General features: G+C 46.4%; 147 protein-coding genes, 1 other RNA gene and 1 pseudogene (1 of these 149 running past the window's edge). 135 read left to right on the top strand and 14 right to left on the bottom strand.

Annotation, left to right across the window (positions count from 1 at the left end; genetic code table 11):
- Positions 1-384 precede the first annotated feature (384 nt).
- The 13 genes from J2Z66_RS21790 to leuS all read left to right on the top strand — a co-directional run bounded on the left by J2Z66_RS21790 (position 385) and on the right by leuS (position 13,995).
- A complete protein-coding gene (locus J2Z66_RS21790; RefSeq protein WP_209974300.1) occupies positions 385-1,344 on the top strand; it encodes an AAA family ATPase in 960 nt (319 codons plus the stop codon).
- A 5-nt stretch (positions 1,345-1,349) separates the two neighbouring features.
- A complete protein-coding gene (locus tag J2Z66_RS21785) occupies positions 1,350-2,624 on the top strand; it encodes a DUF58 domain-containing protein (RefSeq protein WP_312894693.1) in 1,275 nt (424 codons plus the stop codon).
- A complete protein-coding gene (locus J2Z66_RS21780; RefSeq protein WP_209974298.1) occupies positions 2,608-4,842 on the top strand; it encodes a transglutaminase TgpA family protein in 2,235 nt (744 codons plus the stop codon). The genes J2Z66_RS21785 and J2Z66_RS21780 overlap by 17 nt, the downstream gene beginning before the upstream one ends.
- Positions 4,843-4,978: 136 nt before the next feature.
- Complete coding sequence (locus tag J2Z66_RS21775; RefSeq protein WP_209974296.1) at positions 4,979-5,473, top strand: YqeG family HAD IIIA-type phosphatase; 495 nt, start codon at positions 4,979-4,981, stop codon at positions 5,471-5,473.
- A 30-nt stretch (positions 5,474-5,503) separates the two neighbouring features.
- Positions 5,504-6,619, top strand: a complete 1,116-nt coding sequence (gene yqeH / locus J2Z66_RS21770) for a ribosome biogenesis GTPase YqeH (RefSeq protein ID WP_209974294.1) — start codon at positions 5,504-5,506, stop codon at positions 6,617-6,619.
- Positions 6,620-6,636: 17 nt separating this feature from the next.
- A complete protein-coding gene (locus tag J2Z66_RS21765; RefSeq protein ID WP_209974292.1) occupies positions 6,637-7,503 on the top strand; it encodes a shikimate dehydrogenase in 867 nt (288 codons plus the stop codon).
- 17 nt (positions 7,504-7,520) lie between these two features.
- Positions 7,521-7,814, top strand: a complete 294-nt coding sequence (gene yhbY / locus J2Z66_RS21760) for a ribosome assembly RNA-binding protein YhbY (RefSeq protein WP_209974290.1) — start codon at positions 7,521-7,523, stop codon at positions 7,812-7,814.
- Between the two features lie 47 nt (positions 7,815-7,861).
- On the top strand, positions 7,862-8,449 hold the full coding sequence (locus J2Z66_RS21755; RefSeq protein ID WP_209974288.1) for a nicotinate-nucleotide adenylyltransferase: 588 nt from the start codon (positions 7,862-7,864) through the stop codon (positions 8,447-8,449).
- Positions 8,439-9,020: a bis(5'-nucleosyl)-tetraphosphatase (symmetrical) YqeK gene (gene yqeK / locus J2Z66_RS21750; protein WP_209974285.1), complete on the top strand. Its 582-nt coding sequence runs from the start codon at positions 8,439-8,441 to the stop codon at positions 9,018-9,020. The genes J2Z66_RS21755 and yqeK overlap by 11 nt, the downstream gene beginning before the upstream one ends.
- Positions 9,021-9,090: 70 nt before the next feature.
- Positions 9,091-9,438, top strand: coding sequence for a ribosome silencing factor (gene rsfS / locus J2Z66_RS21745; protein ID WP_209974283.1), 348 nt, complete (start codon positions 9,091-9,093; stop codon positions 9,436-9,438).
- Positions 9,435-10,460 (top strand): CvfB family protein, encoded by a 1,026-nt coding sequence (locus J2Z66_RS21740; RefSeq protein WP_209974281.1) that lies wholly within the window; start codon positions 9,435-9,437, stop codon positions 10,458-10,460. The genes rsfS and J2Z66_RS21740 overlap by 4 nt, the downstream gene beginning before the upstream one ends.
- Before the next feature lie 19 nt (positions 10,461-10,479).
- Positions 10,480-11,241, top strand: a complete 762-nt coding sequence (locus J2Z66_RS21735) for a class I SAM-dependent DNA methyltransferase (protein WP_209974279.1) — start codon at positions 10,480-10,482, stop codon at positions 11,239-11,241.
- Positions 11,242-11,535: 294 nt separating this feature from the next.
- On the top strand, positions 11,536-13,995 hold the full coding sequence (leuS, locus tag J2Z66_RS21730; protein ID WP_209974277.1) for a leucine--tRNA ligase: 2,460 nt from the start codon (positions 11,536-11,538) through the stop codon (positions 13,993-13,995).
- A 36-nt stretch (positions 13,996-14,031) separates the two neighbouring features.
- Here leuS and comER read toward each other — a convergent pair whose 3' ends face one another.
- Positions 14,032-14,859: a late competence protein ComER gene (comER, locus tag J2Z66_RS21725; protein WP_209974276.1), complete on the bottom strand. Its 828-nt coding sequence runs from the start codon at positions 14,857-14,859 to the stop codon at positions 14,032-14,034.
- A 184-nt stretch (positions 14,860-15,043) separates the two neighbouring features.
- Here comER and J2Z66_RS43870 point away from each other — a divergent pair, with 184 nt between their 5' ends.
- The 7 genes from J2Z66_RS43870 (at position 15,044) to holA (ending at position 23,641) form a co-directional block, all read left to right on the top strand.
- Positions 15,044-15,649, top strand: a complete 606-nt coding sequence (locus J2Z66_RS43870; RefSeq protein WP_209974274.1) for a ComEA family DNA-binding protein — start codon at positions 15,044-15,046, stop codon at positions 15,647-15,649.
- Positions 15,650-15,721: 72 nt separating this feature from the next.
- Positions 15,722-17,014: a homocysteine synthase gene (locus tag J2Z66_RS21715; protein WP_209974272.1), complete on the top strand. Its 1,293-nt coding sequence runs from the start codon at positions 15,722-15,724 to the stop codon at positions 17,012-17,014.
- 12 nt (positions 17,015-17,026) lie between these two features.
- Entirely contained in the window at positions 17,027-17,539 is a 513-nt protein-coding gene (locus J2Z66_RS21710) for a deoxycytidylate deaminase (protein WP_209974270.1), read from the top strand.
- Positions 17,540-17,679: 140 nt separating this feature from the next.
- Positions 17,680-20,181, top strand: a complete 2,502-nt coding sequence (locus J2Z66_RS21705; RefSeq protein ID WP_245375721.1) for a DNA internalization-related competence protein ComEC/Rec2 — start codon at positions 17,680-17,682, stop codon at positions 20,179-20,181.
- A 416-nt stretch (positions 20,182-20,597) separates the two neighbouring features.
- Positions 20,598-21,146 carry an RNA polymerase sigma factor gene (locus J2Z66_RS21700; protein WP_209974268.1) on the top strand — a complete coding sequence of 183 codons (549 nt, stop codon included), beginning with the start codon at positions 20,598-20,600 and terminating at the stop codon, positions 21,144-21,146.
- Positions 21,143-22,438 (top strand): anti-sigma factor family protein, encoded by a 1,296-nt coding sequence (locus tag J2Z66_RS21695; protein ID WP_209974267.1) that lies wholly within the window; start codon positions 21,143-21,145, stop codon positions 22,436-22,438. Before J2Z66_RS21700 ends, J2Z66_RS21695 begins: the two co-directional genes overlap by 4 nt.
- Before the next feature lie 183 nt (positions 22,439-22,621).
- A complete protein-coding gene (gene holA, locus J2Z66_RS21690) occupies positions 22,622-23,641 on the top strand; it encodes a DNA polymerase III subunit delta (RefSeq protein WP_209974265.1) in 1,020 nt (339 codons plus the stop codon).
- Between the two features lie 114 nt (positions 23,642-23,755).
- On the opposite strand, the gene rpsT is transcribed toward holA, so the two are convergent.
- Positions 23,756-24,028, bottom strand: coding sequence for a 30S ribosomal protein S20 (rpsT, locus tag J2Z66_RS21685; RefSeq protein ID WP_209974263.1), 273 nt, complete (start codon positions 24,026-24,028; stop codon positions 23,756-23,758).
- A 218-nt stretch (positions 24,029-24,246) separates the two neighbouring features.
- On the opposite strand from rpsT, the gene gpr reads away from it, so the two are divergent.
- The 21 genes and pseudogenes from gpr (at position 24,247) to deoC (ending at position 44,907) form a co-directional block, all read left to right on the top strand.
- Entirely contained in the window at positions 24,247-25,245 is a 999-nt protein-coding gene (gene gpr, locus J2Z66_RS21680) for a GPR endopeptidase (RefSeq protein ID WP_209974262.1), read from the top strand.
- A gap of 149 nt (positions 25,246-25,394) precedes the next feature.
- A complete protein-coding gene (gene spoIIP / locus J2Z66_RS21675; RefSeq protein WP_209974261.1) occupies positions 25,395-26,651 on the top strand; it encodes a stage II sporulation protein P in 1,257 nt (418 codons plus the stop codon).
- A gap of 40 nt (positions 26,652-26,691) precedes the next feature.
- Positions 26,692-27,108 (top strand): DUF3679 domain-containing protein, encoded by a 417-nt coding sequence (locus J2Z66_RS21670; RefSeq protein WP_209974259.1) that lies wholly within the window; start codon positions 26,692-26,694, stop codon positions 27,106-27,108.
- A 134-nt stretch (positions 27,109-27,242) separates the two neighbouring features.
- Positions 27,243-29,057: a translation elongation factor 4 gene (gene lepA, locus J2Z66_RS21665; RefSeq protein WP_209974256.1), complete on the top strand. Its 1,815-nt coding sequence runs from the start codon at positions 27,243-27,245 to the stop codon at positions 29,055-29,057.
- A gap of 95 nt (positions 29,058-29,152) precedes the next feature.
- Positions 29,153-30,307, top strand: a complete 1,155-nt coding sequence (hemW, locus tag J2Z66_RS21660) for a radical SAM family heme chaperone HemW (protein WP_209974254.1) — start codon at positions 29,153-29,155, stop codon at positions 30,305-30,307.
- Positions 30,308-30,496: 189 nt separating this feature from the next.
- Complete coding sequence (locus J2Z66_RS21655) at positions 30,497-30,964, top strand: N-acetyltransferase (protein WP_209974252.1); 468 nt, start codon at positions 30,497-30,499, stop codon at positions 30,962-30,964.
- A gap of 107 nt (positions 30,965-31,071) precedes the next feature.
- Positions 31,072-32,100: a heat-inducible transcriptional repressor HrcA gene (gene hrcA / locus J2Z66_RS21650; RefSeq protein WP_209974250.1), complete on the top strand. Its 1,029-nt coding sequence runs from the start codon at positions 31,072-31,074 to the stop codon at positions 32,098-32,100.
- Positions 32,101-32,142: 42 nt separating this feature from the next.
- Positions 32,143-33,684, top strand: coding sequence for a TCP-1/cpn60 chaperonin family protein (locus J2Z66_RS21645; protein ID WP_209974247.1), 1,542 nt, complete (start codon positions 32,143-32,145; stop codon positions 33,682-33,684).
- Positions 33,685-33,840: 156 nt separating this feature from the next.
- Positions 33,841-34,395 carry a nucleotide exchange factor GrpE gene (gene grpE / locus J2Z66_RS21640; RefSeq protein ID WP_281068875.1) on the top strand — a complete coding sequence of 185 codons (555 nt, stop codon included), beginning with the start codon at positions 33,841-33,843 and terminating at the stop codon, positions 34,393-34,395.
- 49 nt (positions 34,396-34,444) lie between these two features.
- On the top strand, positions 34,445-36,301 hold the full coding sequence (gene dnaK / locus J2Z66_RS21635; RefSeq protein ID WP_209974245.1) for a molecular chaperone DnaK: 1,857 nt from the start codon (positions 34,445-34,447) through the stop codon (positions 36,299-36,301).
- A 105-nt stretch (positions 36,302-36,406) separates the two neighbouring features.
- Complete coding sequence (dnaJ, locus tag J2Z66_RS21630) at positions 36,407-37,528, top strand: molecular chaperone DnaJ (protein ID WP_209974244.1); 1,122 nt, start codon at positions 36,407-36,409, stop codon at positions 37,526-37,528.
- Positions 37,529-37,977: 449 nt separating this feature from the next.
- Positions 37,978-38,142, top strand: a pseudogene (locus J2Z66_RS44130) (transposase family protein); the annotation flags it as partial.
- Between the two features lie 252 nt (positions 38,143-38,394).
- Positions 38,395-38,841 (top strand): hypothetical protein, encoded by a 447-nt coding sequence (locus tag J2Z66_RS42840; RefSeq protein ID WP_245375720.1) that lies wholly within the window; start codon positions 38,395-38,397, stop codon positions 38,839-38,841.
- 101 nt (positions 38,842-38,942) lie between these two features.
- Positions 38,943-39,131 carry a YfhD family protein gene (locus J2Z66_RS21620; protein ID WP_209974239.1) on the top strand — a complete coding sequence of 63 codons (189 nt, stop codon included), beginning with the start codon at positions 38,943-38,945 and terminating at the stop codon, positions 39,129-39,131.
- Between the two features lie 13 nt (positions 39,132-39,144).
- Positions 39,145-39,516, top strand: a complete 372-nt coding sequence (locus J2Z66_RS21615) for a hypothetical protein (protein ID WP_209974237.1) — start codon at positions 39,145-39,147, stop codon at positions 39,514-39,516.
- Between the two features lie 284 nt (positions 39,517-39,800).
- Positions 39,801-40,775 carry a 50S ribosomal protein L11 methyltransferase gene (gene prmA, locus J2Z66_RS21610; RefSeq protein ID WP_209974235.1) on the top strand — a complete coding sequence of 325 codons (975 nt, stop codon included), beginning with the start codon at positions 39,801-39,803 and terminating at the stop codon, positions 40,773-40,775.
- A gap of 10 nt (positions 40,776-40,785) precedes the next feature.
- Positions 40,786-41,481: a site-2 protease family protein gene (locus tag J2Z66_RS21605; protein WP_209974233.1), complete on the top strand. Its 696-nt coding sequence runs from the start codon at positions 40,786-40,788 to the stop codon at positions 41,479-41,481.
- Between the two features lie 108 nt (positions 41,482-41,589).
- A complete protein-coding gene (locus J2Z66_RS21600; protein WP_209974231.1) occupies positions 41,590-42,351 on the top strand; it encodes a 16S rRNA (uracil(1498)-N(3))-methyltransferase in 762 nt (253 codons plus the stop codon).
- 5 nt (positions 42,352-42,356) lie between these two features.
- Positions 42,357-43,685, top strand: coding sequence for a tRNA (N(6)-L-threonylcarbamoyladenosine(37)-C(2))-methylthiotransferase MtaB (gene mtaB, locus J2Z66_RS21595; protein WP_209974229.1), 1,329 nt, complete (start codon positions 42,357-42,359; stop codon positions 43,683-43,685).
- Between the two features lie 106 nt (positions 43,686-43,791).
- On the top strand, positions 43,792-44,223 hold the full coding sequence (locus tag J2Z66_RS21590) for an NUDIX hydrolase (RefSeq protein ID WP_209974227.1): 432 nt from the start codon (positions 43,792-43,794) through the stop codon (positions 44,221-44,223).
- Positions 44,224-44,907 (top strand): deoxyribose-phosphate aldolase, encoded by a 684-nt coding sequence (gene deoC, locus J2Z66_RS21585; RefSeq protein WP_209974225.1) that lies wholly within the window; start codon positions 44,224-44,226, stop codon positions 44,905-44,907. It abuts the gene before it with no gap.
- On the opposite strand, the gene J2Z66_RS21580 is transcribed toward deoC, so the two are convergent.
- Positions 44,860-45,909, bottom strand: a complete 1,050-nt coding sequence (locus tag J2Z66_RS21580) for a Na/Pi cotransporter family protein (RefSeq protein WP_209974223.1) — start codon at positions 45,907-45,909, stop codon at positions 44,860-44,862. The two genes, deoC and J2Z66_RS21580, sit on opposite strands and share 48 nt — an antisense overlap.
- A gap of 112 nt (positions 45,910-46,021) precedes the next feature.
- Here J2Z66_RS21580 and J2Z66_RS21575 point away from each other — a divergent pair, with 112 nt between their 5' ends.
- On the top strand, positions 46,022-47,389 hold the full coding sequence (locus J2Z66_RS21575) for a class I SAM-dependent rRNA methyltransferase (protein ID WP_209974222.1): 1,368 nt from the start codon (positions 46,022-46,024) through the stop codon (positions 47,387-47,389).
- 139 nt (positions 47,390-47,528) lie between these two features.
- Here the strand turns inward: J2Z66_RS21575 and J2Z66_RS21570 are convergent, their stop codons facing one another.
- Positions 47,529-48,500 (bottom strand): NAD-dependent epimerase/dehydratase family protein, encoded by a 972-nt coding sequence (locus tag J2Z66_RS21570; protein ID WP_376774453.1) that lies wholly within the window; start codon positions 48,498-48,500, stop codon positions 47,529-47,531.
- A 63-nt stretch (positions 48,501-48,563) separates the two neighbouring features.
- A complete protein-coding gene (locus J2Z66_RS21565; protein WP_209974218.1) occupies positions 48,564-49,085 on the bottom strand; it encodes a TetR/AcrR family transcriptional regulator in 522 nt (173 codons plus the stop codon).
- A gap of 494 nt (positions 49,086-49,579) precedes the next feature.
- Between J2Z66_RS21565 and addB the strand changes: the two genes are divergently transcribed.
- The 27 genes from addB to J2Z66_RS21430 all read left to right on the top strand — a co-directional run bounded on the left by addB (position 49,580) and on the right by J2Z66_RS21430 (position 79,574).
- Entirely contained in the window at positions 49,580-53,164 is a 3,585-nt protein-coding gene (addB, locus tag J2Z66_RS21560; RefSeq protein ID WP_209974216.1) for a helicase-exonuclease AddAB subunit AddB, read from the top strand.
- 33 nt (positions 53,165-53,197) lie between these two features.
- Entirely contained in the window at positions 53,198-57,151 is a 3,954-nt protein-coding gene (addA, locus tag J2Z66_RS21555; protein WP_209974214.1) for a helicase-exonuclease AddAB subunit AddA, read from the top strand.
- 150 nt (positions 57,152-57,301) lie between these two features.
- Positions 57,302-57,883 carry a TetR/AcrR family transcriptional regulator gene (locus J2Z66_RS21550; protein ID WP_209974212.1) on the top strand — a complete coding sequence of 194 codons (582 nt, stop codon included), beginning with the start codon at positions 57,302-57,304 and terminating at the stop codon, positions 57,881-57,883.
- Positions 57,884-57,903: 20 nt separating this feature from the next.
- A complete protein-coding gene (locus J2Z66_RS21545) occupies positions 57,904-58,248 on the top strand; it encodes a DMT family transporter (protein WP_209974210.1) in 345 nt (114 codons plus the stop codon).
- Entirely contained in the window at positions 58,245-58,559 is a 315-nt protein-coding gene (locus tag J2Z66_RS21540) for a DMT family transporter (protein WP_209974207.1), read from the top strand. Before J2Z66_RS21545 ends, J2Z66_RS21540 begins: the two co-directional genes overlap by 4 nt.
- A gap of 101 nt (positions 58,560-58,660) precedes the next feature.
- Positions 58,661-59,737, top strand: coding sequence for a ribosome small subunit-dependent GTPase A (rsgA, locus tag J2Z66_RS21535; protein ID WP_376774454.1), 1,077 nt, complete (start codon positions 58,661-58,663; stop codon positions 59,735-59,737).
- A gap of 131 nt (positions 59,738-59,868) precedes the next feature.
- Positions 59,869-60,222: a histidine triad nucleotide-binding protein gene (locus J2Z66_RS21530; RefSeq protein WP_209974206.1), complete on the top strand. Its 354-nt coding sequence runs from the start codon at positions 59,869-59,871 to the stop codon at positions 60,220-60,222.
- Between the two features lie 359 nt (positions 60,223-60,581).
- Positions 60,582-60,755 (top strand): 30S ribosomal protein S21, encoded by a 174-nt coding sequence (gene rpsU, locus J2Z66_RS21525; protein ID WP_076230116.1) that lies wholly within the window; start codon positions 60,582-60,584, stop codon positions 60,753-60,755.
- Between the two features lie 15 nt (positions 60,756-60,770).
- Positions 60,771-61,214: a GatB/YqeY domain-containing protein gene (locus J2Z66_RS21520; protein ID WP_209974203.1), complete on the top strand. Its 444-nt coding sequence runs from the start codon at positions 60,771-60,773 to the stop codon at positions 61,212-61,214.
- A gap of 631 nt (positions 61,215-61,845) precedes the next feature.
- Positions 61,846-62,124 carry a sporulation protein YqfC gene (gene yqfC / locus J2Z66_RS21515; RefSeq protein WP_209974201.1) on the top strand — a complete coding sequence of 93 codons (279 nt, stop codon included), beginning with the start codon at positions 61,846-61,848 and terminating at the stop codon, positions 62,122-62,124.
- Positions 62,125-62,178: 54 nt separating this feature from the next.
- Complete coding sequence (yqfD, locus tag J2Z66_RS21510; RefSeq protein ID WP_209974199.1) at positions 62,179-63,369, top strand: sporulation protein YqfD; 1,191 nt, start codon at positions 62,179-62,181, stop codon at positions 63,367-63,369.
- 6 nt (positions 63,370-63,375) lie between these two features.
- Entirely contained in the window at positions 63,376-64,341 is a 966-nt protein-coding gene (locus tag J2Z66_RS21505; RefSeq protein ID WP_209974197.1) for a PhoH family protein, read from the top strand.
- A gap of 98 nt (positions 64,342-64,439) precedes the next feature.
- A complete protein-coding gene (locus J2Z66_RS21500) occupies positions 64,440-66,668 on the top strand; it encodes an HD family phosphohydrolase (protein WP_209974195.1) in 2,229 nt (742 codons plus the stop codon).
- A 43-nt stretch (positions 66,669-66,711) separates the two neighbouring features.
- A complete protein-coding gene (ybeY, locus tag J2Z66_RS21495) occupies positions 66,712-67,233 on the top strand; it encodes an rRNA maturation RNase YbeY (RefSeq protein ID WP_209974193.1) in 522 nt (173 codons plus the stop codon).
- On the top strand, positions 67,230-67,937 hold the full coding sequence (locus tag J2Z66_RS21490) for a diacylglycerol kinase (RefSeq protein ID WP_209974191.1): 708 nt from the start codon (positions 67,230-67,232) through the stop codon (positions 67,935-67,937). Before ybeY ends, J2Z66_RS21490 begins: the two co-directional genes overlap by 4 nt.
- A 20-nt stretch (positions 67,938-67,957) precedes the next feature.
- Positions 67,958-68,377 carry a cytidine deaminase gene (locus tag J2Z66_RS21485; protein ID WP_209974189.1) on the top strand — a complete coding sequence of 140 codons (420 nt, stop codon included), beginning with the start codon at positions 67,958-67,960 and terminating at the stop codon, positions 68,375-68,377.
- A complete protein-coding gene (gene era / locus J2Z66_RS21480; protein WP_209974187.1) occupies positions 68,374-69,273 on the top strand; it encodes a GTPase Era in 900 nt (299 codons plus the stop codon). Before J2Z66_RS21485 ends, era begins: the two co-directional genes overlap by 4 nt.
- A gap of 95 nt (positions 69,274-69,368) precedes the next feature.
- A complete protein-coding gene (locus tag J2Z66_RS21475; RefSeq protein ID WP_209974185.1) occupies positions 69,369-69,521 on the top strand; it encodes a YqzL family protein in 153 nt (50 codons plus the stop codon).
- Between the two features lie 46 nt (positions 69,522-69,567).
- Positions 69,568-70,317 carry a DNA repair protein RecO gene (recO, locus tag J2Z66_RS21470; protein ID WP_209974183.1) on the top strand — a complete coding sequence of 250 codons (750 nt, stop codon included), beginning with the start codon at positions 69,568-69,570 and terminating at the stop codon, positions 70,315-70,317.
- 228 nt (positions 70,318-70,545) lie between these two features.
- A complete protein-coding gene (locus J2Z66_RS21465) occupies positions 70,546-71,010 on the top strand; it encodes a YaiI/YqxD family protein (RefSeq protein WP_209974180.1) in 465 nt (154 codons plus the stop codon).
- A gap of 65 nt (positions 71,011-71,075) precedes the next feature.
- Positions 71,076-72,911, top strand: a complete 1,836-nt coding sequence (dnaG, locus tag J2Z66_RS21460) for a DNA primase (RefSeq protein ID WP_209974179.1) — start codon at positions 71,076-71,078, stop codon at positions 72,909-72,911.
- A gap of 36 nt (positions 72,912-72,947) precedes the next feature.
- Positions 72,948-74,063 (top strand): RNA polymerase sigma factor RpoD, encoded by a 1,116-nt coding sequence (rpoD, locus tag J2Z66_RS21455; protein WP_209974176.1) that lies wholly within the window; start codon positions 72,948-72,950, stop codon positions 74,061-74,063.
- A gap of 133 nt (positions 74,064-74,196) precedes the next feature.
- Positions 74,197-75,027, top strand: a complete 831-nt coding sequence (locus tag J2Z66_RS21450; protein WP_209974175.1) for a hypothetical protein — start codon at positions 74,197-74,199, stop codon at positions 75,025-75,027.
- Positions 75,028-75,050: 23 nt separating this feature from the next.
- A complete protein-coding gene (locus tag J2Z66_RS43865; RefSeq protein ID WP_209974173.1) occupies positions 75,051-75,992 on the top strand; it encodes a tRNA (adenine(22)-N(1))-methyltransferase in 942 nt (313 codons plus the stop codon).
- Positions 75,968-77,077: a Nif3-like dinuclear metal center hexameric protein gene (locus J2Z66_RS21440; protein WP_209974171.1), complete on the top strand. Its 1,110-nt coding sequence runs from the start codon at positions 75,968-75,970 to the stop codon at positions 77,075-77,077. The genes J2Z66_RS43865 and J2Z66_RS21440 overlap by 25 nt, the downstream gene beginning before the upstream one ends.
- 118 nt (positions 77,078-77,195) lie before the next feature.
- Positions 77,196-77,619: RNase P RNA component class A (gene rnpB / locus J2Z66_RS21435), an RNA gene on the top strand.
- 866 nt (positions 77,620-78,485) lie between these two features.
- On the top strand, positions 78,486-79,574 hold the full coding sequence (locus J2Z66_RS21430) for a saccharopine dehydrogenase family protein (protein ID WP_209974169.1): 1,089 nt from the start codon (positions 78,486-78,488) through the stop codon (positions 79,572-79,574).
- A 169-nt stretch (positions 79,575-79,743) separates the two neighbouring features.
- Here J2Z66_RS21430 and J2Z66_RS21425 read toward each other — a convergent pair whose 3' ends face one another.
- Entirely contained in the window at positions 79,744-81,669 is a 1,926-nt protein-coding gene (locus J2Z66_RS21425; RefSeq protein ID WP_245375719.1) for a S8 family peptidase, read from the bottom strand.
- A gap of 163 nt (positions 81,670-81,832) precedes the next feature.
- Between J2Z66_RS21425 and J2Z66_RS21420 the strand changes: the two genes are divergently transcribed.
- The 15 genes from J2Z66_RS21420 to J2Z66_RS21350 all read left to right on the top strand — a co-directional run bounded on the left by J2Z66_RS21420 (position 81,833) and on the right by J2Z66_RS21350 (position 95,584).
- Positions 81,833-82,333 (top strand): YpuI family protein, encoded by a 501-nt coding sequence (locus J2Z66_RS21420; protein WP_209974167.1) that lies wholly within the window; start codon positions 81,833-81,835, stop codon positions 82,331-82,333.
- 95 nt (positions 82,334-82,428) lie between these two features.
- Positions 82,429-83,526, top strand: a complete 1,098-nt coding sequence (locus J2Z66_RS21415) for a glycoside hydrolase family 15 protein (protein WP_209974165.1) — start codon at positions 82,429-82,431, stop codon at positions 83,524-83,526.
- A 45-nt stretch (positions 83,527-83,571) separates the two neighbouring features.
- The gene (locus tag J2Z66_RS21410; protein ID WP_376774452.1) at positions 83,572-83,784 is read left to right on the top strand and encodes a DUF1540 domain-containing protein; all 213 of its coding nucleotides are present in this window, start codon (positions 83,572-83,574) and stop codon (positions 83,782-83,784) included.
- A gap of 25 nt (positions 83,785-83,809) precedes the next feature.
- Positions 83,810-84,151: a DUF4190 domain-containing protein gene (locus J2Z66_RS21405; RefSeq protein WP_209974163.1), complete on the top strand. Its 342-nt coding sequence runs from the start codon at positions 83,810-83,812 to the stop codon at positions 84,149-84,151.
- A gap of 301 nt (positions 84,152-84,452) precedes the next feature.
- Complete coding sequence (locus J2Z66_RS21400) at positions 84,453-85,799, top strand: hemolysin family protein (RefSeq protein WP_209974161.1); 1,347 nt, start codon at positions 84,453-84,455, stop codon at positions 85,797-85,799.
- Between the two features lie 120 nt (positions 85,800-85,919).
- The gene (locus tag J2Z66_RS43515; RefSeq protein ID WP_209974159.1) at positions 85,920-86,615 is read left to right on the top strand and encodes a lytic transglycosylase domain-containing protein; all 696 of its coding nucleotides are present in this window, start codon (positions 85,920-85,922) and stop codon (positions 86,613-86,615) included.
- Positions 86,616-88,162: 1,547 nt separating this feature from the next.
- On the top strand, positions 88,163-89,344 hold the full coding sequence (locus tag J2Z66_RS21390; protein WP_209974157.1) for a cysteine desulfurase family protein: 1,182 nt from the start codon (positions 88,163-88,165) through the stop codon (positions 89,342-89,344).
- On the top strand, positions 89,341-90,546 hold the full coding sequence (thiI, locus tag J2Z66_RS21385) for a tRNA uracil 4-sulfurtransferase ThiI (protein WP_209974155.1): 1,206 nt from the start codon (positions 89,341-89,343) through the stop codon (positions 90,544-90,546). The genes J2Z66_RS21390 and thiI overlap by 4 nt, the downstream gene beginning before the upstream one ends.
- A 54-nt stretch (positions 90,547-90,600) precedes the next feature.
- A complete protein-coding gene (locus J2Z66_RS21380; protein ID WP_209974153.1) occupies positions 90,601-91,266 on the top strand; it encodes a TerC family protein in 666 nt (221 codons plus the stop codon).
- Positions 91,267-91,422: 156 nt separating this feature from the next.
- Entirely contained in the window at positions 91,423-91,905 is a 483-nt protein-coding gene (locus J2Z66_RS21375; protein WP_209974152.1) for a hypothetical protein, read from the top strand.
- Positions 91,906-92,088: 183 nt separating this feature from the next.
- Positions 92,089-93,930, top strand: a complete 1,842-nt coding sequence (gene typA, locus J2Z66_RS21370; protein ID WP_209974325.1) for a translational GTPase TypA — start codon at positions 92,089-92,091, stop codon at positions 93,928-93,930.
- 78 nt (positions 93,931-94,008) lie between these two features.
- Positions 94,009-94,290 (top strand): YlaH-like family protein, encoded by a 282-nt coding sequence (locus J2Z66_RS21365; RefSeq protein WP_209974323.1) that lies wholly within the window; start codon positions 94,009-94,011, stop codon positions 94,288-94,290.
- Positions 94,291-94,313: 23 nt separating this feature from the next.
- On the top strand, positions 94,314-94,754 hold the full coding sequence (locus J2Z66_RS21360; protein ID WP_209974150.1) for a hypothetical protein: 441 nt from the start codon (positions 94,314-94,316) through the stop codon (positions 94,752-94,754).
- Entirely contained in the window at positions 94,751-95,029 is a 279-nt protein-coding gene (locus J2Z66_RS21355) for a hypothetical protein (protein ID WP_209974148.1), read from the top strand. The genes J2Z66_RS21360 and J2Z66_RS21355 overlap by 4 nt, the downstream gene beginning before the upstream one ends.
- 102 nt (positions 95,030-95,131) lie before the next feature.
- Positions 95,132-95,584 carry a pyridoxamine 5'-phosphate oxidase family protein gene (locus J2Z66_RS21350; RefSeq protein WP_209974146.1) on the top strand — a complete coding sequence of 151 codons (453 nt, stop codon included), beginning with the start codon at positions 95,132-95,134 and terminating at the stop codon, positions 95,582-95,584.
- Between the two features lie 39 nt (positions 95,585-95,623).
- On the opposite strand, the gene J2Z66_RS21345 is transcribed toward J2Z66_RS21350, so the two are convergent.
- Complete coding sequence (locus tag J2Z66_RS21345) at positions 95,624-96,169, bottom strand: YhcN/YlaJ family sporulation lipoprotein (protein WP_209974144.1); 546 nt, start codon at positions 96,167-96,169, stop codon at positions 95,624-95,626.
- Positions 96,170-96,270: 101 nt separating this feature from the next.
- Here J2Z66_RS21345 and J2Z66_RS21340 point away from each other — a divergent pair, with 101 nt between their 5' ends.
- Complete coding sequence (locus J2Z66_RS21340; protein WP_209974142.1) at positions 96,271-97,602, top strand: PhoH family protein; 1,332 nt, start codon at positions 96,271-96,273, stop codon at positions 97,600-97,602.
- A 258-nt stretch (positions 97,603-97,860) separates the two neighbouring features.
- Here the strand turns inward: J2Z66_RS21340 and J2Z66_RS21335 are convergent, their stop codons facing one another.
- From J2Z66_RS21335 to J2Z66_RS21325, 3 genes are all read right to left on the bottom strand, one after another.
- Positions 97,861-98,355 (bottom strand): hypothetical protein, encoded by a 495-nt coding sequence (locus tag J2Z66_RS21335; RefSeq protein WP_209974140.1) that lies wholly within the window; start codon positions 98,353-98,355, stop codon positions 97,861-97,863.
- 33 nt (positions 98,356-98,388) lie between these two features.
- Positions 98,389-99,477: a coiled-coil domain-containing protein gene (locus tag J2Z66_RS21330; RefSeq protein ID WP_209974138.1), complete on the bottom strand. Its 1,089-nt coding sequence runs from the start codon at positions 99,475-99,477 to the stop codon at positions 98,389-98,391.
- A gap of 151 nt (positions 99,478-99,628) precedes the next feature.
- Positions 99,629-100,609 carry a hypothetical protein gene (locus J2Z66_RS21325; RefSeq protein ID WP_209974136.1) on the bottom strand — a complete coding sequence of 327 codons (981 nt, stop codon included), beginning with the start codon at positions 100,607-100,609 and terminating at the stop codon, positions 99,629-99,631.
- 108 nt (positions 100,610-100,717) lie between these two features.
- Here J2Z66_RS21325 and J2Z66_RS21320 point away from each other — a divergent pair, with 108 nt between their 5' ends.
- Positions 100,718-101,848: a class I SAM-dependent methyltransferase gene (locus tag J2Z66_RS21320; protein ID WP_209974134.1), complete on the top strand. Its 1,131-nt coding sequence runs from the start codon at positions 100,718-100,720 to the stop codon at positions 101,846-101,848.
- A 45-nt stretch (positions 101,849-101,893) separates the two neighbouring features.
- Here the strand turns inward: J2Z66_RS21320 and J2Z66_RS21315 are convergent, their stop codons facing one another.
- Positions 101,894-102,127 (bottom strand): DUF2626 domain-containing protein, encoded by a 234-nt coding sequence (locus J2Z66_RS21315; protein WP_209974132.1) that lies wholly within the window; start codon positions 102,125-102,127, stop codon positions 101,894-101,896.
- A gap of 275 nt (positions 102,128-102,402) precedes the next feature.
- Here J2Z66_RS21315 and J2Z66_RS21310 point away from each other — a divergent pair, with 275 nt between their 5' ends.
- From J2Z66_RS21310 to J2Z66_RS21145, 35 genes are all read left to right on the top strand, one after another.
- A complete protein-coding gene (locus J2Z66_RS21310; protein ID WP_209974131.1) occupies positions 102,403-103,053 on the top strand; it encodes an RsfA family transcriptional regulator in 651 nt (216 codons plus the stop codon).
- A gap of 182 nt (positions 103,054-103,235) precedes the next feature.
- Entirely contained in the window at positions 103,236-104,186 is a 951-nt protein-coding gene (locus J2Z66_RS21305; RefSeq protein ID WP_209974129.1) for a ketopantoate reductase family protein, read from the top strand.
- 10 nt (positions 104,187-104,196) lie between these two features.
- A complete protein-coding gene (locus tag J2Z66_RS21300) occupies positions 104,197-104,595 on the top strand; it encodes a DUF3397 family protein (protein ID WP_245375717.1) in 399 nt (132 codons plus the stop codon).
- A gap of 93 nt (positions 104,596-104,688) precedes the next feature.
- The gene (locus tag J2Z66_RS21295; RefSeq protein WP_209974127.1) at positions 104,689-104,973 is read left to right on the top strand and encodes a late competence development ComFB family protein; all 285 of its coding nucleotides are present in this window, start codon (positions 104,689-104,691) and stop codon (positions 104,971-104,973) included.
- Between the two features lie 257 nt (positions 104,974-105,230).
- The gene (locus J2Z66_RS43510; RefSeq protein ID WP_281068871.1) at positions 105,231-105,359 is read left to right on the top strand and encodes a hypothetical protein; all 129 of its coding nucleotides are present in this window, start codon (positions 105,231-105,233) and stop codon (positions 105,357-105,359) included.
- 455 nt (positions 105,360-105,814) lie between these two features.
- Positions 105,815-107,446: a bacillithiol biosynthesis cysteine-adding enzyme BshC gene (gene bshC, locus J2Z66_RS21290; RefSeq protein ID WP_209974125.1), complete on the top strand. Its 1,632-nt coding sequence runs from the start codon at positions 105,815-105,817 to the stop codon at positions 107,444-107,446.
- A 12-nt stretch (positions 107,447-107,458) separates the two neighbouring features.
- On the top strand, positions 107,459-108,721 hold the full coding sequence (locus J2Z66_RS21285; RefSeq protein WP_209974123.1) for an adenosylhomocysteinase: 1,263 nt from the start codon (positions 107,459-107,461) through the stop codon (positions 108,719-108,721).
- A 112-nt stretch (positions 108,722-108,833) separates the two neighbouring features.
- The gene (locus tag J2Z66_RS42820; RefSeq protein WP_209974121.1) at positions 108,834-110,006 is read left to right on the top strand and encodes a DUF4349 domain-containing protein; all 1,173 of its coding nucleotides are present in this window, start codon (positions 108,834-108,836) and stop codon (positions 110,004-110,006) included.
- 119 nt (positions 110,007-110,125) lie between these two features.
- Positions 110,126-110,557: a division/cell wall cluster transcriptional repressor MraZ gene (mraZ, locus tag J2Z66_RS21275; protein ID WP_209974319.1), complete on the top strand. Its 432-nt coding sequence runs from the start codon at positions 110,126-110,128 to the stop codon at positions 110,555-110,557.
- Between the two features lie 74 nt (positions 110,558-110,631).
- On the top strand, positions 110,632-111,582 hold the full coding sequence (gene rsmH, locus J2Z66_RS21270) for a 16S rRNA (cytosine(1402)-N(4))-methyltransferase RsmH (protein WP_209974119.1): 951 nt from the start codon (positions 110,632-110,634) through the stop codon (positions 111,580-111,582).
- A 51-nt stretch (positions 111,583-111,633) separates the two neighbouring features.
- Entirely contained in the window at positions 111,634-112,050 is a 417-nt protein-coding gene (gene ftsL / locus J2Z66_RS21265; protein WP_209974117.1) for a cell division protein FtsL, read from the top strand.
- 16 nt (positions 112,051-112,066) lie between these two features.
- Positions 112,067-114,376, top strand: a complete 2,310-nt coding sequence (locus J2Z66_RS21260) for a penicillin-binding transpeptidase domain-containing protein (RefSeq protein ID WP_209974115.1) — start codon at positions 112,067-112,069, stop codon at positions 114,374-114,376.
- Between the two features lie 113 nt (positions 114,377-114,489).
- A complete protein-coding gene (locus tag J2Z66_RS21255; RefSeq protein ID WP_209974113.1) occupies positions 114,490-116,430 on the top strand; it encodes a stage V sporulation protein D in 1,941 nt (646 codons plus the stop codon).
- A gap of 92 nt (positions 116,431-116,522) precedes the next feature.
- Positions 116,523-118,010 carry a UDP-N-acetylmuramoyl-L-alanyl-D-glutamate--2,6-diaminopimelate ligase gene (locus J2Z66_RS21250; RefSeq protein ID WP_209974111.1) on the top strand — a complete coding sequence of 496 codons (1,488 nt, stop codon included), beginning with the start codon at positions 116,523-116,525 and terminating at the stop codon, positions 118,008-118,010.
- On the top strand, positions 118,007-119,395 hold the full coding sequence (locus tag J2Z66_RS21245) for a UDP-N-acetylmuramoyl-tripeptide--D-alanyl-D-alanine ligase (RefSeq protein ID WP_209974109.1): 1,389 nt from the start codon (positions 118,007-118,009) through the stop codon (positions 119,393-119,395). The genes J2Z66_RS21250 and J2Z66_RS21245 overlap by 4 nt, the downstream gene beginning before the upstream one ends.
- Before the next feature lie 130 nt (positions 119,396-119,525).
- Positions 119,526-120,461 carry a phospho-N-acetylmuramoyl-pentapeptide-transferase gene (gene mraY / locus J2Z66_RS21240; RefSeq protein WP_209974317.1) on the top strand — a complete coding sequence of 312 codons (936 nt, stop codon included), beginning with the start codon at positions 119,526-119,528 and terminating at the stop codon, positions 120,459-120,461.
- Positions 120,462-120,464: 3 nt separating this feature from the next.
- A complete protein-coding gene (gene murD, locus J2Z66_RS21235; RefSeq protein ID WP_209974107.1) occupies positions 120,465-121,859 on the top strand; it encodes a UDP-N-acetylmuramoyl-L-alanine--D-glutamate ligase in 1,395 nt (464 codons plus the stop codon).
- A 63-nt stretch (positions 121,860-121,922) separates the two neighbouring features.
- Positions 121,923-123,020: a stage V sporulation protein E gene (gene spoVE, locus J2Z66_RS21230; RefSeq protein WP_209974105.1), complete on the top strand. Its 1,098-nt coding sequence runs from the start codon at positions 121,923-121,925 to the stop codon at positions 123,018-123,020.
- 6 nt (positions 123,021-123,026) lie between these two features.
- Positions 123,027-124,103 carry an undecaprenyldiphospho-muramoylpentapeptide beta-N-acetylglucosaminyltransferase gene (murG, locus tag J2Z66_RS21225; RefSeq protein ID WP_209974103.1) on the top strand — a complete coding sequence of 359 codons (1,077 nt, stop codon included), beginning with the start codon at positions 123,027-123,029 and terminating at the stop codon, positions 124,101-124,103.
- A gap of 203 nt (positions 124,104-124,306) precedes the next feature.
- The gene (gene murB / locus J2Z66_RS21220; RefSeq protein WP_209974101.1) at positions 124,307-125,212 is read left to right on the top strand and encodes a UDP-N-acetylmuramate dehydrogenase; all 906 of its coding nucleotides are present in this window, start codon (positions 124,307-124,309) and stop codon (positions 125,210-125,212) included.
- A gap of 15 nt (positions 125,213-125,227) precedes the next feature.
- Positions 125,228-126,481 carry a UDP-N-acetylglucosamine 1-carboxyvinyltransferase gene (gene murA / locus J2Z66_RS21215; RefSeq protein ID WP_209974098.1) on the top strand — a complete coding sequence of 418 codons (1,254 nt, stop codon included), beginning with the start codon at positions 125,228-125,230 and terminating at the stop codon, positions 126,479-126,481.
- Positions 126,482-126,786: 305 nt separating this feature from the next.
- Positions 126,787-127,578 (top strand): cell division protein FtsQ/DivIB, encoded by a 792-nt coding sequence (locus J2Z66_RS21210; protein ID WP_209974096.1) that lies wholly within the window; start codon positions 126,787-126,789, stop codon positions 127,576-127,578.
- A gap of 239 nt (positions 127,579-127,817) precedes the next feature.
- Complete coding sequence (gene ftsA / locus J2Z66_RS21205; RefSeq protein WP_209974094.1) at positions 127,818-129,074, top strand: cell division protein FtsA; 1,257 nt, start codon at positions 127,818-127,820, stop codon at positions 129,072-129,074.
- Positions 129,075-129,158: 84 nt separating this feature from the next.
- Positions 129,159-130,328 (top strand): cell division protein FtsZ, encoded by a 1,170-nt coding sequence (ftsZ, locus tag J2Z66_RS21200; RefSeq protein ID WP_209974092.1) that lies wholly within the window; start codon positions 129,159-129,161, stop codon positions 130,326-130,328.
- A gap of 712 nt (positions 130,329-131,040) precedes the next feature.
- A complete protein-coding gene (spoIIGA, locus tag J2Z66_RS21195; RefSeq protein ID WP_209974089.1) occupies positions 131,041-131,961 on the top strand; it encodes a sigma-E processing peptidase SpoIIGA in 921 nt (306 codons plus the stop codon).
- A gap of 48 nt (positions 131,962-132,009) precedes the next feature.
- Positions 132,010-132,732 (top strand): RNA polymerase sporulation sigma factor SigE, encoded by a 723-nt coding sequence (sigE, locus tag J2Z66_RS21190; protein WP_209974087.1) that lies wholly within the window; start codon positions 132,010-132,012, stop codon positions 132,730-132,732.
- Between the two features lie 182 nt (positions 132,733-132,914).
- On the top strand, positions 132,915-133,697 hold the full coding sequence (sigG, locus tag J2Z66_RS21185; RefSeq protein WP_209974085.1) for an RNA polymerase sporulation sigma factor SigG: 783 nt from the start codon (positions 132,915-132,917) through the stop codon (positions 133,695-133,697).
- A 131-nt stretch (positions 133,698-133,828) separates the two neighbouring features.
- Entirely contained in the window at positions 133,829-134,125 is a 297-nt protein-coding gene (locus J2Z66_RS21180) for a YlmC/YmxH family sporulation protein (RefSeq protein ID WP_209974083.1), read from the top strand.
- A 170-nt stretch (positions 134,126-134,295) separates the two neighbouring features.
- Positions 134,296-135,141 (top strand): peptidoglycan editing factor PgeF, encoded by an 846-nt coding sequence (gene pgeF, locus J2Z66_RS21175; RefSeq protein WP_209974082.1) that lies wholly within the window; start codon positions 134,296-134,298, stop codon positions 135,139-135,141.
- A gap of 48 nt (positions 135,142-135,189) precedes the next feature.
- A complete protein-coding gene (locus J2Z66_RS21170; RefSeq protein WP_209974080.1) occupies positions 135,190-135,873 on the top strand; it encodes a YggS family pyridoxal phosphate-dependent enzyme in 684 nt (227 codons plus the stop codon).
- Between the two features lie 31 nt (positions 135,874-135,904).
- Positions 135,905-136,327 carry a cell division protein SepF gene (locus J2Z66_RS21165; protein ID WP_209974078.1) on the top strand — a complete coding sequence of 141 codons (423 nt, stop codon included), beginning with the start codon at positions 135,905-135,907 and terminating at the stop codon, positions 136,325-136,327.
- Between the two features lie 29 nt (positions 136,328-136,356).
- A complete protein-coding gene (locus J2Z66_RS21160) occupies positions 136,357-136,638 on the top strand; it encodes a YggT family protein (protein ID WP_209974076.1) in 282 nt (93 codons plus the stop codon).
- A 1-nt stretch (position 136,639) separates the two neighbouring features.
- On the top strand, positions 136,640-137,425 hold the full coding sequence (locus J2Z66_RS21155; RefSeq protein WP_209974074.1) for a YlmH family RNA-binding protein: 786 nt from the start codon (positions 136,640-136,642) through the stop codon (positions 137,423-137,425).
- A gap of 134 nt (positions 137,426-137,559) precedes the next feature.
- Entirely contained in the window at positions 137,560-138,039 is a 480-nt protein-coding gene (locus J2Z66_RS21150) for a DivIVA domain-containing protein (RefSeq protein WP_209974072.1), read from the top strand.
- A 154-nt stretch (positions 138,040-138,193) separates the two neighbouring features.
- Positions 138,194-138,532 (top strand): DUF5665 domain-containing protein, encoded by a 339-nt coding sequence (locus tag J2Z66_RS21145; protein ID WP_209974070.1) that lies wholly within the window; start codon positions 138,194-138,196, stop codon positions 138,530-138,532.
- A gap of 6 nt (positions 138,533-138,538) precedes the next feature.
- Here J2Z66_RS21145 and J2Z66_RS21140 read toward each other — a convergent pair whose 3' ends face one another.
- Positions 138,539-139,267: a TraR/DksA C4-type zinc finger protein gene (locus J2Z66_RS21140; RefSeq protein ID WP_209974067.1), complete on the bottom strand. Its 729-nt coding sequence runs from the start codon at positions 139,265-139,267 to the stop codon at positions 138,539-138,541.
- A 125-nt stretch (positions 139,268-139,392) separates the two neighbouring features.
- On the opposite strand from J2Z66_RS21140, the gene J2Z66_RS21135 reads away from it, so the two are divergent.
- From J2Z66_RS21135 to pyrE, 9 genes are all read left to right on the top strand, one after another.
- Complete coding sequence (locus tag J2Z66_RS21135) at positions 139,393-140,346, top strand: RluA family pseudouridine synthase (protein WP_245375716.1); 954 nt, start codon at positions 139,393-139,395, stop codon at positions 140,344-140,346.
- Positions 140,347-140,433: 87 nt separating this feature from the next.
- The gene (locus J2Z66_RS21130; protein WP_209974062.1) at positions 140,434-141,669 is read left to right on the top strand and encodes an LL-diaminopimelate aminotransferase; all 1,236 of its coding nucleotides are present in this window, start codon (positions 140,434-140,436) and stop codon (positions 141,667-141,669) included.
- Positions 141,670-142,051: 382 nt separating this feature from the next.
- Positions 142,052-142,606: a bifunctional pyr operon transcriptional regulator/uracil phosphoribosyltransferase PyrR gene (gene pyrR / locus J2Z66_RS21125; RefSeq protein ID WP_312894684.1), complete on the top strand. Its 555-nt coding sequence runs from the start codon at positions 142,052-142,054 to the stop codon at positions 142,604-142,606.
- Entirely contained in the window at positions 142,603-143,511 is a 909-nt protein-coding gene (locus J2Z66_RS21120; protein WP_209974060.1) for an aspartate carbamoyltransferase catalytic subunit, read from the top strand. The genes pyrR and J2Z66_RS21120 overlap by 4 nt, the downstream gene beginning before the upstream one ends.
- A 32-nt stretch (positions 143,512-143,543) precedes the next feature.
- A complete protein-coding gene (gene pyrC, locus J2Z66_RS21115) occupies positions 143,544-144,821 on the top strand; it encodes a dihydroorotase (RefSeq protein ID WP_209974058.1) in 1,278 nt (425 codons plus the stop codon).
- Positions 144,822-144,870: 49 nt separating this feature from the next.
- The gene (gene carA, locus J2Z66_RS21110) at positions 144,871-146,043 is read left to right on the top strand and encodes a glutamine-hydrolyzing carbamoyl-phosphate synthase small subunit (protein ID WP_209974056.1); all 1,173 of its coding nucleotides are present in this window, start codon (positions 144,871-144,873) and stop codon (positions 146,041-146,043) included.
- On the top strand, positions 146,030-149,239 hold the full coding sequence (gene carB / locus J2Z66_RS21105; RefSeq protein ID WP_209974053.1) for a carbamoyl-phosphate synthase large subunit: 3,210 nt from the start codon (positions 146,030-146,032) through the stop codon (positions 149,237-149,239). The genes carA and carB overlap by 14 nt, the downstream gene beginning before the upstream one ends.
- Before the next feature lie 14 nt (positions 149,240-149,253).
- Complete coding sequence (pyrF, locus tag J2Z66_RS21100; RefSeq protein ID WP_209974051.1) at positions 149,254-149,991, top strand: orotidine-5'-phosphate decarboxylase; 738 nt, start codon at positions 149,254-149,256, stop codon at positions 149,989-149,991.
- A gap of 110 nt (positions 149,992-150,101) precedes the next feature.
- Positions 150,102-150,743, top strand: a complete 642-nt coding sequence (gene pyrE, locus J2Z66_RS21095; protein WP_209974049.1) for an orotate phosphoribosyltransferase — start codon at positions 150,102-150,104, stop codon at positions 150,741-150,743.
- A gap of 720 nt (positions 150,744-151,463) precedes the next feature.
- On the opposite strand, the gene J2Z66_RS21090 is transcribed toward pyrE, so the two are convergent.
- Complete coding sequence (locus J2Z66_RS21090; protein WP_209974047.1) at positions 151,464-152,939, bottom strand: MDR family MFS transporter; 1,476 nt, start codon at positions 152,937-152,939, stop codon at positions 151,464-151,466.
- 49 nt (positions 152,940-152,988) lie between these two features.
- Positions 152,989-154,368, bottom strand: coding sequence for a dipeptidase (locus tag J2Z66_RS21085; RefSeq protein WP_209974045.1), 1,380 nt, complete (start codon positions 154,366-154,368; stop codon positions 152,989-152,991).
- Positions 154,369-154,586: 218 nt separating this feature from the next.
- On the opposite strand from J2Z66_RS21085, the gene J2Z66_RS21080 reads away from it, so the two are divergent.
- The 5 genes in view from J2Z66_RS21080 to J2Z66_RS21060 are tightly spaced (at most 3 nt apart) and all read left to right on the top strand, a layout consistent with a single transcriptional unit that may run on beyond the window.
- Positions 154,587-155,315: an ABC transporter ATP-binding protein gene (locus J2Z66_RS21080; RefSeq protein WP_209974043.1), complete on the top strand. Its 729-nt coding sequence runs from the start codon at positions 154,587-154,589 to the stop codon at positions 155,313-155,315.
- A complete protein-coding gene (locus tag J2Z66_RS21075; RefSeq protein ID WP_209974041.1) occupies positions 155,278-156,381 on the top strand; it encodes an efflux RND transporter periplasmic adaptor subunit in 1,104 nt (367 codons plus the stop codon). Before J2Z66_RS21080 ends, J2Z66_RS21075 begins: the two co-directional genes overlap by 38 nt.
- The gene (locus tag J2Z66_RS43505) at positions 156,381-159,284 is read left to right on the top strand and encodes an ABC transporter permease (protein WP_209974039.1); all 2,904 of its coding nucleotides are present in this window, start codon (positions 156,381-156,383) and stop codon (positions 159,282-159,284) included. The genes J2Z66_RS21075 and J2Z66_RS43505 overlap by 1 nt, the downstream gene beginning before the upstream one ends.
- 3 nt (positions 159,285-159,287) lie before the next feature.
- On the top strand, positions 159,288-160,223 hold the full coding sequence (locus tag J2Z66_RS21065; protein WP_209974037.1) for an ABC transporter ATP-binding protein: 936 nt from the start codon (positions 159,288-159,290) through the stop codon (positions 160,221-160,223).
- Positions 160,220-161,602: the 5' portion of an ABC transporter substrate-binding protein gene (locus J2Z66_RS21060; protein ID WP_209974035.1), read on the top strand. It continues 108 nt past the right edge of the window; the window shows 1,383 of its 1,491 coding nt (coding positions 1-1,383); it begins with the start codon at positions 160,220-160,222; its stop codon lies off the right edge, out of view. Before J2Z66_RS21065 ends, J2Z66_RS21060 begins: the two co-directional genes overlap by 4 nt.

The raw sequence follows: 161,602 nt of genomic DNA, 5'->3' as shown, positions 1-161,602 counted from the left end.
GTCCGCCTTTAAAGATTTGTTCCTACCTCCTCATGTATACCATTCAAGGGAACAAATCTTTAACAGCGGCTGGAGCCCACAGCCATTCCCTCCCCGAACCACCAACATTATGAACACATACCTCAAAGGACGCCCGCAAGGCGTCTTTCTCATCAGTATGAAATATTTTTAATCAAATGCTATTTTTACGCAACTCAAACCACGGCTGATACGTCTATAAGAATAGGGCTTTTTGCTGAATGGTTTATTTTACAAATAAATTTAGATGAATTGGAAGTATACGAATTATTTGGATTCTTGTAAACTAGTAATAGGCCATAATTAAAGGCAGAGGCTTACGAAGATAGTTTTCCTGCGGGGAAGCTTTAAGGAGGATCAGAGACTATGGAAGTTTTAGCACAGAATCATGTAGCGGTTCTCGGTAAGTTAAAAGCCAATTTAGAATCTTGCATTCTCGGAAAAGGCGACGAAATTACGCTTTTGCTAACAGCGATGCTGGCCGGAGGACATGTCCTGCTGGAGGATGTTCCAGGCACGGGAAAAACAGTACTTATCAAAGCACTGGCAAGCTCCATTCAGGGACAATTTCGTAGAATTCAATGTAATCCCGATTTGCTCCCTACAGATATAACCGGTGTTTCTATCTATCACCCGAAGGATGAGAGATTTATATTCAGACCGGGTCCAATCATGACAAATATTTTACTCGTTGATGAAATAAACCGTGCTACAACCAAGACGCAGTCCGCTCTTCTAGAAGCTATGGAAGAGAGTCACATTACTGTAGACGGCGAGCTCCATGAGCTGCCATCACCTTTTCTGATGCTGGCAACGCAGAACCCGATTGATTTTGAAGGTACATATATGCTGCCAGAGGCGCAGCTGGATCGTTTCATGATGAAGCTAAGTCTTGGGTATCCGGACGAAGTAACCGAGCAGCGGATGATATTTTCACAAAGTAAAGTCCATCCTCTGAACCTGCTTGAGCCGGTGCTGGATACAGCAGGGGTGCTCGATATGCAGAGCCAAGTAAGAGATATCCATATCGATGAGGCGGTAGCGGCCTATCTGGTTTCTATTACCAGGTTCACGCGTGAGCACTCCTCCGTATTTCTGGGAGCAAGCCCAAGGGCCACGCTGTCTTTGGTGCTTGCCTCTAAGGCCTTCGCATTTTTAAGCGGAAGGGATTATGTTATACCTGATGATATTAAATATCTAGCTCCTTTTGTCCTTGGGCACAGGATACTCTTACATTCCGAAGCCCGATTGGACGGGGCGTCCGTCACCTCCGTGCTGCGATCGATTTTTGAGCAGGTGCGTGTGCCGGTCCGATTGGAGAAGTGAGGCTGGTGAACGAAGCGTTTTTGAAAAGAATGGGGGATCGCCCCCGTGTTCAAAAGGCTTTTTGGTATGTGCTGGCTGTTTTTGTATTTAGCTTTTTCTTTCTTTTGTTTCAAGGCGGGAAGCTTGCTACGATGTTGTTTACCATAGTGGCCATTCTGTCCGTGTATCTGGTGCTCGGCAATTGGAGCGGAATTAAGCGAGCCCAAGGGGTGAGAACGCTTGCCAATGCTGAGCAGGAAGTCCGGCTTGATGCGGGACAATCCCTCCAGGTGCAGCTGCAGCTGCAAATTCCAGGCGTTTGGCCAGTTCCTTACGTTATGGTCAAGGACAGGCTCATTCGTCAGAACGGTGAAGAAACTGTGTTTGAAGGCTCTCTCGTACCCGATTGGAGACGTAGAGGGGAACTGACTTATCTCACATCCCCGCTTAAAAGAGGGGTATATACATTCGGTATCACAGAATGCGCGACCGAGGATGTATTCGGCTTGTTTCAGCACAGGGGGCGCTTGGAGCTCCCCCAGCAGCTATCTGTTCTACCACAAACCGTTGCGATTAAAGACTGGCTGCAGTTTCATCAAATGCTTAATGGCATGCAGCATCATTCCATCACAACACGGGCGCATCGTGAAACGACACAAATCAATGGCGTAAGAGAGTATATATACGGCGACCGTTTATCCAGAATTCACTGGAATGCCACAGCCAGAACGGGAACCTGGAAATCGAAGGAATTCGAACGGGAGTCCTTGCCCAAAACGGTTTTGATGCTGGACCGCTCCTCGCAGTCCTACATGGACTCAGGTCAGTTTGAGCTGGCGGTATCTGTGGCGGCGTCCTTGTTCCGGTACGGTGTAAGCCGCGAGCTTGCACTAGGGCTTCTAACCGTAGGTACGGACGCGGTGTATGTGGAGCCGAAGCAGGGTCAAAATCACCATAAGCAAATTATGAAGCATTTGGTTCATGTAGAGGCTGATGGGAGTTACCCGCTGTTTCAGATTGTCAAGGAGCGGTCGCGCCAGCTTCCGCCGGGCAGTTTCTTCGTTCTTATTTCTCCGCAAAAGGGAACGGGCATGCTGCAAATTCTGAATTGGCTGCATGAAAGACAACTGAATCCTTGCCATATCTGCATCAATTCCAGCCAAGAGCGACCGGCAGAGAATGCTCCAGAGGAATGGATCAAAAAAATTCGTTCACAGGGTTATATGGGCTATGAGCTGTCTAATTTGACTGATCTGCCTGATGTACTGGGAGGAGCGAAGCGATATGCCTATCGAAAATAAGCCTTGGAAGGGATGGTTGAACTCGGGCTGGTCATCAAGGCTAACAGCACTGCTTGTAGGAGTATTCCTGCTTCAATATGTGAGTTGGATCGTGAAAGAAGAGGTCATATGGTTAATTGAGACTGTACGATTAGTAAAGTGGACGCTTTTTTGGGTGGGGCTTACTTTTTTTATTCCCCGTCTGCACTGGACATACCGCAGTATTTTGCAGTTTATTCTGGTTGTCATCGTACAGATGCGCCTGTTCGGTCTTCATTTTAACGGCCTTCAATTTCGCACGCTAGCCGGATTTAAACAGTCTGTCGCTGCTAACTATTTGCAATTTGAGCCTTTTATTTGGTTTAGCTTATCTGCCTGGCTGGTGTATCTTGGAGCCATCTGGATGGCACAAACAAAATCGAGAATTTATCTTATGATTCTAATGAGCGTTTTGTTTTTTGCTATTCGTGATTCATTCAGTATGCTATCGTTATGGCCGCAGGTGTCCATGATTTTATTTTGCGGCTTTTCGCTGCTGATCGTCAGACATTTCTCAGAGCTGAAAAATCGCGCACCGAAGAGCTGGGAGAAGCTGGCGAAGTATCCCACCTCTATAGGCATTCCAATCATCCTGCTCATAGCAGCGACAATACTAGTCGGGGCGCTTGTTCCTTCGATGAATCCCGTGCTTACAGATCCTTATACAGCATGGAAGGTAAGCAGGGGAGAGTCTGTTAATATGGCGGGGAAAGGCTCTTCAGTGACATTCCCGTCCTCCTCGAATACATCCTCAGGCTACAGTAGAGATGACCGGGAGTTGGGGGGGAGCTTTAGATTTGATTACACCCCAGTCATGACAGTCGATTCGGACAGCAGAACTTATTTCCGTGGAGAGACCCGATCTTTCTACAATGAATCGGGTTGGGAGCCTAGCGCTACGGAAAAACGGCTCCCATTGAGCTCTGTTGAAGATGGCAATTTGCCGGCAGATCCCAGATTTAACTTGTCTGAACTTAAGACAAAGGAAGTGAAACAGACGGTTGTAATGAACAATGAAGAGACCTATCCGGTTTTGTTTGCGGGCTTCTCCTTACAAAAAATTCTGACCGTCAATGAATTTACTATTGGCTTCGATTTTTTAAGATGGTCGCCCAGACAATCGGAGCTGCGCTTCGTTGCAAAGAAAAACTATCCCAGGCAGTATTCAGTCTTATCGCAGCAGCCTGTTGTAGACGAAGAGGCGCTGCGCCAAACGACAGCCAATTACTCAAACCAAGTGGAATGGGAAGAATATCTCCAGCTCCCCGAGGATCTTCCGCTGCGCATACAGCAGCTTGCTATGCAGCTGTCTCAGAATGCTGATAATCCATACGATAAAGTCAAAGAGCTCGAACAGTATTTGCGTCAAAATTTTTCTTATACCAATGAACCAGATGTCAGTAAAGGTGTAAGCAAAGACTTCGTGGACCGCTTTTTATTTGAAATCAAAGAAGGATACTGCGACTATTTTTCTACAGCGATGGTTGTTATGGCGCGAACTATCGGTATCCCGGCACGCTGGGTAAAAGGGTATTCCTCCGGACAAATAGCGATGAGGCCTGATGTGCCAGGCAATGGCGGCTTGCTGAGCCAGGATCCTGACGGACCAGGCGTGTACACCATACGTAATTCAGATGCGCATTCATGGGTTGAAGTGTATTTTGAAGGCTGGGGCTGGATCCCGTTTGAGCCTACTGCGGGTTTTGCGCTTCCGGCTGCTCCAGTGCAGCAAGAAACAGCCCCTGTAACTCCAGTTCCTGAGGATGTGCCTGCCGCTACCCCGGTTGCTGCGCCTGTTGTAGAAGAATCGTCATCTTCTTCTTTTGGACTGTTTACAGTGCTTGGTGCAGTTCTTGTTCTTTTGCTCGCCGGATTATTTGCGGCATTTAAATTTGGCTGGCTGACAGGATGGCGGAATAAAGCAAGAAGAAACCAGGTGACTAACTTTAACCAGAAAATGATTATTGAATTTGAAAGACTGCTGCGACATGGTAAACGTAAAGGGTATCTGCGCCAAGAGCATGAGACGATCCGTGAAGCTATTGCCAGATGGAGTGTGCAAAGCAACGGGATGAAATCTGATCTGGAAACGGTGCTGAAGCTTTTCGAGAAAGCCAAATACAGCAAGGCCGCGGCGTCGGAAACCGATTATATGAGCCTTAACGAGACCATTCATAAATTGCGGACACAAATGAAATAATAAGAGGAATCACTCGTCATTGATGGGTGATTTCTTGTCTGTTGTGCATGGTGTGTCAATCAAAAGCCTTTTGCAACAGAAAGGACAACATGGTATAGTTTCGTATATATCGAGGAACATTTGGAGGGAAGCTGTTTTGTTGCAAAAGCTGGTACCGAAACTTTCCGTAAGTACAATTTACGATATTGATGCCCAGCAGCTGTGGAACTCAGGTATACGGGGGATTATTACCGATCTTGACAATACGCTGGTAGGCGCTAAGGATCCACATGCTACTCCTGAGCTGATAGAATGGTTGAAGCATCTGGAGCAGCTTGGCTTTAAAGTGGTGATCGTTTCGAATAATCATCGGGTGAGGGTGTCCACTTTTGCGGAACCGCTGCGCATCCCGTTTATTTTCAGGGCTAAGAAGCCTACAAACGTTTCGTTCCACAGAGCTTTACAACTGCTGGGCACAGGTGTCAAGCAAACCGCTGTCGTTGGGGATCAGATGCTGACTGATGTGCTTGGCGGCAATAGAATGGGCTTGTTTACGATACTGGTACAGCCTATATCTGTACTGGATGAAGGCTTTTTTACGAAGGTAAACCGCCGTATTGAGAAGCTTGCCTTGTCTTGGATGAAAAAATAATGATTTACATTAGGGTTTTCGGGAGGATTCATGAGTAAAGAAGAAACAATGTATTGTGCTGGCTGTGGCGTACAGCTTCAGCTGGAAGATCCGGGCAAGCTTGGTTATGTGCCGGCGGAGGCTTTTAATAAGGAACCTGTAATTTGTCAGCGTTGCTACCGTATTAAGCATTATAATGAATCATCGAGTATTACGTTGAAACAGGATGATTTCCTGAAGCTTCTTGGTCATGTTGGGCAAACGAATGCACTGGTGATCAACATTGTCGATATATTCGATTTTGAGGGAAGCATGATCAGCGGTCTGGCCCGGTTTGTCGGGAATAATCCGATTCTGCTAGTAGTCAACAAAATAGATTTGCTGCCAAAAGTCACGAATCTAAACAGATTGATCAATTGGATACAGCGCCAGGCAAAAGAGCACGGATTAAGAGTTGTTGATGTTGTGCTTTGCAGTGCTAAGAAAAACCAGGGCTTTGATCGCGTAATTCAATCATTGCAACAGCATCGCGGCAACCGTGATATTTATGTTGTAGGAGCAACGAATGTAGGAAAGTCCACATTGATCAACCGCTTAATTGCTGATTTCAGCGATTTGGAAGCCGAGCTTACGACCTCGCAATATCCGGGAACGACGCTGGATCTCGTGAAAATTCCGCTTGATGACGGGAAGTTTATTGTAGATACACCAGGAATCGTTTATGAGCACCGTTTGACGGAGCTGGTCTCCAAACGTGACTTGACCCGCTTAATGCCGGATAAACCGATAAAACCGATTGTGTTTCAGCTTAATGAAGGCCAGACACTGTTTTTCGGGGCTTTAGCCAGATTTGATTTTATTCAGGGGCCTCGTCAATCGTTTACCTGCTATCTCTCCAATGCGATAGAAATTCATCGTACGAAGCTGGAGCGTGCAGATCAGTTATACGCTGATCACAAAGGTGTGCTTTTGAACCCGCCGAATCTGGAAGAGCTGGAGAACTTGCCTAAGCTGGCGAAGCATCCGATTCATATTCCCAAAGGGAAAGTCCTTGATGTGCAAATATCTGGACTCGGGTGGATTAAAATCAACAGCGACTTGGGAGCTGAACTAGCCATCCATGCTCCAAAGGGAGTTAAGGTTGCAATCAGAGAATCATTGATTTGATCGGAGTTGGAGATACTTTGGAAAATACACGGAGTCTTGACAGCCACACAACGTTATATGGCATATTCGGTGATCCGGTCCGGCATTCCCGGTCACCACTTATGATGAATCGCGCTTTTCTGGAATGCGGAATCAATGCGGCTTATGTGGCTTTTCATGTAAAGCCCGAAGGACTCAAGGATGCTGTAAACAGCATACGTGCGTTAGGCTTTCGTGGAGTTAATGTAACCATCCCGCATAAAGTCGAAGTTATGCAGTATCTGGACGAAATTGATGAAGGGGCCAGGATCATCGGCGCTGTCAATACGATTGTGAACGACAACGGTAAGCTAACCGGCTTTAACACGGATGGGATCGGCTACGTCCGTTCACTTCAAGAGGAGACAGGCATACGTCTTGAAGGTAAGCGTGTGCTGATGCTTGGAGCGGGAGGCGCATCGAGAGGTGTAGCCTACGCTTTTGCGAAAGCTGGAGTTAGTCGGATTACGATTGCTAACCGTACACAGGATAAAGCGATTCAGTTAGCTTCATCTATTGATGCATTTGCGCAATCGGTAGGCATAGGAATGGATAATGAAGAGCTTGATAGAATCATAGAAGAAGCGGACGTTATAGTAAATACTACATCACTAGGGATGCATCCCCATGTTTCTGAATTGCCATTAGTAAGTGAATTGATCAATAACAACCATGTGGTTAGCGATTTGATTTATAACCCGCGTATCACCCGTTTTTTGAAGGAAGCGGAGGCGCGCGGCGCTGTCATTCATGGCGGATTGGGCATGTTAATTTACCAGGGTGCTTACGGTTTTGAATACTGGACAGGAACACCCGCTCCTACTGCAATCATGAGACAGGTCGTGGAACAATCCTTAGAAGACTAAGAATAGAGGGAAAGATTATGTTAACAGGCAAGCAAACCAGATATTTACGTTCATTGGCACACCATCTGGATCCAATTTTTCAAGTGGGTAAGGGCGGGGTTAACAATCATTTAATACGTCATATTGAAGAAGCCCTGGAAGTGAGAGAGCTTATTAAAGTTACGGTGCTTAACAACAGCGGGGAAGACCGCAAGGAAGTTGGCACACAGCTTGCAGAGAAGTCCAAGGCGGAGCTTGTGCAGGTAATCGGCAAGATTATCGTGCTGTATAAGGAATCACGCGATCAGAAGAAAATCCAGCTTCCTAATTAGGGACAAGATTAGGGACAAGGCTTAAACAAAATCGGTGAGGTGGTCGTATGCTTGTTGGCATTATGGGAGGAACCTTTGACCCAATTCATACAGGTCATTTGATCGTAGCGGAACGGGCACGAGTGGCTGAAGGGCTAGATGAGGTGTGGTTTATGCCGACCTACCATTCCCCGCACAAACCAGACGCGCCCAAGGCCACAACACTGCAGCGCTGGGATATGGTGAACAGAGCGTTGGAAGGCAATCCACATTTTCATGCTACAGATATCGAAATCAAAAAGGGCGGCATATCCTACAGCATAGATACTATTAACTACTTGTGCAATCAACATCCGGATAAGGAGTTCTTGTACATCATCGGTGGCGATATGGTTGAATACTTGCCCAAATGGCATCGCATTGATGAAATCGTCCGCAAAATCCGTTTTATTGGACTTGGAAGACCAGGCTATGATCTGAAGAAGGACACGCTTCCGCTTTCCATGAGAAACCATGTGAAGATGGTGGATATGCCTCTTGTGGAAATATCCTCTAGTGCTATTCGTGAAGAACGCTCCAGGGAAGGCTCCATTCGTTATTTGGTGCCTGAACGCGTGTATGATTATATAGAGGTGAATCGATTATATGGACCGTGAGCAGCTAATGGAAGCTGTAAAGGCAAATATGCCGGAGAAACGCTGGATACATACACTGGGAGTTATGGATATGGCCGTACAGCTTGCCCATCGTTATGGAGCTGATCCAGTGAAAGCGGATTTAGCCGCGCTGCTGCATGATTATTGTAAAAACTGGCCGGTTCAGCAGCAAGCGCAGCTGATAAAGGACCACCATTTATCCCAGGATGTACTGGATTTCGATAAGGAACTGTGGCATGCACATGCCGGAGCTTATATGGCCAAGACGCAGTTTGGGATTGAGGATGAAGAAGTGCTGGATGCCATCCGCTACCATACCTCAGGAAGAGAGCGGATGACACTTCTGGATAAGGTAGTATGCCTGGCCGATTATATCGAGCCCGGGCGTCATTTTCCGGAAGTAGATACTATTCGCAAGCTGGCTGAAAAGAGTCTGGATAAAGCGCTGATCGCCGGCTTTGATTCTACAATTGGCTTTCTGCTCAGTAAGGGCAAACGAATTTTTCCTTTAACGGTGCTTACCCGCAATAAATTGCTGGAAGATGGCAAAGCTTTAGAAGAGAAGAAATGAATGATGACATGAACGAAGACAATGAACGAAGAAAAAATGAATATAGAATAAAAGGAGCTGGAATCGAAGTATGAGTTTAAGTCCGAACGCCATAATGGATTTGGTAGTTGATGCTGCGGAAGACAAAAAAGCGATGAATGTTGTCACGCTGAATCTGCAGGGAATTTCTCTGATTGCCGATTATTTCGTCATCTGTCACGGGAATTCGGAAACACAGGTACAAGCAATTGCCTCGGAAGCGAGAAAGAAAGCACAGGAGCATGGCGTGCGGATCAGAGGCTTTGAAGGCATTGATAAAGCAAGATGGGTACTGCTTGATCTGGGTGATGTTGTGATGCATGTGTTTCACAGGGATGAGCGGGAGTATTATAATATTGAGCGACTATGGTCTGATGCCAAGGTTGTGGAACGCGTATGAGTATGGAAGCAGGAGCTCTAGTAAGCCTGAAAATTGCCAGGGAAGTTTCTCCAAACGGATTTTTCCTGACAGATGGCAAACAAGACGTGCTGCTTCCTTACGGAGAAGTAGTGAATACGGTACAGCCGGGTGATAAGGTAGAGGTTTTCCTTTATTTTGATACGCAGGATAGACTGGTTGCCACGATGAAATGTCCGCTTCTTGTTCTTGGTGAGGTTGGGCTGCTTGAAGTGGTGGATGTCCATCCACGGTTTGGTTATTTTCTGGAAATGGGCCTTGGCCGCCACTTGCTGCTGCCGTATAAGCATGTTCCTGAGCTGGAGGAGCTCCGTCCCAAGGTTGGTGACCATATATTTGTATATTTGACGCATGACCGTCAAGGGCGTTTAATCGCCAAGCTGGCTGGCGAGGAGGAGCTTGCTCCTCTTTGTGTGCGTGCCCCCTCCAGCTGGAAAAACCTATGGCTGGAAGCCAGAGTTTATAAGCCGCTGCAAATAGGCACATTTGTTGTATGTGATGCAGGCGTACTCGGTTTTGGGGTGATCGGTCTGATCGCAGCTTCCGAGAGAACCAGCCTGCTGCGCGTTGGAGAACGGGTAAAGGTGCGGGTTACCTTTGTTCGTGAGGATGACGGCAGAGTAAACCTGTCCATGCGTCCTTTCAAGGAACAGGGGCGTGATGAAGACTCCGAGCGTATTCTGAAGTTTCTACAAGAGCGTCCAGGCGGGGCTATGCCTTATTCTGATCAAACTCCTGCAGATGTAATTGCAAGCCGTTTCAGCATGAGTAAAGCGGCTTTCAAAAGAGCGCTTGGCAAGCTGATGAAAGAAGGCTTGATCGTGCAGAAAGAAAACTGGAGTTACCTGAAGCGTGAGGAAGAATCCGCGCAGGAGGCTTCGCCAAATAATTCACAAGACAATTCGCTTAAGACTTCGCCGGAAGCCTCAGAGGGGAACTCAGGAGAAGCGCAGCAAGATGATCTAAAGGGTGCTTCGCAAGAAGCTCCTAAGCAAGAAAGCTAGGGATGGAGCTATCGCAATTATGAGCTATCAACAATTTGCTTACACTTACGATCGATTGATGGAAGGGATGCCATACGAGGAATGGCTCCGCTTCACCAAAGAGGGCTGGAGCCAATTTGGCTTTCAGCCTGCATCGGTAGTCGACCTTGGATGCGGGACTGGCAATTTAGCGATCCCCTTATCGCTGGAAGGGCTTGCTGTAACAGGCATTGATCTTTCGGAGGATATGCTGGCGGTTGCCCGGCATAAGGCGGATGGACAGCCTCCAGGGCCTAAGAGCGGATCTCTCAGCTGGGTACAGCAGGATATTAGGGAGTGGGAGCTGGCAGAGCCCGTCGATGCTGTTATCTGCTATTGCGACAGTATGAATTATTTGCTGGAAGAACAAGATATTCTGGAGGCTCTCCGTCAAACCTATCAGGGCTTGAAGCCTGGAGGCGTTTTTCTCTTTGATGTGCACACGCCGCGGCAGCTTGAGGCTTATGCCGAATCACAGCCTTTTTTTCTGAACGAGGAGGATGTTGCCTACATCTGGACTTCCGAATGGGATGAAGACAGGATGGAAATTGAGCATGCGCTGACGATTTTTGTCAAAGATGCTGCTGCCGCTGGTACGTTTCGCCGAATTGAAGAACATCACATACAGCGTGCATATCCACTGAAATGGCTGGAGGAGCAATTGTATGAGGTTGGCTTTAGCGAGGTCCGGACGGCTGCTGATTTTCACTGGCAAATGCCCACAGGGGCTAGTGAGCGGGCTTTTTTTGCGGCGCGCAAGTAGATTTGCGACTTGACAATGCGGTCTTTTTTTACATATAATCAAAAGAAATCACATGGCGATTGCCGGATCGTTTCGCCCGCGTTAAGGGTCAGAGTGAACACAGGCGAAGCATGCCGCGTGTTAACTAGGGTGGTACTACGGGAAACAGACCTCTCGTCCCTAGCGATATCCGCTAGCGATGGGAGGTTTTTTTAAAATATCTGAACATATCAACCATTATATTTCTAGGCAAATGCTTCTGCCCGCAAAGAGCGGCAGCGTTTACCTTGGCGTCAATTTAGGAGGAATGGATCAATGTCACAGGAAGTAAAAGAAACCAAGGAACAGCTGGGTTATAACCCGCTAACGATTGAGCCCAAGTGGCAAGCTTATTGGGATGCGAACAAAACATTCAAAGTTGCAGAAAACACAGATCAGCCCAAATTCTATGCACTGGATATGTTCCCTTATCCTTCTGGAACGGGGCTGCATGTAGGCCATCCTGAAGGCTATACGGCTAGTGATATTTTGTCACGCTTCAAGCGGATGAAGGGATATAACGTGCTCCACCCTATGGGCTGGGACGCTTTCGGTTTGCCTGCAGAGCAGCATGCACTTGATACGGGCCAGCATCCGCGCGAAATTACGGTCAAGAACATTAACAATTTCCGCAGACAAATTAAATCTCTCGGCTTTTCGTATGATTGGGATCGTGAAATCAGTACTACGGACCCTGAGTATTACAAATGGACACAATGGATTTTTATCCAGCTTTATAACAAAGGTCTCGCTTATGTCGATGAAATTCCGGTGAACTGGTGTCCTGCTCTGGGCACGGTGCTTGCCAATGAAGAAGTAATTAACGGACTTAGTGAGCGCGGCAACCACCCCGTTGTCCGCAAGCCGATGCGCCAGTGGATACTGAGAATTACCGAATATGCAGAGCGTTTGTTAGAAGATCTTGAGGAGCTTGATTGGTCCGAGAGCATTAAGGATATGCAGCGCAACTGGATCGGCAAGTCCAAGGGTGCTGAGGTGCAGTTTGAGATCGAAGGACAAGGCGGAGCTTCTCTGACTGTTTTCACTACCCGTCCTGATACGCTGTTCGGAGCGACCTATTGTGTGCTTGCTCCGGAGCTGGAGCTGGTAAGCCGTATTACGACACCAGAGCAGGCAGCGGCTGTTAGTGATTATCAGGTAAAAGCAGCGCGCAAGAGTGATTTGGAACGTACAGATTTAGCGAAGGATAAATCCGGCGTGTTTACGGGCACTTATGCGATCAATCCGGTAAATGGTGCAAAGGTGCCAATTTGGATTGCTGATTACGTGCTTGGCGGTTATGGTACTGGAGCTATTATGGCTGTGCCTGGCCATGACCAGCGTGACTGGGAATTCGCGAAGCAATTTGATCTGCCGATCATTGAGGTTGTGCAGGGCGGCAATGCTGAGGTGGAAGCTTTCTCCGGGGACGGAGCCCATACGAATTCAGGACTGCTTGATGGACTGCACAATGAGCAGGCTATAGCCGTTATGATTGAATGGCTGGAGAAGCAGGGGAAAGGCCGCGGTAAAATCACATACCGTCTCAGAGACTGGTTGTTCAGCCGGCAAAGATATTGGGGAGAGCCGATTCCGATTATTCATCTGGAAGACGGAACGATGAAGACTGTTCCTGAGGATCAGCTTCCGCTGCTTTTGCCAGAGGTGGATGAAATCAAGCCTTCGGGTACAGGGGAGTCACCGCTTGCTAATGTAACTGACTGGATCAACACCATAGATGCGGAAACTGGCCTGAAAGCTCGCCGTGAAACGAATACAATGCCGCAATGGGCAGGAAGCTGCTGGTATTACCTGCGTTTCATCGACCCGCATAATGATAAGGAGCTTTGCTCCTCGGAGAAGCAGCAGCAGTGGCTGCCAGTAGATTTGTATATTGGTGGGGCTGAGCATGCGGTGCTTCATCTGCTGTATGCACGCTTTTGGCATAAGGTTCTTTACGACCTCGGTGTTGTAGCTACGAAGGAGCCGTTCCACAAGCTTGTCAATCAAGGCATGATTCTCGGTGAGAACATGGAGAAGATGAGTAAATCACGCGGCAATGTTATTAATCCCGATGAAATTGTCAATGAGTTCGGGGCGGATACACTGCGGATGTACGAAATGTTCATGGGACCGCTGGAAGCGACCAAGCCGTGGAATGCTACGGGCGTGGAAGGGATTTATCGTTTCTTAAATCGTGTTTGGAGATTGTTTGTTGATGAGAATGGAAATGTCCATGACAAAATCAGCAGTGATGAGACATTGGGCAGTGAAGCCTTCAAGCGTACATGGCACCGGACAATCAAGAAAATAACCGAAGACTATGAAGCTCTACGGTTCAATACGTCTATCAGCCAATTGATGATTTTCGTCAACGAAGCTTACAAAACGGAGCGCCTGCCACTGGAAGCAATGAAAAACTTTGTACAGATGCTGTCACCCATTGCACCTCATTTGGCTGAAGAGCTTTGGGAAAAGCTTGGCGGCAGCGGATCCATTTCCTATGTTCCTTGGCCACAATATGATGAGGCTTGGACAGTAGATAATGAAATCGAAATCGTCGTTCAAGTAAATGGTAAAATCGTCGATAGAGCATTGATTTCCAAAGACACCGAGGAAGCTGAGATGCAGGAGCTGGCGCTTGGCTTGGACAAAGTAAAAGAAGCGAGCGCTGGAAAAGCCGTTCGCAAGGTCATTGTCGTTAAAGGGAAATTGGTGAACATTGTAGTTGGTTGATGAAAGTCGGTTCATACTGCCGGATAGGCTGGGGGGTTAAAGCTTAGCTGCAAACAGCAGCTCTGCTTTTTCCAAATCCTCTTCATATTTAGCGTGAGTGGCTTGAATGACCTTGTTAAACATGCCTGATAAATTCTCATTCATGATGCGTATTCCTTCTGCTGTGATACCTCCCGGCACGCATACGCGCCGCTGAAGAGTAGAAGGGCTGAAGCCTCCGGTTGTCAGCAGCTTTCCTGTTCCAAGCGCCATTTCACTGGCAAGGAATGTTGCTTCTTCAGCAGAAATTCCTGTTTCTGCTACCGCGGCGTCAATAAAGCATTGAATGACATTAGCAAGAAAAGCGGGACCGCAGCTGGATAGATCAGAGCTAATTCGAGTGTGCTCCTCGGAGACACGAATTGGTGAACTGATGTTCGCAAAGAGATGCTCAAGGAGCTCCTGATCCTCCGGCTGCATGCGGTCTCCATGCATACATAAGGTAACTCCGCTTAAGACGAAATTTGTAATGCTTGGAATCGCCTTGCTGATTTTGGCTGGAAGCAGCTGCTGCAAATGCTTGAGCAAGATCGAACTCGTAATGGATACCACGATTTGATGCGGAAGCACCTCATTTTGAATATCGTCAATCACTTTTTTGTACTCATTAGGCTTTATACAAAGAAAAATGATCTCACTTCCATGCACGACCTCTATGTTGGATTGGGCTATTTGCAGCCCTTGATATTTATGTGCAAGCTCTTCGACTTTGCTGATCGTACGGTTGCCGGCGATAATTTGATCCGGTAACAGCGCACCCGAATGAATAAATGATTCAATAAGTATACTCCCCATGCTGCCAGTGCCGATAAATCCCGCCTTCATGAAATCCCTCCCAGAAAAGTTCAGTCATCCTTGGAATCTGCTGCGTTATTTGTGTTTGCTTACATGCAGCTGGAATTGTAATCAAAATACTTTATGACCCTTATGAATAAACAATTAAAGTAATCTAGCTTCCTCATGTATATGCAGGGGCGATCTGAAATAGACCTACAAAAGGAGGGAATTTGTGAATTTAATAACAAAAAAAGGAGTTCCATTTCTGCTTGCTGCCATTTCGGTCCTGCTGATATTTGTTCTTGTGCGGCAGTTCGGGCAGGGTGGATACGAATCCGCAATGGGATTTTCCCCAGTCAACGAACAGATGAGCCAGCTGATTGATCAGACGTCAAAAAATTCGGTGCAGAATAAAGCATCCAATGCCAATGCCAATCCCAATCCCAATCCCAATCCAAAGTCCGAGCTAAAGCTCGTTGTTCCTGCTGAGAATAAGTCGAGCGCTCCTCCAGATGAATTTACTGCAGGAACACCTGCAGCCAAAGCGTCTGCCCAGCCGAATACCGCAGCTCCTCAGTCCACGGCATCAGGAATGAACAGTACTAATAAGGAAGACAGTGCGAATAAAAAGGAAGAAGACAGGCTTGATCTGAACGCAGCAACCCTAGAGCAGTTGGATGATCTTCCCGGAATCGGGGAGAGTAAAGCCAAAGCCATTCTCGCCTACCGCCTTCAGCAAGGAAGTTTTAAGAATGTTGAGCAATTGATCGAAGTAAAAGGCATTGGGCCCAAAATGCTTGCCAAGCTTATCCCTTATGTCTATGTTGAAAATCAGTAAGAATGCTTTCTATTTGCTAGAAATTATGAGAAAATAACAAGGAAGTTATATACCTAGGAGGAATGTTAAAAGATGTCTGAAGATCGTAAATTATCTCTTGATACTTTAGCTGTACATGCAGGACAGGAAATTGATCCAACCACGATGTCACGGGCAGTACCGCTGTACCAAACTACTTCTTACGGCTTTCGTGATACGGATCATGCCGCAGATTTATTCGCATTGAAGGAATTTGGCAATATTTATACCCGCATCATGAACCCAACCACCGATGTGCTTGAGAAAAGGGTAGCCGCACTGGAAGGCGGATTGGCGGCGCTTGCTACGGCTTCAGGTCAAGCTGCCATTACATATTCGATTCTTAATATTGCTGGAGCGGGTGATGAAATTGTATCCGCATCTACTTTATACGGAGGCACTTACAATTTATTTTCTACGACGCTCTCCAAGCTTGGGATCACTGTTCGTTTTGTTGATTCATCCAATCCGGAAAATTTCCGGGCAGCTATTAACGATAAAACAAAAGCCGTTTTTGCTGAATCCATTGGCAATCCCAAAGGCGATGTGCTCGATATAGAAGCTGTCGCAGCGATTGCCCATGAGCATGGCCTTCCGTTAATTGTGGACAATACATTCCCAAGCCCTTATTTGCTTCGTCCAATTGAGCATGGAGCCGATATCGTTGTTCATTCTGCCACGAAATTTATTGGCGGGCATGGAACTTCAATTGGAGGCATCATCGTAGATGGCGGCAAGTTCGATTGGAAGGCCAGCGGTAAATTCCCCGGCCTTACTGAGCCGGATCCAAGCTACAATGGTGTAGTCTATACGGATGCTGTTGGTCCGGTTGCATATATTATTAAAGCGCGCGTGCAGCTGCTACGTGATATGGGAGCTTCGATTTCGCCATTTAACTCGTTCTTGCTGCTGCAAGGGCTTGAAACGCTGCATTTGAGAATGGAGCGCCATTGCTCTAATGCCAAGCAGGTTGCAGAATTTCTGGAGAAACACGAATCCGTAGAATGGGTAAGCTATGCTGGTCTTAAGAGCCACCCATCCTTTGGACTGGCGCAGCACTACTTACCTAAAGGTCAGGGAGCGATCCTGACTTTCGAAATCCGCGGCGGTCTTGAGGCGGGACGCAAGCTTATCAATGCTGTTAAGCTGCTTTCACATCTGGCCAATGTTGGAGATTCCAAATCGTTGATCATTCATCCTGCGAGCACTACGCATCTGCAGCTTAAAGAGCAGGAGCAGCTTTCAGCTGGCGTAACACCTGGCTTAATTCGTCTATCGATTGGAACAGAAGGAATCGAAGACATTCTCTTCGATCTCGAGCAAGCTATTCAAGCTAGTCAAAACTAACGGAGGAAATCGATGACAAGCCGCAAAGATTGGGACACTTATTTTATGGATATCGCTTATATGGCCTCGACACGCTCACAGTGCAGCCGCAGACATGTTGGTGCCGTACTGGTACAAGGGAAGAAGCTCTTGGGAACAGCCTACAACGGTGCGCCTATGGGCATTCCTGACTGTCTGGAAGCTGGCTGTATGCTTGTAGAGGAAATTGAGCTGAAGCTGCAGGACGGCAAAGAAGAGCTTGTGCGCAAGCAGCGCTGTATTCGAACTATACATGCGGAGCAGAATCTTCTGTTGTTCACGGATCGTGAGGATCGGGAAGGGTCTACGGTTTATGTAACTGACCAGCCCTGCTGGACCTGTGCCAATATGCTGGCTAACAGCGGCATCACGGAAATTGTCTACCATCGGGCATATCCAAAGGATAGTGACAAGGTTATCGATTTAATGACACACCGGGGCATGATCTTTCGCTGTATGGAGGCTTACGAGCCGCCTCATGGCGTGATAATGGAAGTTAGTAATTAAGCTGAACCGAATATTAAATCAGTAAAAAGGGAGCACCTTTTTCCGCATGCGAGCTGCAGCGGGGGAAGGTGCTTTTTTTTGCGCTGGGGTTGGAAAGGCATTAAGCAAAAAAATACCCAAAGAAAGATAGGAGGGGTGACTTGAAGCGACCCATTGTACTCTTGGTTTGCTTGTGGATAACTGGGAATGTGCTTGCGTTATATGTAAGCTTGCCGTGGTTATCCTTATTTTCGAGCCTGCTGTTTGCAGGTGCAGCAGTGCTGTTTATGGTTTTCCGGCTGCCGGGCAGGCTGCCGGTCTGCGCATTGCTGCTGGTCCTCATATCCATGGGATATTATGAGTGGCATGACCAGCGCAATGTTACCGTCCTGCTCCCGCTCGCGCAAGAGCAAGAGCTCTCCGGCAGCGGCGCAGGCCTGCGCGGCCGGCTGGCCGGCCCTGTCGCCGTCGATGGCGACAGGGCCAGCTTTGCCCTTGAAGCGGAATCCATCCGCTTCGAAGGCAAGGACGCGTTCCCCATGCGGGGCGAACGCGTCCAGGTTTCGCTGCGCCTGCTCCGTGAAGAGGAGCAGGCGCTAGCGGCGGGCTGGCGTCGGGGCGACGCCCTGACGCTGCAGGGCACGCTGCGCAGCCCCTCGCCAGCCCGCAACTTCGGCGGCTTTGATTACCGCCGCTACTTGCGCCTGCACCGCACACATTGGCTGATGACAGCCAAAGGAGCAGATCAGGTGCAGGTCGAGACGACACCGCTGCGCTTCAGCATCGGCCAGCTGCTGCGCTGGAATGACGGGCTGCGCAGCGCCCTGGACAAACGCATGAACAGCATTTTTCCGGGGGAGCATGCCGGGTTTATGAAGGCGCTTCTGATCGGCCTGCAGGACGATCTGGATGCAGAGCGCTTTCAGCAATTTTCCAATTTGGGGTTAACCCATATTTTGGCTATATCAGGGCTGAATGTTGCGGTTTTCCTTGGTGTTTTCATCTGGTTCATGCGCAGGCTCAGAGTGACCAAGGAAACTTATTTACTGCTGGCAATTGCTCTGCTGCCTTGCTACATCCTAATTACCGGAGCATCGCCTTCCATTGTACGCGCAGGAATGATGGCCATGATCGCTTTATTTGCGGCAAGAAAAGGCCTCTTGAAAGATGCCCTTCATTTAACGGCAATTGTCGCCTGGCTAATGCTGCTCTGGAATCCGTATTATCTGCTTGATGTCAGCTTCCAGCTTTCTTTCCTCGTAACTTTAGGCCTTATTGTCGGAATTCCCAGAGTAAACAAGCTGCTCCCTATTGCTTCCCCCGCATTGAAAAATTCCTTGTCCATCACTATAGTTTCTCAGCTTATTTCATTTCCTGTCTCCATCTATTATTTCAATCAATTTTCGCTGCTTTCATGGGCGGCCAATATGGCTTTGGTTCCACTCATTAGTATGGTTGTATTTCCCTCAGGTATTGCTGCTCTGGTACTGGGACTTATTTATATCCCTTTCGGCAGAAGCATCGGCTGGCTTATATCCGGTCTGAACGATATGATATTTGCGCTTACTGCGTATTTGCAGCAGTTTCGCCTTTTTCAAACCATTTGGCCTTCACCAAGCTTGCTTTGGATGGCTGCCTATTATTTATTGTTCATTCTCCTTTACATGCTATTAGAAAAAAGAAGAAGCAGTAAGGAAGCTGATCAACTGATGCAAGTGTCCTTGAAGCCGCGGTTATTATCAATAGGTCTTACTCTTTCTCTGGCCAGTCTGATGTTGCTTTTGTGGATCGGGTATACACCTGAGCGCTGGAATCAGGCAGGTACTGTGCAATTTATTGATGTGGGCCAAGGAGACGGAATATTGATCCGTACACCAGAGGGGAAGCACATCCTAATTGATGGAGGGGGGACACTAAGCTTTCGCAAACCGGGAGAAGAATGGAAGGACCGGAAGAACCCTTATGAAGTTGGCCGAAAGCTGCTCGTACCGATCCTGAAAAAGCGGGGGGTACATCAGCTGGATATGGTTATTTTAACGCATCAGGATGCTGATCACAGCGGAGGTTTGCAGGCGGTTCTGGAGCAAATACCTGTTAAGCAGTTTTGGTTTAACGGTACTTATAAATCGAATCAAGCGATGGAACAATTGTTTCGTACAGCGCTGGAACGTAATATTCCTCTTATGTCCCCTAATCAAGTCAAGACTATAACTGTGGACTCGAAAACAAACCTTCAATTTCTTTATCCGTTTCCAAATAAAGAGGCTTCTATCAGGCTTGAGAAGGAACAAAATAATCAATCCCTGGTTTTTCTATTACATATGGATGGAACAACGTGGCTGTTTACAGGTGATATGGAAAAAACTACGGAGGCAAATGTGCTGGAGTCTTTAACCATGGACAATACATTTGCGCCAATTGATGTTTTGAAGGTGGCCCACCATGGGAGCAAAACCTCCAGTACACAGGAATGGATTAACTATTGGAAGCCTCGCCTTGCGGTTATCTCTGTGGGAGAGACGAACAGCTATGGGCATCCATCGCTTGAAGTGTTGCAGCGGTTAGAACAGCAGGATATGGTCATTTACCGTACGGACCAAATGGGAGAGGTGCAAATAAAGGTAAAGAGCGGTATCTTATATGAGCGGACAAAGCTGGACTGAGAAATAATGCATTTTTTATAGTTTCTGAATTACTAAGGTACTAGGAAAACATAGTACTATATGCCTTGAATTCACAGGGTTACAATGAGGAGTAGTCGTTTTTTTTGAGCTCACGAGATTTCATAAAAAATTAATATTTAGCTGATCATCACGTATGACGCACGGAAGGGGGCGGGTGACAAAGAAAGGAATTTGTTTATATGAAACTTTTTTGGTTGTCAGTCGTCTACTTAAAAGGAGATTAACAGGTCATTTCTTGTGTGAATCGTTTTTTGCAGTTATGATTCATATATATACTGGAGCATATTTTTTTGCTATTCTATTATAGATTATGTATTACAGAAGTATTTTACTATATGAGTGCAACATTATTTGCGGCAGTGCCGTCTGTAAGGTTGCAAGAGGGAGGGATCCCAGTGGTAGCGCCCGAACTGGTAAGAAACGCTCAAACCGGTGATCGAGATGCTCTCATTACCCTGTTGCGAGAAATTGAAACTCACGTCTATCGTACGGCTTTTTATATTTTGGGGAACGAGCAGGATGCTATGGATGCTTCTCAAGAAGCGCTTATTCGTATCTATACCAAAATTAACTCCTACGAAGAGAAGGCGCTTTTTAAAACGTGGGTGCAGCGTATTGTCACTAACATTTGTATCGATAAATTTCGTAAAACGAAGCCAACCATTTCCATTGATGAGCATGAGCTCAGTTTCACTTCGTCCCAAAATGTCGAGAATGAGATTATGGACGGATATTTGGCTCAAGACATTCGCGAGGCGATTGATAAACTGCCGGATCACCATCGTTCTGTAGTGGTTCTTCGTTATCTTCAAGATTTTTCGTATCACGAAATTGCCGAATCACTTGATTTACCTCTGAATACGGTGAAATCCTACCTCTTTAGAGCTAGACAGCAGCTGCAAACATTACTCCAAGAATATCAGAAGGGAGGTGTTCGGGGATGAATTGCCAAGAGGTGATGGAGCTAATGCAAAGACAACTGGACGATGATTTGAATGCGCAGGAACATGAACAGCTATCTGCTCATATTGCGTATTGTAAGGAATGTGCTGAAATATTTGAACGGTTGAAGATGTTGTCTGACGAGCTGACGAACTTACCGAAAGTAGTTCCTGCTTATAGCCTGGTAGATGCTATTCTGCCCAAGCTAGGTGAAATCGATAGGCAAGTTATTGCAGGCTCTGGTCAAGAAAGTACTCAAAGCTCTAAGACAATCCCGGCCAATCAACAGCCTCAACCCAATCCTCGAACACGACGACGTTTTGGATCGCAAATTTCCTGGAAGCTGGTAAGTGGTGTTGTTGCCGCAGGGCTTGTACTGGGGTTTGCTATTTACAATCCGAAGAATCCTTTGTCTGATTCAGCGTTTGATTTGATTCAGTCAAAGAGCACCCAAATGGAAACAACCTCAGAGGGTGCGAGCGATAGTGCCGGAGGAAATGCCAACAGCTTTTCAGCTAAGGTAGAGGAGAACGCTCCTTTGTCCGGTGATATGAAAGCCCAGGATCAGAAGGGATCTGCTTCTGCCAGCCCGGCTGCAGGTGCAGAGAACGACAAAGAGTTACAGAATAAATTAGAGGTTACTGAGAAGCCGGAGGTAGAAGAACAAACGGCTACTCCAACCCGGGGAACAGATGATAAGAACAAAGGTGATAAGAACAAAGGCGAGAATCGGGAAATTAACAAAGAAATTAAGAAAGATGCACCTGCTGTAGGAGCAACGAGTAATGGGGGGGCTCCCACTGCACCTGGTGCCTCTCCAACCGGGACATCTGCAGACCAACCCTCTGATATGGAGGCCTCGAATGTAGAGGACCCCAATATACAGAGTGATAAAGCGAATGATGAGCCTTTAACTTCGGGCGCAGCTCCACCGTCAGTTTCAACAGAGAAAAGCCTTGGTGGTGAGGCGTATAAAAATGAAGCAGGCGTCAAGCAACCTTCTTTCTCTGCGATCACTTCTTTGATGCCTGAGGAAACTTTGAAATCCAAGGATGATAAATATTTGGCCGCTATAGAACAGCATCATGTTACGATTAAAGATGCGGCTACAGCAGAGGTGATTTTCTCCTCAGAGCGGGTTTGGAAGGAAGGCGAGGGCATTACTCTGGTGGAATGGTCGGAAGATGGCAAGCTAACCTACCAGGTCAGCAGCAATCAAACCAGTCAGAGTTTTCAAATCGATACGGCCAGCAAAACAGAGATTGTAATAAATAAAAGTTCAAGCACCAAATGAAAACTGGAGCATATCTTATCATATATCACTTGTTAGTGAATGCTCCCGTATTACAATCATCAGCGCGAGGTTTCTAGAGCCTTATCTCTGGTGTTTAAATAAAGTAAGGGGATTTCGTCCAAAATCATTTGATTTTGACGAAGTCCCTTTCTTGTTGGTAAGATGTAGGTGAGGTGGCGACTAATGGATCCGAAGAAAGCTTTGAAAAACATACAAGCCGGGAAGCCGGAGCCGGTATATTTGTGCTATGGTCCGGAAAAGTATAGAAGAAGGGCGTTTATACAAGCATTATCCGATTCATTGATAGAGCCGGAGCAAAGGGAATTTGCTGTAAGCAAATTTGATCTGTCGGAAACCAGCCTTGATTCTGTGCTGGAGGATGCAGAGACACTGCCTTTTATGGTGCCAAGAAAGCTGATTATTGCTTCGAATGCTTTATTTTTTACGGGCGCTAAAGAACGTACTAAGATCGAACAGCCAATCGACAAGCTGCTGGATTATCTCAAATCGCCGGTGGATTATACGGTTATTGTATTTACGGTGGATGCCGATAAGCTGGATGAACGCAAAAAAATAGTGAAATTGCTGAAGGACCGGGATGCCGCGCTCCCATTTCTCTCCTTGAACCCGGAGGAGCTGCAGACCTGGGTGTACAAGCAGGCGCAGAACTTGGGGTTCTCCTTTTCGAACGAAGCGTTGGAGCAAATTATTTTGTATACGGGCGGCGACCTGCAGGCTTTATCTGCGGAAATAGAAAAGATTTCCTTGTATGTCGGAGAATCCGGTGTGGCATCCTGCGAAGTGGTTGATCAGCTGGTGGCCCGCAGCACAGAGCAGAATGTATTTATTCTTATTGAGGATATCGTCCAGCTGCGCCTGGAAAGAGCTTTTGTGATTCTTGAGGATCTTTTCATGCAGAGAGAAGAGCCAATAAAAATTTTGATGCTGATCGCCAGACAGTTTCGGATTATTTGGCAGGTGAAGGAGCTGGTCCGACAAGGCTATTCACATGCGCAGATAGCTTCGCAGATTGGTCTCCATCCTTTTGCTGTCAAAATAGCAGAAGGTCAGGCGAAAAAATATGATAACGCCAAGTTGGGGCAAATCATAGCGCAGCTGGCCGATCTGGATTTCCAGATGAAAAGCGGGCGCATTGATAAAGTGCTGGGTCTGGAGCTTTTCCTGCTTAAGCTTGCTGCTTAGGCTTTTTTTTGCTTAAGCAGGTTGCAGGCTCAAGACAGAGCTGAAGTTGCAGAAATGTAAAAAAGTCCATTCTCTTTAAGAGAGTGGACTTTTGTCGATTATGTTCGTTAGTGATTAGGCTTGAGCCGAAAGTGCATTTAGCCTTTTAGCCAGGCGGGATTTCTTGCGGTTAGCGGCATTTTTATGGATTAAACCTTTGGAAGCTGCTTTGTCCAATTTCTTGGAAGCAAATACTAAAGCTTCTTTGGCGGAATCTGCATTTTTACCAGCAACGGTAGTTTCAAAGGCTTTCACAGCTGTACGCAGTGAAGACTTCTGAGAGGCGTTGCGAAGACGACGCTTTTCGCTGACCTTTACTCTTTTGATAGCGGATTTGATATTTGGCATGACGATTCACCTCCTACTTCATAAAACACGTTCAACGTTACTTTCGCTGACAACTTTAAGTATTTTACCATGACATATAGGAAAATGCAAGGATCTTTCGGGATCTTTCAGGACTGGTTTCCTGTAATTGCGTTTTAGGGAGAGGGGGGATGAGCCCTGCATAAGAGAGCGGAGTTCATCGCACAATAAGGCTATTGCCGCAAGAAAGGGGTTCAGATATGGATTTAAGCCTATACACCGTGAGAACGGATCTGGCCTTGGAAGCGCGGGAGCTGGCTGAAGCCGCCAACCAGGGACAATCAATTCCGGGAGTTATTTCTGAAAGCAGCAGGGAAAACGGGATCAGAGTGACAAAAATTCATGTTATGAACGAGGAAGGCTCGCGAGCGATAAATAAGCTTCCAGGCCACTACATTACGCTGGAGGTGCCCGCACTCAGGCAGAAGGACAGCAGTCTGCAAAATCGGGTAGCAACGAAGCTTGCTCAAGAGTTCGCGCTTTTTCTCGAGGAACTGGGTATCCCAAAGCTTGCTAAAGTACTTATTATCGGTTTGGGGAACTGGAATGTAACGCCAGATGCGTTAGGACCCCTTGTAGTCGAAAATGTGATGGTAACCAGGCATTACTTTGAGCTGGTGCCTGACGATGTTGGACCGGGATACCGGCCAGTGAGTGCTGTCGCCCCGGGAGTACTGGGCACAACAGGTATAGAGAGCAGCGAAATCGTACAAGGAATTGTCGAGAAGTCGAATCCGGATCTTGTGATCGCCATTGATGCTTTGGCTTCAAAGTCACTGGAGAGGGTAAATACAACCATCCAAATTTCGAATACCGGTATCCATCCTGGATCAGGTATTGGCAACAAACGTAAAGGATTGACACAAGAAACACTGGGTGTTCCTGTTATTGCTATTGGAGTTCCTACAGTCGTTTATGCTTCAACGATCGTCAACAATTGCATAGACTTGATGCATCGGCATTTTCAGGAGCAGACTAGCCAAACGGGGCAAATTCTTGGTCTTTTGGACAGTATGCAGGAAGAGGAACGGCTGCAGCTCGTTAAAGAAGTGCTGGACCCGCTAGGTCATGATTTACTCGTAACACCTAAGGAGATAGATCAGTTTATAGAAGATATAGCCAATGTTATCGCTAGTGGATTAAACGCAGCTCTGCATGAAGCCGTAGATAAAACGAATGTAGCAGCCTACACACATTAATCAAGACAAGCCCTAGTAGCGATATTCTTCGCACTGGGGCTTTTTTTCCTTCTATAGCATGTTGCTAGCAACATGTTTCTAGTGTTTTTGGTTCTATCGATCCTTAGCTGTTCATAGAGTTAAGTAAGATAGATTAGGAGGAATCGCAAATGAAAAGGACATCCGCCACACTGAATCTCAGCCATATCCGCAGAACGTTTCAGAGCATCGGAGCGGTCGGGAGAACCTTCGTCTTACTTAGTACAGCTTCTTTACTTTTTTTTATGCTGTTGGGCATCGGTACTTATTTGCAAGCTAAAGAGTTGACGACCTCACCCGTATCCTCAATGAAGGGACTGGCCGCTTCCGTATCTAACGTGTTTTTTATGGATATGCTGGGCATGGAAGTTCCTCACTTAAATAGCAAATCACAAAAATTCACTTTCTCCCAGCAAAACATATTTCATTTCGCCTTTCAAATGGTCACGGATATAAATCCCCAGGATCCCAAGAGCCTGGTCGCCAGTGAAGTGCCGGGCATGAAAATGAATAATACTACGGTTCTAAGAAGCAGTAAAGCGGATAATCCAAGTGAGCCCGTTGATTTGGTGCCAGCTCCCGAGGCTGTACAAACCAATAACGGTTCCACAAATCCAGAGCCTGACCCTGCTCCTGGGTCAAATGGACAGACCGATCCGCAGCCTCTGACACCTGATTCTTCGGCAGCACCAACACCGGCGCCGGCATCCAAGCCTTTAAAAACAGCCGGAAATAATGTCGCTTTCGTTTATCAGACACATAGCAATGAATCGTACTTGCCTGAGCTGAAAGGAATCACGGAGCCCGATGAAGCTTATAGCGATAAGATTAATGTCATTCAGGTTGGCAAGCGACTGGCAGAAAATTTGGAAAAGGTAGGCATAGGGGCGGTCCACTCCAATACTGTATATCCGAACGTAGTAAAGGGCTTTAAATATCCTTTTTCCTATAAATATTCACGTACAACCTTGCAGGAGGCCATGGCCGCACATCCCGATTTGAATTATTACTTTGATATTCACCGCGACTCTTCTGTTCGCAAACGGACAACGGTGACGATTGATAACAAGGATTACGCCCAGGTGTATTTCATTATCGGAGGTAAAAATCCGGACTGGAAAAAGAATGAGGAATTCGCCAACAAAATTCATCAAATTCTTGAAGAGAAGCATCCAGGCATATCGAAAGGGATTCATGCCAAGACTGAAACTGAAGGTAATGGCCTGTACAATCAGAATATGTCACCGAATAATATCCTGATAGAGATTGGCGGGCCCTATAACACGTTGGAGGAGTGCTACAGGACGACCGACTGGCTGGCTGATGCAATCTCCGAAGTTATATTAAATGCAAAGAAGGTCAATGCACCAGTAACTGCAGGCAAATAATAGCGGCACGATAGTCAAACTAAAAGGGAGGGGAAGCTGGATGGCTCATTTTTATTTGAAAATTATCGGGTTTGGGCTGCTGTTCTTATTCTGTATTTTTTTTGGAGTGAGTTTGGCCACAACAGGTATGGAGCGGATTCAGGGACCTCTTCCTGTCGGATCGTTTGACGCGGCTTCGTCTAAGTCTGATCTTGATGCCGGCTCTAAAACGAAAGCTCAATCCAAAGCCAAATCCGAAGCAGATGCTAAAAAGAAGGCTGAAGCCCAAGCTAATGCCCAAGCTAAAGCTGACAAGGCGGCCAAGCAAGATGCTCAGTCCAGTAAAGATTCGGGCGGGAAAGGTGACCGTTCCTTGAATCTGGTAGGAAACAAGCTGGGAGAGCTGCTGCAAATCATGGCGCACCACGGCATTAAGTGGTTTATTTCGATCTTTGATGCCGTTCTGGGTAAGGGATAAAGGGGACGAAATAGAGGCCAAATAGAGGCTTTGCTGCAGGCGACATGCAAATAACATGCAATCAACATTGAAGCCAATCCCCACAACTGTTATAATGAAAATTATTTGCATGTAGGTGGGGGTTAGCGTTTAGCATGACGGACATTCGAGCCAGACAAAAGAAAATACGTAACTTTTCCATTATTGCTCATATCGACCACGGGAAATCAACCCTGGCCGACCGCATTTTGGAATATACCGGAGCGCTTTCCTCAAGGGAAATGCAGGTGCAGGTGCTCGACCAGATGGATCTGGAGCGGGAGCGGGGCATTACGATTAAGCTGCAGGCTGTCCGGCTGGCGTACCGCGCTGATAATGGTGAGGATTATATTCTCAACCTGATCGATACGCCGGGACACGTCGATTTCACTTATGAAGTATCACGCAGCTTGGCTGCTTGCGAAGGCGCACTGCTTGTCGTAGATGCGGCGCAGGGAATTGAAGCGCAGACGCTCGCAAACGTCTATTTGGCGCTTGAAAACAATTTGGAAATATTACCAGTCATTAATAAAATCGATTTACCAAGCGCAGATCCCGAGCGGGTGAAGCAGGAAATTGAAGATGTAATTGGGCTTGATGCCAGTGAAGCGGTGCTCGCTTCGGCCAAATCAGGCATCGGTATTAAGGAGATTCTGGAGCAGGTTTGCGAGAAGGTGCCAGCTCCTACAGGGGACCCGGATCAACCGTTAAAGGCTCTGATCTTCGATTCGCATTATGATCCCTACAAGGGTGTTATTGTCTATGTGCGCGTAGTGGATGGCAAGATGAAATCAGGCACAAAAATCAAGATGATGGCTACGGGTAAATACTTTGAGGTCATTGAGGTTGGCGCATTCAAGCCGCGTATGACGATTGTTGATGAATTGAATGTAGGAGATGTTGGATTTGTCGTCGCAGGCATTAAGACGGTCGGGGACACGCGGGTAGGGGATACCGTAACGGATGCTGTAAATCCAGCTCCTGAAGCGTTGCCTGGCTACCGCAAAATTAACCCGATGGTATTCTGCGGACTATATCCAATTGAATCAACAGATTATAACGATTTGCGCGACGCTCTTGATAAATTAGAGCTTAACGATGCATCACTGCGTTATGAACCAGAGACTTCTTCTGCGCTCGGTTTTGGCTTCCGCTGCGGCTTCCTGGGACTTCTTCATATGGAGATTATTCAGGAACGGATTGAACGGGAGTTTAATATTCCGCTGATTACTACTGCCCCTAGCGTAATTTACCGCATTACACTTACTAATGGCGAGGTTATAGATATTGATAACCCTTCCCATTATCCGGAGCAGCAGCGTATAGATTTTGTAGAAGAGCCTTATGTAACAGCTAAAGTAATAGTGCCAAATGATTATGTAGGAACAATTATGGAGCTTTGCCAAGGCAAACGGGGCGAGTTCATCAATATGGAATATTTGGATACGAACCGGGTCACGCTCAGCTATGAGCTGCCGCTATCGGAAATCGTCTACGATTTCTTCGATATGTTGAAATCCAGGACCAAAGGCTATGCTTCTTTTGATTACGAAATTTCCAACTACAAGAAATCGAATCTCGTCAAAATGGATATTTTGCTGAACAATGAGCAGGTAGATGCGCTTTCCTTTATTGTCCACAAAGACGGAGCCTATAATCGCGGCAAAATCATTTGCGACAAGCTCAAGGATTTAATTCCGCGGCAGATGTTCGAGGTTCCGATTCAAGCAGCGGTCGGTCAAAAAATTGTTGCCCGCGAAACGGTTAGAGCGATGCGCAAGAACGTGCTAGCCAAATGCTATGGCGGTGATATTTCCCGGAAAAGAAAGCTGCTGGAGAAGCAGAAGGAAGGGAAGAAGCGCATGAAGCAGGTCGGTAGTGTGGAAGTGCCGCAGGAAGCTTTCATGGCCGTATTGAAAATCGACGAATAACGGATACGCGGTTCCCCAAAGAAGCCTGGCTGACAGACGGATCTGCAGCGGGGCTTCTTTGCATCGCCAGCCTTCCAGAGAAAGGAATGTGACTTATGATTGTAACCACAGCGGCCGCGAAAGCCGTGTATATCCATATCCCTTTTTGCACGAATAAATGTCATTACTGCGATTTCAACTCCTATGTGCTCAAGGGCCAGCCCGTTATGGATTATCTGGATGCTCTCGAAAGAGAGATGGAGCTTACAGTCAAGGAGCACCCTCCTGTAGGTATTGAGACGATATTCGTAGGCGGCGGGACGCCAACTGTGCTTTTACCGGATCAGATGGAGCACTTTTTAAAGCTTGTGAATACTTATTTCCCACTCGCCAATCCACAGCTGGAATTTACGATGGAGGCTAATCCGGGGACTACGGATGAAGATAAGCTTGCTGCGATGAAAGCGGGGGGCATTAACCGCATCAGCTTTGGTGTCCAGTCCTTCGATAATGGGCTGCTGGCCGCTATTGGGCGCATTCACAATACGGATGACGTTTACCGCAGCATTGAGAACGCCAGGAAGATCGGCTTTAGCAATCTTTCGATTGATCTTATGTTCGGTCTGCCGAAGCAAACCGTGGAGATGATGAGGTCGACGCTGGATGCGGCACTTGCCCTTGATTTAAAGCATTATTCCATATATGGTCTGAAGGTTGAAGAGAATACGCTGTTTCACAATTTATTTCAAAAAAATCAGCTCCCGCTGCCTTCCGAAGAGGAAGAGGTGGAGATGTACGTGATGATTATGAAGCATCTTGAAGCTGCGGGATATGGACAATATGAAATTAGTAATTTCGCCAAGCCCGGTTATGAAAGCAAGCACAATTCGATGTACTGGAAAAATCGTTCCTATTATGGATTAGGTGCAGGGGCTCACGGCTATATGAACCGTAATCGCCATGTTAATGTTAAGGGTGTTGGACCTTATATAGAGGCAACGAAAAGTGGTTTGCCGATATTGGAGCGTTTTGAGGTTTCGGAGAAAGAAGCTATGGAAGACTTCATGATGGTTGGACTCCGCCTATTGGAAGGTGTCAGTCAAGCGGATTTCAACGCTCAGTTCGGAATTACTATAGAAGCTGTTTTTGGTCCGATACTGGAGAAGCTGCTGCAAAGTGAGCTGTTGGAACGAACAATTGCAGGCTACTGTTTATCTCAAAAGGGGATATTGCTGGGCAATGAAGTGTTTGGCGCTTTTATTGATCTGTGAAACATGTTCTTCTTGTCCAATCCTGGTAAAAAAGTGCTTGTGCAATTATACGTGGTGTTGTATATTTATACATAAATCCATTTGTGCGGAGCGGATATCCCGTGAAGTCGCCCAGGTGGGTTTTATGTATTTTTGCATTTATATGGTCATGAATATGCACTTTTGCAGGTGGAATGGTGGGATTATTAGATGAAAGCAACAGTAACCGTCAGAAAGGCTTCCTCAGAGGACGTAGAGAAGCTTTATCATATTATACAAGGGTATGCACAGCAGGGAATTATGCTTCCGAGATCGATTGAGACGCTTCATCAACAGATCGATACTTTTGTGGTAGCGGAGCTGGATGAAGTGTTAGTTGGCTGCGGGTCCTTGACCCGACTTGGGCCGGATTTAGTGGAGATTCGCTCTCTAGGCATTTCAGAGGGCTATAAGGGACAAGGGATCGGCGGCAAGCTCGTTGCTTTCCTCGAGGGACAGGCGCGCAGCATGAATATAGTTAAAATTATGGCGTTAACCTATGAGGTTGCCTTTTTCTTGAAGAACGGCTTTACCCTGGTGCCGAAGGAGATTTTTCCCGAGAAGGTTTGGAAAGATTGCATACACTGCAAGAAGCAGTATTGCTGTGACGAAATTGCCGTGCTGAAACGCTTGGATTGACTTGACAACAGGCCTTTGGGTCTGTTATTTTTGTAGTATGCTTTAGCACTCGTCAAATAAGAGTGCTAACGACACAGCAGCTATGGATTTGCGAGGAGGTTTTCTATATGTTGTCGGAACGTCAGCGCATGATTCTTAGCGCCATAATAGATGACTATGTTCGTTCTGCTGAGCCCGTAGGTTCCCGCAGCATTTCCAAACGAGGTAATGTGGGCTTTAGTCCTGCAACGATTCGTAACGAAATGTCTGATTTGGAGGAAATGGGTTTTTTGGAGCAACCGCACACCTCAGCTGGCCGGATTCCCTCACATAAAGGGTATCGCTATTATGTCGATCATCTGCTTCAGCAGGGCCAGCTGGATGGTCATGAGCTGGATACGATGAAGCTGTCTTTTGCCCAGAAAATTCAGGAGATGGAAGAAGTCATCCAGCATGTCGCAGGGATGCTTTCAAGTCTTACCAATTATACGTCTGTTGTTCTCGGTCCGGAAGTGTTCAGTACGACGCTTAAGCATCTGCAGATTCTTCCGCTGGACGATAAGACGGCAGTGGCGATTATTGTAACTAACACAGGACATGTAGAAAATAAGACAGTGACGATTCCCGAAGGAATACCGATGTCGGAAATCGAGAAAATTGTCAATATTCTCAATGCCCGGTTAAAGGATGTACCACTGCTGCAGTTCAAGAGCAAGCTGTACAATGAGATTTCTGTGGAGCTTAGCAAGTATGTCAGCGGGTATGAAGAATTTGTTTCCGTCGTGGAAAGTGTCCTGCAAAATGACGAGAAAGACCGGATTTTTCTTAGTGGCATGACAAACATGTTAATTCAGCCGGAATTCAAGGATGTAGACAAAATCAAGAATATATTAGATCTTCTTGATGAAACACCTACGCTAGTGAAACTGTTCGCCCCTTCTATAGAGGGTGTTGATGTGAAAATCGGCGCAGAAAACAGCATTGCAGCGATAGCGAATTGCAGCTTGATAACCGCATCCTATTCTATAGGCGGAAGCCCAATAGGAACGATAGGCATCATAGGGCCAACCCGAATGGAATATGCCCGGGTCATCCATTTATTAAATGTAATGTCCAAGCATCTGGAGGTTTCCTTAAGTCGCTGGTATGGCAAATAACTACCTTATTCGACATATGTAAACAAAGAAGGTGTTTAACCGATGAGTGGAGCAGGGCAAGGAAACGGCGAAGGAGAGGAACGATACTCCACGCTGGTCAATAACGCATCGGCAATTCGCGCGATCTGTTCGGCTGTAGAAGGAACCCTTGGACCCAAGGGTCTGGACACGATGCTGGTAGGCGCCCGCGGCGAGGTTATAATAACCAATGATGGCGTCACTATTTTGGAAAAAATGGACGTTACGCATCCTGCCGCGAGGCTGCTTATTCAGGTGGCCAGATCCCAGCAGCGCCAGATCGGTGACGGTACTACTACGGCAACGGTGCTGGCCGGTGCGCTGGTCTCCGAAGGCGTAGCGCAGGTTACGCGGGGCGTTCCTGTAGCGAAGGTCGTGAGCGGCATGCAGGAGGGAATCGAGCTTGCAGTCCGAAGCTTGCGTTCCCGCAGCAGAACGATTCATGGGCTCGATGATCCGAAGCTTAGCCGGATCGCTTTTACGGCTGGACGCGAGCAGGAGGATATTGCCGATCTGATTGTATCGGCTGCCTCACAGCTTGGAGAGTCCAAGCTTAGAGAAGAAGGCTACCGATTCTCGGATTGTGTGCTGTCTCATGACGAAGCGGATAGTGAAGTTTGGCCAGGTGTATTTGTGAATCAAAAGCCAATGAATTTGCGTATGGATAAAAGCGCTCGCGAAACCAGGGTTTTGGTGCTGCAGGATGCATTTGAACCGGAAACGGTTAGTGAAGAAGCGTTAGTAACGGAATCTGGTTTTCAGCGTCATATGCTGCTTAGAGAACAGTTCCGCAATGACTTTGATAAGCTGCTGAAGCTTCAGATTGGTCTGATAGCTGTGGACCGGGGTGTTGATCCGGAGGCTGAGCAATTTTGTTCAGATCATGGTATTCTGATTGTTCAGCGGGTTTCCCGCAAGGACATGGAATTGTTGGCGGAATATACCGGAGCCAGACCGCTGCGGCGCACCGCACTGAAGAAAAATGTTGACGAGCTGGAAGCGTCACTGGGTCATGCCGGCTATGCGGCATATGATGAGCGGCTGGAGCGCGTGAGAGTTTCACGCGGGCAAGGACAGCAGCATGTGACGATCATTGTTGGTGCCGCTACCCGTGAGGTTGTCGGCGAGCGCTCGAGAATTGCGATGGACGCTGCTTCTGCCGTCCAGGCCGCCATCCGAGGCGGCTACTTGCCCGGAGGCGGCTCGGTCGAAATGGCGGTGGCCCATGAGCTGGATCGGCACCGTGAGAAGCTCACGGGAATGGAAGGCTTCGGTGTTGCGGCGGTCGCTCAGGCGCTGCGCAAGCCGCTCTCGCAAATCGTTGTCAATGCGGGCTACAATCCGCTTGAGAAGGTTGAAGAGCTGAAAGCTGCGCAGCTTTCCCGGGATACCGATGCCATTGGCATCGACTGTGATACAGGGAAGGTAATGGATTTTCTCCATGCTGGCATCCTGGACCCTACGGATGTCAAAATTCACGCGCTCAGGGCTGCAGGCGAAGTAGCCGCGGCCGTGCTGAGAATTCATACTGTGATCAAGATGAAGCAGCCTTTTGAAGAAGGCTAAATATGGGCAAGCTTAGCACTAATGATAAGTTATACACAGAAAGTTATACCTTAGAAAGTTATACTTTAGAAAATTTATACTTAAAGAACATACTGAGAGCTTATAAGGAGGTGAAGGAAATTGAGTTCTGGAGAAAAATTTACCGCAGAACAGGATTTGAATGGTACACAAACAGCTGAAGAAATGAGCAAACAACATCACGAGGCTGAAGCCAATCAAGCTGAAGAGCTACTGAATGAAGCAGAGTCTGTAGTGATTGAGGATAGCCAGCTCGAAGAGCTGCGCAAGCAGGCTGAGGAAAATAACCAACGTTATCTGCGTACTCAAGCGGATTTTGATAACTTTCGTCGTCGTGCAAGACAGGAGAAGGAAGAGTTTGCTAAATACGCTTCACTTAAACTGATCGAACAGCTTCTTCCGGTAGTCGATAACTTCGATCGCGCTCTTTCATCAAGTAAGGATACGAAGGATTACGAAGCTGTAGTGAAAGGCTTGGACATAATCTTTCGTCAGTTAGAGCAAATGCTGGTTCAGGAGGGCGTAACACCAATCGATGCGGTTGGTCAGCCTTTTAACCCGGAGTATCATCAGGCAATTATGCAGGTTGAATCCGAAGAGTATGAAGAAGGTATCGTTGTCGAAGAAGTCCAAAAGGGATACATGCTGAAAGATAAGGTAGTTAGAGCAGCAATGGTTAAAGTTAGTGTATAAAAGTATAAAATGTTAATGGGGAACCATACCAAAGGAGGATTATTATCTTATGAGTAAAGTAATTGGTATTGACTTAGGTACTACAAACTCATGCGTAGCGGTAATGGAAGGCGGAGAAGCTGTAGTTATTCCTAACGCAGAAGGAAACCGCACTACTCCATCCGTAGTTGGTTTTAAGAAAGACGGAGAGCGTGTGGTTGGTGAAACTGCCAAAAGACAGGCTATTACGAATCCAGACAAAACTATCAGCTCGATCAAGCGCTATATGGGAACGAACCATAAAGTGAAAATCGATGATACTGACTATACACCACAAGAAATTTCTGCCATCATCTTACAAAAGCTGAAAGCAGATGCAGAGGCTTACTTGGGCTCAACCGTTACACAAGCGGTTATTACAGTTCCAGCTTATTTCAATGACAGTCAACGTCAAGCTACTAAGGACGCAGGTAAAATTGCTGGTCTTGAAGTGCTACGTATTGTCAACGAGCCAACGGCAGCAGCTCTAGCTTACGGCTTGGAAAAAACTGAGGATCAAACGATTCTCGTTTATGACCTTGGTGGTGGTACATTCGACGTCTCGATTCTTGAGCTTGGCGATGGATTTTTTGAGGTAAAAGCAACCAGCGGTGACAATCGCCTGGGTGGTGACGATTTTGACCAAGTGATCATAGACTATTTAGTAGCTGAATTCAAAAAAGAGCAGGGTATTGACCTGAGCAAAGATAAATCTGCCGTTCAACGTTTGAAGGATGCCGCAGAAAAAGCCAAAAAAGAGCTTTCCAGTGTACTTACAACTACTGTATCCTTACCATTTATTACTGTTTTAGATGGGGTTCCACAGCATTTGGAGCTGAGTCTGACTCGTGCTAAATTCGAAGAAATTTCCGAGAAATTGGTAGAAAGAACATTAGGACCTACCCGTCAAGCGATTAGTGATTCCGGTCTTTCAGCCAACCAAATCGACAGAGTCGTGCTCGTCGGTGGATCTACTCGTATTCCTGCAGTCGTCGAGTCCATTAAAAAGCTGATCGGTAAAGATCCGCACAAAGGCGTTAACCCTGATGAAGTTGTAGCGCTTGGTGCTGCCGTTCAAGCAGGTGTCTTGACTGGTGAAGTAAAAGACGTTGTACTTCTTGACGTAACACCATTGTCCCTGGGTATCGAAACAGCAGGTGGCGTGTTCACCAAAATGATCGAACGCAACACGACTATACCTACAAGCAAATCCCAAGTTTACACAACTTACGCCGACAGCCAAACCAGCGTTGAGATTCACGTGCTGCAAGGTGAGCGCTCGATGGCTAATGATAATAAAACTCTTGGCCGCTTTATGCTGGGTGAGATTCCTCCGGCTCCACGCGGAATTCCGCAAATCGAAGTTACTTTTGATATTGATGCCAACGGTATTGTGAACGTATCGGCGCTTGATAAAGGAACAGGTAAAAGTCAAAAAATTACGATCACATCCTCAAGCGGCTTAAGTGATGCTGAGATTGATCAAATGATGAAGGATGCGGAAGTACACGCTGAGGAAGACCGCAAGCGTAAAGAGCTTGTAGAAGCTCGCAACCAAGCGGATCAGCTCGTATATTCCGTTGACAAAACAATCAAGGATCTTGGAGATAAAGTTGATCAGGGCGAAATCGATATAGCGGAAGCAGCTAAAGAGAAAGTGAAAGCTGCGCTTGAAGGTGACGATCTGGAGACAATTAAAACCGCTACAGATGAGCTGACTGAAATTATTCAACAGCTTTCTGTGAAGCTTTATGAGCAGGCTGCTCAAGCGGAAGAAGCTCAAGGTGCTGATGGTTCAGATGGCGGGAACAACCCTGGAGACGGCGGAAAAGCGAAAGACAATGTAGTAGACGCCGATTACGAAGTGGTTGACGAACCTAAGAAGTAAGCTTATCATTCTGATAGAAGTAAAATAGGTTGGTAAAGTCAAAGCTTAAGAGGAATCTTATGGCTTTGACTTTACCTTTGCAGTTTTGGACATGGGAGTGGGACAATGAGCAAACGCGATTATTATGAGGTGCTGGGGTTAGGGAAGCAAGCATCCCAGGATGAGATCAAGAAGGCTTATCGGAGTCTTGCCCGGCAATACCATCCGGACGTGAATAAAGCTGCTGACGCTGAGTCTAAGTTCAAAGAGGCCAAAGAGGCTTATGACGTTCTGAGTGATGATCAGAAAAAAGCGCAGTATGACCGGTTTGGCCATGTAGATCCTAATCAGGGCATGGGCGGCGGTGGGGGCGGCGCGGATTTCGGCGGCTTCGGCGATTTGTTCGATATGTTTTTCGGTGGCAATGGGGGCGGCAGGCGAAACCCGAACGCACCTCAGCGGGGCAACGATTTGCAGTATACAATGACGATTGAATTCAAAGAAGCTGTATTTGGAAAAGAAATGGATATCCATATTCCGCGCACCGAAACTTGTGATACTTGTGATGGGTCTGGAGCAAAATCTGGTACTAAACCAGAAACTTGTTCCGTCTGCCAGGGAAGTGGACAGCAGGAAGTTATTCAAAATACGGCATTCGGCCGAATTGTTAATCGCCGGGTGTGTTCTGCTTGTAACGGCCAGGGGAAAATTATTAAAGACAAATGCTCAACCTGTCATGGTGCGGGCAAAGTGAAAAAACAGCGTACCATTCACATTAAAATCCCCGCAGGTGTTGACGACGGGGCACAGCTTCGCGTATCCGGCGAGGGCGAGGGCGGCACAAAGGGAGGACCTGCAGGGGACCTTTATGTGGTCATTCGCGTCAAAGCTCACGAATTTTTCGAGCGCGAAGGCGACGATATTTACTGCGAGGTACCTTTAACTTTTACGCAGGCTGCACTTGGTGATGAAATTGAAATTCCGACACTCACAGAGAAGGTTAAGCTGAAAATCCCGCCAGGCACACAGACGGATACACATTTCCGCTTGAAGTCAAAAGGGGTACCGCGTCTTCGCGGTTATGGTCAAGGAGACCAGCACGTGAAAGTTGTCATCGTAACGCCGACCAATTTGAAAGATGAACAAAAGGATTTACTCCGCCAATTCTCAAAGCTAAATGGTGAGAACACACATGAGCAAAGTCAATCCATTTTCGAACGAATGAAAAAAGCATTTCTAGGTGACTAGTCATTTTTCAAATAAGCAGAGCTGTTTGTGTATCATTAAACACACCCTTGTGGGTGTGTTTTTTTAAGTTTGCTTGAACTGATCTAACTGATCTAACTGATCTAATTTACAGCTAAATTACGTGGCTGAGTGGGTAAGAGAACAACCACTGTATTGCGCAAAAGGATTGGGGACAATAACTAAGTTTTTGAATTTTTCTGAGGTATCTACACGTTTAGCGACGCTCTAAATAGAAACAGTAGCTTTTTCCAGTGCTATGTAATGGAGGATCTGATCGATTTTTCCGATTTTGTAGTTAGTTCAGAAAAGCGATTACTAAAAAGTTAACCCTTAAAGGAATGAATTTTTTTCAGTAAAAAAACTCTTTTAATGAGAACATATGTTTGATATAATGGGAATATAAGTATGAATCTTCGGTTTGAATCAAATTCGAATGGGGTGGGGCACGAATGGATGCTATAATTTTAGAGCATTTTCCACAGTCCTTTATTTATGAAGAGGATTGTGAACTTTTTCTATATAAGCTTCGTTGGCCTGATGGCTTTTGCTGCCCACGCTGCGACCATGAGAGCTGCTATAAAATCAATACACGTAAGCTATATGAATGTCGAGAATGTCGGACCCAGTTCTCTGTGACCGCGGGCACGATCATGCACAAATCAAAGCTTTCTTTGCTTGTCTGGTTTAAGGCTATCGACCTTCTGGTTGATGGTGAGAATGAATACACCTCATCCTCTTTGGCGAAAGAACTCCAGATAAACTACCGGACAGCGCGATTATTGTTAGATAAGCTGGAATTAGTGCTGCACAAACAATTTGATCATAAAAACTTCCGCCATAAAGTGATCCAACAGGGAAATAGCTTTGTGAAGGAGGGTGAAGAGATAGTGCTGAGGAGAGAAATGGAAGAGAAAGCGAAAGACATAGAAGGAGCAGAAACAGGGACAAAAGCAGGAATAGTTGCAGGAACTAATAGAGAAGCAGAAGCAGGAACTGATGCAGTTGCAATTGCAGAAGTGGACGTATGTATGCGCGTGCTAGAAAATAATGGGTGTAAGGCTGAAGAAGAGCGCGGGAAGATTGAGGCACCAGATCTGATGATAACCATAGAAGCTATAACTAGAAAAATGGAGCTGAGAGATGTATCTAAGTTTTCCAAGAGACTCCAGGAAATGGGGGAGCTCTGTCGGAAAAGGTTCTCGCGCAAGGGGATGAGAAGTGCTAGCTCCAATGAGGTAGTGTTGAAATGGATGAATGCGTGTACGTCTGTATTGCTGTTTCCTTATTTTTTAAGGTATTGGCAGCCTATTTAAGTATATCTGAAATTGAGATGCGAGAAGGGCCGGGCATAATTTTATTCGTTTAGAGAATAATAGGCATAGTTGGTACTTCGAGTACTTCAAGGAGGATTCAGATGACAAACGAACAGCATGAGTTGCAGAAAAAAAATGAACAGCAAGAAGAACTTGGACATTATGAACAGCAAAATATCCCGATTGTGAAGCAGGAAGATGTGGAGTTTTCAGCTGAGCTGGCAGATGATGACGATCTCGAAGCTTTTGAAAGAGCGGAAGAGGCCGATAACAGACAGGAAGAGCAATAGGGGGTGGGCAGACATGGCTGAGAAAAATATTTTGGCATTCTTCCATGCCCCTGATCAGGCAGAAGCGATTGCTGCGAAGCTGAGGTCCCTTCGTGTGATTGATGTAAAGGTTGACCGGTTTAGCCGCTATCCGGGAACTGGTGTGGATAGTGTGATGAATCCAATTACAGGTGAGATATCAAGTTTGGGTGTTCTTACACAAGGTGCAGATGTATCAAGCCCAAGTGCTGGAATTTTGATGGCTGCGGATCCTGCTGCCAGTGGGATGAGCGATGGAGGAAACGGTGGAGCTACAGGAAAGAATATTTTGCTTACTGTAGTAGTAGAGGAGAATAACTATGAGCAAGCTCTGCGCGTGATTCGGGAAGGCGGCGGAGAAGCTTAGGTAGCTGGAAAATAGCCAGCAAGAAGGTGGCTAAAAGGTAGAAGGCAGCCCTTGGGCGGGGAACCGTTTCCGGGGCTTATTTTTGACTTATCTGTATATGATTAATTGGTTTTTTACTATCCTTACTCGCAGTTACTAGCTTTTCTGGCTTTGATAGGCATCTGACTAGACAGCTTGTTTTACCGGGAAGACGAAGTGTAGTACAATAAGCATTGGGTAATTATAGTGAAAAATAGAGTTTAAGAAGAGTTTGCTTAGGCAAATGATAAAGGAAGGAAGATACGATGCGTTGGCATGAAATTACTGTACATACAACTGAAGAAGCAATTGAAATGATTTCTAATTTTATTCATGAATTGGGAGCAGGGGGTGTATCGATAGAGGAGTCCGGCACTTTAAATAAGAAGAGGGACACTTCTTTAGGGCAGTGGTATGAGCTCCCATTAAATGATATTCCCGAAGGAAGAGCTGTGATCAAGGGGTATTTTTCGCAAGATAGCAGGACGGAAGAAATTCTTGCTGAGCTGAAGGCTTCCGTTGAGAAATTAAGTGATTATGATATTGATACAGGAAACCCTTCCTTTGAATGGAATGAGGTAGACGACGAAGACTGGGCAAATGCCTGGAAGCAGTATTTCAAACCGATTCGTATTTCTGAAAGGCTGACTGTCAAGCCAACTTGGGAGGAGTATACCGCCTCACCAGGAGAGCTTATACTGGAGCTTGATCCAGGTATGGCTTTTGGTACAGGTACTCATGCGACTACGTCACTTTGCTTGCAAACGCTGGAACGGTTTGTGCAAGAGGGGGATGATGTGATTGATGTGGGAACTGGGTCGGGGATTCTTACTATAGCCGCATCGAAGCTGGGAGCCAGGCATGTGCTTGCTGTCGATTTAGACCCTGTAGCTATTTCCAGTGCCGCTGAAAATGTAAGACTGAACGGACAGGAACATAAGGTGACTGTTTTACTGAGTGATCTGCTAGGGGTGTTAAAAGCTAGCGAATCTGAAGAACATGTAAATTTGGGTGTTACTCTACCGGTACAGCTTGTAGTAGCCAATATTTTAGCAGAAGTTATTGTGCAGTTTGTGAATGATGTTTATGACGTATTAAAGCAAGGCGGTTTTTATATAGCTTCAGGAATTATTACAAGCAAGGAATCACTTGTGGAAAATGCGCTGTTAGAAGCCCAATTCACAATAGTGGACAAGAGCTATGATTCCGACTGGGTTGTGATCACTGCGAGAAAGCTGTAGGTGGAAACTATTGAACGGATTATTATTTGCGGACTGGACTTACCTTCCCTTTATTGTGCTTGTTCTGATTATTTCGTTTACACTGCATGAGTTTGCTCATGCGTATAGTGCTTACAAACTGGGCGATTCAACTGCCTATGATGCAGGAAGAGTTACGCTGAATCCGATGGTTCATCTGGATATATTCGGTTCGATTATGCTGCTTCTTGTGGGCTTTGGTTGGGCTAAGCCTGTCCCGGTGAATCGGGGTAATTTCAAGAATCCTCGGCTGATGGGGATTATTGTGTCTGTTGCTGGGCCGTTCAGTAACCTTATCCTTGCTTTTATCGGTGTTTTTTTCATTTATTTATTTCAAAGCAATGATTGGTTGAATCATATGTCGCTTGGCAGCGCCAGCGCAATAAATGCTTTTACCTTTTATTTGGTTACAATTAATCTTGTTTTATTGCTGTTCAATTTGCTGCCGATTCCGCCGCTTGATGGCTATCGGGTTTTGCAGGATGTGCTTCCCTTGCGTGCGACGCTTGGTTTGCAGAAATATGAGCAATGGGCCTCCTTTATCATTTTATTGTTTGTTTTTATCGAGCCGCTTAGAAATGTGACTTTGGTTCCGCTGTTTAATTTACGGTATCCGATTCTGGATTTGTTCAACATCCCGATGAAAGCCATTTTCGGATCAGCTATTGAGTGGAGATTGTTTTTCTAGTCTCGAGGAAGCTAGCTTTTAGTAGCTTTTTGACGGTAAAAGGTGTATGATTTAGTGTGCATGTTTTGTTGTTATATAGATTTAATTGATGATAGTGAGGCTAATAGAATGCAGCGTTATTTTCTTCGACCCGAGCAATTTAAGGGTAATACCGTGACTATAGAGGGCGATGATGTTCATCATTTGACAAGGGTCATGAGGGCTGAAGTTGGTGATGAGGTTATTTGCAGCAATGGAGTGGATCGGGAAGTACTGGTTCGTCTAACAGCACTGGATAAAACAGCGGTGACGGCCTCTGTTGTACAGGAGCTTGAGATGACAGCAGAGCCTGCCGTAAAGGTATGGATTGCGCAGAGCTTACCCAAGGGCGATAAGATGGAGATTGTTATTCAAAAAGGGACCGAGATCGGGGCAGCCCGGTTTCTTCCTTTTTTATCAGAGAGAACGGTCGTACAGTACGACGCCAAAAAAGAAGCGAAGCGCACAGAGCGTTGGTCTAAGATAGCGAAGGAGGCTGCTGAGCAGTCTCATCGTAATCGTGTGCCAGGTGTTGAGTCAGTGCTTACTTGGAAGCAGCTTCTTGCGCAAGGTAAGCAAGCAGATGCAGCTTGGATTTGCTACGAGAAGGAAGATGGGCAGCAGCTGAGAACCGCTATTCGTGAAGCAGTTGCCGCTGGGAAAGCTGGAACAGCTGGAACAGTTATGTTAGCTGTCGGACCGGAAGGCGGTTTTACGGAGCAGGAGATCAGGCAGGCTGAAGAAGCGGGCTTCATTTCCGTATCCTTGGGACGACGAATATTACGGACAGAGACGGCTGCGATGGTCGGCTTGACATGTCTTTTATATGAAACCGGAGAGATGGGGGGATAAATGCAATGGCAACAGTAGGATTTCATACACTCGGATGTAAAGTGAACTTTTATGATACGGAAGCGATTTGGCAGCTATTCAAAAATGAAGGCTATGAGCAGGTTGATTTTGAGCAGACCGCTGATGTTTATGTTATTAATACATGCACCGTTACTAATACCGGTGATAAGAAGAGCCGTCAGATGATACGCCGGGCGATTCGTAGAAACCCCGATGCGATTGTGGCTGTTACTGGCTGCTACGCTCAAACCTCACCTGCGGAGATTATGGCCATTCCAGGTGTGGATATGGTTATTGGAACGCAGGACAGAGAACGGATCATTCCGCTTGTCAAGCAGTTCGAGCAGGAACGGCAGCCGATTAATGCTGTGCGCAATATTATGAAAACGCGCCAGTTCGAAGAGTTGGATGTGCCTGATTTTGCCGATCATACAAGAGCTTTTTTGAAGATTCAGGAAGGTTGTAACAATTTTTGTACCTTCTGTATTATTCCATGGTCGCGTGGACTGATGCGCAGCCGTGATCCGGAAAGTGTAATTAATCAGGCTAAAAACCTCGTGGCGGCAGGGTATCAGGAGATTGTCCTTACTGGTATTCATACAGGTGGTTATGGTGAAGATATTGAGGATTACAGTCTGGCACGCCTATTATGGGATTTGGATAAGGTGGAAGGCTTGAAGCGTATTCGCATCAGCTCCATTGAAGCCAGTCAAATAACGGACGAGGTGCTAGAGGTTCTGAATGCTTCCGATAAAATGTGCAGGCATCTTCATATTCCGCTCCAAGCGGGTGATGATGAGGTTCTGGCGCGGATGCGCAGGAAATATACAACCGCAGAATTCGCAAATAAAATAGAGAAAATTCATGCTATTATGCCTGGAGTTGCTATTACGACGGACGTGATTGTTGGGTTTCCAGGCGAAACGGAAGAAATGTTCCGTAATGGATTCCGTTTTATGGAGCAAATGAAATTCTCTGAAATGCACGTATTTCCTTATTCCAAAAGAACGGGTACACCCGCGGCACGTATGCTGGACCAGGTCGATGAGGAAGTTAAGAATGAGCGCGTGCATCAGTTGATCGATTTATCTGAGCGGATGCAGCTCACTTATGCAAAGCGTTTTGTAGGCGAGGTGCTGGAGGTCATTCCTGAGGGCAATTTTAAAGGGAGTGGAGATAGAGGCATTTTGATGGGATATTCGGATAATTATTTACAACTAGTTTTTGAAGGTGCAAGAAGCCAGATCGGTCAAATATGCAGGGTGAAGGTGACAGAAGCTGGTGTGAACGAAAATCGCGGTATGCAGGTGGAAATGCCGGTACAGCTTGTATAAGGTACGGATTGGATTTCATTCTTTCTGATAAACAGAGGGGTGAAATCTTTTTTTCAGGGTAAGTATGCATAAGGGAGTACAAAAAAACAGGAAGGGGGCGTGCGATATGAAAGAAATCTCAGCGGGAGGCGTAGTGTTCCGGCGTGAGGAGAATGGAGCTCTACAGGTCCAAATGATCCAGGATCGTTATGGTAAAATTACGCTGGCTAAAGGAAAGATGGAGCCGGGGGAAACTGTAGGGCAAACAGCACTTCGTGAAATCTGGGAAGAGACCGGTATTACAGGCAGCTTGGGTGAGCTGCTTGAAGTGATCATGTACCAATACAGTAACGCGAATTCCGAAATTATTGATAAAGAGGTTCATTATTACCTTGTTGAGGCCATAAGTGGAGAATTGCAAGCCCAGGTAGAGGAAATACGGGGAGTAGAGTGGCTGGAGCCGCTGGATGCCTGGCAAAAGCAGCAGCAAGCAGGCTATGACAATAATGATAGTGTTCTGCGTAAAGCCTTGCAAATATTAGGATTTGAGGTGGAGTAGATGAGCACATTTGATGTACAGCGACTGCCAGCTTATGTGGATCATACACTTCTAAAGCCAGATGCGACTGGTTCAGCTATAGACAAGCTGTGTGAAGAAGCGGTGAAATATGGCTTTTACAGTGTATGTGTGAACAGTCAATGGGTGGCTCGCTGCCACAAGCAGTTGGAAGGCAGTAATGTGAAGATTGCTGCTGTTGTTGGTTTTCCTCTAGGGGCAAGCTTGAGTGAAGTAAAGGCTTTTGAGGCTCTGAAGGCTGCCGAGCAGGGAGCTGAAGAGATTGATATGGTGATAGCTGTGGGGCTTTTGCTAGCAGGTGAGCATGAGGCGGTGAAAGCAGATATTCGTCAAGTGGTGCAGGCTGTTGATGGAAAAGCGATTGTGAAAGTGATTATAGAAACGGGATTTTTGGATGAAGCCCAGAAAATAGCGGCATGCAGGATTGCGGAGGAAGCTGGTGCGCATTTTGTCAAAACGTCCACCGGCTTCGGCCCGGGTGGAGCTACGGCCGAGGATATCGCACTTATGCGTCATCATGTATCGTCCTCACTTGGCGTCAAGGCTTCAGGTGGGGTGCGCGATCTCGAAACCGCAATCCGCATGATTGAGGCTGGAGCTAACCGGATTGGTACCAGCTCAGGGGTTGCTATTATGAACGGGCTTGAAAGTTCTAGTTCTTATTAGATAGCACAAAGGCAAAGCAAGTAGTGAGCTCAACACATTGAAGATAGTCTGCGCTCTTGCGATCTGCGAAGCTTCCTCGCCAGCCAGCATCGACGATATCAGAGCGAGCTGATGGATGAACGGATAGAAGAGCAGCGCGCCTCCAACGTTAAGGAGAACGTGGAACCACGCGACGTATGATCCTGCGCGTGAGCCGCCCAGCCCGGCGATTACTGCTGTCACACAGGTGCCAACATTGGCGCCTATCACGATCGCGACACCGAGCTCGACGGGGATGCTCTGTGCGGCTGCGAGGCCCATGGCCATCGCGATCACGGCTGAGCTGCTGTGCACCAGCGCCGTAATGGCCGCTCCGGCGAGGACGCCCCACAGCAGACTTTGCTGCGCTTGGTGGACAAACCAAGTGAAGAGCCCGCGGGACTGCAGGGCAGGCCCGATGGATTGCATGATCTCGATGCCCAGCAGCACGAGAGCAAAGCCAGCAATCGCAAGCGAGCCGAAGCGGACGCTGCGCAGCCAGCCTGGGACCGCCTCTGCGGGGGCGGGCACTGCATGTTGCGGCGCCCCGCTGGCGCCGCGTTGGGGCTGCTCCGCCGGCAGGGCAGGGCGCTGACGCGGCTGCGCGAGCCAACTGGCGAGCCATGCGCCGGCGGCGGCGAGCAGCAGCGGCAGCGCGAAGCCGCCGATGGAGAGGCCGATCAGCTCGGTTGTCAGGCACGTGCCGATGTTCGTGCCAAGGATAATTCCGAGCGTGCGCGGAAAGCTCAGGACACCGGCGTTGACGAGGCCGATGGCGATGACAGTAATCGCTGTGCTGCTTTGCAGCAGCGCTGTTAAGGCAGTGCCCGTGACCATGCCGCGCAGCGGTGTTTGGGTGAACCTGCCGAGCCACAGGTGCAGATAGGGGCCAGCCAGGAGATGAAGCGCGCTTTCCATCAGCTTCATCCCGAAGAGAAATAAGGCAAGTCCTACAAGTAAAGGAATCAGGATCGTAGTTATCATAGATGGCGAAGCTCCTTCGCAAACCTTTTTCATCCAATATATGTGATGGTGCTGACAAGCATGACAAGCCGGAGGGCAGTGATCAGCACCGTAGAAAAGGAAGGCAACGAAGATGGCGGCAGTATATTTACATAAGAAAAGAAAAGCGAGACTTGAAGAGGGACACCCCTGGGTATTTCGCAGTGAGATTGAAAGAGTCGAAGGAGACATCGATGCCGGCCAGCTTGTGTCGATTCATAACCATGTAGGCCAATATTTGGCAACAGGGTATTACAATGAGAAATCGCAAATTACGGTTCGCGTTGTATCGTATGGGCTGTTGGCAGATATGACAGTGGAATTTTTCAAGGAGCGCATTCTTAGGTGCATCGATCATCGCAGCCGATTTCTGGGAGATGTTGACTCCTATAGGCTTGTTTACGGCGAAGCGGATTTTTTGCCTGGGTTAATTGTGGATAAGTTTGGTGATGTCCTTGTAGTGCAATTGCTTACGCTTGGCATGGATCGCTGTAAGGCGGTTATTGTTGAGGCACTTGTCGAACTGCTTCAACCAGCCGGCATTTATGAGCGTAGTGATGTTTCTGTACGTGAGCTGGAAGGCCTTGAGCAGAAAAAGGGAGTTCTTTATGGAGAATGTCCGCGGCATGTGGAGATTTTGGAGAATGGCTTGCGGATTCGCGTTGATATAGAAGAGGGACAAAAGACGGGGTATTTCTTTGACCAACGGGAGAACCGGGCTGCAATCAAGCCGTTGATGACTGGCTGGGGCAAGCGTGGCGGCATCGAGGTCAGGGAGATTGAGGAAGAGGGCGTGCAGCAGCGGCTGCCTGTGAATGCGAACGGCAAAGTCGTGACGTTCCCATACTGGGATGGGGCGACAGTGCTTGAATGCTTTTCCCATACCGGAAGCTTTACATTGAATGCATGTCAATACGGGGCCAAAAAAGTAACTTGTCTGGACATTTCCGAGCATGCAATCGAAAGCGCCAAAACGAATGTTCAGCTTAATGGCTTCGAGGATCGCGTGGAATTTGTTGTAGCGGATGCCTTTGACTACTTACGCCAGCAGGTCAAGGGTTTGGATGAACGCAAAGCACGGGGAATTACAGGTCAGGGAAAGACGAAGCTGGACACCTCAACGCCAGTCAGCGCAGCCAAAACCTGGGATGTAGTCATTCTCGATCCACCAGCCTTTGCCAAAACGAAAAGCGCTGTAGAAGGTGCTTGCCGAGGCTATAAGGACATTAATCTTCACGGAATGAAGCTCGTTAATGAGGGCGGCTACCTGGTTACAGCAAGTTGTTCCTATCATATGAGGCCTGAATTGTTTCTGGATACTCTGCATGCGGCGGCGAAGGACGCGGGTAAAATATTACGGCTTGTCGAATTCCGCGGCGCTGGCAAGGATCATCCGCGTATCCTCGGCGTGGACGAGGGGCATTATCTTAAATTTGCTATTTTTGAGGTGCGGAGCAGATAAACAAGTACAACCTACTACTGGTCGTATCATCTTCTCCTCGGTCATATCATCATTTAAAGAAGAGCTGTCTCAAAAGTTAAACACTTTTAAGTAGCTCCTTTTTTTCGTATATTAAATTGGTTAAGTGCTTGTTGAGAGCCTATTTAGAACTTGCTGTTCTGTTGTGGTTCATCAAGCTGTGGATTGTTTCTCTGATCGCTTGCTCGTGGGGTGTCCATGAGATTGGTCCGATAACTCGCTCATATTTCTCGCCGCTCAGAACGAAAGGCTCTTCAGTGAGATAGAGCATCTCTACAACCTCTTTCATCACCGGATTAAAAAGTCCAAGTAGTGATAAGCCGATGCGTCCGAGTGGAATGACTGCCTTGCGCTTTCCGCTTGCCTGCCGGGCGAAACGGACCAAGTCATGTCCTGAGATAACGTCTGGGCCTGGAATATGCCAATTTTGACCAAACGATTCACCTCGCCCGGCTATCTCAACAATCATACGGGCAGCGTCAGGCAGGTATACATATTCGCGCGGGACGGTCATGTTCCCAATAAAGGCAGTTGGCTTACCTGCAGCGATTGCTTCCATCGTTACGGAGAGATAGGATGCTTTTGCTGAAGGCCCGTAGTAGTCGGGAAGCCGTACAATAAGAGGTTTTGCCTTGAGCCAGCGCTGACTGAAAATCAGCTCCTCGTAGGCAAGCCGTACTTTTCCTTTGCGCGTGTGCGGCCGTTTAGGATGTTCCTCTGTTGCCTTATCGGTTGTTTTTCTGCCGTATGGATAGATGCCATCGACGATTACAACTTTTGCTCCCATGCGTTCGGCCGCTTCCATAACAGCTTCACCGAGCGGGAGGAGCCGTGACTCCATTTCGTGATAAGGAATATTAGCGCTGTGGAAGATCACATCTGCTCCCCCTGATGCCCTCACAATGTCCTCAGGGCTGAACGCATCCCCCGTCTCAAGCTGCAGCAATGATGGATTTCCAAGCTCTTGCGCAAGGCTCTGAAGTTTTTGCGCCGATCGCCCAAACGCTACTGTTTCTATCCCCCTTTTTATTAATTCCGCCGTTAGCGGGTTTCCTACTCCACCTGTAGCACCCAAAACGATTGCTTTCTTCAAACTTACCATCTCCTTTGCATTTGTTATTGATTGATCAATCACAATATATAAAAAAATTTTTATCTATCTTTTTGCCATCAAATCCGGCATATCCATCGCCATTGCCACATTGCACAACATGCCTCTTGCCAGAAAATCTGATGTTCTTTCTGAAGCATTTGCAATTCCGGCCTGCTGAAAAGCATTCAGTACCAACTGTTTCACTTGGTTAATCCCCTGCTGCATCGAATTGCGGACCTGCGTTTCTTGGATAGTCTGTGCCTGCATTTGAAGCAGGATCTCATTGCGATGCTCGAGCATAATCTCCTCGTAGGCCTGGATAAAGCCATCTTCAAGCTGCTGGGGCTCTGATGAGTCAATTACATGTTGAAAAGCCTGGACGATTCGCTGCCAAGATACATCCAATGATTCCACCAACAGTGATTCTTTTGTAAAAAAGCGATACACGTAAGGCTGCGAGATGGCTGCACGCTCAGCTACCTGCGCAGTTGTAGCCCGAAAATAGCCGATTTCCGCAAATACTTCAATTGCAGCAGATACAATGTCGGTGCGGCGGCTAGCAGCAGACGAGGTTCCCTTTACCATAGCTTAAGCACTCCAGTTCATTTTTTTATCTGTTATTGATTAACCAATTACTATCGTGGAATCATTGTAATATATATGCTTATGATTTGCAACCGTTGGAGGGATATTTGTGTTCATTTTTGATCTTGTCTTCTTTTATTTTTTTCTGAGGTAAGTGCAAATTCACAAGATAATTATTTGGGCATTATTTTGCAGATAAAACAGAAAAGTGTAGAGGGGAGTTAATGTAGCTTGCTGACCTAAATGAGCTAGATGAGCTAGATGGCCTGGATGGATGACCCGGATGACTAAAAGCAGCCTTTTTCCTCTTGGACAGAATTTGATTCAAGCAAACAAATGTTCTATAATATGTGCAAACAACCAATTCGATTGCTTCTATGATATTGCTGCGGAGGTAGACATTTCCATTGAGATCCTCCGCTTTTTTGAGGAAAGTGTGCTAGAATAATAGTACTAAAATCAGTTAGTTAAAATAGTTTGCTAGGAGGCTCTCGATGTCCATTCGATTTATCATCGGTAGAGCTGGGAGCGGGAAGAGCCAGCGATGCCTGAAGGAAATTAGTGATCAGCTGAAAAGTCAGCCAGAGGGGCGGCCACTTATTCTGCTAGTGCCTGAGCAGGCTACCTTCCAAGCTGAACATGCTCTGGTATCTATGCCTGAGCTTGGCGGAATGATCCGTGCGCAGGTGCTCAGCTTTCATCGTCTGGCCTGGCGTGTTATGCAGGAGCAGGGTGGGACAGCCCGGCCGCCGATTGACGATACAGGAAAGAAGCTGCTGTTATACAGCATTTTACATAAAAGAAAAGATGAGCTTCGTTTATTTCATAATTCGGCAGAGCAAATGGGTTTTGTAGATCGGGTTAATGAGCTGTTCACAGAGTTTAAGAGATATTGCGTAAGTGCTGAGCAGCTGGAGGAGCATCGGAACCGAAGGGCTTCACAGCTTGGAGAGAGCAGGCTGCTTGGGGATAAGCTGCATGATTTACGTCTTCTTTATAAGGATTTCGAGCAAGAGCTGTCGCGTCAATATTTGGATGGCGAGGATTACTTGGCGCTTCTTGCTGAGCAAATCCCATTTTCTGCTTACTTGCAGCAGGCAACGATTTGGATTGACGGCTTTCATGGCTTTACTCCGCAGGAATTTGCTGTTCTCGAGCGATTGATGGAGTTTTCGCAGCAGGTTAGTATAACACTTTGTCTGGATCGTGCATGGCAGGCTGGTGACGAGCCAGATGAGCTGGATGTATTTCATCCTACGGCAAGAACGATGATACGGCTGCAAGAAATCGTCGAACGTCTGGGAAATCAGGAAGTAGAGACTGTTGTAGTAGCAGCAGAGCATTCACCGAGATTTGTGGAAAGTCCAGTACTCAGGCATTTGGAGAAAGCTTTTGAGCATCGGATTAGCGGCGGTAAGCATGCTTTTGGACGGGTTGATGCTGACAATGATCAGCTGAGAAATGGGATACAAGACGAGCGGCTCATACAGCGTACGGTAGAGGAACAGTTGATTATCAAAGAAGCCGTAAATCGCCGGGCCGAGGTTGAAGGGGCTGTGCGGAATATTTTGCAGCTTGTTCGTGAGGACCGTGTTCGTTACCGCAATATCGCGATCATGGTAAGAAATATGGAAAGCTACGAGGATTTACTTCGCTCGGCTTTGACCGATTGTGGAATCCCCCATTTTTTTGATCAGAAACGTACGGTTCTGCATCATCCGTTAGTCGAGTTTATCCGTTCTGCGATCGAGATTGTGCAGCATAATTGGCATTATGACGCTGTTTTTCGTTGTGTGAAGACAGATTTGCTGCTGCCATACCCGATTCAAAATGAACAGCGAATGATGTTCGACCGTTTAGAAAATTATGTGCTGGCATTCGGCATTAGAGGCACGAGATGGACGGACAACAAGCCTTGGACATACAGGCTGAAAGCAGGGCTGGATGCGACAACTACATCACAATCTGCTGAAGCTGCTGAGGAGAAATTCCTGGAGCAGATTCACATTAGCCGCCAATGGATTGTGAAGCCGCTGCATGCTTTTGCCTTGCGTCTGAAAAGTGCCCGCACCATAAAGGACCAAACAGCAGCATTGTATCAGCTTTTACTGGATGTACAAGCGGCCGACAAGCTTGATGCCTGGAGCGTAGGTGCACTGCAAACAGGGAAGCCGGAAAAAGCAAGAGAGCATAGCCAGCTGTGGAACAAGATCATGGATATGCTGGATCAGCTCGTGGAGACTATGGGGGATGAGGTTGTTGCTTTCGAATTGTTCGCTGGGCTAGTAGATACAGGACTAGAGAGTATGAAGCTTGGTCTGGTTCCTCCCTCTATGGATCAGGTGCTTATTGGAAGCATGGACCGAACACGTTCGAGTGGCATAGAATATGCCTATTTATTAGGTGTCAATGACGGCGTCATTCCTGCACAGATGCAGGAGAACGGAGTGCTATCAGAAGGAGAGAGGGAGCTGCTGCAGCAAACCGGCCTGCCTATGGCTGAAGGAAGCGAACGCAAATTGCTGGACGAAGCTTTCGTGATCTACACTTCTTTAACTGTGCCAAGCCGGCGGCTGTGGCTCAGCTATCCGCTTGCTGATGAGGAAGGCAAGATGCTGCTTCCTTCGGAGCTTATTCGTCAGATTCGCTCTCTTTTCCCTGCTGTGAAGCCAGCTTTATTATTCGTAGAGCCTACCGCAGAGATGGAAGAGATTCAGCAGTCTGATTACATAGCCCATCCTTCTCAGGCGCTTTCTTATTTGGCTGTCCGCATGAAGCATTGGATGCATGGCGGCCGGATGGCCGATTTGTGGTGGGAGGCGTATAACTGGTATGTTGCTCGGCCGGAATGGAGCTTTAAGCTGCAATCGCTTGTGAACGGACTGCTGTACACAAATCGCGAGACCAGCCTGGGGCTGGCTACAAGCAAGCTTCTATATGGTAAGCATCTACGGGCAAGTGTTTCAAGAATGGAGCGTTATGTGGCTTGTCCATTTTCACATTTCGCATCCCATGGGCTTAGGCTCCAGGAACGGCGAGTTTATAAGCTTGAGGCACCGGACATTGGGCAGTTATTTCATGCAGCACTTAGTGAATTTGCCCAGCAGCTTCAAGTGGAGCAAGTAGACTGGGGCTCATTATCCAATGAAGCCTGCATGGAACGATCAGCGCAGGTGGTTGAAACACTCGCTCCTAGGCTGCAAGGTGAAATTTTGCTAAGCTCAAGCCGTTATCAATATATCGCCAGGAAATTGAAGCAGGTGGTCGGTAAAACCGCAATTGTCCTTAGCGAGCATGCAAGGCGCGGGGAATTCGTTCCGCTTCGCTTGGAGGTTGATTTTGGGCCCGGCAAAGAGCTTCCGCCACTTATGTTTGAGCTGGAAAATGGTTGTACGATGGAGATCATTGGGCGTATTGACCGGGTTGATTGTGCAGAAGGTGAGAAAGGTGTACTTCTAAGGGTTATTGATTATAAATCAAGTCAAACGAATTTATCCTTGTCTGAGGTTTATCATGGGCTCTCGCTGCAGATGCTCACCTACTTAGATGTTATCCTCACGCATGCCGAGGAATGGCTAGGAATCGAAGCTTTACCTGCCGGGGTACTTTATTTTCATGTGCATAATCCCATGCTGCAGGTTGCCAATTCATTAGCTCCAGAGGAAGTGGAGAAGGAGCTGCGCAAAAGATTTAAAATGAAAGGGCTGGTTACGGCTGACCCTGATGTTGCCCAGCGAATGGATGATTATTTCAAGCACTCGTCCGGTCATTCGCAGCTGCTTCCTCTTGCCATCAAAAAAGACGGCAGCTTCTACAGCAGCTCCTCCGTAGCTACGGAAAATCAATGGAACACGTTAAGAAATTATGTGAGGCAGCAAATCAAGCAAATCGGCACGGCAATAACAGAAGGCCATGTTGAAATCGCGCCGTATCGAATCGGTAAGAAAATAGCCTGCCAGCAGTGCTCTTATCAATCTGTATGCCAAATTGACCCGCTTTTTGAAGGGAATGAGATTCGGGTTTTGCGGCAGCGCAGCAAAGAGCAGGTGTGGCATGATATGGAGCTAGTTGTAAATTAAATCCAACAATCGGGCAAGGGGGTTATCAGCGGAGTGCAAACACAGCAGCAGAAACCATCCAATAGTACTTGGACGGATGATCAATGGAAGGCAATAGCATCAGGCGGACAAAATATGCTGGTTGCAGCAGCGGCAGGCTCTGGAAAAACCGCCGTGCTCGTTGAGCGAATTATCCGTCGAATATCTGATGCATGGGAGCCGATTGACGTAGACAGGCTGCTCGTGGCCACATTTACGAAGGCGGCGGCTTCCGAGATGAAGCATCGGATTCGTGAAGCTTTAGAGAAGGAGCTGCTGCGAGAGCCGAAATCGCAGCATTTGCGCAAGCAGCTTGCGCTTATGGGACGTGCTTCCATTACTACACTGCATTCCTTCTGTCTGGAGGTTATCCAGCGTTACTTCAGCCTGATCCATCTGGACCCCGGCTTTCGCATAGCAAATGAAACCGAAGCAGAGCTGCTGAGGCAAGATTTGCTGGAGGAGCTGCTGGAGGAGTATTATGCCGAAAGTAAGGAAGAAAGCAGCTTTTGGCGGCTAGTGGATTCCTTTAGCGGCGAACGCAGTGACGATGCTCTTATGCAGCTGGTACAAAAGCTGTATGATGTGTCGCGCAGCCATCCTTGGCCTGAGCAGTGGTTGAGGTTGATGGCATCGATGTTCGGACAGCGCGAGTCGAATGTTTCGGTGTATCCCTTGAGTGATGGGTCGGAGTCCGTGCTTTATGCTGCAGCGGCTTCTGAACCTGCCGATTTGCAGGTATGGCAGCGCAGCCTCATTCAGGATTGTCTGCTGGAGCTTGAGGGTGCGTCGGATCTGATCGTTCAAGCGCAAGGACTGGCTGGATTACCTGCAGGCCCCACACCTTATTTGGGTAATTTGCAAGAGGATCTTTTGCTCATTGAAGGGCTGCTTCGAGCAGCAAAGGGAACTTGGCATAATATGTATGATGCGTTTCAAGCTTATGAATTCGGTAAACTGAAGCCTTGCAAGGGTGACAGCATCGACAAGGATATTCAGGAGCAGGTTAAAGAGTTAAGGAACCAAGCGAAGGATAGGGTTAACAGCATTCGGGAGGAGCTGTTCGGAAGAACGGAGGAGCAATTTGCCGCGGAAATCGAGCTTCTTGCTCCTGTCCTTCATACTCTGGTTGATCTGGTACTGGATTTTGGCAATCGGTATCAAGCGGCCAAGGCGGAGAAGGGCTTGATCGATTTTGCCGATTTGGAGCACTACACATTGCAAATTCTTTGTGATCCGCTATCCACTCCGGATGAGCTGAGACCTTCACAGGCTGCGATAGAGTATCGCCGGCAGTTTGCTGAGGTTCTGCTGGATGAATATCAGGACACGAACCGTGTTCAAGAAGCGATATTGGAGCTGATTGCCCGGCCGAAGCCAGGAAACCGCTTTATGGTGGGGGATGTGAAGCAGAGCATTTACGGCTTTCGGCTGGCTGAGCCTGGACTTTTTCTGGAAAAGTATAAAGCATACAGGAGCGATGCGTCGGGTGAAGGACTTCGCATTGATTTAGCCCGTAATTTTCGCAGCAGAACGCAGGTCGTCGATGCTGTGAATTTTCTGTTCAAACAGCTTATGAATGAGAAGGTTGGGGAAATTGCCTATGATGAGCGCGCTGAGCTGGCTTATGGGGCAGGGTATCCGGCATCGGGGAGCGATTGCTCGGTAGAGATGGTGCTTGTGGACCGCACAGTCGATGCTGCTGGTCTCGAAGATACTGAAGAGGTCAGGGCTTCGGAGGATATGGAGGAAAGCGAGCAGGACGCCGCTGGAGCAGCCAGTGAGCAAGATCCGGCTTTGGAAGCACAGGAGCTTGAGACGGCTCAACTGGAAGCGAGAGCAATTTGCCTGCAAATCAAAAGCCTAATGGGGACTGGCGGTTCGACAGAACCTTTTGGGGTTCATGATAAAAAAAGTGGTGGTACAAGACCACTGAATTATCGTGACATTGTGATTTTACTAAGAGCGACTTCTCAATGGGCGCCGATCTTTATCGAAGAGCTAAAGCTGCAGGGAATTCCCGCTTACGCAGACCTGAGCACGGGGTACTTTTCCGCTACTGAAGTGGATGTCATGCTGTCGTTGCTTAAAGTGATCGATAATCCTTATCAGGATATCCCGCTTGCAGCCGCTGTGCGATCCCCTCTTGTCGGACTTTCTGCTGATGAGCTGGCTAAGATACGTGCGGGTGCGCCAGGTCTGCTCTTCTATGATGCGGTTCTGAATTATGTATCGGGTATGAATGAAGAGGAGCTGTCAGAGCATCCTTTGTCCCGGTTTCTAAATCAGCTGGAAACATGGCGGACTGAAGCCAGACAAGGCTCTTTAGCTGATTTGATTTGGAGCATTTATAGAGAGACGGGTTATTATGATTTTGTTGGCGGTTTGTCCGGTGGTGTTCAGAGGCAAGCGAATCTCAGAGCCTTGTATGATCGTGCCAGACAATATGAAAGCACGACGCTGCGTGGTTTGTTTCGTTTCTTGAGGTTTATTGAACGAATGCAGGAAAGTGGAGGAGATCTGGGAACGGCACGTTCACTTGGTGAGCAGGAGGATGTTGTACGGATACTTTCCATACACAAAAGCAAAGGTCTTGAGTTCCCTGTCGTTTTTGTAGCTGGAATGGCCAAGCAGTTCAATCAGCGTGATTTAAATGCTGCTTTTTACCTGCATAAAGAGCTTGGCTTCGGGCCTCGCTTTGTCGATACAGAGCTGCGGGTGAGCTATCCGACGCTGCCTTCGCTGGCGATCCGGAGAAGGATGAAGCTGGAGATGCTGGCAGAGGAGATGCGCATTTTGTATGTAGCATTGACAAGAGCAAGGGAAAAGCTGATTCTGCTGGGTACTGTTAAATCTTTGGATAAGCTGATTCAACGCTGGGGCCGTTATTTGCAGCGCTCTGAATGGATGCTGCCGGATTTCGAGCTGGCTAAGGCTCGGAGTTATTTGGATTGGCTGGGGCCAGCGCTGCTAAGACATCCCGACGCTGGTCTCTGGAGGGCAAGAATTGGCTTGCAAGAGATGCCGCTATCTGAGCTGCTTGAGGATCCATCAGCCTGGAAGCTGACTGTACTGACCCCGGAGCAGCTAGTAACAGCAGATCACACTGTTGAGTCGATTCCCTTGGATGCAGAGCGAATGGAAGCAGTCCGGAGCATGGAAGAAGTACATACAGCAGATGATTGGAAAGAGCTGCTGGAGCAGCGGCTGTCATGGGAATATCCACATTCATCAGCGCAGCAAATGTTCTCCAAGACTACGGTAACGGAAATGAAGCGCCTTTCGGCCGCTAATCGGATGGAGCATGAAGCAGAGCTTCCCGCGGCAAAACTTTTTGGGCTTAATGAGCTTGAAGGCACTGCTTTCTTCAAGTCTGATGGACAAGGTTCGCTTTTACGATCCTCAGAACTGCGAAGACCGAGATTTATGGAAGAGAAGAAGCTGACATCCGCTGAACGGGGGACTGTTATCCATGCAGTGATGCAAAACCTGCCCTTAGATCGCCAGCCTTCTGCCGAAATAATTCAAGCAGCTCTTGACAGTATGCTGGAAAGAAAGCTGCTGACGAATGCTCAGTACGATTCTGTGGACATCGAGCCTATTCTTGCTTATTTTGCTACGGATTTAGGTCAAAGAATGGTTGCTGCCACTAAGATTGAACGCGAGGTGCCCTTCAGCTTTGGTCTGCCTGCGGGAGAGATTTATTTAGCGGAAGCGGAAAATACCGAATTGCAAAATGAAACGGTTCTTATACAAGGTGTCATCGATTGCTTGTTTGAGGATGAACAAGGACTCGTTATGATCGATTACAAAACCGATTCTGTCCAAGGACGGAGCATCGAGGAACTGCGAGAGCGCTATAGGCTGCAAATCGGGCTTTATACCCGTGCTGTCGAACATATTTGGAAGCGTCCTTTGGGTGGGGTTTACATTTATTATTTTGAGAATGCATTAATTGTGGAGATGTAGCATTCATTTCGTGGGAAGAACTCACAGCTTCTGCAGAGAAATTGTGAGTTCTTTGTCATGCATTCTAGAGGTCTTTAGGTGATTTTTACCATTGACAACAGAAATAAAACTTGCGATAATCACCTAACGAACATTAGTTAGGGGGATTTTATGACTGCTAAGAAAATTAGAGATGTTGCGCTAAAGCACTTCGCCAATCATGGATATGAAGGGGCTTCCCTTGCAGATATTGCTGCGGACGTGGGGATAAAAACACCTTCAATCTATGCGCATTATAAGGGTAAGGATGAGCTGTTTTTAACAGTTGTCGAATATATTTCAGCTTGCGAAGAGCGTTTTATCATCGACTTATTTGAGCAGCTTCGGGAGCAGCCGCTTGAGCATAGGCTTCACACATTTCTTATCAGCTATCAGGAGCGTTATGAGCAGGATTTGCAAACAAAGCTTTGGCTGCGAGTATCTTTTTTTCCGCCTCCTCACCTGTATGAGCAAGTAATCTCTCAGTCTTATTCTCTTTTGGATAAGATGGAGCAATTGTTTATACCTTTATTTGAACGAGCAATTGAAGAGGGGATCATTCATCCGGTAGGGGCAGAGCGGGCAGTAGTTGCCTATATGGCGCTGACAGACAGTGTACTTGTAGAGATGCTCTATGGCGGGCCTGAACGAACGGCTAAAAGATTGGAAGCTTCCTGGTGGCTGTATTGGCGGGGGTTGACTCTCGCGGACTGAGTAGAAGGAGAAAGTGGAAAATGAATAAAAATTGGATGATGGTTTTTTCGGCAGGTCTAATGGAGGTAATTTGGGTCAGTGGCTTGAAGCATTCAACAACGTGGTGGATGTGGCTTATTACAGCAGTTGTCCTGGTATTCAGCTTTATTGTGCTGATTCGCTCTTTTAAAAAGCTGCCTGTAGGCACGGTATATGCTGTTTTCACAGGACTTGGAACTGCAGGCACTGTTGCAGCAGAAATGCTGGTATTCAATGAACCGTTTCGCTGGGAGAAGGCTCTGCTTATTTTGATTTTATTGATCGGCGTTGTGGGACTAAAGGCTGTAACACATGAGCCTGCTAAGAAAGGGGTTAGCGCATCTTGAACTGGATATTTCTCGCCTTGGCAGGTAGTTTTGAAGTCGTTGGTGTGTATGGAATGAACCGAATCAAAAAAACGAAAAATTGGCTATCCTTTGTGATCGTTAGCGTTGCTATGACTTGCAGCTTCCTGTTTCTTACTTTGGCCATGAGATCAATCTCTATGGGGACTGCTTACGCAATATGGACTGGAGTTGGCACAGTTGGCGGTACGCTTGTAGGTATGTTTCTGTTTGGTGAATCCAGGTCAAAGAGCCGGATATTGTTTATATCGATGATTTTGTTCGCGGCAGTTGGTTTAAAGCTGATTTCATAAGCTTCGGAAACTTTCGCTATTAATAATTTTCTCCAGAGTATCCTGCTGTTTTCTCGTTTATACTAAATGTAGAAGCAGGACAGGAAGGATGAAAGAGAGTGCTGAGCTTAGAAGCGATGGGGTGGGCCGGCTTTTTTGAAGAGGCCTTTGAGACTTATAAACAAGAAGGTTATGCGGCAGGCCGGGTTTTACTGGAGCATAAACATATGTACCGTGTATATACAGAAGCAGGAGATTTCTTAGCAGAGGTTTCAGGTAAACTGAGGCATAGGGCTTTATCCAGAGGAGATTATCCAGCTGTTGGCGATTGGGTCGTTGTGTCGGTAAGGCCAGAGGAAGAAAGAGCTACGATCCACGCCGTACTGCCTAGAAAAAGTAAGTTTTCGCGCAAGGTGGCTGGACAGGTTACGGAGGAGCAGGTTGTAGCAGCAAATGTAGATACTGTATTTTTGCTCAGCGCGATGAATCAGGATTTCAATCTACGGCGTATTGAGCGTTACCTGGTACTAGCTTGGGAGAGCGGAGCGGCACCGGTTATTGTGCTTAGTAAAGCGGATCTTTGTGAAAACCCAGAATCCTTGATAGTTGAGGTGGAATCTGTTGCAATTGGTGTACCCATTCATGTGACCAGCTCTTTGGAAAATCAGGGGATTAGCGAGTTAAGTGAATATGTGTCCCATGGCAAGACTGCAGCGCTGCTCGGTTCCTCGGGGGTTGGTAAATCTACTTTGATCAACAGGATGTATGGTCGTGACATTCAGGAAACGGGCGGCATACGTGAAGATGATGACAAGGGTAAGCATACGACTACGCATCGCGAGCTCGTTGCTTTGCCTGGGGGTGGCCTTCTGATCGATACTCCAGGAATGAGAGAACTACAGCTATGGGAAGCATCTGATGGGCTGAGCTCGTCGTTTCAGGATGTGGAGGAACTGGAGAGAAATTGTTACTTTCAGGATTGCAATCATCAAAATGAGCCAGGCTGCGCTGTAAAGCTTGCTTTACAAGAGGGCACTTTGGGAAGCGACCGGTATGCCAGCTACCTCAAGCTGCAAAAGGAGCTTGCTTATTTAGCTCGTAAAGAAGATAAAGGTCTTCAGTTGGCTGAAAAAAATAAGTGGAAAAAAATTCATCAAAGCGTGAAGCAAAATGCGAAAAAGCAAACGAATCGAAAATAATTCAGGATGCTTGGATGCCGTCAGAACAGTCTGGCGGTTTTTGCGTTGGAAATAGAGGTTGGATTTTTGCCAGGATATTCGTTAAGATAATGACTAGAAGTTGAACTTGAGAACAAAAGGAGAAATTACGTATGGACAACTGTATTTTCTGCAAAATTATTGAAGGCTCTATCCCCTCGAAGAAAGTTTATGAAGACGATCGGGTCTTTGCATTCCATGACATTCAGCCACAGGCTCCCGTACATATTTTAATCATCCCGAAGAAGCATTTTGCCTCCTTGAACGACGCCGGGGAAGATGACTGGGATACAATCGGATATATTCACAAAGCAGCAAAGCAAATCGCCAAGGAACAGGGAGTGGCAGAATCCGGCTACCGCATCGTGAACAATTGTGGTCCTGATTCGGGGCAGATTGTGTTCCATTTGCATATGCATTTGCTTGCTGGCGAGAAGCTGGCTGGACTTGGAAGGAACCATTCTTAAAGTTCTGGGGCGTCTTCAAAAGCAACAGAAGAGATTTCAGGCAATTTGTCCATTTGCTGGTCTTAACGTGCAAATCTATGTTTGCAGCATTATTTTCTGAACTATCTACAAAGTTTATTCAGAAAAAAACTATGGCTTACATAAGGCATGTGTGAGGGGAATTTTCGGAGAAATATCCCGGAAGAATAAGGAAAATATTATCGTCTAAGGATTATTTTTAATGGCATTTTGACCTTGGGAAATCGGTTAACTTTCAAGTTTATAAATAGGTTGGTTGACACCCCCTTTGTATATAACATATAATTAAACTTGATGGAGCGTTTTTTCATGCTCGTTCTGTTCGGAGGGAGGGATTACTGGTGTCAGAAACTCGAGTTCGCAAGAATGAAACTATAGATGCTGCTCTTCGTCGGTTTAAGCGTACCATCGCTAAAGATGGCGTGTTAGCAGAGGTTAAGAAACGCAAGCATTATGAGAAGCCAAGCGTTAAGCGTAAGCTGAAGTCGGAGGCTGCTCGCAAGAGAAAGTTCTAGGAGGCATTTAACGCAATGAGCTTAGGCGAAAGATTGAACGAAGATATGAAGCAAGCGATGAAGAGTCAGGACAAGTTTAAACTTTCCGTAATCCGAATGGTCCGCTCATCGATTAAGAACCAGGAAATCGATTTGAAAAGACCACTTGATGACAATGAAGTGCTTGACGTTCTAAGTCGTGAGGTCAAACAGCGCAAAGATTCCCTCCAGGATTTTGAAAAAGCGGGCCGTGAGGATTTGGTCGAAGACTTGAAAGCCGAGCTGCTCATACTAGCTGAATATCAACCGCAGCAGCTTAGTGAAGACGAAGTGAAAGCTATTGTTCAAGAAACAATCGAACAAGTGGGCGCTGCTTCGAAGGCAGATATGGGCAAAGTAATGACAGCCCTGATGCCAAAGGTTAAGGGACGAGCAGATGGTAAGCTTATTAATCAGCTGGTTCAACAATTATTAGGATAAAATGTGAGCGAAGACCAGGAGAAGTTTCCTGGTCTTTTTTAACGATAAAATCCGTAGGTAGCAGCCTGCCTCTTGCCTCCCCGAAGAGAGAAGAATTGAGCTTGTGCTTGACTTAACGATGTTTTTGATCGCTAAAGCAGGTGTTTCCAGGTGAATCAGCCACGTTAATGATGATTTTCATCGCTAAACGAGGTCGGATGGCCCCTCTGGGTGGTAAAAATGGATTTTAACGATGTTTTTCATTGTTAAGTAAGCTTGTGGAGCCGACCACGTGCTTTTAACGATGAAAAACATTGCTAAAGCAGCATTTTTAATTTTTAAGAAGTTTCGGATTCGGAATGATTTGGAATTTACATCATTTGATAGCTTTAGCATTGACGAACTCTTAGGACAATATGCCTGAGGGTTTTTTTGTTTGATTTATTTGTTTGATTTAATAGGTAAATTTTTTAGAATGAATTCAGAAAAATTCAGATTATTTTCAGATTTAAGGCTGATGGATATGCAAAGCCGGTAAATTTGCAAGAGCTAAGCTTTATGCTCATAAAATCCAAGCCAGCGGCATATTTTGTAAAAAGCCTATGCGCTATTGAAGCTATAACTATAGCTCCCAAGGAGGTACAGCCCAGCTATGCGTCGCTTGACCCGCAAATGGAATCAATTTACCGCCAAGCTGCTCGATCTTCCTCAGGATGTGGTTCAAGATCTTCCGCGTATTACAATGATCGGCAATGTGCAGCTGTATATAGAAAATCATCGGAGTGTACTTCATTTCTCCAGTGAGCTGTTAAAGCTGGAGCTGACCAAGGGGAAGCTGGAGGTTACCGGCAAGCAATTGGTTATCCGCGCCATCTTTACAGAGGAAGTGTTCATCGAAGGTGTTATTGATGAGGTCAAATATATACCTTGATTCATATTGGTTAGAAACAGGTTTTGTTAACGGCAAATTCTAAGGAGGCTCAAGATGGAATCCACTTATATGGCTTGGGTACGGGGTTATGTTCGGGTTGAGTTGAGAGGTGAGGGCTGTGAGACGGTGCTTAATCAAGCGATTGCCCAGGGACTCACCGTCTGGAGCGTTCAAATAGGGCAGGGCGGGCGGATGCGCCTTGATATTGTAGTAAGTGACTTCTTTGAGCTGCGCCCCTTATTGAAGCGGACAGGCTGCCGTGTCCATGTGCTGGAACGGCATGGTTTTCCTTTTTTTTTGGACAAACTGGGTAAAAGAAAGATTTTCGTTGCAGGCATTGCCGGCTTTGTAATCGGGATTTATTTGCTTTCCTCTTTGGTTTGGCAGATCAGTGTGGTCGGGAACGAGCGGATTACCCGCTCAGAAATATTGCAGGCTGCTGCCCAGGAAGGCATTCATCGTTTTCAATGGAAGCTGCGGCTCAAGGAAACTGAAGTTTTATCGCGCAATATTCAAGCGCTGCTGCCCGGGACTTCGTGGGTAGGAGTGGAAATTAAAGGAACTCATATTACTGTTAAAATTGTGGAAGCCACCATCCCTGAAAAAAAGCCACTAATGAATCCCCGAAATTTAGTTGCAACGAAAAATGCTTTGATTACAGAAATATTAGCCGAAAAAGGCAAGCCGATGGTGAAGCCGAATTCCTATGTACGAAAAGGTGATGTGCTTATATCCGGATACATTGGCAACGAACAAAATAGTCAAATTGTGGTTGCAACTGGAACAGTAAAGGGGTTAGTGTGGTATACTTCAAAGATTGAAGTGCCGCTAACGACTACATATAAGGTTTATTCTGGAGAAAGCAAGGATCGCAGTTATCTTGTTTTTGGATCGAGAGCGCTGCAGCTGACCGGCTATGGCAAGCATTCTTATGAGCAATTTGAGACGATTCCTGAACGCAAGACGCTGCAGTGGAGAAACTATTCATTGCCTATAGGGTGGCTTCATGAGAAGATCAGAGAGACAAGCCTGATCTCGGAGCCAATTGCTGAGAATGAGGCCAAATCAATCGGCTTGGAGCAAGCGAGAGCGGAGCTTTTGTCCACGACAGGCAAGGATTCTCGTATTGCAAGTGAAAAAATTTTGCATGAAAAAACAGAGAATGGTAAAGTTTATATGGAAGTACATTTTGAAGTCGAAGAAATGATCATGGAAGAACAACCTATCGTGATACAAGGAGAATGAGGCCTTTTGGTAGAAAACGCACAAACAATCAAAGTAATTTTGAAGAATACGACAGAGGCGTTAGCATTATTTGGTCCCCAGGATAAATTTCTGCGGCTGATTGAACAACATTTTAATGCTGAGATTTATACGCGGGAAGCGGAAATAACGGTTTACGGTCCTTCAGCGGATGTAGACGCTCTTCAGCAGCTTTTGGATGTTTTACTGCAGTTAATCCGTAATCAATACAACCTCACAGAGCGTGATATTGTATACGCTATTGAGCTTGCGAAGCAGATGAAAGCGGATCAGCTTCTTGAGCTGTTCAAAGGAGAAATAACCTCAACGCACAAAGGCAAGCCTATACGGGTCAAAACGATTGGTCAAAAGCAATATGTGACAGAAATTAAAAAGAAAGACGTTGTTTTCGGTATTGGTCCTGCCGGAACGGGTAAAACGTACTTAGCAGTCGTACTGGCCGTTAAAGCTTTGAAAGAAGGACAAGTCAAACGGATAGTACTGACCCGTCCTGCTGTGGAAGCAGGGGAGAGTCTTGGTTTTTTACCAGGTGACCTGCAAGAAAAGGTTGACCCTTATTTAAGGCCGTTGTATGATGCTCTTAATGATGTTCTGGGCCCGGATCAGGTAGTCAAATCATTAGAGCGGGGCTTAATCGAAATCGCGCCGCTGGCTTATATGCGCGGTCGTACGCTCGATGATTCCTTTATTATTCTTGACGAAGCGCAGAATACGACACCTGAGCAGATGAAGATGTTCTTGACACGTCTTGGATTTGGGTCGAAGATGGTGATTACGGGAGATGTGACACAAATTGATCTTCCGCGCGGCAAATCTTCCGGACTTGTCGAAGCAAATCGCATTTTAAGCCATATTGAAGAGCTTGGATTTATTTATTTCGACGAGCAGGATGTTGTCCGTCATTCACTGGTTCAGAAAATTATTGTAGCTTACAACGAAAATAATGAAAAATGAAAAAGAAAAATGAAAATGGAAAAATGAGACATGAACATGAGAAATCCTCATAATGGAGTGGAATGGCTGCTTTATTTGGTAGAGAGGAATGACCTTCCATGAACAAGGATGAAGTAAAAGCCAAAGGTAAAATTCATGAACAGCTGATCGGATGGAAATATAGCGCTTGGGCTCGGCTTCTGCTTTTTTTACTGCTTGCGCTTGTAGTTTATTTTGCTCTGCATACCAAACTAGTACCTCAAGTCTATGATATTCAACTAGGTGCTAGAAGCGAGAAGACGATTTATGCGCCAAGTCAGACGGAGAATACCGTTGAAACAGCTAAGGCAAGGGAAGAAGCTGCGAAAAAGGTGCTGCCGGTATACCGGATTGTTAACCTTAAAAATGATGCTATGGTAGACTCTATTTTTGATAGATTGACGCAAATTAATAGTGATGCCGAAGTCAAAACTGAAGATAAAGTAAGCATTTTTCAAAAAGTAATTCCGCAGCTCGTCACTGATGTGGAGAACCAGGCCATTAAGGCACTGCGCGACAGCGGTCAGTACAATGAGGATCTGTTCGAGGAAATTAAGAAACGCCTTGAGGAGCAGCAGTACCGAGTGCCTGAGGAAGTGTATTTCAAGCTGCCGCGGCTGACGACGGCCGATTTGGCGGCTATGCATCCGGTAACCAAGGGGATTGTGTCGAAGCTGATCAATGACCCCATCCTGGATGCCCAGGAAGCGAGAGCCAAAGTGGCTGAGCTAGTTAACACCTCCGATTTAACGAAAAATACGACGCGGGAAATGGTGCAGGAGCTCGTAAGAGTGGTGCTTACCCCGAATAAATTTTTTGATCAAAAAGGAACCGATGATGCCAGAACAGATGCCAGAGAGAGCGCAAACATTGTCTATATAAACAAAAATGATGTTCTTGTTAATCAGGGAGAGATGATAACGGAGGAGCTTTATCAACGCTTGGACAAGCTGGAGCTGCTCAAGGATAAAGCCAATCATTTACCGCAATTTGGGCTTATGGTGCTCTCTGTGTTATTACCTTTTCTTTTGTTTATGTTTGTCAGACAAAGCGCGCTGCCGATCCAGTCCAATAATACGCAGCTAATTATGCTAATTTTGATCTTTACGATCAATGTAGTAGGAATGAAGATCATTACTTTGGGACAAAATTTAGATTATCCATACATTGGCTATTTGGCTCCTGTTGCTATGGGCAGCATTCTTATCGCAATTCTGCTTGATACGCAGCTGGCCTTTATTTCTTCGGTGCTGTTCGCTATTCTTTCCAGTATTATTTTCAATCTGGAGCAAGAGCAGCTGTTTGATTTCCGCTACGGTCTGGTTACTTTGGTAGTATGCTTTATGGCTGTATTTACGATTCAGCGGGCAAGCCAGCGTTCGACTATTCTCAAAGCAGGGTTTGTCATTTCGCTTTTTGGCTTGCTAACGATCACATCCATACTGCTGCTCGAAGGTCAGATTTCCCACAAGGAAGCACTGTTATCGCTGGTATTTGCCGCAACTGGCGGTTTGATGACCGCTGTTTTTGTAATAGGTCTGCTGCCATTCTTTGAAGTTGCCTTTGGCATTTTGTCACCGCTGAAGATGGTCGAGCTCTCCAACCCGAATCATCCACTGCTGCGTAAATTACTGACAGAAACTCCGGGAACTTATCATCATAGTGTGATGGTCGGCAACTTATCGGAGGCTGCAGCTGAATCTATTGGCGCCAATGGCTTGTTATGCCGGGTAGGATCTTATTACCATGATATCGGGAAAACAAAGCGGCCAATGTATTTTATTGAAAATCAGACGAATATTGAAAATCCGCATGATCGTATCGATCCGAACCTAAGCACATCCATCATAACGGCACATCCGCGTGATGGTGTGGAAATGCTGAAGGAGCACAAAATTCCGAAAGCGATTCGTGATATTGCTGAACAGCATCATGGTACGACGCTTTTGCATTATTTTTATCATAAGGCGATTAAACAGGCGGAAGAGGAAAATACGAGTAAAGAGTTTCGTGAGGAGGATTTCCGATATCCGGGGCCGAAAGCACAGGGGAAGGAAGCGGCTATTGTAGGCATTGCAGACAGCGTTGAAGCTGCTGTACGTTCACTGCGAAATCCTACACTTGAGCAGATTGATTCCATGGTTCACAAAATCATTAAGTCGCGCCTTGATGACGGACAATTCAATGAATGTGACTTGACACTAAAAGAGCTTGATATTATCGCCAAGACGCTAAATGAAACCTTGCTGGGGATATTCCACTCCCGTATCGAATATCCTGGTGAACTGGCTCCAAAGAAAACTTCCTAGGAACCCATGTGACTGAAAATTGTTGAAAAACGGAGGCGGAACAATGGCTAGCGTTGATTTAACCCTGGAGTGGAACAATGAGCAGACCGTTAAAGATATTACACCTGAACTGATTGCCAAGCTGGAAGAGCTGCTGCAGTTTGCCGGAGAGCTGGAAGGCGTGAGTGAAGGGGAGGTCGCCCTCTCATTCGTGAATGACGAAGCGATTCAAGAGCTGAATAAGCATTACAGGAATATGGACAAAATTACAGATGTATTATCCTTTGCGATGTCCGAAAACGGAGAGGACGAGCTTGAGATTCATTACGAGGAAGCTGAGGCTGGGGAAGAAAATGTGGGAGACTCTGACTCCTTTATCGAGCCTCTTGGTGATATCGTGATTTCCGTTCCGAGAGCAATTGCACAAGCGGAGGATTATGGACATTCCTTCGAGCGTGAGCTTGGATTTCTGTTTGTACATGGCTTTCTACATTTGATCGGCTATGACCATCAGAGCGAGGAGCAAGAGAAAGCTATGTTTGCCAAGCAAGAAAGCATTCTCCAGAGGGCAGGTCTTACCCGTTGAGAGGAAGCGGCTTTCATAGGTGGCGGCGGAGCTTCCGGTATGCGTACGAAGGAATCAAATATGCTTTAGACACGCAAGGCAACATGAAATTCCATTTCTTTGTTGCTTTTCTTGTTTTGATTGCGGCTTTATTTTTTCATTTAAGCAAGACCGATATTCTATTCCTGCTTCTGGCGGTAACGCTGATGCTTGTCACTGAGCTGATCAATACAGCTGTAGAAAAAACAGTGGATCTTGCCATGCCGGATAAACATCCACTGGCCAAGATTGCGAAGGATGTTGCCGCGGCATCCGTATTAGTCTCAGCAGTTTTTGCTGTCGTTGTTGGAATGATTGTATTTTATGAGCCCATAGATAACTTATTCCGTCAGGCTAAACAGCAGGACAATCCGATGTCCCCTGGTATCATTTGGGTGCTGTTGGCTTTGGTCGTTTTATCAGTTATCGTCATTGAAACCCGGTTCTCCGATAAAGGAAAGTTTGTTCGGCCAAGTTTATTAAGCGCTGTAGCCTTTTCGGTTTCTACCTTAATAGCCATTTTTGCCAATTATACGCTAATTGTTTTGTTAGCTTACACATTATCGGCAATTATCTTTATTATCCTGTATGATAAGAAAACGAGACCATTTCCGGCGCTTATTATGGGGGCCATAATTGGTGCTGCTGTAACTGTTCTTGCGCTAGCCTTTATGAACTTGCTTTGAAAGAGAAAGGAAGAACTTGATTGAATCCTGAAAAACTGCTTGAACAAGCCCTGGAGGCCCGAAATCGAGCTTATGCCCCTTACTCCCATTTTCGTGTAGGAGCTGCGCTGTTGGGGGATGATGGAAGCCTACATCTGGGCTGTAATATAGAAAATGCCGCGTATGGCCCTACAAATTGTGCAGAACGGACAGCGCTGTTTCGGGCAATAGCAGATGGAAATCCCCCGCGATCCTTCCAGGCAATCGCCATTATCGGTGATACAGAAGCACCCATTGCGCCGTGTGGAGTGTGCAGACAAGTGCTTTTGGAGCTATGCCGGCCAGATATGCCCGTAATTATGGGTAATTTACAAGGTGAAATAGTCGTTATGACGGTGTCCGAGCTTTTGCCGGCAGCGTTCACACCAAATGATGTACAGCAACAGGAGGGAAAACAATGAGTCAAAAGAAATTCAAGTCGGGCTTCGTTTCTATTATCGGAAGGCCCAATGTAGGTAAATCAACTTTGATGAATCAAATCATCGGTCAAAAAATTGCTATTATGTCAGATAAGCCACAAACAACGCGTAACAAAATTCATGGGGTTTACACTTCAGAGCAAGGACAAATCGTGTTTTTAGATACGCCTGGTATACATAAGCCAACCTCTAAGCTGGGTGACTATATGACCAAGGTTGCTCAAAGCACATTAGGCGAAGTCGATGCCATTTTATTTCTAGTTGATGTAGCCGATGGTATCGGTGGCGGAGACCGCTTCATTATTGAGCAGCTTAAGCTTGTCAAAACACCTGTCATCTTAGTTTTAAATAAAATTGACAAGGTTCATCCGGAAGCACTGCTGCCCATTATAGTTCAATATAAGGATTTATATGCTTTTGCCGAGATTGTGCCTATTTCCGCACTTAGCGGCAACAATATCACAACACTACTCGATCAAATTGTTCGTTATTTACCAGAAGGCCCGCAGTACTATCCAGCGGATCAAGTGACCGACCATCCGGAGCAATTTGTTTGCGCTGAGCTTATCCGTGAGAAAATACTGCATTTGACCCGGGAAGAAATTCCTCACTCTATTGCTGTCCAAATTGAAGATATGAAAGTTCAGTCGAACGGACTTGTGCGGATTTCCGCCGTTATTTTCGTGGAACGGGATTCACAAAAAGGGATTATTATCGGCAAGCAGGGTGCACTGCTTAAAGAAATTGGACAAAAGGCCAGACATGATATCGAAGCACTGCTGGGCTCTAAAGCTTTCCTGGAGCTATGGGTAAAAGTGAAGAAAGACTGGAGAAATCAGGACCGAGTACTGCGTGATCTTGGATTCCGCGGCGAGTAGCGAAGACATACCAGTTATTGCAACGCATAGTTCCTGCATGAAGATACCATCCTATGAAGATCATTTATTTTTTTAAAAAATAGGAGCTGGTAAACATGAAGGACTTCTCGTGGCAATACTTTTCAATAAGTGGTGATTTGGATGCTTACTTACTCTACAAACAAGTAGAGGGAGGTAATCAGGCAGATTCCGATGGAAGGGAAGAACAGCAGGGAATTGAAGATCCGCCGGGTGGACTGAACGGGTAGCATATGCTAGCATGTGCTCGTTCTGCGGATTCATGGGGGAAGAGATGTGCTGCGCAATGTGGAAGGGATCGTACTCCGTAGTATGGACTATGGGGAAGGCAATAAGATTATCAGCTTGTTTACTTCGGAGCTTGGCAAAGTCAGTGTGATGGCCAGAGGTGCCAAAAAGTTAAAAAGCCGGCATGCCGCTGCCACCCAAGTGTTTACGTATGCCGATTTTGTGTTTTACAAACAGCACGGACAAATGGGCTCACTCAATCAAGCCGATATCATAGAGGCACATCACCTATTACGCGAGGATTTAAACATGTCGGCGTATTCGGCATATTTGGTGGAAATGACAGATCGTATGCATGGAGATGAAGAGGGCAGTACCTATATGTTTGAACAGTTGAAAGCAGGACTGCAAGCCATTGAAGATAAGAAGGATATGCAGATCGTGGTCCATTTATTTGAAATGAAAATGCTGGAGCTTGCTGGTTACCTGCCGATAACGGATTGCTGCGTATCTTGCGGTTCGGCTTCAGATCTCCAATCATTCAGTCCCGGAATGGGCGGGGTCCTTTGTATAAACTGCAAATTTAAGGATCCATTCGCAGCTCTTGCGGCACCTGGTACACTGAAACTGCTCAAGCTTTTCCCCAGAATGGATATGAGAAGACTTGGCGCTATCCAAGTAAAAGAGGAAACCAAAGTGCAGCTAAAAACTTGTATGAAAGCTTATATGGATCATCATATAGGAATAAAATGGAAATCCAGAGGGTTTATTGAGCAGATGGAGAAATACAATATTTAGCTATAGGCCGGTAGTTTCTGCGAGTAATGAAGCATCTCTCCCTTATGTCTTTTGATGGCATAACGGCGAGATTTTTTGCGCATATGTTCTGTTAATAAATGGACAACATACTTATGATTTATAAAGTACCGAATGTTTTATATTAATATAAGCAGGAATTTTTATTTATTCATCGTATATATCTTAGTACGACAACAATTAAGCAGCGAGCACCGGGGGACTAAAGGGATGCCTACAACTAAAATTATCGTCGACGCCGACGCCTGTCCCGTTAAACCTGAAATTGCTAAAACGGCTGTACAATTTGGTATTCAGGTGCTGCTCGTTGCTTCCTTTGACCATCGGATGAAAGAAAGCGATGGGGTGACCGTTGTGCAGGTGGACCGCAGTGATCAATCCGTGGATCTGTACATCGCCAATCATATTAAACCTAATGATGTATTAGTAACTCAAGATTTTGGATTGGCTGCAATCGGACTAGCTAAAAAGGCTGTAGTCTTGTCTAATAGGGGACAGACATACACAGATGAAACCATCGACTTTCTCCTGGAAAGGCGTCATGAATCTGCCAAACAGCGCAGAAACGGCAAGCACAGTAAGGGGCCCAAGCCTTTTACTGAGGAAGATCGAATTTTTTTTCTACAAAGTCTGACAAAAGTTTTAACGCGTTTGCAGGATTATGGTTCTGGGTAGCGAATAGTTATACGTCGGAAACGGCGGCATCGGAAAGAGCGTTACTGGAATGAAGGTGGTTGGAATTGAGTAACGGACGCATACCTGAAGAGGTGATCGAGGCTGTCCTTAGACGGCACGATATTGTTGATGTCATTGGCAAGTACGTTCATTTAAGCAAGCAAGGCCATTATATGAAAGGTCTCTGCCCTTTTCATTCCGAGAAAAGCCCGTCTTTTACAGTCACGCCGGAAAAGCAGATTTATCATTGCTTTGGGTGTGGGGTTGGTGGTAATTCCATTCATTTTCTTATGGGGATTGAAGGATATAGCTTTGCCGAAGCAGTTCGTGGATTAGCAGAACAAGCAGAAATTCCAATCACATGGGAGGAATCAACTGCTGAGCAGACCGAGCAGCAGCAGGAGAAGTCGGCTTTGCTTAAAGCTCACGAGTTTGCTGCCAAGCTTTACAACTACATTTTGGGAAATACCGATCAAGGGAAAGTAGCGCTCGAATATCTCCGTTCCCGCGGGGTATCAGATAAGCTCATCGAGACGTTCCAAATCGGTTATGCTCCTGCGATGTGGGATACGCTTGTAAAACAGCTCGAGAAACGTGGCTTTGATTTGGCGCTTATGGAAAAGGGGGGGCTGATTTCTGCGAGATCTGAAGGGGATGGTTACCTCGATAAATTTCGTGAACGTATCATATTTCCAATATGTGATGCCTCTGGCAAGGTGATTGGTTTTGGAGGCAGAGCAATGGGTGATGCACAGCCCAAATATTTAAACAGTCCGGAAACTGTTCTATTTAATAAGAGCCGAACCTTATACAATATGCATCTCGCTAAGCCTAATGTTCGCAAGCTCCAGAAGACGGTAATTTTTGAAGGTTATATGGATGTCATTAAGGCTTGGGAAGCTGGAGTTCTCAATGGGGTTGCGACAATGGGGACGGCACTTACGAAAGAGCATGCAGGATTATTGAACCGAAACAGCGAACAAATTGTCTTATGCTATGATGGAGATAGTGCGGGACAGTCCGCAGCTTTCAAAAGCATTCCGCTTCTAGAAGAAGCCGGCTGTCGTGTGAATGTCGCTATGCTGCCGGATGGCCGGGATCCAGACGATTATGTTTCGAACTTTGGCTTTGAACGATTTGTACGGGAGATTGTGGAGCCTGCCGTACCATCGATGAAATATAAGCTTCTCTACATTCGCAAAAATTTTAAAATGCATGAGGATGGCGATAGGGTCCGTTACTTGCAAACCGCGATTAAATCTATTGCGGGGTTAGCTTCTCCTATAGAAAGAGAACATTATTTGAAGCAATTATCCTCGGAATTTCCGGAATCCTCCTTTGAGGCGTTAAAGCAGGATTTAAGCGAACACCTGCTGCAATCGGAAAAAAACAAGAGCAGCGGGGATAATAAACCATTTCTGTGGAATAATGTTATGAATAATAGGAGAGCAGCGGAACGAAAAACCACGCTATTTCCTGCATACCACAACGCAGAACGACAACTGCTGGCCATTATGATGCACGACCGTGAAGTGTGCCTGCAGGTAGAGACGCAATTGGGTGATCAGTTTTATGTCGAGGCTCATGCAGTATTAGCTGCTTATTTATATGCTTACTACGCTCAGTATATGGAGCCGAATGCAAGCCAATATATTGCCATGCTGCAAGATGATCAATTAGAGAGCTTGGCCAGCTCCATCGTTATGATTGGAGCAAATCACGGTGGATACGATCAAGTGATTGAGGACTATATCCGTGAAATTAAGAAGTATCCGATGCAGCAAACGATTGCTCGCAAGAAAGAAGAAATGACTCAGGCTGAGCAAGCAGGAGACCATCGGATGGCAGCACAAATAGCATTTGAGATTATAACCCTAGAAAAACAGCTTAAGTCATCTTAGTGGTACCGAGCTTCTAGGGGGGAGGGAGTCCGTATTATGGCGAATGATCAGCACACAGAGCTTGAGACAGAATTAACGCTGGACCAAGTAAAAGAACAGCTCATTGAGCTTGGGAAAAAACGTTCCTCGCTAACGTATAAAGATATTATGGAAAAGCTGGCTCCATTTGATCAGGATCCTGAGCAAATTGACGAATTCTACGAACAGCTTTCGGAAATGGGCATTGACGTTGGGAACGAGTCTGACGATGAAACGGTCGCTCCTGAAGATCGGGAGCATGACGAGTTCAACTTTGATGATGATCTTACACTGCCTCCAGGCATTAAGATTAACGATCCTGTCCGGATGTATTTGAAGGAAATCGGCAGGGTTCCGCTCCTATCAGCGGATGATGAGGTGGATCTAGCCAAGAGGATTGAGAATGGCGATGAAGAAGCCAAACGCCGTTTGGCCGAAGCTAACCTGCGGCTAGTTGTTAGTATTGCAAAGCGCTACGTGGGCAGAGGCATGCTCTTCTTGGATCTGATTCAAGAAGGCAACATGGGACTTATCAAAGCTGTTGAGAAATTTGACCATACCAAGGGATATAAATTTAGCACCTATGCAACGTGGTGGATTCGTCAAGCCATTACGCGGGCTATTGCCGATCAGGCGAGAACCATTCGGATTCCCGTACATATGGTTGAAACGATTAATAAGCTTATTCGTGTCTCCCGCCAACTGCTTCAGGAACTCGGGAGAGAACCTACACCGGAAGAAATCGCCAAAGAAATGGATCTTAGCACAGATAAAGTGAGGGAGATTATGAAAATCGCCCAAGAGCCTGTATCGCTTGAAACTCCAATTGGAGAAGAAGATGATTCGCACCTTGGAGATTTTATCGAAGACCAGGAAGCTTTGGCACCTGCAGATGCAGCGGCTTATGAGCTTCTCAAGGAACAGCTGGAGGACGTACTCGACACCTTAACGGAAAGAGAAGAAAATGTGCTGCGGCTGCGCTTTGGACTCGATGACGGCCGAACCCGAACTTTAGAAGAAGTGGGCAAGGTATTCGGTGTAACTCGTGAACGGATTCGCCAAATCGAAGCGAAAGCATTGCGTAAGCTGAGACATCCTTCCCGCAGCAAGAGACTGAAGGATTTTCTGGAATAACGCTATGATGCGACCCTGCCCTGAAGTGGTGGGGCTTCTTTTTTTTGTAAGGCTATAAAATAGTAAAATATGAAGAGCGAGTAAAATATGAAGACTCTGCAGCCGATAAATGAGCTAGGATGGTGAGGCTAATATGGAAGATGGAAAACGAAAAATAATTGTAAAAGAAATTGAGCATTGGCGCAGAAGCCGGCTGCTGCCAGAACATTATTGCGATTTCCTGATGAATTTATATTTGGAAGAAGGAATGGAAAAGCCTAAATCCTTAATGGGCGTCCCGGCTGACTCGATAGCACGCAGCAACTGGAAAATATGGCTACTGATAATGGCTATAATTGGGATTTTTTCCTTTTCTGCTCTCAATTTTAACTCTTTTGGAATTCCATTGCAAATAGGCGTCTCTGTTTTAGTTGGTCTAATCGGCTACACGCTAGGGTTCAGAAGGAGAAAGGGAGCACCCCTGATAGCCAACCTGGTATGTGGGATTACCTCTCTCTTTATACTCTTCATAGGACTATACATAATGGATGGGCAGCAAATTGACTCGTCGAGCGCTTATGTAACCTTTATTGCCAGCTGCAGTCTGATTTGGTTATTATGCGGATTGTTTGGTAAAATAGGATCGTTACATTTTAGTGGCTGGATAGGCCTTATGGGGACCTACGGCTGGATGCTTGTTCACAAGCTTCAATCGCCCATTTGGTGGTCGCTTGAGCTAACCTGGCTGCCCGTCAGCTTGCTTTTCGTTTGGATAGCCTGGCTCGTTCATCATAAAAGCAAGGAAAATTCCGGTATTTTATTTTTAGTAGGCTTTTTAACCCTTTTTGCTCCGGAAGGCATCAGTTTTTTGACAAGTGTAGGCGTTACCATGCAAATCATTCAATTTTCTTTTATGTGTAAGCTGGTGGCTGCAGGTATTGTGTTGTTCTTATTACGAAAAAAATGGATAGAGTGGGTTATATAAATGAATAAAGTGGGTTACATAAAATGAAGCTAAAATTATCAAAACGTTTGCAGCTAATCGCAGATTGGGTACCACCACAAAGCCGTTTAGCCGATATTGGTTCCGATCATGCCCTGCTTCCCTGCTACCTGGCTCAGGCTGGTATCGTTACTTTTGCGGTAGCCGGAGAGGTCAATCCAGGACCAATGGAAGCAGCTTCCAGGCAAGTCAGAGAAAGCGGTCTGAGCAGCCGTATTGATGTGCGCGGAGGAAATGGCCTGGAAGTGCTAACCCCGGGTGAAGTGGACGTTATCACAATAGCCGGCATGGGCGGAAGCCTGATTGCAGCTATACTGGAGGAAGGCAAGGAAAAGCTGGCCGGAATTAGCAAGCTGATCCTTCAACCTAACGTGGGAGAGGAACAGGTCCGTCGCTGGCTTGATAAAGAAGCCTGGCTGCTCGAAGCCGAAACCATTGTGGAAGAAGACGGCAAAATTTATGAAATTTTGGCGGCTAGTTATTGTGGGGGAGAGCAGGGACAAGGGCAGGGACTAGGGCAAGGTCAGGAGCAGGGGCAAGGGCAAGGGCAAGGGCAAGGGCAAGAGCAAGAGCAAGAGCAAGAGCAAGAGCAAGAGCAAGAGCAAGAGCAAGAGCAAGAGCAAGAGCAAGGACAAGAGCAAGAACAGGAGCAAGGAAGCCATTCGCTTTCGCATACGTTGAAAAGTTTATATGAAGATAGGTTATTGGCTAATGGGCTAAAAGTGAGCAGAGCAAAGCTGCTGCAAATGGGGCCATATTTGATTGAGGAAGCACCTGTGGTTTGGTTTCGTAAATGGGAAAGCGAGTTAGAGAAACTGGAAATGATTCGTGGGCAGCTTGCTCGATCCGCCGCAGAAGCTTCGAAGATTAAAGCTCAGGCCGTTAGTCAGGAAATCGAAGATATTAAGGAGGTGCTTCACGCTTGTTCGCAAAAGGTCAAACCGTAATACAGCTTTTCGAGAAGCTTGCACCTAAGCATTATGCGATGTCAGATGACAAGATCGGCCTTCAGCTCGGAACCTTGCAAAAGGAAATCCGTAAGGTGCTTATTGCCTTGGATGTAACAGACGCTGTAGTCGAAGAAGCAATCAATGAAGGTATTGATTTGATCATTGCTCATCACGCGATTATTTACCGTCCCTTGCCGCATTTGCAGACAGATACTCCTGCAGGACGATTGTATGAAAAACTGATCAAGCATGATATTGCGGTCTATATCGCTCACACCAATCTTGACGTGGCTGAAGGCGGAGTTAATGATATGCTTGTTCAGGCGCTGGGCTTGACAGAGCTGAGTTCGCTTGAGGATGTGCACACAGATAAGCTGAAAAAGCTTGTCGTCTTCGTGCCACAGACGCATCATCAGCAGGTGCTGGATGCCCTGTTCACAGCCGGAGCAGGCTGGGTAGGGCAATACAGCAGCTGCAGCTTCAGCACCCCTGGAACTGGCACATTCCTTCCGCAGGAAGGAACTACGCCTTTCATCGGGGAGGCTGGGAAGCTGGAACGCGCGCAGGAGGTGCGCGTGGAAACGATTGTGCCTGAAAGCTTGCAGCGCAAAGCTGTTCAGGTCATGATCAAGGCCCACCCTTATGAAGAGGTGGCCTACGATCTGTACCCGCTGGAGCTTGCGGGTAAGGTGCACGGGCTCGGCCGGGTCGGCAAGCTGCCCGGCGGGGCAACCCTTCGTGAGCTGGCAGAGCTCACGAAGCAGGCCTTCGACGTGCCCGCGGTACGCGTCGTCGGCGATCTGAGCCGGCCCATCTGCAAGGTGGCCGTGCTGGGCGGTGCTGGCAGCCGCTATGTGCGGCATGCCTTGTTTGCGGGCGCCGATGTACTGGTCACCGGCGACATCGATTATCACACAGCGCATGATGCCGCTGCAGCAGGGATTGCACTTATCGACGTGGGACACAATGTCGAGAAGATCATGAAGCGCGGCGTAGCTGATTATCTCGCCGCACAGCTGGTTAAGACGCAGACGCAGGTCATTGCATCGCAAGTGGAGACAGAACCCTTTCAATTCTTATAGTTTATAATTTAAGCATAAATAAGCATGAAGAAGTGCAGGAATCATCGCTCGTGAAAACATAGGAAAGATTTCCGGTTGAATTTCTTGACGATTCCCTGTATACTAGCATATGCATTGGAAAGTTTGCCAGACAATCGCTGGCGCCGGGTAAACCGTCGCGAGAGGAAAGTCCGGGCTCCATAGGGCAGGGTGCTGGATAATGTCCAGTCAGCGCGAGCTGAAGGATAGGGCCACAGAAATGGACCGCCGATGGCTTTACACTCTTGAGTGAATCGCACAGGCAAGGATGGAACCGTGGTGTAAGAGACCACGAGGAGCTATGGTGACATAGTTCCTGGTAAACCCCACTTGGAGCAAGACCTAGAGGGACGCAGGCCGCTCTTGCAGCGGCAGCCTTTGCCCGAGGCGCGTTCGGGTTGGTCGCTTGAGCCATATAGCAATGTATGGCCTAGATAGATGATTGTCACTTCAACGGTGGGAGGGCGCTAGACACCCGTTTTACCACTGGAAGCACAGAACCCGGCTTACGTCAAACTTTCCATAAGTCTAATTAAATAGTAAATGCGGATAACTGGAAAGTAATATACTCCAGTTTTTTTGTCTTTTTTAGATGCTTATGTTTCTGTCTTTAATTGGTTTCTTCGACAATTCAGGAGACTCGAGTGGGCTTAACTTGACAATTAATAGTATAGATACTAAACTAAAAATATGAAATGGCTGACCGTCAGCTGGACCTGCTGGACCATGGCTTTTTCGGCACTTTTTTAGCTGAAAGGGAAAAGAGGGAAATAGCGAAGGAGAGGAAGGAGCGGAAGAACGAGAGTAGCAGCCCTAGCAGCCCGTCTCCCCAGAAGGGAGCTTGACTTAACGATGTTTTTGATCGTTAAAGCAAGTGTTTCCAGGGCAAACCTTCACGTTAATGATGATTTTCATCGTTAAAAGAGGACGGATGACCTCTTTGGGTGGTTAAAAGGGATTTTAACGATGTTTTTCATTGTTAAAGTAGGTTGTGGAGACGACCAGGTCCTTTTAAGGATGAAAAACATCGCTAAATTAGCAGATCTTCATCCCTAGCACCTTTGCCCGCTTCAAATCTCCTCGCTGTTCGGTGAGTTTGTATGTTGGTGCGAAAGTAGTTGGGAGGGAAGAGGGCTCAAAGGAAACAAAGGACGCCGCCCAGGCCGTTTGATAATAAAATTTTTTTAGAAATTTAGTTTAGCATCTATACTACAGGAGGCGTAAGTGGTCAAATAGGAAGTTTAACAGGAATCATATCAAGAATTTTATCAAAAATCTTATAAAAAATCTTATCAACGGCAGAAGAGTTTTTCAGCAACTATAATCAAAAATAACTTTTCTAACATTTCTCGATGAAAGTAAAATTCACCCAAAACGGAGGAAGACACCTATGAAGGAGTACATTGTTGTTGTTGGCGGATATGGACATGTAGGGCAAATGATATGTAGGGAGCTCGGTGAATTGTATCCAGGTAAAGTGTATGCGGCGGGGAGAAGCCTTGAGCGTGCGGAGGAATTCAGTGGGGCAACTGGCGGGAAGGTGAGGCCTTTACAAATTAATATTGAGGAAGGTTTCGATACGAATTTCATAAACGACGTCAAACTTGTTATCATGTGCTTGGACCAAACGAATACCAGCTTTGTTGAGTCTTGTTTGATCAATGGGATTCATTACGTAGATGTTTCTGCAAAATATTCCTTTCTGACTCAAGTGGAAAAATTACAGGCGGTGGCTGAGGCGAATGGTGCAACTGCTGTACTGAGCATTGGACTTGCACCTGGACTTACGAACTTGCTGGCACTCAAGGCTAAGAACTTAATGGATCAAGTGGATGCTATAGACATTTCCATTATGCTTGGCATGGGAGACCAGCATGGGAAAGCGGCAATTGAGTGGACTGTTGACAATTTGGGTACGAATTTTGAAGTGGTGAAGAAAAATAAAAAAGTAAAGGTTGCGAGTTTTGCAGACGGCAGGAAAACGGATTTTGGAGCAGGGCTGGGACGTAAGATGGCATACAGGTTCAATTTCTCGGATCAACATGTGCTGCCGCGTACCCTTGGTGTACCGAGTGTTTCCACGCGTCTCAGTTTCGATTCCACTGTGGTGACTGGATTGATAGCTTGGCTTAGGGCGACAGGCTCGCTTCGTTTATTGAAGTTTAAACCGATACGTAATATCGTCGTTCAAATGTTCGGAAAAATGAAATTTGGAGAGGATATATTTGTTGTGAAAGTCGATGCTCTAGGGATGAAAAATCAAAAGACTGTGTTGGCAGAGTGTTTTTTACAAGGGAGGAATGAAGCAAGGATTACGGCGTCTATAGCCGCTTCTGTTGCTAATATTGTATACCTCTCTGAGCTGCCGCATGGTGTATATCATATTGAACAGTTGTTTGAACTGGATAATTTACTACATTCTGAAAATCAGGGGGTCATCTTCGATACACGAATTAATGAGTATATGCTTCCAAAATGATATAATACTCCGGAGTTTGTAGGTCACTCAGAAAATAATGTAGCAAGTTATAAGAACTCAGAACTCAACACCTCACACCTCGATAAAAAGTAGTAAAACCGCCAGTATAAAATGAAGCCTAACGGCAATCACAATACTGACGGCTATGAAAAAAGTGAGAAGCTAAATGTTAACGCATGTTCCTTAGCCACTCAAGCTTTTGCTGGATTTTTTCAAACGGATTAGATATAAACTGCGGTAAGGTATTGACGCTGCGGTTTTTTTGGTTGGAAGCTGCTTGTAAGGCTTGGACTACATCGATGATGCCATAGCCGAAATCATTATCTTTTCCTGCCGGGCCTAAATCTTGAGCAGTTTGGCGGATTACATCGTAGACTTCTGTGTTTTTAAGATTGGGATTTGTTGAACGTATTAAAGCGGCTAATGCTGTGACATGCGGGCTTGCCATTGAAGTGCCCGACAACGCCGCATATTGGTTTCCTAAGTAGGTGCTGGCAATGTTAACTCCTGGAGCTGCCACATCTATATAGTCCCCATAATTAGAAAAGGATGCTCTGTTATTCTGTGCATCGGTAGCAGCAACAGCCAAAACCTCGGGATAAGCTGCCGGGTAGCCTGGCTGTTCAGTATTATCATTTCCGCTTGCTGCAATTAATACAACGTCCCGATCGAATGCATAACGAATAGCATCATGGAGAAAGCTGGAATCCGCATAGTTGCCTAAACTCATATTAATAACCTTGGCTCCGTGGTCGGTTGCCCAGATAATTCCTTCTGCAACGGAGTAGGTGCTTCCTGCGCCACTTTGATCCAACACTTTTACAGGCATTACCTTGTTATACCAAGTCATCCCTGCTACACCTAGATTGTTATTTACAACTGCTGATATTACTCCAGTTACGTGTGTGCCGTGTCCGACGTCATCATCAGGGGTATCATTTTGTTCAACTACGTTATAGCCTTGTACTAGGTGATCTTTTAGATCCTGATGATTTAGATCTGCTCCGGTATCCACAACACCTACAATTACATCCTCGGCCCCGCGGGTTACCTGCCAGCCTTGTGTCGTTTCAATAAGCGGCAAATTCCATTGATATCTTTTGAAAAGTTGATCGTTGGGAACGAAATTAGCTTCCAGATTGTCTGACACGGCTGGCGATTGATCCATTTTTTTAGTTTCATGTATAGTGTCGTTCGTTAGATAAAGGTAATGCGGCTCGACATAATCAACGTTCCATTTGCTGAAGTAATCGATAAGCTGCTTAGCCTCCATACCTTCGGCAATAAATACATAAGTAGAGGCCAGCTGGCGCACAGAACGGGCGTTAATTTCTCTTGTGATTTGTGCAAGCTGCACTTGAGTAGGGTTCTGCCTGAATCGAACGACGACTTCATTTTCGTGGTAATGGCTTGTATTCTGATTGTCTTCGGGATGATCAATTACTTTTTCCCTTAATGTCCCGGTTTCAACGGATTTGGTTTTCCAGTGGTTATCTTTGGGATAGGGTTCCAATCTTAAATTTTTGAGTTGATGGTCAGTTACATGCTGCAAAATATCCTGATGAATAACGCCAATAAGCGATCCGCTTTTATTGTCATCTTCGGAGACTACACCTAGCACAAAATATGAACGGCTCCCGTTTCCAATTAATGGAGATTGGTACGGCGTTCCTTTATCAACCGACACCTTGGCCGCTTTCACAAGAGCAAGCACTTGCTCTTGTATTTCAGAAGGAAGCGTCCCTTCCTGAATACCAGCTTCGAGCGGCTCACTGCGCTTAGTCCACATCAGCATATCCATTTTTTCATGGCCGGTTCTCATCGTATGCAGCATACTGGCAGTCATGTTCTTATCATTTCCAGCATTATGTTTCATAATATCCTGACTCATTTGTTTTAAATCCAGAGAGCATTGAGTGCGGCAGAGCTCGTCTGTTACTTGAATGTCATTTTTAAGAATAGTTTCTTTGGCTGTTACTTCCTGTTTGGCCTCATAAATTTCAGCTTGTGGGGGCCGTTCAACATGCTGCTGGCTTGAAAAAACAAACATACCTAAGCCCATAATAATCAAAAAGGAACTTATATAACGCCACATGGATTTTGAAGCCTCCTTTTAAATCTTGGATTTCTCCCTTGTTTAGCTTTTAGGGTGGGGTTCAGATAAAGCTTTTATGCGCGCATTCCTGCGTTTACATATACCTTTTACGGAAAATTTATGGTACTATAGGAAAAGCGCAAATTTAGGAGGTAACTTATGTATGGCTGTCTTCAAAGTAAAAAATATTTGTGAATCTGCTCAATCCAAGATGAAGGAAGCAACCGGAAAAATGGAGGTTTTCCTGAATCAAAATTCTTTACCATTATTGAATGTTGAGAACGATCCTGCAATGGAGGAATTTTATCGCGGGTATTTACAGGACACCAGGCATCTGCTTGTTTTTTGCGAGGTAGCCTATGAAAAGCTGGGAGTTTGTTTGCGTCGCCCTACTTTTAATGTGGATTTTTCAGAAAAGGTCCTGTATGAGGTGTACCATACTTGTGTAAATGCCTTCTTCTACCCGAAAAACGAATGTTATTCGGAAGATGGCCGCTATGCTTACACGGGACAGGATGCTATCCGTTTCCGTAAAAAACCGATTCGTGAACTGCGCGATTTGACGATCGAGCTTTCCAAAATTTTTGAAGAGCTTCGCGAGGAATTATCTTACTATGAGACCGACTACATTACACAACGCCGTATGCAAGGCGAGAAATTATAGGATAAGCTCTCCCTGAATCTGAGGGGGATGAAAGGGATGCGAGCTCGATGCGCATCTCTTTTCTTTTTAAAGGAGAATGATAAGGGGGAACTGGAATGTATAAGGAAGAAGATGTAATAAATCAAAGTAAGATGATTATTAAGCTGAATCAGCATCCTAGTGGGGGATATGTCGCTTGCCCGCTTTTTTCGCATTATGGGTATAGCTGGCTTAGAGACGGCTCATTTATCGCTTATGCGATGGATACGGCAGGGGAGCCGGAAAGTGCTGGGCAATTCTATGAATGGGTAGACCGTGTTTTGCAAACTAAAAAGGATCAGGTCCAGGAATTGCTGCGCAAGCAAAGAGAGGGCATTTGGATTGAACGGAGTGAGTTTCTGAATACGCGCTACCATTTGGATGGAAGGGATGATCATTCGGATTGGGGCAACTTCCAGCTAGATGGCTATGGGGCTTGGTTATGGGGGCTTTGCGAGCATATAAGAAGGACTGGGAATGACGCTTTATTAAGGATTTACAGGGAAAGTATTGAACTAACCGTGGAATATCTGCAGGCATTTTGGCTGTTCCCTAATTATGATTGCTGGGAGGAATTTTCGGATTATGTCCATCCTTCCACTTTAGCTTGTATTTACGGAGGGCTGCATGCTCTTGGAGAGCTGGAAAATCGCCCAGAGCTATTGGCCAAAGCAGAGGAAATCCGCAGCTTCCTTCTGGAGCATTCGGTTCTGGAACAGCGTTTCGTAAAGTCCGTCCAATATCAAGATGGAAAATGGCAGCCGGTTCAGCCGGGAGTGGATGCGAGCCTGTTATGGCTAGCATTGCCTTTTGGTGTTGTAGAGCCCTCAGATCCTCTGATGCTGGCAACTGTGGAGGCCATTGAAAAAGAACTTAAGCATGAAGGCATTCAGCGTTATGCCGCGGATACTTATTATGGCGGCGGTGAATGGCTGCTCTTAACTGCATGGTACGGATGGCTGAAGGCCGAGCTCGGTGATCGTGAAGAAGCCAACCGTTGTCTGAACTGGATTATTTCCAAAGCAGACGCACTGGGGAGGCTTCCTGAGCAGGTACCTGATGCTCTCCGCAGCGTTTCGGCTTATGACGATTGGGTGAACCGCCTGGGACGTCCTCCCTTACCGCTGCTTTGGTCACATGCGATGCTGCTGGTACTTTCTAACAAGCTGGGCTAAAGAATATCACCCCTTGAATCCGGGAATATTGTGATGGGGGTGATAATGATGCCGCAAGTAAAATGTGCTGTTGCTAACTGCAGCTATTGGTCAGAAGGAAACAACTGCCAGGCCGACGTAATCATGATCGAGATCGACAAGCATGCGAATGCCAATTTCAATGAAGAGTTTGCCGGCGAATCGTTTGATTCGGAGCATAAGGATACGGCAAGCAAAGCTGAGAATACCTGCTGTCACACTTTTAAACAGAAAAAATAGCTTTCCTCAAGTGGAGGTTATACCTATGGAAAAAGATGATGACCGGAATAAGTTTGGCGGCGATGAATTTGAGGAATATGCTGCTGAAATTACCGCACCTCTGACGGAACAGCACAATGGCCGAAGAGATGAAAGCCATGAATCACGATCCGCAGGGGCAGGGCTCCAATCCCGGAAAATTGGATATACGGCTTTATTTATTGCATTGGCAGCCTTATTCGTATGGCCAGCTATTCTTGGCCCAATCGCAGTTGTGCTTGGATTTATTGCTTTCAGAGGCGGCAGCAAATCATTAGGTACTTGGTCGATATCAATAGGTCTGGTTACTTTTATTGCTTATTTTTTATTGCTGCCTTATTTCCCTTAAATCGTTTGGACATGCAAGAAAGAAATTTGAGCAAGCCTTAACGGGCTTGCTTTCTTTTTTTTACATAGGTAATTTTTATTAAAAATGCCGTAAAACCGGATAGAAGCGAATATATACGGAAATATACGCATTGTCGGAGGTTAATACGGAGATAGCTCCCGTATGGTTATAGTTTTTGCGGGGGGAAGACATATCCGTGCATTTGACTGTATAGGGTAGTAGTAATATATAATGTATAGTAATCATTAAAAATTTATTTTTAAGGGAGGTGGACCTATTCTCCTCGGCTCTACAAGAGGGGATGGGTAAGGTATTGGATAGTGATCCGTTACCGTTGTTATGGAATATAGCTTTAGTGCTTGGCTTGGTTTTGCTAAATGGTTTTTTTGTTGCCGCTGAATTTGCTATGGTGAAGGTACGAAGCAGCCGGATTGACACACTAGCGGAAGAGGGGCGCACGAATGCCAAATTTGCCAAAGGGATCATTCACAATCTGGATGCGTACCTGTCGGCTTGTCAGCTTGGGATCACACTTACTTCGTTAGGCTTGGGGTATGTGGGTGAGCCAGCCTTCGCTTTAATGCTTGGTCCGTTACTGCAGCCCTTCGGGCTATCAGACGGAGTATTTCATACCATATCATTTCTCATTGCTTTTACTCTAATGACTACGCTCCATATTACATTAGGGGAACAGTTCCCTAAGACATATGCTATACGTAAAGCGGAGAAAATCACACTGCTTTCTGCAGCACCTATGGTTCTCTTTTACAAAATTATGTTTCCTTTTATTTGGGTCTTAAACGGTATTTCCAATTGGATGCTGCGCCGCGTAGGGATTGAGCCTACCACTGAGCATGAAATCGCGCATACGGAGGAAGAAATTCGGGTATTGATGAAAGAAAGTCACAAAAACGGTCTCATAGACAACACAGAGCTTACGCTTGTTGACAATATATTCGAATTCGCAGATACTACAGCCAAAGAAATTATGATACCGCGTACAGAGATGGAGTGTTTATACGCTAACCTTTCTTATGCCGAGAATTTAGCATTTGCCATTAAGGATATGCGTACGCGCTATCCCGTTTGCGATCCTGATAAAGACAATATTATCGGGTTTGTGCACATTAAGGATTTACTTAAGCCAGATTCTAATCTGAAGGGGATCAAGAAAATTATGCGTCCTCTTATGACAGTTCCCGATTCCATTCAAATTAGCGATCTGCTCAAAATTTTACAAAAAAAACGCGGTCAAATGGCACTTTTGATCGATGAGTACGGAGGCACCTCAGGACTTGTAACTTTAGAAGATATCATGGAGGAAATCGTCGGGGAAATTCAGGACGAATTCGATGAGGAACGCCCTACCATTGAGATGAAGGATGAAAACACCTTCTCAATTGATGGTCTGCTGCTTATTGACGAAGTTAACAATTATTTTGGACTGGAGATCACCTCAGACGATTATGATACGATCGGAGGCTGGGTATACTCGCAAATCGAGATGCCTCCTAGCAAAAATCAGCAGGTCATGTACAATGAGGAGTTTCAGTTTGTTGTGGAAGAAACCGATCATTTACGCATCTCCAGAATTATGGTTCGCAAACTAGTTGTACAGGAAGATATGCTTGAGCAAAATATTTCTTAGTTCTGAGATTATAGCAAGTTGTATGACGCCGTGCAGCCTTATTCACATTCTTCAGTTGGCTGCGCGGCAGTTATGCGTATCTGCCCCAACATGCCCCTACATATTGAAATGAGGTCGATTATGAGTATAGATCCAAGAGCGATGAGTCAGCTGTTGCGGCTTCAACTGTTAAACAGCAGCAGTTTGCTTTCCGGAGGTACTGACGCTGCTCAGGATTCTGAGACGGATTTCAACGCTTTACTGCAAAGCATTATGGGACAACCTATACCCGGTGCAAGTATGCAGCCTGATTCACTGGCAGACTGGCCAGAACTAAATAACGAAAATAACGAGCTTCTTCCGAGCTCATTGCTGGGTTTAAACAAATCGTATACACCACTTCAGTTCAGTGCTCAGACGGGCTCAACTGACTACGATTCTCTTATCGATCAAGCAAGCAGCAGGTTTGGCGTTGATGTCAGTTTAATTAAGGCTGTTATTAATCAGGAATCTTCCTTTGACAGCCAAGCTGTTTCTTCGGCAGGAGCTAAGGGACTTATGCAATTAATGGACGGCACGGCCAGAGGGCTTGGTGTGACTGATTCTTTTGATGCTCAGCAGAATGTTCAAGGCGGTACGCAATATTTGGCCAACTTACTGAATAAATACGGCGGCAATGAAGGAATTGCATTGGCGGCTTACAATGCTGGTCCTGGACGTGTGGATCGGCTTGGCATTCGTAATGAAGAGGACCTGCAGCAGAAGCTCCATTTACTGCCTAAGGAAACGCAGGCTTATATCAGCAAGGTGCTGGGCTTGAAGCAAATTTACGAATAATTCAAGAAAATTTGCCTTGCGGCGTCCTTTGAGGTGCTTGTTCATTACCTGGTTGCATGGGGGAGGGAAGGACTGTGGGCTCCAACCGCTGTTAAAGATTTGTTCCCTTGAATGGAATGGATATGGGGGTTGGAACAAATCTTTAAATGCGGACGCTATCGCTTTTCCACCCACAGTCCTTCCCTCTCTCAGCATACATAGTGCAGAACAAGCGATAATCAAACGGACAGCCGGCAAGGATTTTTCTTTCTGGGTTTAAAGCAGCTGTTCAAGCGGATGTGTGCTTTAACGGTGCTATACTAGTTAATATATGAAAAGCCGGCTCCCTCTTTCTTTTAAGTGGGAACGGCTTTTTTTACAGATAAAAAAGTGTAAGGTGCTTTATAGCGATGAAGGCCTATGAAGGCACTAAAGGATGAAACAGGGATACCTTATAAAAAAATTTGGAAGAAGTCTGAAGTATGGGGGCAGAGTAGGTGACAAAGTAGGTGGCAAAGTAGTGGCAGAAGGGGAATGTCAAGCATTACGGACATGAGGGCCGTTATTTGTTTCAAATTTCCCTATTTTGGGAAGCTTACGGACCTCAGATCCGCTATTTGAATCAAAAGGAGCTCTAAAACCTCAAGATAAGGCGAATAAGGTATCTGATGTCCGTAGCGATCCCCAAAGGACCCTATTTGTCATAAATAGCGTATCTCATGTGTCCGTAAGCTGCTTGGAATTGGATCTGTCATCGTCTGAACGGCCCCAGTCCTTTTCGTTTTAGTGGTCCGCCCCCCACAAAATGAGCGTATGCTTCACATAACGATGTTTTTCATCGTTAAAGCAAGGGTTTTCCGGTAATCAGCCACTTTAATGATGATTTTCATCGTTAAAAGAGGACGGATGGCCTCATCTGGGGGCTAAAAGGGATTTTAATGATGTTATTCATTGTTAAAGTATGGTTGTGGGGTGATCTGGTGCTTTTAGCGATGAAAAACATCGTTAAAGTAGCAGTTCCTCTCAGTTCTTCATTCCAGCACCTTTGCCCGTTAGGGAGTTTCCTCCAATGAGGAGAAAACACCTTACTGGCTGTCCGCTTGAGCTTGGTGTTCTTACACTACTTAGCTGGTAGGGAGCGGGTGTTGGTGGAAGAGCGTTAGCGTACGCATTTAAAGATGGGTTTCTACCGCCAAAGTCTAATTAAGAAAAATACATTTTTAACAGCGGCTGAAGCCCAAATCCATTCCCTGTGCGACGCACTCAGGTCACGAACACACTCCTCAAAGAGCACCTCAATAAGCACCGCAAAGCGTTTTTCTTTTCAATTGCTTGAGTTGCACACGGTTTTAAGCTTTAATTAAGATTAGATTTGTAATTTGATGTAGTTTGATTTGTGATTCAATTTGTATTTAGATCTGTATTTAGATCTGTATTTAGATCTGTATTTAGATCTGTTTTTAGATCTGTATTTAGATCTATAGTTAGATATGTGGTTGGATCTATAGTTTGATCTGTACTTCGGTGATCAGTTATCAATTTATTTGTGAAAGGAATTTAGAATTATTATGCTGTATCTCGATTATGCTGCCACGACTCCGCCTTACGAGGAGGTCATAGATTCGATAGCAGAGGTGATGAGACGCCATTGGGGCAATCCTTCTTCTATCCATCGGCTTGGTGTCCAGGCGGAGCGTCTTATGCAAAGGGCGAAAAAGGGGATAGCTGAAATATTGCAGGTAAGTTCCGAAAAGGAAATTATTTGCACCTCAGGCGGAACGGAAAGCAATAATTTGGCGATTAAAGGCTATGCCCAGTTGGCACAAAGAAGAGGACGGCATTTGATCACCAGTCAAATCGAGCATCCTTCCTCAGCTCAAGCTTTCGCTGAGCTAGAATCTCAGGGCTTTAAAGTGACTTATTTGCCGGTTGATGAAACCGGATTGGTCCTTATAGACGCGTTAAAAGAAGCGATTTGCGAAGATACGATCTTAGTCAGTCTGATTCATGTGAACAATGAGATGGGCAGAGTTCAGCCGATAGCAGAGATTGGGAAGCTGCTAGCAGCCTATCCACAAATCAAATTCCATGTGGATGCAATTCAAAGCATTACTAAGCTTCCGCTTCTTCCTAGGGAAGCCGGGATTGATTTGCTAAGCGCCTCTGCGCACAAATTTGGGGGTCCGAAGGGAATCGGCTTTCTTTATTGTCGTGAAGGCATCCAGCTTCAGCCGCAGCTTGTTGGAGGAGGCCAGCAACACGGTATGCGCTCAGGTACGGAAAATGTACCGCTGATTGTCGGGATGGCGAAGGCGCTGCGGATGTCTATGGAGCGGCGGGACACAGACTTGGAACGAATGTATCGGATACGCCAACTGCTTGTGGATGGGATAGCAGCGATTCCTGGACTAACGGTGAGCGGGTCGGCAATAGTTGGAGATATGGCACCACATATTGTACATTTCATGTATCCTGGCACGAAGGCTGAGGTAATCGTACATGCGTTGGAGCAGTCTGAAATTTATATTTCTACGAAATCTGCCTGCGCTGCCGGCAATAAGGAGCCAAGCAAGGTGCTGCTTGCAATGGGTTATGAGCCGAGTCAGGCTTCAAGTGGTCTTAGAGTAAGTTTTTCTGGCAATGAGACGGAGAGGGACGCTCAGACGTTTATAGATGCATTGCAACGGGTTGTTAAGATGTTGGCACCCGCTCAACATAAATATGAAGTTGGAAGGGGGAGACGCCGATGAATCCTGATTGTCTTATTTTAAGATTGGGCGAACTGACGTTAAAAGGCAGGAACCGCGGTCGTTTCGAGAAAAGCGTCATGGCACAAATACGCAAGTCTTTAGCAGCTTTTCCAGATTTAAGGTATAAACAAGAGTTTGGCCGCGTATATGTGGAGATAGGGGGAGCACCCTATGATCAAATTTCATCATCTCTCAACAAAGTGTTCGGCTTAACTTCTTACAGTCCGGCATTTCATGTCCCGCTTGAATTGGAAGTGATTCGTGAGCAGGCTCTTGGCATGATGCAAGCTTTGCCGCAAATCCCCAAAACGTTCAAGGTGAGCGTGCGCAGAGTGAACAAAGACTTTCCTTATGATACCCAGCAAATGAATTATTTGGTAGGTGGATATGTGCTGCAGGCATGCCCGGGATTAAAGGTGGACGTCCATCAGCCAGAGGTTGAATTGCGTATTGAGCTGCGGGAACAGCAGGCACTGCTGTACATGCAAGTAATTGACGGTGCTGGAGGATTTCCGCATGGCAGCAGCGGCAAAGCACTTCTGCTGCTCTCTGGCGGTATTGATAGCCCTGTTGCTGGCTGGCTCGCTATGCGTAAAGGGCTGGAACTGGAAGCGATCCATTTCCATAGCTATCCTTATACGAGCGAACGAGCCAAGCAAAAAGTTATCGATCTGACCCGCAAGCTTTCTGCTTATACGAATTCCATCAAGCTGCATCTGGTTCCGTTTACGGAGGTACAAACTTCGATTCATGGGGTATATAAGGATAATTTGCTTGTCACGATTATGCGCAGAGCGATGTACCGGATTGCTGAGAAGGTAGCGCAGCGTGAGGAGCTTCTGGCGCTTGTTACAGGAGAGAGCCTTGGCCAGGTTGCCAGCCAGACTCTGCCGAGCTTAAATGCTATAGGCAGGTCCGTGACGCTGCCTATTCTGCAGCCTGTTATGATGTTGGACAAGAAGGAGATTGTCCGTCTTGCCCGGCAAATTGAGACGTTTGAGATTTCCAACCTTCCTTATGAAGATTGCTGCACCTTGTTCCTGCCAGACAACCCAAGCACGAATCCAAATTTGCGCGTTGTCGAGAAAGTCGAGGAGCAAATGGATTTCCTGCCGCAATTGGAGGCGGAAGCGATCCGTCTTACGGAAACTATAGTGATCCGGATAGATGATAAGGACGAGGCTGACGAGCATTTATTCTGATGAGGAAACCATAGGTGCTGCTCCTGCATTTGGTTTATCGGGAGGCATGCGTGTATGCTGGACGAGCTCATCTTATTTATGCAAATTATGTTAATTAATATTGTATTAAGCGGCGATAATGCAGTGGTCATTGCCATGGCCAGCAAAAATCTCCCGCTTCAGCAGCGGAAGCAGGCCATATGGTGGGGGGCTTTTGGGGCTATTGCATTGCGTTTGGTACTAACCCTTGTCGCCGTGAAAATGCTGGGAATTCCATTTATTCAAGCGGCAGGCTCGATTTTGTTATTCTGGATTGCCATCAAGCTGCTCACCGACGACGACAACCATTCCCACATTAAAGAAGCTTCAACGCTGGGAAAAGCAATTCGAACGATTATTACCGCAGATTTTATTATGAGTCTCGATAACGTATTGGCAATTGCGGCCAAAGGAAATGGCAATCCGACTGTTATTATTCTTGGGATTGGCCTAAGCATCCCTGTTATTATCTGGGGTAGTTCGCTAGTTGTAAGCCTTCTGAACCAATATCCGGTTCTGGTTTATCTGGGTGCTGGAATACTAGGATATACGGCGGGAGAAATGTTCATTCAGGATGATAAGATGATCGAGTGGTTTCTGCAGGATAACAAGCTGCTGCATGCCGGAATTCCTATTGCCGCTACACTGTTGGTGCTTGGAGCAGGGTTTGGCGGCAAAGCGCTCAAGGCGAGGTATAGATAAAGCATACATGGAAAGCCGCTTCGCTGATCAGTCAGGGGAACGGTTTTTTTGTATATAAAATTGAATCTTGTTTTGTGTTCATTCGCTTTGCCTAGCATTTTTTTGTGAGTTGGGATAATATAAAGGTGGTAAGTGTCGATAAAGGGAGGAATTCGGATGTCGAGAAATAATTACTCCATCGGAATTGTGCTGATCGCAGTGGCGATTGTACTTCTGTTTGGGAAGCTTGGCGTGTTTCACTTTTTAGGCGCTATGTTATGGCCTTTATTTATTCTAATACCAGGTGTGCTGCTGCATTTGTTTTATTTTAATCGGGTACTTCCTTCCGTTGTACTGGTTCCTGGAGGCATGCTGATTATATACGCTTTGATGTTTTTCTTTTGCAATCTTTTTGGATGGAACAGTATGAGCTTTCTATGGCCGGGGTTTATATTCGGTATAGCTGTAGGTCTGTACGAGCTGTACATGTTTGACCGGCAAAGTGAGAGGGGACTACTTACGGCATCGATTGTGCTTGCTGTTATCGCTGCTGCGTTTTTGGGACTTATGCTCTTGTTTAAGATCGGCATTTATTTACTTGCGCTTCTCTTAGTGCTTGCCGGAGTATTCATGATTATACGTAAACCAAGGGCCTGGTAAGCGTTTTCTAAGCTTTTTCCAGAAGAAAATAATATGAATTTTTTGAAAAGAGGCCAACTTTCCTTGCATTTTTCAAGCTTTGGACATATAATAAAAGAAAATGTCAGGCGTCGGCGCTTTTTGTCCGACGCTTGTTTTGTGGATGAAGAAGAAATTTTATCGGTAGAGAGGGTTTTGAACATCATGCATGCAAGAGAGAAAATTCGTAATATTGCTATTATCGCCCACGTTGACCATGGGAAAACAACGTTGGTAGATAAGCTTCTTCAACAATCAGGAACATTCCGTGAGAATGAAGCCATCCAGGAAAGAGCGATGGATTCCAATGACTTGGAAAGGGAGCGCGGTATTACCATTTTGGCCAAAAACACGGCTATTCACTATAAAGACAATCTGATTAATATTCTGGATACTCCTGGTCATGCCGATTTCGGCGGAGAAGTGGAACGGATTATGAAGATGGTTGACGGAGTACTGTTGGTTGTCGATGCTTTCGAAGGCACAATGCCACAAACCAAATTCGTTTTGCGCAAAGCGTTGGAGCAGAACCTTAGTCCGGTTGTCGTTTTGAACAAAATCGACCGTCCTAATGCGCGTCCTTCTGAAGTCGTAGACGAGGTATTGGATTTGTTTATTGAGCTTGGCGCCACAGATGAACAACTTGACTTTCATGTTGTGTACGCATCTGCGCTACAGGGAACCTCCAGTTTGGATCCCGATCAGCAAGGTGAGAACATGGCTGCTATTTATGAAACGATTGTCGAGCACATTCCTGCTCCAACAGAAAGCTTGGAAGATCCGCTGCAATTCCTAGTTACATTAATGGATTACAACGAATATTTGGGCCGTATCGCAGTTGGACGTGTGAACCGCGGTAAAATTCGCCAAGGCCAATCGGTCGCCGTAATGACGCGCGAGGGCGGTATGAAGCAAGCTAGAATCGAGAAACTGTTCGGCTTCTCGGGGCTGAAGAGAATTGAGATCGAGGAAGCAGGCGCAGGAGACATCATTGCTATATCAGGCATCAAGGATATTAACATTGGTGAGACGATTGCAGATCCTGCCAACCCAGAGGCGCTGCCGGTTCTCAAAATCGATGAGCCAACGCTGCAGATGACTTTTCTAGTTAATAACAGTCCTTTTGCCGGTCGTGAAGGTAAATGGGTTACTTCCCGTAAAATCCGCGAGCGCTTGTATAAAGAGCTGGAAACGGACGTCAGCCTGCGGGTTGAGGACACAGATAGCCCGGATGCGTTTGTTGTTTCAGGTCGTGGAGAGCTGCATTTAGGCATCCTGATCGAGAATATGCGTCGTGAAGGCTTTGAACTGCAGGTTTCCAAACCTGAGGTTATCATCCGTGTTATTGACGGACAAAAGATGGAGCCAATTGAGCATCTTATCATTGACGTACCTGAAGATAGCATGGGTGCTGTAATGGAGAGTCTCGGCACTCGCAAAGCAGAGATGGTCAACATGATCAATAACGGAAGCGGGAACGTTAGACTCGAGTTCAATATTCCGGCAAGAGGTCTTATTGGTTACAGAACGAACTTCCTGACACTTACTCGCGGTTACGGCATCATGAACCATGCCTTTGACAGCTATGGTCCTTATCAAGGCGCTGGTGTAGGCGGCCGTCATGAAGGCGTATTGGTTTCAAGCGAAACTGGCACTTGTACTCTTTACGGAATTCTTTCCGTTGAAGACCGCGGCATTATGTTCCTGTACCCGGGAGCAGAGATTTATGAAGGTATGGTCGTTGGTGAGCATAATCGCGATAACGACATTATTGTTAATATATGTAAAGAAAAGCAAGTGAATAATATCCGCTCTGCAAACAAAGAAGAAACCGTGAAGATGAAAACTCCACGCTCACATTCTTTGGAGCAGGCGCTTGAATATTTGAATGACGATGAATTATGTGAGATTACTCCGAAATCTGTGCGTATACGCAAAAAGCTTTTAAATAAAAGTGAGCGTGAGCGTGCAGAGAAGCATCGTAAAACGGCTGAATCAACAGTTTAAAGCAAGTTAAGGGAAATGCGGAGAAAGCCTAGCTGCATTTCCCTTTTCCCTATATTTGAAAGGTGGCATCATTTCATGTTGAATGAGTGGTTTGCTGATCATGTAATCATAACGTATATTTTGATCTTCATATTTCTTTCCTATGTGTATAACAAAGTATTTCGTACACGCAGACTACCTGTATTGAAGGCTTTGCTTGTATATGTGCTTATGGGCATCGGCTCCTTGATGCTGCTTTTTTTTCAATTAGCGGGGCTTCCGATTATACTTTGTCTGGCCATAGCAATCTTTCTGATGCTGCTCGTAAGGGTGCGCTATTTTATTGAAAAACGAAGCGGACGTAAATCGTCCTCAGAATAATCGGGGGAACGGGGCGTTAAGACATGCCTAGATATTGGCTCACACCTGTTTTGGGGCGGTCTCCTTTGCGCTTAGGGGCTGAAAGAATACTTGGACAGCCACTCGGGGAGTTCGAAGCATTCAGACAGATGATGCATGGCCTTCATCCCAGGCTGCTGCCCCTCTTCAAAGCGGATCTGCTGCTTAGCGATGATGAGGAATTATGCGGATCCAATATGGATGTGCAGCTTGATTTGAGCGAGGCAGGCGAGCTGATATTTAATGGCGAGCCGCTGCATTTATCCCATTGCGGTGAGGCTTTCCTCGATCGCCTGCTTAGGAACGAGGAAGCTGCTGCACTGCTGCTTTTAGACAAAGGCGACCTATGGACAGATGCCCAGCTTGGCTGGAAGCATATTTGCATAGAATGGCTGCAGCGGGGATGGAGCATCATTATACTTCGGGAGGACGGTGTCCAAACGTGACATTGCAGGATGCGCTTTTCAATTGGCTGCAGATGGTTATCGTGGCTGAGGCAAGGCCAGACGATCACGCGGCCCAAGCGACAATGGGTTTTTTCGAACAAATATTAACCGAGGATCATGGATTGACTGATTTTTATATCGATAGTAAAGATGATGAAATGATTTATATTTGCTATGAACACGAAGATGTCATCAAGAAAAAAGTTTTTGACCGGGAAGCTGCAGAAAAGCTGCTGGAGGATATTCTCTCCAATCCGAAATATAATGAACAGTAAGGGAAATGTTGGTATACATAACGGTGGATGCTTGTTAGCGCATATGCTATAATGAGGGAGTAAGTTAGCTCATCACTTACTTTGTAGGAGGTGCAAGCATCATTGGCTGAACTCATTACAGAATTGTCTAATCCATTGTTCGCAGTCCTGCAAAAGGAGAAATTCCTGCTTCTGAGCACCCTGGATTATGAAACAGGTGCACCATGTGTAAATGCGATCTCCTGGGTTTATGCCAAAGATTCCAAGACGATTCGGTTCGCAGTTGATCAGCGATCAAGAATTGCTGCCAATCTTTTGGCGAATCACCAAGTTACCTTGAGCTTTATTGGTGCTGGGTCTGTACATGCTATCAGCGGAACCGCAAACATAGTTGCAGAAGCCCTGGAAGGGGTTCCCTTTAAGCTGATTTGTGTTGATGTAGACATTGAATCAGTTAGAGATGCTATGTTCTACGGAGCACGAATTATTACCGAGCCTGAATATGAGAAAACCTATGACAAACGTGCGGCTGAGAAGCTGGACCGACAAGTTTTCGATGCGATGAAAAAAGCCTAAACAGCATGCAGCTGTTAGGCTTTTATTGGCTTCTTTCAGCTATGCGCCAGGCTGTCCGACCTGATTTGCTCCTTGGGTTGCGGGATTGCCGGGTGGTTGTACATCTCTGGGCAGCTGTGGCATGATGCGGCCAATAATATCAGCCATTTCCTCAGCAAAGCCGGATACAGGCCGACCACCTTGGATACTTTCTTTAATCTCACGCAGCCTTTGATCAACGTCCATGTCCGCAGTGACGATCGCATTCACACCATCAGGGTCTTTGCGTAGAGCTTCGGCAACTGCATATTTAACAGTTCCAACTTTGGCTCTATCCATTTCCGGGTTTACATTGATCCCGATTACTGCTGTATTGCCAAGCACGACACAGTGTGCACTCTGCACCTGAGGAATGCTGGAGGCCAGCATTTCTAATCGGTCGCTTACAGCTTGTTTATTCTCAATTTCTTGCTTTTGCGGAGCGATTTGCTGGACTTTGATTCCATTTTGCTGCGTACTTGGAGAGGAGGGGACGTTGTTTCGCTGGTTTTGGCTGCAGCCTGCAGCAAAAAACACCAACAGCAATGATAAGCAAACTAATTTCAAGTAAATGCATCCTTTCTATATGATGATTTGATTGGTTTAATTTGTCCTTAACAGCTATTTTCTATGTATAGCTCTAACGCCAATCCAGGGAGGGACCTACGATGAAAAAAAAATATGTACTGGATACCAATGTGCTGCTTCAAGACCCTAATGCAATTTTTGCTTTTGATGACAATGAAGTAGTCATACCGGCTGTGGTGTTAGAGGAAATTGACTCCAAGAAACGAAATGCTGATGAACTTGGCAGAAATGCAAGACAAGTATCCAGGCTGCTGGACAGTCTTAGGGCCAAAGGCAATCTTTCTGATGGAGTATTGCTAGAAAGTGGAGGGAGCATCAAGGTTGAGCTGAATCACAAAAGCTTTTCCAAGCTGCAGGAGGCCTTCGCGGAACTCACGAACGATAACCGTATTCTCGCAGTTGCGCTTAATTATCATCTCGAGGAGCAGGCAAGCGGGGAACCCAGTCCTGTTATTATCGTCAGCAAGGATACGCTTGTCCGGATCAAGGCAGATGTCCTGGGACTGACTGCACAAGATTATTTAACAGACCGCATCGTTGCCCAATCGGATATTTATACGGGCTGCTTGACTCTGCAGGTGCATCCTTCCGTTATTGATGAATTTTATTCATACCGGTTTCTAACCGTAAACTCGTTGAATCTTTCTTACACGCTCAACCCTCATGAATTTGTAATTTTGAAGGATGAGCTGGGTACCTCTAAGTCTGCTTTGTTAAAAGTGAACGCGGAAGGAAAGAGGCTGGAGCCGCTATTTATTAGCAATGAGCCGATTTGGGGCATCTCAGCACGTAATGCACAACAGAGGATGGCGCTTGAGCTGCTTCTCAATGATGAAATCCCACTCGTCACTTTGACAGGTAAAGCCGGAACCGGGAAAACACTGCTTACGCTTGCGGCCGGACTGATGAAAATTGAAGACGAGCACAAATACAAAAAACTGCTGATTGCAAGACCCGTTGTTCCTATGGGCAAAGATATCGGATACCTTCCCGGCGAAAAGGACGAAAAGCTTCGTCCCTGGATGCAGCCGATATACGATAATCTGGAATTTCTGTTTGACACCAAAAAATCGGGTGATATCGATAAAATTTTAGCTGGGATGGGCAGCATTCAAGTGGAGGCACTCACCTACATTCGCGGTCGCTCCATACCCGGACAATTCATCATCATTGATGAAGCGCAAAATTTATCGAAGCACGAAGTCAAAACAATTGTCTCCCGCGTAGGAGAAGGAAGTAAAATTGTGCTTCTCGGTGATCCGGAGCAAATAGATCATCCTTATCTGGACGCTTCCAGCAATGGGCTCACGTATGTGGTAGAGCGTTTCAAGCAGGAAAGTGTAAGTGGTCATATTACGCTTGAGCGCGGCGAGCGTTCCCATCTGGCACAATTGGCAGCTGACTTGCTATAAATTAAGCTTTGTTACTTTGGAGAGAGCAAATTCTTTAGAAATCATAGGTTAAATTAAAAGGCCATCTTCTAGCGCCCTATTCAGGGTCGCAGGAGGATGGCCTTTATCTTTGTATGAAATGATTAAAATCATGGAATCTGTAGTGTCCCATTTCATTCAGGGAACACATCTTTAACCGCGGCTGGAGCCCACATCCCTTCCCTCCCCACGCACTGACGTCACGAACACGCTCTTCAAAGGACGCCACAAAGCATCTTCCTATATCCAGATAATCTCGCACTGATATGCCCTTGCAATGCCTTCAGCGAGCTCTGTGAGCTGCTTATCGATGACATAGATAACTTCTTCCTTCTCGCTGAAATAAGCTATCAGATGCTCTTCCAGCTGCAGCAGTGCTTGCGACAGCTCAGCCTCTGGAGTGCCGCGGCGCTCCGTATTGAAGCGAAACAGACTTATCTTATCCATGTACAGATAAGTATTGTCAAGCTTGCTCAGGAAGCCATAATCGCTGAATGTATCAGTCAGATTGGCCTCCCGGGGGAGCAGCAACAGCTCCAAAGACTCTGAGGCAACTTTATAATGGCTCATGATATCGAGAATAATCTGCCGGTCCTCTTCGGTATTGACAATGAGCATTTCCTTATCGCGGTCAAAAAGCTGTACCTGGTTGCCCAGTGATTTGACGATCTGTGCGTAAAAGCCTGGTATTTTACCCTCAGGCAAGTCCATCATAAGCGCAAGTTTGGTATGCATGCTATGCTCCTTATAACTAGCGAGTTGAAAATATTAAAACTTTAATTTAACGATCAGCTTGCCTTCTTGCGGTGTTACGGAAGTTACTTCAATCGGAACTGTTTTGCGAGGGAAGAAGCTGAGACCAAATTCCTCAAGCAGTGAAGTGATGGTGGTATCGGGCAGCTGATAGCCATTGAAATCGAGCTGATCCACTGTAAAGCGTACCTCGTTCATATCTTTGCCTTCTATTAGAATGAAGTTGCCCTGAATAACGATGTCTTCGTTATCCCTTTTTCCTGACACAATGACTTTTCCCCCGGTAAAGCGGAACGAAAGGTTAGTAAACAAAGCGTCCTTGCTTTGCAAAAACTCATTCATGCTTCCGTCGCTTAAGGTGAAGGTAGCCCCGTCGGTGCCATCCAAAGATATATTTTTACCGCCATCCTTCGTAAATAACTCCGGCAAATCCACAAAGGCTAAAGAAAGTGCTTCAAAAAATTGGCGGAAAAGCGGCAGCCCTTTTTCTTCCCATTCTTTGTTAAGGCTTTTGATCTGCTCCTCCACAGCCTTAGCTTGTGCGGTTATAGCCAGCTGTTTATCCAGCTCCTCCTGCAGCTTCACCAGGCGTTCTCGCTGTGTTAAATAAGCACTCTTTGTTTTTTGAAGCTCAACTCGTGAGGCCTCAAGCTTGACCTGAAGAACCTTTAATTGTTCATAGGAAGCGGAGAATTTATCAAGGGCTCTCTGATCGTTCTGCACAATCATATGCAAGTATTCATACGTTTTGAGTACATCTGAGAAGGATTTTAATGAGAACATCAACAGCCAAATAGAATCTCTATCGCCTGTATAGTAGGCTCTCAAAACTCTGCCAGCATGCTTTCTGGACTCTTGCACCTTATTGCCCTGCTTCACAACATCGAGGTTAGTAGCCTGTATTTGATCGGCAATTTTCTTGTCTTGTTCATTCAATCTCGCAACTTCACGATCGATTTCATAAATCGTCAGCCCTTTTTGCAATAGCGCCTTGGCCTCATCAGGATCGAACGCTTCCTCAGCAAAAGATAGAGGGAAGATCGTGAGTGGCATCTGGAGCAGCAGCAGGCAAGCTAGTAAACAGCAGATAACTCTTGTTTTCATTCCGGCCCCCCTTTCGTGATAGTATCCCGTGAAGAAAACTGTCTGTACATGTATAAGAGCTATCAACAGATTACCATAATTCTATGATAAAAAGCACAAAAAATACTTACCCTCCCTAAGAAAGGTAAGCATCAGCGGATAAGAATAAGGCCTATTGCTTTGCGTTCCCGGCAGTTCCTTTGAACAGCTTTAGAAGATCGTCGAAGTTTTTCACATTTTTCGGAATTTCCTTCGTAAAGACAGGCGGCTGATTAATGCCATCTACAGTTTGATGCAGCAATAGCTGATTGCTGGAAGCTTGTCCGCCGGCATTCGTTACTGAGAAAATGAGGTCCAGCGTCTGATCGCGGATAAAGCCTTGCTCGTCTATAAGCATGACCAACTTTCCAGGTGCTTGAATGGTCAGCTTGGCTGCTTCTTGGCCCTTTGTAAGCTTATCAGCTTGGTCTGCTGTAAGGAGCCCGTTGGTTTGCAACGTTTGAACAAATTCTGGCAGCTTACTTTGGAAAAGGGCTGAGACCTTTTCTTCATTTTTCTTCGTAATTTCAATCGTTATTGTTTTTGCGGAAGTGCCGTCAGTGAGTTTTGCGGGCTTCTTCGCTTCCTCGAACCATTTGGCATCCAAACCGCTCACAAATAGCTTAAGCAGTGCAGTAGTCACCTGCGGAGTATTTTTCAGCGTATCCAGATTTAGCGGGCTCTTGCTATCTTGGCTCATTTGCTTCAAATCAACGCTGTAATATTCGTCCGGTTTGTTAATGGCTGGCATATTGAAATACAATTTGCTATCTTTAATTAGAGTTGGAATTGCTATGGAAGAGGTAGTCCCCTTGGGTGTAAGCTTAAGATCCAATTCCATTTGCAGCGGTTCGTCACTTACGGCACCCTTCCAGTCAACCGTGCTCTCTCTTACTAATGAAAGAAGTCCGCCAACAAGCGGATTGGTTGAAGACAGCAACCCCTCGCTAAGCTGTAGCTGTGCACTGCCCTCGAAATTGTATGATTTCATTTCATTTTGCTTGGCAAGTGAGTTTTCGACTGTTTCTTTGATTTTTGCATTGTCTGTGCATGCTGTTAACATGGAAATGCTTACTACGGCAGCTAGCGACAAGGACAACCATTTTTTACGCATATCTCTCTATCTCCTTCCTTCCTGAACCCTATATTATTATAAAGCTTTCTTTGGGGTTTGTCACAAGTTATGATGATGTAAAACATTTGATGAGGTGAACGGACAATAATGACAGATTCAACAGGCAGCAAGGAGCTGACGAAGGTCATTGCAGAGCGCATATGCGCGTCTACTTTGAAGGCGATACCCTTCCGGGATTATATGGAGTTATGCTTGTATCAGGAGCCGTTTGGCTATTATCGTAATTCTGCAATAAAGATAGGTAAAGAAGGCGATTTTTACACGAGCTCCTCGGTAAGCCCGCTGATGGGAGAAATGATCGCTTCTTATTTAATCAAGCAGTGGCGTGCCCATTTTGACCAAGTGGAAAGGATCTTTGTAGTAGAGTGGGGAGGGGGCAATGGAAGGTTGGCGCTGCATGTGCTGGATGAGCTTCGGGAGCAAGAACCGCAGTTATACAAGCGCCTAGCTTACACAATGATTGAATCAAGCAGTTATCATAGAGGATTGCAGCAGGAAACGCTTCTTGCCCACACAGGTAAAGTCAACTATCTTGATGAGCAGGATTGGCTGCAGGCGGTCCCTGATCAAGGCGTATTTGTGCTTGCAAATGAGCTTCTAGACGCTTTTCCCGTCCATAGGATCTGTTTGTTGAATGGTCTTTGGCATGAGAGCTATGTATCCTGGGAAGAAGAGCAGGGCAGCTTTAAGGAGTTGTGGCTCCCCTTGCAGGAAGGTCGGCTGCTCACCTACATCAGTCAGTATAAGCCCCTTTCAGTACTTTTGGAAGGCCAAATTGCAGAGATTAATCTCGCGGCTATGGACTGGATCGGTTCTGTTGCTAGACGTATTGGAGAGGGGCAGCTCATTCTTATAGACTATGGAGATACGGCAGAGGAGTTGTACGCAGGGCACCGGATGCGGGGAACCTTGATGTGTTACCGCAAGCATCTGGCTTATGATGATCCCTTTATTTATGTTGGTGAACAAGATATAACGGCACATGTTAACTTCTCGGCTTGTGTGGCTGCGGGCGAGGCAGAAGGAATGACGGCTTTGAAGCTGCAGACGCAACGTGAGTTTTTGGTGGAACAGGGGATTCTCGAGAAGCTGATGAATCATTTTGATCCCGATCCGTTCAGTCCTGTTGCCAAAAAGAACAGGGGCATTCGGCAGCTGCTGCTCAGCGACCAGATGAGTGAGCTGTTCAAAGTACTGATCCTAACGAAAAAAAGGTGATCCGGCTCTTATGAGCCGGGTCACCTTTTTGCTGAATTTCAATCATTAAGCCACTGACATTCTGAAGAAAGACCAGTACGTAAAGCCGCTGAAGGAGATAATCATGTATCCCCAAAAAAGCAAAATGTACGTACGTTCTGAGAAGCGCATATAGCCTAGAATGACGAATACGGCAGTTTGGAAAAAGAAAATCAGAGACATCGGGATCATATCTCCGGCCAGGCTCATGAGCGCAATGACGAGCGTCCAAAATCCAAGAACCCTAAACATGCGATCCATTGTGTAACATCCCCCTTTCATACCGTGATGCGCATTTGCTAAATCACATTATACCTTGTTTTTCGCTGCAGTGTAAACCTGCAAACGGTGACGAATTTAAAAACATTTTGTTCAGCTTTACCTAGTATGCCGTTTTATCCGGTTTCGATGTATGAGCCGACAAAAAAATGGCAATACCAAATAGTATCAAATAGATTCTATGAACTCTACTATGGGCATAGAAATAGTATTAATGGCAGGACCATATATACCTACGTTTAGGAGGATTGACCCTTATGTCAGCAATTAGACAAGATGCTTGGAGCGACGAGGATGACTTTATTCTGGCGGAAGTGACCTTGCGCCATATTCGTGATGGTAGTACGCAATTATCCGCTTTCGAAGAAGTGGGCGAAAGAATTGGACGTACGGCAGCTGCTTGCGGTTTTCGCTGGAACAGTTTTGTAAGAAAGAAATATGAAGCGGCTATCCAAATTGCCAAAGCACAGCGGCAAAAGCGGACGCAGCTAAGAAGGCATGCTGCTGTGAGTATTTCAGGAGCAGCTGTCGCTACGCTTGATGCCCCAGAGCAGGGAGGAAGCAAACCGGAAACGTTCTCAGAAGAAACGCTTTCGATCGATTCTGTTATTCGCTTTTTGCGTCACTGGAGAAATACTTATCAGGATATGAACCGTCATTTTAAAAGTTTGGAGAAGGAACTGCACGATAGGGAAGAAGAAATGCTCAAGCTGCGCAGAGAGAATGAAAAGCTTAACAAGCAGGTAAATGAGGCAGAGACGGATTACAGAGTTGTGAACGATGATTATAAGGCACTGATTCAAATTATGGATCGCGCTCGTAAAATGGCTTTTTTGGTTGAAGAGGAAGAGGAAAATAAATCGCGCTTTAAGATGGATGCTAACGGAAATTTAGAAAGAATAGACTAAGAGCTTTTCATATGGCTGAAAAGTCCGGCAGACCCTGGTGTAAGGAGTTTCTCCTTTATGCTGGGGTCTGTTTTTGTGCTTTATTATTTGGTGTTATAATGGCTTATACCAAAGTTTATTACCAAAGTTTAATAAGCTTATTAAGCTTGTTATGGATAATATCAGGGGAAGGAGCGCTGTTTATGCATATTGCCATCGTGGGGGCCGGCTCCTTAGGACTACTTTTTGCTGCCAAGCTCTCGTCTGTAGCAACATCCATTGAAGTAATCACTAGGACAGGAATGCAAGCCGAAGTGCTCAGAAGAGAAGGAATTAGCATTGAAAAAGAAGAGGTCGTGCCTGCAAGCAAGTTCACTATTGTCTCTTACGAAGATAAGGAGAGTAAAAGTGGGGAAGAAGCGGTCGAATCACCACTTGATTTTTTACTCCTCACGGTTAAACAAACGGCTATAGATGATGAACTTCTCTCTTGGATTAGAAATCGAATCTCAAAGAAGACAACTGTTGTTTGCTTTCAGAATGGAGTCGGGCATGAGGAGAAGCTGCTTGGCTGCATTCATGCAGACCAATTGCTGCTGGCTGTTACAACGGAAGGGGCAAAGAGGTCGGGAGCTTCTAAGGTCGCACATACGGGACGAGGTACGACAGATTTAGGCTTTTCTCGGGATGTTTTGCCGAAAGAACAGCTAAATACGCAAAAAATATTTGCCGGGCTGTTGGAAAAAGCAGGATTCGCAGTCTCTTTGTCGAAAAACATGAATACGAAGGTTTGGAGCAAGCTGATCATCAGCTCTGTTATAAACCCGCTAACTGCGATCCTGCAGATTCAGAATGGACAATTGCTGCACTCTTCTGCTAGTCAAGAGCTAATGCTAGATCTTTATCAAGAAGGTATGACGGTGGCAAAGGCCAAGCATATAGAACTTCCGGATGATCTTTGGGAGAAGCTGCAGCTTGTGTGTGAGAAAACAGCTGAGAATCAATCTTCTATGCTCCAGGATCTCTTGCATCATAGAAGCACGGAAATAGAGAGTATCAATGGAAGTTTATTGAGAATGGCGGAGCAGCTGAAGCTGGAGCTTCCGGTAAACCGCAGTATATACCGCATAGTGAGAGTACTTGAGAACAAGTAGGTGAGCTATCTTGCAGGTTGTATTCAATATCTTTACGACAATTTATGCTTGGCTGGCTGTATTTCCGTTGGCCACCTTTGTAATCGCATGGTTTGTGCTGTATTTCTTTCTTAAGGACAAGAAGTTATCAACACGCCTTTCTATGGATATTACTATGCTGTTCTTGATAGGTCATGTGTCAGCGCTCTGGAATCAGCTGTTTGCGGCTAAATTCGGGTTTTGGCTGATCCTGCTCTTGCTTTTGATCGCTTTCGGCTTGATAGGCGGGTATCAGAATCGAACCAAGGGGCAGACAAACCTATTGAAGGTTTTTCGGGCGGTATGGAGAATGGGATTCATTGCACTTACAGGCTTGTATGTTATTCTTCTGTTACTAAGACTTCTAAAAAGTATCATTTTCTCTACATAGCTCAGTAGCGCTCATAAGCACTTAGTAGCTTCTACAGTCTCTAAAACATAAGTCTCTACATAGCACGATTTAGCGCGAAAGGGAGTGGATCCAATGACGGTTCGCAATTTAATGGAAGAAGTCGTCAAGCAGTGTTTAAAGGATTTAATACATAACCAGGAAAAGCTTCACGATCTCGATGATAAATTGCAAGCTGACATAATGGCTATTGCCTTAAATAGTCTACCACCCAAGTATGTCTCCTCTGTTGAAGGAGAAATGTTTGTGAAGACGCAGATACGGCAGATGGAGCCTGATGTTTTCAGAGAGCTTTCCAATGCTATCGATAAAGTGAGTACAGGCCGAAAGGGAAGCTTTAATTCCGCAGAAGAAGCTTAAAGTGAATCGGAAGTAGAATTGGGATAGCCGCTTCATCACCGAAGCGGCTTAACTGTGGTTTCAGTTAGAAAGTATGAAAGAAATCATCTGCTGGCAGTCCGTGATCCGTTTGAGCGTGGCAGGTTCGTTATTTTGTAAATGAGAAGGAATGGGAATGGCTGTGGGAGGAAGAGTGTTAGCAGCAGCTGAGCTGCTGTCTGCTGTCCCCTGTTCGCCCCCCCGCCGTTCGCCGAAATGAGAGAGTGCTCGACTTAACGATGTTTTTCATCGTTAAAACAAGTGTTCCAGGTCAATCCGTCACGTTAACGATGATTTTCATCGTTAAAGTAAGGATGTGGAGCGGACTGGTGCTTTTAACGATGAAAAACATCGTTAAAGTTGATTAAGGTAGCAGGTCCTCTAGATTGCACGCGTTGCCGGGAGGAACTTTTCATCGCAAGAGGCTGCACCCGCTTGGCAATCTCTTCTAATTAGGAGAAAAACCCTTGCTGGATGGTCGTTTGAGCTTGTGTTCGTGTGATTCGTGGGGCGTGGGATTGTAGCTAAAGAGAGGGAATGGCTGTGGGAGGGAGAGCGGTAGCGTCCGCCTTTAAAGATTTGTTCCTACCTCCTCATGTATACCATTCAAGGGAACAAATCTTTAACAGCGGCTGGAGCCCACAGCCATTCCCTCCCTCCATGCACCAACGTCACGAGCACGCACCTCAAAGAGCGCCACAAGGCGTTTTTATTTTATGCACAAGTGTATCATTTATAATTACAGTTTTGACGATTCCGATGCTTACGTGTATGATAGAAAAGGGTACGCACATCATATTTGGCAGGGGAGACTGTAAGCGATATGCCGATAGAAGCTGTGAATTGGAAAAGAAATCAGCCACTGGCTCAGGATTATATAGAGGATAAGATTTCTTCGCGAGAGTTGTTTGAATATCACTATTTACATGAAGCCGCTTGGTTCGAGCGGGCGGAATTTGTGAAACATTCGCGCAGCCCAAGAGCTGATTCAGCGGAGTTAGTAAAAGTGCTCACGGATTACAATGTTAAGATTGGCAATGCGCCAGAAGCATTGGAGAAGATTTCAATGCTATTGGATCCCTCTGCGTTAGTCGTTGTAGGGGGCCAGCAGGCAGGCCTTTTTGGAGGCCAATTGATGATTCTGTACAAAGCGATATCGATTATTCAAGCAGCAAGGACTTGGAGTGAAAAGTTGAATCGTCCTGTGCTTCCTGTTTTCTGGGTTGCCGGGGAGGACCATGATTTTGACGAAGTGAATCATATTCACTATTTATCAGCTCAGCTTCAGGTGGAGAAGCTTCAAGTTGAGCATCCCACTGGGGCAAGAACAGCTGTCAGCAGACTGCCTTTGCAGGCAGATGCATGGGCCCGTGCAGTTGAAGAGCTTGAAGCCTCGCTGATAGACACGGAATTTAAGGCAGGCTTGCTGGATAAGCTGCGGGCAGTGACGAGCGGGAGCGTAACATTAACGGATACTTTTGCGGCAATAATGGCCTCTCTTCTGGGAGAATACGGGCTGGTGCTGCTCGATTCAGATGATCCTGCATTACGTCAGCTGGAAGCACCGATGTTTCAGCAATTGGTTCAGCGGAACGCAGATTTGTCTGCTGCCCTGCAGCTGGGTAGAAGTCAGGTGGAGGCAGCCGGCTACGTACCTCAAGCAGAGGTGGCGGAGAATGGGGCTAACCTGTTTATTTTTGAAGGGGACCGCCGTTTGCTGCTACAGCGTGACGGGGAGCTGTTTGCCGACAAGAAGAAGACCTTCAGCATCTCCCAAGAGGAGCTCGGGCAGCTGGCTCAAAACCAACCGGAGCGGCTCAGCAACAATGTGTTGACACGACCCTTGATGCAGGAGTTTCTGTTTCCTGTGCTGGCAACTGTGCTGGGTCCAGGTGAGATCGCTTATTGGGGATTAACAGGGGAAGCCTTCCATTTATTTGGGATGAAGATGCCAGTTGTCGCTCCCCGCCTGGAGTTTACGCTTGTAGAGGGCACCTTGCAAAAGCATCTAAGCAAATATGACCTCACACTAGAGGACATTCGCTTCCGCTTTGAAGAGAAGCAGCAGCAGTGGCTGGAATCGCAAGATAAGCTGAATCTCGCTCAGCGGTTTGATGGCGTTAAGGATAGCTTTCGGGAGAGTTATTCCCCGCTCGTAGAATCGCTTGCCGCGATTAATCCGGGCGTTCGCAAGCTGGGAGAAACGAATATGCTGAAAATAATTGAGCAAATCGAATTTCTTGAAGGAAAGGCCGCGGACGCGTATAAAACTCATTTCGAAGCTGCTCTAAGGCAGCTGGAGCGAATCAAGCTCTCGATAATTCCGTTAGCTAAGCCGCAGGAAAGAGTGTATAATATCTATGCTTACTTGAATCGTTACGGCGAGGATTGGTTGAAGCCATTGATTGAGACGTCCATGCCCATTGACGGTATGCACCGTATTTATTATTTATAGGAGGAGATACATATGAGTACAGCTGACAAAAGCATAGTTACAGATATGTCACTTGCCCCGGAAGGGCATTTGAAAATTGATTGGGTAAAGGCGCATATGCCTGTGTTGAACCGGATTCGCGAGCAATTTGAGCAGGAGCAGCCATTTAAAGGCTTGAAAGTTACGATTTCACTTCACTTGGAGGCTAAAACCGCATATTTGGCGAAGGTCGTTCAAGCTGGGGGTGCAGAGGTTACCATTACAGGAAGCAATCCGCTATCCACGCAGGACGATGTTTGTGCGGCACTTGTAGAGGATGGCATTACTGTATATGCGAAATACAACCCGAGCGAGGAAGAATACAAAGAGCTGCTGATCAAGGCGCTTGAAACGAAGCCGGATCTGATCATTGACGATGGTGGAGATCTGGTATCGATCATTCACTCCGAGCGCAAGGATTTGATTTCACAGGTGCGCGGCGGAGCGGAAGAGACTACGACAGGGATATTGCGTCTGAAAGCGATGGAGAAAGAAGGCCAGCTTCAGTTCCCTATGGTAGCTGTTAATGATGCTTTCTGTAAATATTTGTTTGATAACCGCTACGGAACGGGACAGTCGGTTTGGGATGGCATCGATCGCACAACGAACCTTGTAGTTGCAGGAAAGACAGTAGTTGTAGCGGGCTACGGCTGGTGCGGTAAAGGAGTAGCGATGCGTGCCAAAGGTCTTGGTGCCAATGTAGTTGTAACGGAAATTGATCCGATCCGTGCGGTTGAAGCTTATATGGACGGTTTCAGAGTGATGTCGATGGTGGAAGCAGCGAAAATCGGCGATTATTTCGTCACAGTAACCGGAAATCGTGATATCATCCGTGAAGAGCATTATGCAGTGATGAAGGATGGAGCGATTCTCTCGAATGCCGGGCATTTTGATGTTGAAATTAACAAGCCGGATCTGGATGCAGTTTCTGTATCGAAAAGAACCGTACGCCGGAATATCGAAGAGTACGAACTCAAGGATGGACGTAAATTCTACTTGCTGGCTGAAGGAAGACTAGTGAACTTGGCAGCAGGGGATGGACATCCGGCAGAAATTATGGATATGACCTTTGCCTTGCAGGCAATGTCCTTGAAATATGTAAATGATCAATACGAGAGCATTGGCAGCAAAGTCGTAAATGTGCCATTTGAGCTGGATGAGCAGGTAGCCAAGTTTAAACTTGAGTCACTGGGAATTAGCATTGATGCGCTTTCCCAGGAACAGCGTGATTATCTGGATAGCTGGACCGAGCACTAAATTTTTCATGAAATGAGTAAAATGTGTTTATGTATGTTCATTCGCAACCTTTTCTCTCTGAAGCCCGTTAATAGGGGTGAATTCCTAAATATGGAATAAGGGGGCTGCAAAAGTGACTGCGAATGAAAAACAGAGAATGCAAAGCATGCAAAAAATGCAAAAAAGTTTGTTCACAAATCAGCAGCAAGCAGGTAAAGAAAGTAAGCCGCGTGTAACAGCTAGCTGGCGAAAAGCAATACTGATAGTGGGGGCCGCCATCTTGATGATGGCGGCCTTAGCTGGCTGCAGCAGCAGTAAGGATGAGGCCAGTAATACATTGTCCATGGCGAATACAAACAGCGAACCGGCATCATCTGCTTTGGAAGGACAGTCCAGCGTTGATCAATCCGGACTAGAGCAAACCAGCCCAAAGGCGGAAGAAGATCTTTCTGCCGCGGAGAAGCAGATCAACACTAACACGGACGGTGAAGTATACGCAGTAACACCAGCCATCGGTAAGGATGGGGCGGAGGGCTTCAATCGCAAGCTGATTTACCAAGCCAACCTTGTTATGCGGGTTAAGGATTATACAACAGCACAAACGGAGCTGCGGGATCTGGTCGCTTTGAGTGGAGCTTATATTCTGCAATTTTCCGAAAATACGAATAATGGTGAACGCGGAGGCCATTTTACGATTAAGGTTGGGGCAAATGGTTTTACCTCGCTGCTGGATGGTTTGGAGAAAATCAGCCCAAGTCTTCAGCGCAGTGTAAACGGACAGGATGTCAGTGAGGAATATGTGGATCTGGAATCCAGGCTCAAAGCGAAGCAGGCTGTTGAAGCAAGGCTTCTGGCCTTTATGGAAAAAGCGACTAAAACGGATGACTTGCTAGCCTTCTCCAATCAGCTTGCCAAAGAGCAGGAGGAGATCGAGAAGATAAAAGGCCGGATGCGATATATTGACCAGAATGTAGCTTTCTCCACCATTGAGCTGCGTATGTATCAACAAACAGGCTCCGGTTCACATCTAAATTCTGGACAGCTGGCACTTGGTGATCGTCTGCAAAATGCCTTAAATACAAGCTTGAATGTGCTGGCTGCTGTTCTGCAGGGCATTCTTGTTTTCTTGGCTGCTGCGCTTCCAGTGCTTCTGGTGGCAGCCATTATTCTTGTTCCCGTGCTTTACTTCAGAAGGGGCAGAAAACAGCGGCTGGCTGAAACCTGCACGCAAATAAAGCAGCAAAATGCTGCTGTTGCAACGCCTGTAAAGGCTTCTGAGGAGCAAAATGAGGAGTCTTCAACTTAAAGCTATAAAAAAATATCAAGGAAATCCTGGTGATCTAGCAGGATTTCTTTTTTTTTTGGCGAATTTGTATTAAATAGTGGTGGAAAGTGGTGCAAAGTGGGGGATTGGAGCTGACTGCTGTGTTTTTAGGAGAACATCAACATAGCATAGATGAAAAAGGCCGAATCATTATTCCGGCCAAGTTTCGTGAAGCTCTCGGATATTCCTTTGTAGTCACTCGCGGCTTGGACCAGTGCTTGTTCGTTTATCCGAGATCAGAGTGGGCTGTTCTTGAGCAGAAGCTCAAAGCATTGCCGCTTATGAAGTCGGAGGCGCGGGCGTTTACCCGCTTTTTCTTCTCCGGAGCTACGGAATGCGAGCTGGATAAACAAGGAAGAGCCAATATCCCTGCTACATTAGTGGATCATGCAAAGCTTGAGAAAGATTGTGTTGTACTGGGTGTTTCCAATCGGGTAGAGATTTGGAGCAAGCAAATTTGGGAAGGCTATTTCCAAGAGTCGGAGCAATCTTTTAATGAAATCGCTGAGAAGCTTGTGGACTTTAATTTTTGACAGTTGACCTATCACATATACAATCACGAAGAAAAATTTCCTGATCACAGGGAAACTCACAGGAGGCCAACCTATTGTTTCATCATATTACTGTACTTAAGGAAGAATCAGTTGAAGGCTTACATATAAAACCGAATGGAGTTTACGTAGATTGTACGCTAGGGGGAGCTGGTCACAGCTCGCTTATAGCATCCAGCCTGGGACCCGAGGGGCTGTTGATTTGCCTGGATCAGGATGAGACGGCTCTTGCGAATGCGGCAAAGGTGCTTGCGCCGTATCAAGACCGTGTACAGACCGTGAAGAGCAATTTCCGGATGCTGGAGGAAGTATTGCAAGGCATACCTCAAGCGCTTCAGAATGGAAAGCCCCAAGTGGATGGCATTTTATTCGATCTTGGTGTTTCCTCACCACAGCTGGATGAAGCCGATAGAGGCTTCAGTTATAATCATGACGCTGAATTGGATATGAGAATGGACCGCACCTCAGAGCTGACGGCAAAAATGATTGTGAATGAATGGCCGGTGGAGCGGATTGCCAAAATTCTTTTTGAATATGGCGAGGAGAAATTTTCGCGGAGAATCGCTTCCGTGATTGAAGCCGCACGCTCCAAACGTACCATTGAAACGACAGGAGAACTGGTTGAGCTGATTAAGGAAGGTATTCCGGCAGCGGCAAGAAGAACTGGACCGCATCCTGCCAAGCGCAGCTTTCAGGCACTGCGTATTGCTGTCAATGATGAGCTGGGAGCTTTTGAGGAAGCTTTGGAGCAGTCGATTCGCTGCCTGGCTCCAGGAGGAAGGGTTGCTGTGATTACGTTCCATTCGTTGGAGGACCGAATTTGCAAGCTGACTTTCGCTAAATACCTCGAGAAGTGTACGTGTCCGCCAGATTTTCCAATGTGCGTCTGCAATAATAAGGGAACGCTGAAGCTGGTAAACAGGAAGCCGATCCTTCCAAGTGACAACGAGCTGGAGGCGAACCAAAGAGCCCGCTCGTCCAAGCTGAGAATAGCAGAGAAACTATAATTACACTAAATTAGGATAAAAAAATAAAAATTAAGGGGAGGAAATTGCAGAATGCCTTCTTACATTCAAGGGAATTTGGCTGTTAATAAAAAGCCGGATCAAAAAGTAACTATTAAAGAAACGAGAAAAATCGTTTACCGCACTAAATCTTTGCCCATGCAGGAGAAAATGCTGTACTTATTTACTGTACTGCTCTGTGTTGTTGTAGCGGTGGTCATTATATGGCGGTATGCGCAAATTTATCAAATGAACGCAGATATGCTGAAAATGCAGCATGAGATTAAGACCATTCAAGCGGAGAACAGCGCATTGAAGCAAGATGTAGAGAAGCTTCTAAGCATAGAACGGCTTGAGGAAGAGGCCAAAAAACTCGGATTTAAACCGCGCTCAGAAGGACAAGTTGACCAGATTACTTCTGGCGAAGCTGCCAAATCGGAAGATTCAAGCGATGTAGCATACAATCCATAAATAGGCAGGTACTAAAATGACTAAAAAAATAAGAGCACGCTCTTTGTTGATCGGAGGGGTATTTACCCTTCTTTTTGTTATCCTTTTAGTAAAAGTATATTATATTCAGGGTGTTGATGCTTCAAGGCTGCTTGGTATGGCGAAGAAAGCGTGGGAGACGGATCAGGTGCTTGCCCCGGAACGCGGCTCGATCGTGGATCGCAACAACAAAGCGTTGGCTTTGAACACTACGGCCTATACCGTATCGTTAAATCCTCAATTAATTAATAAAAATGGCATTCTTGAAGAAGTAGTAGAAGGTCTTTCAACTATTTTATTAGATGCGAACCGGGATAAAGCTGAATTGACAGATAAAATCCGCCAAAGAGCAACAAGGAAAAAAGATGACGGGATTAACTTTGCTGTTTCCGTAGAGATCCGCAATGAAGGGTGGAAAATTGACAAGTCGAAGGCAGATCTGGTTCTGGAACTAGATAAAAGCCTTAGGAAGAAGCTGAACACGAAGCTTAAGATTGGCATTGAGCTTATTGAGGAAGAAAAGCGCTATTATCCGGGGGATACTTTAGCCTCCCATTTACTTGGTTTTATGAGCAAAGAAGGAAAAGCAGTGTCTGGTCTGGAAGCCAGTATGGATGAAGTCCTTACGGGCGTAGCAGGCAAGCTGAAGTATGAAACGGATGCTAAGGGCATCGAGCTCCCGGACTCGAAGATTGATTTCTTGCCTGCAGAGGATGGGAAAAATATTCGCTTGACGATTGACAAAAACATCCAGTTCTATATCGAGAGCGCACTGGCCAAGGTCGAGCAGCAATTTCATCCGAAAAGTATGACGGCCATCGCTGTAAATCCGCAAACGATGGAAATTCTGGGCATGGCCAATGTCCCCACATTTAACCCGAATGAATATTGGAATTTTAACGATCAAGGTGATTTTATTAATCACGCGGTAGCTTCTCAATACGAGCCGGGCTCCACCTTCAAGATCGTTACGCTTGCCGGTGCTGTAGAAGAAAATCTTTTTAATCCTAATGAAATCTATCAATCCGGATCGATCAGAGTTCCGGGAAGAACACTTCATGATCACAATTGGGTAGGTTGGGGACCCATTTCCTATTTGGATGGCTTAAAGCGTTCAAGTAACGTTGCTTTTGTTAAGCTTGGGTACGAAAAGCTGGGCCCGAAAAAGCTGGAAGACTATATTCGTAAGTTCGGTTTTGGTGAAAAATCAAATATTGATATTCTTGGAGAGGTTTCAGGCCTCGTGAAATTAAAGTATGAATCCGACTTTGCTACTGCTACATATGGGCAAGGGGGAGTCGTAGTCACAGCTTTGCAGCAAACGGCTGCTTATGCGGCGATAGCGAACGGGGGCAAGCTTATGTGGCCCCATGTAGTGAAGGATATTGTTGATCCTGTTACAGGAGAAGTCGTAGAATCTTTTGCTCCAAGGGAAATATCCCGGGTTGTTTCTGAGAGCACAGCGAAGCAAGTCAGCGAGTATCTGGAGCAGGTCGTTTCGGATAAGGTGAAAGGTACCGGGAATAAAGCTGCTATCGAGGGCTATCGGGTGGCCGGTAAAACGGGTACGGCGAATCTTGTAGTTGAAGGCGGAAAAGGCTATGCTGACAAGCAGTGGGTTATTTCTTTCATCGGCTATGCACCGGTTGAAAATCCGCAAATCCTGGTCACTATCATCGTGGACAGACCTGAACTGAACGGAAACTATCACAACGGCGGATATGTAGCAGCGCCTGCATTTAAAGAGATTGTAAGTCAAACGCTGCAGTATTTGGGGGTTGCCTCCAGTACGCAGCAGACCAAACAGACCGCGCCTGCTACTGATAAAATAACAGTTCCGGATTTTACGGTTCTTACTTTAACTGCTGCGAAAGAATCGGCGGAGCGGCTCGGACTCACTTTGGAGACGCTGGGAAAAGGCGCTAAGGTAGTTATGCAGTATCCGAAGGCGGGAGCGGAAGTTGGACCTGCCCAGCGGGTATATATTGCGATGGAGCAGCCTGAGGCTCTCCCATTGCCAGATTTCACCGGAGAATCGCTGCGTGATGCGATTGAGTTCTGTTCGTTTCTCAAGGTCAACTGTCAGACCGTTGGAGAAGGGTATGTAGTGAGCCAGACGGTCACCGGCGAAGGAGATAGCAAGGCAGTAGTTCTGCAGCTAAGTCCGCTTAACAAGCCGGCTTCAACTGTGGAGGAAGGTACGGATCCAAATGGCAGCCCATCTCAAGAAGAACAGGGCAGTACTGATCCTAATCAAGCTGAAACGAGCGGCTCCGAAGAGAATCAAGGCTCGAATAGCGCTGAATAACAAGTAAAGAAAATGAGTCCGTTATGCTATAGCTTGTTCTATCCCTAGATTGTCCCGAATAGTCATGATATGAAACGATACTGACTATATAGGGAGAGGGGGAGCAAGCATACATGCGGGCTTCTAATGTTACAGTACGTAGAAGATTGTTTATTGCTCTTATCATAGGGACGATCATTTTTGTAGCTTTAATCGGACGGCTTGCCTATGTTCAGCTGTGGAAGGGTTCTGAGCTTGCACAGATGGCTGAGGATAACTGGCGCAGAAATATTCCATTTGCCCCTAAACGGGGAGAGATTCTGGATCGTAACGGTGTTAAATTAACCTACAGCGTCAGCACCCCCTCGGTCATGGCCATACCGGCCCAAATTAAAGATGCCAAAGGAACAGCTGCTCAGCTGGCTCTTGTACTGCAAGCCCCAGAAGACAGCATCTATAAACAGATGACCAAAAAAGAACGAATTAACCGGATTCAACCTGCCGGTCGGAAAATTACGCAAGAGAAAGCCCAGGAAATCCGTCAGCTGAATTTGCCGGGCATCGTTGTCGCCGAGGATAATCAGCGATACTATCCGTTCGGCTCTCTAGCTGCGCACATTCTGGGATTTACTGGAATAGATAATCAGGGTCTTGCCGGAGCAGAGGCTATGTATGATAAAGAGCTGACCGGAATACGGGGCAGTATTTCCTACATGGCAGATGCGGCAGGAAGAGCGCTGGAAGGAACGACCGAGGAGTACAGCAAGCCAAAGGATGGTCTGAACCTGCAGCTGTCGATTGACAGCCATTTGCAATCGATTCTCGAGCGGGAGCTGGATCAGGCTCTGGTGCAGTATCAGGCGAAGAACGTCATCGCGATTATGATGGATCCCAATAATGGGGAAATACTTGCTATGGGCGGCAGACCGACCTATGAGCCCAGCCACTTCAGAGATTTTCCCGCTGAAACGTACAATCGAAATTTACCGATCTGGATGACATACGAGCCGGGCTCGACATTTAAAATTATTACCTTGGCAGCAGCAGTAGAAGAGAAGAAGATAGATTTGAAAAATGAAATGTTTTTCGATCCTGGTTTTATTAAGGTTGCCGGAGCGAATTTACGCTGCTGGAAACGCGGTGGTCATGGCAGTGAGACTTTCCTTCAGGTTGTGGAGAATTCCTGCAACCCAGGTTTCGTGCTTATGGGACAGCGTCTTGGCAAAGAAAAGCTGTTTGATTATATTGCGCGCTTCGGCTTCGGGAAAAAGACAGGAATTGATCTTGGCGGCGAGGAGAACGGGATTATGTTCAAGCCTGCCCTGGTTGGGCCTGTAGAGCTGGCGACTACGTCTTTTGGACAAGGGGTTTCCGTCACCCCGATTCAACAGATTACGGCAGTTTCTGCGGCAATCAACGGGGGCAAGCTGTTTAAACCGCATGTAGGCAAAGCTTGGATTCATCCTGAAACTGGGGAAGTCATAGAAACCATACAGCCAGAATTAGTGCGGAATGTGATCTCTGAGGAAACCTCCAGAATCGTACGTGAAACTTTGGAAAGCGTCGTTGCCAAAGGCACGGGACGTAATGCTTTTATCGATGGATACCGCGTTGGAGGCAAGACAGGAACCGCGCAAAAGGTCATCAACGGACGTTATTCGGCAGATGAGCATATCGTCTCGTTTATCGGCTTCGCGCCGGCAGACAATCCCAAAATTGTCATTTATGCAGCAGTGGATGACCCTGAGGGCTTGCAGTTCGGAGGCTTGATTGCAGCGCCATTGGTAAAAAACATGATGGCAGATGCACTGCGGTACATGAAAGTGGAGCCGAGCGAAAAACAGATTGCCCGTGATTATAAGTACGGGGAGGTACCGATTGTGGAGGTTCCTGATTTAATAGGTGCAACTGTAGAGGATATCTATGAAGATTTGAACTCCAATTTCCTGTTAGCGAAGTCTGGAAGTGGCAAATATGTGCTGAGTCAGGCTCCTAAGGCAGGAACGAGAATAGAAAAAGGATCGACGATCCGGCTTTTCCTAAGCGATTCCTTGCCTCCGGAAAAGCAGGACTAGAAAAAAAGATTTGAGTTTTAACATGTTTTGCTTTTCACTGTGCATAAAATTGTCCATAATAGATACTGTTGTGAAAAAGGAGGTAGATATCCATGTTGTTGCAAGAACTTGCAGCCATGTTAGTAATCAGCCGTATTCATGGAGATGATACTGTTCCGATTACGGGTATTCAAACTGATTCCCGGAAAGTACAGCAGGGAGATCTTTTTATATGTGTTCCCGGGCTTGTGGTGGATGGTCATGATTATGCAGCCCAGGCCATTAAGCATGGGGCAGCAGCCCTCGTTACAGAAAGAGATCTGCAAGTTTCAGTGCCGCAATTAATCGTGAAAGATGCCAGATATGCGATGGCTGCACTGTCGAGTCATTTCTACGGATATGCCAGCCGCAACATGAAAGTGATCGGAGTTACCGGCACGAATGGTAAAACAACGACAACCTATCTGATCGAAAAAATATTGTCGGAGCAAGGTTTTACAACAGGTTTGATGGGCACGATTCAAATGAAAATCGGCAATGTATACACAGACGCGGAGAGAACGACGCAGGAAGCACTGGATCTTCAGCGGAATCTGCGGCTGATGCTGGAGCAGGGAACAGACTACTGCCTTATGGAGGTATCCAGTCATGCACTTGAGCTGGGGAGGGTAAAAGGAGTCCATTTCCGCTCCGCCATTTTTACGAACCTGACGCAGGATCATTTGGACTACCACAAGACGATGGAAAATTATAAAGCAGCCAAAGGGCTTTTGTTTTCCAGGCTTGGTAATGAATTTACTGACAAGCCGGCTGCCCGCAGCTTTGCTGTGCTAAATGCCGACGATCCGGCTTCGGCAGCATTTAGCCAAATGTCTGCTGCAGAGGTGATTACGTACGGAATTCATAACGAATGCGATGTCAGGGCTTGTGATATCCAGGTTAAGGCATCCGGGACGGAGTTCACGTTGTCCTCCTTTGCAGGTGAGGCTGTGTTTCGGATGAAGCTGGTAGGCATCTTTAATGTATACAATGCGCTTGGGGCAATTGCCTCAACCTTGGCGGAAGGGGTTCCTCTAGAGCAAATCCGGCATAGTCTGGAGGGGATTGCTGTTGTAGATGGGCGTATGGAGGTAGTAAGCGGGGGGCAGGAATTTTTGGTGCTGGTCGACTATGCCCATACGCCTGACGGGCTTGAAAATGCTTTGAAAACAATTAAAGAGTTTGCTTTGGGGAAAGTCTACACGGTATTTGGCTGCGGAGGGGATCGCGACCGGTCCAAGCGTCCGCTTATGGGCCAGGTGACTGCGCGTTACAGCGATTATTTGTTCGTCACATCGGATAATCCGCGCACAGAGAATCCCGAAACGATCCTCCAGGACATCCTGCCTGGGATTAAGGAATATGGCTTTCCGGAGGAGCAATGTGAATTGATTGTGGACCGGCGTATTGCGATTCAAAAAGCTATTGATCTGGCAGGCCCCAACGATGTAGTATTAATAGCGGGAAAAGGCCACGAAACGTATCAGGAAATCATGGGTGTCAAGCATGACTTTGATGACCGCCTGGTGGCCAAAGCTGCGATAAGGGGAAAAAGCCGATGATACATCGTTCATTGCAGGATATCAAAAAGATGCTGGGCTCCGAAGCCGTTGATGTGAGCCATACTGATCCTATTCAAATACATGGGGTATCAACAGATACAAGAACGATCCAGGCGGGCAATCTTTTTATTCCTTTAATTGGGGATCATTACGATGGCCATGCGTACGCCAGTGAGGCTCATTCGCTTGGTGCGGCAGCCGTATTGTGGCAGGCTGACCGTCCAAACCCGCCTGAAGGAATGCCGCTTATTCTTGTCGGGAATACATTAAAGGCTCTTCAACAGCTGGCTCAAGCCTATAGACGGGAGCTGGACGTAAGAATTATCGGCATAACTGGCAGCAACGGAAAAACAACGACCAAGGATTTGGTTGCATCGGTTCTTTCCACTCGCTACCAAGTGCATAAAACCAAGGGCAATCTGAATAATCATATCGGGCTGCCCCTGACGCTGCTCCAGCTTGCAGAGAGCACCGAGTTTGCCGTGCTTGAAATGGGGATGAGCGGGCGGGGGGAAATTGCACTGTTATCCGAGCTGGCTGAGCCTGAAGCAGTCATTATTACGATGATCGGAGAAGCACATATGCTTCAGCTGGGTTCCCGTGAGGAGATCGCCAGAGCGAAGACAGAAATTATGTCAGGGCTGCAGCCTGGAGGCGTCTTGATCTATAACGGAGATGAACCGTTAATTGAACAAGTGCTAACAGAAAGGGCAGATGCTAAGCCTTTCAGCCGCCTGACCTTTGGCAAAGCTGAATCGAACGATATCTACCCGACAGAGATAGAGCTTGATCCAAAGGGGGCTCATTTCCGTATAAATTCAGAGCATTATCCTCCCCTGTTTATTCCGCTGCTCGGCTTTCATAATGTGATTAATGCGCTCGCTGCGATCCATACTGCTGCTTATTTCGGCGTAAATCCGGAGCAGATACAGGCAGGCTTCCAAGCGCTGCAAATGACAAGCATGCGCATTGAGAAATTGACGGCGAAATCAGGGTTAACCGTCTTGAATGATGCTTATAATTCGAGTCCTGCTGCACTTAGAGCTGCGCTGGAGCTGGTCGAGCGCTTAGACGACTACAGCCGGAAATTTATTGTGCTGGGCGATATGTTGGAGCTTGGGGACCAAGAGGAGCAGTATCACCGCGAAATTGGCCGTACGCTCTCCCCGCTATGTATTGATGAAGTATATACCTTCGGGCGATTAGCTGCGTTTATCGCTGAGGAAGCCTCTACGAGCTTTCCACCTGGAAGAGTCAGAGTATTTCATGATAAGCAGCAGCTTATCCAGGAGCTGCAAGCCTCGCTGCGGCCGGATGATGTCGTTCTTATCAAAGGCTCGCGCGGTATGCGGCTGGAGCAGGTTGCCAATGCGCTCCTTTCTTAAATAAAACTTTAGCCTATGCTTACGAAGAAAGTTTTGCTAAAGCAAAACTCAGCTTATGCTTACGAAGAAAGTTTTGCTAAAGCAAAACTCTTAGGAGGAACCAAAAGTGGAAAACGCAATTTTATTTACAATGGGAGTGGCATTTGTGCTGTCCCTTATTATGGGACCGCTGCTGATCCCGCTCCTGCGCCGTCTGAAATTCGGGCAGCAAATTCGGACAGACGGTCCACAAGGGCATTTAAAGAAGCAGGGTACACCGACCATGGGCGGTATTATTATTCTGCTGGCTTTGGCGCTGGCCTCCTTGCGTTTTGCCGATAAAAATACGGAATTATTAATTTTGCTGATTGCTTCCCTGGGCTATGGCCTGGTCGGCTTTCTGGATGATTATATCAAAATTATGTTCAAGCGCTCCCTTGGCTTGACTGCGAAGCAGAAGCTGTTCGGACAGCTGGCCATTTCCGCCGTTGTCTGCTATCTTTTGGTACAGCAGGGACAGAGCACAATGCTGTTTGTTCCTTATCTGGATTTGCAGTTTAATCTGGGCTGGCTTTATTTTCCGCTAATGGCTATCTTGATGCTTGGAGCCTCCAATGCGGTTAATTTCACCGATGGCCTGGATGGACTTCTAGCGGGGACAAGCGCAATTGCCTTCGGGGCCTACACGGTTATTGCAATGAACAATACACAGCCTGAGGCGGCGATTTTCTCCGCAGCAATGGTTGGAGCTGTGCTTGGCTTTCTTGTTTTCAATGCCCATCCGGCAAAGGTATTTATGGGAGATACGGGGTCTTTGGGAATAGGTGGCGGGCTGGTTGCCGTTGCGATTTTGACGAAGGCAGAGCTGCTGCTGGCGATTATCGGCGGTGTGTTTTTGATTGAAATTTTATCCGTGGTCATTCAAGTCGTGTCCTTTAAAACAAGAGGTAAGCGAGTTTTCAAAATGAGCCCGATTCATCATCATTTCGAGCTGGTCGGCTGGTCCGAATGGCGGGTAGTCATAACATTTTGGGTAACCGGGCTGGTGCTGGCAGCTTTGGGATTATATATGAATGAGGTGTTATAACGGATGAAGCATCCGCAAGCGTATCGTGGCAAACAAGTAGTCATTCTCGGGCTTGCCCGAAGTGGAGTTGCTGTCGCCAGGCTTTTTCATCAGCTTGGGGCAGAGGTTACCGTAAATGATAAAAAAGAGCGAAGTGCATGCCCTGAGGCCGATGATCTGGAGGCTCTGGGTATTTCTGTTATTTGTGGCTCTCATCCGGACACGTTGATCCACAGTGGTGTGGCGCTTGTCGTTAAAAATCCGGGTATCCCTTATACGATAAAGCCTGTCCGTCAAGCGGAGGAGCTGGATATTGAAGTCGTAACGGAAGTGGAGGTAGCTGCTTATATCTGTAAGGCTCCAATCATTGGAATTACCGGCTCTAACGGTAAAACGACGACAACGACGCTTATCGGTCTTATGCTTGCTGGTGGTGGTCTATCTCCAATTGTCGCGGGAAACATCGGCAGAGCCCTGACTGAGGCGGCTGAGGAGGCGGAAGAAAGCGATTGGATGGTTGTGGAGCTAAGCAGCTTCCAGCTTAAAGGCACGATACATTTTCGGCCCCGTATAGCATGCTTGTTGAATATTTATGAGACTCACCTCGATTACCATGGCTCCATGGACGATTATATGGCTTCCAAGGCCAAAATATTCGCAAATCAGCAGCCGCAGGATACCGTTGTTATCAACTGGGACGACCCCCTATGCAGGAATCTGCTGCCGCAGGTTCAGGCGAAGCTGCTTCCTTTTTCGATGAAAGAGGCTCTGACTTATGGACTTTACCTGGAAGCGGAGACGCAGACGCTCGTATATCGTGATGTGGAAGGAAACAGGCATCCAATTATTACAGCAGCAGAGATGGGGATTCCGGGGAGCTATAATATTGAGAACGCTCTGGCAGCAGCCGGGGTGGCTTTAACTGCAGGTGTGGAGCTAACGGTTATCGCGGAGGAACTGAGAAAGTTCCGGGGTGTGGAGCACAGGCTTGAATTTGTCAGGGAGCTCGAAGGGGTAACGTTCTATAACAATTCCAAAGCGACAAATTCTGCAGCTGCGATTAAGTCGATAGAAGCTTTTGAAGAGTCAGTCATCCTGGTTGCCGGAGGGCTTGACAGAGGTTCTGATTATATGGAACTGCTGCCTATCTTTCGTGAGCGGGTAAAGGGAATCGTTACTCTGGGCCAAACCGGGGCGAAAATAAACCAAGTTGCTGCACTGGCAGGGATTAGTTCGATTGAAAGCGTCGATACTGCTAACAATGCTGCGGATGCTGTAGACTTGGCCGTTCGGGCAGCGTGGGCAATGAGTGAAGCAGGAGATATTATTTTGCTTTCTCCGGCCTGCGCCAGCTGGGACATGTTTCCTTCCTTTGAGGACAGGGGACGCATGTTTAAAGAGTCCGTGCATAACCTTTAAAGAGGCTTGTTCCAAGCTTAGCTCGGGACAGCCCTACAACACTTACGTATAGAGGTGTCGGTTATGGGTAAAGCGCGGTCCGCTCCGGACATTTGGATGGTTATCAGTACCTTGCTGCTTTTGACAATTGGCGTTATTATGGTGTACAGTGCGAGTGCGGTGCTTGCTTTTCACGAATTCGGTGATCGCTACTATTATTTGAAGCGTCAGCTCATATTCGCTGTTTTAGGCGTTGTGGCTATGTTCTTCACGATGAATGTGGACTACTGGGTTTGGAAGAAGTATGCGCGCAGCGGCCTTATCCTTTGTCTGGTCCTGCTCGTTATCGTTCTCCTGCCTGGAATCGGTGTCGTCAGAGGTGGCGCGAGAAGCTGGCTTGGCATCGGCTCGTTTGGTATTCAGCCTTCGGAATTTATGAAAATAGGGATGATTATATTTCTGGCCAAGCTGCTTTCTGAGCAGCAAGCCAAGGTCACCTATTTCGCTAAAGGACTTTTACCGCCCTTGGGCATTATGGGGCTCGCTTTTGGACTCATTATGCTGCAGCCGGATTTGGGCACAGGTGTCGTGCTGGTAGGTGCTTCTCTGCTGATGATTTATACGGCGGGGGCAAGAATTCTGCATCTTTCCTATTTGGGCATGGTTGGTTTGGTTGGATTTATTGGGCTTGTTATTGCAGCTCCTTATCGGCTATTGCGGATAACCGCATTTCTCGATCCTTGGCAGGATCCACTCGGTGCAGGCTACCAGTCGATACAATCTCTGTATGCCATAGGTCCGGGAGGGTTGGTAGGGCTGGGGCTTGGCATGAGCCGGCAGAAATACAGCTATTTACCTGAACCGCAAACCGATTTTATTTTCTCCATTATCGCGGAGGAGCTTGGATTTATCGGAGGGGCCTTTGTTCTGCTGCTTTTTACTATTCTGGTTTGGAGAGGCATGAGGACAGCTATTACGGCACCCGATACATTTGGCAATATGCTCGCCGTAGGCATCATAGGTATGGTAGCTGTACAAGTTATTATTAATATAGGAGTCGTAATCGGTATGTTTCCAGTGACAGGAATTACACTACCCTTTATTAGTGCAGGCGGTTCCTCACTAACGCTTATGCTGACGTCTATAGGTATTTTATTAAATATATCCCGTTATTCGAGGTGAGAAGGAATGAGAACCATCGTCTTTACCGGAGGAGGATCTGCCGGACATGTTACCCCCAACCTGGCTATTATTACCCGTTTGCAGCAGCTTGGCTGGGACATCCGATATATCGGGTCGGCTGCCGGTATTGAGAAAGATATAATGGCCCATGAGGGCATTCCTTTTTATCCCATTTCCTCTGGCAAGCTTAGAAGATATGTGGATGTGAAAAATATAAAAGATCCATTTAAAGTTGCAAAGGGGGTCTATGATTCATATAAAATACTGCGCAGCCTTAAACCGGCCATTGTGTTTTCCAAAGGGGGCTTCGTGTCCGTTCCGGTTGTGCTTGGCAGCAAAATGAAGCGAATCCCGACGATTATTCACGAATCCGATATGACACCAGGCTTGGCTAATAAGCTGGCTATCCCTTTTGCGGCTAAGGTATGTGTGACTTTTCCGGAAACGATGAAGCATATCAAGGGGCATAAAGCAGTGCTGACTGGTCTTCCGATTCGCCCTGCTATTTTACAAGGAAATGCGATGAAAGGACTTCAGCTATGCGATTTTCATAGTCAAAAGCCAGTCGTGATGGTTATGGGTGGAAGCCTTGGCTCGCAAGCTATGAATAAGGCTCTAAGAGATAATCTGGAGACATGGCTCGCTGATTTTCAGATTGTACATATTTGCGGAAAAGGGAATCTGGCTTCAGCACTTCTGGATGTCAGAGGCTACAAGCAGTTTGAATTTGTATCTGATGAGCTTCCCGATATTATGGCCATGGCTGATCTTGTAGTATCTCGGGCCGGCTCGACGTCGATCTATGAATTTCTGGCACTGGAGAAGCCGATGCTGCTCATTCCTCTGTCCAGACAAGCCAGCCGTGGCGATCAAATTCTTAACGCAGGGTCTTTCCAGCGCTCCGGATATGCAGCGGTGCTGGATGAAGCCGATCTGACTGGCGAATCCTTAATTCTGGCCGTGAGATCTTTATACGAAAACCGCAGCAGCTTTAAAGCAGCGATGGCTACACGCAATAGCATGGATGCTGTCGAGAGCATTATCAGCCTGATTGAAGCCCACAGCTTACCTAAGCTGGTTTAAGGCGAAAAGAATAGGCATTTGTCACACTCTAACCGATCTTACATAAACTACACTATAACCGTGACAGACATCTGAGGCTTTATACAAGAACCGTTTTTTTACGAAAATGGATGACTGGTTTCGGACGGCACTTGTATGAAATTGGCTGGGAGCCATAAGCTTCCAACTACATTCGCCCTAAGTTCTGTGAAGGAGGTTTTCCCATGGAGCAGTTAATTTCCGACTTGCAAGCAGCTGGCATCGGACAAATCAAGCAGAACGAATCGCTGGCCCCCTATACCACTTGGAAAATTGGAGGGCCTGCTGACATTCTCATTATTCCCACTAATAAAGTGCAGCTTGCAGCTGCCATTCAGATTCTCTACCGTCGGGGGATTCCTTGGACTGTAATTGGACGTGGATCCAATCTCCTGGTTACAGATCTAGGTATCCGGGGTGCTGTCATCAAGCTTGGAGAAGCTTTGGAAACATTACGCTTTGAAGGGCGTATGGTGTATGTAGGAGCTTCGTACTCGTTCATCAAACTATCTGTTCTGGCTGCAAAAGAAGGATTGACAGGTCTAGAGTTTGCCGGAGGAATTCCAGGCTCTGTGGGAGGCGCCGTCTACATGAACGCGGGTGCCCATGGTTCTGATGTGTCACGCATACTGAAGTGGGCTGAAGTCATCCTGGAGACAGGGGAATTAGTACAGATGCAAGCACAAGAGCTTCACTATGCGTATCGGCATTCGATTCTGCATAGATTGCCAGGAATCGTGACGGAAGCTGTATTTGAACTGGATTATGGGGAGCGCAAGGAAATTAAGGATGCGCTGGCTGCTCACCGGGCCCGCAGGCTCAGAACGCAGCCACTTCAGTTGGCTACCGCCGGCAGCGTATTCCGTAATCCAGAGCATCATTTCGCAGCTAAGCTGATCGAAGAGGCAGGCTTGAAGGGCTTGCGGGTAGGCGGAGCGGAAGTATCCACTCTGCATGCTAATTTCATTGTAAACACAGGATGCGCTACAGCCGTTGACGTTCTCACCCTGATTCAAGAGGTACAGCGTAAAGTTCGGGAAGTTTATGGAATTGCGCTAGTACCGGAAGTCCTGGTGGTGGGTGAGAGGTAAATCGGAGGTGGAACATTGGAGAAGCTGGTTATCGAAGGTGGAAGACCTCTCTCGGGAGCCATCCAGATACACGGCGCGAAAAACGCCGCATTGCCTATCTTGGCGGCATGCATCATGACTGGCGGCACCTACACGCTGGGCAACGTTCCGAGTTTACTCGATATTGATGTTATGCTGCAAGTACTTCGTTCCTTGGGCTGCAGTACAGAGCAGCAGGGGGATAGCGTCAAGATCGATACATCCACGGCGAATTCCTCGCATATTCCTGAAGAACTTATGGGCCAGATGCGCTCCTCTATTTTCTTGATGGGGCCGCTGCTGGCGAGATTCGGCAGCGTCACCGTGTATCAGCCAGGAGGCTGCGCTATCGGTGAGAGGAAGATCGACCTGCATCTCAGAGGTCTCCAGGAATTGGGAGTCCAAATCGTTGAGACAGGGAATCGTATCATTTGCACAGCTGAATCACTGCAAGGTGCAGAAATCGTGCTTGATTTTCCAAGCGTCGGAGCGACGGAAAATATCATGATGGCCGCCGTTATGGCGGAGGGTGTCACCACTCTGTTCAATGCAGCCAGAGAGCCGGAAATTCAAGATTTGCAAAATTTTCTGAACACCATGGGCGCGGATATTATCGGAGCGGGTACCGATACGATAACGATCCGGGGTGTTAAATCATTAGAGCCCTGCACATACAGCATCATTCCAGATCGGATTGTCGCGGGTACATTTCTTGTAGCAGCCGCAGCGACAAGAGGAAGCATCACCTTGGAAAAAGTAAATCCTGCTCATTTGACCTCTGTCATTCATGTGCTAAGACGCGCAGGTGTTCAAATTAATGTTGACGATGATATAATATATGTAAGCAGTCCAAGCCGCACGAAGGCAGTGGAGCGAATCGTTACATCACCATATCCTGCTTTTCCTACAGATCTGCAATCACAGGTGATGGTACTGCTGACTCTAGCAGATGGATTAAGTATTATAAAGGAAACTATATTTGAAGGTAGATTCAAGCATGTGGGAGAGCTGGCCCGGATGGGCGCAGACATACGTGTTGATCTGAACTCTGCTTTCATTCGCGGGGTGCCACGGCTATACGGGGCAACCGTTGAGGCTACCGATTTGCGGGCAGGCGCTGCTTTGGTCATAGCTGGTCTGGCTGCTCATGGCAGGACCGTTGTTGAGCAGGTGCATCATATTGACAGAGGCTATGATAGAATAGAGCGAATGCTCACTGGGTTAGGTGCGTCAGTTTATCGGCAAAGTTAGAAGGAATAGTTTGCTAGATTGGTTGATAAGGGGCCTTATTTTGGAGCTTTGCCGCCTGTAGGAGGAATAGCGGACTACAAGATCCGTGATTCCTCTTGTAGGCACGAGTAGGCATTCTTCAAGTAAGACCCTAAATTTCCTTCCTGTATGCCAGACTTACGAATATATTTTTCTGCGAAAAAAGATTATGCTTACGAAGTAAGTTTGTTCGTCACTAAGCCAAGCACCGTGCTTAGTATGCTCTCACAAACTGAGCAAATGCTTACGAAGTAATTTTTCTACGAAAAATTTAGGTGGTGCCCATCTTGACCGAAGAAATAGATAAAGTCCCCCCTTTACCGGCTGTCCCCAAAAGAGGCCGAACGAACAAGAAGCTATTAGCTTTTCTGATCGTGTTTTTCTTAACGGTTCTAGTTATTTTATTTTTTCAATCATCGCTCAGCCGCATCAGTGAAATTCAAATCCAAGGCAACCAGCTGGTTACTAAAGATATGGTGGGACAAGCTGCAGCGATTAATATCGGAGACCGCTATTTTGCAATTAGCACAAAGTCGATTGAAGACCGTGTAAATGGTTTAAATATAGTGGAGTCTGTTCAGGTGACAAAGCATTTCCCGGGAGTCATTCATATTCTTGTGAAAGAATTTTCTGAGGTTGCTTTTCAAATCACTGCTGAAGGAAGCAAGCAGGCTGTTCTTTCAGATGGCACTTTAATTGATGTGCCTTCCGTAGACTTCCCGATTGATAAGCCGATTCTCAGCGGATGGACAGACACCGATCCGAACAAATTGGAGCTTACCAAAGTGCTCGGAGAGCTTCCGGTTGGAGCGCTATCCGATATTTCCGAAATCAAGCCCGAGCCTTCAGCTTCTTATCCGGAAAAGATCAAAATTTATACAAGGTCCCAATTTGAAGTTTTTACAACGATCTCTTATTTGCCTGAAAAAATCGATAACCTGCCAGCATTTATAGCATCATTGAATGAACGCGGCATTACAAGCGGGATTATTACGATGCTGGAAGTCGATACTTTCGTGCCTTTCGAGTCGTCAGGGGAGCAGCAAGCGGGTTCAAAGGATGGTGGAAAAACTCCTTAGTGATAACCAGGTGATTCAGCAGACAAAAAAAGATGGGTTGGACTACTCATTCTACACAATTAGTGTTAAAATTAGATTTATGGTTAATTTAGACTCTCTTAGACTGGTCATAATCTGGTAACTATTTCTATTCAAAAAAATTGCAGAAAAAAGAGGGAAACTCACTGCTGTGTTGAATATGTACAGAAGTAATATGAGGACAAGTACTTAATTTAAAAGTTACAGGAGGTGCCAACGGCTTGAGCAACAATGACATCATTGTTAGTTTGGACATCGGTACATCCAGGGTTCGTGCTATTATTGGGGAAGTTGTTAACGGAACCATTAATATAATTGGAGTGGGATCTGCCGACTCGGAAGGTATTCGTAAGGGAGCCATAGTGGACATTGATCAGACCGTGCAATCTATACGAAGCGCGATCGATCATGCGGAACGTATGGTTGGCATACAAATATCTGAGGTTTACGTGGGAATTACCGGAAATCATATTTCTCTGCAATCCAGCCATGGGGTAGTAGCGGTATCTAACGAGGACCGTGAAATTGGAGAAGAGGATATCGACCGTGTCGTTCAAGCGGCTAGAGTCATTGCATTACCTCCCGAGCGTGAAATCATTGGAGTTGTACCTAAACAGTATTTAGTAGACGGTCAAGAAGGAATTAACGATCCTCGTAATATGATAGGCGTTCGCCTGGAAGTGGAAGCAACAATTATTACCGGTGCTAAAACGGGCATACATAATTTGCTTCGAGTTGTCGAAAAGTCCGAGTTGAAGGTGTCAGGGCTTATTCTGATGTCTTTGGCAGCAGGTCAATTAGCCTTATCCAAGGATGAGAAAGCAATTGGAACTGTTCTTGTCGACATTGGTGCCGGTGCAACGACAATTTCAGTCTTCGAGCAGGGAAATTTAACAGCAACCTCGACACTTCCAATTGGGGGCGATTATATCACAAATGATATCGCCATCGGTTTAAGAACGCAAATGGATATTGCCGAGAAAATCAAACTTAAATTCGGTTGCGCCTCTATAGAGGACTCTGCTGCGGATCAAGTGTTTAAGGTAACAAGAATTGGCAGCAATGTAGACAAAGAGTTCTCCCAAATTGATTTGGCTAACATCATAGAACCCCGTGTACAGGAAATATTCGATTTGATTCGAGCGGAAGTTCATCGCTTGGGCACTGGTGACGTTTCCGGAGGCTACGTGCTGACGGGTGGAACTGTATCCATGCCAGGCATGCTTGCGGTCGCACAGGCTGAGCTTATGACCTCCGTCCGGATAGCAATACCTGATTTTATCGGAGTGAGAGATCCTTCTTATACTAGCGGCGTAGGCATTATCCAATTTGTATCCAAATACTTGAGGAGCCGTCAGCCTGGTTCCAGCTTTGTCAAGAAAAACACAGCTAAAGGCACAACTAAAAAAGCCTCAGGCGAGAGCAATAAGCCTGGTATGTTTGAACGATTAAAAAACTTTTTCAGTGAATTTATATAACTGGCAAGGCCTGAATAATCAGGTTTGTCGGGTGTATGGATTAGGATTTGCTAACGAAAGCAAAGTTAGGGGGACAAAACTCACATGTTCGAATTTGATTTTGATACGAATCAATCAGCTCAAATAAAAGTTATTGGAGTAGGCGGCGGCGGCAGTAATGCTGTTAACCGAATGATCGAAAATGGGCTTCAAGGCGTAGAGTTTATTACAGTCAATACGGATGCTCAAGCGCTTCACTTGTCCAAGTCGGAGCATAAGCTGCAAATAGGTGACAAGCTTACACGTGGTTTAGGTGCGGGTGCTAACCCGGATGTAGGTAAGAAAGCCGCTGAGGAATCCAGAGAAGCTATTATGAATACGCTGCGTGGTGCCGATATGGTGTTTGTCACAGCGGGAATGGGAGGCGGAACGGGAACTGGAGCCGCGCCGGTAATTGCTGAAATTGCCAAGGAGTGCGGTGCGCTGACAGTTGGTGTCGTTACCCGTCCTTTCACATTTGAAGGCCGCAAGCGCGCGATGCAAGCAGAGATTGGAATTGCAGCATTGAAAGAAAAAGTAGATACTTTGATCGTGATTCCTAATGACCGGTTGCTTGAAATTATTGATAAGAAAACACCTATGCTTGAGGCTTTTTTGCAAGTCGATAATGTACTTCGTCAAGGCGTTCAGGGCATCTCAGATCTTATCGCGGTTCCCGGCCTGATCAACCTTGACTTTGCTGACGTTAAGACCATTATGTTCGAGCGTGGTGCGGCTTTGATGGGCATTGGTGTGGCAACTGGGGAGAATCGTGCTGCGGAAGCGGCGAAGAAGGCTATTATGAGCCCTCTGCTCGAGACTTCGATTGATGGCGCTCGGGGAGTTCTTATGAACATTACAGGCGGAGCCAACTTAAGCTTGTATGAAGTTAACGAAGCAGCAGATATTGTCTCATCCGCATCTGATCTAGAGGTCAATATGATATTTGGTGCCGTCATTAAAGAAGAACTTAAAGAAGAAATTATGGTTACGGTTATTGCTACCGGTTTTGAGCATAAGCCTGAAGCTGTTCAGCCTCCGCTCCGCCGCCCAGGCACCGCACAGGGGGGGCAGCAGCCGCCACAGTCACAACAACAACAGCAACAGTATCAACAAGAGACAGCCGCAACTGATGGCAGGTTAAATAATCTTAAGCCTTTTGGCAACCAGCCTTCCAGCGATCAGTTGGATATTCCAACCTTTCTTCGCAATCGGGGACGCAACTCGGATAAGTAATCTTATCAACTATCGATCTATCAGAGACGGAGTTCTACTTTCATGTAGAGCTCTTTTTTTGTTGCCTGGGCATGTAAAAGTAAATACTATAATGCGAGCATATAGAGGGAAATATACTATGTCCCACTCTTATTCTCCTACTCTTTTATTCAGGAAGTTAGTGAGGAGGGAGCAAAAAGATGCAAAAGTACATCTTTTTTGGACCGATCGATTTCAGTGGATGTTTAGTTGTTCCCAGTAATCGACAGGATCCTCATCTAAAGTCCGTAAGCTTCTTGTAATGGCTTTTTTCATGGTCTAAAAGCCCCTAGTTCCTTCGTTTTGTTCATTCCTCAATTCCGGAAAAGCACAGCTTAATTACGATCATATGCCTTGTCATCACTATCCCTTTCGCTCAGGAAAAAGACGCCTGCTGTCTGTCCGTTTAAGAATGGCTTTGTTCTGAACTTTGTTGCTGAGAGGGAAGGGATGTGGGAGGAAGAGTGATAGCGTCCGCCTTTAAAGATTTGTTCCACCCCCTATTATTTATTCCATTCAAGGAACAAATCTTTAACAGCGGCTGGAGCCCACATCCCTTCCCTCCCACACGTCCAGCAAGGCGTCATTCCACGGCAATTTATGACAAAAAAAGTTACAACCTACCCGCATGTTTAGACAGACTTTGAAATAGGATTCTAATATACTGATTTAGAGCCGCCAGGAGGTGAGAGGAGTGGTCGTTTACGCGGATCTCATTTTCCTGCTTAATTTACTAATGGATGCCGCGATGCTCATAGCGACTGTACGTGTACGGAAATTGAAAGTACGTTGGTGGCGTATAGCCTCTTCCGCAGGGATCGGAGCTTCTTATGTGGTTCTGATGTTCGTTCCTGCACTTTCGATATTTTTTACTTTTTCGGTAAAGTGTCTATTTTGTATAGCAATGATTCTGACAGCCTTCGGTTTTGGGAGTCTTCAGCATTTTTTGCGAAATCTAGGAACCTTTCTTTTGATCAACTTCGTAACGGCCGGAGGTATTTTTGGGATTCACTATTTTTTTCAATCGTCTGGAAATGTGATGAATGGAATTATGTTCACCCATTCGGGGGGACTGGCCTACCAGGTGCAGATCAGCCTAGTATTTATTCTTGTAGTCGCGGTAGTGATGATCGGCTGGTTTCAAACCATTTTCTCAAGTGTGAAGCAGCGCGGGGAGTTTGTGCAGACTTTGGCAGAGGTACAGATAAACATTGAGCAGCATTTCACATCTTGCGTTGGGCTTATTGACACAGGTAATCAGTTATTTGATCCGCTTACCCGTACGCCTGTCATGGTGTTGGAAGCCTCGGAATGGAAGGATATACTCCCTTCGGTATGGCTGGAGAAAATTCGTTCGGCTAATGTTGATCAAATCATAACCAGTATGGGTACGGAAACATTTATTTGGCAGGACCGGATGCGGTTAGTGCCCTATAAGGGAGTTAACAGAAATACAGAATTTATGCTGGCTATTAAGCCGGACAAAGTCGTGATTGTACATAAGGATCAGAAATATGAATCGGTAAAAGTGTTAATCGGTCTCCATGGAGGAAAGCTTTGCAGTGACGGGTCGTATAGTGCCATTATCCACCCAACCTTGGTTGCTACCGTGTAATATGTGCGCCTTGAGTATTCTTACGAAATGACTAGGAGGAAAGCGATTATGCTCTTGAAGTGGAAATTGCGGTTGCAGCTTATTTATTACCGGGTTTTGATGATGCTTGGACTTAAAGGCGAAGAAATATACTACATTGGGGGGAGTGAAGCGTTGCCGCCTCCGTTAACCAGAGAAGAAGAAGAGTATCTACTAGGGAAATTATCGTCGGGAGATGCGGCGATACGAGCGATGCTGATTGAACGCAATCTCCGTTTGGTCGTTTATATAGCTAGAAAATTTGAAAATACTGGGATCAACATTGAAGATCTGGTATCTATTGGCGCAATTGGTCTAATCAAAGCGGTAAATACCTTCGATCCAGAAAAGAAAATTAAACTGGCCACCTATGCCTCGCGCTGTATTGAGAATGAAATTCTGATGTACCTTCGGAGAAATAGTAAAATTCGGACTGAGGTTTCTTTTGATGAGCCGCTTAATATTGATTGGGATGGAAATGAGCTGCTGCTCTCTGATGTCCTAGGCACGGAGAACGATACGATTTACCGGAATATTGAAGAGCAGGTGGATCGCAAGCTTCTGCACAAAGCTTTGGATAAGCTGTCAGAACGGGAGCGGGTTATTATGGAGCTGAGGTTTGGACTGCAGGATGGTGAAGAGAAGACGCAGAAAGATGTAGCCGATTTGCTGGGCATTTCCCAATCTTATATTTCAAGGCTGGAGAAACGGATCATCAAAAGGCTGAGGAAAGAATTTAATAAGATGGTTTGAATGAATTTGAGACTTCTTTAAAATTTTTTGTGACTGATTTAAGTGAAGCTTCTCCAGCAAATACAAGGTGGAGCGAGTAGAAACCCTTTTGTCAAGTGGCTTTATGGCGTGATGACCACGCATAAAATCAAGGACCTCGGAGATAATTAACATTAATGTTTCTCCTTGGGAGGTAAATCACGGTGACCCGAAATAAAGTCGAGATATGTGGTGTTGATACCGCCAAACTGCCTGTTCTTACGAACGTTGAGATGCGAGCTCTTTTTACTGAGTTACAAACAAAGAAGGATCGATCGGCGAGAGAGAAATTAGTGAATGGAAACTTGCGGCTGGTGTTAAGCGTCATTCAACGATTCAATAATCGAGGGGAATTTGTTGATGATCTGTTTCAAGTAGGCTGTATTGGTTTGATGAAGGCTATCGATAATTTTGATCTGGGTCAAAATGTGAAATTTTCGACATATGCGGTACCTATGATCATAGGGGAAATCCGCAGGTATTTAAGGGATAACAATCCAATTCGGGTTTCAAGATCGTTGCGGGATATTGCTTATAAAGCACTGCAGGTGAGAGACAGTCTGACCAATCAAAATTCACGGGAGCCTTCGATTTATGAAATTTCTGAAGCGCTTGGTGTTCCGAAGGAGGATGTGGTCTTTGCTCTGGATGCAATCCAGGATCCTGTTTCCTTGTTTGAACCGATCTATCATGATGGCGGTGATCCGATTTATGTAATGGATCAGATCAGTGACGAGCGAAATAAGGACATGTCCTGGATCGAAGGCATTGCACTGCGAGAAGCGATGCAAAAGCTGAACGCACGAGAAAAAATGATCTTATCCATGCGCTTCTTTGATGGTAAGACACAAATGGAGGTTGCCGATGAGATCGGTATCTCCCAGGCTCAAGTATCCAGGCTGGAAAAGTCAGCTATTGTACAAATGCAAAAGCATGTGAAGTCTTAAGACCCAAAAGACCTGCAGGGCATCTGCCCGGACAAGCAGGTCTTTTTTTTGCGCTTTTCGGACATTTCGCCCAGCTGCGACATATACTAATAAGGCATGTAAATCCTTTATAGATTCGTGGTGAGCGCCTCGTGAAGATTTCCGATTTTCAAACCAAGGATGTCATCAACATTGTGGATGGTAAAAAGCTCGGCCAAGTGAGTGATTTGGAGCTGGATTTACGTCAAGGCAGGATCGAATCGATCGTTGTGCCGAACCAGAGCCGCTTTTTCGGTTTTTTCGGTGGTGGCACAGATATGGTTATTCCCTGGAAAAACATCGTGAAAATTGGCATGGATGTTGTGCTTGTGAAGCTTGAGGATCCCCGCGGCTACCGTCCTATTGAGGATACAGAAACGATTTATGAACCAAGTCGTCCTTATCGTTAAGCGATATTTGCAATCTTGTGGTATCCTAGTAGTATCTGTTTAAATTAGTCCCTTGGCAGCATGAGAGGGACTTAAGTCTATGTATACATATAAGCAGCTGAACAAAGCCAAAACAAGCCAAATGCTTACGGAGCTAGTGTACGTAAGTCAATTCTGAGGAGGGACAAGCAATGGAGCCATTTAATCGGGTTGAAAGAGAGAACCACCCGCCCCTTTTCTATATAGCAAGCTGGATGCAGCAATTTCCGGGTTTGAGTGCAGGTTTCACCTCCAGACACGGGGGCGTTAGCGAAAGTCCTTTTTCGAGCTTGAATTGCGGACTGCATGTGCATGATAGTGCCGAGCATGTGGTTAGTAATCGTGAGCGATTAGCTGACGCCATAGGTATGCCTTTCCAAGCCTTTACCTATGCAGAGCAGGTTCATGGCAAGGACATATGTGTAGTGACCGCGGCAGAGAAAGGGATGGGAAGAGCTTCAAGAGAACATGCTATTCAGGCTAGGGACGGTTTTATCACCAAAGAAAAAGGGCAGGTGTTATGTGCGCTTTTTGCCGATTGCGTTCCACTATTTTTCTATGACCCCGTGCGTGAGGCAGCAGGTCTAGCTCATGCAGGCTGGAAGGGGACTGTACTTAACATTGCCAGCGCAACAATTAATGCTATGCATCAAGCTTTTGGCTCGGAGCCTCAAGACATTAGAGCTGCTATCGGGCCGTCCATCGGTGTTTGCTGCTATGAAATAGATAACGTGGTTGCTGATCAAGTAAAAGGGGTAATAATGAATAATCACTCTGAGTCTGATTATTCTAATAAAGTGCTGATTGCACAGCCTGGAAATAAATACAAATTAAATTTACAGGAGCTTAACCGAAATTTTATTGAAAAAGCAGGAATAATGTCGTCCCATATCGAAGTAACACAGTTATGTACGAGTTGTTCTACCGATGATTTCTTCTCGCATCGTAAAGAAGGCGGCTCTACAGGGAGAATGGCGGCTTGGATTGCAATGTCCTGAAGGGCCAGACTACCCTGCGAACAGGTGAATAGAGGTGGCATCATAAGCGTGAATATGAGAGACAGAATAGAGGCCGTTAGGCTAAAGGCGGCAGCAGCTTGTGAACGCTCCGGTCGTAGTGTGCAGGAAGTGGACATTATTGCGGTAACGAAGTATGTATCTCTGGATACTACACGATCTGTGTTAGACGAGGGGCTTCTCCATATTGGAGAAAACCGCTGGCAGGATGTGAAACCCAAGTGGGAGGCACTTCATGAGCGGGGAACCTGGCATTTTATCGGCCACTTGCAAACGAATAAGGTAAAGGATGTCATTGGCAAATTTGCGTATATCCATTCGCTTGATCGCATGTCTCTGGCCAAAGAGCTCGAGAAGCAAGCTGCAGCACTGGGCATTCAGGTGGAGTGTTTCATACAATTGAATGTTTCGGGTGAAGATACCAAATATGGACTTCCTCCAGAGCAACTGATGGATTTTGCCAAGGAAGTACAGAAGATGAAGCATTTGCATATAGTTGGCCTGATGACGATGGCTCCTTATGAAATGGATGCTGACGCCACACGCCCAGTATTTAGAGGCTTGCGGGAGCTTAGGGACAAGCTGAATGAAAGTCACATTTTTGACCATGAGGTTAAAGGGCTGTCAATGGGGATGTCTAACGATTTTGAAGTTGCAATTGAAGAAGGAGCAACCTGGGTTCGCTTGGGCTCTGTACTCGTTGGGAAAGAATAAGGGAAGTATAGGGGAAGAGGAGGACGTAAAAATGGGAGTTATGAATAAATTCATGAATTTTCTGGGGCTTCAGGAAGAAGAAGAGATCATTGAGCGCGAGAGGGTGGTTGAAGGCACGGAAGAAGCTGAAACCAATCCCTACGAGCAACGTAGTAAAAATAAGGCGAACGTGGTTAGCATTCACTCCCAAAAAAACTCACGGGTTATATTAAGTGAACCGCGCTCTTACGATGAAACGCAGGATATTGCCGATCATTTGCGGGCCAGACGTGCTGTCGTCGTAAATTTACAGAGGGTCCGTCCGGATATTGCTATCCGAATAGTGGATTTTTTAAGCGGAACCGTATATGCTTTAAATGGTTCTATTTCCAAGCTTGGACCTAATATTTTTCTGTGTACTCCAGATACTGTAGATATTCACGGACATATCACAGAACTCGCTCATGAGGAGTAGACACATACCATTACAACATTGAGGTGATTATGCAAGTGCTGGGTTATTTGTTTTATTACATTGATTTGATAACACAGATTTATTATTTCATGATTATTGCTTATATTTTGCTTTCCTGGTTTCCGAATGCACGAGAGAGCTTTGTAGGTCAATTGTTGACCAAGCTGGTTGAGCCTTATCTGCGTCCGTTCCGCAGATTTATCCCTTCCATCGGAGTGATTGACCTGTCGCCGATTGCTGCTTTGTTCGCGCTTTTCTTCGTGAAAACAGGAATCAAAGCTGTCATTTATTTTATTGCCGGATTGTTCTAAGATGCATCAGCGAGATATTTACGCACACTTTCATCCGGATGAACGCCGCTTTGTGGATCAAGCTTTTGAGTGGGTGGAACGTGCTGCAAATCAGCATGCATTGAAGCGCACAGACTTTCTTGATCCCAGACAAGCATTTATTGTAAGCACACTCGCAAACCGGAATCCCGATGCCGGGTGTAGATTTGATGGGGGCTATGCAAAGGCCGAAAGAAGACGGGCGATTATTGCCCCTGATTATCGTCAGCTGGATGAGGAAGATATGGGGATATCCGTGCTGGCAGTGACTTCTGGAGATGGTAAATTTCTAACGCTGGATCATGGAGATTACATGGGCGCCATTCTTGGACTCGGTATGAAACGGGACAAGATTGGCGATATTCATGTTTTGGCAGGTGGCTGCCATTGTCTGGTAACGACAGATGCGGCAAATTATTTGCATATGAATTTGTCGCAAGTGCATCGTGTCCATGTTCAAACGGAGTTGTTGCCGCTCGATAAGCTTGAAACCAGCCAAGTTAAATTGGAGGAGCTGGCATTGTCCGTTGCCTCACTGAGAATGGATGGCATCATCAGCGATGTCTTCAGGCTCAGCCGCGCGAAGGTGCTTGTGCCGATCCAGGCGGGCCGCTGCCGCGTTAACTGGAAGTTTGAGGAAGACCCGAGCAAGCCGCTGAAAGAGGGGGATATCGTCTCCATGCAGGGCTTTGGACGCTTCCAAGTGCTTGCGGTCGAGGGGATAACCAAATCAGGACGTGTCCGTGTAAAAATCGGAAAGTATACATAATGAACAGAATTTTTTGTAAGAAATATGCATGATTTAACTTCGAGAAATGAAGGATTTCCTTGGTTTCTGTCGAACTCAACATAGTACAGAGATACGGGTAACCGTGGATTGAACCATTTTCAGGAGGTGCACCAATGTCATTAACACCACTCGACATACATAATAAAGAGTTTTCCAGATCCTTCCGCGGCTACAATGAAGATGAAGTCAACGAATTCTTGGATCAAATCATTAAAGACTATGAGGCCTTGATTCGTGAGAATAAAGATATTCAGAATCAGCTTCAGACTACACAAGACCGGCTGGATCACTTCTCGAATATTGAGGAGACACTCAGTAAAACTATTATTGTGGCCCAGGAGGCCGCAGATGAATTAAAGACGAATTCGAAGAAAGAATCACAGCTTATTCTCAAGGAAGCCGAAAAAAATGCGGATCGAATCATTAACGAAGCATTAACCCGCTCCCGTAAAGTCGCATTAGAAATTGAAGAATTAAAGAAGCAAGCTTCGATTTACCGCACTAGGTTCCGCACACTGCTTGAAGCACAGCTTGAGATTCTGAATGATGAAAGCTGGAATACGATGCAGTTGCAGCATAAGGAAGTGGAATAAACTGAAGCCGGATTTACTCCGCTGCCGCAAGCAGAACTTCTCGTCCCTTTCCGGGATGGGGGGTTTTTATTATTTCCACGCCATTGGATAGCTCCTTCAGAGGCAGGGTAAGTTAAAGATTATCCGACTCAATAGAAACGGAGGGGTAATTCCAATGACGGATACCAACAGCTCAAAGGAAAGTTCCGAGAATGACCACAAATTGCTGAAAATTATCAATGATAAAGTAAGTCATATCGCAGCGCATATGGAACGTACACAGATTGCTGATTATGTGCAGCTTTTGAATCATCCGCGCAGACTTATATGGCTAAACCTGCTTTCTGGGATTTCCAGAGGAGTCGGGATTGCACTTGGCTTCACTGTATTTGCGACGACGATCGTCTATGTGCTGCAATTTGTTGGGGCATTAAACTTACCGATAATCGGTGATTATATTGCAGAAATTGTGAAACAAGTACAATTTCAATTACAGCGTGACGGATTTTATTAAATAAGGCTACATCGACGCTTCGGGATCATCCTCCAGAAGATGCTCGCCTTCACCTTTGTCCATATAATCGTTGTAAGCTTTATTCCGCACAATAGTCACTTCTTGTCCATAGAGATCTGTTGCCACGAAGCTTTCGTAGGCTTCCACAAATCCATCGTTTTCATCAGCTTCAATGTACATATGCTCATAGTCTTCAACCTGGTTGTCCTCGGCAAAAGCCGGTGTATTCGAAGTGCCCCAGCTTTCAACTATTTGCCAGGCGTCCTCACCGTCGAACTGGTTTTGGCCGCTTTGTTCATCCAGGCTTGTTCTCCCGAAGGGAGGATTCAGGAACTGTTCCTCGACAGGCCTGCGTTCAGAGGTATGAGGATCCGGAACGTGCTCCTTACAATAAAGAGTAGTAGGAATCGCCTGCAGCCTCTCGAACGGAATGTTGGCGTTGCAATAAACGCATACCCCATAATCACCTTTTTCTATATGGGACAAAGCTTCATCAACCTGCCGCAGCTCAAACTCGGCATGCTCGTTCAGTGAAATATCTTTAGACCGCTCGTACAGCTCAGTTGCCGTATCACCAGGGTGATTATCGTACATGGAGAGCTCCCCGGTTTCCTGAACCATGCCGTTTTCCAAACCAAAGTTGTTGTTGCGGTCGAAGCGTCGTTCCAGATCAACTTTATCCTGTAAAAGCCATAATTGCAGCTCGCGAACCTGCTCTTTAGTCAAGTGCTTCATTTGTTACTTCAACTCCCTTTGTAGTTAAAGTGATTACTGCCTTATAGTTCACTTTTATGATTTTTTTTAGTGAGGTAATTCCTTGCAATACAGAAAAAAAGAAAAAGAAGGAGCAACTCATGACCATGAACATAAGCTCGACGTCTCTTGAATGGGAAAACCTTGACCCGATCGAATGGACAATAGATGCGGCTCATAAAGCCGAACGAATGGATAAATTTATTACGGATGCTCTATCGGAAAATACTTCGCGTACCCAAGTTCAGCAGTGGATTAAAGAGGGACATGTAAGTGTTAACGGCCAAGCAGTAAAACCAAATTACAAGCTTGCTGAGCGTGATGTGGTTGTACTGACGATCCCGGAGCCTGTGAATGTAGAGCTTAAGCCCGAAGCTATTCCTCTGGATGTGGTTTATGAGGATTCTGATGTGATAGTCATCAACAAACATCGCGGCCTGGTTGTGCATCCAGCGCCAGGACATTATTCGGGCACTCTGGTTAACGCTTTGCTTCATCATTGTAAAGACCTGTCCGGCATTAATGGTGTTCTAAGGCCCGGTATCGTGCACAGGATCGATAAAGATACTTCCGGGCTCATTATGGCAGCCAAGAATGATAAAGCGCATGCGGGCTTAGCTGAGCAGCTTAAAGCGCATACCGTTAACCGCAAGTACCTTGCCCTGGTTCATGGAAACATTCAGCATGAGCATGGCACAATTGAGGCGCCGATTGGCCGCGATGCGCATGACCGCAAGATGTATACCGTTACTGAGAAGAACAGCAAGGAAGCTACAACGCATTTTGTAGTGCTTGAGAGATTCGGAGATTATACGTTAGTGGAACTTAAGCTGGAGACCGGTAGAACGCATCAAATTCGTGTGCATATGAAATTTATCGGGCATCCGCTGGTCGGAGATCCGATGTATGGCAAGAGTAAGGGCGGAATGCAGATGGAAGGACAAGCATTGCATGCTGCAGTTCTAGGCTTTGTTCACCCGCGTAGCGGAGAAACCATGTTGTTTGCGGCCCCATTGCCTAAGGACATGGAAGATTTGCTGCAGCGTATTCGTAAAGATTAGCCGTTAAATTGTGCAAATAATGTGTTGAAAAATCCATTCCCAATGGTTAGCCTGAACGTTTATCGTTATAGGAAGAGGTGACCAATCATGGCAAAAATCAATCAAAACTATTTACAGCTTCAAGGAAGCTACTTATTTTCGGAAATAGCAAAAAGAAGAACCAAATTTATTCAGGATAACCCACAAGCAGCTATTATCAGTCTTGGGATCGGGGATGTGACACGTCCTTTACCGGAAGCCGTTATTCGTTCGCTTCATGATGCTGTTGATGAGATGGCAGATGCGCAGTCTTTCCGCGGCTATGGTCCAGAGCAAGGTTACGATTTTCTGATCGAAGAGATCATTAAGCATGACTACGCTGCGCATGGCATTCAATTAAGCAATAATGAAGTATTCGTCAGCGATGGCTCGAAATGTGATGTAGGGAATATTCAGGAAATTTTCAGCCTTGATAGCATAATTGCCGTCCAAGATCCTGTATACCCGGTATATGTGGATAGCAATGTAATGGCTGGACGCTCAGGCGACTACAACAAGACAAGCAATCGTTACGAGAATATCGTCTACTTGCCATGCAACGCTGAGAATAATTTCAAGCCTGAGCTGCCTACCCAAAAGGTGGATCTCATCTATCTTTGTTACCCAAACAATCCAACTGGAATGACATTGACCAAGGATGAGCTTAAGGTGTGGGTGGACTATGCGCGTGAGCATAACTGCATCCTGCTGTTCGATTCCGCTTATGAAGCTTACATCCAGGAAAAAGATGTTCCGCATAGCATATACGAAATCGAAGGCGCCAAGGAAGTGGCCATTGAGTTTCGCAGCTTGTCCAAAACGGCCGGCTTTACCGGAACACGCTGTGCGTACGTAGTTGTACCGCGTGAGCTAAAGGCCCGTGATGAAGAAGGCAATGAAGTAACTGTTAATGACTTGTGGAACCGAAGACAGACTACCAAGTTCAACGGTGTTTCCTATATCACGCAAAAAGGCGCTGCTGCGATTTTCTCCGATGCGGGTAAGCTCCAAATCGCTACACTTGTAGATTACTACATGACAAATGCCGCTATTATCCGTGAAGGAATCTCTTCTCTTGGCATCGAGGTGTACGGTGGGGTCAACGCTCCATACATCTGGTTGAAGACTCCGAATGGGATGGGGTCCTGGGAGTTTTTCGACAAGCTTCTTTCTGAAGCTAATATCGTCGGCACTCCAGGTGTGGGCTTCGGTCAGAATGGACAAGGCTATTTCCGCTTAACAGCCTTCGGCAGTCGGGAAAATACGGAGAAAGCCGTAGATCGCTTTAAGAAATTAAGCTTGTAGTCTCTATTATATAAAAGAGCTGCTTCGCAATAGGCTGCCCATTAGTTATTTACCTGTTGACTTCTTTTGTCGAAAATGGCATAATTCATTTAGTTGAATATGTACCTTTAAAAACAGTCCAGAGAGGCTGGCAAGGTAGTCGATGGAAGAAGACGGGGTATCCCATGCCCAATGGTTCGGGATGCGGGTAAATCGGGGTTATTTGAACTCTGATTGCGTCGCTCTATATCTTCGTGTAAACATTGCTCCTTGCCGATATTGGCAAGGAGCTTTTTTGATGCAGAATCTGCTTGTAGGTATACCTGATTTTAAGGCAATCGCGCAGTTAATGAAGAACCGCGCAGGCTTTTACCCTTGGTTAACAGAAGGGAGCTGGCTTTAGGTGAGCGAGACGACAGCACATGCAATTATGGATGAAATGGCAATAAGAAGGGCATTGACACGGATTGCCCATGAAATTCTGGAAAAGAATAAAGGTATTGAAACTTGTATGCTGATCGGAATACGGACTCGCGGGATTTATTTGGCGCAGCGGGTTGCCGAGCAAATTTTGGAGATTGAGGGTGTGCCGATACCTGTTGGGGAGATCGACATCACGTCCTACCGCGACGACCGGATCAAGGTAAGCTCGGTGGAAGCAGTACCGAAGGGCGGGTCGCTGCACATTCAAGACAAGAAAGTTATCCTCTTCGATGATGTCCTCTTTACAGGGCGAACAGTAAGGGCAGCTATGGATGCGCTGATCGATTTAGGCCGGCCGCAAATGATCCAGCTTGCCGTGCTGGTTGACCGTGGACATCGGGAATTGCCGATTCGTCCCGACTACGTAGGTAAAAATGTACCAACCTCAAAAAATGAGAAAATTGATGTTTTTTTAACGGAAATTGATGAGCAGGACAGAGTAATTATCCAACAGCAGAGGGGGAAGCAGGAATGAGCATAGCAGGTGTGGATTCCTCGAAGCATTTTTTGGGTCTGAAGGGCATGAGTGCCACTGAAATAAGCAGTATTCTGGATCGTGCAGCTTACTGGGAGCAATACCCGGTCAAGGTGACGAATCAGCTGCAAGGACGGTTTGTAGCGAATCTTTTTTTTGAAAACAGCACAAGAACCCGCTTTTCCTTTGAACTTGCACAGAAGCGGCTTGGTGCAGAGGTACTGAACTTCTCCTCAGCCGAATCCAGCGTGCAAAAGGGAGAATCGATTTACGATACAGTGAGGACGTTAGAGTCGATGGGAATAGACGCCGGTGTCATCCGGCTGAAGCCAATCGGCATCCTGGAAGAGCTGGCTGCGAAAATTAAGGTGCCGCTGATCAATGCAGGTGACGGCAACAATGAGCATCCAACTCAAGCTCTGCTCGATTTGTACACAATGCGCAAGCATTTTGGTGAAATCAAAGGATTGACGGTTGCAATTGTCGGGGATATTCTGCACAGCCGCGTAGCTCGTTCTAACTTGTGGGCGCTGCAGGCTATGGGGGCAAAAGTGAAGTTCTGCGCTCCTGCAAATATGCAAGCATCCGAGCTTAGTGGGCATGCTGATTATGTAAGCTTCCAAGAAGCGCTGCAGGCGGATGTCGTCATGATGCTCCGCGTACAGCTTGAACGGCATGAGCAGGGGATGATCAAATCCGCCGAGGAGTACCGCAAGGAATATGGATTGACAGTAGAACGGGCTGCTCAGATGGCGCCGCATGCGATTATTATGCACCCTGCTCCGGTAAATCGTAACGTTGAGCTTGATGATGAGCTCGTGGAGCATGAGAAATCGAAAATATTTACACAAATTGGCCATGGAGTGCCTATAAGAATGGCAGTTATCGAGCGCACCTTAGCATAAGACTTAAAAAAAACTCTAAGGAGGGGACAAGCATGGGAATTTGGATTTTGAATGGCTTCACTGTGGATGCTGACAATGAACAAACGCAGCGCCATATTTGTATAGAAGACGGGATTATTATCCAAGTCATAAATGGCGGCGAGGCTCCTGATACAGCGGGGCACACAGTTATAGATGCAGCTGGCAAGCTCGTCTCACCTGGCTTTATTGATATGCATGTGCATTTGCGCGAACCAGGTTTTGAGCATAAGGAAACGATAGCAACTGGAACTCTCTCCGCGGCTAGGGGCGGTTTTACGACAATTGCTTGCATGCCCAATACCCGCCCAGTTATTGATACGGTTGATACAGTCAAGCTTATATTGGATAAAGCAGAAACGGAAGGTGCAGTAAGAGTGCTGCCCTATGGCTGCATAACCAAAAATGAGCTTGGACGCGAGCTAACGGATTTCGCCGCCTTGAAGGAGGCCGGCGTGATTGGTTACACAGACGATGGCGTAGGTGTACAAAGTGCACAGATGATGAAGGATGCGATGAACCTTGCCGCTTCGCTCGGCATGCCGATCATTGCTCACTGCGAGGATAACACGCTGGTTGAAGGTGCTCCGGTGACTGAAGGGGAATTCGCCCGTAAGCATGGTCTCAAAGGCATTCCGAATGAGTCGGAGGCGATTCATGTAGGACGCGATGTTCTGCTGGCTGAAGCAACAGGCGTTCATTATCATGTATGCCACGTCAGCACTGAGCAATCAGTTCGTTTGATCCGTCACGCTAAGCAGCATGGAATCAAAGTAACTGCTGAGGTTTGTCCCCACCATCTGGTGCTTTCAGATGAAGACATTCCAGATCTGGATGCAAACTGGAAAATGAACCCGCCGCTTCGTACACCAAGAGATGTACAAGCCGTCATAGAAGGTCTGGAAGATGGTACGATCGATATTATCGTGACAGATCATGCTCCTCACGCTGAGGAAGAGAAAGCCAAAGGTATGATGCTGGCGCCGTTCGGTATTCTCGGCTTTGAAACAGCGTTCCCGCTGTTGTACACCAAGTTTGTACTGACTGGACAGTGGACGCTCGGCTTCCTGGTCGACAGACTTACAGCCAAGCCGGCTGAAGTTTTTAGTCTTCCTTGGGGCAAGCTTGAAGTAGGCAGTCCTGCCGATATCACGATTGTAGATTTGGCTTCAGAGCAGGAAATCAAGAAATCGGAGATCGTCTCCAAAAGTAAGAATACCCCTTTTATCGGCTGGAAGCTGCAAGGTTGGCCGGTAGTGACTATAGCGTCAGGAAAAGTAGTTTGGTCTTAATAATTTCTGGTCTTGAGAAAGTTTGATATTAGCTGAGGAGTTGAAGAATATGCAGGCAAGATTGTTGCTGGAAGACGGCACTCTTTTTACAGGTACATCGTTCGGTAGTGAAGGTGATTCGGTCGGTGAGGTTGTATTCAATACAGGGATTACTGGATATCAGGAGGTGCTCTCCGATCCATCCTATTGTGGACAAATCGTGACGATGACTTATCCACTGATCGGGAATTACGGCATTATCCGTGATGATTTCGAATCGATTAGACCATTCATTCATGGACTGGTAGTACGGGAACATGAGGAAGCTCCTAGTAACTGGAGAGCACAGTATACGGTCGGCAGCCTGCTTAAGGAATACGGCATTATCGGGATTAGCGGCATTGACACCCGTATGCTTACCCGCAAGATCCGCCATTATGGCGTCATGAAGGGGATTTTAACCACATCCAGTAAATCCACAGCTGAGCTTGCGGAAATGATGGGCACAACTCCTTTTATGTGTGATCAAGTAAGCCGGGTTTCCACAAAAAGTGTTTTTGGTGCTCCGGGCTCTAAAGAAAGAATCGTAGTGGTGGATTATGGAGCCAAAAGCGGTATTATCCGCGACCTTACCAAACGTGATTGTGATGTTGTAGTGGTGCCACAGGATACAACGGCAGAGCAAATCCGTCGATTAGCACCTGATGGGGTCTTGCTTTCCAACGGCCCAGGGAACCCTAAGGATGTTCCAGAAGCTGTAGCGACTGTGCGTGAGTTAATTGGCGAGTTCCCGATTTTCGGCATCTGCCTGGGTCATCAGCTGTTTGCTCTTGCTTGCGGCGCTGATACAGAGAAGCTTAAATTCGGTCACCGCGGCGGTAATCATCCGGTTAAAGACTTATCCTCCGGACGCTGTTTCATTACTTCGCAAAATCATGGCTACACTGTAAATGAAGAGTCCATTTCCGGTACAGACCTTATTGTGACCCATATTAACAATAATGACCGGACAATTGAAGGCTTAAAGCATGCGAAGCATCCGGCATTCTCCGTCCAGTACCATCCTGAGGCAGCACCGGGACCTTTTGATTCCAGCTACCTGTTCGATGACTTTATCGAGGTCATCCGTAAGCATAAAGTGGATAACCCGCAGCTGCCGCGCCAAGCGCAAATGCTCGCCGCATGGAAAGCATCCGCTTCGTCCACATCAGAGAAAGGGGAGCTGCATTATGCCAAAAAATAGTTCGCTCAAAAAAATTCTAGTTATCGGTTCAGGACCGATCGTTATTGGCCAAGCGGCAGAGTTTGATTATGCCGGAACGCAAGCTTGCCAGGCTTTAAGAGAAGAGGGCATGGAAGTTGTCCTGATTAACAGTAATCCAGCTACAATAATGACCGATACGAATATGGCTGACAAAGTATATATCGAGCCGATTACGCTCGAATTCGTAACCCAGATTATTCGCCAGGAACGCCCGGATGGACTTCTGCCAACACTTGGAGGACAAACGGGACTTAACATGGCAGTTGAATTAGCCCGCGCTGGCGTCTTGGAGAGCGAGAATGTGAAGCTTCTCGGCACCCAGCTTGATGCCATTGAAAAAGCTGAGGATCGCGACCTGTTCCGTAACTTAATGAGAGAGCTTGAGCAGCCGGTTCCGGACAGTGTTATCGTGACTACAGTGCCAGAAGCAGTTGACTTCGCTAATGAAATTGGTTATCCGATCATCGTTCGTCCTGCCTACACGCTAGGAGGAACTGGCGGTGGAATTTGTAATAATGAAGAGGACTTGATTGAAACAGTAGCTTCCGGTATTCGCTATAGCCCGATCGGTCAGTGCCTGGTAGAAAAAAGCATAGCCGGTATGAAAGAAGTCGAGTACGAAGTTATGCGCGATGCGAATGATAACTGTATCGTAGTTTGTAATATGGAAAATTTTGATCCCGTGGGTGTACATACGGGCGACAGCATCGTTGTGGCGCCAAGCCAGACACTATCGGACCGTGAATATCAAATGCTGCGCTCGGCGTCCATCAAGATTATCCGTGCGCTTAACATTGAAGGCGGCTGTAATGTGCAGTTTGCGCTTGATCCGTTCAGCTTTCAATACTATGTGATTGAAGTAAACCCGCGGGTCAGCCGCTCTTCGGCACTAGCTTCGAAAGCAACAGGCTATCCAATTGCCAAAATGGCGGCCAAAATCGCCATCGGCTATACGCTGGACGAGCTGGTTAATCCGGTTACCGGCCAAACCTATGCGTGCTTTGAGCCTGCCCTGGATTATATCGTATCCAAAATTCCACGCTGGCCGTTCGATAAGTTTACTGCAGCCAACCGTAAGCTTGGCACTCAAATGAAAGCGACTGGCGAGGTTATGGCGATTGGCCGTACCTTCGAAGAATCGATTCATAAAGCGATCCGTTCCTTGGAGATCGGCGTACATCGGCTGTTTCTTAAGGAAACCGACCTGCTGGATAAGGAAACACTGGAGTCGCGTTTGCAAAAACCGGATGACGAGCGTCTCTTCCTGCTTGCAGAAGCTTACCGCCGCGGTTACACGGTAGATGCACTGCAGGAACTTACAAAGATAGACTGGTGGTTCCTGAACAAGCTTGAAGGTATGATTCGTTATGAAACGAAAATTGCGCAAGCAGAGCTTACTCCGGAGCTTCTACTGGAAACAAAGCGGAAAGGCTTCACAGACCGTGCTATTGCTGAAATTCGCAGCCTTGCAGGAAGTTCTACTTACACAAAAGAAGCGGATATTCGCACGTACCGGTTGCACCAAAACATCAAGCCTGTCTATAAAATGGTAGACACTTGTGCAGCGGAATTCGAAGCAACTACACCTTATTATTACTCAACCTATGAAACGGAAGATGAAGTATCCGAGACTTCCAAGCAGAAGGTGATCGTTCTAGGCTCCGGTCCGATCCGGATTGGCCAAGGTATCGAGTTTGATTACTCTACAGTTCATGCAGTATGGGCGATTCAAGCAGCAGGCTATGAAGCGGTTATCATTAACAATAACCCGGAGACAGTCTCGACGGATTTCAACACTTCTGACCGCTTGTACTTCGAACCGTTATTTTTCGAAGATGTAATGAACGTCATTGAGCGCGAGCAGCCGATCGGTGTTATCGTACAATTTGGCGGACAAACTGCGATTAACCTGGCAGCGCCATTATCCAAAGCAGGAGTGAGAATTCTAGGATCTGATCTAGAGAGTATTGACTCTGCTGAAGACCGGAAGAAGTTTGAAGCTCTTCTTACTAAGCTAAACATTTCCCAGCCTCCTGGCGGCACCGTGACTTCGGTGGATCAAGCGGTGGGTACTGCTGCTAAGTTCGGTTATCCGGTACTGGTGCGTCCATCCTATGTGCTTGGCGGCCGTGCCATGGAGATCGTATACTCAGACGAGGATCTCTTGAGCTACATGGAGTACGCGGTGAAAATTAATCCGGAGCATCCGGTTCTGATCGACCGCTACATGTTAGGCAAAGAAGTGGAAGTGGATGCCATTTGCGACGGAGAGACTGTTCTGATCCCGGGTATTATGGAGCATGTGGAGCGCGCAGGCGTTCACTCCGGCGATTCGATCGCGGTGTATCCTCCCCAGTCCTTGTCAGCAGAGATCAAAGAACAAATCGTGAAGATCACGACTGAAATTGCCAAAGAATTAAACGTGCTTGGTCTGGTCAATATCCAGTTTGTTATCTTCAATGATCATGTGTACGTAATCGAGGTTAATCCTCGTTCATCAAGAACTGTACCTTTCCTGAGCAAGGTAACGAATATTCCAATGGCGAACGTTGCAACCCGTGTTATTCTTGGTCAAAAGTTGACTGAGATGGGTTACTCAAGTGGTTTATGGCCGGAAGATCAATATATTTCAGTTAAGGTTCCAGTATTCTCCTTTGCCAAGCTGCGCCGTGTGGATACAACACTTGGGCCGGAAATGAAATCTACTGGAGAAGTTATGGGACGGGATGTTAATTTTGCGAAGGCCTTATACAAAGGTTTGATCGGAGCAGGAATGAAAATTCCGGCAGCAGGTTCGATCATTGCAACAGTAGCAGATAAAGACAAAGATGAGGCTGTAGAAATTTTCGCAGGCTTCTATCGTCTGGGCTACAAAATTATTGCAACCGGTGGAACGGCAAAAGCATTTGAAGCTGCCGGCATTCCGGTAACTACGGTACACAAGCTGAGCGAAGGATCGCCTAATATTCTGGATCTTATCCGCGGCGGCCAAGCCCAGTTCGTAGTTAATACGTTGACCAAGGGTAAAACGCCGGAGCGGGATGGTTTCCGCATTCGCCGCGAAGCCGTTGAGAATGGTGTTGTCTGTATGACTTCCTTGGATACAGTCCGTGCTCTTATGAACATGCTGGAATCCGTCAATTTCTCCTCAAGAGCGATGCCTATCCATGTGTAAGGAGTGTGACTAGGATGAATTCACGTCTTCAAGCAGCAGGGCGCATTATGGTAGCACTCGACTATTCAACAGCAAAGGACGCCGAGCTGCTTTTGCAGCAGCTTGGCGGTATACCTTGTTATGTGAAGGTCGGTATGCAGTTGTTTTACGCAGCGGGACCTGGCTTTGTTGCAGGACTTAAAGAACGTGGCTATAAAGTGTTCCTGGATCTCAAAATGCATGATATTCCTAACACGGTAAAGGGTGGCTCGGAAAGTATCACAAAGCTTGGAGTAGATATATTTAATGTTCATGCGGCTGGTGGGAAGCAGATGATGGAAGCAGCCCTCGAAGGCGTGGACAAAGCGCTTACGGGTTCACCGGCAGGTACTGCTCGTCCGATCGTAATCGGTGTTACCCAGCTTACGAGCACGAGTAACAAGATGTTGAACGAAGAAATAGGTATAGAGGGCTCCGTAGAAAATGCGGTGCTTCGCTATGCACGCCTTGCTAAGGAAGCAGGACTTGGCGGTGTTGTAGCATCTCCGCTAGAGGTGACGAAAATCAAGGCTGCATGCGGTGAAGCATTTGTAACAGTTACGCCGGGAATTCGTCCGGCTGGCGCTGATTTGGGCGATCAGTCACGCGTTATGACACCGGAAGAGGCCTTCGCACAAGGAACAGATTTTGTCGTTATTGGCAGGCCGATCACCGCCTCGGCTGACCCGCGGGCTGTGCTGGAAGCAGTGATTGATTCGGTTGTTGGACAATAAAGCTTTGGAATAGATAGATTGCATCGAGTATATTGAATTTATTCAATAAGTTTAATAAGTTTAATAAGTTCAATAAGTTCATTATGTTGGAAGGAGCTGAGTTGCTAAAGATGAGTGAAACCGATCTTTTTTCTCGCAAAATTGCAGCTTTGCTGCTGCAGATTGGAGCTGTCACGCTGCGTCCGCACCAACCTTTTACCTGGACGTCGGGACTGAAGTCTCCTATTTACTGTGATAACCGGCTAACGATGTCATTCCCGGAGGTTCGCGAGCTGATCGCTGAGGGCTTTGTCGAGCTGATCAAAGAGAAATATCCCGATGCGGAAGTTATCGCAGGAACAGCGACAGCGGGCATCCCGCACGCTGCTTGGGTAGCTCAGAAGCTTGGTCTTCCTATGATTTATGTTCGTGATAAAGCTAAGGGCCATGGTAAAGAGAACCTGATTGAAGGTGTTGTAAAGCCAGGGCAGAAAGTAGTTGTCATAGAAGATCTGATATCGACTGGTGGCAGCTCATTGAAAGCGGCTTTGGCCGTGAATGAAGCAGGGGCGCAAGCTTTAGGAGTACTTGCTATTTTCTCTTATGAATTAGATAAAGCAGCAGATGCTTTTGAAGGTGCGGGGATGCCGCTTCAGACGCTTACCAGCTACTCGAAGCTGTTGAATTCAGCACTGGAGAATGGTCATATCCAGCAAGAGGATTTGGCTTTACTCCGTTCATGGAGAGATAATCCGGCAGCGTTTGGCGTGTAATTTCTTATAATAAAGAAGCTCTCCTGATGTTTAATAGGAGAGCTTCTTTATTTGACACGCCAGAAAATATAAGTTTATTGGGGATCCCTGGAGTTGAATAGTTTTCAATTACACAGTGGGAGGGAGCGGAGGCAGCTCGATTATAGCACTTGATAATAGCAGCCGCACAGCCGCTCCCCGAATGGAGCGTACGCATCACTTAACGATGTTTTTCATCGTTAAAGCAAGTGTTTCCAGGTCTATCAGTCACTTTAATGATGTTTTTCATCGTTAAAAGAGGACGGATGGCCTCACTGGGGGGATAAGAAGGGTTTTAACGATTTTTTTCATTGTTAAAGTGAGTATGCGGAGACGATCTTGTGCTTTTAACGATGAAAAACATCGTTAAAGTAGCAGTGTAGCAGATCCTGCTCAGCTGTGCGCGCCCTTCATCCCCAGCGACTGCGGCCGCTAGGTAATCTCCTCCAATTAAGAGAAAAAAACTTGATGGCAGTCCGTTTGAGCTTGGTGTTCGTGTGATTATAGCTAAAGAGAGGTAAGGGGTGTGGGAGGAAGAGCGATAGCGCCCGCCTTTAAAGATTTGTTCCAACATTCGCATCCATTCTATTCAAGGGAACAAATCTTTAACAGCGGCTGGATCCCACAGCCATTCCCTCCCTCTATGCACCAACGTCACGGAAACGCAAATCAAAGGACGCCGCAATGGGCACTTTTCTCACGTTAGTGTTGGGCAGCCTTCTCCTTAGCCTTGTTCGGCAGGAACAGAGGACTGAGAAGCGCTAAAACAGAAATAAAAGCAAGCACAATGAAAATATGGTTCAAACCTGAGGACAAAGTCGCTCTCATATCTGCTACCAGTGCCATTGGAAATGATTGAATATCGGCTGCATTTAACATTTTATTCATATCTAGCCCAGGATTTCTTGAAAGAAAATTGGAGATGGAGCTATTGAACAAAATGGCCAGGCAAGCGACCCCCATCGTTTGTCCGAGTCCGCGAATGAAATTGTTAGCTCCATTGGCAGCTCCGCGAAGGTTCCAGTTGACCGCTGATTGAATGGAGAGGGTGAACACGGTCAAGGATATTCCAAAACCGAAGCCAACAATGCCCATAATCGTGTACAGGTAGGACAGCGGGCTAGATTCACTTAAAAACGTTAGAGCAATAAAACCTATCAGTAAAATGAAGTTGCCTAGTATAGCCGTTGTTCTCGAACCCTTGCTGGTGGCCAGCCTGCCTCCAAGCAGAGCACCAAATGGCCAGGTTAGCGATAATGGGATAAGGGCAAAGCCCGCTCCAGTAGCACCAGTACCGAGAATTCCCTGCATCCAAATGGGGGTGTAGAAGGTAATACCAGCTAATATCACACTTAAAAAAAAGCCATTCATAAAGCTGATCGCAAGCATGCGATTACGGAATAGTGAAAAAGGCAGCATGGGATCCGGTGATTTTGTTTCGAAATAAATAAATGCGGCGAACGACAGCACGATGATGATGAAAAATCCGAGCATTTCCGGTGATTGCCAAGCATAAGTGGATCCTCCGGTTAATAGGGCATACATCAATGTGGTCATGCTTATGGTGAAGGTAATGGCTCCGCCGTAATCGATATGAAGCTTTTTTTTCTCCGTATTCAAGTTCTCTCTTAGAAAAATACCGATTAGAAGCAGCGCAACAATCCCGAACGGGAGATTCATATAAAAAATCCATCTCCATGACACAAAATCAACGAGAAATCCGCCAGTCATCGGGCCGAGGACACCTGCTACACCCCAAACGCCACTGATCATGCCTTGAATTTTGCCCCTTTCCTCATTTGTGTATAAATCTCCCACAATGGTAAAGGTCAGTGTAAGAATGGCTCCGGCACCTATCCCTTGAAAGGCCCGATATCCGATGAGCTGCCCCATGGTTTGCGCAGAGCCTGCAAGCACAGCTCCGATCAGGAAAAGGATGATGCCCACCGATAATATGTTCTTCCGTCCGTATAAATCGGCGAGCTTTCCATAAATAGGTGTCGTTACCGCTGCAGTCAACAAATAAATAGAGATCACCCAACTGATGGATTTGATGCCTCCCAATTGGCTGACGATGGTGGGAATAGCCGTATTGACGATCGTTCCTTCAATGGCTGCCAGTAAAGTGACTACAAAAATGCCTATCGTCACATAGAGTCGATTCGTTTGCTTATTCATGTGTAACCTCTGTTTCCTTCTTAATCAGCTCTTGGATCAGAGCTTAGTATCAAAGCTTAATGTCAGCACCGATCTTATACCAATAACGGCATATCGTAGAAAGACCTTTATGCCAGTTTTCTAGATGAAAATGTTCATTGGGAGCATGCAGGTTCTCACCCGGAAGTCCGAAGCCTAGCATCACGACTGGAGCTTGCAGCAGCCTTCCGAAAACTTCAACGATCGGGATGGATCCCCCGCCTCTCATGTATACGGGTGATGTACCGTACGCTTCTTCATACGCGTTTGCCGCGGCCTGCATAGCTGGATGATCTATGGGAGTAATAAACGGATTTCCGCGAAGGAGACGATTCAGGCGGACGCGGACTCCTGCTGGTTTATGCGTATGTATATGCTTTTCAACAGCATCCATGACTTCATCCGGCACCTGCGCGGCTGTAAGCCGGCATGCGACCTTGGCAATAGCCTGATTCGGGATGATGGGTTTGATGCCTTCGCCCTGAAAGCCGCCGCTAATGGAGGTGATTTCCAAGGTGGGTCTGGATGTAGTCTGCTCATAGAAAGTAAAGTTACTCTCTCCGAATAAGGACGAAACTCCAAGCTCTGTCAGCAGCTTATGCTCATCCGGCTCAACAAGCTTGAAAGCCTCTCGTTCCTGCTGGGAAAGCTCGATCACATTATTGTAAAAGCCCTCAACGGCTACATGCCCGTGCTCATCGTGAAATGAGCTCAGAAGCTTGCTCAAAGCATGAATCGGATTCGGAACTCCGCCGCCGTATAGGCCGGAATGCAGATCGCTGTTAGCACCTTCGACAATTATCTCAAATGCAGCAAGGCCACGTAATCCATACATAAGAGCTGGTTTGCCCGGTCCATAAAGCTGTGTGTCGGAAAGAGTGACTACATCGGCCTGGAGCTTGTCAAGATGCTGCTCAAAAAAGGGTGGCAGATGAAAACTGGCGATTTCCTCCTCACCTTCGATGCAAAATTTAATGTTAACCGGAAGACTTCCGATAACCTGCAGGCAGGACTCAACTGCTTTAATATGAAGAAAGAGCTGACCTTTATCATCGGTAGCGCCGCGCGCATAGATTTTACCATCGCGGACAGTTGGTTCGAAGGGGGGAGTATCCCACAGTTCGAGCGGCTCAGCAGGCTGGACATCATAATGTCCATATACAAGCACAGTCGGTTTGCCAGGTGCATGGAGCCAATCAGCATAAACGACAGGATGGCCGGCTGTTGCCATGATTTCTACATGCTCCAATCCAGCTTTTTGCAAAGCTCCAGCGACCCATTCTGCACAGTGAAGTATATCCTTTTTATGTTCAGCAACAGCACTAATACTCGGGATGCGCAGCAGCTGTTTAAGTTCTTCCATATGTATCTCATTGTGCTGTTGTACATAGGTTTCGATAGCGTTAATCATCTGATTGCTCCTTTGGTTTGAAGGTGGACGGCCGAAGAACGTCTTAGTTAAAAAAGATAGTTTCTGATAAGGGTTGATAGATTAGCCAATATCTAGTATCTTTTATAAAGAAAATACATTCTTTTTAGGGGGTCGGTTTTGAAACTTTTTCAAACACTGATTCGTCTACTTCATTGTACGGTTAAACTGCGCAGACTGCAATTACATAGGGAGGGTGAATGATGGCCAGCTGGCTTCGCAAAAAAGAAGTACATAACAAGGCACCAGATTTGGATTCTCCTCTTCTCACGGTTAAAGGGATTGAGAGATCTTTTCAGGTCGGCAGTCAGAAGCTCCAGGTTTTAAAGGGAATTGATATGGAGCTTAAACGCAGTCAGCTGGTGATGCTTCGAGGACGATCGGGGTCGGGTAAGACTACTTTAATGAACTTGATTGGGGGCTTGGATGAACCGAGTTCAGGTGAAATTTTCTTTCTGGGGCATCCATTTCATAAGTGTAGTGATGATCAACGAACTCATATTCGACGTCAAGAAATCGGATTTATTTTTCAATCCTTTGCGCTGATGCCGTTGTTGTCCGCACGGGAAAATGTGGAGCTTGCTTTACGAATGGCAGGTACCCCGCGTTCACAATGGAAAAGTAGAGTTGCACATTGCCTGGAGCTTGTTGGCCTTAGTAAGAGAATGAACCATCGTCCTTTCGAGCTTTCAGGGGGAGAGCAGCAAAGAGTGGCTATTGCCAAGGCGATTGCCCATCGTCCTTCGCTTTTGCTGGCGGATGAGCCGACCGCGGAGCTTGATTCTCAAATGGGGGCACAGATCATGTCGGTGTTTCAAAGCATTATTGCAACAGAGCAGGTTACGATTTGTATGACTACACATGATCCTACGATTTTGGAGGTTGCTGACCATGTTTACGAAATGGTGGACGGCAGATTCGTCTCTTAAACGGACGATGAAGCCTATTACTGTACTTTTTTTATGTACTTCTTTATTGCTGGCCTCGGGCTGCTCATTGCTGCCTAAGGAGCAGGAGGAAGAGGTGCTGCCAAGCATCAATCCACCAAAGCTTTCCAAGAAACCTGAGCACATTGTTAAAACGACCACTTTGGTAACGAAAGTAAATGGATCGGGGAAATTGATGGCCCTCAAAGAGGAAGAATTGTTCTTCGCTGAGGAAATGAATGGCAAGAGAATTAACAACCTGCTGGTTCAGTCAGGGGACAACGTTACACAGGGGCAGGTTATTGCGGAGCTCGATGTATCGGAATTGCAAAGTCAGGTAAAGCAGAAGCAATTGCTTACGCGTAAAGAAGAATTGTCTATGATTGAAACGCTGCGCAATGCGGATGAAATGTCTGCTGACCAGTTGGAGCAGGCAAAGATTGATTTTGAAATTAAGCGGGAGGAGCTTAATAAGCTTCAGCAGCAAATTGCCAAATCAACACTTGTAGCGCCTTTCAGCGGAACTATTGTGACGGTGAATTCGCGTAAAGGAGACACTGCTAAGGTCGATCAATCCGTAGTGACTATTGCTGATTTGACCCAACTGGCGGTTGTGGCAAGCATCACTGCAGACGATGCCAAGAAAGTTGCTGTTGGCATGGAGACAGAAGTCGACATTACTTCAGCAGGCAAGCATTTGGGCAAAGTCAAGCAATTGCCAAGTCCAAAATCAAATTCGAATAATGGCGGTAACGGTGGCTATCCGGGTAATGGACAGCCGGGAGGGAAAGAATCAATCGATGATTATATGGTCGTGCAGCTTGATAAATTCCCGGAGGGTATGACCCGGGGGACTCCACTCAGCGTTAGCGTTATTATTCAGAAGAAAGAAAATGCGGTGGTAATCCCGCTTGCGGCACTTCGCTCTTATTCTGGCCGCAACTACGTCCAGGTTATCGATAATGCCGGCAATAAAAAGGAAGTTGATGTAGAAATCGGCCAGCAGACCTCGACGGACGTTGAGATCGTGAAAGGCCTCACACCGGGACAGAAAGTAGTGGGTAGATAATGTCGATACCGATGCTGCGATTTCTGTATCGTAAAATGTGGAATACCCGCTGGCTGACGCTAAGTACGCTTCTGGGGCTGGTGATGGCAGTTGCTTTCACGACTAGTATCCCCATGTATGCCGACGGTTCGCTTAAACGGGTGGTTGCCAAGTCATTGGAGGAGAAGAGCAATGGTCTGCCGGCCGGCTCGCTGCTTATGCGCTACCAGGCAATGGGCTCCAGCCGGGTCGATCTTGAAGGGCTTGATGGCGTTAACACATATATTCAAGAGCAGCTCCCGAAGGATATCGATTTTCCTGTAGATGCTTTTGCAAGAGTCTACACGATCAAAGCCGCCCAACTTACGCCTGAGGATCCAGCCAAGGTGGATCCAAGTAAACGCCGGCAAATGACAATAACTTCACTGAATGATCTTGGAGATCATGTGGAGTGGTCAGCAGGGACAATGTCCTCCGACCAGCCGAAGGATGGCATTATTGAGGCTGTAGTAATGGATGAAACTTTATACCGTAATGATTTACATATTGGAGATGTGTTCAAGTATTCAATTTCCGGCGGACCGATCAAGGTCAGAATCGTTGGTTCCTTCAAGCCTAAGGACGAGAATGATCCGTATTGGTTTCAAGGTCTAGAGGGACTGCTGAATTCATTGGTAGTCAGTGAGCCGCTATTCCAGAAAACACTGCTGAAGGATAAGAAATTTCCTCTGCAGCTTGCTAATTGGTACTATGCTTTTGATTTAAAGGAAATTCAGACGAGTCAATTGACACCTTTGAGCGGTACGCTGGAGCGTCTTGAAATTAACCTGTATCAGAAGCTCAAGGACACTAAGGTTGACCTGTCCTTTCAAACGACACTTGATGAATTTAAACAGCAAAGCTTGCAGCTGCAAATCCTGTTATTTACACTTGCAGCTCCGATGATTGCCATGGTCTTCTTTTATATTATTATGAATGCCAGACAATCGTTGGAAAGACAGCGGAGTGTGATTGCCGTACTGCGCAGCCGGGGTGGAAGCACCCGGCAAATTGTCGGTGTGTATGTGCTTGAGGGTCTTATTTTGGGAGCGATCGCTTTGATTATTGGACCTATGCTGGGCTGGTTTATGGCGAAGAGCATTGGTTCAGCCAGCGGGTTCCTGACCTTTGTGGACCGTAAGGCGATACCAGTAGGATTTACAAAAGAAGCGATGTTGTATGGAGCGGTCGCGGTTTTCATAGCCTTATTGGCTAGCGTAATTCCTGCCATATTATATGCTAAAGCTTCTATTGTTAATTATAAGCAGCAGCTTGCCCGTTCTGATCGTTCTCCGTTCTGGCAAAGATATTTTCTGGATGTAGTGCTGCTTGGTGTTGTAGGCTATGGCTGGTATTTGTTTGATCAGCGACAGTTGCTTTCGGTGCAGACGGGAATGACGACTGATCAACTGCAGGTGCATCCGCTGCTGTTTTTCATACCCGCGCTGTCGATTTTTGCACTGGGGTTGTTCTTCCTGCGTATTTTCCCATGGCTGCTGCGATTCTTCGGCTGGCTAGGGCGCAGGTTCCTGCCAATTGCTCTTTATCTTACACTGGCACAGCTGTCACGCTCAGCTAAAGCCTACTATCCATTGATGCTGCTGCTTACCCTTACGCTTGGGCTTGGAGTCTATAATTCATCTGCAGCCCGGACGATCGATTTAAATTCGACAGAGCGGACGCTGTATCAGTATGGTACAGACGTTGTGCTGCAGCCGGTATGGGAAAGCTTCTCTGATGATTTGCCAAAACCTCCGCAAGAGGGCTCAGGTGGCGGAAACGGTAGTGGAGGCGGTCAAGGCAGTGGTGGTCAAGGTGGAGGCGGAGGCCAGGGAGGCGGCGGAGGCGGCCAAGGTGGTGGAGGCAATGAGGTTCCTTCCAAGATTCGCTATGTAGAGCCGCCCTTTCAGATCTTCCGTGATTTGGAAGGCGTTAGCGCCGCTGCAAGAGTGCTGCAAACCAAAGGTAACGTGGTTGTTTCTGGAAAGTCTGCAGGAACAGGAATGGTGATGGGTATTGATAATGACGAGTTTGCCAAAGTCGGCTGGTTTCGTTCAGATTTATATCCAGTGCATCAAAATCTGTATTTGAATCTGATGGGTTCCTATGAGCAAGCGGTCATCATTTCTGAGAAATTTGCTAAGAAGTATGTGCTCAAGGAGGGAGATCTGCTCTCCATTACGCTTCAGCAGCAGCCAATCGAATTTGTAATTGTAGGAATTTTGCCTTATTGGCCAAGTCAATATCCGGATCAAACTCCTTTCTTCATTACGAATTTGGAATATTTGTATGATCAGGCTGCGGTTATGCCCTATGAAGTATGGTTGAAGATGGAACCCGGAGCAAAGGTAAAGCCGATTGTAGACTCGCTTTTGGCTAATAACATTGAGCTTGGATCGGTTCCAAAGGATGTAAACAACCAGTTGATTATTGAAAAGAAGCTTCCTTCGCGCGGCGGTGTTTTCGGAATTCTGAGTCTAGGTTTTCTGGTTTCAGTTGTCGTTTCTCTTATTGGTTACCTTCTCTATTGGTTCTTCAATCTTTCCAGTAGAATTGTCCAATTTGGGGTGCTGCGTGCTATGGGATTGTCCCGTAGACAGCTGACCGGGATGCTGCTGCTTGAACAAGGCTTTACAGCTGGATTGTCCATTGCGCTAGGAATTGGAATCGGGAAGCTGACAAGTTACTTATTCCTGCCGTTCCTGCAAACCTCAGAGAATGTTAAGACACAGGTTCCGCCTTTCCGAGTCGTGTTCAATTCGAATGATACGAATCAGCTCTACATGGTGATATTGTTTATGATGCTGACGGGAGCGACTCTATTATTCCTGCACATTCGCAGACTGCGCGTGCATCAAGCTGTGAAGCTCGGAGAGGAGAAATAACCGATGATCAATTGCGAAGGCTTAGTGAAAATTTACAAAACCGATGAGATTGAGGTTGTTGCTCTGCAAGGGCTGAACATCTCGATCGAAAATGGTGAGCTTATGGCCATCATCGGAAATAGCGGAAGCGGCAAGTCGACTTTGCTCAATATTCTAGGTGGCTTGGACCGCCCTTCAGCTGGTCAGGTACGGGTCGGTGATTGGGATTTGCTGAAGATTACCGATAAGCAGCTGGTTGAGTACAAGCGAAACACTGTAGGCTTCATCTGGCAAAATAATGCTCGAAATCTTGTCTCTTATTTAACAGCGCTGGAGAATGTGGAACTGCCAATGATGCTAAGCGGAAATTACGACCGTGCGTACGCCAAACAACTGCTTGAATGGGTTGGACTTAGTGAGCGGATGCACAACAAGCTGCAGCAGCTCTCTGGAGGAGAGCAGCAGCGGGTTGCAATTGCCATCTCTCTCTCCAATCGGCCTAAGCTTCTTCTTGCCGATGAGCCCACAGGCTCTGTTGACACCAAAACGGCAGACACAATTCTTTCCATTTTTCAAAGACTTAACAAAGAGCTTGGTGTTACAATTGTAATTGTTACCCATGATTTGTCTATTGCAGGTAAAGTTGGCCGGGTTGTTGCGATTCGTGATGGCATGACAAGCACCGAATCTATTTCCCGTAATCCATCTATCGCATCTTCAGATTGGGCAGATACAAGCAGCGGCTTGCCGCAGCAAGCCCATGAAGAGTATGTGGTTCTGGATCGGGCCGGCCGCTTGCAGGTGCCTAAGGAATATTTGCAGGCACTTAGTATCGGGGGTAAAGCAACAATGGAGTTTGACGGCGAGAAAATCATGATTAAAGCACCTAAGAGTCTTACCGACAGCCTACCAATCCAAATCGAAAAAGAACCAAAAACCGTTGGAGGGAAAAGTGAATGATAAAAATGAGAACGAGGTTAGTGGCATTAGCCCTAACCCTAGTAATGGTAGTGCCCTTAGCTGTCGCTTGTACGAAAACAAATAAGCCAGATGATCAAACAGAACGTGTCCTAAAAATTGCTACAAGCTTCGGATATGGGGGAGACGATGAATACTTCCGCCAGCAATTTACAGAGGTGTTCGAGTTTGCGAACCCGAATATCAAGATCGAATTTATTCCAACCATGGATGATAGCATGAGATATGGTGGCATGGCTCAGTCAAGCGAGCAAATGCCCGATCCTCTGGAAAAGCTGAAGGAAGTCATGCAGGGAGACAACCCGCCTGATGTCGTCATGGTTAGCTATGAGCAGTTAACTGACATTATTGATAACAATCTGCTTGTTCAATTAGATCCTTTAATTACGAAGGATAAGTTCGATACAACGGACATCGTACCGGCTGTGATTGAAGGCATTAAGAATACGGGTGGAGGCAAGCTTTTTGCATTAGCACCAACCTTTAATTCTTCGGCACTTATTTATAATAAAAAGCTTTTTGACGATGTATCTGTAGCGTATCCGACAGACGATATGACTTGGGATGAAATATTTGATCTATCGAAGCTTGTAGCCAAAGGAGAAGGGGAAGAACGCAAGGACGGTTTCTCCTTCAGTACACAATCACAAACCGATCTTTTTTATGGTATGCAGATGTACACAGCTCCTCTTGGAATATCCATGTTCGACGAGAACCTGGAAAAACTGGCCGTTGATTCAGATCAATGGGAGCAAGTGTGGGTAAAAATGGCTCAGCTTCAAAAAGATAAAGTGTTCCCAGAGCTGTTTGATCCTTCCAACCCGGAAAATAATAAAAGAATGATGAACCAGGAAAATCCGTTTGCTTACGACGATTTCATGTCCGGCCGCCTTGCTATGGCCATTATCAACTACGGACAAATCAATCAGATTCAAAATGCTAACAAAAATGCAGCCAATTATAAAGGGTATACCCCAATTGAGTGGGACGTTGTTACAGTTCCTTCTCATCCAGAATTTAAAGGTGTAGGCGGTTCGATCAGCATGAACGGAATTATGGGAATTAATGCTAATGCTCAAAACAAGGAAGATGCATGGGAATTCATTAAATTCATTAATGGCGAAGATTGGGCCAGATTGAAATCACACAGCTCCTATAATCTTGTGGCTCGTGCAAAATACTTGAAGCCTAAAGATGGAGAAGATTTCCATATGGAAGCCTTCTATAATGTGACTCCGGCTCCTATGGAGGATACCAACAAGCTATGGCGTAAATATCCAAACTTTTATCAGGTTCAAGAGATTGGACGCACGCAGCTGCAAACTGTGTTAAAAGGTACTGCAACGGCTCGAGAAGCGTTG

The sequence above is a fragment of the Paenibacillus eucommiae genome (assembly GCF_017874215.1).
GTDB lineage: Bacteria > Bacillota > Bacilli > Paenibacillales > NBRC-103111 > Paenibacillus_AI > Paenibacillus_AI eucommiae.
This window is presented reverse-complemented; position numbering and strand designations above follow the sequence as displayed.

Bases quoted from the DNA above. Each gene is read 5' to 3' on its own strand.
- J2Z66_RS21790 (WP_209974300.1), top strand. From the start codon at position 385: ATGGAAGTTTTAGCACAGAATCATGTAGCGGTTCTCGGTAAGTTAAAA.
- J2Z66_RS21780 (WP_209974298.1), top strand. From the start codon at position 2,608: ATGCCTATCGAAAATAAGCCTTGGAAGGGATGGTTGAACTCGGGCTGG.
- yqeH (WP_209974294.1), top strand. From the start codon at position 5,504: ATGAGTAAAGAAGAAACAATGTATTGTGCTGGCTGTGGCGTACAGCTT.
- yhbY (WP_209974290.1), top strand. From the start codon at position 7,521: ATGTTAACAGGCAAGCAAACCAGATATTTACGTTCATTGGCACACCAT.
- J2Z66_RS21755 (WP_209974288.1), top strand. From the start codon at position 7,862: ATGCTTGTTGGCATTATGGGAGGAACCTTTGACCCAATTCATACAGGT.
- yqeK (WP_209974285.1), top strand. From the start codon at position 8,439: ATGGACCGTGAGCAGCTAATGGAAGCTGTAAAGGCAAATATGCCGGAG.
- rsfS (WP_209974283.1), top strand. From the start codon at position 9,091: ATGAGTTTAAGTCCGAACGCCATAATGGATTTGGTAGTTGATGCTGCG.
- J2Z66_RS21740 (WP_209974281.1), top strand. From the start codon at position 9,435: ATGAGTATGGAAGCAGGAGCTCTAGTAAGCCTGAAAATTGCCAGGGAA.
- J2Z66_RS21735 (WP_209974279.1), top strand. From the start codon at position 10,480: ATGAGCTATCAACAATTTGCTTACACTTACGATCGATTGATGGAAGGG.
- leuS (WP_209974277.1), top strand. From the start codon at position 11,536: ATGTCACAGGAAGTAAAAGAAACCAAGGAACAGCTGGGTTATAACCCG.
- comER (WP_209974276.1), bottom strand. From the start codon at position 14,859: ATGAAGGCGGGATTTATCGGCACTGGCAGCATGGGGAGTATACTTATT.
- J2Z66_RS21715 (WP_209974272.1), top strand. From the start codon at position 15,722: ATGTCTGAAGATCGTAAATTATCTCTTGATACTTTAGCTGTACATGCA.
- J2Z66_RS21710 (WP_209974270.1), top strand. From the start codon at position 17,027: ATGACAAGCCGCAAAGATTGGGACACTTATTTTATGGATATCGCTTAT.
- J2Z66_RS21695 (WP_209974267.1), top strand. From the start codon at position 21,143: ATGAATTGCCAAGAGGTGATGGAGCTAATGCAAAGACAACTGGACGAT.
- holA (WP_209974265.1), top strand. From the start codon at position 22,622: ATGGATCCGAAGAAAGCTTTGAAAAACATACAAGCCGGGAAGCCGGAG.
- rpsT (WP_209974263.1), bottom strand. From the start codon at position 24,028: ATGCCAAATATCAAATCCGCTATCAAAAGAGTAAAGGTCAGCGAAAAG.
- gpr (WP_209974262.1), top strand. From the start codon at position 24,247: ATGGATTTAAGCCTATACACCGTGAGAACGGATCTGGCCTTGGAAGCG.
- spoIIP (WP_209974261.1), top strand. From the start codon at position 25,395: ATGAAAAGGACATCCGCCACACTGAATCTCAGCCATATCCGCAGAACG.
- J2Z66_RS21670 (WP_209974259.1), top strand. From the start codon at position 26,692: ATGGCTCATTTTTATTTGAAAATTATCGGGTTTGGGCTGCTGTTCTTA.
- lepA (WP_209974256.1), top strand. From the start codon at position 27,243: ATGACGGACATTCGAGCCAGACAAAAGAAAATACGTAACTTTTCCATT.
- hemW (WP_209974254.1), top strand. From the start codon at position 29,153: ATGATTGTAACCACAGCGGCCGCGAAAGCCGTGTATATCCATATCCCT.
- J2Z66_RS21655 (WP_209974252.1), top strand. From the start codon at position 30,497: ATGAAAGCAACAGTAACCGTCAGAAAGGCTTCCTCAGAGGACGTAGAG.
- hrcA (WP_209974250.1), top strand. From the start codon at position 31,072: ATGTTGTCGGAACGTCAGCGCATGATTCTTAGCGCCATAATAGATGAC.
- J2Z66_RS21645 (WP_209974247.1), top strand. From the start codon at position 32,143: ATGAGTGGAGCAGGGCAAGGAAACGGCGAAGGAGAGGAACGATACTCC.
- dnaK (WP_209974245.1), top strand. From the start codon at position 34,445: ATGAGTAAAGTAATTGGTATTGACTTAGGTACTACAAACTCATGCGTA.
- dnaJ (WP_209974244.1), top strand. From the start codon at position 36,407: ATGAGCAAACGCGATTATTATGAGGTGCTGGGGTTAGGGAAGCAAGCA.
- J2Z66_RS21620 (WP_209974239.1), top strand. From the start codon at position 38,943: ATGACAAACGAACAGCATGAGTTGCAGAAAAAAAATGAACAGCAAGAA.
- J2Z66_RS21615 (WP_209974237.1), top strand. From the start codon at position 39,145: ATGGCTGAGAAAAATATTTTGGCATTCTTCCATGCCCCTGATCAGGCA.
- prmA (WP_209974235.1), top strand. From the start codon at position 39,801: ATGCGTTGGCATGAAATTACTGTACATACAACTGAAGAAGCAATTGAA.
- J2Z66_RS21600 (WP_209974231.1), top strand. From the start codon at position 41,590: ATGCAGCGTTATTTTCTTCGACCCGAGCAATTTAAGGGTAATACCGTG.
- mtaB (WP_209974229.1), top strand. From the start codon at position 42,357: ATGGCAACAGTAGGATTTCATACACTCGGATGTAAAGTGAACTTTTAT.
- J2Z66_RS21590 (WP_209974227.1), top strand. From the start codon at position 43,792: ATGAAAGAAATCTCAGCGGGAGGCGTAGTGTTCCGGCGTGAGGAGAAT.
- deoC (WP_209974225.1), top strand. From the start codon at position 44,224: ATGAGCACATTTGATGTACAGCGACTGCCAGCTTATGTGGATCATACA.
- J2Z66_RS21580 (WP_209974223.1), bottom strand. From the start codon at position 45,909: ATGATAACTACGATCCTGATTCCTTTACTTGTAGGACTTGCCTTATTT.
- J2Z66_RS21575 (WP_209974222.1), top strand. From the start codon at position 46,022: ATGGCGGCAGTATATTTACATAAGAAAAGAAAAGCGAGACTTGAAGAG.
- J2Z66_RS21565 (WP_209974218.1), bottom strand. From the start codon at position 49,085: ATGGTAAAGGGAACCTCGTCTGCTGCTAGCCGCCGCACCGACATTGTA.
- addB (WP_209974216.1), top strand. From the start codon at position 49,580: ATGTCCATTCGATTTATCATCGGTAGAGCTGGGAGCGGGAAGAGCCAG.
- J2Z66_RS21550 (WP_209974212.1), top strand. From the start codon at position 57,302: ATGACTGCTAAGAAAATTAGAGATGTTGCGCTAAAGCACTTCGCCAAT.
- J2Z66_RS21545 (WP_209974210.1), top strand. From the start codon at position 57,904: ATGAATAAAAATTGGATGATGGTTTTTTCGGCAGGTCTAATGGAGGTA.
- J2Z66_RS21530 (WP_209974206.1), top strand. From the start codon at position 59,869: ATGGACAACTGTATTTTCTGCAAAATTATTGAAGGCTCTATCCCCTCG.
- J2Z66_RS21520 (WP_209974203.1), top strand. From the start codon at position 60,771: ATGAGCTTAGGCGAAAGATTGAACGAAGATATGAAGCAAGCGATGAAG.
- yqfC (WP_209974201.1), top strand. From the start codon at position 61,846: ATGCGTCGCTTGACCCGCAAATGGAATCAATTTACCGCCAAGCTGCTC.
- yqfD (WP_209974199.1), top strand. From the start codon at position 62,179: ATGGAATCCACTTATATGGCTTGGGTACGGGGTTATGTTCGGGTTGAG.
- J2Z66_RS21500 (WP_209974195.1), top strand. From the start codon at position 64,440: ATGAACAAGGATGAAGTAAAAGCCAAAGGTAAAATTCATGAACAGCTG.
- ybeY (WP_209974193.1), top strand. From the start codon at position 66,712: ATGGCTAGCGTTGATTTAACCCTGGAGTGGAACAATGAGCAGACCGTT.
- era (WP_209974187.1), top strand. From the start codon at position 68,374: ATGAGTCAAAAGAAATTCAAGTCGGGCTTCGTTTCTATTATCGGAAGG.
- J2Z66_RS21475 (WP_209974185.1), top strand. From the start codon at position 69,369: ATGAAGGACTTCTCGTGGCAATACTTTTCAATAAGTGGTGATTTGGAT.
- J2Z66_RS21465 (WP_209974180.1), top strand. From the start codon at position 70,546: ATGCCTACAACTAAAATTATCGTCGACGCCGACGCCTGTCCCGTTAAA.
- rpoD (WP_209974176.1), top strand. From the start codon at position 72,948: ATGGCGAATGATCAGCACACAGAGCTTGAGACAGAATTAACGCTGGAC.
- J2Z66_RS21450 (WP_209974175.1), top strand. From the start codon at position 74,197: ATGGAAGATGGAAAACGAAAAATAATTGTAAAAGAAATTGAGCATTGG.
- J2Z66_RS43865 (WP_209974173.1), top strand. From the start codon at position 75,051: ATGAAGCTAAAATTATCAAAACGTTTGCAGCTAATCGCAGATTGGGTA.
- J2Z66_RS21430 (WP_209974169.1), top strand. From the start codon at position 78,486: ATGAAGGAGTACATTGTTGTTGTTGGCGGATATGGACATGTAGGGCAA.
- J2Z66_RS21425 (WP_245375719.1), bottom strand. From the start codon at position 81,669: ATGTGGCGTTATATAAGTTCCTTTTTGATTATTATGGGCTTAGGTATG.
- J2Z66_RS21420 (WP_209974167.1), top strand. From the start codon at position 81,833: ATGGCTGTCTTCAAAGTAAAAAATATTTGTGAATCTGCTCAATCCAAG.
- J2Z66_RS21415 (WP_209974165.1), top strand. From the start codon at position 82,429: ATGTATAAGGAAGAAGATGTAATAAATCAAAGTAAGATGATTATTAAG.
- J2Z66_RS21410 (WP_376774452.1), top strand. From the start codon at position 83,572: ATGATGCCGCAAGTAAAATGTGCTGTTGCTAACTGCAGCTATTGGTCA.
- J2Z66_RS21405 (WP_209974163.1), top strand. From the start codon at position 83,810: ATGGAAAAAGATGATGACCGGAATAAGTTTGGCGGCGATGAATTTGAG.
- J2Z66_RS21400 (WP_209974161.1), top strand. From the start codon at position 84,453: ATGGGTAAGGTATTGGATAGTGATCCGTTACCGTTGTTATGGAATATA.
- J2Z66_RS43515 (WP_209974159.1), top strand. From the start codon at position 85,920: ATGAGTATAGATCCAAGAGCGATGAGTCAGCTGTTGCGGCTTCAACTG.
- J2Z66_RS21390 (WP_209974157.1), top strand. From the start codon at position 88,163: ATGCTGTATCTCGATTATGCTGCCACGACTCCGCCTTACGAGGAGGTC.
- thiI (WP_209974155.1), top strand. From the start codon at position 89,341: ATGAATCCTGATTGTCTTATTTTAAGATTGGGCGAACTGACGTTAAAA.
- J2Z66_RS21380 (WP_209974153.1), top strand. From the start codon at position 90,601: ATGCTGGACGAGCTCATCTTATTTATGCAAATTATGTTAATTAATATT.
- J2Z66_RS21375 (WP_209974152.1), top strand. From the start codon at position 91,423: ATGTCGAGAAATAATTACTCCATCGGAATTGTGCTGATCGCAGTGGCG.
- typA (WP_209974325.1), top strand. From the start codon at position 92,089: ATGCATGCAAGAGAGAAAATTCGTAATATTGCTATTATCGCCCACGTT.
- J2Z66_RS21360 (WP_209974150.1), top strand. From the start codon at position 94,314: ATGCCTAGATATTGGCTCACACCTGTTTTGGGGCGGTCTCCTTTGCGC.
- J2Z66_RS21340 (WP_209974142.1), top strand. From the start codon at position 96,271: ATGAAAAAAAAATATGTACTGGATACCAATGTGCTGCTTCAAGACCCT.
- J2Z66_RS21335 (WP_209974140.1), bottom strand. From the start codon at position 98,355: ATGCATACCAAACTTGCGCTTATGATGGACTTGCCTGAGGGTAAAATA.
- J2Z66_RS21330 (WP_209974138.1), bottom strand. From the start codon at position 99,477: ATGAAAACAAGAGTTATCTGCTGTTTACTAGCTTGCCTGCTGCTGCTC.
- J2Z66_RS21325 (WP_209974136.1), bottom strand. From the start codon at position 100,609: ATGCGTAAAAAATGGTTGTCCTTGTCGCTAGCTGCCGTAGTAAGCATT.
- J2Z66_RS21320 (WP_209974134.1), top strand. From the start codon at position 100,718: ATGACAGATTCAACAGGCAGCAAGGAGCTGACGAAGGTCATTGCAGAG.
- J2Z66_RS21315 (WP_209974132.1), bottom strand. From the start codon at position 102,127: ATGGATCGCATGTTTAGGGTTCTTGGATTTTGGACGCTCGTCATTGCG.
- J2Z66_RS21310 (WP_209974131.1), top strand. From the start codon at position 102,403: ATGTCAGCAATTAGACAAGATGCTTGGAGCGACGAGGATGACTTTATT.
- J2Z66_RS21305 (WP_209974129.1), top strand. From the start codon at position 103,236: ATGCATATTGCCATCGTGGGGGCCGGCTCCTTAGGACTACTTTTTGCT.
- J2Z66_RS21295 (WP_209974127.1), top strand. From the start codon at position 104,689: ATGACGGTTCGCAATTTAATGGAAGAAGTCGTCAAGCAGTGTTTAAAG.
- J2Z66_RS43510 (WP_281068871.1), top strand. From the start codon at position 105,231: ATGTTTTTCATCGTTAAAACAAGTGTTCCAGGTCAATCCGTCACGTTA.
- bshC (WP_209974125.1), top strand. From the start codon at position 105,815: ATGCCGATAGAAGCTGTGAATTGGAAAAGAAATCAGCCACTGGCTCAG.
- J2Z66_RS21285 (WP_209974123.1), top strand. From the start codon at position 107,459: ATGAGTACAGCTGACAAAAGCATAGTTACAGATATGTCACTTGCCCCG.
- ftsL (WP_209974117.1), top strand. From the start codon at position 111,634: ATGCCTTCTTACATTCAAGGGAATTTGGCTGTTAATAAAAAGCCGGAT.
- J2Z66_RS21260 (WP_209974115.1), top strand. From the start codon at position 112,067: ATGACTAAAAAAATAAGAGCACGCTCTTTGTTGATCGGAGGGGTATTT.
- J2Z66_RS21255 (WP_209974113.1), top strand. From the start codon at position 114,490: ATGCGGGCTTCTAATGTTACAGTACGTAGAAGATTGTTTATTGCTCTT.
- J2Z66_RS21250 (WP_209974111.1), top strand. From the start codon at position 116,523: ATGTTGTTGCAAGAACTTGCAGCCATGTTAGTAATCAGCCGTATTCAT.
- J2Z66_RS21245 (WP_209974109.1), top strand. From the start codon at position 118,007: ATGATACATCGTTCATTGCAGGATATCAAAAAGATGCTGGGCTCCGAA.
- mraY (WP_209974317.1), top strand. From the start codon at position 119,526: ATGGGAGTGGCATTTGTGCTGTCCCTTATTATGGGACCGCTGCTGATC.
- murD (WP_209974107.1), top strand. From the start codon at position 120,465: ATGAAGCATCCGCAAGCGTATCGTGGCAAACAAGTAGTCATTCTCGGG.
- spoVE (WP_209974105.1), top strand. From the start codon at position 121,923: ATGGGTAAAGCGCGGTCCGCTCCGGACATTTGGATGGTTATCAGTACC.
- murG (WP_209974103.1), top strand. From the start codon at position 123,027: ATGAGAACCATCGTCTTTACCGGAGGAGGATCTGCCGGACATGTTACC.
- murB (WP_209974101.1), top strand. From the start codon at position 124,307: ATGGAGCAGTTAATTTCCGACTTGCAAGCAGCTGGCATCGGACAAATC.
- ftsZ (WP_209974092.1), top strand. From the start codon at position 129,159: ATGTTCGAATTTGATTTTGATACGAATCAATCAGCTCAAATAAAAGTT.
- sigE (WP_209974087.1), top strand. From the start codon at position 132,010: ATGCTCTTGAAGTGGAAATTGCGGTTGCAGCTTATTTATTACCGGGTT.
- pgeF (WP_209974082.1), top strand. From the start codon at position 134,296: ATGGAGCCATTTAATCGGGTTGAAAGAGAGAACCACCCGCCCCTTTTC.
- J2Z66_RS21165 (WP_209974078.1), top strand. From the start codon at position 135,905: ATGGGAGTTATGAATAAATTCATGAATTTTCTGGGGCTTCAGGAAGAA.
- J2Z66_RS21160 (WP_209974076.1), top strand. From the start codon at position 136,357: ATGCAAGTGCTGGGTTATTTGTTTTATTACATTGATTTGATAACACAG.
- J2Z66_RS21155 (WP_209974074.1), top strand. From the start codon at position 136,640: ATGCATCAGCGAGATATTTACGCACACTTTCATCCGGATGAACGCCGC.
- J2Z66_RS21150 (WP_209974072.1), top strand. From the start codon at position 137,560: ATGTCATTAACACCACTCGACATACATAATAAAGAGTTTTCCAGATCC.
- J2Z66_RS21145 (WP_209974070.1), top strand. From the start codon at position 138,194: ATGACGGATACCAACAGCTCAAAGGAAAGTTCCGAGAATGACCACAAA.
- J2Z66_RS21140 (WP_209974067.1), bottom strand. From the start codon at position 139,267: ATGAAGCACTTGACTAAAGAGCAGGTTCGCGAGCTGCAATTATGGCTT.
- J2Z66_RS21135 (WP_245375716.1), top strand. From the start codon at position 139,393: ATGAACATAAGCTCGACGTCTCTTGAATGGGAAAACCTTGACCCGATC.
- J2Z66_RS21130 (WP_209974062.1), top strand. From the start codon at position 140,434: ATGGCAAAAATCAATCAAAACTATTTACAGCTTCAAGGAAGCTACTTA.
- J2Z66_RS21120 (WP_209974060.1), top strand. From the start codon at position 142,603: ATGAGCATAGCAGGTGTGGATTCCTCGAAGCATTTTTTGGGTCTGAAG.
- pyrC (WP_209974058.1), top strand. From the start codon at position 143,544: ATGGGAATTTGGATTTTGAATGGCTTCACTGTGGATGCTGACAATGAA.
- carA (WP_209974056.1), top strand. From the start codon at position 144,871: ATGCAGGCAAGATTGTTGCTGGAAGACGGCACTCTTTTTACAGGTACA.
- carB (WP_209974053.1), top strand. From the start codon at position 146,030: ATGCCAAAAAATAGTTCGCTCAAAAAAATTCTAGTTATCGGTTCAGGA.
- pyrF (WP_209974051.1), top strand. From the start codon at position 149,254: ATGAATTCACGTCTTCAAGCAGCAGGGCGCATTATGGTAGCACTCGAC.
- pyrE (WP_209974049.1), top strand. From the start codon at position 150,102: ATGAGTGAAACCGATCTTTTTTCTCGCAAAATTGCAGCTTTGCTGCTG.
- J2Z66_RS21090 (WP_209974047.1), bottom strand. From the start codon at position 152,939: ATGAATAAGCAAACGAATCGACTCTATGTGACGATAGGCATTTTTGTA.
- J2Z66_RS21085 (WP_209974045.1), bottom strand. From the start codon at position 154,368: ATGATTAACGCTATCGAAACCTATGTACAACAGCACAATGAGATACAT.
- J2Z66_RS21080 (WP_209974043.1), top strand. From the start codon at position 154,587: ATGATGGCCAGCTGGCTTCGCAAAAAAGAAGTACATAACAAGGCACCA.
- J2Z66_RS21075 (WP_209974041.1), top strand. From the start codon at position 155,278: ATGTTTACGAAATGGTGGACGGCAGATTCGTCTCTTAAACGGACGATG.
- J2Z66_RS43505 (WP_209974039.1), top strand. From the start codon at position 156,381: ATGTCGATACCGATGCTGCGATTTCTGTATCGTAAAATGTGGAATACC.
- J2Z66_RS21065 (WP_209974037.1), top strand. From the start codon at position 159,288: ATGATCAATTGCGAAGGCTTAGTGAAAATTTACAAAACCGATGAGATT.